Genomic DNA, 183,474 nt, shown 5'->3' on the forward strand with positions numbered 1-183,474 from the left:
CGTCTGGTCGAAGGCGCACGCACCAACGGCTGGAAACAAGCGCTGGGCGCATTGGCCCTGACCTACCCCGAACGAATCAACCCCTACCTATAACGGCCACCTACACAGTAATCTTGACAAGCTCTTTGTCGTTTCGACCGCAGCGACCTTGCCTCTTGCCGCCCTCAGCTGGTTCTTAGTGGAAAAGCGCGCGATGTCCCTGAAATCGCGTCTTGCTCGCAAGGACCCTCCTTACTCCGAGACATTTCAACCTGAGAATTCCCGCGAGCCTGAAGTGCCGACATAAGCCGCAGAACCTGGATCGGTGACCCAGGCCCCGCGTGGCGGAAGCGCGGTCCGCAGCCAGGCGGCGGCACTGAACCGTTCAAACCCGAATCTCACGTGGACGAAAGTGGCGATCGATCGCCGCCGTGTGACACCCCTACTAGCTAAGCGGCCCATTCCGGCAAACGGCGGCAAATATCCACAAAACGAAGCGTGCCGTAACCGGACGTGAACGGTTTGGTCCAGAACGCCAGTAAGACGTCCCTGCTGAGAGCCTGCGGCCATAAATTCATCCGCGGCGGACGATCTGTTTCGGCTATCCCAGCAACAGCCCGTCCCGTCGAGCGGGTACACTCCGAGTTCATAAGCGCTCGCCGTCGGCGGGCAGCAACAAGCCAGAGACCCAGAGACAGGGGCGTTTCTTGACCGTGACCGATCGCCATGCTACCGCCGCCTACCTGGACCTGCTTCGGCGGGACCTCACCAGATACGGGGCCGACGAGCTGGTCCCCGTGGGGTGGTACACCATTGGTCGTCCGCTTTTCAAGACGAAGAACATGATGCTCGTTCGCAGGAAGCCGTTCAACAAGCATGCTCGCGACTTGGGGCTCGACTGGCCGGCGGACGCGCTGACGATGATCGGTATGCAGCGGCTCACCAGTCTGCAGCACTGCGTGGAGGCGGTCCTCGAGGAGGGCATCCCCGGCGACCTCGTCGAGTGCGGAGTGTGGCGCGGAGGAGCGTCTATTTTGATGCGCGCGATCCTGGCCGCCTACGGCGACGAGACGCGAACCGTCTGGCTAGCCGATTCGTTCGAAGGCGTGCCCCCGCCCGATGCAGCGAACTACAAGGCCGATAAGGGGGACAGGCTGCACCGGTACGCGGCGCTGGCGGTGCCCGAAGAGGAAGTACGGGCGAATTTCCAGCGCTACGATTTGCTGGACGACCAGGTTCGATTCATTCCCGGTTGGTTCAAAGACACCTTGCACAAGGCGCCGATCGAACGGATCGCGGTCTTGCGGCTTGACGGCGACCTCTATGAATCGACGATTCAGGCGCTCGATGCTCTCTATCCGCGGCTGTCTCCGGGCGGCTTCTGCATCATCGATGACTACCACGCGATCAAGGCATGCGAGAAGGCCGTCACGGATTACCGCGAGCAGCATGGGATAACCGCGGAGATCGTCGAAGTAGATGGGACTGGCGTCCTTTGGCGCAAGTCGTGAAATTTCCTGGCCTAGGGTTCCTACCGAGCGATTCATAACCGATGATGTTGGCTGCGCGATGAAAATTGTGCTGGCTTGCTACGGGACGCGGGGCGACGTCGAGCCCGCCCTGGTGATTGGACGCGAACTGCAGCGCAGGGGTCACAACGTGACTATGGCCGTTGCGCCCGATTTGGTGCCTTTCACTGAGGGCGCAGGTTTGCCCACCGTCGCTTATGGACTCGACACGCGGACATGGCTGGACACGTACCGCAATTTCTGGACGTCAGCGTTTCACTCCTTCTGGAGGGTCCGGAAATTACGGGTACTTTGGCGCGAAATGTGGGACATCAGCGACAAAAGCTGGGCACAGATGAATGCGACGCTATCGGCGCTGGCCCGTGGCGCCGATGTGGTGTTGGCCGGACAGGCTTACCAAGAGACCGCGGTAAGCGTGGTCGAATACCTTGACCTTCCCTTGGTGACACTCCATCACGTTCCGATGCGACCCAACAGTCAACTCGTCGCGTTTCTCCCACGACCGTTTCGCCGACCCGCAATGAAGGCTTTCGATTGGTTCGCTTGGCGATTGAACAGAAAAGTGGAGAACTCTCAGCGCCGTGAACTGGGGTTGCCGAAAGCAACGACCCCCTCGCCGCGACGAATCGCGGAACGAGGAGCGGTGGAGATCCAGGCGTACGACGAGGCGTGCTTTCCGGGGTTGGCGGAGGAATGGGCGAAGTGGGATGGACTTCGACCCTTTGTCGGCACGCTGACGATGGAGCAGAGCACCGAGGTCGACGACGAGGTCGCGTCGTGGATCGCCTCGGGATCACCGCCGATCTGCTTCGGCTTCGGCAGTATGCCGGTCGAATCCCCAGCTGAAACAGTTGAGATGATCAGTTCGGCTTGCGCTGAACTGGGCGAGCGTGCGTTGGTGTGCGCCGGGTGGAGCGACTTCAGCGATGTGTCCTTACCCGACCACGTCAAGGTTGTCGGTGGAGTGAATTACGCGGCTGTCTTTCCGGCCTGCCGCGCGGTCGTCCATCACGGCGGCTCAGGCACGACAGCGGCAAGCCTGCGGGCCGGAGTGCCTACGCTGATCCTCTCGATGGACGCCAATCAAGCCCTCTGGGGAACACAAGTCAAGCGAATGAAAGTTGGTACCGCACGGCGATTTTCAAAAACGACTCGCGACACGCTGGTTGCCGATCTGCGCCGCATACTTGCTCCGGATTATGTGGCCAGAGCTCGAGAACTCTCCACTCGCATGACCAAGCCCGCTGAGAACGTCGTCATCGCGGCTGATCTTGTCGAGAAGTTCGCCAGCGCCGGAACCCGTTGAATGGAGGAGGCTGCCATTTTTCCCGGGAGACACCGAATAGCTGTGCTCGAATTGACCGCGATCATTGTCCGGCCCTGCACCCGTGTACTTGCTGGTCAGGAAACGAAAAATCGATGGTTGCCTGCGCCCGGCAGCTGTAATTCTGCTACGTTCGCGGTGGGAGAATTCGGCAGCTGTCGGCTCGCCTTCCCATAGACGAGCGGTCGGTAGTTGTCGGACATAAACTGCCGCACAAGGTACGTGTCGTGCGCATGGGGGTCCGGATGAAGTTTGTGCTGGCGGCTTACGGGACGCGTGGCGATGTCGAACCATCGCTCGCCGCCGGCCGTGAACTGCTGGCCCGCGGGCATGACGTGCGCATGGCGGTTCCCCCCAATTTGATTGCTCTCGCGGAGTCGGTCGGACTCACGGCAGTCGCTTACGGACCGCCTCCCCATGATTTCTGGGATGACGAAATCCTCCTGAAGTTTTCGGAGCTCTACCGCAAATTCTGGACAATCCGAGAGCCGATCAAGGTGGTGCAGGAGGCCTGGGAACCCGTGCGTCGGCATTGGGCGGATATGAGCAAGACCCTGACGGCGCTGGCGGACGGTGTCGACCTGCTCTTCACGGGTCAGCTCTATCAGGATCTCGCGGTCAATGTCGGTGAGTTCTACGACATTCCTTTGGCGGTGCTGCACTACTTTCCGATGCGGCCGAACGGCCACCTCATCCCCTTGGTGCCCGCGCCGCTGGCCCGCACCGGATTCAAAATGTACGACTGGATGTGTTGGCGCATGAACAAGCAGGCCGAGGACGCCCAGCGCCGTGAGCTGGGATTACCTAAGGCTACCGGCGCCTCTCCGCGGCGGATCGCCGAGCTGGGGTCACTGGAGATACAAGCCTACGATGAGGCGTGCTTCCCCGGACTGGCTGCCGAATGGGCGAAGTGGAATGGCCGACGACCGTTCGTGGGCGCGTTGACAATGGGGCTGTCCACGGATCGCGATGACGAGGTCGCGGCTTGGGTCGCTGCGGGATCACCGCCGATTTGTTTTGGGTTCGGCAGCATGCCGGTGGAATCTCCCGTTGACACTGTCGAAATGATCAGCTCGGTCTGTGCGGAGTTGGGTGAGCGAGCGTTGGTCTGCTCCGGGTGGACCGACTTCAGCGGGGTGCCGGAGCACGACCACGTCAAGGTCGTAGGTGCCACGAATTACGAGAGGATCTTCCCCGCCTGCCGCGCAATCGTTCACCACGGCGGCTCGGGGACCACGGCCGCAAGCTTGCGTGCCGGGGTGCCCACACTGATCTTGTGGACCGCGGGCGATCAACCGTTCTGGGGAAATCAGATGCGGCGGTTGAAAGTGGGCGCTGCTCGGCGATTTTCGAGCACAACGCGGGAATCGTTACTAGCCGATCTCCGTCGCATTCTCAAGCCGCAGTATGCGGCGAATGCCCGTGATCTCGCTGCGCGGATGACGAAGCCCTCCGAAAGCGTTGGTCGCACAGCCGATCTGCTGGAGAAATTCGCCAGCACGAAGTGTCTCACCTAGCCGCGGGCGCTACCGAGCCGATATCAGCGGTCGCCCGATGTTATGGTTGCCGCCGTGGCATCCGGATTGTCAGCTAAGACCCGCATATGGTTGTTGGCGGTGCGCTTCGAGTATTGGCTTGCACGCACCCTGCTACCCAAGGTGTATGCGAACGATGCCTTGATCTGCTTCAACAGCTATGCGTTCGTGGACGACCCGGCGTTCCAGCGCGCCTACAAGCGTGGTGCTCGCGCTCTCGGCGGTGAGGACTGGTATCAGTGGCAATGGCGCGTTCACGTCGGTCTCTGGGCGGCAGCTAGTGCCAGCAAGCTCAAGGGTGATTTCGTCGAGTGTGGCGTCAGCTATGGATTTCTGAGCAGTGCCATCATGGAGTACCTCGACTGGGATCGACTGGGCAAGACGTTCTATTTGCTCGATACGTTTTCGGGGCTCGACCCCCGGTTCGTCACCGCCGCTGAACGCGCGGCAGGGGCGCTGGAGACGAGTAAGCACCATGTCGAAACCGGGATGTACGTGAGCTCGGTGGACAGTGTCAGGGCCAACTTCGCGGAATGGCAGAACCAGCGCATCATCGTGGGTGCCGTTCCGGAGACTCTCGACCAGGTCGATGCCACTGCTGTGGCATATCTACATATCGACATGAACTGTGCTCCACCGGAAGTCGCTGCGCTGCGCTATTTTTGGCCGCGGTTGACTCCGGGTGCATTCGTGCTGCTGGACGATTACGCGAATCGGGGACGCGACGAGCAGCGCTTGGCCATCGATGAAGTGGCGAGTGAATTGGGCGTCGCGGTATGCATGTTGCCCACCGGCCAGGGACTGATCATCAAACCAGCGGTCTGATCCTGCGCCAAACCTAGCGATCAACGAGTTCTATTTCGACGGTTACGGCGGCTCGCGGCTCAGCTTCTCCCACGACTGATCGCTGCGGTGCAGGTTGCTGGAAATCGGCGACATATGCCGCAGGAGTGATGCACGCCAAAGTATTGTGTCCGCCGTGAGAGTATCGAAGCAGTGGCCGCTGAAGTTCCGACTCATGTGGCTCGCGCTGCGTACCGGATATGCGATTCCACGGACTTTTCTTCCCGATGTGTATTCCGATGACGCATTGATTTGTTTCAACAGCGATGCCTTTCGGGACGATCCCGCGTTCCGGCGGGCCTATCAGCGCGGCGTGCAATCACTGGGTGGCGACGATTTCTATCACTGGGAGTGGCGGTTCCACGTCGGACTCTGGGCGGCAGAGAGTGCCAGCAAAATCGAGGGTGACTTCGTGGAGTGCGGAGTCAGCCACGGTTTCTTGAGCAGTGCGGTGATGCAGCATCTAGATTGGGACCGGCTGGGTAAGACCTTCTATCTGCTGGACACCTTCGGCGGGATGGATCCACGCTTCGTCACGGATGTCGAGCGGGAGACGGGGTCACTGGAGAAGAGCCGGGCCGCCATCGACTTTGGCATCTACGCGAATTCGGTTGAAAGTGTCCGGAAGAACTTCGCCGAGTGGCAGAACGTGCGCATCATCGCCGGTACGGTTCCCGAGACTTTGGATCAGGTCGATACGAACGCCGTCGCGTATCTGCACATCGACATGAACTGTGCGCCACCAGAAGTCGCGGCGCTGCGCTATTTTTGGCCGCGGCTCACACCGGGTGCTTTTGTCCTGCTGGACGACTACGCGCAGCGGGGACGTGATGAGCAACGCCTGGCGATGGATGGTGTGGCCCGTGACCTCGATGTACCGATCTGCACGTTGCCCACCGGCCAGGGCTTGCTGATCAAGCCGGCGAGTTCAGGCCGCGAGGGGTAGATCGACGGCACATGCCGGCCGTAGGCGGGGTGGTCGACGCACATGAACTGACGTCGCTGTAGACGCAAAGGGGGACCGTCGCAAGCCGTGGGTTCAGCCAGCATTGCGCGAACGGGCGATAATCAGTCTGGGCGTCGACTAGGCCCATGACACTGAAAGGCACGGATTCCGTAATGAAATTTGCCTTGGCAAGCTACGGAACTCGCGGAGACATCGAGCCCTCCATCGCGGTCGGTCGCGAACTGCTGGGCCGAGGGCACGAGGTGCGTATCGCCGTCCCACCTAATTTGGTCAGCCTCGTCGAGACAGCCGGGCTCGGCGCCGTCGCTTACGGACCGAATCAACAGGAGGGGTTCTGGGACGCCGACTTCCTTCGCAAGTTTTGGCGAGTCAGGGAGGTGACCAGGCTGTGGCGCGAGGCTCAAGCGCAACTCGCCGAGTCTTGGGCGGAGATGAACGCCACGCTGGTGTCGCTGGCGGACGGGGCCGACCTGCTATTCAGCGGTCCGGGCTTCCCCGCGATACCCGCCAACGTCGCTGAGTTCTACGACATTCCGTTCGCCACTATGCAGTATTTCCCGATGCGGCCAAATGGCCAGCTCGCTCCGAGCGTGCCGTCGTCACTGGTCCGACTGGCGATGACAACGCTGGACTGGCCGCAATGGTGGGTGACCAAGAGAGCCGAGGATGCCCAGCGCCGGAACCTGGGTCTTCCGAAGGCAAGAGGTCCTGCGCCGCAACGGATCACCAAACGCGGATCGCTGGAAATCCAGGCATACGACGAGGCTTGCTTTCCCGGCCTGGCAGCTGAGTGGGCTCGATGGGATGGCCAACGGCCGTTCGTGGGGACGCTCACGATAGAGATGAGCACCGAGGCCGACGCAGAGGCTGCCTCGTGGATCGCCGCGGGCACGCCGCCGATCTTCTTCGGATTCGGCAGCACGGCAGTCAAGTCTCCCGCGGAGACTGTCGAGATGATCGGCGCAGCGTGCGCAGAGCTGGGTGAGCGGGCGTTGGTGTGCTCGGGCTGGAGCGATTTCAGCGACGTAAGCACTCCGGACCACGTCAAGGTGGTGGGCGCGGTGAACTATGCGACGGTGTTTCCCGCGTGCCGCGCGGTGGCGCACCACAGTGGTGCCGGCACCACCGCCGCGGGTTTGCGGGCCGGGGTCCCGACGCTGAGCCTGCCTAGCACGGGTGATCAGAAGATCTGGGCAGCTCAGGTCGAGCGACTCAAGATAGGGAAGGCCCGTGACTTCGCGGCCACCACACGCGAATCCCTGGTCGCAGATCTACGTGAAATTCTCGCCCCGGAATACGTCGCAATGGCTCGCGAGTTCGCCGGCCGGATGACCGACGCAGCGAAGAGCGCGGCCACTACCGCCGACCTCCTGGAAAAATTCGCTACTACGCGGCATTTCACTTGAGGCTGCCGGTGAAACACCGGTGCCGAAATGATCGCAGCCGGCAAGAAAGAAGACTCGAAGTGACCGAAGAAGCGGTAGCGCCACCCAGGGTGAGCATCGTAGCGACCACCCACAACCAGGAGGCGTACGTCCGCCAGGCCTTCGACAGCTTCCTCGACCAGCGGACGGACTTTCCCGTGGAGATTGTCGTCGCTGATGACGCCTCTACCGACTCCACCATCTCGATCATCAAGGAGTACACGGACCGATATCCGGCGTTGTTTCGGCCGATCTTCCGGCCCCAGAACCTCGGCCTCAACCGCAACATGACTGGCGCCCTGTCAGCAAGCCGCGGCGCGTACGTCGCGCTGTGCGAGGCAGACGATTACTGGGTCGATCCGCTGAAACTGAGCAAGCAGGTGGCCTATCTCGACCGCCATCCGAAGACGACGGTGTGCTTTCATCCCGTGCGGGTGGTCTGGGAAGACGGTTACGCCAAGGATTCCAAGTTTCCACCGCCACATGTGCGCGGCAATCTGACTGTCGACGCGCTGCTGCTGATGAACTTCATACAGACCAACTCGGTCATGTATCGCCGCGTCGAGCGCTACGACGACATACCCACCGACGTCATGCCCCTGGACTGGTACCTGCACGTTCGGCACGCCGCACGCGGTGATATCGGCATGTTGCCCGACACGATGGCCGTCTACCGCCGCCACTCGCAGGGCATGTGGCACAACCAGGTGTTAGACCCCCCCAAATTCTGGCTGACGCTGGGACCTGGGCATGCGGCGACCTTCGACGCGATGCTCGACCTCTTCCCGGGCGACGCCGCACGTGAGGAGCTCATTGCCGCCATGGCCGACTGGATCCTGCGTCAGATTGCCAACGTGCCCGGTCCGGACGGGCAGGCGGCTCTCCAGGACACCATCGCGCAGCACCCGCGGATGGAGACGCTGGCGCAGCGCTATCGTCAGGCTGGCCGCGCGCAGCGGCTAAAAGCGATATCTCGCAGACTCGCCCTGGTAGCGCCGCGGCCGAGGGGACTCGCCGACTTCTGGCCCTCACGCTTGCGTAGAGACACCGAGGTCACCGGCACTGCCACCAGATCGCTTCGCGACCGGTATGCAAGGCATCCACGACCTTAGTTATTGACGTGCGAAAATAAAGGCGTGGTTCTCGAAATTCGGTAGCCGTCCGAACCGTCCACAGTTTTTCTTGTACATGAGTGTGAACCCGAGTTCCGCAATTTTGGACTCAAGGTCATCATCCGTGATACCCCATTGCCAGATGTGGTGCACGTCGCGCCACGGCCTACCGTGATCGGGATGAATTTCGTCGAGTCTGGCAAAAAGGTTCTTGTAGTTCTCCTGGCGCGGGTTGTGCGGAACATTGCGAAAGTATTCGTTCTCGCCCAAGTCGAGCAGTCTGATATTGCTTCCCGGTCCAGTCCATTGCTGATTGTAGATAATAAATGCGCGCACCCGCTTGGCATACATATCCAGGATGGCGTCCCAGTCGGGCGCCACTTGGTGCAACAACACGTCGAAAAGGAGAACAGCATCAACATCACCGACTTGATCGGCAATTGATTGATCGCCAAAGTTGCCTTTGATCAGGCGAAGTTGGGGATACGACTTCGCTCTGTCGATGACTTTTTGCGTCGGGTGCGTATCAACCAGCGCGGCATCCTTGATATTGTGTTTGTCGAGTGCGTGGAAGGTATATCCGCCCTCTACCCGCCAAACACCGCCAAGGTCTGCGAATGACTCAACATCGAGACTCGTAAAAGCCTGATCGATAATATCGACTTTGTCTTGCAGAATTTTTCGGAAGAGACCAAACATAGCGACCTCCAACACCCCCTGAATCCTTCAGCCGAATGGTGTGCACGACTTGTCTCGTTGCCGGACTGGCTCTTGGGCAATCCGAACCTACGCGAAGACCCTACAGGCCCAGAAGCGCATCTGCGGTGTTTGCCGAGGCTGGGTGCCAACGGTGTTTGAAGTGAGCGACCAAGGGTTAGGGTCAGCGTGAGGCGGTAGGGTCGTCACGCTGTACGAGCATGGGCGACTTCGACTGTGCGGCGGTAGGGGATCTTGCGAATGTGAGGAGGGTTGGATCATCGTGCCCAACGACGCGGCGAGCGCCGGCGCCGAACGACCACGCAGTTCGGCCCCGACGATCTCGGTGATAACAATCTCCTTCAAGGATCTCGATGGGCTCAAGCGCACGGTGGACAGTGTGCGGGCGCAGCGTTACGCGGGCCACATTGAGCACATCGTGATCGACGGCGGATCCGGCAATGACGTCGTCGAATATCTCTCCACATGCCAACCGAACCTCGCCTACTGGCAGTCTGAGCCCGACGGCGGGCGCTACGACGCGATGAACCAGGGCATTGCGCACGCATCGGGGGATTTGTTGTGGTTCATGCACTCCAGCGATTGCTTCCCCGATCCCGACGCTATGGCCGATGCCGTGGAGGCCATCTCAGGTCACGGGCCGGCCGACGAGGTCTGGGGATACGGCATGGACAATCTGGTGGGGCTCGAACGGGTGCGCAGCCCCATGCCCTTCAGCCTCCGCAAGTTTCTCGCCGGTTGGCAAGTGATTCCGCATCAGGCGTCGTTCTTCGGGGCGTCCTTGGTTCGCCAATTAGGCGGGTATGACCTCGATTTCGGAATAGCCGCCGATCAGGAGTTCATCCTGCGGGCCGCTTTGCAACGCCCGCCAATCACCGTCCGGCGTGTGTTGTGCGACTTCGACACCAACGGGGTCGGGACAAATCGAGCCCCAAGCGAGGTCTTCAACGACCTGCGCCGAATGTGGGACATGCACGGTCACTATCCCTTTGGCGGGCGGGGGGCCTCGCGTGCCTATCTACGTGGTTGCGAATACTATTTCGCCTTCTTGGCCTTCGTTTTCAGGCGTTGACCGGTCGTTCTCCCCGCCCAGTCGCGCCTAGACCCTCCTGAGCCAGAACGAGCCGGGCTCGCGGGACTCGAACTGCTGCCGAAGGACGGGGCACGCCGCGGTCAGCTCGTCTGGGTAGTGGTGCTTCAGAAAGTTCAGTGCGCCAACGATTTTGAACTGTGAGTTGTAGCTCAGGAAGGCTTCGAGCAGATACTGCTCGTTCCAAAAGCAGACCGACTGAATCCACTCTTCCAGGTAATCCTTTGGACTGAAGATGTCATGGATGTGGATCAGCACTCCGGACCGGAGGATAGGCAGAATCTCGAAGTACTCGAAGAGCACGTCGCCTTGTGGGCGGATCATGTGCGACGAGTCGATGAAGAGGATGTCGTTTTCCTCCAACTGGAGGAACAGTGACGTGTCGATCAGCTCAACCGGTTTGCGGACGACTGTCACGCCGAGCTCCTCGAGCCACTCGACTTCATAGGGCTCGATGCAGAGGTGCTCGCACTGGTAGGCGGGATCTTCGCCGCGATTAGCCTTTATTGCGCTTGCGGCAAGCAACGTTGACCGACCGCTGCCGATCTCGAAGATGCGTTCCGGCTTGAACAGCCGGATCATGTTGTACAGGTACTCGGCATCACCCGATTCGAAAAAGCCGTTTCGGTAGAAGAATTCGTGGTCAACCTGGCGTTCGATCGGAAAGGCAGTCAATTCGTCGTTGAAATGAAATCTTTTCAAAAGGTCTAGCTGCTCGGCGACGTTCCAATCAATCCCCAATAGCTCGCGGTCCTCCGCGAGTGGTTTGCGCAGGTGGGCGGGATTGAACAACGGCTCGTAGTAATGGTCAAGGACCGGATAAATTCCAACTTTCCGGAAAACTTTGAGCGTCAACGGCATTCGGCCAAATCCGGTCTGGCGAACGAGCCGCAAGGCCAACGATGCGGTCGCCACGACGGGTATCAGCGCGATATCAATAAGTGTGAGGCTAAGCTTCAGAAATTTTTGCATCAGGTCAGTCTTTCTCGCGAAAGAAGATGCCGTCCGCCTGCAACATTCGACCATCGCGAGGATCGCTGAAGCCCGGCACTAACCCCATCAAAATGAAGCCCAGCGAGTAAGCGAGGTCGAGTGCCTCGCGTATGAGCATTGCCCCCTCGTAGAGTGGCACAAAGGATAGTTCGAGCTGCAGCCCGATGACGTGGTCAGCGATGGTCTTTTCGCCGCCTGCGATCACGTTCTTCTCGAAACCCTGAACATCGATTTTGAGAAAGGCCACGTCGGTCGGGCGCAGAAACTCCGATGCCACCGAATCGAGCCGCTGGATCGGCACCTCTTCGGTATCTACATAATTCGCGGGAGGGAAAGCCTCGCTATGGGCTTTCAGCATCGGTAGGATCGAGCTGCTTGCGCCGGCGTTGCCCGCCACATTTATTGATACTGAGCCATCGCTATCGCCCAACGCGCACTGACGGCAATCCCATGCGGGATCTTTCGATGCGTTACGTTTCAAAAGGGCAAAGGGCCCCGATAGCGGTTCAAATGAGACAATGCGGCCGCTGTACGCCGCCATCCGAAGGTCGGTGGCATATTGTCCAGAATTGGCGCCGACATCGAAAACAAGATTTAAATTGCGTGATTCGAGTTGCTTGACAAACTGACGTTTCCAGCCCTTTTCCGAATACGGGCGTGAGATTTCGATCGTGGCATTGCGCGAGATCAAACCGCCGCGTCGGAACAAATCCACTGCGCTACATTAACATGTTGGCCGCAGGCCAGCACGGGGTTGGCAGACAGACGGCTCATCGATGCTCAAGCATGGAGCATAGCCCTACCCGAGGCTGGCTGCCCTGGTGGAGGAACGACAGAAGGGGTTGGGTGGCCCTTGCGCGCGGCTGCAACAGCGCCAGGCGCATCGGGCAACTACGCAGGGTGCAATGCCGGCTGTGCTTCACCTATCCGGTCCACCAACCTTGACGATTGCTTGCCGGGTTCTATAGCGTGAGCGCTCATTTCGTGAACCAACCCTCATGGACGGCTTATGCGCATTTCGCTGATTCACCCCGATGCGTTAGAGATGGGACTGTGACAGGGATGGGACTGTGACGACGACACCGCCGATCATCTTCATCATCTTCAACCGTCCGGACACCACCAGGCAGGTGTTTGAGACGATAAGGGCTGCGAGGCCGACCAAGCTCCTGGTGATCGCCGATGGCCCACGTGCCGACCGCGAAGGGGAGGCGGACAAGTGTGCTGCGACGCGTTCGATAATTGACGACGTCGATTGGGACTGTGACGTTCAGACGAACTTTTCAGAAACCAATCTGGGCTGCCGTCTCCGTATTTCCTCCGGTATATCGTGGGCCTTCGAACTCGTTGATAAGGCGATTATCCTCGAGGACGACTGTGTACCTTCCGAGTCATTTTTCCATTACTGCACCGAGCTTCTCGATCGTTATGAGAACGACGAGAGGGTGATGATGGTATCTGGAAATAATCATCTATTCGGGCAGGCTGAGACTGCGGACAGCTATTACTTTTCACGGTATCCCCATTACTGGGGCTGGGCTACGTGGCGGCGGGCTTGGAATAAATATGACCTCGATATGAAGCAGTGGCCGGAGATCAGGGACAGGCGGCTATTCGACCAGTATTTTCCCCGACTGATCGACCGCCTTTACTGGGAGTTGGTTTTCCAGCGCACCTATGAAGGGCAATACAACTCGTGGGCCTATCAGTGGGTGTACTCCATATGGGCTAACTCGGGCCTCTGCGCAGCTCCTGCCCGGAACTTGGTTCAAAACATCGGCTTTCAACACGAGGATGCCACGCATACGACGTCTGGCAGTGTCTACTCGACGCTGAGTGCCGAGGAGTTGGAACTGCCCCTCGTCCATCCAGCGACGGTTTTGGCGAGCTCGGACCACGACGAGCTGGAGGCGCGGCTCCGGGCTGCTCGAACCCGGGGTCTGCTGTATGCCGTGAATAAGTACGCCACCTTCCTGCGGGCCATTGTGAAGCGAAAAACGGGTCGTGGTCCGTGGCCCAACGCGGGGTTACTCATTCGTGGCGGTGGATGAGGATCCTGTTCGCGTCATCCGGTGAACAATGCGCGGTCGGCCAATGCGCCCATTGCCGGGGCCAGCAGCTGCGCGTAATAGGGCGTCAGATGATATTGGTTGTGATACACCAGTGCGTTGCCCACAATGGCCGGGCAGCGATCGGCGGTGCAGAACAGTTCCGTGAGATCGGCGTATCGACCGCCGCCGGCTTCGGCCGCAGCGCGCTCACTCGCCATTCCAGTTTCGTTGACCGCGGTACCCCTTGGCGATGAACAGGCCGTTGCATCGTCGAGGTGAACGGACAGGCACTCCGGGACGTTCGAGTGCAGGTTCGGGATCGGTCCGAGCACCAATACCTCTGCTCCCGTGTCCCGCAGCTGCCGCACCAGGCCTGTCAGGCTGTCGAGCCACGCCCTGGCGTATGGAGGGAAACCTGTGGGGAAGTCGGCGCGCAACATGCTGAGTACGACCAACTGCGGACGCTCACTCTGCAGCCTCGCGATGACTCGACCGCGCCATTGTTCGCACTCCGTGTACGTGCGTTGGACGAGGGCGTTGTACAAGGGCAGGTCCAGCATTGGGCAAGAGGCTTTGCTCAGCGTCTCCAACCGCCACCGACGCTGCTCGGCGACCTCCTGAAACGAAGTGCTCCACATCCCGGCGGTCGAGTCGCCGATCAGGGCCACCGTGGTGGCCGAGGATATGTCGCCCGTCGCGCACTCAGGCTGATCGACATCCAGAATATTGAGCATGCACCCGGTCGCGTCGGTCGTTCCCGGCTTCACAGCATCGACAAGCGACGGTTCGAGGTTCGACGGTACGTCTTTGACACCGGCAGACTCTGCTACGGCGGCCTGAACCTGCGCGAACGTGTGCTGGACGGCCGCGTCGTACGGCTCGGCATCGGGACCCGCGGGAGGAGGCCCTGCAGCGATGCTCAGTGTCGGCGCTGCCGGTCCGCGTCCGACCGGGTTGGGCACGAATACCAGCAGTACCAATCCCACGCCGACCGCTATTGCCGTGGCTGCAGCGCCGAGCGCAAGACTGCGCCCCGGCGACTTACGTAGTGACGTGGAATACCGAAACGGGTTCTCGATGAAGCGCAGCGTCAGCACGGCCAGTAGGTAGGAGACGAGCAGGGCCGCCAGACCTTCGAACAGCCCCAGTCCCGGCAGTCCTAGTAACGGCGCGGCGAACAGCAGCACTGGCCAATGCCAGAGGTACCACGAGTACGAAACGCGACCGACGGACGTCATCGGCCGTAGCCCCAAAACGCGGCCGCAGCCCTGAGATGGTCCAGCACATCCCGCACCGATCACCAGCGCCGTGCCCAAGACTGGTAGTAGTGCGGCTGTACCCGGATAGGGTGTGGCCGCGCCAACCGTGGCGCAGGCCAGCAGGATCAGAGCAATCCCAACCCACCCCGCGATCACGGCGGGGATCCGCGCGAGTCGACTCCACTGAGTGGCCGTGAGCGCGACAAGGCCGCCGACAGCCAACTCCCAGGCGCGGGTGGGTAGCGAAAAGAACGCCACCGAAGGTGCCACATTGATCGATACGAGCGAGAGGACAAAGGAGCCGACGGTGATCAGTCCCAGGACCACCAGGTATGGAGTCGTAGACGTCGTCGCAGGTTTCTCGGAGCGCCGGCGTGCACGCAGGATGAGCCAGGCCGTGCCGATGATCACTGCCGGCCAGATGAGGTAGAACTGCTCCTCGACCCCCAGCGACCAGTAGTGCTGAAACGGTGACGGCGGTCGGTTGGCCATCTGATAGTCGACGCCTTGTAGGGCGAATCGATAGTTGCCGACATAAAGCGCGCTGGCGATGGCGTCACCGATAACGGTTCTGGCTTGCAGCGGGTTCAATAGCGCGACTGACGCGATCACGGTGACGATCCCGACGGTGGCTGACGCCGGCAGCAAGCGGCGCGCCCGAGCGCCGTAGAACGCGCGCAGGCGGATGGTCCCGGTGGAACTCGCCTCACGGAAGAGCAGCCCTGTAATCAGGAAGCCTGAGATGACAAAGAACACGTCGACACCGACGAAGCCCCCGGCGAACCCGGGGAACTTTGTATGAAAGAGGACAACGGTGATTACCGCGACGGCGCGCAAGCCTTCGACATCTGGGCGAAATTCCCAGTGCCGGTGCGGTTCCCCGGTGGCGTCGTCTGCAGTCGTCTGCGGTTCCACGATGTGGGCTTGGGCGCCAGAGATCGGCGAGGGAGTTTCATCCCGAGTGCCATCTTTGAAGCTCATTCTGACCCTTCTGACAGTCTGCGTAATTGTCGACTAAGGGCTCGACTGGCGCCCGGATATCGGTGACATCACCGCACGGATGACTGGTAGACCGACCGGCGGCACGCGTCGAATTGGTCAGGCGACGAGGCTGTCGCGATGCGCACGCCTACTGCCTCGCCGTATCCGCATGCGCGCGATACCACGCCACGGTTGTGTCGATACCTTCACGCAGCGAGATCTCCGCCTGCCACCCGGCCTCACGCAGGACGGAGATGTCAAGTAGTTTGCGTGGAGTCCCGTCAGGTTTGGTTGCATCCCAACGTGTTTCGCCGGTGTAGCCCACTGCTGTGGCGACCAAATCGGCGATCTCGCCGATGGTGTGGTCGATCCCGGTGCCCACGTTGACATGTTGTGCACCGTCAAAGTGTTCCAAAAGGTACAGGCACGCGCTCGCCAGATCATCGACATGTAGTAGCTCGCGCCGGGGCGTTCCGGTGCCCCAATTCGTCACCTCGCGAGCGCCGGTGGAGCGGGCCTCTTCGTACCTGCGGATGAGGGCAGGAAGGAGATGCGAGCCTGAAGGGGAGAAGTTGTCGCCCGGTCCGTAGAGGTTGGTTGGCATCGCCGAGATCCATGCCAGGCCGTACTGCCGCCTGACTGCCTGTACTTGAAGGATGCCGGCGATCTTGGCGATTGCATATGCATCGTTTGTCGGCTCCAGGGGGCCGGTCAGTAGTGCGCTCTCCTTAATCGGCTGTGGTGCGAATTTCGGATAAATGCATGATGAGCCGAGGAACAGCAGCCGTGGGACGCGTGCGGCCGCGGCAGCGTCCAGCAGGTTGACCTGGATCTGGAGGTTTTCAGAAAGGAATTCGGCGGGATAGGTGCTATTGGCCATGATGCCGCCGACCTTGGCTGCAGCGTCGATGATGACTCGAGGCCTTGACGCCAAGACGAAGTCGAATACGGCGGCCCTATCCGTCAGATCGAGCTCACTGTGCGACCGCACGAGCAGGTTGGTGAAGCCCTCTGCTTCAAACTTGCGAAGCAGGGCAGCGCCGACCAGCCCGCGGTGCCCAGCGATATAGACCGGCAATGCACGATCAAGGGGGCCGATTGGACTGTCCATCGGCTAGTCAGTTCCAACCGGGAACGAGCGGTTTATCGACCCATGGCCTGCCGTCGCACTCCAACGCGGCGATGTCGGCTTCCACCATGATCCGGGCCAATTCGGCCGAATGCACCGCAGCTTTCCAACCGAGCACATCGGCAGCCTTGGTCGCATCGCCGATGAGCGAATCCACTTCGGATGGACGCAGATAGCGGTCGTCAAATTTCACATGCTTCTCCCAGTCGAGACCCGCATGGTCGAACGCGGTCTGGGCGAACTCGCGCACGGTGTACCCGCGACCGGTCGCCAGAACGAAGTCCTCGGGCTCGTCGGCCTGCAGCATGCGCCACATACCTTCGACATACTCAGGTGCATAACCCCAGTCGCGAACAGCGTCAAGATTGCCCATATAGACGTCTGACTGGATGCCGGCCTTGATGCGCGCCACAGCTCGGGTGATCTTTCGGGTCACGAATGTCTCACCGCGCCTTGGAGATTCATGATTGAACAGAATGCCGTTGACCGCAAACAATCCGTACGCTTCTCGATAATTGCGTGTCACCCAGTACGCGTAGACCTTCGCCGCGCCGTACGGCGACCGCGGATAAAACGGTGTCTGCTCGTTCTGGGGCGGCGGCGAGGCACCGAACATCTCCGATGAGGATGCCTGGTAAAAGCGGCAGTCCACTCGAGACAGACGAACTGCCTCGAGTAGCCGAATGGATCCCATGCCGGTCGTGTCGCCGGTGTATTCCGGTTCGTCGAAGCTGACGCGCACATGTGACTGTGCCGCAAGGTTGTACACCTCGTCCGGGTCGATCGTGTTCAGCAAGGTCACCAGACGAGTGCCGTCGGTGAGGTCGCCGTAGTGCAAGAACAACCGTGCGTCGGGTTGGTGAGGATCCACGTAGAGGTGATCGATGCGCGACGTATTGAACGTTGAGGCGCGGCGGATGAGTCCGTGGACCTCATATCCCTTATTGAGCAGCAGTTCGGCGAGGTAGGAGCCGTCCTGTCCGGTGATCCCGGTTATCAGCGCTCGTTTCACCGGATTCTCGCTCCTACAGACGAGCCCTCGTCACCACACGTCCGGCATTCCATGATCGCGGCACTCTCACTCTTCGTTGGGTAGCTACAACGGCCGGGCGTCGCCATCGCTCCATAGTAAATGTCGTGGGCAAGCTCGAAATGAGCACGGCATACTCATCAGCCAAGGGAACGTACCCCCGGCGATATCGCACCGGGCGAACTCGAAGGCGTCGATTGCTCGACGGTGGAGACCAGCGATGGTTGTGCCGCTCCGGGCTCGCCGGGGCGGTTCGCAGTCATTCGTCATAGCCTTGCGTCCACCTATCGTCCAGCTCTATCCCTGCGATCGACTCGCCGCCCGGTGGTGGGGCCCATTCGGGAATTCTTCGCGGATGAGGCAACGAAGAGTGTTTGCACACGGCCTTTGATGAGACTCTGCGAGTTGTTGACCAGGCTCGATCGGGATGAGAATATCTACGTCTCATGGCGGCGAACCTCCGCGTTGTGGAGTTGACCCGCGATATGTGGACATCCTTTCAGCGGGACCGGCACTCCCATCAGTCAGGTGTCCATCGTCAGGGGGCAACCCCGCCAGTCCACGGGCGCGGTTAGGAAAAAATGAGTTTAGTTCGGAATGAATCAGAAATCGTATGGTCTTGGCGGGGGATCTACATTCGGTTCGGGTTTCGGCACTGGCTGAACGCTATCAAGCACCCAGTCACAACCTTCAGGAACGCGCTTGCATTGCTCGCTGCCTTCTGGCGGCACAATCCCAACCGGGATGAAAATAAGATGTTGACTGCGCTCGGGCCGGATCTTGCTTCAATGACCACATGGTCGGCTGTGGACACCGAGCTTCACGGTGAGTTGGCTGAGGTATTCAACCAGACTCCGAGGGTCCATAAGTTCGCGCACTACTTGCCCATCTACGAGTCTGTACTCGACCGAACGCGGCCGATCCGGATGCTAGAGATTGGTAGCTTCTACGGAGGCTCGGTACAGATGTGGCGGGAATACCTTCAACCCGACTCGCTCATCGTCCTTGTTGATATTAACTCCAAGCTCTTACGAATCGCGGATGCACGAGGCATTCACGTCCGCTTCGGTGGCGAGCCGAACGTTTCTTTTCTGGCAGAAGTGGCTGCAGAATTTGGTCCGTTCGACGTCATTCTCGATGATGGACTCAGCAGGCGCGCTGGTCATGCGAAATCTGATGGTGGTCATACAAGCTCCCATATGGTGAACTCCTTCCGGTCCCTGTTTGCAAATGCCTTGACCGACAGCGGCGTCTACATCGTCGAAGACGTCTATTGTGACTATTGGACGGCCTACCGCGACAATCGCGTTTCGTTCATCGATTTCGTCAGGGCGTTAATCGACGCTATGCATGGCCATTACCAGCGCGCCACTAGCGAAACCAACTTCCAAGTCGGTCACCCTGACCGGCTCCGGGAAGCTTCAGTGCCTGCAATTACGCCGATCTTGGGCAGTGTTGAGATCTACGATTCTATTGTCGTCGTGCGTCGTGCCACCCGGGAGCTGACGCGAAGCATCTGCCGCGAATGAGCAGCCGCGGAATCTGTCAACCCGAATGAGGCACCGCTGCGCGGTGTTTACTTGCGGGTCCTGATGTGGTTGGTTGGGGCGGTTGATCCACGAGTTTCGGGGATCTCCGGCGGGTTCGCGCGGTTTGTGGACGAACGTTTCCGGGTGGGCGGCATCGAGCACGCCAGCACGCTTGTCGCGGATTGCCTCGGCGAGACGTCTTGAAGGAACTCTTGAAACATTCGATGTAGGCGTAACGATGCTCCCCTCAGCCGTTGCGGCTGTATAGGTGACATAGCTCCCGGGCGGTTATCGACGGCTTGGGGTTATAGATGCGACTTCACAGCACGCGCATTTCGGGGACCGCCGTCACAAACCGTGTGCCGCGATGGACAAGATCATCTAACTGGGTCCGCACCTCGCGCGCGATGTTCCACGGCAGGATGACCACATAGTCGGGCGGATTCTCCCGCAACGCCTCAGGTGCATAGATGGGAATATGGCTTCCGGGCATGAACTTTCCTTGCTTGGACGTTGCCGCGTCGCACACGTAGGGCAGCAAGTCCGGCCTGACACCTGCGTAGTTGAGCAATGTGTTGCCTTTCGCGGCGGCCCCGTACGCCGCCACGGACCGGCCGGCACGCTTCTGCTCGATCAGGAAAGCCAGCAGATCAACCTTCACCCGGTCGACGCGCTTCTGGAACTCGGTGTAGGTCGCAAGCCGGGCCACTCCGAACCGGTCCTCGCGCGTTAAGAGCGCATCGACGCGGTCTGTACTGGCCATCGCCGCCTCGGCATGACAGCCATACACGCGGAGGCTACCGCCGTGGGTCGGCAATTCTTCGACGTCCCATACCCGCAAGCCGGCCCTCGAAAAGATGTGCGCCACCGTGGTGAGTGACAGGTAAGAAAAATGCTCATGGTAGATCGTGTCGAACTGGGTCTGCTCAATCAGTCGCATGAGGTGCGGAAATTCCAGTGTCACAACGCCTTCAGGCTTCAGAGCGGCGGCCAGTCCACGAGTGAAGTCGTTGATATCGGGTACGTGGGCATACACGTTGTTGCCCAGGATCAGATCTGCCCGCCGTCCTTCATCAGCCAGTTGGCGTCCCAGAGACTCGCCGAAGAATTCCCGCATTACCGGGATCCCCAGCACCTCGGCGGCCGCGGCCGTGCTCGCCGTGGGCTCGATACCCAAGCACGGAATTCCTTCTGCCACAAAATTTTTCAGCAGATAGCCATCGTTGGAGGCCACTTCGATGACCATGCTCTCGGAGCCGAGATCCAGCCGCTCGATGATCATGCGCACATAGTCGGCGGCGTGATCAAGCCAACTGCTGGAGGTGCTGGAGAAGTAAGCATAATCAGCGCTGAACAGATCCTCCGCGCAGGCATAATCCTCGGTCTGCACCAACCAACACTGGTCACACACCTTCACGCGAAGTGGGTAATGCACCTCAGGTTTCGATAGGTCATCGGCCTTCACGTAGGCGTTGGATGGCGGCGCAAAGCCCAGGTCCACAAAGCTGTTCTCTAGTGTTCTGCCGCAGTGTCGGCAGTTCATAACGCCACTCCGGTGAAATCGGCATTTAGTAGAGGATGGGAAAGATCCCGAGGCGAGAGGTCCTGTGGCGGCAATGGCCACTCAATCGCAAGTCGCGGGTCGTCGTGACGGAGCCCGCCTTCCGAAGGCGGGTGATAGAACGCCGTGTGCAGATACAGCAATTCGCTGTCAGGCTCCAATACTTGGAATCCGTGGGCGAAACCCTCTGGGATGGCTAGCATTTGAGCATCGTCCTCTGCTAGTTCCTCGGCGTGCCACTGCAAGAACGTTGGGGATCCCGCCCGCAAGTCGACCGCCACATCCCAAACCCGACCGCGAAGGCATCGAATCATTTTCATTTCCGCGTGCGGCGGGTGTTGGAAATGCATACCCCGCACCGCACCGATGCGGCTGGTTCTGGAGTGGTTGATCTGCACAATCTGGCGATCGCGAATCACGGGCCGAAGTTCTTCGGAGCAAAAGAGGCGGAGGAAGGCACCGCGGGCATCGCGATGGGGCGCGGACTGGACGATCTTCAGATCCGCCAACGGCGAGTCGAGGATTTTCATGCCGTCGCCCAACCCACCCCGGTGTCTGCCGCGTCGGCGACATAGGCGGCCAGTTCCTCAGAACTCGACACCTCGCCGTTCTCCAAGTATCGGCGATACCAGTTGGCAGTGCGTTGAATCGAGTTGCCGAGGTTCCAAACAGGACGCCATCCGAGATGCATTCTCGCCCTTGCGCTGTCGAGCTGCAGCAAGTGCGCCTCGTGCGGCTGCGGACTGGATGCCCGTTGCCATCGAAGCTGTGGCCACGTTTGGGCAAGATCGTCTAGCACCTGCTCAACCGTGCGGTTCCCTGTTCCGTCGGGACCGAAATTCCATGCGTCTGCACAAGTGGTATCGGCCGCAAGAAGTCGCTGGCCCAGTAGCAGATACCCGCTGAGGCAATCCAGCACATGTTGCCAAGGTCGAGTGGAGCGGGGTGAGCGAACGACTAGTGGTTGTCCGGCGACGATTGAACGGACCAGATCGGGGATGAGCCGGTCCTGAGACCAGTCGCCACCGCCGATCACGTTGCCACCGCGGGCTGTTGCAAGCAGCGGGGCCGACGCCTGTTGCAAAAACGAACTGCGGTAGCTCGCGGCCACCAACTCAGCGCCGGCCTTAGACGCACTATAGGGGTCGTGGCCACCCAGCCGATCACGTTCTCGGTAGGGCCACGGCCATTCGCGATTCTCGTAGCACTTGTCCGTCGTGACGACAACCACGGCGCGCACGTCTGGTGTGCGACGGGCGCCCTCCAGCAGATGCACTGTGCCCATGACATTGGTGGCCCAAGTGGTGACAGGCTCGCGATAGGAACGACGGACCAGCGGCTGGGCAGCTAGGTGGAAAACTATCTCGGGCCTTTCCGCAGCGAAGACCCCACTAACGGCCACTTCGTCGCGGATGTCGACCCGATGATCGGCGATGGGTAGCTTCAACAGATCCCAATGGCTGGGGTCGGACGGCGGGTCCAAGGCGAGGCCAATCACCTCAGCGCCCAGGGTGTGCAGCCATAGACACAGCCAACTGCCCTTGAAACCGGTATGACCGGTGACTAGCACCCGACGGCCGCGGTAAGCAGCCCCGAAAGCGTTCAACGCCAGCACTTCCACGGCGCTTTGCCGCTACTCCACAGTTCCTCGAGCAGGTTCTTCTCTCGAAGCATGTCCATGGGTTGCCAGAAGCCGGAATGCTCAAAAGCCATCATCTGACCGTCGGCAGCGAGACGCGCCAAGGGCTGCCCTTCCCAGGCGGTCTCATCGCCGTCGATGTAATCGAGCACGGCGGGTGACAAGACAAAAAACCCGCCATTGATAAGGCCGCCGTCACCCCGCGGCTTCTCGACAAAGGCCGCGACGCGGTCGCCCGCGGTTTCGATGGCCCCATAACGCCCAGGCGGAAGAACCGCGGTAATAGTGGCGTACCGCCCGTGCTGACGATGGAACTCGATTGTGGCGCTGATGTCGACGTCGCTGAGTCCGTCGCCGTAGGTGAAACAGAAGGCCTCATCGTCCTGGATGTACGGCGCTACTCGCTTGAGGCGCCCGCCAGTCAAGGTGTCCTCACCGGTGTCCACCAGCGTCACTCGCCAAGGTTCTGCGTGCTTCTCGTGCACTTCCATGCTGTTCTTGGCCATGTCAATGGTGACGTCAGACATGTGCAGGAAATAGTTCGCGAAGTATTCCTTGATGACGTAACCCTTATACCCACAGCAAATAACAAAATCATTCACGCCGTGGTGGGAGTACAGCTTCATGATGTGCCACAGAATCGGCTTTCCGCCAATCTCAACCATTGGCTTGGGGCGAAGCGTGGTTTCCTCGCTGAGTCGAGTACCGAGGCCTCCGGCCAGTAGTACGGCTTTCATTGGACCCGCTTATCTTTGAAATAGTGCAACCTGAATCATTTCCTCGCCCGATTTACTTTTTCTATTCCTTGGGCGTGCCATATGTCACTATCTAATATAACAGTCACATACCCAAATATTCCGGCGGGAATGTTGTTTGAGTACTTTTCCGCAAGATGACGAATTAGCAGAAAGGACCCCAGGCACTCAGCGAGAAAGCTGACTGCTCGTATCTGCACTGCTTCATACTTCTCAATCCTATGACGGTAACGAGACAGGAACTGCCTATCAATAAGCTCTCTCTTTGACAACTTGCTCATTAACCACGACTTCGGATATATTCCGATTTGACTGCCCCCAGGAATGAAATGCCGCGCAGCCAAGAATTCGTTCAAGGAATCCGATTCCAACGCGCCCATCTCGATAGCTATAGACGTGTAGTCACGAAGGTCTCTGCGGTCATAATGACGCAGTTCTATCTGTTTCTCAACTATTGAATTTTCAAAATATAGAGGCTGTGGAATCAGAAACTCGAGGTCAGCGGGGGGCATTTGCACCGATAGCTCGGCCTTCTCTTCGAAGTCCCCAAATCTTAACTCCCTACAGCCTGAAACTAATTCGGACTCTATCCCCTCCGAAGAAGCAAGCACCCTCTTCCTGTGGCTGCAAATTTCAATAAGCGTAGCGGCGCTGGCGAATCTCTCGATTGCGATTGGCAGGACGTTCGTCCCTGCGGTGCCATATGCGATCGGCCTCGCCTCGTGCCAAAACTGGTCAAGTTGTCTTACGTGGGATACAGAGTCGGGTTGGTAATCCCCAAGGGAGATACAGACGTCATACCAGCTCTCGGGTAATAAAGGCTTCTCATGACTTATACAGAACCTGTGAATCATAGGGGTAAGTTAGGTCTCGCATGATAGGCTGCTCGCGAGATTTCGCGCTAGCTGCTGCATACGGTGCGCGCTCGGAAATCTAGCATTCGTTGGCCAGCGATAATTCGAGCGCGTACGGTCGCGATCGGCGGTCATCTTCTTGAGCTTATCCCCCGTTCAGTACGGCCGCATCAGGGGCAAGTCGGGCCCCAGACGGTTCGTCATGCGGGCAACCTTAGCCCATCGAGGGCTCGCTGGGTACGCAGGGAGATTGTTGCACCAACCTGAGTGCGCTCCGGCGGTACGTCCGACTCCTCCCGTGGTGGTCCGTGCGACCGTTTAGAAACACTGGCGTGGGCTCTTGATGGGGTGATCGGCGTTGCGGGCTGAAGACGCAATGTGCTGTCCAGCAGGGATTCTTGCGATCTTGACTCCCTGAGCGAACGAGGACGGACTTCGTGGGTGTGCTCCTGCCTAACCAAGGTGATTGGAAGAGTGGCCGAACGCAGGATCTTCCAGTTCTAGCTGCTCTTCGTTCTTGACCGAGCAATCAGCTGCAAGTCCGGGTCGCGCCCCGAAGTGGCCAGTTCGGTCCTCGTCGAGGGTGGGCGTTTCACATCTTCGCGAAGCTCTTGTCCGACAGGCGTTCTCGTGCCCCTAGTAGTCGACGCCGGTTGACCCATTCCGGGTCGGCACGTCTTCGTACGACGTGTATGTTTGCTGCATGATCGTTCGTCGGCAAGTTTGGCAGGTGCAGCTTGAGTTTACTATTTGCGAGGTGAATTAACTCGTGGCGACGGTCCCAGTATTCAAGCCCCTGATCGAGGGTGAAGAAATTGCTGCTGCAGTGGAATCGCTCGAACTTGGGTGGCTCGGCATGGGCAGCTATGTTCAAGCGTTCGAGGAGGCAGTTGAGAAGATTTGTCAACTCGAATCGGACGATGACCGTCATGTTGTAGCAGTTAGCACCGGGCACGCTGCGCTCCACCTTTCGCTGCTGATGATGAATGTCGGGCGCGGCGATGAAGTAATTACTCCATCCTTCAACAACGCCGCAGATTTTCAAGCCATACGCGCCTGCGGGGCCGACCCAGTCTTCGTGGACATCAAGGAAGAGACACTCTGTATCGATCCCGATAAAATCGAAGAATTGATCACCCCCAGAACTAAATGCATCATTGCGATGGATTACGACATTTTCATCTGTGATCATGACGCAATCGCCGACGTGGCGGCGCGGCACGGCATCCCCGTGCTACACGATGCGGCGCATTCCTTCGGATCATTTTACAAAGGCCGGCCTATTGGCAAACAGCACGAATTCACGATATTTAGCTTCGATCCGGTCAAGACAATCACATGTATTGACGGCGGTGCGATTGTTATCCGCGGCCGCGATAACGTGTCGAGACTACATGCGAAGCGCCTTATTGGCATGACTCAACCGGCGGCACAAATGTATACTAATTCGCGTGCCTGGACCTATGACATTGAAGAACTCGGTTTCAGATATCATTTGGCGAACCTCCACGCTGCAATAGGGGTTGCACAGATTTCAAAGATCGATGAAATCCGGTCCACGCGGCAACAGGCCTGTAAGCGGTATTACGCAGAACTTTCGCCACTCAGCTCGATCGATGCCCCTCGCGGCGACTTCGACCAAGTCAATCCGTTCTTGTACTACGTACGCGTGCTGGACGGTCGTCGTGACGAACTTCGTGCCCACATGAAGGATCATGGAGTCGATACGGGTATCCATTGGCAAGCTGGGCACAATTTCTCTTTCCTCAAGGACTGTCGTAGGGGATCGCTGGAGGTTACCGAAAAAATCGCTGATCAGATTCTTTCCATTCCGCTCCACAGTAGGATGAGCAGTGAAGTTCAATCGCGAGTCATCAACTCTATATCGACTTTCAAGGCTGACTGATGAAATACCAAGAGCTGTTCCAGTGCCTCAAGGGCGTCGGTGATCTCGATCTGTCTTCCCTCTGCCTGCCGGTCGAAGGGACCGCATTTGGTCTTTTCCCAATCAACTGCCAGGTCAGCCGGATAGATGACCGCATAGCTAGAATGTTGACGGAAGCCCGCAACGCTAATTCCACTTCTTTCCTTACCTATTTCACTGCCACCACTGAGCGAACGATAGGCTGGCTTGCGGGTGCCGTAGCACGCGATCCTTCACGGATATTGTTTTCATTGCGCAATATCGAATCGAATGACCATTATGGCTATATGGGTTTAGCCTACGGGGATCCTGCTGGAGTTCGGATCGAAGGAGACGCGATTGTCCGATTTGCGGAGAAGTCGGAACCTGGTCTGATGAGAAGCGCATTCTCATGCTTGGTCAACTGGGCGAAATTAGACCTCGGTATTGGCGATGTGTGGGTTAGGGTGTTGTCCGATAACCCGGCGGTCGGGTTTTATGAATCGTGCGGCTTTTCTAGAGAGAAAGAGATGCCACTTTACGAAACTCGCGGACGTTATGGCGAGCTTGTCGAGCTTTCAGAAATTCCGTCAGTTGATTGCGCGGGCGAATCTTCGCGCACCCTTGTGCATATGCGGTATTCGGTGTAATCCTTCAGTAAGTAGCAATTAGAACCACTTCAGACCTGATCTGATTACCGTCGTCGGTTCAATGGTCTGTAGGTCGTTGGGCTGCATACTCGGTTTTGCTGGTTCGGATGTGTGCACTAGCCGGTGGCCATTGGGTGCCGGGGGGGCCTACGTGCGCACCGTGAAGAGGTCTTCGGGATGGCGGTGCAAGTCTGTGGTCGTCACGTAGGGGGTCGCGGAAGGTCAAGCATTTGGGCTAGGCCGTGGACGAGGTTGGGATCGCCGTACTCTCGTAGGTGGGCGCGCAGCGGTTGGCGGCACTCGGCGGTGGCGATTTCGACGTGGTTGGTGTCGCACCAAGGCGTTGCCGGCTGATGAGTTCGTTCTTGAACAGTTCGAAGGTGATCTCGGCCAACGCTCGATTAGCGCAGCGTCGACGGAGCCGGCCGAGCGGGACGCATTGCGCGATGAGCCGTCGGGTATCGGCCCCGGAGGTGTACTACCTATCGCTGGTATTGACGACCGACTGTCTTGGCGAGCTGCCGACTGTTCAATGGGGGTCCTGGCATAACGAAATCGCCTGCACGAGACCCTGCGAGTTCGCCAACCCCGGCCCCGGAACCAAGTAGGAACGAACCTGGGGTACCTCAAGAACAATTGGTGGCTAGGCTCATCCTTGGAATTGGGATATCCGGAAGGGGTTGCGCGCTTGATCACGATTATCGATGACGAACAGGAAGTCGTGATCGTTCGCGACGGCGAGCAGGAAGTTCGCCACAGCCTTTCCTCGGCCGAGGGTTTCGGAGCCGTTTCGCGTGCATGGATCCGGGCTGGCTGGGACACCAAGTATGTTTACAGTTTCGCCTGGATGGGTCGCCCGATCATCCAACTCCCAGAGGACATGATCCGTCTCCAGGAGGTCATCTGGAACCTCAAGCCCGACGTGCTAATCGAGACCGGCGTCGCCCACGGGGGTTCGCTGATTTTCTATGCTTCACTGTTCGAGGCGATGGGCAAGGGCCGTGTCATTGGCATCGACATCGAGATTCGCCTGCATAACCGTGAGGCGATCGAGGCGCATCCAATGAAGAAGCGGATCGAGTTGCTCGAGGGCTCGTCGACAGCGCCCCACATCGTCGATCAAGTGAAGGCGCTGGTGAAGCAGGGCGAGACAGTGCTGGTCGTGCTCGATTCCAACCACACGAAGGGCCATGTGCTCGACGAACTTCGCGCCTATGCACCGCTCGTCAGTGTAGGCAGCTACATCGTTGCAACCGATGGTGTGATGGAGCAGGTTAAAGGCGGCCCCCGCACAGGCGACGATTGGGACTGGAACAATCCCAAGGCGGCGGCGCACGCCTTCGTGGCTGAAAACGAGCGGTTCACGATCGAGGAGCCGACCTTCCCCTTCAATGAGGGCGTCGTGACCGAGCGTGTGACCTACTGGCCCGATGCATTCATCAAGCGCATAGCCTGACAGCTCGGTGGGTATGTGCCGCAGACCCGATCGCCGCCGGTGGGCAACCGTAGGTAGGTGTTGTCATCAAGATGCTTGACGTCGGTCACGAGGACCGTTCGGCCGCTGGCGCCGAAGTGTTCGGCGACGAGGTCCGCCTGCATCGACGTCTCGTCTGGCACGCAGAGGTCATCGCCCTCCAAAGGCGACTTCTACCGTATGAATGACCGCGACCCCGGGCGAGTCCCGGGATCAACCAACGGACTATGAACACCAAGGGGGTCAATTTCAACCCTTGGAAGGGTCAATTTCAACCGTTGTTGACACACCAACTACCAAGGCCGAGCTTGGCACCGCGACTGGCTGTCAGGGCGCAAAAGGCCCAGTGGTCGACGGCCTCCTAGGGTGGTTGTTGCACGTGGCGGTACTAACACGGCGCAATCTTGCGCGGAAGCCACCGTCGAAAGGGTGAAGGTTTCGGCGCAACTCTTGCGAGTGGTGTAGGCAAAGCAACTATCGGTCTGTTCCTACTCGGTTGCGAGGGCCGGGGTTGGCTGACTCGTAGGGTGTGCTTGCGGCAATATGGGCGGCGATCGACCAAGCGATGAAGGGGTCAGCTTGAGGATTACGGTAATCGGTTCCGGCTACGTCGGCCTGGTGACGGGCGCCTGCCTGGCGGACAGCGGTAACGAGGTCGTGTGCGTCGATATCGATCACGCCAAGATCGACCGACTGCTCGCGGGGGAGGTTCCGATCTACGAACCCCGGCTGGCTGAACTGATCGAAACTGACCGGGAGAACGGGCTTATCGACTTCACCACCGACATCCAGGGCGGAGTCGAACACGGTGACGTGATCTTCATCGCTGTCCCGACGCCCATGAGCGACAGCGGCGCGGCCGACCTCACCTACGTGTACTCCGCGGCAGAAGACATCGGTTCTCATATGGACCGCTACAAGGTAGTCGTCAACAAGTCGACCGTCCCCGTCGGAACTGCCGACGAAATTCAAGCGATCATCAGCAAGAAGACCAACCACGAGTTCGACGTCGTGTCCAACCCCGAATTTCTGAAGCAGGGAAAGGCGATTGCCGACTTCATGGAGCCCGACCGCGTGGTGATCGGCAGCGACTCGCAGCGCGCTCTCGCGATCATGCGAGAGATCTACGAGCCGTTCCTGCGCAAATCCCGTCCACTGATCGCGATGGACACTAGAAGCGCCGAGATGGCAAAGTACGCGGCCAATTCCTTTCTCGCGATGAAGATTTCTTTCATCAACGAGATCTCGAATTTGTGCGAGAGGGCCGGCGCCGATGTCTCGGCGGTACGAGAGGCCGTTGGGGCCGACAAGCGCATCGGCTATGAATTCCTGTTTCCCGGGATCGGCTACGGCGGCTCATGCCTGCCGAAAGATGTTCAGGCCCTTCTATATACCGCGGACGGACTGGGGTTGGGCATGCGACTGTTGCGCGCGGTGGAGCAGGTCAACAGCGAGCAGAAGGCCGTTCTCGTATCCAAGGTGGTCACTCGTTTCGGGGGCGAGTCCGTGAGTCTGGACGGTCTGCGCATCGCGATGTGGGGCCTCAGCTTCAAGCCAAGGACCGACGACGTGCGGGAGGCCCCGTCCCTGGTCATCGCGAAGAGGCTGGTCGAGTTGGGGGCGTTAGTGCGTGCCTTCGATCCCGAAGCAACCGAGCAGGCGAAAAAGAAGCTAGGCGATTCAATCGAATACGCCGGAAGCATGTACGAGGCCGTCGAGGACGCGGATGCGCTGCTACTGCTCACGGAGTGGAAACAGTTCCAGCGGCCATCGTGGCAGCGCGTCAAATCGGCCATGCGAGGCCATGTCGTGTTTGATGGGCGAAACATCTACGACCCTGACAAGCTGCGGGCTGAGGGCTTCGAGTACCACGGCATGGGCCGGAACAAAGGAAAACAGTGAGACCCCTTTCCGGTACGGACGCCCACGTGACTTCAACCATCGAAGCAAGGAGCAGTTCATGAAATTCAGCGAATTGTCGTCCCTTCCTGTCGTGAATTTGTACGCCGGCGATGTTCCCGACATGCCTGAATACCAAACGAGGCAACTAGTAGGTCTCTCTCTGGTACAGGAAGATAAATGGCATATTCGTCACGACGTGACGAAGCCGCTCCCAATTCCTGGCGAATCAGTCGATATCTACCAATCCGAGGACGTGTTCGAACACATAGAGTTCGACCGGCTTCCTGCGACGATTTCCGAGATCTACCGAGTCCTGAAGAAGGGCGGGCTCTTTAGGTTGTCACTTCCAGACTATCGATGCGATGTCCTGGTCGAAAGATCCCTGAAAGACGCAGATGGCAATATCATTTTCGATCCGGGTGGCGGCGGAGCATTCAAACGACGTCCACCTATCTTTGGAAAGAAAAAAGTGGTGAAGGGTGGTCACGTTTGGTTCCCGGTATACGAGAACATTGTGGAGCTATTCGCCAATACTCGATTTTCGAGCGTTGAATTCCTTCACTATTATGACGAGACCGGGGCCCCCCATACCAACCCCATCGATTATTCGAAGGGCTATGTTAAGAGAACGCCGGATAACGACGAGCGGGTAGCTCACCCATTCAGGCCAATGTCGATAGTGGTTGACTGCATCAAGTGATCCCGTAGCGAATAACGCGATATATGAGTAGCGATTCCAGATCCACGTGCCATTCAACGATTGCATTCTCGGACCGGCAAATTGCGTGGCAGATCGCTTCGGCGATGGCACGCCATGCCGATCAACCTTATATATCCGACTCGGCTGCGAGCCGATAGCCGCGCATCGCGAACGGGGTAAGAGCCACGAAAAGGACGGTCGCCCACAAGAGGGTCATCGTCAGCGGCCACGCCACGGGTCCGCCGAGCGCCAAGGACCGCATCGTCTCAATGGGTGGGCTCAACGGCTGCATGCGCACGATCAACTGAAGGGTCTCGGGGTACATATGGATCGGGGTGGTACCGGGGTTGAGGAAAGCCAGCGCGATGGTTCCGGCCGAGACCAAAGTGATGATGCTCTGTGCTTTGGCGTGGATGACCACCACCGTCACCACCATCGTGAACCCGACGACCACGATCGAGGGAATCAATATGAACAACAGTGCCGCCGCCCAGCCTTGAGTGAAACGCAGCCCCATCACCAAGCCAAGCGCGGTGATGACAACCGTTCCAAAGAGCGCGCGCACCACCTCCGAGGCGAGTCGTCCGGTGAGAACACTGGCTCGATGCACCGGTAGCACCCACATTCGCCCAAGCAGCCTTGATTGCCGGTCCAGCTGGATACCCACCGAATTGCCGAGGGCGCCGAACAACGCGGATAGCACTGCGCAGACCGGAACCAGGCCGTAAACGCTTTCGACACCAGTGACCTTGTACACCCGCTCACCCAAGATCACCTGATAAAGCACCAGAAGAAAGATCGGGAAAACCAGCGATCCCAAAAGGACAACGCGGTCGCGCCGCCACCGGGTGAGCAGGCGAGCGGCTTGGACCCAAGTCTGCGACAGCAGCGAGTGGTTCAGCGCTCGGTGCGGAGTCACGCAGTGCGCCTTTGCATCTGGATCGTGATCGTGCCGAACACCAACACCATGCCTATACACCACGTCAGCGTGATTGCCAGGTTGTCAGTGAGATGCCCGGCCCCCAGACCGCGCAAAGCTTCGGCTGCCTGTGACACCGGCTGATTGCGCACCACCGGCCGCAGATATTCAGGAAAGGTCGATTCGGGTGCTATTCCAGTGGACAGCATGAAAAGCAGTAGCGAAGGGATGAACAGTATGTAAGTAGCACCTTGAATGCTGTTCGCGCGCGAACCGAGTGCGTCCGCGCCCAAAGCGACGCCCAAGCACAGCAGCAATGCCAGGAGTACGAAAGCCACGCTGTATCCGAAGCCGCCGGCAAACCGGAAACCGAATGCGTAACCAGCGGTCACAGCCACCACCATTGCCAAACCAGCGCGGATGAGGGTGGCTGTCATGCGGGCGGCTACCGGGGCCACCGCCGCTACCGGCAACGTCTTCAACCGCTCGCCGAACCAAGACAGGTGGTCACGCACCGCGCGATCTGCGGTCATCAGGCCGACGAAGATCATTGACTGCACAACCACCGCAGGGACCAGGTATTGCGAATACGTGAGTTCGCCGGTGTCGACCAGACCGCGCAGCGCCACGCTGAAGCCGGCTAGATACACCACTGGGGACGCCAATTCGAAGATCAACCCACCGTCCCGCGCTGACGTCTTCAAAGACCGTTCGGTAAGGGCAGCTAGTGGCGTCATGGATGGGTGACGGTCCGATCGGTGAGATGCAGAAATGCCTCATCCAACGATGGTTTACGCAGAGAAATGTCGGAGAGTTCAATGCCTTGTGCATCGATCCGGCGGAACACATCGACCAGCATGGCAACCCCGCCGACGGCAACCACCGAGACCGAGTTGTTGTCTGCATCTACATCCACCCCGTCGAGTCCAGCCAGTGCCGCCGCCACCCGTGGCAGGTCGGCTGGGTTCGCTGGGCTCACCTGGCAATAGTCTGCGCCTACGCGACGCTTCAGTTCCTCGGCGGTGCCGCTGGCGATCACCCGTCCATGATCGATGACGACTACCGAGTCGCTTAAGATGTCGGCCTCTTCCAGGTACTGCGTGGTCAGTAGAACGGTGGTTCCCTGCTTGGCCAAATCGTCGATGAGATCCCAGACGTCGCGGCGGCTGCGCGGGTCGAGGCCGACGGTCGGCTCGTCGAGGAACAGCACTTTCGGCGGCACCATCAGCCCGGCCGCGAGGTCCGCACGCCGCTGCATGCCTCCGGAGTACTTACCCACCGGCCTGTCGGCGGCCGCGACGAGGTCGAACCGTTCGATCAGTTCGTCGGCGCGTGCCTTTGCCTGCTTTCGGCTCATGCCCCGCAGCCTGCCGAACAAGACAAGGTTCTCCCAGCCGGTCAGCATGTAGTCCAGCGCGATGAACTGCCCGGCGAGCGAGATGCTTTCACGCACCTTGGCGGGCTGGCGGGTGATGTCATAACCGGCGACCGTGCCGCCGCCTGTTGTCGGACGGATCCGTGTGGACAGAATATTGATGGTCGTTGTCTTGCCGGCGCCGTTTTGGCCGAGCAATCCGCACACCGTTCCGGCCGGAACGGAGAAGCTCACGCCCGACAGCGCATTCATTTTTTCGTAGATCTTTGTGAGGCCGACAACCTCGATCGCCAGTTCGCTCACAGTCGGGAGTATTCCATGTCGCGTTCTCGAGTGTTTGCCCAACTGGCACTTGGACCTGTCCGAGGGATCCGGTGAACCACGACTAGGCCGAGCATGGAACCCCCCAAGCCGGCGGGTCCGTGCAGGTGACAGATGCGATCAATCTCCGGTGTCGGAGGTGCCGGGCAATCTGGGCATTGACCCCTGAGGGGGCGTCCACGCGTAGTCGCCGCATGAAACTCAAGCGGGGCTGGTCGGTCGCTGCGGCGCCGCCGAGCATTCGGCCGTTGCAGTGGAAATGACTGCCGGAGAACGACTTTGCGCTGTGATGTAGGTGCCGAACCGTTTGCTTCAGCGGCGGTAGCCTGCGGTGGCCGTCGCGATGATGTGGTCCTGCGTGGCACTGCACCAGGTACCGCGCTGAAACGTCGTCAAGATGTTTTCGGCGACGCGGCTTCCTCGAAGAGGTCGGCGGCGTGGGCAACGCACTCGTCCGGTTTGGTCATCCGGGCGGCGAGATCGCGGGCTGCGGTGGCATGTTGCGGGGTGAGGATTTGTTGCAGATCGGCGGTCAGTGATTTGGCGGTGGTCTTCGAAAAGCTCCGAGCGGTGCCCACACCCAGGCGTTTGAGTTGATTTCCCCAGTATGGCTGGTCGGCCGAGCTCCACAGGATCACGGTGGGGACGCCGGCGCGCAGGCTTGCCGCGGTAGTGCCCGAGCCACCGTGGTGCACGATGGCACGGCACGCTGGAAAAATCTCGGCGTAATTGACCGCCCCGACTACCTTGATGTGGTCGGGATGCGGAACGTCGCTGTAGTCAGTCCCACCAGCACATACCAACCCTCGCTGGCCTAATTGGGCGCAGACGGTGCTGATCATTTCCATTGTTTCGGCGGGGGATTCGACAGGAATGCTGCCGGTGGCGAAACAGATCGGTGGCGGACCCGCGGCGATCCAAGTCGCCACCTCTTCATCGGCCGGCGTGCTCATCTGCGTGGTCAGCGCGCCGACAAAGGGCCGCTGGCCGTTCCATTTGGCCCATTCGGCCGCCAATCCAGGCACGGATACCGCGTCATAGCCTTGAATTTCCAGCCAGCCATGTTCGGCGATGCGCCGCGCTGCTCGTCGGGTGGCTTTCGGTAGACCCAGCGCGCGGCGCTGGGCTTCTTCGACATCTCGAGTCGCACGAAAGAACAGCCACTCTGAGATCGTGCCCCCCGAGCGGACCAGTGGGGCGGGCAGCATCGGAATGAGTTGGCCGTTGGGCCGCATCGGAAAGTGGTGCATGGAGATCAACGGAATGCCGTAGTGCTCGGCGACGTTGGCCGCGGCCTGCTCGAAGTTGATCGCGGTCGACAGCAGATCGGCGCCGTCTGCCAGCGCCAACAGTGTCGTACCGACCTCTTCCCAGTGGCGGATGATCGGTGCCCACAACTCCCGCAACAGCCCTACTGGGTTACGGAAGAACTTCGCCCACAGATTGCGTACGAAATCCTCGTTGAGAAGCGCCTGCACGTCTGGGCCGTACGGGACTGCAGTAAGCCCAGCTGCCTCGACGAACTCGACGAGGTCGGGGGCCACGGCCATACGTACTTCGTGGCCTCGGCGTAGCAGTTCGCAACCGACAGCCAGGGACGGCTCGACGTCGCCGCGACTGCCCCAGCACGTCAGTACGAATTTCATGGGGGAGTCTGGGCCTTTCGCTGGTCGTGTCGGTCCGCGACCGGAGATCTGTCCTTCATTATCTATAGCCATCTCTGATGGGAGACTTCCGGCGGATCTTTGAGCCCGAGGTGCGCGTCGGTTCCCGAGAAAGCCTCGATGTCGGACACCGGGGAAAGGCTCAGCTAAGTTCACGTCAAAATTTGCCTTGGCGGGCGACCTCGGACGAGAGTTTCCGCATATCTTTACGAGCATCGTTGTAATGCAACGGGACTGATGCGCCGTAACGCATGGCCGATTCTCGCCGGTTTTCCGGTACTTTTCGCCGGGTATAGTCGGGCCCATGAACCTGGTCGAGTCGATCGAACGCGGCTTGGCGTGGTTGTCGAAGCCTCGCTGGATCCCGGGTCGGCTCGAGATGGAGACGCGGCGGGGGCAGCGTCTGGAACTGGAGATCGTGTCGTTCCGCATGCGTGTGCCCATCCCGGGTGGGGCGGTCGTGCAGGTGCCCCTGTTCATCGCCCTCATGCCGGCCGGCTCATCGCCGATCCAGGCGACCGGCGAGCCGTCGGGCCAGGACACCGACTGACAACTCACTACGAGGCGCAACTCCGGATTCCGCGTGACGCGTGGTGCGTCACCGGGGTGAATTGTTTAGCAGAATGCAAATACCTGCAGGTATGGTATATTACTGACCAGTAACTACTGTAGATACCCGGAACCGCCGGTATCAAATCGGGCCATTCCGTTACCGAATGTCGAATTCTAATAGTTTGCTTCCGAGACGCCGCAACCGTTGCTGGATGCGACCGTGACGGGACACACATAACGTTGCTGTATGGTCGCCGAAAGCGGCCGGCAAAGTAGCTTCGTACATTTCGCTTACTTCGAGGCTGGATTTGTACAGCGCGCTTACTTCAAGCGACGAACGAGGACCGTCGTGATCTCCAGGATTCGCCAGCGAGCGACGCCCCGAATGCGCAAAGTCACGTTCATGCACTACGCGGCTTTGCGAGGAGGGGTCCTCGCGGTCGTGTGCGACGGTCCGGGTTCCCTCGTGACTCGGGGGGCGCTGGTCGTTGTGAACCCGGCAGGCGGCCCGATTGTGATCAAAGCAACTCCGGCATTGAGCTGGGGTCTCGCATGTTTGCGGGGGCTCCCTGATTGATTGCTATATCCGCATCCGCATTTCACATTGAGAGATAGCCCACACCCCTGTAGTGGGCGAAGCTCACTCGATGTGCACCAAATTGTGATGCTGGCAACCTCTTGAGTAGCCCATAAACCGTCGCTAAGCTCTCTGAGCCGTTGGCCGGAGAGAATCTAGCGACCATGGCAGCCGTCCTATAGCCGATGGACGACTGTCGCGCAGCGGACTTTTGCACGAATGTTTGCTGGGCGCGTCTTTCCATTGGGAAAGATTCAGCTAGACCTCTGGCTGCCGGCTTAGCGAGCCCACAGGAATTTCACATTCGCGCCGATCTCGCAAAGAGAGGTTTCTGCAGGATATAACGCCAGCCTGGGCGGACGGGAAAGGAATTGACGCCACAGTTAATAGTCAAGGTAAGCTTGCTAAAGTTTGCTGAGGAGCCCAACCCTGGGAACCTCGTGAGAATGATTTGCCCACCATTTCAACCTGCACTAGGTTTGCGGTAGGCTCGCCATCGGTTTGCGGTAACCGACGAACAACATGGAGAGACGTGAGCATCAATCCGTTCGACGACGACAGCGGCAGCTTCTTCGTCTTGGTCAACGACGAGGAGCAGCACAGCCTCTGGCCAAGCTTTGCCGACGTGCCAGACGGCTGGCGGGTGGTTTACGGCGAGGCTGACCGTGCAACGTGTTTGGAGTACGTCGAGAAGAACTGGCCGGACATAAGGCCGAAGAGCCTGCGAGAGCGGTTGGCGCAGGACGGGGCTCTTGACGGCTAGTCAGTGCGGTGGGGAGGGCGCGCGCGTGGGGACTTACGACGAGGGCTTTCCTCTGTCGCGAGGCCAGATGGACATCTGGCTTTCGCAGGAGAGTGGCCTCGTCGGCACGGAGTGGCAGCTCGGCCTTCTCGTAAGGATCGACGGCGCGATTCAACGCGATCTCCTGCACCAGGCGATCCGACAGGCGCTGCAGGAAGCTGAGCCTTCGCGCGCTTGCTTTTTTGAGAGCGACGGCCAGCTCCTACAGAAACCGGTTGATTACTCGGATCTGGAGCTGCCGTTTTACGACGTTCAGGATGCAGACGATCCTGACGAAAAAGTCCGAGAGATCGCCTCATCAATTCAGCACACCCCGATGCCGCTCACCGGCCGGTTGGTGACATTTGCGCTATTTCAGACTCAGCCCGATCAATATTATGCGTTCGGATTGGGCCACCACATTTCGGTCGACGGCGTGGGCATGGCGCTGGTCTGCCGTCGCATCGCGTCGATTTACACGGCACTGGTCAAGGGCGAACCGGTACCTCCCGCATACTTCGGCTCCTTGCAGGACCTCGTCGACATCGAGGCCCGGTACGCAGCCTCCCCCGAATATGCGGAAGACCAGGCCTACTGGAGCCAGAATCGCCCCCCGGAAAGCGGACTGGATCGGCGCGCATCGCAGCTCGCGAGCCGCCACGACGGGTATGCGCCCTCTGGACAGGTTCAGGTTGGTCAAGCAGCGATCGGCGGCATCAAGTCGCTGGCGAAGGCTCTGCGCATCCGTCGACATACCGTGATGACCGCCGCGTTGGCCTTGTTGTCGCGGTCATGGTCTGCCAATGGTTCAGAGGTCGCGCTGGACTTTCCTGTCAGCAGGCGAGTCGGCGAAGAGACGAAGTCGATTCCCGCGATGCTCGCCGGCATCGTGCCTCTGGTGTTGTCCGCACCACCAGACACCACGGCAGGTGAGTTCTGCCGACATGTGGACCTACGCATTCGAGAGTTGTTGCAGCATCAGCGATTTCCGGTGCACGCCCTGGATGACGAGTCCGGTGGTCCGCGGCAGACATCCGATCGGGTAGCGATCAGCTTCCTGCCCTCGCGTCTCACCCTGGACCTGGCGGGTGTTCCCGCGACCGCAGCCTTCACCAACCACGGTCCGATGGGGCACTTCGGGTTGTTCTTCTCCGGCGCCAGCGACCAGATGTTCCTGGGCACGGCCGGTCCAGGGCAGCCGTTCGCCAGGTTCGGTGTCGCCAATCTCGCGGAGCGCCTGGAACGCATCGTGGTGGCGATGGCCGAGGATCCCGATCGGCCGCTGTCGTCGATAGACGCGCTCGACTCCGACGAGCGTTCCACTCTGGATCGACTCGGTAACCGAGAGGTGTTGGCTCAACCTTCGCCTCGGGCCTCGATTCCGGAATTGTTTGCCACACATGTGAACAGCTCACCGGAGACGGTGGCGCTGGTGTGCGGCGACCAGTCGTGGACCTATCGCGAGTTGGATGAATCGGCGAACCGACTCGCACACCTCTTGGCTGACAACGGCGCTCGCGCAGGCGAATTCGTCATGCTGCTGATGCCCCGGTCCGCCGAGGCGATCATCGCGATTCTCGCGGTACTCAAGACCGGCGCGGCGTATGTGCCCGTGGACCCGTCGGTGCCGGATGCACGCTTGGAGTTCATCCTCGGTGATGCGGCACCTATTGCGGCGATCACCACCGCCGGGTTGCGGTCACGGCTGGACAAGTTCGACGTGGCGGTCATCGACGTCGACGACCCGGCTATCGACGCACAGCCGAGCACCTCGCTGGACGGTCCGTCACCAGACGACTTGGCCTACATCATCTACACCTCGGGCACCACGGGGACCCCCAAAGGGGTTGCGGTCACCCACCACAGTGCCGGGTACGTGATGAAAAATCTGGAATCGAGCGTCCCCCAGCCGGCGGTATGGGCGCAGTGGTTTTCGCTGGCGTTTGACGCTTCGGTATGGGAGATCTTGCGTGCGCTGCTTCGCGGCGGCCGGTTGGTGGTGGTGCCCGAGGAGGTTGGGAACTCACCGGAGGATCTGCACGACCTATTGATCAGGGAACGGGTCACCATGCTGACCCAAACCCCCACGGCGGCCGCGATGTTGTCGCCGGAGGGTCTGGAATCGATGGTGTTGGCAGTGGTCGGCGAGGCATGCCCGCCCGCCTTGATGGAACGGTGGGCCACCGACGGGCGTGTGATGGTCAACGGTTACGGCCCGACCGAAACGACGGTATGTGCGGCCGTCAGTAGGCCGCTGACCGCGGGATCCGGTGTGGCACCGATCGGTGAGCCGGCGCCCGGGGCTGCGCTGTTCGTCTTGGACACCTGGATGCAGCCGGTACCTGTCGGTGTGGTCGGTGAGTTGTATGTGGCCGGCGAGGGAGTCTCTGCGGGATATCGGGGACGGGCAGACCTGACAGCGTCGCGGTTTGTGGCGTGTCCGTTCGGAGAGCCCGGTGCGCGGATGTATCGAACCGGCGACTTGGTGTGTTGGGGCGACGATGGACAGCTGCAGTATCTGGGTCGCGCTGATGAGCAGGTCAAGATCCGCGGCTATCGCATCGAGCTGGGGGAGATCCAGTCCGACCTGGCCGAACTCGAGGGGGTCGACCAGGCCGCGGTGATCGTGCGCGAGGACCGCCCCGGCGACAAGCGTCTGGTGGGCTATATAGCCGGCACCGCTGATCCGGCCGAACTCCGTGCCCAGCTTGCGGATCGGCTCCCGCCCTACATGGTGCCGACCGCAATTGTGGTGGTGGAGAAGCTGCCGGTGACGGTCAACGGCAAGCTGAACGTCCGCGCGCTGCCGGCACCGGAATATCAAGGACTGGGCGCCAACTATCGCGCGCCTTCCACGGCGATCGAGGAGATCCTGGCGGGCATCTTCGCTCAGGTGCTGGGGCTGGAGCGCGTCGGCGTCGATGACTCGTTCTTCGACATGGGTGGCGACAGCATCTTGTCGATGCAGGTGGTGGCCCATGCCCGGGCGGCAGGACTGTTGTGCCGCCCGCGTGACATCTTCGTCGAGCAGACCGTCGCCCGGTTGGCCGCGGTGGTCACGGTGGTCGGCGGTGAAGCCGCCATTGTGGACGAGGGCATCGGAGCGGTCGTGCCGACTCCGATCATTCGTTGGCTCCACGACGTCGACGGTCCGATTGACGAGTTCAACCAGACCCTGGTTTTGCAGGCTCCCGACGGGGTCACCGCTGACGACGTGGTGGTCGTGCTGCAGGCGCTGCTGGACCGGCACGGCACGCTGCGGCTGCGTGTCGACGAGCACGATGCGACCGGTCAGTGGTCGTTGGCGGTGCCCGAGGCCGGCGCGGTGCATGCGCAGGATTGCGTGCACACGGTCGATGCGTTGACCGACGAAGCGATTGCCGAGGCGCGGTCGCGGTTGAGTCCGGCGGCTGGTGCGATGGTCAGTGCGTTGTGGGTGGCCTCGACGAGCCAGCTGGTGTTGATGATCCACCATCTGGCCGTCGATGGGGTGTCATGGCGAATCCTGTTGGAGGACATCAACATCGCCTGGGCGCAGCATCACAACGGTCAACCGATAGAACTCCCGACGGGTGGCACGTCGTTCCAGCGTTGGGCCTCGCTGCTCGACGAGCACGCGGGCAGCTCCGAGGTGGTGGCCACGGCCGACGCGTGGCGGCAGGTCACCGAGGTTCCCGCGGTGCTGCCCGCGATGCAGCCAGAGTTGGACACGTACGCCAACGCCGGCCGGCTGACGGTGTCGCTGGATACCGACACGACGCGGCAGCTTCTTGGTGAGGTACCTGCAGCGTTTCACGCTGGCGTGCAAGACATTTTGTTGATCGCGTTCGGGTTGGCCTGGACTGAGTTTCTGGGCACCAACAAACCCATCGGCTTCGATGTCGAGGGCCACGGCCGCCATGAGGAACTGCGCGCCGATGTCGATCTGTCGCGCACGGTGGGCTGGTTCACCACCAAGTACCCGATCGCCCTGACTGTCGGCCGGGTGCCGTGGGCGCAGGTGAGCGTCGGGGACTCGGCGTTGGGTGCGGTGATCAAGGACGCCAAGGAGCAACTGCGCTCGCTGCCCGACGGGTTGACCTATGGTCTGCTGCGCTATCTGAATTCCGACGTCGACCTCAGTGGCGGCGATCCGGCGATCGGCTTCAACTACCTGGGCCGCCTCGGCGCGGGTGCCGGTGATCTGTCCGAGGATCTGTGGCGTATCAGCGGCGACAGCCTGACGACGGCGGATGTGGCCTCAGCGGTGGCCATGCCGTTGGCGCATGCCGTCGAGCTCAACGCGGGCACCGCCGACACCGAGGCCGGTCCGGTGCTGCAGGCCAACTGGTCCTGGGCGCCTTCGGTGCTCGACGCCGAGAAGGCCGAACGGTTGAGCCAGTTGTGGTTCGAGGCCCTGACGGGCATCTGCGCGCATGTGAGCGCGGGTGGCGGCGGGGTGACCCCGTCGGATCTGGCGCCGGCGCGGTTGACCCAGCCCCAGATCGACGACCTCACAAAGCAGTACCGATTCGTCGATGTGTTGCCGTTGACGCCGTTGCAGCAGGGCCTGTTGTTCCAGTCGGCGTTCGTCGAGGAATCCGCTGACGATGTGTATGCCGTGCAGTTGGGCATCACGATGGCCGGCCAACTCGACGCCGAGCGGCTGCGCGGGGCGGTGGTCGCGATGGTGGCTCGGCATCCGAACCTGGCGGCGCGGTTCGTCGCCGACCGGTTCGACGAGCCGGTGCAGGTCATCCCTGCCGATCCCGAGATCGCCTGGCAATACGTCGAATTGGATACCGCCGGTGATGTCGAGAGCCAGGTCGAGGCGATCTGTGCCGCCGAGCGCGCAGCGGTGTGCGACCTGTCGGGGACCCAGCCGCTGTTTCGTGCCGCGCTGATCGCGCTGCCGAACAACCAGCACCGGCTGGTGATCAGCATTCACCACATCGTGGTCGACGGGTGGTCGTTGCCGATCCTGTTGCAGGACGTCTTCGCCGGCTATTTCGGGCACCGGTTGCCCGCGCCGGCACCGTTTCGCAATTACGTGACGTGGCTGGCCGCCCAGGATCGTGAGGCCGCGGCGGCGGCTTGGCGTGCGGTGCTCGCCGGGTTCGAAACGCCGACATTGGTGGCGCCACCGGCCCAAGCCGGGGTGCGCCGGGTGCAGTCGCATCGGCTGTCGGCCGAGATCACCGCAGCGCTAGGGGAGTTGGCGCGTGCGCAGCAGACCACGATCAACACGGTGCTGCAGGCGGCGTGGGCACAGCTGCTGATGTGGCTGACCGGCCATCAGGATGTGGCGTTCGGTACCGCGGTGGCGGGCCGCCCGGTGGAGCTGCCCGGCGCGGACGCCATGGTCGGGCTCTTGATCAACACCGTGCCGGTGCGCGCCAACATGACCGCGACGAGCACCGTGGGCGACCTGTTGGCTCAGCTGCAACGTGCCCACAACGACACCGTGGACCACGAGCATCTGTCGCTCGCCGAGATCCACCGCGCCGTCGGCCAGGACCGGCTGTTCGACACCTTGTTCGTCTACGAGAACTACCCGATCGACCCCGCCGCGCTGTTGAGCGTGGAGGACCTGGCCGTCACCGACTTCAGCAGCCGCGAATACAACCACTACCCGCTGTCGCTGGTGGCCACCCCGGGGCACGAGGTGAGCCTGCGGGTCGAATTCGACACCGAGGTGTTCGAGGCAGCGGAGATCGAAACGCTGATCGGTCGGTTGAACCAGGTGCTGGCCGCCATGGTTGCCAATCCGGGCGCGCAGTTGGCCTCTGTTGATCTGCTGGCTGCCGGTGAACGCGACCAGCTCGATGAGTGGGGCAATCGCTCGTTCCTGACCCAGCTGGCCACCACCCCGGTGTCGATCACGGCGATGTTCGACGAGCAGGTGGCCCGGTCGCCGGAGGCGGTCGCGGTGACGTGCGAGGGCCGGTCGATGACCTACGGCGAGCTCGATGAGGTCGCCAATAGGTTGGCTCACCGACTGTCGGGTCTGGGTGCGCGTCCTGGACAGCGGGTGGCGTTGTTGCTTCCGCGGACGCCGGAGGCGATCGCGGCGATCGTGGCGGTGCTCAAGACCGGGGCGGCGTATCTGCCGATCGATCCGGCCCACCCGGATGCCCGAATCGAGTTCGTGGTGGGGGATGCGGCGCCGGTCGCGGCGGTCACGACGGCGGATCTGCGGGCGCGGCTGGAATCGTTCGAGGTTCCGATCATCGACGTCCACGACGCGGTAGTCGGAGAGGCGCCCGCCGGTGAGGCGGTGGTGTCGGTGGCGACGCCCGATGATGTGGCCTACATCATCTATACGTCGGGGACGACGGGTAAGCCCAAGGGGGTTGCGGTCACTCACCGCAACGTCACTCGGTTGTTGGAATCGCTTGATGTCGAGCTGTCGCTGGGTCAGGTGTGGACGCAGTGCCACTCGCTGGCATTCGACTATTCGGTGTGGGAGATCTGGGGCGCGCTGCTTTACGGCGGGCGTCTGCTGATCGTGCCGGACGCGGTGGTGCGCTCGCCGGAAGAGTTGCACGCGCTGCTGGTCAGTGAGCAGGTCAGTGTCCTGAGCCAGACCCCGTCGGCGTTCTATGCCTTGCAGACGGCGGACGCGTTGCAGCCGGAGCTGGGTCAGCAGCTCAAACTGCAGACCGTGGTCTTCGGCGGCGAAGCGCTTGAACCGCAACGCCTTTCGACATGGCTGCACAGCCATCCTGGCTTGCCGCGGATGATCAACATGTACGGCATCACCGAGACCACGGTGCACGCCTCGTTCCGTGAGATCGGTATCGGGGACGTCGCCGACAGCTCCAGCCCGATCGGTGTGCCCTTGGAGCACTTGGCGTTCTTCGTCCTCGACGAGTGGATGCGCCAGGTGCCCGTCGGGGTCACCGGCGAGTTGTACGTGGCCGGGGCGGGGCTGGCCACCGGCTACGTGGGTCGTTCCGATCTGACGTCGACGCGGTTCGTCGCGTGCCCGTTCGGGGCGCCGGGGACGCGGATGTACCGCACCGGGGACCTGGTCCGCTGGGGCGCCGACGGGCAGCTGCGCTATGAGGGCCGCGCCGACAAGCAGGTCAAGATCCGCGGCTACCGCATCGAGCTTGGCGAGATCCAGGCCGCACTGGCCGGCCTCGACGGGGTGGATCAGGCGGCGGTCATCGTGCGCGAAGACCGCCCCGGCGACAAGCGACTGGTTGGCTATATAACTGGGGCCGCCGACGCGACGACGGTGCGCACCAAGCTCGGTGAGCGGCTGCCGACCTACATGGTGCCCGCCGCGGTGGTGGTGCTGGACGCGCTGCCGTTGACCGTCAACGGCAAGCTCGACACCCGCGCCCTGCCGGCACCGGAGTTCTCCGACACCGACAACTACCGCGCGCCGTCGACTGCCTTCGAGGAGATCCTTGCCGGCATCTTCGCCGAAGTCCTCGGTGTGGAGCGGGTCAGTGTCGATGACTCGTTCTTCGACCTGGGTGGCGACAGCATCCTGTCGATGCAGGTGGTCGCCCGCGCCAGGGCCGCCGGGCTGGTGTGCCGCCCGCGTGACATCTTCGTCGAACAGACCGTCGCCCGGCTGGCACAGGTCACGGTCTTCGCCGACGCCGAGGGCGGCGCGGTCGATGAGGGCATCGGGCCGTTGGTGTCCACCCCGATCATGGAGTGGCTCTACGGTCTGGACGGTCCGGTCGATCAGTTCAACCAGACCGTCGTCTTGCAGGCGCCCACGGGAGTCGGTGAAGACGATGTGGTCGTCGTCCTTCAGGCGCTGCTGGATCGGCACGCCATGTTGCGGCTGCTCGTCGATGACGACGGCGCCGGTGGCCGATCGCTGAGTGTCCCCGAGGTCGGCGCCGTCGATGCGCGCGCGTGCTTGCACGCGGTGGACACCTTCTCCGATGGGGCGCTGGCCGAAGCGCGGGAGTTGTTGAGCCCGGCCGCCGGAGCGATGGTCAGCGCACTGTGGGTCCGCGACACCAGTCGGTTGGTGCTGCTGATTCACCATCTGGCCGTGGATGCCGTGTCGTGGCGAATCCTGTTGGAGGACATCAACATCGCCTGGGCCCAGCATCACAGCGGTCAGGCTGTCGCGCTACCGACCGGCGGGACGTCGTTCCAACGCTGGGCGGCGATACTCGACGAGCATGCCCGCGTGCCTGCGGTCGTCGAGCTGGCCGATACCTGGCGCCGGGTGAGCGAGGTGCCTGCTGCGCTGCCGGCGGTGCAACCCGAGATCGATACCTACGCCAATGCCGGCCAGCTGTCGATGTCGCTGGACACCGAGACCACGCGGCTGCTGCTCGGGGAGGTGCCCGCGGCGTATCACGCCGGCGTGCAGGACATCCTGCTGATCGCGTTCGCGCTGGCCTTCGCGGAGTTCCTGGGCTCCGACACGCCGCTGGGCATCGATGTCGAGGGTCACGGGCGTCAGGAAGAGCTGGCCGATGCGGACCTGTCGCGCACGGTGGGCTGGTTCACGACCAAGTACCCGGTCGCGCTGAATGTCAATGGGGTCAACTGGGAGCAGGTCGTCGCCGGCGATCCTGCGTTGGGGCCGCTGATCAAGAACGTCAAGGAGCAGCTGCGGTCGCTGCCTGACGGGTTGACCTACGGCCTGCTGCGCTACATGAATCCCGACGTCGAACTGGCTGGATCTGATCCGGCGATCGGGTTCAACTACCTGGGCCGCCTCGGTGCGGCCGCCGCCGACCTCTCCGAGGACCTCTGGCGCATCGACCAGGACGGGGTGGCGATCACCTCCGCGGCCACCGCGGTGCCCACACCGCTGGGACACACCGTGGAGCTCAACGCGGGCACGATGGACACCGAGTCCGGACCGCACCTTCATGCCACGTGGACGTGGGCGCTGTCGGCCCTCGATCACGAGCAGATCAGCCGGTTGGGCCAGTTGTGGTTCGACGCGCTGGCCGGCATCTGCGCGCATGTACAGCAGGGCGGAGGCGGACTGACTCCTTCCGACGTCCTCCCGGCACGGGTGAGCCAGGAGCAGATCGACGAGCTGACCCAGCACTACCAGCTTGCCGATGTGCTGCCGCTGACCCCGCTGCAGCAGGGCCTGCTGTTCCACACCGGCGCCGCACCCGGCAACGAAGACCTCTACGCGGTCCAGCTGGACATCGCCATCACCGGGCAATTGGATGCGGAGCGCCTTCGCGACGCGGTGCAGAACATGATCAATCGCCATCCCAACCTGGTGGCCCGGTTCAACGAAGACTTCGGCGAGCCGGTACAGGTGCTCGTGTCCGATCCGCCGCTGACCTGGCAGTATCTCGAGTTCGACGGCTCCGAAGCCGATATCGAGAACCAGATCGAGCAGTTCAGCACCGCCGAACGCACGGCGGTGTGCGACCTGGTCGACGGGCTCCCATTCCGGGCCGCCCTGATCCGCACCGCGGAAGACCAGTACCGGTTCGTGCTCACCAACCACCACATCGTGCTCGACGGTTGGTCGAAGCCGATCCTGCTGCAGGAGATCTTCGCCGGCTACTTCGGCGCCCGGTTGCCCGCACCGGCGTCGTACCGGCGGTTCATCACCTGGCTGGCGGCACAGGACCGCGGGGCTGCGCAGGCCGCGTGGCGTAAGGCGTTCGCCGGATTCGAGCATCCGACCCTGGTGGGCCCGCCTGGCCGCTTGTCCCTGGGGCAACGCGGCGTTGAGGACTTCCACATATCTGCGGAGACCACGCAGGCTCTCAGCGAGCTGGCCCGTTCATGCCGCACCACGGTCAGCACGGTGCTGCAAGCCGGCTGGGCGCAGATGCTGATCTGGCTGACCGGACAGCACGACGTGGCCTTCGGAACCGCCGTTTCTGGACGGCCAGTTGATTTGCCAGGTGCCGAATCAATGATCGGCCTTTTGATCAATACCGTGCCAGTACGGGCCAGCGTCACACCCACAACCACAATTGCCGATTTGCTGAACCAGTTACAGAGCGCCTACACTGAGACGTTAGAACACCAACATTTGGCGCTGAACGAGATCCATCGCGCTACCGGACACGACCAACTGTTCGACACCGTCTTCATATACGAGAACTACCCGATCGACACCGCGGGCATGTTGAACGTGCCCGAAATGGCGATCACCAGCTACACCAACCGCGAGTACAACCACTACCCGCTGTCGGTACAGGCCGTGCCCGGTAACGAATTGGGTCTACGCGTCGAATTCGATAAGGACGTGTTCACCACCGCCCGCATCGGAAAGCTGGTCGACAGATTCCGGCGCGTGCTCGAAGCGATGACCGCAGACACGAGGGGGAAGTCATGAGTGCTGACGCCACCAGGACACTTCTGTCACTCGACCTCCTCGACGACGACGAGCACGACCAGCTGGCCGAGTGGGGCAACCGCGCGATCCTGACCGAGCCGGCCCGTCACCGCGACTCGATCCCGGTGTTGTTCAACTCCCAGGTGGTCCGCGCCCCGGAAGCCGTGGCACTGGTATGCGGTGAGCAGTCGTGGACGTATCGCGAGCTCGACGAGGCCGCCAACCGCTTGGCAAACCTGCTGATCAGCTACGGCGCCGAACCGGGTAAGACGGTAGCGCTGCTGATTCCGCGGTCTGCGGAGGCGATCATCTCGATCCTGGCGGTGCTCAAGACCGGGGCGGCGTATCTGCCGATGGATCCCGCGCACCCCGATGAGCGCATCGCGTTCATGCTGGGCGACGCCGAGCCGATCGTCGCCGTGACCACCGCGGACCTGCGTACGCGTCTGGGCGGTGCGGACCTGACGGTGATCGACCTCGACGACCCCGCAATCGACAAGCAACCCAGCACCGAGGTGGCCACGCCCGCACCAGAGGATCTGGCGTATATGACGTATACGTCGGGCACGACGGGCGTGCCGAAGGCGGTGGCGGTTACTCACGGAAATGTGACGTCATTGGTGGAGACGTTGCATGCCGACTTGCCTGCGGGGCCGGGGCAGGTGTGGTCGCAGTGGCATTCGTTGGTTTTCGATGTCTCGGTGTGGGAGATCTGGGGTGCGCTGCTGCACGGGGGCCGGCTGGTGGTGGTGCCAGAGGCGGTGGCCAGTTCGCCGATCGACTTCCACAACTTGTTGGTCACCGAGAAGGTGAGCGTGCTGTGCCAGACGCCGTCGGCGGCGGGGATGTTGTCGACCGAGGAGCTGGAGTCCACGACGTTGGTGGTGGCAGGGGAGGCCTGCCCGACGGAGTTGGTGGATCGGTGGGCCACCGCCGATCGGGTCATGATCAATGCCTATGGGCCGACTGAAGGCACCATCTACGCAGCGATGAGTACACCGTTGGTGGCCGGTTCGGGTGTGGCGCCGATTGGGTCGCCAGTGCCGGGTGCGGCGTTGATGGTTCTGGATAAGTGGTTGCGTCCCGCTCCCGAGGGTGTGGTCGGTGAGTTGTATATCGCCGGTGAAGGTGTGGCTGCGGGATATGTGCGTCGGGCGGGGTTGACGGCCTCGCGGTTTGTGGCGTGCCCGTTCGGTGGACCGGGTGCGCGGATGTATCGCACCGGCGATTTGGTTCGTTGGGGCGAGGATGGCCAGCTGCAGTATCTGGGTCGCGCCGACGAGCAGGTCAAGATCCGTGGCTACCGCATCGAGTTGGGTGAGGTACAGGCCGCGCTGGCCAAACTCGACGGCGTCGAGCACGCGGTCGTCATTGCCCGCGAGGACCGTCCCGGCGACAAGCGTCTCGTCGGCTACATCACCGGAACCGCCGAGCCGGCCCAGCTGCGCAGCGCACTGGCAGAACGACTTCCCGCCTACATGGTCCCGGTCGCGATCGTGGTGTTGGAGACGATGCCGCTGACGGTCAACGGCAAGTTGGACAAGCGTGCACTGCCCGCGCCGGAATACCGCGCAGTCGGTGCGGACTATCGGGCTCCCGGCACTCCGGTGGAGGAGATCCTGGCGGCGATCTATTCGCAGGTGCTCGGTGTCGAGCGCGTCGGTGTCGACGACTCGTTCTTCGACCTCGGTGGCGACAGCATCCTGTCGATGCAGGTGGTCGCCCGCGCCCGGGCCGCCGGGCTGCTCTGCCGTCCCCGGGACATCTTCGTGGAACAAACCGTGGCCCGGCTGGCCACGGTGGCCAAGGTGGTCGGTGGTGAAGCCGCGGTCATCGACGAGGGCATCGGCCCCGTAGAGGCCACCCCGATCATCCGCTGGCTGCAGAGCGTTGAGGGTCCGGTCGACGAGTTCAACCAGACTCTGGTACTGCAGGCCCCTGCCGGCGTCACCGAGGACGACGTGTTCGTCGTGCTGCAGGCCCTGTTGGACCGCCACGCGACGCTGCGCCTGCAGGTCGAGGACGACGGTGCCGGTGAGTGGTCATTGCGGGTGCCTGCAGTCGGTTCGGCCGACGCGCGTGCCTGCCTCTACGTCGTCGATGAGCTGACGGATGAGGCCATCGCCGGGGCGCGGTCGCGGCTGAATCTGGGTGCCGGGGCGATGCTCAGCGCGTTGTGGGTGCCCACCACCGGTGAGTTGGCGTTGATGATTCACCACCTGGCCGTCGATGGGGTGTCCTGGCGGATCCTGCTGGAGGACCTCAACATCGCCTGGGCGCTGCACCACAGCGGTCAGCCGGTGGAGCTTCCGACGGGGGGTACGTCGTTCCAGCACTGGGCCGTGCTGCTGGAAGAGCATGCGCGCCGCCCCGAGGTCGTCGCCCACGCCGAGGCGTGGCGGCAGGTGACGGCGGCGCCGGTGGCGTTGCCTGCGGTCGATCCTGCGGTCGATACCTACATCAGTGCCAAGGAAATGTCGGTGTCTTTGGACGCCGCGACCACCCGGTCGCTGTTGGGTGAAGTGCCTGCGGCGTTCCATGCCGGGGTGCAGGACATCCTGTTGATCGCGTTCGGCTTGGCCTGGACCGAGTTCCTGGGTACCGGTGACGCGCCGGTCGGTTTCGATGTGGAGGGCCATGGCCGCCACGAGGAGCTGGACCCTGAGGTCGACCTGTCGCGCACGGTGGGCTGGTTCACCACCAAGTACCCGGTCGCGCTGAACGTCGGCGATATCGACTGGGATCAAGTGGTGGCCGGTGATGCCGGGTTGGGCCCGATCATCAAGGCGGCCAAGGAGCAGTTGCGGGCGTTGCCGGATCCGTTGACCTACGGTCTGCTGCGGTATCTGAATCCCGATGTGGAGTTGGGTGGTTCGGACCCGGTGATCGGGTTCAACTACCTCGGCCGCCTCGGCGCAGGCGCAGCCGATCTGTCCGAGGACATGTGGCGCATCAGCGAGGACGGCCTGAAGGTTGCGGCCGCAGCGGCGGCAGTCCCGATGCCGTTGATGCACACCGTGGAGCTCAACGCGGGCACGCTGGATACCGATGCGGGTCCGCAGTTGCAGGCGTCGTGGACGTGGGCGCCGTCGGCATTGGACGAGGCCGCCGTTGAGCGGTTGAGCCGATTGTGGTTCGACGCGTTGACCGGGATCTGCGCGCACGTGCGCGCCGGTGGTGGTGGGTTGACGCCGTCGGATCTGGCCCCGGCGCGGTTGACTCAGCAGCAGATCGACCAGCTGACCAGCGAACACGACATCGTCGATGTGCTGCCGTTGACCCCACTGCAGCAGGGCCTGCTGTTCCACTCCACCATCGCCCGCGGCACCGGCGACGACGTGTACGCCGTGCAGTTGGACATCACTGTCACCGGCGCCCTCGACGCTCACCGCTTCCGCGACGCAGTGCAGAACGTCGTGACCCGCCATCCCAACCTGGCGGCCCGCTTCTCTGAGCAGTTCGGTGAACCGGTGCAGATCATCCCGGCCGATCCGGTGATGGCGTGGCGGTATCTCGATCTGCGCTGGGATGACCGCAAGTCCGATGCCGAGGTCGAGCAGCTGTGCGCTGCTGAGCGTGCTGCGGTTTGCGACCTCGCCGACCGGCCGACGTTCCGCGCCGCCCTGATCCGCACCGCGGGCAACCAGCACCGGTGCGTGCTGACCTTCCACCACATCGTCATCGATGGTTGGTCGCTGCCGGTTCTGTTGCAGGAGGTGCTTGCCGGCTACTTCGGACAGCGCCTGCCCGCGCCGGTGCCGTACCGCAACTTCGTGACGTGGTTGGCCACCGAGGATCGCGAGGCCGCACGCGAGGCCTGGCGCGAGATCCTGTCCGGATTCGAAACCCCCACCCTGGTGGCACCTCCGGCCCTACCGGGTCCGCGCGGCGTGGAATCGTATCGCCTGTCCGCCGAGATCACCGGCGCGCTCAGCGAGCTCGCACGGTCGTGCCACACGACAGTCAACACCGTGTTGCAGGCCGGCTGGGCGCAGCTGTTGATGGCCATGACCGGCCAGCACGATGTCGCCTTCGGCACCGCAGTGTCGGGCCGGCCCGCCGAGTTGGCGGGCGCCGAATCGATCATCGGTCTGCTGATCAACACCGTGCCGATTCGCGCGGACATGACCGCCGCCGCCACGGTCGCTGACCTGCTCGCCCAGTTGCAGCGCCACCACAACGACACCGTCGAACACGAGCACTTGGCTCTCAACGAGATCCACCACGTCGCCGGTCATGAACGACTGTTCGACACCCTGTTCCTGTACGAGAGCTACCCGATCGACGCCAGCGCGTTCGCAGGTGTCCACGAGCTGGCCATCACCGAATTCAAGAACCGCGAGTACAACCACTACCCGCTCTCCGTCATGGTCCTGCCGGGCCACGAATTGGAGATTCGCGTCGAATTCGACTCTGACATCTTCGATGTCGCGCGCATCGAATCGCTGATCGGACGCTTCGAGCGGCTCCTGGCCGCCATGATCGCCGACCCGCAGCGGCCGCTGGCCTCGATCGACGGCCTCGATGCCGAGGAGCATGACCAGCTTGATGGGTGGGCGAACCGGGCGGTGTTGAGCCAACCGGTGGGTGCGCCGAAGTCCATTCCCGAGGTGTTCGCCGAGCAGGTGGACCGCGACCCGGCGGCGGTGGCGCTGACGTTCGAGGGTCGGTCGATGACCTACGGCGAGCTCGATGAGGCCGCCAACGCGCTGGCCAACCTGTTGGCCATGCACGGCGCGGGTCCGGGCCAATCAGTGGCTCTCTTGGTGCCGCGTTCCAATGACGCAATTGTCGGGATGTTGGCGATCCTCAAGACCGGGGCGGCGTATCTGCCGATCGATCCGTCGGTGCCCGAGGCCCGGCTGGAGTTCATGCTGGGCGACGCCAAGCCGATCGCCGCAGTCACAACGGCCGACCTGCGTGGCCGCCTGGACGGCGCGGATCTGGCGGTCGTCGAAATCGACGACCCCGCAGACTATTTCGCCCATGACAAGCTGCTGACCCCAGCTGCGGACGACGTGGCGTACCTGATCTATACGTCGGGGACGACTGGTGTGCCTAAGGGTGTGGCGGTGTCGCATGTGAATGTGACGCAGACGTTGGCGTCGTTGCACCCGGATATGCCTGCGGGTGCGGGGCAGGTGTGGTCGCAGTGGCACTCGTTGGTGTTCGACGTGTCGGTGTGGGAGATCTGGGGTGCGCTGCTGCACGGCGCGCGTCTGGTGATCGTCCCCGAAGGTGTGGCGGGCTCACCGAGCGAGCTGCACGACCTGCTGGTGCGCGAAAAGGTCAGCGTGCTGTATCAGACCCCGTCCGCGGCGGGCATGCTCTCGCCGGAGGGTCTGGAGTCCACCACCCTGGTCGTCGCCGGGGAGGCCTGCCCCACAGAGTTGGTGGATCGGTGGGCGCCGGGTCGGGTGATGCTCAATGCCTACGGCCCGACCGAGGCCACGATCTACGCGGCGATCAGCGCCCCACTGACGGCGGGCTCGCATGAGGCGCCGATCGGTTCGCCCGTGCCCGGTGGGGCGACGTTCGTCCTCGATGAATGGTTGCGCCCGGTACCCGCGGGTGCGGTCGGTGAGCTGTATCTGGCCGGGCGCGGCGTCACGGTCGGCTATGTCAACCGTGGCGAGCTGACCGCATCGCGGTTTGTGGCGTGCCCGTTCGGCGAGCCCGGGGCGCGGATGTATCGCACCGGCGACCTGGTCCGCTGGGATGCGGACGGACAGCTGCAGTACCTGGGCCGCGCCGATGATCAGGTCAAGATCCGCGGCTACCGCATCGAACTCGGCGAAATCCAGGCCGCCCTGGCTGAGCTGGACGGGGTCGAGCAGGCGGTGGTGATCGCCCGCGAGGACCGCCCCGGCGACAAGCGCCTCGTCGGCTACATCACCGGCACCGCCGAGCCCGCCGAGTTGCGCGCCCAGCTGGGGCAGCGCCTGCCCGGCTATATGGTGCCCGCGGCGGTGGTGGTGCTCGAGGCGTTGCCGTTGACGGTCAACGGCAAGCTGGATCGGCGTGCGTTGCCGGCCCCGGAGTATCAGACCGCGACGCGGTATCGGGCGCCGTCGAATGCGATCGAAGAGGTCATCGCCGGGATCTTCGCCCAGGTGCTGGGTGTGGACCGCGTCGGTGTCGATGATTCGTTCTTCGATCTGGGTGGCGATTCGATCTCGGCGATGCGGGTCATCGCCGCGGTCAACACCGCCCTGGACGCGCAGTTCGCGGTGCGCACGTTGTTCGAGTCCCCGACGGTGGCCGGGCTGGCCGGCCAGTGGGATCCCGATGCCGCGGTGGCGGTGCATGGTCCGAGTTTCGCGGCGGTGCATCCGCTGGTCGACGGGCGGGTGCATGCCCGCGAGCTGACGTTGGACAAGTTCCTCGACGAGACGACACTGGCCACTGCTCCGACGCTGCCGCGGCCCGGTGCCGAGGTGCGGACGGTGTTGTTGACCGGGGCGACCGGGTTCTTGGGTCGTTATCTGGTGTTGGAGCTGCTGGAGCAGCTCGCCGCCGTGGACGGCACGTTGGTGTGCTTGGTGCGCGGTAAGGACGACGCTGATGCGCGGCGTCGTCTGGAGAAGACCTTCGACAGTGGTGACCCGCATCTGCTGGCCCGTTTCCACGAGCTGGCCGCCGACCGTCTGCAGGTCGTCGCCGGCGACAAGGGTGCGGAGTCGATGGGGCTGGATCCCCAGACCTGGCAGCAGTTGGCGGAGTCGGTCGATCTGATCGTCGACTCGGCGGCGTTCGTCAACAGCGTCCTGCCCTATAGCGAGTTGTTCGCCCCCAATGTGGTGGGGACGGCGGAGTTGATTCGGTTTGCGTTGACCAGCAAGCTCAAGCCGTATGCGTTTGTGTCGACTTCGGATGTGGGTCGTCAGATCGAGCCGTCGGTGTTCACCGAGGACGCCGATATCCGCGCCATCAGTGCGACGCGGGTCGTGGATGGCAGTTATGCCAACGGGTATGGCAACAGCAAGTGGGCCGGTGAGGTGCTGCTGCGTGAGGCCCACGATTTGTGTGGTCTGCCGGTGGCGGTGTTCCGGTCGGGCATGATCATGGCCGATCCGAGCTATGCCGGTCAGCTCAACGTGTCGGACACGGTGACGCGGATGGTGCTGTCGGTGGTGGCCACCGGGGTGGCCCCGGAGTCGTTCTATCAGCTGGATGCTGAGGGTAAGCGGCAGCGGGCGCATTTCGATGGTCTGCCGGTGGATTTCGTGGCTGAGGCGATCGCGACCCTGGGTACGCGGTTGGCCGAGGGGTTTGAGACCTATCACGTGATGAACCCCCATGACGATGGCATCGGGATCGATCAGTATGTGGATTGGTTGATCGAGGCCGGGTATCCGATCGAGCGCGTCGCTGACTTCAACGAGTGGGTGAGGCGGTTCGAGGCCGGGCTGCAGGGGTTGCCGGAGGCTCAGCGCCAGCAATCGGTGTTGCAGATGCTGCAGTTGCTGCTGGGCCACACTGATGGTCAGGTGGTGGCGCCGGAGCCGACGCTGGGATCGTATGCGCCTGCGGATCGGTTCCACGCCGCGGTCAAAGAAGCCAAGATCGGACCCGACCACGACATCCCGCACATCAACGCATCGGTCATCGTCAAGTACGTCACCGATTTGCAGCTACTCGGACTGCTCTAGGCATGTGGGGTCCGGTTCTGGGGCTGGCGCTGCTGATTGCGCTCAATCCGATCCTTCTCGGGTTCGTGCTGCTCGTCATCTCCCGTCCGAGGCCCGTGCCGAACCTGTTCGTCTACTGGCTGGGCGCCATGCTCACGAACCTGCCGGTGTTCGTGGGTCCGCTGGTCTTGCTTCATGTGACACCGGGATTCGCCTCGTTTGCGGACGGTCTGCTCCGATCAACGGAGACATCCCCCGGCACAATCCTGCCGGGCGCCCTGGCTCTCGGTGTGCTGTTGCTGTCGATTGCGGCGGTGATGGCGGCGCGACCTCGGGTACGTGAGCGCGCGAAAGTGTCCGTCGGTGGCGGCGATTCGTCCGACACCGAGCTGGAGCCGGAGACGCCGAGCGGCGCAAAGGGTTTGGTTGTCAAAGGTGTCGCCGCTTTTCAGCGGCTGTACGGTCGCCTCACCGAAACCTGGGAGAACGGCTCGCTGTGGGTGTCTTTCATATTCGGCCTGATGTATGTCCCATCAGCGACGCTCCTGGTGCTCGTAGACACTGCCATCCTGTCGTCGGGAGCCGGGATTGGTGAACAGATTGTCGCTGCGACCGCCTATGTGGTCGGTATGCTCGCGGTCCTCGAAATCGTCCTCGTGAGCTGTTTGATTGCGCCGAGGAAAACGGAAGCCGTGTTGCGACCGGTGCACGAGTGGGCACGGAGAAACAATCGGCAGATCTTTATCGTCTTCTTCGTGCTGATCGGAGTTTGGCAACTCCTCAGAGGCTTCGGCATCGCCTGACGGTGGGCCATCGCCTTGGTCAATCCTTCGGCGAGGTCCAGGCAGGACGTCTAGAGTCCGGTTGGGCGGGGTTTCGAGTGGAGCTCAGGAGGGGACGGATCGCACATGATCGCTCGGTCGTTGACCAAGTTGACCGCCGCGTTTGGCGGCTTGGCGCTGTCATTGGCCGCTGGGGCTGCGATCGCTTCGGCCCAGCCCGACTTCGAACCGATGATCAATACCACCTGCACCTATGACCAGGCGATGGCCGCGATACATGCGGAGAACCCGATGGCGGCCCAGTATCTCGATTCATCGCCGCCGAACCTGGAATTTCTGCGGGTGTTCATCGCGTCGACGCCCGATCAGCGCAGAAATCTGATCAGCCAGGTGCAGAACAATCCGGGCGCTGCAGAGGCGTTCCCCATCATCCAGCAGATGTTTGCCAGCTGCCCCAACTACTGAGCTGATCGAACGCGCTCTCTGATCACCAGCTGGCCTGGCCATGCGTCGCGATAACGATCGGCACACATCATCGGCCGGGTGGCCGTGAATTGCCGAGCAGGAATCGGCGCTCACGGGATGCCCGTGCGAAGTGTCCATCTGGCACTGCGGCTGAACGCACCGTTGTATGGTTCGGCCGTGGGGGTAATGCAAACGTGGCCCAAGAAATTTCGCGTTATGTGGTTTGCGCTGCGTACAGGGTATTGGGTGCCCAGGACGTTTCTGCCCGATGTGTATTCCGATGACGCGCTGATCTGTTTCAACAGTGATGCGTTTCGTGACGATCCGGTGTTTCAGCGTGCCTACCAACGTGGCGTGCAGGCGCTCGGTGGCCAAGATTTTTACCACTGGGAGTGGCGGTTCCACGTCGGCCTGTGGGCGGCGCGGAGCGCCAGCAAGCTCGAGGGTGATTTCGTCGAGTGCGGTGTCAGCCATGGGTTTTTGAGTAGTGGCATCATGCAGACGCTGGACTGGGACCGCCTGGGCAAGACGTTTTATCTGCTCGATACGTACGGCGGGATGGATCCGCGTTTCGTCACCGATGTGGAGCGCGAAACAGGAGCGCTGGCCAAGAGCCAGGCGGCGCTCGACTTCGGCGTCTACGCGAATTCGGTCGAGAGTGTCCAGAAGAATTTCGCGGAGTGGAACAACGTACGCATCATTGCCGGGACGGTGCCGGAAACTCTGGATCAGGTCGACGCCGAGAAGGTGGCGTACCTGCATATCGACATGAACTGCGCGCCACCCGAGGTTGCGGCATTGCGCTTTTTCTGGCCGCGATTGACCCCCGGGGCGTTTGTCCTGCTGGACGATTATGCACAGCGGGGACGCGATGAACAGCGCCTCGCGATGGATGGCGTGGCAGATGAGTTGGGCGTCCCGATCTGCACACTGCCCACCGGTCAGGGCCTGATTATGAAGCCGGCCTGCTGAGGCGGTAGATACCAGCCTGGGCGCTCGGGTCGCCTGCGTCGCCGCGCGGTCCAGCCACTAAATAAATGCTCTCTTAATTGCAAAGAGTGCGAAAACCCAGAACTACCGGGCTGCCTCCAGTATGTTTGCTGGTTGGACTAGAAAACCTGGAGGGAACCGGAGCGCCAACCTTTCGACGACGACTATTCAGCCTTTTCGTCTTCATTAGCGACGAGGAGCCGCACAGCCCATGACCTGCATTCAACCATTGGCCCACGCCAGGGGCGCGTGCGATTCTCATCCGCCATCGTCGTCGGTCCACCGGGGAGCTCGCCATCGTCGAGGCGCCGAAGATCCAGGTAGAAATTTGCGGGCCCGTAGATATTGCGGCGTCGTCGCAGGCGACGGGATCCTTGACCGCATCGCCGCGGGCGCAGGGCACATTGAGCGCGGAGGCTGCCGTGGGCGGCGTCCTCCGACCTTTGAAGACATAGGGGTGGGGCGGCTCCGCGGGGGGCGCTGGCGGCCATGACCGCCTGTCTGGGGGGACAGTCATGACGACCGATGCGGGACGACGGTTGTGGTCTATTGATGTGCTCGATGATGATGAGCGCGACCAGCTTGCTGGATGGGGTAACCAGGCGATCCTGGCCGAGCCTGCCCGTAACCGGGACTCGATTACGGCGTTGTTCGGTTCGCAGGTCGCTCGCATCCCAGACGCGGTGGCGTTGGTGTGCGGTGAGCAGTGGTGGACCTATCGCGAGTTGGATGAAGCTGCCAATAGGCTGGCGCAAGCGCTGGTGAGCCACGGCGCAGGCCCGGGTGAGGTTGTGGCGCTGCTGGTTCCGCGGTCTTCGGAGGCGATCATCGCGATCCTGGCGGTGCTCAAAACCGGCGCGGCGTACCTACCGGTCGATCCCGCGCACCCCGACGATCGAGTCGCATTCGTGCTCGGTGACGCGGCGCCCGTCGTCGCCATCAGCACTACGAAGCTGCGGGCGCGGCTCGGATCGTTCGATCTTCCCGTCGTCGATGTCGACGATCACTCAGGGGCGTTGTCCACGACGGCCCTGACCACCCCGTCGCCCGACGACGTCGCCTACGTCATCTATACCTCCGGCACCACCGGTACGCCCAAAGGTGTTGCTATCACCCACCACAACGTCACGCAGTTGCTGTCCTCGCTCGACGCGGCGTTACCGGGTCCGGGCGTGTGGGCTTTGTGTCATTCGTTGGCCTTCGATGTCTCAGCCTGGGAGATCTTGGCCCCGCTGGTGCGTGGTGGCCGACTGGTGGTGGTGTCGGAGGCGGTGGCACGCTCTCCGGAAGAGCTTCGCGAGGTGTTGATACGCGAAGGTGTCACGGTACTTACCCAGACTCCCTCTGCGGCAGGGGTTTTACCCCCCGAGGGTTTGGAGTCGATGACGTTGGTGGCGGCGGGGGAGGCGTGCTCTGCAGAGTTGGTGGATCGGTGGGGCAGCGGCGACCGGGTGATGCTCAACGCGTATGGGCCGACCGAAACCACGATGTGCGTGACGATCAGCGCCCCATTGACGCCCGGAACGGCTGCGGTGCCGATCGGTAAGCCGGTGCCCGGCGCTGCACTGTTTGTGTTGGATGCGTGGTTGCGGCCGGTAGCCGCCGGCTTGGTCGGCGAGTTGTATGTGGCCGGGCGGGGTGTCGGCGTGGGCTATGTCCATCGTGGTGGTTTGACGACGTCACGATTTGTGGCGTGCCCGTTCGGGGCGCCGGGGACGCGGATGTATCGCACCGGCGACCTGGTGCGGTGGGGTGACGACGGCCAGCTGCAGTATCTGGGTCGTGCTGATGAGCAGGTCAAGATCCGTGGCTACCGCGTCGAACTCGGTGAGGTGCAGACCGCGCTCGCCGCACTGGAGGGGGTCGAGCAGGCCGCAGTGATCGCCCGCGAGGACCGCCCCGGCGACAGGCGGCTAGTGGGATATATCGTCGAATCCTCCACTGGAGCAGTGGATTTGACCCGGATTCGAACTACCTTAGCCGCCCGGCTGCCGAGTTATATGGTCCCGACTGCAGTGGTAGCACTCGACGCGCTGCCGCTGACAGTCAACGGCAAGTTGGACAAGCGCGCCCTGCCGGCGCCGGAATACGGCGGCGTTGGTAACGAGTATCGGGCCCCGAGTTCTCCGGTGGAGGAGATCCTAACGGCGATTTATTCGCAGGTGCTCGGTGTGGAGCGCGTGGGTGTCGATGACTCGTTTTTCGAGCTGGGCGGCGACAGCATCCTGTCGATGCAGGTGGTGGCACACGCCCGGGCGGCTGGGGTGCTGTGCCGGCCGCGTGACATCTTCGTGGAACAAACTGTCGCCCGGCTGGCCACGGTCGCGGAGATCGCCAGCGATGCGGACGATGTCATCGATGACGGCGTCGGCGAAGTGGTGCCGACGCCGATCATCCGCTGGTTGCACGACGTTGAGGGTCCGGTCGATGAGTTCAACCAGACTTTGGTGCTGCAGGCTCCTGCGGGAGTCACCGAGGACGACGTGGTCGCCGTGCTACAAGCCCTGCTGGATCGCCATGCCGCGCTGCGGCTGCGCGTCGACGACGATGGCTCTGGCGGATGGTCGTTGACGGTGCCCGAACCCGGTTCAGTCGATGCCGCCGAGCGAGTTCACGCCGTAAATGCGCTGACCGATGAGGCCGTTGCCGGGGCGCGGTCACGGTTGAAACTGGGCGTCGGAGCGATGGTCAGTGCGTTGTGGGTGCCGAGTACCCGCGAGTTGGCGTTGATGATTCACCACTTGGCCGTGGATGCGGTGTCGTGGCGAATCTTGTTGGAGGACATCAACATCGCCTGGGCCCAGCATCACAGTGGGCAGGCTGTCGCGCTTCCGACCGGCGGGACGTCGTTCCAACGCTGGGCGGCGATTCTTGACGAGCACGCGCGCGTGCCTGCGGTGGTTGAGCTGGCTGATACCTGGCGCCGGGTGAGTGAGGTGCCTGCTGCGCTGCCTGCGGTGCAACCCGAGATCGATACCTACGCCAACGCCGGTCAGCTGTCGATGTCGCTGGACACCGAGACCACGCGGTCGCTGCTCGGCGAGGTGCCCGCGGCGTATCACGCCGGGGTGCAGGACATCCTGTTGATCGCGTTCGGGCTGGCTTGGACGGAGTTCCTGGGTGCCGACACGCCGCTGGGCATCGATGTGGAGGGTCACGGGCGTCAGGAAGAGCTGGCTGATGCGGACCTGTCGCGCACGGTGGGTTGGTTCACGACGAAGTATCCGGTCGCGCTGAATGTCGGTGGTATCGACTGGGATCAGGTATCCGCCGGTGATGCCGGGTTGAGTCCGATCATCAAGTCGGCCAAGGAGCAGTTGCGGGCGTTACCGGATCCGCTGACCTACGGGCTGCTGCGCTACATGAATCCGGATGTGGATCTGGCTGGTTCGGATCCGGCGATCGGCTTCAACTACCTGGGCCGCCTCGGCGCGACCGCCGCCGACGTCTCCGAGGAGTTGTGGTGCATCAGCCCGGCCAGCCGGGCCACCGCGGATGCAGCGGCGGCAGTGGCGATGCCGTTGGCTCATACCGTGGAATTGAATGCGGGCACGTTGAATACCGAGGCTGGCCCGATGCTTCAGGCCAACTGGTTATGGGCTCCGTCGGCGCTCGATGCCGACAAGGTGCGGCGGCTCAGCCGGTTGTGGTTTGACGCGTTGATCGGGATCTGTGCGCATGTCCGCGCCGGCGGTGGTGGGTTGACGCCGTCGGATCTGGCACCGGCGCGGTTGACTCAGCAGCAGATCGACGAGCTGACCAGCGACCACGACGTGCACGATGTATTCCCGTTGACCCCGCTGCAGCAGGGGCTGCTGTTCCATACGCGCCTTGCGCAAGGTTCCGGCGATGACGTCTACGCCGTTCAGCTGGACATCACCATCACCGGTCCGCTCGATTCGCAGCGGTTGCGGGAGGCGATGGACTCAGTGGTTCACCGTCACCCCCATCTGGTGGCCCGCTTCTCCGAACAGTTCGGCGAACCAGTGCAGATCCTCGCGGCCGACCCCGACTTCGGGTGGCGGTACTGCGAACTCGATACCGACGACGAGGTCGACGACCTGCGTGCGGGCGAGCGGGCGGCGGTATGCCAGCTGGCCGACGGGCTTCCGTTCCGGGCAGCGCTGATCCGGACTGCCGAGGACCGGTATGAGTTCGTGCTGACCGTCCATCACATCGTCATCGATGGCTGGTCGCTACCGGTTCTGTTGCGGGAGATCTTCGCCGGCTATTGCGGACACCGGTTACCGGCGCCGGTGCCAGTGCGCAAGTTCGTGACGTGGTTGGCCGGTCAGGACCGCGGAACGGCAGAGGCGGTGTGGGCCAAGGTATTCGAGGGGTTCGACACCCCCACTCTGGTCGCCCCTGCAGATCGGCTGGGTCCACGCGGCGTCGCTTCGTATCGGATGTCGGAGGAGACGACGCGGGCGCTGGGGGAAGTGGCGCGGGCCCAACGCACCACGGTGAGCACAGTGTTGCAGGCCGGGTGGGCGCGGCTGTTGATGGCGGTGACCGGTCAGCGTGATGTGGCGTTCGGCGCGGTGACGTCAGGACGCCCGGCTGAGCTCGCGGGCGCGGAATCGATAATCGGACTGCTGATCAACACCGTGCCGGTGCGGGCCGACATGACCGCCACCCTGACGGTGTCCGATCTGCTCACGCGGTTGCAGCGCCACCACAACGACACCGTCGAGCATGAGCATCTGGCACTGGCGGATATTCATCGGGTCGTCGGACAGGATCGCTTGTTTGACACGTTGTTCGTGTATGAGAACTATCCGGTCGATCTCGCGGCGCTATCGGGGGCACAGGACCTTTCGGTCACCGGGTTCAGTGCTCGCGAGTACAACCACTATCCGTTGACGGTGGCGGTGACGCCGGGGCCGCAGTTGAGTCTGCGGGTGGAGTACGCCTCAGAGGTGTTCGACGCGGCGGCCGTCGACGCGATAGCCCGTCGCTTCCAACGGATTCTGGCCGTCGCGGTCACTGATCCCGATCAGCGGTTGTCCGCCATCGATGTCCTGGATGCCGACGAGCATGACCAGCTTGATGGGTGGGCGAACCGGGCGGTGTTGAGTCGGCCGATGGATGCGCCGAAGTCCATTCCTGCGGTGTTCGCCGAGCAGGTGGACCGCGACCCGACGGCGGTGGCGTTGACGTTCGAGGGTCGGTCGATGACCTACGGCGAGCTCGATGGCGTCGCCAACAGGCTGGCCCATCGACTGTCAGGTCTCGGTGCAGGCCCGGGTCAGGTTGTGGCGCTGCTGATCCCGCGGTCCGCGGAAGCGATCGTCGCGATGCTGGCGGTGCTCAAGACGGGGGCGGCGTATCTGCCGATGGACCCCGCGCACCCCGATGCCCGGATCGCGTTCATGATCGAAGACGCCGCGCCTGTCGCCGTGATCACCATGGCGGATCTTTGTTCGCGTCTTGATCAGTGTGACGTGGCGGTCCTTGATGTCGACGATCCCTCTCTCGCGGAAGAGTCCGGCGGCGCTTCACTACCGGTGCCCGCGCCGAATGATGTGGCGTATCTGATTTACACGTCGGGGACGACTGGTGTGCCTAAGGGTGTGGCGGTGTCGCATGTGAATGTGACGCAGGCGTTGGAGTTGTTGCCTGTGGAGATGCCTGCGGGTGCGGGTCAGGTGTGGTCGCAGTGGCATTCGTTGGTGTTTGACGTCTCGGTGTGGGAGATCTGGGGTGCGCTGTTGCATGGTGCGCGGTTGGTGATTGTGCCTGAGGCGGTGGCGGGTTCACCGACTGAGCTGCATGAGTTGTTGGTGCGTGAGCAGGTCAGTGTGTTGTATCAGACGCCGTCGGCGGCGGGGATGCTCTCGCCGCAGGGTTTGGAGTCGACCACGTTGGTGGTGGCTGGTGAGGCGTGTCCGACGGAGTTGGTGGATCGGTGGGCGCCGGGGCGGGTGATGATCAACGCTTATGGTCCTACTGAGGCCACGATTTATGCGGCGATCAGTGCTCCGTTGGTGGCGGGTTCGCATGAGGCGCCGATCGGGTCGCCGGTTGCTGGTGGTGCGACGTTTGTGCTTGATGAGTGGTTGCGTCCGGTGCCTGCGGGTGCGGTGGGTGAGTTGTATCTGGCTGGGCGTGGTGTGACGGTGGGTTATGTGAACCGTGGCGGGTTGACGGCGTCGCGGTTTGTGGCGTGTCCGTTCGGGGAGCCGGGGGCGCGGATGTATCGCACCGGGGATCTGGTGCGTTGGGGTGCTGATGGGCAGTTGCAGTATCTGGGTCGTGCTGATGATCAGGTCAAGATCCGCGGCTATCGCATCGAACTCGGCGAGATTCAGGCCGCGCTGGCCCGGGTGGAGGGCGTCGTGCAGGCCGCGGTGATCGTGCGCGAGGACCGGTCCGGCGATAAGCGACTGGTGGGTTATGTCACCGAATCGGCAACCGGTGCAGTGGATATCGCCGCGATACGACCGATGCTGGCGCAGCGGTTGCCCGGCTATATGGTGCCTGCGGCGGTGGTGGTGTTGGAGTCGTTGCCGTTGACGGTCAATGGCAAGTTGGACCGGCGGGCGTTGCCGGCGCCGGAGTATCAGACCGCGGCTCGTTATCGGGCTCCTTCTAACGCGATCGAAGAGGTCATTGCCGGCATCTTCGCTCAGGTGTTGGGTGTGGAGCGCGTTGGTGTCGATGACTCGTTCTTCGATCTGGGTGGGGACTCGATCTCGGCGATGCGAGTGATCGCCGCGGTCAACACCGCCCTGGACGCCGAAGTTGCGGTGCACACGATTTTTGAGGCGCCGACGGTCAGTGGTATGAGTCGGCATGCGGAGGATGCGAGCACGCTGGCTTCATCGATGGCCAACACGCCCAGCTTCGCGTCCGTGCATGGGGTGGACGCAACCGAGGTTCATGCCCGCGAGCTGACGCTGGACAAGTTCCTCGACGACACCACGCTGGCAGGCGCACCCAACTTGGCGCGGCCGAGTGCCGACGTGCGCACAGTGCTGTTGACCGGGGCGACCGGGTTCTTGGGTCGTTATCTGGTGTTGGAGCTGCTGGAGCAGCTGGCGCCCGTCGATGGGCAGTTGATCTGTTTGGTGCGCGGTAAGGACGATGAGGACGCGCGGCGTCGTCTGGAGAAGACCTTCGACAGCGGTGACCCGCACCTGCTGGCCCACTTCCACGAGCTGGCTGCCGACCGGCTGCAGGTCGTCGCCGGCGACAAAGGCCACGCCAACCTTGGAATGGACGAGGAAATCTGGCAATGCCTCGCCGATACCGTTGATCTGGTCGTGGATTCGGCCGCTCTGGTCAACGGGGTGCTGCCTTACCCAGAGTTGTTCGCCCCGAATGTGGTGGGGACGGCGGAGTTGATTCGGTTTGCGTTGACCAGCAAGCTCAAGCCGTATGCGTTTGTGTCGACCTCGGATGTGGGTCGTCAGATCGAGCCGTCGGCGTTCACCGAGGATGCCGATATCCGCGCCATCAGCGCGACCCGGATCGTGGATGGCAGTTATGCCAATGGGTATGGCAACAGCAAGTGGGCTGGTGAGGTGCTGTTGCGTGAGGCTCACGATTTGTGTGGTCTGCCGGTGGCGGTGTTCCGCTCGGGCATGATCATGGCCGATCCGAGGTATGCCGGTCAGCTCAATGTGTCGGATACGGTGACGCGGATGGTGTTGTCGGTGGTGGCCACCGGGGTGGCGCCGGAGTCGTTCTACCAGCTGGATGCCGACGGTAGGCGGCAGCGGGCGCACTTTGATGGTCTGCCGGTGGATTTCGTGGCTGAGGCGATCGCGACGCTGGGTACGCGGTTGGTCGAGGGGTTTGAGACCTATCACGTGATGAACCCTCACGATGACGGTATCGGGATCGACCAGTACGTCGACTGGTTGATCGAGGCGGGGTATCCGATCGAGCGCATCGCCGACTTCAACGAATGGGTGACGCGGTTCGAGGCCGGGCTTCAGGGGTTGCCGGAGGCTCAGCGTGCGCAGTCGGTGTTACAGATGCTGCAGCTGCTGCTTCAGCACACCGACGGCCAGGTGGCGGCCCCCGAGCCGACCCTGGGCTCGTATGCGCCGGCGGATCGGTTCCACGCCGCGGTCAAAGACGCCAAGATCGGCGCCGACCACGACATCCCCCACATCAACGCATCGGTCATCGTCAAATACGCCACCGATTTGCAGCTACTCGGCCTGCTCGAGGTCTAGCGAATCCGGGAAGCCGTTTTGGGGCCGGTGCTCCCGATATTGCTCGGTGCGATTCGTGTCGCTCAGCTGGGCGGGTCGCGGTACCGGTGTTGGGGCGTGTGAACGTTCGGCCGGTGCCTTGAACATGCGACGTTTCAGGGCTACCGCCCGCTTTTCCACCAACAGCCAACTCGCAGCGGCCACGGGCAGTGTGGCTGCGATGGCGACGAGGAAAAATACGGCAGGGCTCAATTGGGCGAGCCCAAACGTGGCGAGCAACTGCTGCATCGGGAATCCGTAGACGTACACGCCGTACGACAGATCGTGTCGCAGATTTATCCTGCGGACGAGGGCGCCGGAAACGATGATCGCGTACGCCACGGGAATGGCTGCGAGCGCCCGATAGTTCTCCATGAATCCCGATGCCACGATGACCGTGACGCTGAGGGCCACCAACGACCAGCGGGCAGGGATCCTGTCCTGGTACTGGAAGAACATCGCCCCGGCAAGAAACATCAGGAAGAAGCGGGCCAGCGCCTGCGGCCACGTCGGTATTTCGAACGTTGAGTAAGAAACGTACGCCGACCAGCACAACGCGACGACGAACAAGGTCGGAATGGTCCAGCGGCGCTTGAGGAGGCCGACAAACCCCAGCACGGACACCATGAGGTCGCACAACAATACGAAGAACAGGGTCCAGATCGCCCCGTTCCATACCTTCGGGTATGGCACCCCCGTCGGCGTGCCGTCGATCCCCGCGTAGCCCACATTCAAGATGGCGTTGTTGAGGACATACGCGATCTCAGACGACAGGGTGATCGTCGTGTGCTGGTACGCCGCGGCAATCGGGGCGATGACAAAAGCAATCACCACCAGACATACCCACAGGCCTGGGAAGATCCTTAGCGCACGGGAAGCCCAGTACTCCTTGAGGTTCGGGTGCCGCATCCAGCTGGCCACGATGAGAAACCCGGAAATTGTGAAGAAGCCGTCCGCGAAAAGCTCGCTCAGCAGCCTCGTTACCGCTTCGTTGGGTATGGAGCGGCCGGTGAGGTCCCAGGAGTGCCAGAAAACCACCCCGATCGCAAGGACGAGTCGCCACGCCGTCAACGCATTGCGGCGCGGATCGAACGCTTGCCTCAGCACTACAAATCCCCCCAGGGTCGGAGTCCAGCCGAAACGAGCTCCGACGGATGGGGCAGAGTTTGTCGCCCGGTACCGCCAGATCCGGAGTCTCTACTTATAAGCGGTTCCGGGTCATGATCGCAATTTCTAACGACGATTCGGTTCGCTACGTCGACGTTTGGAAGGCCCGGCAAAGCGAGTGCCGGCGCACGAGCGTTTCGACAGGCGGGCAGCGTTTGCGAGCTAACGAGTCCGATGGGCGGCGGCCCACTACCGATCGCTTGCTGGCGGGGCCAGGTGCAGTCAGTCTGGCCGTAGGTCATGCCGCCGAAGGGTTGACCCGATTCCTGCATTTGCTGCGTCAGCGGGGGCGGTCCGACCGACAGCCAGGTCGGTCATTGGTGTGACCTCAACATTCGCCGAATTCGTAACTCGGCGGAAACCGGCGGGGCAAAATTTGCTTGCGGTACGGAAGTTACCGCGAAGCCCACCAAATTTGCCAGCTAGCTGCTTCAAGGCCATCTTCGGTTATTAGCACCATCCATGACGCTGGTGCAAATTTTGCCAAACCATTGATCAGCTCCCTTAGCTATATTACCGTCCGTCCCGGGGCGGATGAGATCTTGATCGGGGCGGCGTCCGCCTTGTGCTCGACTAGATGGCCTGGAGAAAGATGACTATCGATCCGCTTCCCGACGACGGCACCACCTTTGTGTCGATCGAGGACCAGCAGAAACAGGGTCCAGCCCGACATGCCGCCGAGGATTGCCTGCGAGAGGCTGGCACCGGTCCGGGCGCCTGATGGGCAACCCCGTAGCTCAGGACCGTCGGATTCGACGACGCCTGGCGACGGCTCGACATGGTGAGTGAGATGGACCTCGGTGACCGAGCGCTGCCGCTGACGCGCGGGCAGCTCGGTATCTGGCTGTCGCAGGAGAGTGGTGTCGTCGGCACGGCGTGGCAGCTTGGCCTCCTGGTGCGAATCGAGGGGGCGATTGAACGTCACCTGCTCGAGCGCGCAATCCGTCAGGCGCTGCAAGAGGCCGAACCGGCCAGGTCCGCCTTTTTCGAGGTCGACGGCGAGGTGTTCCAACAGGCGATCGACTATTCGAACGTCGAGGTGGCCTATCAAGATGTGACTGGCTCGGCCGATCCGGTGGAAGAAGTCCGCCAGATCACGTCTTCGATGCAACGCACACCGATGCCGTTGTCGGGTCCGCTCATAAAGTTCGCCCTGTTCCGAACAGGCCCCGATCAGTCCTACATGTACGGGCTGTGTCACCACATGGCCGTGGACGGAGCCGGCATGGCGCTGGTCTGCCGTCGCATCGCGACGATCTATTCGGCGCTTGTTGCTGGAAAACCAATCCCCCCTGCCTATTTCGGTTCCATACAGGACTTGGTCGACTGCGAGTCGGAATACGAGAACTCCGCCGGCTATCTCGACGATTTGGCCTACTGGAGCGCCAACCTCCCTCCGGAGGCGGGACTGAACCAACCGTCGTCGCAGTCTCCGCATACCTATGACGCATGCTTGCCTTCGGCGTCGGTTCAGATGAATCCAGTCGTCGTCGGCCGGGTCAAGGAACTCACCAAGGAACTGCGCATTCGTCGACACTCGGTGATCACTGCGGCGTGCGCCCTCCTGGCGCGAGCGTGGTCCGGACAGGGTTCGGAGGTGGCGCTCGATTTCCCGGTGAGCAGGCGCGTAGACCCAGGCGCGAAGACACTTCCCGGCATGTTCTCCGGAGTGGTGCCCCTGGTGCTGAAGACTCCGCCGGACGCTACCGTCGCCGAATTCTGCCGGCATGTCGACGCGCGCATCCAGGAACTGCTGCGGCACCAACGCTTTCCGGTTCACGCACTCGAAACCGAACGCGGCCTTCGGGGCCCGGGACAGGGCGCGAACCGGGTCGCGGTGAACTTCATCCCCGGTCGGCTCACTCTGGACCTCGGTAGCGCTCGGGCACACGCGACATACACGAATTTCGGTCCGCTTGGGCACTATGGGCTCTTCTTCCTCGGATCCAGCGACGAACTCTTCTTCACCACAGCGGGCGCCGGTCAGCCGTTCGCGAATTTCGAAGTTGGCGACCTGGCGGGACGCTTAGGTCGGTTGTTGACCGCGATGGCGGCCGATCCCACTGCGCGGTTGTCGTCATTGGGTGTCGTGGGTGGTGCGGAGTGTGACCGGCTGTCGGGGTGGGGCAATCGGTCGGTGCTGTGGGGGTCGGGGCCGGGGTCGATGACGGTGCCGGAGTTGTTTGGGGTGCAGGTGCGGTCGCGGCCTGAGGAGGTGGCGCTCTGCGGTGGGGGTCGGTCGTTGACTTACCGCGAGTTGGATGCCGTCTCGGATGGGTTGGCGGGGGTGTTGGCCGGACTCGGGGCACGTCCGGGCGTGTCTGTCGGATTGTTGGTTCCGCGGTCGGTGGACGCGGTGGTGGCGTTATTGGCGGTGTTGAAGTCCGGGGCGGCGTATGTGCCGATCGACCCGAGCCTGCCCGACGCTCGGATTGAGTTTCTGCTCGCCGACGCCGCGCCGATCATCGTGGTCACCACCGATGAATTGCGTTCGCGGCTGGGTGGTTTCGCGGGGACCGTGGTTGACGTCGCAGATCCGCCAGTGGTGGATGCGCAGGTGGCGGTTCGGGCGCCGGCGACGATGGATATCGCGTACGTCGTGTATACGTCGGGCACCACAGGGATGCCGAAAGGTGTTGCGGTTTCTCATCACAATGTGACGCAGTTGATGGAGCCGTTGCATGCCGGGGTGGGCGCGGGGCCGGGCAGGGCGTGGTCGCAGCTGCATTCGTTGGCCTTCGACTTGTCGGTGTGGGAGATCTGCGGGGCGCTGCTCAGTGGTGGCCGCCTGCTCGTGATCCCGGAGTCGGTAGCGGCCTCCCCGCCGGATTTGCATGCTCTGTTGTGCGCCGAGACCGTCGATGTTTTGACCGAGACGCCATCGGCGGTGGCGATGCTCTCGCCGCAGGGGTTGGCGGGCACGACGTTGGTGGTCGCCGGGGAAGCGTGTCCGACCGAGGCGGTGGATCGGTGGGCGCGGAATCGGGTGATGGTCAACGCCTATGGGCCCACGGAGACCACGATGGGGGTGGCGATCAGTGCGCCGCTGACCCCTGGTTTGGGGACAGTGCCGATCGGGTCGCCGGTGTCGGGCGCGGCGTTGTTTGTGTTGGACCGGTGGTTGTTACCGGTGCCCGCCGGGGTGGTGGGGGAGTTGTATATCGCCGGCGAGGGGGTTACGGCGGGCTACGTGGGTCGGGCGGGGTTGACGGCGTCGCGGTTTGTGGCGTGTCCGTTCGGGGGCGCGGGTGCGCGGATGTATCGCAGCGGGGATTTGGTGCGCTGGCGTGCCGACGGGCAGTTGGAGTATCTGGGCCGCGCCGATGAGCAGGTCAAGATTCGTGGGTACCGCATCGAGTTGGGCGAAATCCGGGCGGCAATAACCGAACTCGACGGTGTCGAGCAAGCGGTGGTGATCGCGCGGGAGGACCGTCCCGGCGACAAGCGTCTGGTCGGCTATGTCACCGGAACTGCGAATACCGCCGAGATCCGACGCGCGTTGGCTGACCGGTTGCCGTCCTACATGGTGCCCGCGGCGATCGTCACGCTTGACGCAATTCCGTTGACGGTCAACAACAAGCTCGACATTCGTGCGCTGTCGGCACCGGAGCTGCAGACTGTTGAGCGTTACCGGGAGCCGTCGACTCCTGCCGAAGAGATTCTGGCGGGCATCTACGCCGAGGTGCTCGGTGTCGACCGGGTCGGTGTGGATGATTCCTTCTTCGAATTGGGTGGCGATTCGTTGTCGGCGATGCGGCTGATCGCGGCGATCAAAACCAGGCTCGGAGCGGGTGTCGGCGTACGCGCGCTGTTCGAGGCGCCCACGGTGGCCCGATTGGGGCCCCACATCCAATCCAGCGCGGGGCGGTTGGAGCCGTTGCGTGCGGTGGAGCGGCCTGAAGTGGTGCCGTTGTCGTTCGCGCAGAGCCGGTTGTGGTTCATCGACCAACTGCAGGGGCGCTCATCCGCTTACAACATGCCCTTAGCGGTGCGACTGGTCGGACCCTTGGATGTTGGGGCGTTGGGTGCCGCGTTCGCCGATGTGGTGGAGCGCCATGAGAGCCTGCGCACGCTGATCACCGCGCCCGACGGAACCCCCCAACAGGTGGTCGCCGAACCTGAACGCGCCGATTTCGGCTGGCGGGTTGTCGATGCCACCGAGTGGTCGATGAATGAGCTGGAGCGCGAGGTCGAGGCTGCCGCGTTACGCAGTTTTGATTTGTCGGCTGAGGTTCCGTTGCGGGCGTTGGTGTTTCGGGTTGGTGTGGGTGTTCATGTGTTGGTGGCGGTGGTGCATCATATCGCTGCTGATGGGTGGTCGATTTCGACGTTGACTCGGGATTTGAGTCAGGCGTATGCGAGTCGGTGTGTGGGTCGGGCGCCGGGGTGGGCGCCGTTGCCGGTGCAGTATGTGGATTACACGTTGTGGCAGCGCGCGAATTTGGGTGATCTCGACGACGGTGATAGTCCGATCGCGCGGCAGTTGGCGTATTGGATGGGTGCGTTGGCGGGCATGGCTGAGCGGGTGCAGTTGCCCACTGATCGGCCGTATCCGGCGGTGGCTGATCATCGTGGTGCCGCGGTTGATATTGCGTGGCCGGCTGATCTGCAGGTGCGGGTGGCGGGGTTGGCCCGGGCGCAGGGCGTGACCAGTTTCATGGTGGTGCAGGCGGGGTTGGCGGTGTTGTTGTCCAAGCTGAGCGCTTGCAGTGATGTGGCGGTGGGGTTCCCGATCGCTGGGCGTGGTGATCCTGCGCTCGATGATGTGGTGGGGTTGTTGGTCAACACGTTGGTGTTGCGGGTGGATTTGGGGGGCAATCCCAGCGTTGGCGAGGTGTTGGCGCGGGTGCGGGCGAGCAGTCTGGCTGCTTATGAGCATCTTGCGGGTGGATTTGGGGGGCAATCCCAGCGTTGGCGAGGTGTTGGCGCGGGTGCGGGCGAGCAGTCTGGCTGCTTATGAGCATCAGGATGTGCCGTTTGAGGTGTTGGTGGAGCGGCTCAATCCGACCCGTAGTTTGGCTCATCATCCGTTGGTGCAGGTGATGTTGGCGTGGCAGAACCTGCCGGTGGCTGCTGGTGCTGCGGCGGGGTTGGGGTTGGGTGAGGTTTCTGCTGAGGCGTTGCCGGTGGCCACTCGTACTGCGCGGATGGATTTGTCGTTTTCACTCTCGGAGCGGTTCAGCGATGACGGCGCTGCTGCCGGTATCACCGGCACGGTGGAATTCCGCACCGATGTCTATGACACCGAAACCATCCAAACCCTCATCCACCGATGGCAACGAGTACTACAGCAAATGGTTGCCGATCCCGGGGCGAGGTTATCGTCCATCGACATGCTCGACGCCGGCGAGCGCCGATACCTCGATCAAATCAACAACAGCGCGGTGTTGAGCCGGCCCTCGCGAATGCCGATGTCGATTCCCGCATTGCTGACGAGCCAAGCCGCCGCCACTCCCGAGGCGACCGCGCTCACGGGTGAGGGTCGGTCGCTGACCTATCGCGAGTTGGACGCGGCTTCGGATCGATTGGCCCACTTGCTCGCAGCACATGGCGCACGCCCAGGAGCCTGCGTCGCACTGCTGATGCCCCGGACGGCAGACGCCATCATCGCGATGTTCGCGGTGCTCAAATCCGGGGCCGCCTATCTGCCCATCGATCCGGCGCTGCCCGATGCCCGGATTTCATTCATGCTCGCCGATGCGGCACCGATCATCGTTCTCACCACTGCCGAGCTGCGTTCGCGGTTGAGTGGTTTCGACGGAGTCATCATCGACGTCGGCCATCCCGTTGATCACCTTGCCACCGAGTTGTCGAGCCCGACGCCTGATGACATCGCTTATCTGGTCTACACCTCGGGCACCACCGGAATCCCTAAAGGCGTTGCCGTAACGCATCACAACGTCACGCAGATCCTGGAATCCTTGCACGCCCATCTGCCTGCGGGTGCGGGTCAGGTGTGGTCGCAATGCCATTCGTTGGCATTCGACGCTTCGGTCTGGGAGATCTGCGGTGCGCTGCTCAGCGGTAGCCAGCTCGTGGTGGTCCCCGATGCGGTGACGGTCTCATCGGACGACCTTCACGAATGGCTGGTGCGCGAGCAGGTCAGCGTCCTGACCCAAACCCCCTCGGCGGTAGGCGGATTGTCGCCGCAGGGTCTGGAATCGGTGGCCCTGACAACGGTAGGTGAGGTGTGCCCGCCCGAGGTTGTGGATCGGTGGGCGCCCGGCCGATTGATGGTCAATGCATACGGCCCGACCGAAACCTCGATGTGCGTCACAGTCAGTGCGCCACTGTCACCGGGAGCAGGTGTGGTGCCCATCGGTGCGCCAGTGTCCGGGGCCGCACTGTTCGTGCTCGACCCGTGGCTGCAGCCGGTGCCCACGGGGGTGGTGGGCGAGTTGTACATCGCCGGCCGGGGTGTGGGTGTGGGGTACCTGGGCCGTCCTGAGCTGACGGCATCGCGGTTTGTGGCGTGCCCGTTCGCCTCGTCAGGGGCGCGGATGTACCGCAGCGGCGACCTGGTCCGTTGGCGCACCGACGGGCAACTCGAGTACCTGGGTCGCGTCGACGAGCAGATCAAGATCCGTGGGTATCGCATCGAGCTGGGCGAGATCCACGCGGCGCTGACTGAACTCGACGGCGTCGACCAGGCCGCGGTCGTGGCGCGCGAGGACCGCCCCGGCGACAAGCGTCTTGTCGGCTACGTCACCGGGACCGCGGATCCCGCCGAGATACGACGCACATTGGCGAAGCGGCTGCCGTCCTACATGGTCCCAGCCGCCATCGTCGTGCTCGACGCACTTCCGTTGACGATCAACGGCAAACTGGACAAACGCGCGCTACCCGCGCCGGAATACCACGCCGTCAATGGTGCTTACCGAGCACCGTCGACGCCGGCGGAGGAGATCGTCGCCGGGATCTACGCCGAGGTGCTGGGTGTCGAGCGGGTCGGAATCGATGACTCCTTCTTCGATCTCGGCGGCGACTCCCTGTCGGCGATGCGGGTGATGGCCGCGGTGAACATCGCCCTCGATGCACAACTTCCCGTACGCACACTGTTTGAGGCGCCGACGGTCGCGCAATTGGCCCCGCGGGTGGGTGCGGGCGGTACCCGGCTGGAGCCGTTGCTGCCGGCGGAGCGGCCTGCGGTGGTGCCGCTGTCGTTTGCGCAGAGCCGGTTGTGGTTCATCGACCAATTGGAGGGCCGCTCACCGGTTTACAACATGGCGGTGGCGTTACGGTTGAACGGCCCATTGGACGCCGACGTGATGGGTGCGGCGTTCGCCGACGTGGTGAGCCGCCACGAAAGCCTGCGCACATTGTTTGTCGCGGCAGAGGGTGTTCCCGAACAGGTGGTCGTCGAACCCCAATGCGCCGATTTCGGTTGGCGGGCCGTCGATGCCACCGAGTGGTCGGTGAGCGAACTCGAGCGTGCTGTCGAGGCGACTGCAACGCAGGGATTCGACCTGGCGACGGAGATTCCGTTGCGTGCGACCCTTTTCCGTCGTGCTGATGATGAGCATGTCTTGGTTGCGGTGGTACACCACATCGCGGCTGATGGCTGGTCGATCAGCCCGTTGATTCGCGATTTGGGGCAGGCGTATGCCAATCGGTGTGCGGGTCGGGAGCCGGAGTGGACTCCGCTGCCGGTGCAGTACGTGGATTACACGCTGTGGCAGCGTGCACAGTTCGGAGATCTTGACGACAGCGCCAGCCCCATCGCAGCGCAGCTGGCCTACTGGCTTCGGGAACTGGCGGGAATGCCCGAACGTCTGCAGCTGCCCACAGACCGGCCTTATCCGGTGGTCGCTGATCATCGCGGCGCCGCGGTGGCGATCGATTGGTCTAGGCAGGTGCAGCGGCGGATCAGCGAGATGGCGCGTGCGCACAATGCGACCAGTTTCATGGTGGTCCAGGCCGCCTTGGCGGTGCTGCTGTCCAAACTGAGCGCCAATAATGATGTGGCGGTCGGGTTCCCGATAGCCGGCAGGGGTGATCCCGCGCTCGATGAGGTGGTGGGGTTCTTCGTCAACACGTTGGTGTTGCGGGTGGATCTCAGTGGTGATCCGAGCTTCGCCGAGGTGCTGGGCCAGGTGCGTCGACGCAGTCTGGCCGCCTACGAACACCAGGATGTGCCGTTCGAGGTGCTCGTCGAAAAGCTCAACCCTGCCCGCAGCCTGTCCCATCACCCAGTGGTTCAGGTGATGCTGGCGTGGCAGAACCTGCCGGGGCACAACAGTGATCCCGACGGTGGATTGAATCTGGGCGACTTGCAGGTCACCCAATTGCCCATCGACACTCACACCGCCCGCACGGATCTGTCGTTCTCGCTGTCGGAGCGTTTCACCGACGACGGCGAGCCCGCAGGAATCGGCGGGACTGTGGAATTCCGCACCGACGTGTTCGACACCTCCACCATCGAGGCGTTGATCCAACGATGGCAGCGCGTGTTGGTGACCATGATCGGCGACCCCGCACAGCGGTTGTCGTCGATCGATGTCCTCGATGGCGATGAGCACCAACGACTCGACGGATGGTCCAACCGGGCGGTGTTGAGTGAATCGATCACCACCACCAAGTCCATCCCGGAAGCTTTTGCCGCACAGGTGGACCGCGATCCGCTGGCGGTGGCATTGGCGTTCGAGGACCGGTCATGGACCTACCGTGAGCTCGATGAAGCCGCCAACCGGCTGGCGCATCTATTGGCCGACTGTGGCGCTCGCCCAGGCGGATCCGTAGCGATGGTGGTTCCCCGCTCGGACGATGCCATCGTCGGCATGCTCGCGGTGCTCAAGACCGGGGCGGCCTATCTGCCGATCGACCCCGTGCATCCCGATGCGCGGATCGAGTTCATGATCACCGATGCCGCGCCTGTCGCGGTGCTCACCACCGCCGGGCTGCGTTCACGGCTGGACGGCTTCCACGGAACCGTGCTCGATGTCGACGATCCCCGACTCGATGTCCAACCGGCCGGCGGATTACCCGCACCAGCACCTGACGACATCGCGTATCTGATGTACACCTCCGGAACAACCGGAGTTCCAAAAGGTGTTGCAGTAACACACCACAACGTCATCCAGTTACTGGAGTCACTACACGCCAGCCTGTCGACAACGCCGGGCCAGGTCTGGTCGCAGTGGCATTCGTACAGCTTCGATGTATCGGTTCAGGAAGTTCTCGGTGCACTGCTGGGCGGCGGTCGGTTGGTGGTGATACCGCAGGCAGTGGCCGGGTCGCCACACGATTTCCACGAAGCCCTGGTCCGCGAGCGCGTCAATGTGTTGACTCAGACTCCGTCCGCGGTGGCGATGCTGTCACCGCAGGGGTTGGAGGGCACGACGCTGGTGGTCGCGGGTGAGGCCTGTCCGCCCGAGGTGGTGGATCGGTGGGCTCCAAACCGGGTGATGCTCAACGCCTACGGCCCGACCGAGACCACGATGGGAGTGGCGGTCAGTGCGCCGTTGTCGGCGGGGTCGGCAGTGGTGCCCATCGGTGTGCCGGTGTCGGGAGCAGCGTTGTTCGTGCTGGACGGGTGGTTGCGTCCCGTACCCGCCGGCGTGGTGGGCGAGCTGTACATCGCGGGACACGGTGTCGGCGTGGGGTACATCGGCCGGTCAGGTTTGACGGCGTCGCGGTTTGTGGCGTGCCCGTTCGGGTCCGCGGGTGCGCGGATGTATCGCAGTGGGGATTTGGTGCGGTGGCGGCCTGATGGGCAACTCGAGTACTTGGGCCGCGCCGACGAGCAGGTCAAGATTCGCGGGTACCGCATCGAGTTGGGCGAGATCCAAGCGGCGCTGACCGAACTCGACACCGTCGAGCACGCCGCGGTGATCGCCCGTGAGGACCGTCCCGGGGACAAGCGGCTGGTGGGTTATGTCACTGAAACCGAGCCCGGGGTGGTAGATCCGGGCGTGGTGCGTAGCGCGCTCGCCGACCGGTTGCCGCCCTATATGGTGCCCGCCGCGATCGTCGTGCTCGACGCGATGCCACTCACGGTCAACAACAAACTCGACAAGCATGCCCTGCCGGCCCCGAAATACGACAACGGCGAGCGGTACCGCGCACCGCAGAACGCGGTCGAAGAACTCATCGCCGGCATCTATGCCGAGGTGCTTGGGATCGACCGTGTCGGCGTCGATGACTCTTTCTTCGAGTTGGGCGGCGACAGCATTCTGTCGATGCAGGTGGTGGCGCGCGCCCGGGCGGCGGGAGTGATGTGCCGTCCGCGCGACATCTTCGTCGAGCAGACGGTGGCCCGGTTGGCGTCCGTGGCCGAGGTTTTCGACGGCGACGCGATCGTCGACGACGGCATCGGGCCTGTGGTGGCCACCCCGATCATGCGTTGGCTGCGCGATCTCGAAGGCGCCGTGGACCAGTTCAACCAGACGATGGTGGTGCAGGCCCCGACCGGGGTGACCGAAGACGACGTGGTCGTGTTGCTGCAGGCGCTGCTCGATCGGCACGCCATGCTGCGGCTGCATGCCGAGCAGTGGTCGCTGCAGGTCGGTGAGCCGGGATCGGTGCAGGCGCGCCAGCTGCTATGCACGGCGGAGGCATTGTCCGATGAGGTAGTGGTCGCGGCGCGGACGCAGTTGAGCCCTGCCGCTGGGCGGATGCTGAGTGCCGTGTGGATACCCGTCACCGGCCAACTGGCATTGATCGTTCACCACCTGGTCATCGACGGGGTGTCATGGCGAATTCTGCTGGAAGACTTGAATATCGCCTGGGCTCAACACCACGCCAGCCAGCCGATCGACCTGCCCACGACGGGGACATCGTTCGCCTCATGGTCGTCGCTGCTCGCCGAGCGTGCGCGCGCGGCGGCCGTGACAGAGCGCGCCGAGACGTGGAAGGAGGTCGCGGCAACCCCCGCCGTGCTGCCGCCGGTACAACCTGAGCTGGACACCTATGCCACTGCCGGGTCACTGTCTGCATCGCTGGACATCGAGACGACCCGCCGGCTGCTCGGTGAGGTGCCCGCCGCGTTCCACACCGGAGTTCAGGATGTGCTGCTGATCGCTTTCGCGTTGGCCTTCAATGAACTTCTCGGGAGCGGTCCGGCGCCCATCGGTATCGATGTGGAGGGCCACGGCCGGCAAGAGGAGCTGGCCTCAGCTGTCGACCTGTCGCGCACCGTGGGGTGGTTCACCACCAAGTATCCGGTGGCCTTGACCGTCGGGGGACTGTCGTGGGCGCAGGTGGCGACAGGCGATCCGGCGCTCGGCCCAGTGATCAAGGACGCGAAGGAACAGCTTCGCGCCCTTCCCGACGGCATCACCTATGGTCTGCTGCGCTACCTGAACTCCGATGTTGACCTCGGCGGGTGCGACCCGACGATCGGATTCAACTACCTGGGCCGACTGGATTCGACCTCGTCCGGCCTCTCCGACGAGCTGTGGCGATTCAGCGAGGACAGTCTCCCGATGGCCGCGACGGCGGCGGCGATACCAATGTCGTTGGCGCACACCGTGGAAGTCAACGCCGTCGCGACGGAAACCGATGCCGGCCCGCAACTGCATGCGGCTTGGACGTGGGCACCGTCGAGCATCGATCACGACCAGATCAGCCGACTGAGCCAGCTGTGGTTCGACGCGCTGGCCGGAATCTGCGCGCACGTCCAACGCGGCGGCGGCGGGCTGACCCCATCGGATATCACGCCCGCCCAGCTGAGCCAACAGCAGATCGACGAGCTGCAGCAGGAGTACCGGATCGCCGACGTCCTGCCGCTGACGCCGCTGCAGCAGGGCCTGCTCTTCCACTCGAGTCTCGCGGAAGGCTCCACCGACGACCTCTACGCGGTTCAGCTCGGCATCTCCGTGACCGGCGAGTTGGATCCCGACCGGCTGCGAGAAGCGGTGCAGGCCGTGCTTTCCCGGCATCCCAATCTGGCTGCCCGCTTCTGCGAACGGTTCGGCGAGCCCGTTCAGATCATTCCGGCCGAACCCGTGATGGCGTGGTGGTACCTCGACCTGTCCTGGGACGACCAGAACCCCGAACGGGAGATCGAGCAACTGTGCGCCGCCGAACGTCGCGCGGTCTGCGAACTCGCCGAGCGGCCCACCATGCGGGCTGCTCTGATCCGCACCGCTGATGATCAACACCGGTTTGTGCTCACCGTCCACCACATCGTGATGGACGGTTGGTCGCTGCCGATTCTTCTGCACGAGATCTTCGCCAGTCAGCTCGGGCAGCCGCTGCCCGCCGTAACGCCATATCGCAAGATCGTGTGCTGGCAGGCCAGCCGAGACCATGATGCCGCAAAGGCGGCCTGGCGCAGGGTATTCGACGGTTTCGACATGCCCACACTCGTCGCTCCACACGCTCAGGCGGGGCCGCGAGGCACCGAAACTCGTCGGCTGTCCGCGCAGACCACGCAGGCGCTCGGCGAGCTGGCTCGGTCACAGCACACCACTATGACCACCGTGCTGCAGGCCGCCTGGGCGCAGCTGCTGATGGGGCTGACCGGCCGACGAGATGTCGCTTTCGGCACCGTGGTTTCGGGACGGCCTGCCGAAGTGACCGGGGCGGACTCCGCGGTGGGCCTGCTGATCAATACAGTGCCGGTACGGGCGCGCGCCACCGCTAACACCACCATCGCCGACTTGATCGACCAGCTGCAGCACCACCGCAATCACACCGTCGAACACGACCACCTCGGACTACGCGACATCCACCAAACCACTGGACACGATCAACTTTTCGACACTCTCTTCGTGTTCGAGAACTATCCGATCGACACCGCAGCGATGCTCGACGGCACCGGATTGACCGTCACTGACGTCGTCGCCCACGAATCAACGCACTATCCGCTTTCGGTAGCGGCCTTCCCCGGTCATGAGTTGGGTGTTCGCATCGAGTTCGACTCCGATGTGTTCGACCGCGCCGAGATCGGAGCGCTCATCGAACGCTTCGATCGGCTCCTGGGTTTCATGACCGCTGATCCGTTGGCGCGGGTGTCGTCGGTTGACGTGCTCGACGCGGCCGAGCGCACGCAGCTGTCCGAGTGGGGGCATCGCGCGGTGTTGACCGCGCCGGCGCCCGCGATGGCCACAGTTCCAGAACTGTTCGCGGCGCAGGTGGCGGCACGGCCCCGCGCGGTGGCGCTGACCGACGGGCGACGGTCGTTGACATACCGCGAGTTGGATGAGGCCGCGGATCGGTTGGCGCACTTGTTGGCCGAGCGCGGGGCGCATCCTGGCGCCTGTGTGGGATTGCTTGTGCCGCGATCGGTGGAAGCGATCGTCGGGTTCTTCGCGGTGCTCAAATCCGGGGCCGCCTATCTGCCGATCGATCCGGGTCTGCCTGATGCACGAATTTCCTTCATGCTCGGCGACGCTGCGCCAATTGCCGTGCTGACCACCGCTGAATTGCGTTCGCGGCTGGATCTTTTCGATGGGGTCGTCCTTAATATCGAAGATTTCGACGACCACGACGCCGGGCGCCGGCCGGGACCGGTTCTGCGGGCTCCCGCACCAGACGACATCGCGTACATGATCTACACGTCCGGGACCACCGGCGTGCCGAAGGGGGTCGCGGTCACCCACCACAACGTCGCGCAGTTGGCGGCCACGATGGATGCCGGACTGGCTGTCGGCCCGAAAAACGTCTGGTCGCACTGGCATTCGCTGGCCTTCGATGCATCGATCCAGGAAATCGTGGGTGCGCTGCTCGGTGGGGGTCGGCTGGTGGTCGTACCCGAGTCGGTGGCCTTCTCCCCGGCGGACTTGCACGCGTTGCTGCGTGCCGAGAAAGTGAGTGTGTTGTGCCAGACTCCGTCCGCGGTGGAAGTGCTGTCGCCGCAGGAGGTGGAGAACACCGCGCTGGTGGTAGGTGGCGAACCGTGTCCACCCGAGGTGGTGGATCGGTGGGCGCCGGATCGGGTGATGGTCAACGCGTACGGTCCAACCGAGACCACGATGTGCGTGGCGGTCGGTGCGCCACTATCCCCAGGAGCCGGTGTGGTGCCCATCGGTGCACCGGTTCCGGGCGCGGCGCTGTTCGTGTTGGACACGTGGTTGCGCCCCGTGCCCGCTGGGGCCGTGGGCGAGTTGTACATCGCCGGCCACGGTGTAGGTGTGGGCTACCTGCGCCGAGCAGGGTTGACGTCTGAGCGGTTTGTGGCGTGCCCGTTCGGGGGCGCGGGTGCGCGGATGTATCGCAGCGGGGACTTGGTGCGCTGGCGTCCTGATGGGCAGTTGGAGTATCTGAGCCGTGCGGATGAGCAGGTCAAGATTCGCGGGTACCGCATCGAGTTGGGCGAGATCCGGGCGGCACTAACCGAACTCGACGGCATCGAGCAAGCGGTGGTGATCGCGCGGGAGGACCGCCCCGGCGCTCAATGTCTGGTCGGCTATGTCACCGGAACCGCGGATCCCACCGAGACCCGACGCGCGTTGGCTGACCGGTTGCCGTCCTATATGGTGCCGGCCGCGATCGTCACGCTTGACGCAATGCCGCTGACGGTCAACAACAAGCTCGACATCCGTGCCCTGCCGGCACCGGAGCTGCAGACTGCTGAGCGATACCGAGCGCCGTCGACTCCTGCAGAAGAGATTCTGGCAGGCATCTACGCCGAGGTGCTCGGCGTCGACCGGGTCGGTTTGGATGACTCCTTCTTCGAATTGGGTGGCGATTCGTTGTCGGCGATGCGGCTGATCGCGGCGATCAAAACCAGGCTCGGAGCAGGCGTCGGCGTACGCGCACTGTTCGAGGCGCCCACGGTGGCCCAGTTGGTGCCCCACATCCAAACCAGCGTGGGGCGGTTGGAGCCGCTGCGTGCGGTGGAGCGGCCTGCGGTGGTGCCGTTGTCGTTTGCCCAGAGCCGGTTGTGGTTCGTCGACCAGCTGCAAGGTCCGTCATCGATTTACAACATGCAGGTGGCGGTGCGACTGGTGGGGCCGTTTGATGTTGAGGCGTTGGGTGCCGCGTTCGCCGATGTGGTGGAGCGCCATGAGAGCCTGCGCACACTGATCACCGCGCCTGACGGAATCCCGCGGCAAATCGTGACTGGAGCCGACGAAGCCGATTTCGGTTGGGACGTCGTGGACGCTTCGGATTGGTCCACGGCCCAGTTGGACGGTGCCATCGAACAGATAGCCGACCACAGTTTTGATTTGTCGGCTGAGGTTCCGTTGCGGGCGTTGGTGTTTCGGGTTGGTGTGGATGTTCATGTGTTGGTGGCGGTGGTGCATCATATTGCTGCTGATGGGTGGTCGATTTCGACGTTGACTCGGGATTTGAGTCAGGCGTATGTGAGTCGGTGTGTGGGTCGGGCGCCGGGGTGGGCGCCGTTGCCGGTGCAGTATGTGGATTACACGTTGTGGCAGCGGGCGAATTTGGGTGATCTCGACGACGCCGATAGTCCGATCGCGCGGCAGTTGGCGTATTGGTTGGGTGCGTTGGCGGGCATGGCTGAGCGGGTGCAGTTGCCCACTGATCGGCCGTATCCGGCGGTGGCTGATCATCGTGGTGCGGCGATTGATATTGCGTGGCCGGCTGATCTGCAGGTGCGGGTGGCGGGGTTGGCCCGGGCGCAGGGCGTGACCAGTTTCATGGTGGTGCAGGCGGGGTTGGCGGTGTTGTTGTCCAAGCTGAGCGCCAGCAGTGATGTGGCGGTGGGGTTCCCGATCGCTGGGCGTGGTGATCCTGTCCTCGATGATGTGGTGGGGTTGTTGGTCAACACGTTGGTGTTGCGGGTGGATTTGGGGGGCAATCCCAGCGTTGGCGAGGTGTTGGCGCGGGTGCGGGCGAGCAGTCTGGCTGCTTATGAGCATCATGCGGGTGGATTTGGGGGGCAATCCCAGCGTTGGCGAGGTGTTGGCGCGGGTGCGGGCGAGCAGTCTGGCTGCTTATGAGCATCAGGATGTGCCGTTTGAGGTGTTGGTGGAGCGGCTCAATCCCACTCGGAGTTTGGCTCATCATCCGTTGGTGCAGGTGATGTTGGCGTGGCAGAACCTGCCGGTGGCTGCTGGTGCTGCGGCGGGGTTGGGGTTGGGTGAGGTTTGTGCTGAGGCGTTGCCGGTGGCCACCCGTACCGCGCGCATGGATTTGTCGTTTTCACTTTCGGAGCGTTTCAGCGATGACGGCGCCCCTGCCGGTATCACCGGCACAGTGGAGTTCCGCACCGATGTCTACGACCCCGAAACCATCCAAACCCTCATCCACCGATGGCAACACCTATTGACCGCGATGGTGGACAACCCCACCCAACACCTCTCGTCGTTGAGTGTGGTCGGAGGTGGTGAGTGTGAGGTGTTGTCGGGGTGGGGTAATCAGGCGGTGTTGACGAGGCCGGCATCGGTGGGTGTTTCGGTGCCGGAGATGTTCTCGGTGCAGGTGGCGGCGCGGTCGGGGGAGGTGGCGCTGTCCTGCGAAGGTCGGTCGTGGACGTATGGCGAGTTGGATGCGGCCTCGGATCGGTTGGCGCACTTGCTCGCTGCACAAGGGGCCCGCCCGGGAGCCTGCGTCGCGCTGTTGATGCCCCGCTCGGCAGATGCCATCGTCGCGATGTTCGCGGTGCTCAAATCCGGCGCCGCCTATCTGCCCATCGATGTTTCGGTACCTCAGTCGCGGTTGGATTTCCTGGTTGCCGATGCGAAGCCCGTGGCGGTGCTCACCACTGCTGAATTGGCCCCGCGGCTGGACGGTTTCGACGGGGTCATCATCGATGTGGCGGACCCGGGCTCGGTCGATCCTGCGGTGGTGGTGCAGGCGCCGACTCCCGACGACTTGGCGTATTTGGTGTACACGTCGGGCACCACGGGAGTGCCCAAGGCGGTGGCGGTCTCTCATCACAATGTGACGCAGTTGTTGGAGTCGGTGTTCACCGGGGTGTCGGCCGTGCCTGGTCGTGCGTGGTCGCAACTGCATTCGTACGCCTTTGATCTGGCGGTGTGGGAGATCTGCTGCGCACTGCTCAGCGGCGGCCGGTTGGTGGTGGTACCGGAGTCGGTGGCCGCCTCGCCGAGCGATGTGCATGAGGTGTTGGTGCGTGAGCGCGTCAAGGTGTTGACCCAGACGCCATCGGCGGCGGCGATGCTGTCACCTGAGGGCCTGCAGGTCACGACGTTGGTGGTCGCAGGCGAGGCGTGTCCGACCGAGGTGGTGGAGCGCTGGGCGTCAGATCGGTTGATGCTCAACGCCTATGGACCCACCGAGACCACGATGGGGGTGGCGATCAGTGCGCCGCTCTCGCCCGGGTCCGGGGTGGTACCCATCGGCGCACCGGTGTCGGGGGCGGCGCTGTTCGTGCTGGATTCGTGGTTGCAGCCGGTGCCGGCGGGCGTGATCGGTGAGCTGTACATCGCCGGTGAGGGGGTCACGGCCGGCTATGTGGGGCGGGCGGGCCTGACCGCAGCGCGGTTCGTGGCGTGCCCGTTCGGCGGGGTCGGTAGACGGATGTATCGCACCGGGGACTTGGTGCGCTGGGGTCGCGACGGGCAATTGCAGTATCTCGGCCGTACTGACGAGCAGGTCAAGATTCGCGGGTACCGCATCGAGTTGGGGGAGATCCAGGCAGCGCTGACCGAACTCGCCGGCGTCGAGTCGGCGGTGGTGATCGCACGTGAGGATCAGCCGGGGGACAAGCGGCTCGTCAGCTATATCACCGGGACCGCAGATCCGGTCGAGGCACGACAGGCGCTGGCCGATCGGTTGCCCGCGTACATGGTGCCGTCCGCGGTGGTGGTGATCGAGACGTTGCCGTTGACGGTCAACGGCAAGTTGGACAGAAACGCCTTGCCCGCACCGGAGTACCAGAATTCGACACGGTATCGAGCGCCGTCGACGACCGCCGAGCAGAGCCTGGCCGACATCTACAGCGAAGTGCTCGGTGTCGACCGTGTCGGTGTCGATGACTCCTTCTTCGACCTGGGCGGCGACTCGCTGTCGGCGATGCGCTTGATCGCCGCGATCAACACCACCCTGAACGCCCAACTCGCCGTGCGGACCATCTTCGAAGCACCCACCATCGCCCAACTCGCCCAACGCCTCGACGCAGCACCAGGTGGCGGAGGAGCCACATTCGAGTCGGTACACGGTCCCGACGCCGCCGAGGTGCATGCGCGCGACCTCAGCCTCGACAAGTTCCTCGACGACGCCACGTTGGCCGGTGCGCCCACCTTGCCGAGCCCGAGCGCTGAAGTGCGCACGGTGCTGTTGACCGGCGCGACCGGCTTCCTCGGGCGCTACCTGGTGCTGGAATGGCTTGAGCAGCTGGAACTTGTCGACGGCACCCTGATCTGCGTCGTTCGCGGCGATGACGACGAGGACGCGCGACGCCGACTGGAAAGCACCTTCGACACTGGCGATCCACACCTGCTGGCACACTTTCAGGAGCTGGCCGCCGACCACCTATGGGTCATCGCCGGCGACAAGACGCACGCCAAGCTGGGAATCGACGAACAGACATGGCAGCGGCTGACCGAAACAGTTGACATGATCGTGGATTCGGCCGCTCTGGTCAGCGGTGCGCTGCCCTATCGAGAGTTGTTCGCCCCCAACGTCGTCGGCACCGCCGAACTGATCCGGTTGGCGCTCGCGACCAGGCTGAAGCCCTACACCTATGTGTCGACGGCCAACGTGGGCGACCAGATCGAGCGGTGGGCCTTCACCGAGCACGCCGACATCCGCGAGATCAGCCCCACCCGCACCGTCGAGGGCCACGGTTACGGCACCAGCAAGTGGGCCGGCGAGGTGCTGCTGCGCGAGGCCCACGACCTGTGCGGGCTGCCCGTCGCGGTGTTCCGGCCCGCCATGATCATGGCCGACGCAACGTATCAGGGTCAGCTCAACCTGTCGGACACCGTGACCCGAATGGTGTTCAGTGTGGTGGCCACCGGCGTCGCACCCAAGTCGTTCTATCAACTCGGCGCCGACGGCCATCGGCAGCGGGCGCACTTCGACGGGCTGCCGGTGGAATTCGTCGCTGAGGCGATCGCGGCCCTTGGCGCTCAGGTGGTCGACGGGTTCGAGACCTACCACGTGATGAACCCCCACGATGACGGCGTGGGGCTCGACGAGTACGTCGACTGGCTGATCGATGCGGGCTATCCGATCGCGCGCATCGCCGACTTCGACGAGTGGCTGCGGCGATTCGAGAGCGGCCTGCGTGCCTTGCCGGAGAGGCAGCGCCGGCACTCAGTTCTGCAGATGCTGCAGATGCTGCTTCAGAGGTCCAACGATCCGCAGCCGCTGCCGCCCACCCGAGGGTCCATCGGCCGGACCGACCGGTTCCGCGCCGCCGTGCAGGAAGCCAAGATCGGCATCGGACGATACGGTTCGGACAACGACATCCCGCACATCACGGCGCAGGTCATCGTCAAATACGTCACCGATCTGCAGCAGCTCGGTCTGCTCTAGCCGCTACGTCGCGGCGTCTCACACGGTGCGAGCCAGCCGATCGGCGATCAGGCCAGCGAACTTCGCCGGATCCTCGGGGACGTCACCCTCAGCGAGAAGTGCTGTGCCGTACAACAGTTCGGCGGTCTCGGCGAGTTCGGCCATATGAGCATCGTCGCCACCGGCCTTGTGCGCTTGTTGCATGGCGGTGACGAGCGAGTGCTTCGGGTTGAGCTCCAGGATCCGCTTGCCAACAGGAACCGCCTGTCCTGAAGCACGATAGATGCGCGCCAATTGCGGTGTGATGCCGAAGGCGTCGGTGATGAGGCAGGCTGGAGACTCAGTCAGGCGGGTGGACAGCCGCACGACCTTGACGTGATCGCTCAGCGTCTCCTTCAACCACGCGAGCAAGTCGGCGAATTCCCGCTCCTGTTCCTCACGTTCAGCGGCGTGCGCTTCCTTGTCGGCCTCGGAGTCGAGGTCCACCTCACCCTTGGCCACCGACTGCAGAGGCTTCCCGTCGAACATGGGCACCGATCCCACCCAGATCTCGTCGATCGGATCGGTGAGCAACAGCACCTCATAACCCTTGGCCTTGAACGCCTCGAGATGCGGCGACTTCAGCAGTTTCTCGCGCGACTGCCCGGTGGCGTAGAAGATTTTGTCCTGTCCGTCCTTCATGCGCTCGACATATTCGGCCAGGGTGGTGAGCTCCTCGTCGCTGTGCGTGGACGCGAACGACGCGATGTTCAACAGCGTCTCCTGGTTCTCGAAGTCCGACATGAGGCCCTCTTTGAGAACCGTGCCGAACTGGGACCAGAACGTGCGGTAGTCCTCGGGCCGCTCCGATTGCAGGGTTTTGACCGTTGAAAGGACCTTCTTCGTCAGGCGGCGGCGGATCGCGGTGAGCTGCCTATCCTGCTGCAGGAGTTCCCGAGACACGTTGAGCGACATGTCCTGAGCGTCGACGACACCCTTGATGAAACGCAGGTACGGCGGCATGAGCTGATCGCAGTCGCCCATGACGAAGACGCGCTTGACATACAACTGCATCCCGGTCTTGGCGTCGCGGGTGAACAGGTCGAACGGCGCGTGCGACGGGATGAACAGCAGCGCCTGGTATTCGAAGGTGCCCTCCGCCTTCATCGCGATGACCTCCAGCGGGTCATCCCAGGCGTGCGCGATGTGCTTATAGAACTCCTTGTACTCGTCCTCGGAAACCTCGTCCTTGGACTTCGCCCACAGTGCCTTCATCGAGTTGAGGGTCTGCGTCTCGACGGTGACGACCTCCTCGCCACCCTCCTCGGTGGCCGGGGTGCGTCGCTCGACCTGCATGCGGATGGGCCAGGCGATGAAGTCGGAGTACTTCTTCACCAGCTCCCGCAGTTTCGCCTCGGATGTGTAGTCGTGCAGCTCGTCCTCGGCGTCCGCGGGCTTGAGGTGCAACGTGACGGACGTGCCCTGGGGTGCGTCGTCGACGGTTTCGATCGTGTACGTGGCCTCGCCGGTCGACACCCATCGGGTCGCACCGCTGTCGCCGGCCTTGCGGGTCAGCAGGTCGACCTGGTCGGCCACCATGAACGTCGAGTAGAAGCCGACACCGAACTGGCCGATCAGCTCCTCCGAGGCCTCGGCCTTCTTGGCTTCGCGCAGCTGCTGCCGCAGCTCGGCGGTGCCTGACTTGGCGAGGGTGCCGATCAGGTCGACGACCTCCTCGCGCGACATCCCGATCCCGTTGTCGCGCGCGGTGAGGGTCCGCGCCTCCTTGTCGACCTCGAGCTCAATGTGCAGATCGGAGATGTCGACGTCCAGGTCCTTGTTCCGCAGGGCCTCGAGCCGCAGCTTGTCCAGCGCATCGGAGGCGTTCGAAATCAGTTCCCGGAGAAACGAATCCTTATGGGAGTAGACCGAGTGGATCATCAGGTTCAGCAGCTGGCGCGCTTCCGCCTGGAACTCCAACTGTTCGACATGTGCAGTCATGTGATTCCTTCGACAACACCTTCACTTGAAGCTGACGTAAAAGATGGTACCGAGCGCGCCGGCACCGCTTGGGCACCGTTCTCGGCCGCTGCATGCGGGCGGGATGACAGGATGACGCGCGTGGCTGAGCGCGTCAGATTTCCCAGCACCACGGGTCCTACCCTGGCAGGACTCGTTGATCTGCCCGAAGGCGAGCTGCGCGGATGGGCCGTTTTCGCCCACGGCTTCACCCTCGGCAAGGACAGCCCTGCCGCCGCCCGGATCTGCAAGCAGCTGGCCGCCGAGGGCATCGGCGTACTGCGTTTCGACAACCTCGGCCTCGGGGATTCCGAGGGCGACTGGGGCGACGGGTCGTTCTCGCACAAGGTCGCCGACACCGTCCGTGCCGTCGAGTTCATGAACGATTCGGGCCGCGAGGTGCGACTGCTCGTCGGCCACTCGTTCGGGGGGTCGGCCGTCATCGCCGCCGCCCACGAATGCCCGGGCGTGGCCGCAGTCGCCAGCATCGGCGCGCCGTACCAACCCGCCCACGTCGAGCACACCTTCGACGCGCTGTGCCAGCGGATCGAGGCGGAAGGGGAGGCGCCGTTTCTGATCGGCGGCAAGGCGTTGACGCTCAAGCGGCATTTCATCGAGGACGTCCGCACCGCCGATCTCCGCGAGCGGATTCGCACGCTGCACCGGGCGCTTCTCGTGATGCACTCACCCACGGACAACACCGTCGGTATCGCCAACGCGAGCGAGATCTTCCGTGCCGCGCGCCATCCCCGCAGCTTCATCTCGCTCGAAGGGGCAGATCACCTGCTCACCGGAAAGAACCAGGCGGCGCGGGCGGCCAGGATCATCAGCGCCTGGGCCGACCCCTACCTGTGATTTGTGTGCGTTCAGGAGCGCTCACCGCTCGCGATTGCACACAAATCCAGATGGCATGCGACGCCGAAGTGATCCGACGGGAACACGCGTGGCAGGTCGGCCGCGATCGGCCGTGTGCCCAGTAGCTCGATAGTCGCTGCGCGCCAACGCGTTCCCTTGACCACCACACGGTCGAAACGCACCTGCCGCTTCTTGCTCTTGGCGTCCAACCGCATGAGGTTGATCGAGGTGTCCTCGGTGTAGCCCGGATCGCCCGGTCGCAGGACGGGCCAGACGTCGCAGAACGGTGCGGCGATCCGCCCGTTCTCGGCGTCGCGCATATTGAAATCGCCTAAAACCACGGCATCCTCGGCTTTCCTCAGCGCGCGGAAGATCCTCCGCAGCTGCCAGGCGCGCATCCGCGCCGACGACTTCCCGCTGTCGAGATGGACACCGCAGACGACGGGCCGTGTGGTGCGCAGGGCAAGCTCCGCTTCGAGGAATCCGCGCGACTGCCGGGTCGGCAAACGGGTGTAGCTGGCCGCGGCGATCGGCACCCGGGACAACATCAGCATCCCGTAGTTACCGGTTTCGCCGCCGACCACCGCCGCGCTCCGGTACTCGTTTCGCACCCACGGCAGACCGGCGAACATGTCCAGCGCAGGCGGCGTGACCTCCTGCAGCACAATCACATCCGGCCTGAGCTCGTCCAGCAGCTCGGCGATCGCACGGTAACGCCGTTCGGCGTGAAAATCCTCGTACCAGATGTTGAACGTCGCGACGGTCAGTCCGTCACGGTCGACGGCAGCTTCAGGCCCGTTGTCCACCCAGCGACCCGCCTCGAACCGGCGGACCGCGACGCTGCGGCGCCGACGAAGCAGCTTCACCGCAAGGTGACGACGACTTTGCCCTTGGCGCTGCGGTCTTCGAGCGATGCGATCGCATCGGCCGCGCGCTCGAGCGGATAGATCTCCGGGGTGGGCGCGGACACCTTGCCCGATGCCAGCAGCGGCTCAAGCTCCGCCCACTGCTCGAGCAGATACCCCGGATGAGTACCGGCCCATGCACCCCATCCGACACCCACCGCGTCGATGTTGTTGAGCAGCAACCGGTTCACCTTCACCTCGGGGATCGACCCGCCGGTGAACCCGATCACGAGCAGACGGCCGCCCGGCGCCAGCGACCGCAGCGAATCGGTGAACCGGTCCCCGCCGACGGGGTCCACGACGATGTCGACACCGCGCCCTCCGGTCAGCTCCTTCACCGCGTCCTTGAAGCCGTCGGCGAGCACCACATCGGAGGCGCCTGCCGCCTTGGCGATGGCGATCTTGTCCTCGGTGCTGACCACCGCGATCGTCCGCGACGCACCCCACGCCGGCGCCAGCCGCAGAGTCGATGTCCCGATGCCACCCGCCGCGCCGTGTACGAGCACGGTCTCACCCTCGGCGAGCCGCCCGCGGGTGCGCAGTGCGTGGTGCATCGTGAGGTCGTTGAAAAGCAGGCCCGCCCCGGCCTCGAACGACACCGAGTCGGGCAGCTTGAACACCCGCTCGGGATGCAGCGCAACGACTTCCGCCATCGCCCCGCACAGCATCGTCAGGCCGCACACCCGGTCGCCCGCCGAGACGTGCGCACCCTCGGGGGCGCTGCGCACGACACCCGCGATCTCCGCGCCAGGGATGTAAGGCATCTCCGGCTTGTACTGATAGAGGCCGCGTGACTGCAGAGCATCGGGGAACGCCACCCCGGCCGCGTGCACGTCGACCAGAACCAGACCGTCACCGGCCGGTTCGTCGATCTCGACAAGCTTGGCGGCTTGCGGTCCATCAAGGCTGGCAATCTGTATCGCGCGCATCGCGGCCCTTCCTTCGTCGACGCCACCATTTAACCCCTGCGCAAGATTTGACCAACCGCCCGGTAGGGTAGTTAGTCCGGCAATGTAGCCGAGCACGACGGGAGCACCCATGGCACGAGGTCAAGGAGGCCGGCGACCGGCAAGACGGTTCGCCCCAGCCGAGCAGTTGGGCCGGGGCCGCAGCGTCGGCGTCCGGTCCAAGGACGGCATCCGCCTGCACGCCGAGGTCTTCGGCCCCGAGGACGGTTACCCCGTCGTGCTGACCCACGGCATCACCTGCGCCCTTCGCGTGTGGGCCCACCAGATCACCGACCTCGCACAGGATCACCGCGTCATCGCCTTCGATCATCGCGGACACGGCCGCAGCGCCGTCCCGGCCCGGCGCAGCGGGTACAGCCTCGACCGCCTTGCCGACGACATCGACGCCGTACTCGAGGCGACGCTGGCGCCGGGGGAGCGCGCCGTCATCGCCGGCCACTCGATGGGCGGTATCGCGATCTCGTCCTGGGCGGAGCGCTATCCCGACCGAGTGGCGGAGCGCATCGACGCCGCCGCCCTGATCAACACCACGACCGGCGACCTGCTGCGCAACGTGCAGTTCCTCCCGGTGCCGCCACCGCTCACCGCCGCCAAGGTGCGCGCGGCGGGCACGCTGCTGAAAACCTTTGGCGCAGTGCCGCTCCTGCGGGTAGCCGACGTCCCAGGGCGCCGCTTCCTGTCGACGCTGGCGGTCGGCCGCGACGCCGATCCCGCCATCGTTGACTTCGTGTTCGAGCTGTTCAACGGAACGCCACCCGCGGGCCGCGGCGGATGGGCACGCGCGCTGGTCGACACGGTGGGCACCCACCAGCACATCGGATTGCAGAACCTCTCCGTGCCGACGATGGTGATCGGCAGCGACAAAGACCGGCTGCTGCCGATGGTGTCGTCGCGTCGAATCGCCAAGGAGGTTCCCAACCTCGCGCAGTTCGTTGAACTGTCCGGCGGTCACTGCGCCATCCTGGAATGCTCCGACGCCGTCAACAAGCATCTGCGGTGGCTGATCGACTCGGTGCGGGAAGAGCGCCGGGTCAGCTCCTAGTCGGGGCCACTGGCTGTCGGCCGTCCTTGGACATGCCGTTGTGCCAACCTCCTAGCGACACTGTCGCTCAACTACTACTGACGAGGCCAACTTCAGCGACTTAGTCGCTACGAGGTTGGCAGGGCGGGGTGTAGTCCCGGGCGTCCGGCGCAGGCTGACACGATCGGGCTGCCTTCCTCAGTCTGCCGACAACTGCCGATCCACCTCATCGGCCGCACGCTGTCCCGACCGGACGGCGCCGTCGAGGAACCCCGTCCACGTGTCGGCGGTTTCGGTTCCGGCCCAATGGATGCCGTCGACGGGTTTGCGCAACCACGGCCCGTACGTAGTCCACGAACCGGGTGGCACCGCTGCCGTCGGCCCGCCGGGCGCGAATTCCTCTGCGCTCCAGCAGTGGTCGAGGTAGTCGATCGGCTCGCGCGCGGCCTCGCCGAACAGCATCGCGAACCCCGCCAAGGCGCGTTTGCGCCGATCGGCAGGCGGCAGCGGGTCGAACGTCCGCGCATCGGTGAACCCCAGCAGGATCCCGGGGCCGTCATCGCTGGGGCTGACGTCGAACGTGATGAAGACCGGGCCTTCGTCGGAGAGCGCCTCACCCGAGCAGCCGTCGGCCCGCCAGAACGGCGTCTCGTAGGCGACATAGGCCTTGCTCAGATTGCCCTGGGGCCAGTGCGCGGCGAGCTTGCCGTACTCGGGCGGCAGCTCCGGCAGGAACGTGATGCCCGCGCGATGTTCCGGCGGGATGGCGACGATGACCGCCTTCGCGGCGACCGTCCCCTTGTCCGATGTCACGGTCAGCGTGCTGTCGGCGTGCCGTTCGATGCTGCGCACCACCGCCTCCAGCACCACACGTGGGGCCAACTCCTCGGCCATCCGCACCGCGATCTGCTGCGTGCCGCCGGGGAAGCGGTCCTGCTGGGCGCCGCCTTCGACGTCGAGCATGCGGCCGAGGCCGCCCGCGGCCTTCACGTAGCGCACCGCGTGCAGCATGGACACCGCGTCGGGCTCGCACCCCCACGTCACGCGGGCCATGATCGCCATCAGGTCCCGCGTACCTGCGCTGGCGTGCACATACCGCAGCCACTCGTCGAGCGTCTTGGAGTCGAGGATGTCGGCGATCGGCGATGTCCACGGCTCGTCCACCGGCACCCGCCGGCACACCCGCTCGAACCGCCACTGGATACGGGACACGTCGAGCAACTCGATGATGGACAGCCGCGGAATGGTGCTGCGGTAGGCCCGGACCTTGCCGCGCCAGCGGATGAGGTTCTTGCCGCGGCTGTGGGTCGGTACGGTCTCGCAGCCCAGTTCGGCAGCCAGTGCGACGACCGCGTCCTGGGTCGGGCCGACGAATGTGCCGCCCAGGTCCACCGGAACCCCCGCGATGGTCGCCGTCGACGAGCGGCCGCCGACGCGGTCGCGCCCTTCGAGGACCACCACGTCGCGGCCGCGTTTCACCAGCTCCCGTGCGGCGGCCAGGCCCGCGAACCCGGCTCCCACAACGACGACATCGGCACTCGGTGGGATGGTCACGTGACTAGGCTCTCATGCGATGAAGGTCATGACAGCGCTGTTCGGCCCCACGGACGCGATCGAGCGCGCACACGCACTGCGCGAGGCGGGCGCCGCCGGGGTGTTCACGTTCGAGGGTCCGCACGACGTCTTCACTCCGCTGGCGGTGGCGTCGACCGTCGGGGGCCTGGACCTGATGACCAACGTGGCAATCGCGTTCCCCCGCAACCCTGTTCAGCTGGCGCATCAGGCCAACGACATGCAGCTGCTGGCGCAGGGGCGCTTCACGCTGGGCCTCGGTACGCAGGTACGCGCGCAGATCGAGAAGCGCTACGGCGTGGATTTCGATCGGCCGGTCGCGCGGATGAAGGAGTTGGTCGCGGCACTGCGGGCCATCTTCGCCGCGTGGAACGACGGCGAGCGCCTCGACTTCCGCGGCGAGTACTACCGGCACACCCTGATGACGCCGACGTTCAACCCCGGGCCGAACCCGTTCGGTCCGCCGCCGATCTATCTCGGGGCGCTGGGTCCGCTGCTGACGCGCGCGACGGCCGAGGTCGCCGATGGCCTGCTGGTCATGCCGTTCGGGTCCAAACGTTTCCTGCACGAGGTCACCATGCCCAATGTCGGCAAGGGGCTGGCGTCAGCGGGGCGCGACGCCGCCGATTTCGCGATCGTCCCCGAGATCATCGTGTCGGTCGGTACCGAGGACGCCGACCACACCGCCGCGCGTCGGCTGTTGGCCTTCTACGGGTCGACTCCCGCCTACCGCCCCGTGCTCGAGGTGCACGGCTGGGGTGACCTGCAGCCCGAGCTGAATGCGCTGTCCAAGCAGGGGCGCTGGGAGGACATGGGCAGGCTCATCGACGACGACATGCTGCACACCATCGTCGCCTGCGGTAGCCCCGCCGAGGTCGCCGCGCACATCCGCGACCGGGTCGACGGCGTGGCCGAGCAAATCTGTCTGTACCAGCCCGGACCGATCTCGGTGGAGTCATTGGCGTCGATCGTGGACGCGCTCGGGTCCTGAGCCATATCGTGGTACCCAGCGGAACCAAAGGAGGTTGCGGATGGGCCAGGGTGCCGAGCGCCTGCAGGAAGAACAGCTGGCGAGCGACTACTTCGATGTGCTGATCATCGGTGCCGGGATCTCCGGGATCGGTGCTGCGTACCGCATCCACGAGAAGAACCCGCACATGAGCTACGCGCTTCTCGAGCGGCGGTCCCGCATCGGCGGCACCTGGGACTTAAACCGCTATCCGGGCATCCGGTCCGACAGCGACATCTTCACCCTCAGCTACCCCTTCGAACCGTGGACCCGGCCGGAGAACGTCGCCGACGGGGACGACATCCGCGAATACCTGACCCAGACTGCGCACAAGCACGGCATCGACGAGCACATCCGCTTCGACACCCGGGTCCTGTCCGCCGACTGGGACTCGACGACCGACACCTGGACGGTGAGCGCCGAACACGACGGCGAACCGACCACGTACCGCTGCCGCTTCCTGTTCTTCGGTACCGGTTACTACAACTACGACGAGCCGTACCGGCCCGAGTTCCCGGGCATCGAGCAGTTCTCCGGCCCGGTGATCCACCCGCAGCACTGGCCCGAGTCGCTCGACTACGCCGGCAAGAAGATCGTGGTGATCGGCAGCGGCGCGACCGCGGTCAGCATGATCCCCACGCTGACCGAGAAGGCCGGACACGTCACGATGCTGCAGCGCTCGCCGACGTACATGCTGTCGACGCCCCGCATCAATCCCGTGGTGCAGTTCCTGCGCAAGTTGTTCCCCAAGCGCGTCGGCTACGTCGCGGCCCGGATCTACAACACCTTCTTCACGGTGCTCGTCTATGCCTTTGCCCGGACGGCGCCGCGACTCGCCAGGGCCTACGTCCGCGCCTACGCGAAACGTCAACTGCCTAAGGGCTATCCGGTCGACGTTCACTTCAAGCCGCGCTACGACCCGTGGGATCAGCGGCTGTGCGCGATTCTGGACAACGATTTCTACGAGGTCATCGCCGCGGGCCGGCTGGATGTGGTGACCGACCAGATCGACCACATCGACGAGTACGGCGTCGTGCTGCGTTCGGGACAGCGCCTCGATGCCGACATCATCATCAGTGCCACCGGAATTCAGCTGCAGGCGCTCGGCGGTATCGCGTTGAGTATCGACGGTGCGGAGGTCAAGCCGCAGGACCGGTTCGTCTACAAGGAGCACATGCTCGAAGACGTCCCGAACGCTGCGTGGGCCGTCGGCTACATCAACGCGTCGTGGACGCTACGCGTCGACCTCACCGCGCGTTCGGTCGCGAAGCTGTTGGCGTACATGGACACCCATGGCTACACACATGCCTATCCCCACCTCGGTGACGAACCGATGCCGGAGAAGCCGGCGTGGAACATCAACGCGGGCTACGTGCAGCGCACCGGACACGTGCTGCCCAAATCCGGCACCCGCCGCCCGTGGAACGTGCGCCACAACTACGTGCTGGACGCCATCGATCACCGGTTCGACCGCATCGAGGAATCGATGGTGTTCGGCCGCGCGACTGTCGAGGCGGTCAAGTCGGCATAGGAGGTTCTTCGTGACTGAATACAGTGACGTGCTGATCATCGGCGCGGGCTTCTCCGGCATCGGGGCGGCCTACCGTATCCACGAGAAGAACCCCAATCTGTCCTACACCATCCTGGAGCGGCGTGAACGCCTCGGCGGCACATGGGATCTGTTTCAGTATCCCGGCATTCGGTCCGACAGCGACATCTTCACGCTGAGCTTTCCGTGGGAGCCGTGGACCCGCGAGGAGATGATCGCCGATGGCGCCGACATCTGGCAGTACATGGCGGACACGGCACGCAAACACGGCATCGACCAACACATTCAGTTCCGCACCCGGGTCGTCTCGGCCGACTGGGATTCGGCCACCGACACCTGGACCGTTGAGACCGAACAGGACGGCGAGCCCAGGACCTACCGCGGGCGGTTCCTGGTCTTCGCCAGCGGCTACTACAACTACGACGAGCCGTACACGCCGACGTTCCCCGGTATCGAGGACTTCTCCGGCGATGTGATCCATCCACAGCACTGGCCCGACGGCTTCGACCTCTCCGGCAAGCGGTTGGTGGTGATCGGCAGCGGTGCGACGGCCGTCAGCATGATCCCGTCGCTGGCTGAGAAGGCCGCGCACGTCACGATGCTGCAGCGCACGCCGTCGTACCTGTTCTCCGTCCAGAGAGTGCAGCCCGTCTTCAACGCCATCCGGAAGGTTCTGCCGCGCAGAGCGTCCCACTGGATCATTCGTTGGGTGATGTCGTTGTTCGGCTCGCTGCTCTGGCTGGTCTCCCGTCGCGCACCGGAGTTCAGCAAGCGGCTGCTGCGTGGTGTCGCCGAAAAGAACCTGCCCGAAAACTACGACATCGACACCCATTTCACGCCGCCGTACGACCCCTGGGACCAGCGGATGTGCTTCATCCTCGATGGCGACTTCTACAAGGCCATCGCTGCCGGCGATGTCGAAGTGGTGACCGACCACGTCGACCGTTTCGATGCCACAGGGATCGTGTTGAGGTCGGGCAAACACCTCGACGCCGACGTGATCGTCACCGCCACCGGAATCCAATTGCATGCGCTGGGCGGAGTCGCGATAAGCATCGACGGCGAGAAGGTGGACCCGCATGACCGGTTCGTATTCCGGCGTCATCTGCTCGAAGACGTGCCCAACGCGGCATGGTCGTTCGGGTATTCGAACGCGTCGTGGACGCTGGGCGCCGACATGACGGCGCGCAACGTGGCGGATCTGTTGGCCTACATGGATTCTCACGGTTACACGCACGCCTACCCGCATCTCGGGGACGTACACATGCCCGAACAGCCCGTGTTCAACCTGACGTCGGGTTACGTGCTGCGCGCCCAGAAGGTGCTGCCGAAGTCAGGGGAGCGCAGGCCGTGGGCGATGACGCACAACTATCTGCGGGATGCGCTCGGCAGTCGGTTCGACCGCATCGAGGACTCGATGGTGTTCGGTCGCGCCGCTACGGCGTCCGCACCGCAAGCCCAGTCTGAGGCAGTCGGCTAGCTACGGTGTCGATCGCGGTCATTGCGGTAATCGGCGTGTTCTTCGCGGGGATGGGTGCCTATGCGCTCGTCGCACCGGCCGCGATCCTCCGCCCATTCGGCATCACCCTCGGGGGAGCGGCGGCGCGTTCGGAGGTCCGCGGGGTCTACGGCGGGTTCGGCCTGGCGATCGCCGGTGTGCTGGCGTATGCGGCGGTCGTGGGTGGCGACGTAGGGAGGGGGATTCTCATCGCCGTCGGCGCCGCGCTGGCCGGGATGGCCTTCGGACGAGTCGTATCGGGGGTCGTCGAGGGCCGAGCTGGGCGAACGGCGTTCTACCCCAACTGGTTCTACTGCGTGGTCGAAGCCGTCGCCGCGGCCGCCCTCTTTGCGATTTCGGTGTAGTTGGTCGCGCCCTCCGCGACTGGCTACACCGAAATCGCAGCTTTTAGGGCGCGACGGTGAGCCAATCGGCGAAGCCCGACGGGTCGTGCCGCCCCAGCGCGCCGTGCTCGAACAGCCCCCAGCCCTCGACGGACTTGCCGCCCTCGGTGCAGACCGCCCGGCCGACGTGGTCGATGACGCCGAAGCCCGCCCGGCCGACGATCGCCGGGTCGGTCATGTCGTAGGTGAGGCGCTCGGTGAACTTGTCGCCCTTCCACATGCCGTGCAGCCAATCGGAATCACCGCCGTAGCCGCCGCCGACGTGGATCGGTACCGGCAGCTTGGACTCCACGTCGAAGTGGACGGGGGAGCCGTCGGCCGCGGTCGCGTCGATGGTCGCACCCGTCGGAATACGCGTGCCCGACGTGTAGTGGATCTTCACCCGCGGCCAGCCCAGCTGCTCGACCCGGCCGTCACGCCACACGCGCGTGACGTCGTTGAGGCTCCGGAACCCGTTCGGCTCCTCCTGGATGATCAGGCAGATCGCGAAGTCGTCGAACGCCATCGGCACGTACAGCCACCACATGCCTTCGAACGGCGGATGCGCGGGCCTGCCCGCTGGCTCGGGTTCGCCGATCGGGCGGATGCCCCATGACCGGTCGCGGCTGCCGATCCACACATCGGGGTCGACGGCGATGTCCTCACCATCGATCGAGATCACCCCGCTCCAGCTGCCCACCTGCGCGAAACGCTGCGCGTCCAACGTCACTCGGGTTCCCGAGCGCAGCACGTGACGCTGTTCCTGGATCGCGTCGAACAGCCTGTTCCAGGTGAGGTCGACCGCGATGCCCTCGGTTTCCTCACAGATGATCCGGAGCCGGTGCAGCGGTTCGCCGACCTCGACGCGATAGCCCAGCACGTGCTGGTTGAGCCGATCCTGATCGATGCCGTCGCTCAGATGCACGGCTGTCTGGGTGTCGCCACGCCGCACGAGCACGAACGCATCCTTGACGCCCAGGTTGGGGTAGTAGCCGATTCCGGTGATCAGGAAGATGCCGCCGGTGCGGTCGTGGGCGTTGAAATACGAACGGTCATAGAAGTTGCGGTCCGACGCACCTGGCCAGGAGATGGGTTGGGGCAGTTGATGAATCGGGAATTCATCCGTGGGTCCGAGCATCAGGCATCATCTCCGATGAGTCGTTTGAGTACCGAGCCGTGATAGAAGAGCGATTCGACGTCGTCGGGCGCCTCCATCTCGCCGAACCGCACCCGCCGGGCGGTGGTCCGCATGAAGACGCAGCACCAGATCGCACCGGAGTAGACGTAGAACCAGGTCAGGTCACCCAGTTCGACCCCACTGTGGTTGGTGTAGGTGGCCTTGACGTCCTCCTCTCGCATGACATGTGGCAGCCCGGGCAGCCCCGCCAACCCGGCGAGTTCCTGAAAGACCATGTGGGCGAAGATGATCCATGCGACGTCCATTTCCCGCGGGCCAAGGGTGGCCATCTCCCAGTCCAGGACGGCTGCGGGTCGGAACCCGTCGTACAGCACATTGCCGATGCGCGAGTCGCCCCACACCAGCACCGGGTCGGTGGCTGCGACATCGGCGGGCCAGTTGGCCTCCAGCCACTCCAGGGAGCGTTCCACCAGCGGGGAGCGGCCGATGTCGGGAACGGCGAAGTCGTACCAGGACTTCAGCCAGTTGAGATTGCGCCGCAACGCATTCGCATCCGATCCGTCGTTCAAGAAGCCGAAGGTGTTTTCGGGCTCGGGAATCGCGTGCAGCTTGGCGATCACCTCGACGGTGGCGTCCTGCAGCTCGCGCTGGCTCTCCTCGGGAGCGTCGGCAAACCAGTTGCCGCCGAACGTATACGGCATCACATCCGGCGGTACGCGGCCCTCCACGAAATCCATCAGGAAGAACTGCGTGCCCAGCACGGAGCCAGTGGATTCCAGCCAACGCACCGGCGGGACCGGCACATCGGTCTTCTCGCCGACGATGCGGATCACGTCGAACTGGTGGTCCATGCGGTAGGACGAGAACACCGGCACGTCCTGCGCGGCGGGGGCGACCCGCGCGACCCACTTCTGTTCGCGCCGTTCGCCACCGTCGTCCCAGCGGCCGGTCAGGATGATCGTCTCCGAGGACATGCCGTTCGCGTCGACACCGCTCTCCACGGTGATCTCGGGTGCGACACCGCCGGGCAGCACGGTCGACAGCCATTGCGACATGAGGCCCGGCAGGGTGGTGAGGTCTCGGCTTGAGTGTTCTAGGCGGCTGACATCTTCGACAGCCGGTTCGCTTGGCATCAGATAGGTCCTTCGGCCGATAATTACGATACGATGCGTAGCGTTATGAAAGCAGACCGTTCGGTCCTTGACAAGACCCCTGGCGCAGGGCGCCCACGGGATCCGCGGATCAACGCTGCCATTCTGCGCGCGACCTCGGAATTACTGGTGGATGTCGGTTATTCGAACGTCACGATGGCCGGCGTTGCGGAGCGGGCGGGCACCACCAAGACAGCGTTGTACCGGCGGTGGTCCAGCAAGGCTGAGCTGGTGCACGAGGCGGCGTTTCCCGCTGCGCCCACTGCGATCGAGACCCCGCCCGGCGACATCAAGGCGGACATCCGCGCGATGATCGACGCGGCCCGCGCAGTGTTCAACAGCCCGCTGGTCCGCGCCGCGCTGCCGGGGCTCATCGCCGATATGTCCGCTGACGCCGAGCTCAATACCCGTGTGCGGGAGCGCTTCGACGACGCGTTCGCCGCCGTGCGTACCCGGCTGGCGGACGCGGTGGTACGTGGTGAGGTGCACGCCGATATCGATCCCGACCGGCTCGTCGAGGTGATCGGCGGGGCCACCCTCCTCAGATTTCTGCTGCGGCCCGACGAGCCCCTCGGGTCCGACTGGGTCGACCAGACCACCGCCATCATCGTGCACGGCGTGGTCGCCTGATCTAGCTCGGCAGCAGCGGCGTCCTCGGGCCGAGATACAACCCGCCGTTCACATCGAGTGTCTGGCCGGTCACCCATCGACTGTCGTCTGAGGCGAAAAATGCGACAGCATCGGCGATTTCGGACGCGGCACCGATTCGATCCAGCGCCGTGATCTCAGTGAAGCCGGTCGGCGCGTCGTCGCTGTCGTGCAGCCACGAGTTCATGTCGGTGTCGGTCACGCCAGGCGCGATGTTGTTGACGGTGATCCCGCGCTCGCCAAGCGCATTCGCCAACGACCGCCCCAGGACGTTGAGTGCGCCCTTGGTCATCGAGTAGACGATCTGCGGCGTCGCGAACCAGGTGACGCCGGACGAGATGTTGATGATGCGGCCGCCGTCGCGCAGCAACGGCAGCGCGCGCTGGGTGATGAAAAACGGCGCGCGGACGTTGATGGCGAACTCCCGGTCGAACTGCTCGGGCGTCGCCTTGTCGATGGTGGGCTCGGCGGTGGAGATCGCCGCGTTGTTGACCAAGATGTCGAGCGGACGGCCATCGAGTTGCTTCTCGAGCGCACCGAACAGGGTGTCCACGTCACCGTCGACTCCGAGGAGTGCACGAACCGCGAACGCCTCGCCACCAGCGGCGCGGATGGCTTCGATGGTTTCGGCAGCGGCGGTGTCATTGCTTCCGTAGTGGACGGCGACCAGCGCACCGTCGGCTGCCAGTCGCTGTGCGATCGCGCGACCGATTCCTCGCGATGCGCCGGTGACAAGTGCGGTTTTGCCCGTCAATGAGGTCATGTACGGCCACAACCGAGGTCAGCTGCCGGCTATTCCCCGTCTATTCCGGGTCCTCGATCTGGCCCTTGTTGCGCTCGGTCACTGCGCGGAACCGATCGCCGAGTCCTTCGAAGTCGCGCTGCTGCGCGAAAGCGATCTTCTGCTCGGCCGCCAACGCGGGCTCGATGACGGGCGCGGCGCCGGTCGTGTAAATCTCCTTGAGCCCCAGCATGGTTGGGCCGGGGACCTCGGCGATCTGTGCGGCCAGCTCGATAGCCCGGTCGACCAGTCGATCGTGGGGGACGACCTCGGTCACCAGCCCGATACGTTCGGCGCGTGCCGCGTCGACGACCTCGCCGGTCATCGACAGGCGTCTGGCCATCCCGAGCCCGACGAGTTGGGGAAGACGCGCGGTCATGCCGCCGCCGGGCAGGATGCCGACCCGGGCGTGGGTGTCGGCGAACACCGCCCGCTCGGAGGCGATCAGGAAGTCGCAGCCGAGCGCCATCTCGAGGCCACCCGTGAACACCGGCCCGTTGATCGCGGCGATGATGGGGGTGCGCATCGTGCCGGTGACCTCGATGCAGCTGTGCTCGCGGAACTCCGCGAAGTACTCGGTGCCGTGGCGATGTGCTTCCTTGAGGTCGACGCCCGCACAGAACGCGGGGTCGGCCCCCGTGAGGACCACCGCCCGCACCGACTCGTCGGCGTCGGCTTCGACCAGGGCGGCGTAGGACGCCTTGACGAGGCCGCGGCTCAACGCATTCCGGGCCTCTGGCCGATTGAGGGTCAGCACACGGACCGGGCCGTGGTCGGCGACGAGGACGAGCGGCGACGTCATGACGACGAAGCTAGCGCAGGAACTGGTTGGCGTTGTTCGCCAGGTCCAGCAGCGGCTGCGGCAGCGCGCCGAGAGCGAACGTGACGGCCGCGGTGACCGTGACGACCGCGGTGCTCAATACGCTGGGCACCACCACCTGAGGCGCATCCTCGGGTGGCTCGGTGAAGAACATCAACACGATCACCCGCACGTAGAAGTACGCGGCGACGGCACTGGCCAGCACGCCGACGATGACCAGCGGGATCGCACCGCCCTCACCCGCCGCCTTGAAGACGGCGAACTTGCTGACGAATCCGCTCGTCAACGGGATACCCGCAAACGCCAACAGGAACAGTGAGAAGACCACCGCCACCACGGGATACCGCCGGCCCAACCCGGCCCAGCGTGCCATCGCGGTGTCCTCGTCGCCGTCGGCATTCCGCACCAGGCCCACCACCGCGAAGGCGCCCACCGTGCTGAACCCGTAGGCGAACAGATAGAAGAGGGTCGACGACAGCCCGGCCTCGTTCTCGGCGATCACACCGGTGAGGATGAAACCGGTATGCGCCACCGCCGAATACGCGAGCATGCGCTTCACATCGGTCTGCGTTATCGCGGTGACGGTTCCGACGACCATCGTCAGGATCGCGATCGCCCACAGCACCGGACGCCAGTCATCGCGCAGTTCCGGCAACGCCACGTAGAACAGTCGCAGCATCGCGCCGAACGCCGCGATCTTGGTGGCGGCGGCCATGAACGCGGTGATCGGTGTCGGGGCGCCCTGATAGACGTCGGGAATCCACGAGTGGAAGGGCACGGCCCCGACCTTGAACAGCACGCCCACCAGCAGCAGTCCCGTGCCCATCAGGGCCAGCGAGGTCTTACCGGATCCGGCCGCCACGACGCCGGCGATCTCGCGCAGATCCAGCGTCCCCGCGTAGCCGTACAGCATCGCGGCACCGAACAGGAAGAACGCCGATGAGAAGGCGCCGAGCAGGAAGTACTTCAGCGCCGCTTCCTGCGAGAGCACACGACGTCGACGCGCGAGACCGCACAGCAGATACAACGGCAGCGAAAGCACCTCGAGCGCAATGAACATCGTCAGCAGATCGTCGGCGGCTGGGAACAGCAGCATGCCGCCGACGGCGAACATCGTCAGCGGGAACACCTCGGTCTGAATGGCGCCGGCCTTGGTGGCGAGCTGCTCGGCAACCGCGCCTGGAATCGCGGACGCCTGCGGTGTGAATGCATCAAGCCCGCGGAATCCCTTGCCTCCCTCAACTTCTGCACCGACTTGGCGCTCGGCGATCAGCATGATTCCCAGCACCGCGACCAGCAGGATGGTGGCCTGGAGGAACAACGCTGGTTTGTCGATCGCGACGGAACCCATCACCGCTGTGCGGCCAACCGTGCCCTCCAGGCCGAGTGCGAGATCCACGACGGAGACCAGCGCGGCGACCAGTCCGACGAGGGCGAGCACCAGTTGCGCGGCGTACCTGCGCTGCCGCGAGACGAACGCTTCGACGAGCACACCCAGGATGGCGACCCCGAACACGATCAGCATCGGAGACAACAGGTCGTACTCGACGACAGGAGTGGGCAGATTCATCGCGTCGGTCCTTCTGCGAACTGAGGCACCGGGTCAGGCTGATCGATGGTGGTCAAGGTGTGGGTGACCGCCGGATTGATCACATCGAGTGCGGGTTTGGGATAGACGCCCAGCACGATCAGCAGCGCGATGAGCGGTGCGACGACAAGGATCTCGCGGGGAACGAGATCCCGCAGCTTGTCGTTGCCCTCCTTGACCGGGCCGCCCATCATGCGCTGGTACATCCACAGGATGTAGACCGCGGACAGCACCAGCGCTGTCGACGCAAACACGGCGAATGCCGGGTAGCGGGTGAATGTGCCGATCAGAACCAGGAATTCACTGATGAACGGCGCCAACCCGGGCAGCGACAGCGTCGCCAGACCCGCCACCAGGAACGTGCCCGCAAGAACCGGCGCGACCTTCTGTACGCCGCCGTATGCCTCGATGAGGCGGCTGCCCCTGCGCGACACCAGGAATCCGGCGATCAGGAACAGTGCGGCCGTCGACAATCCGTGGTTGACCATGTACAGCGTCGAACCGGACTGACCCTGGCTGGTCATCACGAAGATGCCGAGAATTATGAAGCCGAAGTGGGAGATCGACGTGTAGGCGATCAAGCGCATCACGTCGGTCTGGCCGATCGCGACGATTGCTCCGTACACGATTCCGATCACCGCCAGCGTGATGATGATCGGCCGGAAATACATTGACGAGTCAGGGAACAACTGCAGGCAGTACCGCAGCATGCCGAACGTGCCGACCTTGTCCATGATCGCCATCATCAGCACCGCGCTGGCCGGGGTGGCCTCGACAGCCGCGTCAGGTAGCCAGCGGTGGAAGGGCCACAACGGTGCCTTCACCGCGAACGCGAACATGAAGCCGAGGAACAGCAGGTGCATCACGGCCGGGTTGACGACGAAGGCGCCGCTCGACACGGCGGCGACGATCGCGCGGAAGTCGAAGGTGCCGCCCTCGAAGGCATCGCTGCCCGCGGTCACCACGTACAGGCCGATCACCGCGGCGAGCATGACCAGACCGCCGAAAAGGTTGTACAGCAAAAACTTCACCGCCGCCTTCGACCGGCCCGCGCCGCCGAACCCGCCGATCAGGAAGTACATCGGGATCAGCATCGCTTCGAAGAAGACGTAGAACAGCAGCACGTCCAGCGAGGCCAGCGACATGATGACCATGCCCTCGACGGCCAGCGTCAACGCGAAATACGCATGCGTCGAACGACCACCCCAGGCGGCCTCGTCACTGACGTCGTTCCAGCCGGCGATCAGCAGCAGCGGAACCAGCACCGCGGTGAGGCCGACGATCGCGAGCGCGATGCCGTCCAACCCGAGGATGTAGCCGGTGCCGAACGACGGGATCCAGCGGTGCTCCTCGACGAACTGGTATTGCTCGCCGCCGGGATCGAAGTTCACCGCGAGCAGCACCGTGATGGCCAGCACCACAACAGAGACCGCCAGTGCGAGCCACTTGGAGGCGGCGCGCATCGACGCGGGCAGCAGGATCACGATCGCCGCACCCACCGTCGGCACGGCCCACAGAATCGTCAGCCAGGGGATCGAGGTCACCACAGCTGCACCGCCAGGATCGCGCCGACGACCAGTACCGCGCCGGCCAACATCGACAACGCGTAGGAACGCGCGTATCCGGTAGCCAACAGTCGCAAGCCCTCCGATGAGCGGGATACCAAGGCGGCCAACCCGGTTCCCGCGCCGTCCACTGCCTCGTCGTCGATTTCAACCAGCCCCTTGGTGAGCAGCTGACCGGGCCGCATGAGGAGCTCTTCGTTCAGCGCATCGCCGTAGAGGTCCCTGCGCGCCGCGACGGTCAGTGCCGAGCCGACTGGAACCTCCTCGGGCACCGGGCGGGTGGCGTACATGCGGTAGGCGATGGCGATGCCGACGGCGACCACGGCCAGGATGATCGTGGTGACGACCCAGACCGGGGCGACGTGGTGGATCTCATGGGTGCCGACGACGGGTTCGAGCCAGTGCTCGAGTGTGCCGCCGATCGCGAACGCGGCGCCGGAGCCCACCGAGCCGATGGCCAGCAGGATCATCGGCCAGGTCATCACCGCCGGTGATTCGTGCGGATGCGCGTCGGGAGCCCAACGCTTCTCGCCGAAGAACGTCATCAACATGACGCGGGTCATGTAGAACGCGGTGATGCCCGCCCCGAGAATCGCGGCGCCGCCGAGGATGTAGCCCTTGACGCCGCCGGCCCCGAGGGCGGCTTCGATGATGCCGTCCTTGGAGAAGAACCCGGCCAAGGGTGGGACACCGATGATCGCCAGATACCCCAGCCCGAAGGTGGCGAAGGTGATCGGCAACGCCTTGCGTAGGCCGCCGTAGCGGCGCATGTTGACCTCGTCGTTCATCCCGTGCATGACCGACCCGGCGCCGAGGAACAGCCCGGCCTTGAAGAAGCCGTGGGTCAGCAGGTGCATGATCGCGAACGCATATCCCGCCGGCCCAAGACCCGCGGCCAACACCATGTAGCCGATCTGGGACATCGTCGATGCGGCCAGCGCCTTCTTGATGTCGTCTTTGGCGCAACCGATGATCGCTCCGAACAGCAGGGTCACCGCACCGACGATCACCACCCCCAACTGCGCATTCGGGGCGAGGTCGAACACCGGCCCCGATCGCACGATCAGGTACACACCTGCGGTGACCATGGTGGCGGCGTGAATCAGCGCCGAGACCGGGGTGGGGCCCTCCATGGCGTCGCCCAGCCAGGACTGCAGCGGCACCTGCGCGGACTTCCCGCACGCGGCGAGCAGCAGCAGCAGACCGATCGCGGTGAGCACGCCGTCGGTGGCACGCGGCGCGGCGGCAAAAACGCCTGCGTAGGAAATGGTTCCGAAATAGGCGAACATCACCATCAGCGCGATGGCCAGGCCCATGTCGCCGACCCGGTTGACGACGAACGCCTTCTTCGCCGCGGTGGCCGCAGACGGCTTGTGCTGCCAGAACCCGATCAGCAGGTAGGAGGCCAGACCCACGCCTTCCCAGCCGACGTAGAGGCCCAGATAGTTGTCGGCGAGCACCAGCAGCAGCATCGCGGCCAAAAACAGGTTGAGGTAGGCGAAAAAGCGCCGCCGGCCGGGATCGTGGGCCATGTAGCCGACGGAGTAGATGTGGATCAGCGAGCCCACACCGGTGATCAGCAGCACGAAGCACATCGACAGCTGGTCCAACTGCAGTCCGAAGTCGACCTGAAGCCCGGCCACCGGTACCCAGGAGAACAGGGTTTCTGTCACGGTGCGGTGTTCGGCGTCGCGGCCGAGCATGTCGGTGAACAGCACCGCGCCCACGGCGAACGAGGCCAGTGAGGCCGCGCACCCCAGCAGATGCCCCCAGGCGTTGGTGCGTTGCCCGCCCAACAGCAGTATCGTCGCGCCTGCCAGTGGCAGGGCGATAGTGAGCCACACAGGTATTGTCATCGCGCTCTTAGTGTTTCAGCAGACTGGCATCGTCGACCGAGGCCGACCGGCGGGTACGGAAGATCGTCATGATGATCGCCAACCCGACCACCACCTCACATGCGGCCACCACCATCGTGAAGAACGCCACCATCTGGCCGTCGAGGTGCCCATGCATGCGCGAGAACGTCACGAACGCCAGATTGCAGGCGTTGAGCATCAACTCGACACACATGAACATGATGATGGCGTTGCGCCGCAACAACACTCCCGCAGCGCCAATAGTGAACAACAACGCAGACAGATACAAATAGTTATCGGGATTCATTCGTCTTTTCCGCCGCCGTTTGTCTGACTCACGGTTCGTTTCTGCAGTAGTGCGCTGACCGACAGTTCGGAAGGCGATCCGTCGGGAAGACGAGCCGCCATGTCGACGGCGTTGTTGCGTGCGTACACACCCGGATTGGGCAGTGTTGTCGGATGGCCGCCCCGCTTGAAGCGCTCCTGAGCCAGTTCGCGCTGCGTCTTGCGGCGTTCGAAGCGTTCGCGGTGGGCCAGCACCATCGCGCCGAGGGCGGCGGTGATCAGCAGTGCACCGGTCAACTCGAACGCCCACAGGTACTTGGTGAAGATCAGCGCGGCCAGGCCCTGAACGTTGCCCCCGGCGTTGGCCTGGGACAGGCCAACAAAGCCGCCGACGGAGACGCTGCCGATACCGGCGATCAGGAGGACGCCGAATCCCAAGCCGACCACGATCGCCGCAACGCGTTGCCCCCGAATGGTTTCCACCAGCGACTCCGAGAGGTCGACGCCGATCAGCATGAGCACGAACAGGAACAGCATCATCACCGCGCCGGTGTAGACGACGATTTGGACGACGCCGAGGAAAAGTGCGTCCTGCGCGATGTAGAAGACAGCCAGCACGATCATCGTGCTGGCGAGAAACATCGCCGAGTACACGGCTTTCCGCGCCACGACCACACCGATCGCCCCCGCGAGTGCCACGGCGCTAAGCACCCAGAACAACACCGCTTCTGTCGTTGAGGTACGACCGGCTACGTCGGCGGCCGCTGACGCGAGGAAGTCCACCGTCACGTGACGTCCTCGGTGACGGGCTTGATGTTGCCGAGGTAGTAGTCCTCGTCGGTGCTTCCCGGCGCCATCGGATGCGGTGGGGGAAGCATGCCGGATTTCAGCGGGGCGAGGAGTTTGTCCTTGCCCCAGATCAGGTCGGCGCGGTTGTCGTCGGCCATCTCGTATTCGTTGGTCATCGTCAGCGCACGCGTCGGGCAGGCCTCGATGCACAGTCCGCACCCGATGCAGCGCAGATAGTTGATCTGGTACACGCGGCCGTAGCGCTCACCGGGGGAGAACCGCTCGTCCTCGGTGTTGTCTGCGCCCTCGACGTAGATGGCGTCGGCGGGGCAGGCCCACGCGCACAACTCGCAGCCGATGCACTTCTCCAAACCGTCGGGGTAACGGTTGAGTTGGTGCCGACCGTGATAGCGCTTGGCCACCGGGCCCGGCTTCTCCGGATACTCCTCGGTGATCCGCTTCTTGAACATGGTGCCGAACGTGACCCGAAAACCCGCGATCGCGTCGAGGAACTTAGGCATGCGTCTTCTCCTTTGAAGACTTCTCCTTCGGGGACATCTCCTTCGAGGACTCCGTCGTGGAAGCCTGTGTGGCCGTCCCCGGCAGGGGCGGGATCGGGAACACGCTGGAATCCAGCACCTGCTCGGGAACCTTGCGAATCTCCCTGCGGCGCAACCGTCTCCACAGCCCGACCAGCAGGAGCAAGCCGACCACGACGGCGACGGTGATCAGTCCCGTGACGAGCTGGTCGACGCCGTGGTTGCGCAGGCTGCGCGCGGACGACACGATCACGATCCAGGCCAGCGAGACCGGAATCAGTATCTTCCAGCCCAGCGCCATGAACTGGTCATAGCGCATGCGGGGCAACGTTCCCCGCAGCCAGAAGAACACGAACATGAAGCCCCAGACCTTGGCCGTGAACCACAGCAGCGGCCACCAGCCCGTGTTGGCACCGTCCCACATGTTGATGGGCCAGGGCGCGTGCCAGCCGCCGAAGAACAGCGTGGTCGCCAGCGCCGACACCGTGAACATGTTGACGTACTCGGCGAGCATGAACATCGCGAACTTGATCGATGAGTACTCGGTGTGGAATCCGCCGACGAGTTCACCCTCTGCCTCGGGCAGATCGAAAGGCGCCCGGTTGGTTTCGCCGACCATCGAGACGAGGTAGATGATGAACGACGGCAGCAACGGGAAGATGAACCACAGACCCTGCTGGGCGGCCACGATGCCCGACGTCGACATCGTGCCCGCGTAGATGAAGACCGCCGCGAACGACAGCGCCATCGCGATCTCGTAGGAGATCACCTGGGCGCTGGAACGCAGCCCGCCCAGCAGTGGATAGGTGGACCCGGAAGCCCAGCCGGCCAACACGATCCCGTACACCCCGATGGACGTGGCGGCCAGCACGAACAGCACCGCCACCGGCATATCGGTGAGCTGCAGTGCGGTGCGATGTCCGAACACAGACACCTCGCCGCCCATCGGGATCACCGAGAACGCGATGAACGCGGGGACCACCGAGATGACCGGCGCCGCAAGGTAGATGAACTTGTCCACCCCGGCGGGGATCAGTCCCTCTTTGAGCGCCAACTTGACGCCGTCGACCAGCGACTGCAGCAATCCCCACGGCCCGACGCGGTTGGGCCCCGGTCGCATCTGCATGTAGCCGAGGATCTTGCGCTCCATCAGGATCGCCACTAGCAGTGACAGCATCAGGAACGCGAAGATGGCGACGGCCTTGATGAGGATCAACCACCACGGGTCGTGGCCGAAGAGTGTGGGATCGGGATGAGTCATCGTTGCGTCCGTCCGATCGAGACGACGGTGCCAGGAGTCACTCCGAGCTGCCGGTAGACCGCAGATCCCGGCGAGTTCAGCGGCAGCCACACGACGCCGTCGGGCATATCGGTGATCGAGAGCGGCAACGTGATCTCGCCGCGTTCCGAGCGCACCGTCACCAGATCCTCGTCGGCGACGCCGATCTGGGCCGCCGTGGCGGCCGAGAGTCGTGTGACAGGCTCACGGGCCGTACCGGCGAGATGCGGTTCGCCGTCCTGCAGGCGACCTTCGTCGAGCAGCATCCGCCAGCCGGCGAGCACTGCCTGACCCGTGCCGGGCTGCGCGGGCTGGGACGGCGGCACCGACGGAGCGCTCGGCCGTTCGCCGGCCCAGAGTCCCAGCCGCGCCATCTCCTCGCCCGCGACCAGAGCCGTTGGCACGTTCAGGTCGTAACCGAGCTCGTCGGCGAGGAACGACAACACCCGCCGGTCGGGTATGGCGTTGGTCTGCAGCGCCGCCTCGAAGGGTCGAATCCTGCCCTCCCAGTTGACGAACGCACCGGCCTTCTCGACGACGGGCGCCACCGGGAAGACCACGTCGGCACGTTCGGTGACCGCGCTCTCGCGCAATTCGAGGCTCACCACGAACGGCACGGCATCGATCGCCGCGAGGGCGCCGTCAGGGTCGGGCAGGTCGGCTACTTCCACACCGCCGAACACCAAGGCCCCCAACTCACCCGCGCGGGCGGCGTCGAGGATGGCGGCGGTGTCCCGTCCGGGTGTGCTCGGTAGCTCGGAGACATTCCATCCGGCGGCGGTCTGTTCGCGCGCGGCGGCATCGGCGACCGGCCGACCGCCGGGCAGCAGGCCGGGCAGTGCCCCGGCCTCCAGCGCGCCGCGTTCACCGGCACGCCGCGGTATCCACGCGAGTCGCGCGCCGGTTGCGGCGGCCAATCTGCTTGCGGCAGAGAGCGCTCCGGGTGAGGTGGCCAACCGCTCCCCGACGAGGATGATGGCGCCGGGAAGCGCCAGCTGGGTGTCGTCGGCGAGCCCGTCGAGCGCTGCGCCCTCACCGCCGGGCACCGTCGCGACCAGCTGTCCGCGCAGCTTGCCCAGCGACCGGGTGGCGAAAGGTGCGATCGCCTTCACCTGAAGCCCGTGCTTGCGGACGGCCTTGCGCAGCCGCAGGAACACGATCGGCGCTTCCTCTTCGGGCTCCAGACCCGCCAGCAGCACCGTCGGCGCCTTCTCGAGGTCGGCGTAGGTGACCGTCATCGGCTGCCCGGCCACGTGTGCGGCGAGGAATTCGGCCTCCTCGGTGCTGTGTGCGCGGGCGCGGAAATCGATGTCGTTGGTGTGCAGCACCATTCGGGCGAACTTCGAGTAGGCGTAGGCGTCCTCGACCGTCAGTCGCCCACCGACCAGCACCCCGGCGCGGCCGCGGGCGGCGCCGAGTGCCTCGGTTGCGACGATGATGGCCTCCGACCACGACGCCGGCCGCAGCTCACCGTTCTCCCGGACCAGGGGAGTGGTGATGCGATCGCCCTGGGTCGTGTAGGTGAAGGCCCACCGCCCCTTGTCGCAGTTCCATTCCTCGTTGACCTCTGGGTCGTCACCGGCCAACCGGCGCATGACTTTTCCGCGGCGGTGGTCGGTGCGCTCCGCGCAGCCCCCGGCGCAGTGTTCACACACGCTGGGACTGGACACCAGGTCGAACGGCCGGGCTCGGAAGCGGTACGCCGCACCGGTAAGCGCGCCGACAGGGCAGATCTGCACGGTGTTGCCGGAGTAGTACGACTGGAACGGCTCGCCGGGCGCGATGCCGACCTGTTGCAGCGCACCGCGTTCGAGCAGATCGATGAACGGGTCACCGGCGATCTGCTCGGAGAACCGGGTGCAGCGCGCGCACAGCACGCAGCGTTCCCGGTCCAGCAGCACCTCGGAGGAGATGTTGATCGGCTTGGGGAAGGTCCGCTTGACGTCCTCGAACCGGGTTTCGGCGCGGCCGTTGGACATCGCCTGGTTCTGCAGCGGGCACTCACCGCCCTTGTCGCACACCGGGCAGTCGAGCGGGTGGTTGATGAGCAGCAGCTCCATCACACCCTGCTGCGCCTTGTCCGCAGCCTCGGACGTCAGCTGGGTGCGGACCACCATGTCCGGGGTGCAGGTGATCGTGCACGAGGCCATCGGCTTGCGCTGGCCCTCGACCTCGACGAGGCACTGCCGGCAGGCGCCCACCGGGTCGAGCAGCGGATGGTCGCAGAACCGCGGGATCTGGATGCCGATCAGTTCGGCGGCCCGAATCACCAAGGTGCCCTTGGGCACGCTGACCTCGATGCCGTCGATGGTGAGGTTCACCATCTCGACGGCGGGGGCGTCGTGGGCCGGTTCGGTCACGGTCATCTAGACCCCCACCCCTTCCTCGGCGAGCAGACGCCAACTCCCCCCATTTCGCCGCAATACGGGGGTTTTCACGTCTGCTCGCGCAGAGAATCGACCCATCATCTAGACCCCCACCCCTTCCGTTGCCATCAGCGTCGAGGCGTGCGGGTCGAACGGACAGCCGCCGGCCAGGTGCTCGACGTACTCGTCGCGGAAGTACTTGATCGACGACATGATCGGTGCGGCCGCGCCGTCGCCCAATGCGCAGAACGACTTCCCGTTGATGTTGTCGGCGATGTCCAGCAACTTGTCGATGTCGGCGTCCGTACCCCTGCCGGTTTCAAGCCGCTCGTAGATCTGCGCCAGCCAGTACGTGCCCTCCCGGCAGGGTGTGCACTTGCCGCACGATTCGTGCGCGTAGAACTGCGTCCAGCGGCGCACCGCACGTACGACGCAGGTGGTCTCGTCGAACACCTGCAGGGCCTTGGTGCCGAGCATCGTCCCGACGCTGGCCATACCCTCGTAATCCAATGGCACGTCGAGATGTTCGTCGGTCAGCAGCGGCGTGGACGAGCCGCCGGGCGTCCAGAACTTCAGCTTGTGGCCGGCCCTGATTCCGCCGGCGTACTCGAGCAGCTCGCGCATCGTGATGCCCAGCGGGGCCTCGTATTGGCCCGGCGTGGTGACGTGTCCCGACAGCGAGTACAGCGTGAAGCCCGGCGATTTCTCGCTTCCCATCGACCGAAACCAGTCCACACCGTTGAGAAGCACGGGCGGCACGCTGGCGATCGATTCGACGTTGTTGACCACCGTCGGGGAGGCGTACAGGCCCGCTACGGCGGGAAACGGCGGGCGCAGACGGGGCTGCCCGCGACGACCCTCGAGCGAGTCCAGCAGCGCCGTTTCCTCGCCGCAGATGTAGGCGCCGGCGCCTGCGTGCACGATCAGGTCCAGATCGAAACCCGAGTCCAGAATGTTCGTGCCGAGGTACCCGGCGTCGTACGCCTCGGCGACCGCGGCCTGCAGGCGCCGCAGCACCGGCACCACCTCGCCGCGGACGTAGATGAACGCGTGGTGCGCGCGGATCGCGTAGGCCGCGATGATGACGCCCTCGACCAGGAAGTGCGGGGTGGTCAGCATCAGCGGAATGTCTTTACACGTCCCAGGTTCGGACTCGTCTGCGTTGACCACCAGGTAGTGGGGTTTGGCGCCTGCACCCGTGTCGTCCTGAGGGATGAATGACCACTTGGTACCCGTGGGGAACCCCGCGCCGCCACGCCCACGCAGTCCCGAGTCCTTCACGGTGGCGATGAGATCGTCGGGATCCATGGCGAGCGCATGCTCGAGCGCGCGGTAGCCGTCATGGCGACGGTACGTCTCCATCGACCAGGGCTCTGGCTCGTCCCAGAACCGGCTCAACACGGGAGTCAGTGGTGTCATGCTTTCGAATCCGTTGCCTTCGGGTCGGTTTCGGGCTGATTCGGCTTGGGCGGCACCGTGGCCGACGGGCCTGCCGCGGGTTGGTCTTTGGTCGCTTCTGCGGCGACCTTGGCGTCGTCGGGCCCGCTGTGCGAGTCCGTCACCGCCTCGACCGCAGGCGCCTCCATGCCGCGTTCCCTGGCGATGCGCAGCCCCGCGAGGGTGGCGTTCCCGGCGGGCGTCTGCGCCGTGGCCGCCGCCGGATCGGGCAGGCCCGCAAGCACTCTCGCGGTCTCTTTGAACGTGCACAGCGGTGCACCGCGGGTCGGGACGGGTGGTCGGCCTTCGCGCAGTCCGTCGACGAGGTCACGGGCCGACGACGGCGTCTGGTTGTCGAAGAACTCCCAGTTGACCATGACGACGGGTGCGTAATCGCAGGCGGCGTTGCATTCGATGTGTTCGAGGGTGACGCGGCCATCGGGAGTGGTCTCGCCGGCGTGCACACCGAGGTGGTCTTGCAGCGCCTCGAGGATGGCGTCGCCGCCCATGATCGCGCACAGGGTGTTGGTGCACACCCCGACGAGGTATTCGCCGGTCGGGGTACGGCGGTACATCGAGTAGAAGGTCGCCACCGCAGTGACTTCGGCGTCGGTTAGGCCCAACTGCTTGGCGCAGAATCCGATACCGGCGGGGGTGAGGCAGCCGTCTTCGGATTGCACCAGGTGCAGCAGCGGAAGCAACGCCGAGCGGTGGTGCGGATACTTGGCGATGATCGTCTCGGCGTCGGCGGCCAGGCGCGCGGCAACGTCGGCGGGGTATGTCTTGGGGCCGTGGATCGGTGGGCCGGGCTCGTCGGGCCGCTGACCAAGTTCGAGGAACACTGTCACCTGTCCACGCCTCCCATGACCGGGTCGATCGATGCGACGGCGGTGATGGCGTCGGCGACCATTCCGCCTTCGCACATCGCCGCGACGGCTTGCAGGTTGTTGAATGAGGGGTCGCGGTAGTGCACGCGGTAGGGGCGGGTGCCGCCGTCGGAAACCATGTGCACCCCGAGCTCCCCACGCGGGGACTCGACGGCCACGTACACCTGTCCGGGCGGGACCCGGATGCCTTCGGTGACGAGCTTGAAGTGGTGGATCAACCCCTCCATGGAGTGGCCCATGATCTTGGCGATGTGTTCCGGCGAGTTGCCCAGCCCGTCGGGGCCGAGTTTGAGGTCGGCGGGCCAGGCCAACTTCTTGTCCTCGATCATCACCGGCCCCGGATTGGGCACGTCCAACCGGTCGACACACTGGGCGATGATCTTCAGCGACTCGTGCAGCTCCTTGACGCGGATCAGGTAGCGGCCGTAGGAGTCGCAGGCGTCGTCGGTGATGACGTCGAAGTCGTAGGTCTCATACCCGCAGTAGGGCTGGGCCTTCCGCAGATCGTGCGGCAGGCCGGTGGAGCGCAGGACCGGCCCGGTGATCCCCAGCGCCATACAGCCGGTCAGATCCAGATACCCGATGCCCTGCGTGCGCGCCTTCCAGATGAGGTTCTCGCTCAGCAGGTCTTCGAGGTCTTTGAGCCGTGTGGGCATCAGCTTGAGCATGTCGCGGATCTGGGGGATGGCTTCCTCGGGCAGGTCCATCGCCACCCCGCCGGGGCGGATGTAGGCGTTGTTCATCCGAAGCCCGGTGATGGTTTCGAAGATCGACAGGATCTGTTCGCGTTCGCGGAAGCCGTAGAACATCGCACCCATGGACCCCAGTTCCATGCCGCCGGTGGCCAGGGCGACCAGGTGGCTGGAGATGCGGTTGAGTTCCATCATCATCACGCGGATGACGCTGGCGCGTTCGGGGATGTCGTCAGTGATGCCGAGCAGTTTCTCCACCGCCAGGCAGTACACGGTTTCGTTGAACAACGGGGAGAGGTAGTCCATGCGGGTGACGAAGGTGACGCCCTGGGTCCAGGTGCGGAATTCGAGGTTCTTCTCGATGCCGGTGTGCAGATAGCCGATGCCGCAGCGGATCTCGACGATCGTCTCGCCCTCGATCTCCAGAATCAGCCGCAGCACCCCATGCGTGGACGGGTGCTGGGGACCCATGTTGACGACGATGCGTTCACCGGCGTGTGCCGCCGCGTTCTGTTTCGCGGCCTCGACGACTTGATCCCAGTCCTGTCCGCCGACGACGACCACGGTTTCGGTGCCGCCCGATCCAGAAGAACTGGTCGGGTTGTCAGGTGAGTTCATCAGTTGTAGGCCCTCCGCTGATCGGGCGGGGGGATCTCGGCGCCGTGGTACTGCACCGGGATACCGCCCAACGGGTAGTCCTTGCGCTGGGGGTGTCCCACCCAGTCGTCGGGCATTTCGATGCGCGTCAGGGCGGGATGACCGTCGAAGATGATGCCGAAGAAGTCGTAGGTTTCGCGTTCGTGCCAGTCGACGGTCGGATACACCCCGTACAGCGACGGGATGTGGGGGTCTTCGTCGGGGGTGGCCACCTCCACCCGGATCCGGCGGTTGTGGGTGATCGACATCAGCGGATACACCGCATGCAACTCGCGGCCGCGGTCCTCGGGGTAATGCACCCCGCTGACCCCCAGGCAGAGCTCGAACCGCAACCCGGGATCGTCGCGCAACACCTGCGCGACCGCCGGCAATTGCTGGCGGTCAACCTCCAGCGTCAACTCGTCGCGGTAGACGACGACTCGCTCGATCGACTCGGCATAGCCGTCGCCGCCGAGCGCGGCTTCGAGTGTGTCGACCACCTCGTCGAAGTAGCCGCCGTAAGGGCGGGGCGAGCTGCCGGGCAGCGCCACCGGCCGGATGAGACGGCCGTAGCCCGAGGTGTCGCCGGACCCTCTGGCCCCGAACATGCCGCGGCGCACACCGATGATCTCGGGCGGATCGATGTCGGCCTGTGGCCCGGGGCGGGCGCCGTTGTCGTTCTCGCTCACCTCAGCAACCCCTTGAGCTCGATGGTCGGGGTGACCGAAAGGGCGGCCTTCTCAGCTTCGCGGATCGCCTCCTCGCGGTGAACACCGAGCGGCATCTCTTGAATCTTGTCGTGCAGCTTGAGGATTGCGTGCAGCAGCATCTCCGGCCGAGGCGGGCAGCCGGGAAGATAGATGTCAACCGGGACGATGTGGTCGACGCCTTGCACGATCGCGTAGTTATTGAACATGCCGCCCGAGGAGGCGCACACCCCCATCGACAGCACCCACTTGGGTTCGGCCATCTGGTCGTAGATCTGCCTCAGCACCGGCGCCATCTTCTGGCTGACCCGGCCTGCGACGATCATCAGATCGGCCTGCCGGGGAGTCGCCGAGAACCGCTCCATGCCGAACCGCGAGATGTCGAACCGCGGGCCCGCGGTGGCCATCATCTCGATGGCGCAGCAGGCCAGCCCGAAGGTTGCGGGCCACAGCGAGCCCTTCCGGATGTAGCCGGCGACCTTCTCGACCGTCGAGAGCAGGATCCCGCCGGGCAGCTTTTCCTCTAGTCCCATGCCAGACCTCCTCGCCGCCAGACGTACGCGTAGGCCACGAATACCACCACCATGAAGAGCAGCATCTCTACCAGCGCAAACAGTCCGAGATTGTCGAATGCGACCGCCCACGGGTAGAGGAAGACGATCTCGATGTCGAAGATGATGAACAACATCGCGGTCAGGTAGTACTTGATCGGGAACCGCTGGCCCGCCGAGTGCGCACTGGCCAGCTCGGGAACCGGCTCGATGCCGCACTCGTAGGCCTCGAGTTTGCTCTGGTTGTAGCGCCTGGGGCCGACCACCAGAGCAATTCCGACCGACCCGATCGCGAAGGCAGCCGCGACCGCGCCGAGGACCAGTATTGGCGTGTACAAATCCATGCCGAGCAAACGCTCCCTCGTGGGCTGTCGATGTGAGCTTACCCACACCCTAGCGGGCCTGGCGATGAGCGCCACACGTTGGGGTTAGTATGGCTAAGATCACACTTCCGCTGGGTTGGCATGCCGCGAATCGGCAAGCGCGACAGGCGGATTCGTGTGTTTGCTATTGCACGGGTGTGCGCAGAAGCGATACCACCGCATCGCCCAACCGGATCGGGTCGATCGGGTGGGGGACCGCAGCCTCCGCCCGGGACCAACTGGCCAGCCAAGCGTCGTCGGGCCGTCCGGTGAGCAGCAGCACGGGAGGGCAGTCGGCGATCTCGTCCTTGAGCTGCTTGGCGATTCCCATGCCGCCGGTCGGGGCCGCCTCACCGTCGAGGATCACCAGGTCGAATCCGCCCTCGTCCATCTGCCGGATCACCATCGGTCCGGTGGCGACCTCCTCGTACGTCAGCTCCGGGAGGTCAGGGTGCACGCGCTTTCCGAGCGCGAGCTTCACTTGCTCTCGGGTCCTGGGATTGTCGCTGTAGACGAGGACCCGCAGCGGACGCGATGACTCGACCATGGGGCCGATCGTACGGGTTAGTCAGCGTGTCGGAACACGATCTCGCCCGAGATCTTCACAGTGTCCGGGATCATCCCCGCCATATTGCCGTCGACGCCGAAGTCGTTGCGGTTGATCGTCGCCTCGGTCGCCAGCCGCATTCCACCGTCGCCGACCGGCGTCACCTTGGCCTTCAGATTCAGCGGTTTGGTGTCGCCCTTGATCGTCAGCTGTGCACGCAGATCGATGGTGTCGACGTCGACGGCGTCGGCGGCGGTGACCACCACGCTGATGTCCGGGAACTTCTCGGCCTCAAAGAAATCGGCGGACCGAAGGTGGTCGTCGCGTCGGCCGATGCCCGTACGCAGCGATGCGACCTTGATGTCGAGGCGGCCGAAAACCGTTTGGGGAGCTGTGACTTGGCCGTCTCCGTTGAATTCGGTGAAGCGCACCTTGACGGGCAGCGCGCCCCAGAAGGATTTGGCTTTCGCCACGATGGTGGATTGGTCGGGCACGACGGTCCACGCTCCGGTCGACGCCGAATCGCTGAAAAACTCGCTGAGGCTTGCCATGTGGTCTCCTTGTCAGGTCGTCGACTCCAGCAGCGGGGCGATCTCCGCGGGGTCGAAGTACTCGTCGATTCGGGTGATGAGTCCGTTGCCGCCCACTTTGACCACGATGCAGACGCGCATAGCGATCGATCCGCCGTTGCGTCCGGTGGCGTGCAGGATGTGCTGCTGCATGAACCCGCCGTCGATGACGTGGCGTTCCAGGATTTCGTAGCGACGGTCGGTGGTCGTGCCGATGAACCAGTCGATCACCCGCAGGGCCCGCTCCTTGTCGCGGTCGCGGTCGGCCACCTTCCAGACGACGACGTCGTCGTGCCAGAGTGCGGTCACCGCGGCGATGTCGCCGTTGGTGATGGCGCCGAACAGCTGATCGGCGACGTCGACGATCGCCTCGGAGCCGGTGATGTTCATAACCTAGATCTCCCTTGACCTGAAGTCAGGTTGAGGTAGAACCCTGGAACGCATGGATTCCGTACCAACCTTCTCCCGATTTGATGACGCCTACAAGTCCCACACCGCGCCGTGGGTGATCGGCGAGCCGCAACCCGCGATCGTCGGCCTCGAACGCGCCGGCCTGGTACGCAGCAAGGTGCTCGACGCCGGTTGTGGGACCGGTGAGCACACGATCCTGCTTACCCGGTTGGGCTACGACGTACTCGGCGTCGACTCCGCACCGACCGCGATCGAGCAGGCCCGCGCCAATGCGGCCGAGAAGGGGGTCGACGCCCGCTTCGAGGTTGCCGATGCGCTCGACCTCGGCGTTCAGGGGCGCTACAACACCGTCATCGACAGCGCGTTGTTCCACATCTTCGGCGACATCTCCGGCGACGCGGACCGGGCCGGCTACGTCGCGAGCCTGCACGCGGCGTGCGCGCCGGGCGCGCTGGTCCATGTGCTGGCGCTGTCCGACAAGGGTCGCGGGTTTGGTCCCGAGGTCAGCGAAACCGTCATCCGCGAGGCGTTCGGGGGCGACGGCTGGGTCCTGGAGGCGCTCGACGAGACCACTTATCGCGGTGTTGTCCTCGAACCGCACGTCGAGGCCATCGGCCTGCCGGCCGGGTCGATCGTCGACGAGCCGGCTTGGCTCGCCCGCGCCCGGCGGATCTGAGCGATTTGTGTGCATTCGCGAGCGCTCACCGCTCCTCGATGCACACAAATCGCTAGGAATATCCGGGGTGGGCGACATCGAGTCGCCGCCGCACGATCGTGCGCAGCGCGGCCAACACGTCGTCGGCCCGGTCGTCGAGATCGCCGGCGCGGATGGCCATCGCGAGTGCGGTCTCGTCGGGATAGCCCAACTGCTCCAGTGCGGCGGTGACGTCGGTCGCGGGCCCGTCGAGCAGCTCGCGTTCGACGATGCGCAGCACATTGGCGGCGACGCGGGCGTGGAAGTTCACCGCACCCGCTTCGGCGAGTCGAGCGTCGGGACCTGTCGCAGCCCGCACGTCGTTGTCGAGGAAATCGGCGACCGCCGCGACCAGTTCGGCCGCCGTCGGCCGCCCGTACAGCCCGCTCATCGCGGCCCACCTCCCGTCAGCAGATCCAGCACATCCCACTCGGTTTCGGCGACGCGGCGGCCGATCGCGGCCAGCTCCACCGATGGCGATGTGCCCGACAGATGCCGTTCGGCCTGGAATCGGCAGATGACGCCCCAGCGCAGCGTCGCCACGGTCAGCCACCAGCGAAAGGCCTCTCGATCCAACTGGGTACCGGCGGCCTCTTCGTAGGCGGCCAGGAAGCTTTCGACGCTGCCCAGCCCGCCCGCACCCATATCCTCAGGCGCGCCGAACCGCCAGGCACGGATGCAGAACCAGGCCAGGTCCTCGTACACCTCACCGGTGTGCACCAACTCCCAGTCCAGGACCGCCGCGAGTCCGTTCTCGTCGACGATCAGGTTGCCCATCCGGAAATCCCCGTGCACGAGCACATGCGGTGACGGCGGCGGGCGATTCGCGGCCAGCCAGCGGAAGGCCCACTCGAACGTCGCTGTGGTGTCACCCATTTCGTCGAGCCGGTCGCGCCACTCGCTGAGCTGGTCGGACTCGGCCAAACCCACCCCCGTCGGGTCGGCGCGGTGGATCGCCGCCAGCGCCTCGGCGCACTGGCGCAGCAACCGGTCCCGCCCGGCGTCATCGAGCGTGCGGTAGATCCGCCGCACGATCGTCTCACCGGCGATCGCATCGCAGATCAGATACGGATTACCCAGTGCGGCAGAGGAATTGTCGGCCGTCACGATGTGGGGGACCGGGGCGCCGGCGGCAGCGGCGCGTTGCTGCACCGCCGCCTCGAGTTCCATGCTCGCGTGGATGTCGTCGGGCGGACCGGTGCGCAGGATCAACGCCCGCCGCTCCGAGGACACGGCGTCGAACGCCCAGGTCGTTCTGCTGGCCCCACCGGTCAACGCGCGCAGATTCTCGATGACGACTTCGCCCAATGCCGGGCGCAGCACAGCCTCGAGTTGATCCTTCACCGGCGCCCGAATCCGAAGAGCCGCTGCGCCACCCGACGGATCTGAATCTCCTCGGCGCCCTCGGTGATCCGGTAACGGCGGTGGTGACGGTAGATGTGTTCCATCGGCTCGTGACGGCTGTAGCCGACGCCGCCCAACACCTGCATGGCTCGGTCGGCGGCCTCACACACCAACCGGTTGGCGCGATAGTTGGCCATCGACACCTTGTCCGACACCTCCATGTGGTGGTTGCGATCGAGTTCGGATGCGGCATACCGCACCAGCAGACGCACCATCTGCGCCTCGGTCTGCAACTCCACCAGCGGCCACTGCACGGCCTGGTTCACCGACAGCGGCTTGCCGAACACGATCCGTTCGTTGGCATATTCGACGGCGCGGTCGATGCAGTGTTGCGCGGCACCCAGGCTGCTGGCGGCCTGCCGAATCCGGTTCTCGTGCAGGAACGTCTGGCCCACCTCGAGGCCGCGATCCACCTCGCCGAGTATCGCATCGGCGGGCACCCGGACGTCCTTCAGTTCGACCTCGCCGTGGTCGGTCGGCATGTTGAACGTCCACCAGTAGTAGGGGACCGTGAAGCCGGGGGCGTCGGTCGGCACCAGGAATGCGGTGATGCCGCGGGCCTGTCCCGGTTCGCCAGAGGTGCGGGCGAACACGAGATCATGAGTGGCCCGATGCACGCCGGTGTTGAACCGCTTGGCGCCGTTGATGACCCACTCGTCGCCGTCCAGCACGGCAGTGGTTTCCAGCCACGTCGCATCCGATCCGTGGTCGGGCTCGGTCAGCCCGAACGCCATCGACCGCTCACCGGTGATCAGCGCGTCGGTCCACTCCTTCTTCTGTTCCTCGGTGCCGAACCGGTCCATCATGATGACCTGCGGGAAGTTGCCGACGATCGAGGACTCGTCCTGCAGATCGTTGTGCAGCCCGAGTCCCTTGTGCGCCAGGTGCTCCCGGATGACTGCCATATCGATGTTGGTGCCGTCCCGGCCGCCGAACTGCGACGGCAGGCCGTACCGCAGCCAGCCCGCGGCATCGGCGCGCCTGCGCATCTCGCCGAGCAGGTCCTCCCATTCCCGCCGCGGGATGCCGCCGTTCTCCCAGTCGGTGCGCGCATACTCGCGGCGGTGGTCGAAGTACTGCATGTTCTCGCGTTCCAGCGGCTTGATCTCCGCTTCGATGAACGCGTCCATCTCGTCGAGCAGGCCCGGAAGGTGGTCCGGCAGGGTGAAATCCACGTTGACTCCTTTGACGTACTTCAGAACCCGTACAGCGTCTTCTTCCAGATCCTCGACAGTGTGGCGATCGCGTCCTCGTCCCCGATCTCGAGGCCCAGACCGGACGTACCGACGAAAACGGTGGTGAAATTCTCGAACAGCAGCGCGATCGCCGCCGCGGTGTGCTCGGGATTCAGTTCGCCACCGTAGCCCTGTTCCTGGGCTCGGCGCACGGAGGCCGCGAAGATGTCCATCCCGAAGCGGCGGAACTCGTTCTGAACGGCGGCGAATCGCGGCTGCGTCGCTGCGAGCTGCGCAACCGCGATCATGATGCCGATGTTCTGTTTGAAGATGTTCCAGTAGCCGGTTACCACGCCGTGGAAGAACGCGTCATCCTCGGGCGATTCGGGCAGGTCGACGCTCAGGCCCGACGGCGCGACCACGTCGTGCAGAAAGGATTGCGCGAGTGCGGCCAGTAGATCTTCCTTGTCGGCGAAGTAGCGGTAGAACACCGCGGGCGACTTGCCTGCCGCCGATGTGATGTCGCTCAGCGTGGTGCCGTGAAAACCGCGTTCGGCGAACAGTTTGCGGGCGGCCTGCTCGATGGCCTCCCGGGTCTGGCGGCCCTTGGCACTCAGCGTCTCGGCTGGCACGGCTAGGTGTCCGACGAATCTGCGTGCAGCGCCGCATGTAACCTCATGGCGCGATTTCTCCACGAAACACGCCATGGCGTTACACGCGTGACGAGGGCGACATCAGCTTTCATGGAATCAGTCGAGAATCCGGTCGCCGGCCCGCAGCAGCGAGCTCGGTAGGTCGTGTCCGACGGCGTTCTGTACGACGCGCGCCGCCGCGATGGCCGCCTGCAGGTCGACGTCGACGCCAATTCCGCTGTCGCGTAACAGGTAGACCAGGTCTTCCATCGCGATGTTGCCGCTGGCGCCGGGGGCGAACGGACAGCCGCCGAGCCCGCCGACCGACGCGTCGAGCCGGGTGATTCCCGCCTCGACCGCGGCGTAGGCGCTGGCCAGACCGGCGCCACGGGTGTTGTGGAAGTGCGCCCCCAGCGGGATGTCGCCGATCCGCGGCCGGACGAGTGCGACCAGGTCGCTGACCCGCCGCGGGGTGGTGGTGCCGATGGTGTCGGCGATCGCCAGACGGTCAACGCCGTTGTCGCAGGCCGCCGCCACGATGTCGAGCACGCGTTGCGGCGGTGTCGGGCCGTCGAACGGGCAGTCCCACGCGGTGGCGATGATGACCTCGACGGTGACGCCGCTGTCATGCGCGATCGCGACGATCTCGGGGATCTGCGCGGTCGCCTCCGCGCTGGACCGTCCGACGTTGGAGCGGCTGTGCCCGTCGGCGGCCGACACCACGTACTCGATCGATCGCAGTCCCGCGGCGATCGCGCGCTTGGCGCCGTTCGGACTGGCCACCAACGCCGAGAATTCGATGTCGGGAAAATTGTGCAGTTCGGCGGCGAGGTCGGCCGCGTCGGCCAGCGCGGGCACCTTCGACGGCGAGACGAACGCCGTCGCCTCCATCTCCTTGACCCCGGTGGCGGCGATGGCGGCCAGCATGTCGAGCTTGGCCGACAACGGAATCGGATCCTCGATCTGAAGTCCGTCGCGCAGTGAGACGTCGCGAATTTCGACGTGCGCCGGTAGTGCGCTCATAGCACACCCTCCTCCCGCAGCTGGGCGAGCTCGGCGTCGCTGCGGCCGAGCAGACCGCCATAAATCTCCTCGTTGTGCTGGCCGGGCTTGGCCGGGCCGGCGTTGCGGATCGTCCCCGGCGTATCCGACAGCACCGGTACGACGCCCGGCCCCTTGATGTTTCGTCCGACGCGTTCGTCCCAATGATCGGCGATCATCCCGCGAGCCAGCAGTTGTGGATCCTCGACGACCTCGGCGACGGTGTTGATCGGCCCACTGATCACCCCGGCCTCCGAGAGGGTCGAGATGATGTCGGCGGGCTGACGGGTAGCCGCCCAGTCGCCGATGATCTTGTCGAGCTCATCCTGATTGCGGCCGCGGGCAACGTGATTGACGAATCGTTCGTCGGTGGCGAGCTCGGGCTGTCCCATCGCGGCGCACAGCCTGCGGAACACGGTGTCCTGGTTGGCCGCGATGACGACCCAGCTGCCGTCGGCGGTGGGGTAGATGTTCGACGGGGCGATGCCCTCGAGGCGCGTGCCGGAGGGTCCACGAACGACGCCGCCGACGTCATAGTCCGGGATGGTGGACTCCTGCACGGCCAAACAGGATTCGGTGAGCGCCGCATCGACCACCTGGCCCTCGCCGGTGACGGTGCGCCGATACAGCGCGGCCAGCGCGCCCTGGGCGGCGAACATGCCCGCCAAACTGTCGCCCAGCGACAACGCGAGCCGCGGAGGTGGACCACCGGGGAACCCGTTCATGTGCCGCAGGCCGCTGGCCGCCTCGGCGACCGACGCGTAACCGGCTTTGTGCGACTCCGGCCCGGTCTGCCCGTATCCGGAGACCCGCACCAGGATGATGCCCCTGTTGCGTTCACGCAGCACGTCGTATCCGAGGTTCCACTTCTCCAGCGTTCCGGGGCGGAAGTTCTCGACGACGATGTCGGAGTGTTCGACGAGGTCGAGGAACAGGTCGCGTCCGGCGGCCTCGCGCAGGTTCAGCGTGACGGCTTTCTTGTTGCGCGCGTGCACGGTCCAGAAGAAGTGGTGGCCGTCGAGTTCGGCCTGCCCCCAGGTGCGCAACGGGTCTGGTGCGCCCGGCGGCTCGATTTTGACCACCTCGGCTCCCATGTCGCCGAGGAGCCGACCCGCGAACGGTCCCGAGATCAGCGTGCCGACCTCGATGACCCGGATTCCGTCAAGTGGGCCCGTGACGCTCATTTCGAGAACTCGTGCCTGTGCAGCCAGTCGGTGCAGATGTCGACGGCCTGGCGGAGCGTGCCGCGCTGCTCCGGTCCGGAGTAGTAGTGGTTGGCGCCGGGGATTTCGTACATCTCCTTGTCAGGATGCCCGATCGCGCCGAACAGCCGCTGTGTGTGGCTGGGCGTGCAGGCGTCATCGGCGAGGTTGCCGATGACCAATGCCGGCACCGCGATATCGGGACCGCACTTGACGGCGTCGCCGTTGGCATCGTCGTAGCTCCATTGCGACAGCCAACTGCGCAGCGTGCAGAACCGGGCCAGTCCGACGGGGCTGTTGTTCACCACTTGAGGATCGCCGAGATAGCACTGGCCCGGGGGGCGGTCGTTCGGATCGACGGTCGGGTCGAGCCACCGCGGGTCGGCCATCGTGCCGTGCACGACGAACGCGAACTCGTCGTCGGGTCGGCCCTGCGCTTTCAGTTCGGTCAGTTTCTCCTTGACCCACTTGGTGATTCGGCGATTGCGTGCGATCTGCGCCGCGCGGTAGCGCTCCAGGAACTCGGGCGTGTACGGCGGCTGGTTCGGGTTGTCCGGGTTGTACAGATCCAACTCCGGGTCGCGCTTGGACGGGTCGGCCTCGTCGAGAATCGACGCGTCGAGCCACTCAGTCAGCGTGCCGTGGCGGCTGATGTGTGCGGCCAGCAGCATGATTCCGTCGGCGGGGATGAGGCCGAGCTTGGTGAGGTCGGGGCCATCGCCCGACGGGCTGGCCGTCACGGTCGGGTGTTGCGCCTGCTGCTGGTAGAACACCGACAGCGAGCCGCCGCCGCTCCAGCCGGCGAGCACCACCTTCTCGTAGCCCAGCCGATTCTTCGCGTCCTTGATGCATTCGCCGAGATCCTCGACCACCTTCTCCATCAGCAACGCGGAGTCGGTGCCGCGGAATCGGCTGTTGCAGTAGATGACGTGATGTCCGGCCCGCGCCAGCGCATTCATCATCGGCAGGTACGCGCCGCCACCAATGGGATGCATGAACACCAGCACCGTGTCGGACGGCTTGTTCTTCGGGCGCAGCAGGTGGCTTTCGAGGATGACGAGTTCGGCGACACCGCCGTACACGTCGCGAACACCCGAATTGTTCTGGTATGCCACGAGATACGGGATCCGGTCGTACTCGTGCTTCACAGCGGTGGTCATTCAGTACTCTCGTTTCTTCGCGCGAGTGCTCTCTAATGCTGTCCCAGGTCGTTGGCAAGTACCTCTTCCGACGGAATCAACCTACGTCGGGTGTCGATGGCGATCACCGACCAGTCCACCCTGTCGTACTCGTCGAACTTGCGGCGGGCCCGCTCGCGGGCCTTCTCCGGGGCTCCGTGGTGAACCCCTTGCGGCGCATGGGAAACCAGGCCGGGCGGCATCGGTATGCCGTAGAGCGATCCGCCATGGAAGAACGCGATCTCGTCGTAGTCGACGTTGCGGTGATACCACGGTGTGCGCTCGGTCCCCGGCACGCTTTCGGCCGGCTTGGGCAGGAAGTTCATCACGTAGACGCCGGTGGCCTCCATGAACAGGTGCACTGTGGGCGGCAGGTGCACGCTGTTCGACGTCACCACGTTGTAGTCGGCGATGTTGAAGGTGAACGGGAAGTTGTCGCCGCGCCATCCCTCCACATCGAGCGGATTGTGTTGGTAATACAGCGTTGTGGGGCCGCCCTCATGTATCAGCCGGACCTCGTACTCCTCGCGACCGTCGTCGTCGATCGGCGCCGGCTCCGGAATGACGGCCTGCGACGGGTCGAACGGGAAATGACGTCCGAGGTAGCCGGGTGACGGCACCCGGAACTCGTCGGTGGCCTGAATCATCAACAGCGTTGACTCTTCGTCGGGCACCTGGCGGAAGGTGCACGCCTTGGGGATGTAGACCCAGTCGCCCTCGCGGTAGCGCAGTGGTCCGAACTCCGTCTCCAGCAGGCCCGAGCCCCTGTGTACGAAGCTGAGCAGGTCACCGTCGACATAGCGGACGTAGAACGGCATCGGCTCGGTGCGCCGCGACAACAGGACGAGGCAATCGGCATTGCTGAACATCAGCAGGGGACCACCCGCGGCGTCGCTGGCGTCGCTGGGTTTGAGCTCCGAGGACAACACGTCGACGGGCCGCAGTGGCCCGACCGAGCGGTACGCCGTCGGGTCGTTGCGGCGATACATGTTCGCGGTGCGCCCGGTGAAGCCGCCGCGGCCGAGTTCGTCGTCCTTCAGGCCGTCCAGGTCGGCGTGCAGGCGCCTGGGAGTGCGCCCTTTCCGCAGGTGAACAAAGGATTCCATGGTGTCTCCATCGACAAAGGGCGATCCGAATCAGCGCTGAACTAAAACTGACATTAGTTTTACTTCTGCCACAGGGTCAACCCCTCGGGGTCAATCGTCCAGATCCACCCGGATGGTCAGCAGATTGGTCCCGAAGGTCCGTACGCCGAAGCTGTTGAACTGTGGAAGCGAGCGCAACCGTGCGTACGCGTCGTCGTCGGGCACCAGGTGGGCCGTGCCGCTGTGCCACTTCCCGTTGAGCCGCACGCGGACCCTCGGGTTGGCCTGAATGTTCTTGACGTACTGCGACTTTTCGCCGAACTCCGATACGAACCAGAACTGATTGCCCTCGCGGCGTCCGCCAAGCGGTGTCCGGCGGGGCTGACCCGACTTGCGTCCGGTGGTCTCGAGCAGGGTCTGGAACGGCACCAGACGCATCACCCGGTTCGCGACGTTCTTCTGGAACCCTTTCGTGATCCGGTCACGTAGATCGTCGGCCATGGGTTTCCCTCCGTCAGATCATTGCGATGCGCGAGACCTTCATACCCAGTGTGAGCGCCCCGGCAAGCTCGCGACTGGTGTCGTAGTCGAACACCACGTGACCGGCAATGACATCGACGTCGCGCTTGAAGCGCTGAAGTGGATTGTCGGTGAAGTGCACGCTGGCGCCCGATGCTTCGAGCAGATCGGTGATCACCGCACGTGACTCGTGCACCATATGCGCGGCAGCCAGCCGCGCATCGGCGCGCACCGGCTTGGATACGGGTTCGCCTGACGCGACGGCGGTTTCGATGCCGGCGACGGTATCGGCGAGCAGCCCGCGCAGTGCACGCAGCCGGACCCGCGCCTCGCCGAGCCGTGCCTGAGCGATCGGTTTGTCCCTCTGGGCGACGCCCTCGTAGGCGAGGATCCGCTCGCCGAGCCGCTCGGCGAAGATCTCGGCGACGCGTTCGGCGCTGCCCAGCGCGGGCATCGCCGCCAATAACGACAGCGCCGGCACCATCGGCCACCGGTACGTGTCGGCATCGTGCAGTAGGGCACCAGGCGCGGTGCCGGAGTAGATGTCGGTGACCCGGACGAGCCGGTGCTGGGGCACGAACGCGTCGGTGATGACGACGTCGTTGGATCCGGTGGCCCGCATGCCGTCGGTGTGCCAGACGTCCTCGATGCGGGCGTCGGACATCGGCAGCAGCGCCAACGCGGGGTAGATGTCGTCGTCGGGGCCGCACAGGGCGCCCACCATGATCCAGTTGCCGTCCATCACGCCCGTCGCCCAGGACCACCGGCCGCTCAGCCGGATGCCGTCGCCGGACGGGACTCCCCGACCCGTCGGTGCGAGGGGCGCGGGCGCGAGGAACGGACGCGTGGCGAACGCCTCGTCCTGGGCGCGCTCGTCGAACAGGGCGAGCATCCAGTTGTGCAATGCGTAGAAGCCGATGGTCCACGCGCTCGACGCGCAGCCATGAGCCATCCGGCGCACGGGGTCGAGGATTGCGGGGAAGTCGGCCTGCACACCGCCGAACCGGGCGGGCTTCAGTAACTCGGTGAAGCTTGATGCGGTGAGGTCGGCGAGTGTTTCGGCGGGCAGCCGTCGCAGTTGTTCGGCTTCCTGCGCGCGGTCGGCCAGCCGGGCGACGAACTCGGGGGAGATGGTCGGGGTGATCTTGACCGACGTCACGCCGGCGACGCTACCATACTTTTTAGTACGGAAATGGGGCGTCGGGAAGCATCGAGACTGCGCACAGATCGCAATTTGCGTTGATTTCGCGATCTGTGAGCAGTCTCGACGCAGATTTCAGCGCGTCAGCATGATGTCGAGGAACCGCTCCCGCTGGGCTGCGCCTCGGGCACTGGGCTTCGGCCCGGACAGATGCAGGAACCCGATTCCGGCCGCGAACGTCGCCGACGCCCGCAGGTCGGCCTCCTCGGCATCGAACCCGTAATCCAGAAACGCCTGGCGGACCGCGGCCAACACCCGCCGGTCCGCGGCGCGCACGCTTGCCGCGACCGCCGCATCGGTGCGGGCCCATTCCCGCATGGCGCGCTCAAGCGTCCAATGGCGCGCGTCCACCAGCGTGGTCATCATTTGCGAGAGCCGCTCCCGCGGTGGGATGTCCGCAGGGCTGTCGAAGTGGCGTCGTTCCTCGTCGCGCGATGCGCCCCATGCGTCGACGAGCGCGATGCGATAGCTCGCGATATCGGTGAAATGCCAGTAAAAGCTGCCTTTGGTCACCCCGAGTCGGCTGCACAGCCGATCGATCTTCAGTGATTTGATGCCTTCTTCGGCAAGAATTGCGTAGCCCGCCTGGATCCAGTCGTCCACGACCAGGCGGGGGCCGCGGGACTTTGCCATACCCCGCAGCCTACGACGCGAAAGGCCGGTCACGCTGACGTGGGCGTTAACCGCAATGTTCACAGGAATCTCACGGTCAACGCCCGTCGGACTTTCTCCGTTGCTGGTCACGTGTTTTACTGCACACGCGACAACTGAAATTTTCTCGGTCCGCTCAATGGCCACCGGGCTCAGTCGAGCGGGCACGACAACGCGGTGAATACAATGCTGCGTTGTCGGTGGCGATCGCTCGATCGCGGGAAAAGGCATGCGGAAACCGGAAGATGGATGGGTTTGCAGTATGAGCTTCATTGACAAGTTTCGAGGTCCCTGGGCGCGCCGCATCGTGGTGGCTGCCGTAGCGGCAGTACTCCTACCGGGCGTCCTCGGTCTCACCGGGCAGTCAGCGACCGCTGGGGCGTTCTCTCGGCCGGGCCTGCCGGTGGAGTACCTCATGGTCCCCTCGCCGTCGATGGGCCGCGATATCAAGGTCCAGTTCCAGAAGGGCACCGGCTCGAAGGCCGTGTACCTGCTGGACGGCTTGCGCGCCCGCGATGACTTCAACGGCTGGGACCTCGAGACCCAGGCATTCGAGTGGTTCTACGAAACCCCTTTGTCGATCATCATGCCGGTCGGCGGTCAGTCCAGCTTCTACTCCGACTGGTATAAGCCGGCCTGCGGCAAGGCCGGTTGCCAGACCTACAAGTGGGAGACGTTCCTGACCAGCGAGCTGCCCCAGTGGCTGGCCTCCGAGCGAGGCGTGTCCACAACGGGCAACGCCGCCGTCGGTCTGTCGATGGCGGGCAACTCGGCGATGATCCTCTCGGTGTACCACCCCCAGCAGTTCATCTATGCCGGGTCGTTGTCGGCGTTCCTCAATCCGTCCGAGGGCAGCTGGCCGTTCCTGATCAACATGGCGATGGGTGACGCAGGCGGGTTCAACGCCAACGACATGTGGGGCCCGACCGAAGACCCGAACAGCGCATGGAAGCGCAACGACCCGATGCTGCAGATCCCCACGCTGGTGGCCAACAACACCCGCCTGTGGGTCTACTGCGGCAACGGAACGCCGAACGAGCTGGGTGGCGCGAACATGCCCGCCGAGTTCCTCGAGGGTCTGACGATCCGGACCAACGAGACGTTCCGCGACAACTACATCGCTGCGGGCGGTAAGAACGCAGTGTTCAACTTCCCGCCCTACGGCACGCACAGCTGGGAGTACTGGGGTGCACAGCTTCAGCAGATGAAGCCCGACCTGATCGAGCACCTCGGCAGCTGACGATAAGTCGCAAGGTCCCCGACACACTCGGTTCGCCGGTGTGATCGGGGACTTTTGCGTTCCCCTACCTCCGCGTTCCCCTACCTTCGGTGTGGGCCTAGGTGAAAATGGGCGGCATGGCTGAAGTCAATGCGCTGGTCGCACACCAGGACGCCGAGGGCTCCATCACGCTGCGCCACGAGGTCGTCGACACGTCCTTCCTGCCGGACGGCGACGTGCAGATCGCCGTTGAATACTCGGGGATCAATTACAAGGACGCCCTGGCGATCACACCCAAGGGCGGTGTTGCGCGGGAGTACCCGCTGATACCTGGTATCGATGTCGCCGGCACGGTCACGGCCAGCCTGTCGTCCGATTTCGCCGTCGGCGATCGCGTCGTCGCCCACGGGTACGACATCGGCACCGGCCGCCACGGCGGCTACACCGACACCGCTCGCTACCCGGCCGACTATCTGGTGAAGCTCGACGAGCTGACGACAGCCGAAGCGGCCGCCATCGGCACCGCGGGATTCACGGCTGCCATGAGCGTCGACGCGATTCGCGCGGCCGGAGTGCAGCCGGCGGACGGTCCGATTCTGGTCACCGGTGCGACCGGGGGAGTGGGCAGCGTCAGCGTCGACCTGCTGGCCGGTCTCGGCTACGAGGTGGTCGCCTCGACGGGCAAGTCCGAGGCCCACGACTGGCTGATGGCGCTGGGCGCCTATCAGGTGATCGGCAGGTTGCCCGCCGAGGGCGAGAAGGTCAGGCCGCTGGGCAAGTCGCGATGGGCAGCCGTGGTGGACAGCGTCGGTGGCGACACGCTCGCCTACGCGCTGAGCACCTTGAATTACGGTGGCACGGCAGCGATCTCAGGCCTGGCTCGCTCGGCCGACCTACCGACGACGGTGATGCCCTTCATCCTGCGCGGTGTCACCCTTGTGGGCATCGACTCGGTGCAGTTGCCGATCGACGCGCGCCGCGATGTGTGGCACCAACTCGAAGGCGAACTCAAGCCCCGCCACCTCGGTGAGATCACGAAGGACGTCTCGGTGCTCGAGGCGCCGCATACGCTGCGCACCATCATCGGCGGCGGCGTCACCGGACGGACGCGCGTCGTGGTCCACGACGGCTTCTGATTTCACCGCGAGCAGACGCAAAATGCCGCGACACGCCGCGGAAATTGGGCACTTTGCGTCTGCTCGCGAGCAGAAAAGTTACTTCAGTTCGGACGACGACAGGCCAAGCAGTCGACGGGCCACCACCAGTAGCTGAATCTGTTGCGTGCCTTCGAAGATGTCGAGGATCTTGCTGTCGCGCGCCCACTTCTCCAGCAGTGTCTGCTCGGAATAGCCGACGGTGCCTGCCAATTCGACGGCTTTGAGAGTGATGTCGCTCGCGACGCGGCCGGCCTTGGCCTTGCCCATCGACGCTTCCTTGGAGTTCGGAATGTTGTTGTCGGCCTGCCACGCGGAGCGCACCATCAGCAGATAGGCCGCCTCCCAGTCGGATTCCATCCGGAGGAACTCCGCGGCCGGCGCGGTCTGCGCGTGTGAGGGCTTGTCGTAGGAGATCTCGACCCCGGCCTCGGTGAGGATCTTGCGCAGTTCCTCGAGTGCGGCGCGGGCGATGCCGACTGCCATCGCCGCAACCACCGGTCGGGTGTTGTCGAAGGTCTCCATCACCCCGGCGAAGCCCTTCTCCACCTGGATCTCCGGGCTGCCCAACAGGTTTTCCTTGGGGATGCGCACGTTGTCGAAGCGGATCACGGCGGTGTCGGAGGCCTTGATGCCGAGCTTGTCCTCGAGCCGCTCGACGGTGACCCCGGGATGCTCGCGGGGAACGATGAACGACTTGATCGCCGCGCGGCCCAACGACTTGTCCAGCGTCGCCCAGACCACGATATGCGTCGCGCGGGATCCTGCGGTGACGAAGATCTTCTCGCCGTTGATGACGTACTCGTCGTCTTCGAGTTTGGCCGTCGTGGTCACTGCCGCAGAATCGGAGCCGAAGCCGGGCTCGGTGATGGCCATCGCGGCCCATACGTCCTTGCCGAGCCTGTCCAGCTGCTCGGGGGTCGCGACGCTGGAGATCGCGGCGTTGCCAAGGCCCTGACGCGGCACCGACAGCATCAAAGCGACGTCGCCCCAACTGATTTCCATCACGTTTAGCACGGCCGACATGTTGGCGCCGTTGTGGTTGGAATCCTTGGCCTCACCGGCGGCGAACGCTTCGGCGCCGGCGAAGGCGATAGCGTTGGCCTGAGAGATGCCCTCGAAGAGCGTGGCCAGCGTGTCGAGTTCGACCGGATACTCATGCTCGCGCAGATCCCACTTGCGGGATATCGGTCGCAACATCTCGGCGGCACCCTGGTGCGCCTTCTCGATCACCGCTTCGAGCTTGCGGGGCAGTTCCAGATTGATTGCCATGATCAGTCTTCCAGTAGGTCTTGACGGCTCAAATAACTACGATGCCCTCGGCGACGCCGATCGCGCGCAGATCGCGATACCACCGTTCGACGGGGTGTTCCTTGGTGTAGCCGTGGCCGCCGAGCAGCTGTACACCGTCCAGCCCGATCTGCATGCCCTTGTCGGTGCCGAGCCGCTTGGCCAGTGCCGCTTCCCGGGCGAACGGCAGACCCTGATCGGCGCGCGACGCTCCACGCCACGTGATCAACCGCAGCCCGTCGAACTCGATCGCCATGTTCGCGCACATGAACGCGACCGCCTGGCGGTGCGCGATCGGCTCGCCGAACGCGTGGCGTTCCTTCACATAAGGCACGACGTAGTCGAGTACTGCATGCGCTGTGCCGACGGCCAACGCCGCCCAGCCGAGACGGGACAGCGCGATGGCCTCCGAGTAGTCCTCATCCGTCGCGCCGTCCTCGCCGAGGCGCGCAGACAGCGGAACGGTGACGTGGTCCAGCTCGACCTGCCCGAGCGCCGCCGCACGGATGCCCATGCTCGGGTCCGGCGTGACGGACACACCTTGCGACGACGACTCGACGATGAACAGCGCCGGCTTTCCGTTCAATTGCGCTGCCACGATGAATAATTCGGCGTTCGCAGCCGCGGGCACCAACGACTTGACGCCGTCGAGCCGGTAGCCGCTGGGGGTGCGCGTCGCCGTCGTCTTCAGCGCCGTTGGATCGAACAGCGGATGCGGTTCGGCGATCGCGACGCATGCCTGCGGCACGCTCTCGCCTGCGAACTCCTTCAGGTAGGTCGCCTGCTGATCGGCGCTGCCCCAGTGGGTCAGCGCGGACGCGACGCCTGCGGGGGCCAGGATCGGCAGCGCAAGTCCCATGTCCCCGTACGCCAGTGCCTCGGCGACCAGGACGTTGGTGACCGCCGCGCGGTGCGCCGCGATGCCGTCGAAATCCTCGGGCACGTTGATCGCGGTGATGCCGAGTTCGGTGGCCTTGCTGACGAGGTCCTCAGGATAGGAGGCGGATTCGTCGCAGTCCTTCGCCGCGGGGCGGATGACCTCCTCGGCGAACTCGGTCACCGTGTCGACGATCATCTGCTGCTCATCGTCCGGGGTCAGGTCGAAGTAGTCGGACCCACTCTTCTTCAGTCGCGTCGGCCCGCTCTGTGCACCGGAGATGCGCTTGAACTGGCGATTGGCCGCACCCGCGACGGAGAACACCTGCTTCACGCCGTATTTCAGACCGCGGTTGAGCGGCCCGCGCAGGTTGTAGCGGTCGAGAAATTCCTGGCCGACCAGCGGCGTCACGATCGCCAGCCCCACGTCGGTCGGGGTGCGCCTGTGCTTACGCAGACCGACGGCACTTTGCTTGCCTGCCCGCTTTGGCCTCGGAGCGGATCCGTTTTTCGACGGCAGGGTATTGGTCATGTAGCTGCCTCGCTGTGAGATTTCGCGGAACTGACTCCAGAGTAAGGTATGGGCGGCTCCGCGACCAAAGACGCCGGATCTGTTGCCCAACTCACATACTTGCCCGAAGGGCGGCATACTCACCTGCAACGATCCCCGAATCCGAGGTGAGCCGGCGTGCGAGGCGGTTTGATCACGCGAGTCGTCGTGGTGGCCGTGATACTCGCCGCGATTCTCGCGTTGTCGTTCGGGTTCCTGCTCTCCGCGCTGTCGGGCGTGGACGATGCCCGAGCCGTCGCAGTGAACTCCGCAGAAGAGGCGTTCGCCGCGCGGGACGTCCGCCGTTCGCTCATCGATATGGAGACCGCCGCACGCGGCTTCCTGCTCACCGGTGACGCCAGCTTTCTCGGGCCGTGGGAAGTCGGCAGGCAACGCATCCCGGGGCGGTTGGTGACGCTGGTGGACATCGTCGACAACCCCGAACAGAAGGCGCACGCCGAGCAGCTTCAACGCGACGCGCTCTCCTACGTCAACGATTACTCGATCCCCTTGGTGGCGGCCGCACGCCTTGGAGAGCCGTGGGTCAGAGACCCCGCCGTGACCGAAGAGGGCAAGCGGCGGATGGACGAGCTGCGACGTCAGCTGGAGGCATACCTCGCGGCCGAAACGATGCAGAGCATGGAGCAACAGGAAAAGGCGGAGATGTTGTATCAGCGCGCGCTCGCGGTGGCGGGCGCCGGTCTCGTCGTCACGGTCCTGGTGACTGTGGTGAGCGCCGTGTACCTCGGACGGTCGGTCGTCAACCCGGTTCGACGCACCGCCCGCATGGCCGAACGGCTGTCGTCGGGCGACCTGGAGGCGCGTGTGCCGCAGACCGGTAACGCTGAGATCGGCGTGCTGGAAAGCAATTTCAACTCGATGGCCGAGTCGCTCAAGGACCAGCGCGATGAGCTGGCCCGGCTCAACGACGAGCAGACCGCACTGCGGCACGTCGCGACACTCGTCGCCGAGGGCCGACCGTCGAGTGAGATCTTCGCCGCGGTCACCAACGAAATCGGGTTGCTGGTGGGTGCAGACGTCGCCCGACTTCTGCGATTCGAGTCGGACGGCAGCGCGACGGTCTGCGGGGCATGGGCGCAGACGCACGATCCCGTCGCGGTGGGCGAACGCATTTCGATCGACACCACCGTCGCCGCACATGTGCGAAAGACCGGCATGCCCGCGCGGCGTACCGAGATCGCGCCGCCGTACCTGCCTGAGGGCACCTACTCCGCCGTCGGCGCGCCGATCACGGTCAGCGGCATGGAATGGGGTGCGATCACCGTGCTGTCGCCGATCGACCGTCCCCTGCCGGACGACACGCAAACCCGGATGGCGGAATTCACCGATCTGGTCGCGACCGCCATCGCGAACGCACAGGCGCGCGCCGACCTGATGGCGTCGCGGGCGCGCATCGTCGCGGCCGCAGACGAGTCGCGGCGACGCATCGAACGTGATCTGCACGACGGAATCCAACAGCGCCTCGTGACGCTCGCGCTGAAGCTGCGCACGGTGGACGTCGATCTCCCGGAGGCGTCAGAGGTGCGGGAGCCGGTGGCGGCCGTCCACGCCGGTCTCGTCGATGCCGTGGAGGAACTGCGCGAGGTCTCCCGCGGTATCCACCCGGCGATCCTGTCGGAGGGCGGTCTCGGACCGGCTCTGCGGAGCCTGTCCCGACGTTCCAGCGTCCCGGTCGAACTGGACCTGCAGGTCGAGAATCGTCTGCCGCCAGCGGTCGAGGCGGCGGCGTACTACGTGGCGGCGGAATCGATGACGAACGTCGCCAAGCACGCCGACGCGTCGTTCATCGACTTCAGTGCCGTCGTTCAGGACGATCGTCTGCTCATGACGATCCGCGACGACGGAGTCGGCGGTGCGGACCTGTCGCGCGGGTCCGGCCTCATCGGCCTCGTCGACCGGGTCGAGGCGCTCGGGGGTTCCTTGACCGTCGACAGCACGCCGGGCGCAGGCACCACGTTGCGAATTGCGGTCCCGCTCGACGGGCGGGGCTGATGAATTCCGGCTACCTGCAATGACCACCGCCACGGCCGGCGGGCAAACTGACGTTATGGAAAACGGGGCGGAGACGTTGCGCTGCGTCCTGATCGACGACAATCCGGATTTCCTCGAAACCGCGGCAAAACTTCTCGGTCGCGAGGGCGTTTCGATCGTCGGTGTCGCCACCAACAGCGCCGAGGCGCTGCGGTGCGTCGAGCAACAGAAACCGGACGTCGCGATCGTCGACATCAAGCTCGGCGAGGAAAGCGGCTTTCACCTGGCTGAACAGATCGTCGGAGGCCCGGTGTCGGCGCCGGTGATCTTGACCTCCACGCATTCCGGGCGTGAGTACGGCGAACTGATCGCCTCCAGCTCTGCGCTGGGCTTCGTCCCGAAGGAACAGTTGTCGCTGGAAGCGATACGGCGGCTACTCAAGCCCTAACCCGACAGCCGTGCCAGCACCGCCTCATGCAGTAAACCGTTGGTGGCGACGGCGCTGCCACCGTGCGGACCCGCCTGTCCGGCGACGTTGGTGAAGGTGCCGCCCGCCTCGCGCACCAGGATGTCGAGCGCCGCCAGGTCCCAGAGCTTCACCTCCGGCTCGACGGCGATGTCGACCGAACCCTCGGCGACCAGGCAGTACGACCAGAAATCTCCGTAGCCGCGGACGCGCCAGACCGCATCGGTCAGCTCCAGGAATCGCGGTCGCAGCCCATCCCAGCCGGTGGTGAGATCCGAGTAGGACAGACTGGCCGACGCGAGGTCGTCGACACCCGACACCGAAATGCGCCGCTGGCCGCCGAACGACGTGAACGCCCCTTCGCCGTGGCCGGCCCACCACCGCCGCTGCAACGCCGGAGCGCTGACGACGCCGACGACGGGTACGCCGTCCTCGAGGAGCGCGATCAACGTGGCCCATACCGGGACCCCGCGCACGAAGTTCTTGGTTCCGTCGATGGGGTCGACCACCCACTGGCGGCCCGCAAAAACCGCTGTGCCACCGAACTCTTCGCCGAGGACGACGTCGCCGGGCCGCTGGCTCGACAACGTCCCACGGACCATTTCCTCCACCGAACGGTCGGCATCGGTCACCGGCGTGAGGTCAGGTTTGGTCTCGACACGTAGATCGAGCGCACCGAAGCGATCCAGCGTCTGCGTGTCCGCCGCATCGGCCAGCTGCAGCGCAAAGTCGATGTCATCACGGACGCTTGTCATGAGTCACGTCCTACCATGTCCGTGTGTGGGAAATCGCGATGGTCCTGGTCATGGTCGGGGTGCTCGTAGCCATCGCAGCCCCGTGGATCATGCGACGACGCGGTGCAGGCAGCGACTGGCTGCAGGGCCAGCTGCTGGTCACCGGTGTCAGCCCGCGCCCCGACGGCGTCACCGGCGAACAGTTCGTCACGATCACCGGCGTCATCAACGGCCCGACGGTCGACGAGCATGTGGTCTACCAACGCCTGGCGGTCGACGTCGAGCAGTGGCCGACGATGTCCCAGCTCTTCCCCGTGGTGTACTCGCCGAAGAATCCGGACAACTGGCGGTTCGCGCCCACCGCGCCGCCACCACCACCGCCAGGACCCGAGATCTACTGACGCCCAACCGCTCAGCCGTGGGCGATGCGTAACAGCTCGGCCACACTGGTCAGCTTCACCCGCGGCCGTCCGTGCGGCGCACCGGACGAGCGTTCGTGTTCGTCGATCAGCTTCCAGTGGTCGTCGGTGATCACCTTCGGCTGCCGCTCCACCAGCCATTCGGCCAGCTGCTCGGCATGATCGTCGCCGAAGTCGGCGAGCGAGGCACCGGCGAGATCGGCGATCACGGTGTCGACGGTCTCCTGCGAGTCGCTCTTGTTGCTGCCGATCACGCCGGTGGGACCGCGCTTGATCCAGCCGACGACGTACTCGTTGCGGCTGCCCTCGATACGGCCGGCGGTATGCGGAATGGTGCCGCTGCGATCGTCGAACGGCAGACCCTTCAACTCGACCCCGCGGTAGCCGACGGCGCGCACCACCAGCTGGGCCGGTATCTCCTCGCGTTCGCCGGTGTCCCTGGCGACCACGCGTCCGTTCTCTTCGACCAGTTCGTTGCGCCCGAGCACGATCGACTCGACTTTCTTGTCACCCTTGATCTCGATGGGAGAGGTGCAGAAGCGGAACACGATCCGGCGCTTGGCGCCCTCGGGTGTGGTTTCGGCGTAGCCGCGCAGCACCTTGATGTTGTTGCGCACGGTCTTGCTCGCGGCCTCCAGCTGCTCGTCGGTGATGCCGGCGAAGTCCGCCGGATCGACGATGATGTCGACGTCGCCGAGGCCCTCCAGCGCGCCGAGCTCCCGCAGTTCCAGTGTGGTGAACGGGGCTTGCAGCGGGCCGCGCCTGCCGATGATCAGGACCTCTTCGACGCCGCGGTCATGCAACGACTTCAGCGCGTGGTCGGCGATGTCGGTGGTGGCCAAGATATCGGGGTCGGTGACCAGGATCCGCGCCACGTCCAGCGCGACGTTGCCGTTACCCACGACCACGGCCCGGCCGGTCGACAGGTCGGGGGCCATCTCCTGGAAGTGCGGGTGCGCGTTGTACCAACCCACGAAGTCGACGGCGGGCACACTGCCGTCGAGATCCTCGCCGGGGATGCCCAGCGACCGGTCGGACTGCGCACCGACCGCATAGATCACCGCGTCGTATCGCTCGGCGAGCTCGGCAGCCTGCACATGGTCGCCCACCACGATGTTGCCGAAGAACCGGAACCGCGGATCCAAGGCAGTCTTCTCGAACTGCGCGCTGATCGACTTGATCTTCGGGTGGTCGGGCGCCACACCGGAGCGCACCAGCCCCCACGGGGTGGGCAGCATCTCGAGCATGTCGATACGCAGATCCGATACTTCTGAGGCGTCTGCGAATTTCAGAAGCGACGCGGCAGCGAAGTAGCCCGAGGGGCCTGAGCCGACGATCGCCACGTGATAGGGGCGCATGGATACCTTTGGTTGAAGGTTGTCGCTGCCCGACCACGCGCAAGGGGCTGTCGCGTCGCGGCCGGGCTGATTGCCATCTCCGATGCTAAACGCGCAGCCTGTCTCCTTGCCGTGACTCACGGATAACGGTGTCCAGATCTTGCACAGGTAACCTGAACTCCCGTGGATCCCGACCGTCAAGCCGACCTTGCCGCCCTTGACTCCACCCTGACCACGGTGGAGAGGGTGCTTGACGTCGATGGCCTGCGGGCCCGGATAGAAAAGCTCGAGCACGAGGCATCCGACCCCAACCTGTGGGATGACCAGACCCGCGCGCAGAAAGTCACCAGCGAGCTGTCCCACACCCAGGGCGAGCTGCGCCGCGTCGAGGACCTCCGGCGGCGCCTGGACGACCTTCCGGTGCTCTACGAGTTGGCTACCGAGGAGGGTGCGGCCGACGAGCTCGCGGAGGCCGATGCCGAACTGAAGCAGCTGCGCGAGGACATCGAGGCGATGGAAGTCCGCACGCTGTTGTCCGGCGAGTACGACGAGCGGGAGGCATTGGTCACCATCCGCTCGGGCGCAGGCGGCGTCGACGCGGCGGATTGGGCCGAGATGCTGATGCGGATGTACATCCGCTGGGCGGAGAAGCACGACTATCCCGTCGAGGTGTTCGACACGTCCTACGCCGAAGAGGCCGGCATCAAGAGCGCGACGTTCGCGGTGCATGCGCCGTTCGCATACGGCACGTTGTCGGTGGAGCAGGGCACCCACCGGTTGGTGCGGATCAGTCCGTTCGACAACCAGGGCAGGCGTCAGACCTCCTTCGCGGAAGTGGAAGTGCTGCCCGTCACCGAAACCACCGACCACATCGACATTCCGGAAGCCGATGTGCGCGTCGACGTGTACCGATCCAGCGGTCCCGGCGGGCAGTCGGTCAACACCACCGACTCGGCGGTTCGACTCACGCACATCCCGACCGGTATCGTGGTCACCTGTCAGAACGAGAAGTCGCAGCTGCAGAACAAGGTTTCGGCGATGCGCGTTCTGCAGGCAAAGTTATTGGAACGCAAGCGTTTAGAAGAGCGCGCCGAAATGGATGCCTTGAAGGGCGACGGCGGAAGCTCGTGGGGCAACCAGATGCGCTCCTACGTACTACACCCCTACCAGATGGTTAAGGACTTGCGTAACGAGTACGAGGTCGGCAATCCGGCCGCAGTGCTCGACGGCGATATCGACGGTTTCCTGGAAGCCGGAATACGTTGGCGCAACAGACGAGATGACGAATAGCAACCTGATTGCACTTTCCCTGGCCGACCGGTGGACCGGTTTCTGGCAAGGGAGCATGGGCGTCTGGATTCTCGAACGCGGCGTGCCGATTGCGCTTTATCTGATCGGCGGATTGCTGGCCGCCCGGTTCATCAACTGGTCCGCGCGCCGCATCGTCCGGCGCATCGACGCCGAATATCAGGAAAGCGACCAGTTGGTGCGCAGCGAGAGCGCCAAGCACCGCCAGGCTGTCGCATCGGTGATCTCCTGGGTGTCGGTCGCACTGCTCTTCGTCGTCGTGATCATTCAGGTCACCACGATCCTCGCGATTCCGATCACATCGCTGGTGGCGCCCGCCGCGGTGCTGGGCGCTGCACTCGGTTTCGGCGCACAGCGGCTGGTGCAGGATCTGCTCTCGGGCTTCTTCATCATCACCGAGAAGCAGTACGGGTTCGGCGACCTGGTGTCGCTCACCGTCGCCGGCATCGCGCTGCCCGCCGAAGGCACCGTCGAGGACGTCACGCTCCGCGTCACCAAGCTGCGCTCCAGCGAGGGGGAGATGTTCACGATCCCCAACGGTCAGATCGTCAAGACGGTGAACTTGTCCAAGGACTGGGCGCGCGCCGTCATCGACATCCCGGTGCCGACGTCGGCGGACCTCAACGTCGTCAACGACGTGCTGCACGGGGTGGCCGAGAAGTCGATGGAGGATCCCGGGTTGAAGGCGCTGCTCCTGGATGCGCCGCAGCTGATGGGCGTGGAAAGCATCGAACTGGAAACCGTGAACCTGCGGATGGTGGCCCGCACGTTGCCGGGCAAACAGTTCGAGGTGGGCCGCCGCATCCGGGTGCTGGTGGTCCGTGCGCTGCGGCGCGCGGGCATCGTCTCGCCCACTGAAGGCCGCGCGCCGAAGGTCGAGGCCATCGTGCACCCGGCGACTTCCGGCGGTGCCGAGGACGAGACCCAGGGGCCTCCGGAGGACCGGAAATGACGTCCTGGCTGAAGTTCAAGCTCGGGGGCCGGATGCGGGTCTCGACGGTGGTGCTCCTCGTCGCGTTCATCGCCTTGTTCTGGGTGTATCACAATGTGGAACCGGCTCCGACGCCCGAGCCGCCTGCACCTGTCGTGGTGCCCCCGGGCTTCGTGCCTGATCCGAACTACACGTGGGTGCCGCGCACGAACGTGCGACGGCCCAAGGAGCCCGAGGAAATCACGACGACCACCACAACGCCGACCACGACCACAACGTCGCCGACCACGACCACCACCAGCCCTACCGACACCACCAGTCCGACGTCGCCGACGAGCCCCACGGAGACCACTCCGACGACGACAGAGCCCACTCCGGCGGGGACCGTGATCGACCCGGACGGTCCGGGTCCGCTTGGGCCGATCACCCTGCCTCCGGTGCCGACGGTGCCTGGGCCCACCCCGGCGCTGACTCCTCCGCCCAGCTAGCCCGATTGGTTTCCCCCGCTACACTGGCGACCCGTGATGATCACCCTCGACCATGTCTCGAAGATGTATAAGTCGTCGGCGCGACCCGCGCTCGACGACGTATCGGTCAAGATCGACAAGGGTGAGTTCGTCTTCCTCATCGGCCCGTCGGGTTCGGGCAAGTCGACGTTCATGCGGCTGCTGCTCGCCGAGGAGACCCCGACGTCCGGGGATATCCGGGTATCGAAGTTCCACGTCAACAAATTGGCGGGCCGTCACATCCCCGGCCTGAGGCAGGTCCTGGGCTGCGTGTTCCAGGACTTCCGGCTGCTGCAGCAGAAGACAGTGTTCGAGAACGTCGCCTTCGCGCTGGAGGTCATCGGGAAGCGCTCCGAGGTGATCAACCGCGTGGTGCCCGATGTGCTGGAGATGGTCGGCCTGTCGGGCAAGGCCAACCGGCTGCCCAACGAGCTCTCCGGCGGCGAACAGCAGCGGGTGGCCATCGCCCGCGCCTTCGTCAACCGCCCGCTGGTGCTGCTGGCCGACGAGCCCACCGGAAACCTGGACCCCGAGACCAGCAAGGACATCATGGATCTACTCGAGCGCATCAACCGCACCGGGACGACGGTGGTGATGGCTACGCACGACCACCACATCGTCGACTCGATGCGCCAGCGCGTCGTTGAGTTGGAACTGGGCAGGCTTGTTCGCGATGAGCAGCGCGGCGTCTACGGAATGGATCGCTAGTGCGCTTCGGATTCCTCATCAATGAGGTCCTGACCGGTTTCCGTCGCAATGTGACGATGACGATCGCGATGATCCTGACCACCGCGATCTCGATCGGCCTGTTCGGCGGCGGCCTGCTGGTGGTGCGGTTGGCCGACCAGTCGCGCGACATCTATCTCGATCGCGTGGAGAGCCAGGTCTTTCTGACCAACGACGTCTCCGCCAACGATCCCACCTGTGACGCCGATCCGTGTAAGGCGTTGCGGCAGCAGATCGAGGACCGCGACGACGTGCGCTCGGTCCGGTTCCTGAACCGCGAAGAGGCCTACGCCGATGCCGTGAAGAAGTTCCCGGAGTTCAAGGAGTTCGCCGGCCAGGACGCGTTCCCGTCGTCGTTCATCGTCAAACTCGACGATCCCGAACAGCATCAGAACTTCGACGAGGCGATGGCCGGCCAGCCGGGTGTGCAGCAGGTGCTCAACCAGAAGGTGTTGATCGACCGGCTCTTCGCCGTCCTCGACGGCGTCCGGAACGCCGCGTTCGCGGTGGCCTTCGTGCAGGCGATCGGCGCAATTCTGCTGATTGCCAACATGGTTCAGGTGGCCGCCTACACCCGCCGCACCGAAATCGGCATCATGCGACTTGTCGGCGCGAGCCGCTGGTACACGCAGCTGCCGTTCCTGGTGGAGGCGATGCTGGCGGCGTTCGTCGGTGTGGTCATCGCCATCGTCGGGCTCATCCTGGTGCGAGCGTTGTTCCTCGAAAGCGCGCTGGACCAGTTCTATCGGGCCAATCTGATCGCCAAGGTGGACTACGCCGACGTGCTGTACTTCAGCGCGCCGTGGATGTTGTTCCTCGGCTTGGCGATGTCGGGCGTCACGGCGTACATCACCCTGCGGCTCTACGTCCGAAGATAGCCATGGCCAAGAAAGCTGACGCCGAAAAGTCGAACAACAAGATCATCGCGACGAATCGAAAAGCGCGGCACAACTATTCGATTCTCGAGACGTTCGAGGCCGGCGTGCAGTTGGTGGGCACCGAGGTGAAGAGTCTGCGCGACGGGCAGGCTTCACTGGTCGATGCGTTCGCCACCGTCGACGACGGCGAGGTGTGGCTGCGCAACCTGCACATCCCCGAGTATCACCACGGCACGTGGACGAATCACACGCCGCGGCGCAACCGCAAACTCTTGTTGCACCGCAAGCAGATCGACAGCCTGATCGGGCGGATCCGCGACGGCAATCTCACCCTCGTCCCGCTCTCGCTCTACTTCTCCGGAGGCAAGGTCAAAGTCGAATTGGCGCTGGCACGCGGTAAGGAAGCACGCGACAAACGCCAGGACCTGGCCAAGCGTGATGCGCAGCGCGAGATCAGCCGCGAGCTGGGCCGCCGGGCCAAGGGCATGACCTGATCGCCTTCGTCACCGCGCTGATCGCGGCGCTGGGTTACGGCATAAGCGACTTCGTGGGCGGTATCGCCTCTCGCCGGGTTGCCGCGCTGCGGGTGGTGCTCATTTCTTATCCGGTGGCGCTGCTGCTGCTGACGGTGGTCGCGGTGCCGGTCGGCGGTGAGATCTCCGGGCCCGCGGTGGCGTGGGGTTTGGCTTCCGGGGTCGCGCAGGCGTTCGGTGTCTGGTGGTTCTACGCGGCGTTGGGCGCCGGGCCGATCTCGGTGGTGTCGCCGCTGACGGCGATCCTCGTCGCCGGAATACCGGTCGGGGTCGGCCTGTCGCTGGGGGAGCGGCCGGGACTCATCGCAGGTGTCGGCGTCGTGGTGGCGTTGGTCGCGGTGGTGCTCGTCAGCCGGGAGGCCACCGACGAGGACGTCACCCCGCACAAGTTCACCACGAAGGTCGCGTGGCTGACGGTCGGGTCCGGCGTGGCGTTCGGGATGAACTTCGTGCTACTGGACCAGGTGCCTGTCGAAGCCAAACTGTGGCCGTTGGTGTTCGGCAGGCTCGCCGCGACCGCGATCGTGGTGCTGGCGGCGGCGCTCACCGCGAACCTCGCGCTGGAACGGGGGGTACCCCTGCGGTTGGCGCTCACGGCAGCGGTGCTCGACGCCGTGGCCAACGTCGCGACGCTGCTGGCACTGCAGTCCGGAATGCTGTCGCTGGCCGGCGTGCTGATCGCGCTGTATCCCGCGGCGACCGTGCTGCTTGCGATCGTGGTGCTCCGCGAGCGGGTGACGCGCTGGCAGGCGGTCGGGATGGTGTCCGCGCTCGCTGCCGTCGCGATGATCGCCGCAGGTTAGCGGCTCGCCGTCGCCCGGACCGACGAGCAGCCGCTCGATGGTCTGCTCAATAGGTGATACTGATGGCCATTAGTTAGGTCATCGAATCGTAGGAGCGTCACCGTTGGCTGAGTCGACGATCCCGCCGGAGGCACCGGGCACTGCGTATTTCGACCGTCGCGGTGAGAGCTACCACCCACGTTCGATCGCCAGGGGCGGATGGGGCCCATCGATCAGCGGACACGTCACGGGCGGCCTGTTGGGCTGGGCCGTCGAACGACTCGTCGACGATGATGACTTCCTGCCCGCGCGGCTCACCGTCGACCTACCGAGGCCATGCGCCATCGAACCGATCGAGGTGCACACCCGCGAGATTCGCGGCGGCAAGCGATTGCGCCTCGTCGAAGCGGTCATCGAGCAGGAGGGCAAGGTCGTCGCCCAGGCGAGCGGTCTGTTCCTCCGCCGTGGTGACCAGCCGTCCGGCACCATCTGGTCACCCGACGTCGAAATGCCGCCGATCCCAACGGATGTGAGGCCGAATAGCAACCCGCTGTTCGTCAGCACCTACGGCTGGGGCGCGTCCATCCAGAACCCGGACGAACACTGGGCCGGCGACGGCGGAGCGAAGTACACGTGGTTGAGGCTGTCCATGCCGCTCATCGACGGTGAACCGCTGACCCCGTTCACCCGCGCGGCGATGGCGGCCGATGTGACTGCCTCCCTGGTCAATTGGAGCTCGGAGGGCTTGAAGTTCATCAACGCCGACTACACGCTCACCCTGAGTCGCTTGCCGAAGGGAACGCTGATCGGCCTGGCATCGCATAGCCATTCCACCCAGGACGGAATCGCGACCGGTTCGGCGATACTTTTCGACGAGGACGGTGAGATCGGCAGCAGCATCGCTGTCTCAGTGGCCCAGGCAGGGTTCGCTCCGCCGTCGAAGTAGCGGTCAGATGACCAGCGACCCACCGTTGAGTCCGACGGTCCGGCGTAACCACAGCAGGAGAAGGCAGATCGCTGATCGCTACCAATCCGGCAGACGGGCATAGTCCCGTAGTGAGGCCTAGTGTCCGTTTCTACATCAGGGCTGTGAATGAGGCGTCCTTGAGCGTTTTCCACAGCCATGGTGTCGAAATCGCCGCTAGGGACGAAAACTGCTACCTCCCAGGAGGGCGAAGCGTTCACGTACTTCGGCCGCGTCGAGTCCAAAATCGGCCAGCTCGTAGCGGTGGGTCCCGTGGGCATCGCGCGGATGGGCGGCGTGGTAATCGGAGATGAACTCGTCGAGCGCCGGCGCCGGCATGTCGACGGCGGAGTAGATCTTCTCCAGCACGCGCACGGTGTCATCGACCAGTTCCCGGTAATCGACGTCGATGAGCGTGACCGCGTCGCGGTCCGGTGACGAGCGGAACTCCGCCGCCCGCCGGAACCACAGCTCGGTCTGATCCGCCTGGCGGCATCCGACGTCGACGGCATCCACGTCGTCGCTGTAGGTCGACTGGTACACCGCAAACAGGCTGGCGCCCGACGCGATGGTCGCCACGATATCGCGGTGGATCTGAATCACGATGGCACCGGGGAACTCTCGCGCGATATGCCGAAGTTCGGCGGTGTGGGCCGGCGCCTTCAGTACGAACCGGCGGTCGTCGTTGCACGCCAGCATCTGCAGCGCTTCGCGATAGCGCGCGTACGAATCGCCGAAGTCCTCGCCGGCCAGCCATGCGGCGTACGCGGGCAGCCGCATGAACGACGTGAAGCCCCAGTTGCGCATGTCGGTGCCCATTCCGAGAACGCACTCCTCGGGCAGCGTCGGACCCGACGGATGCACGAACGCCATATCGGGATTGAGCGTGTGAAGCATTTCGGTTCCGGCGGCGGACAATTCGGGCCCGGCGTTCGGTGCCGACTCCGCGAACAACCACGGCGCGGCGAGTTCGGCGGGGAGCTGGGCGTGTAGCCGCGGATCGCTGCCGAGCAGACGGAACAGGAACGTCGTCCCGGTGCGCCATCCGCCGACGATGACGATCGGCGGTGCCAGTGGTACGTCGGCTCTCGCAGGGTTCTCCTCGCGCCACTGCGTGATCTTCGCCCCGGCGGTCAACCGGCCGATCGCCGACTGCACCGCCGTCCGTGCGCCCACCGCGTTGAGGCGACCCTCCTCGTCCGCCGACCGCAGGAACGCCTCCAGTCCGGCGCGCCACCCCGTGGCGAACTGGTCTTCGTGAAAGCCGCGCGCTGCCAGGCGATCAAGTACTGCGCTGGGTTTCAAGAGGTAGCGTTCCGGCCGACTCGCGCGGTCCTGTTCGGCGGCCTCGTAGATCGCGCGGGCGGTGGCGGTGCGTGGGGTGGGCTGCCACGTCATGTGCGCACCACTTGCACGTCGGGGAGGGTCGGTTCGGAAGCGGGTTGCAGGAACCGCATCACGAATATTCCGAACGTGCGGCCCTCGGTGTCCAGCCAGTCATGGCCGGCCAGGCCCGGATCGCGGCCGGCGAGCGCGAACCGATACCGCCCGTCGTCGACAGTGGCGGTCGTCGCGGTTCGGGACACCGTGCGGCGCCGATAGTCGAGGGAATTCAGAAATCTGCTGTACAGCACGATGTTCCAGTGTCGGCACGCCACGAGCGGGCCGTCGAGGACCAGGCACTCGTCGGGTGCCAACGACCACGACCCTCGCAGGTAGTGGATGCCGGGTTCGGTGAACGCCGCGCCGCCCGTCATCTCCGACCAGTGCCGCACGGAGTTGGACTGCGCGAGGTCTTCGGCCGCCGACATCTCGAATGCGCGCGGGACCTGTGAGATGAACGCCCCGAGACGCGACAGATCGCGTGCGAACTTGGCGTCGTCGGGTGCCGTCGGCGGGCCAGGCGCGTCGAGCCGTTCGATCCGGCATGAGCCCGGCTCCTCCGGTGCCTGCTCGTCGTGGACGTAGCGCACCCAGACCGACGACGCCTCGGCCGGAATTTCCACCTCCGACGGCGAGGTGCCGGGCCCGCGGGTAAGCGTGACGGTGAAGTTGCCGTCCGCGTCGACCGCGACATCGTCGGAATCCACCCGCGCCACTGCCGAGGCATCGGCGACGCTGCGCCCGGCGTACACCGTGATCGATTGGTAGACCGACGATCCGACGTTGCCGGTGACGCGATAGCCGGTGCCGTCACCGATGTCGGTGATCCAGTAGCGGTAGTCGGGGTTGTCCATGAAGAACTTCTGCCGCCACCCGTTGAACGGCGTGAGTTCTGGTATGTCGCCTGAGGTTTCGAACCGACCGAGCAGGTTGTTGACCGCGCGCAGCAGTGCGCGTTGACCATCGGCGCGCTCGGCGGGATCGAGATCCCGGGTGGATTCGTCGAGGTGCTTTCCTGCGGCTTCGAGCCCGGCGACCAGATTCGCCCACCCCGATTCGGTCACGACCGGAGTGTTGCCGACACCCCGCGACGTGTCAACGCTCCCTATGCGCGCCTAGCGACTACTGGCGGCGTCCATCGGCTGTTGCACCTGGGCAACGGTGGGCTGGGCGATACGACGCGCGGGGCGGGGGCGCCGCCTGCGGGCGTCCCTGGCGACCCTGCGCGCGAGAACGCGGGCCTGCCTGCTGGTTATCGCGCGGTTCTTCGCGGCGAGCTCGTCCAGTTGTTGCCAGCTGAGCCCGTCGAGGTCACCGTCGGAGTCATGGGTGGCGATGACGACGCAGCCACGCAGGAGCGGCACGGTTCGCGCGGTGAAAGTCGTTGTTGCCATCAGTAATTCAGTGGCAGTGGTGTTGGCTCGGCGTTGACACTTCGGTGGCGACGCGGCGAACCAGAAGTCGTACTGGCGGTCTGTGCTGGTCAAGCACTGCAGACCGTGGGTTGCTACGAGCTGATCGATATCGGCCTTGCTATAGGCCCGGGTTTCATAAACGACGCCCTTTGGGCTGCAGTACAGAACGGTATGCATCCGAATATTCCATTCCACTCTTTCTTCTTTTCTTGGAGCGTGGCGAGCCACGCACTCCCTTGTTACCTGTGTTACCCGTGTGACAACTGAGACAAACCTGAATAACAATCGTGAAACGGGAAGTTTGGCCGGAAAGTGCGCCTGAAACACGCCTAGCAGGCCCATCGAGGTCCCCGCTGACGGTCGACAGGTGTCGAGTTTCTATCGTGACTGGTTATGAGCAACGACGCTGATGCCGAACGGGTCGCCGAACTGGCGCGGAGCGTGGTCGCCGACCACGATCCGAAGAAGGTGCCCATCCCTGAATACCTGGGCGCCTGTTACGACGCGGGCCTGTCCTGGGTGCACTTTCCCGAAGGCCTCGGCGGGCTCGGGGTCTCGCGTGGCCTGCAGGCCGTGGCCGACCGAATCCTGCAGGGTGCGGGCGGGCCGGTGCCACTCGGGCTCAACCCGATGGGCTACGGCATGGCTGCGCCGACGATCCGCGAGCACGCGCAGACCGACGAGGTGAAGCGCCAGTGGCTGCGACCGCTGGCCACCACCGAGGATCTGTGGTGTCAGTTGTTCTCCGAGCCGGGCGCCGGGTCCGATCTCGCGGGGCTGGCCACCACCGCGGTGCGCGACGGCGACGACTGGGTCATCAACGGTCAGAAGGTGTGGACGAGTTTGGCCCATCGAGCGCGCTGGGGCCTGCTCCTGGCACGCACCGATCCGGACGTGCCCAAGCACAAGGGTCTGACCTACTTCGTCATCGACATGCACGGTGAAGGCGTCGAGACGCGACCACTGCGCCAGATGACCGGGCAGGCCGAATTCAACGAGGTGTACTTCTCCGACGCGCGCATTCCGGACAAGCACCGCCTCGGTGAGGTGGGCAACGGCTGGAACGTCGCGATGACGACGCTGATGAACGAACGCACCGCCCTCGGCGGCAGCGGCAGCCGGCGCGGCGCGGGCACCATCGCCGATGCGACCGCGCTGTGGGCGTCCCGACCCGAGCGCCACACGCCCGTGCTGCGTGACCGGCTCACCCAGCTGTGGCTGCGCTCGGAGGCGCAGCGCCTGACCTCGGAACGCTCACGTGCCGCCGCGACGGTCGGCGGCCCCGGCCCGGAGGGTTCGATCGGCAAGCTGGTCGGTGCCGAGCTGAATCAGCACATCTACCAGTGGTGCATGGATTTCCTTGGGCCCGAAGGACTTCTATACCGCGGCTACAGCCAGGGCGCGGCCACCGGCGAGCGGGACTGGCAGGGGCCCATCCAGCAGAAGTTTCTGCGCAGCCGCGCCAACACCATCGAAGGCGGTACCTCGGAGGTGATGCGCAACATCCTCGGCGAGCGCATCCTCGGACTGCCCGGCGACCTGCGTGCCGATTCGGGCATGCGGTGGAAGGAGATTCCCCGTGGCTGACAAGCTTGCGGAACAGCCTGTGTTCCAAGCGGAGTACCGGTTCACCGAAGAGCAGGCGCAACTGCGCGATGCGGTGCGCAAGTTCAGCGCCGAGCACTTCGCGGAGGACAAGATCCGGACGCTCATGGAGTCCGATCCGCCGTTCGACGCGAAGGTGTGGGCGCGGCTCGGCGCCGAGCTCGGCGTCTTGGGGTTGTCCGTGCCGGAGGCCGACGGGGGAGTCGGCGGCACGTTGGTCGATCAGGCGGTGGCCATCGAGGAACTCGGCGCGCGGTTGGCGTGTGGTCCGCTGTTCGGCACTGTCTACGTTGCGATCCCCGCGTTGGTCGCGGCCTCGTCCGGACCCGCGCGAGACGAACTGCTCGGTGACCTGATCGAGGGCAGGCGCACCGCGGCCGTTGCGGTCGCGGATCAGTCGGGCGTATTCGACCCGGATGCGGTGTCGGTGACCGCCGAGGGCGACGCCGTTTCGGGCACGGTGAACCAGGTGGTTGACGGCGGCATCGCCGACGTGCTGTTGGTCGCGGCCCGCGGGGCAGACGGGGTGGCGCTCTACGCGGTCGACGCCGCAGCCGACGGCGTGGAACGCACGCCGCTCGCGACGCTCGACTTGACCCGCTCCGAGGTGAACATCGCCTTCTCGAAGGCGCCCGCAACTTTGATCGCTGGGCCCGACGAAACCGCGCGCGTGCTCGAGCATGCGCTGCAGGTTGGCGCGGCACTGCTGGCGGTCGAGCAGGTCGGCGCCGCGCAGCACCTGCTCGACTTGTCCGTCGACTACGCGAAGTCGCGGCTGCAGTTCGGCAGGCCGATCGGATCGTTCCAGGCGGTCAAGCACCGGCTCGCCGATCTGCTCGTCGACGTCGAGCACGCGAGATCGACGGCGTACCACGCGATCTGGGCGCTCACCGACGGATCCGACGACGCGGCATTGGCGACGAGCATCGCGCAGGCGGTCTGCTCGGCCGCCGGCAGCCACGTCGCCGCAGACGCCATTCAGGTGCACGGCGGAATCGGGTTCACCTGGGAGCATCAGGCACACCTCTACTTCAAGCGCGCCGCCACCAATGCGGTGTTGCTGGGTAACGCCGAGCAGCACCGGGAGCGGGTCGCCACGATGGTGCTGGACGGCGCCACGGCCGGCAAGGTGCCGTGGGTGGCCGACGGCACCGCCGTCTAGACGCGGGTGCGGATCTGACGGCGACACACGGTCTTTCGCGCACGCCCGTGGGCGGGTGACACCCGCTACAGCGGTGCTGTCCCGCTGTCAGCGTCGGACCGGTTGACTGAGGAAGTCTTCGGAGGTGACCGCTGCCGGATCGTCGAGACCGATGCCGATCTTGGCCAACAGCACTTCGCGCAGCGTGACGTTGCGGTTGACGTCGATGCCTGCCCGCCGTTGGGCGCGGCCGATTTCGGTGATGAGGAGCCAAACCAGCAGTCCGGTGAGGACGATGGTGACGACGCCGCCGAGACAGACCAGCGCCGTGGAACTGTTGCCGTTGAGCTCGGGATCGAAGTTACTGTTCAGCGCGGTGAACGTAGGCCATCCGAGCGCGCCGTTGAGGCCGGCGTAAATGCCGGGAAGCATTGGTATCACTATCAATTGACCCCAACCGACCAAGCGATGCCGGAGCAGGAAGAACACGAGCCCCGCGGCCAGTTGCAGGGTGGCGTCGATGGTGTACCACCACGCCGGTGCACCGAAGAACAGGAACGGCTGCTGCCCGTAGTACTTGTAGAGCCCGAGTTGGGCGCCCGTGATCTGCAGAGCCGCATCGAACAGCCACGAAAGGCCGTACGCGTAGAGGAAGAACTTCGCGCCCTTGCCGAGCACGATCGCACGATAGATGACGTACGCCTGTAGCCCGAAGAAGAACGAGTACCCGAGGACCACGTAGAGGGGAATGTGGCGCTGGAACAGGTTGACGGTGACGGCGACGTTGTCGCTGGCGAACCAGAGTAGGCCGAGGTAGTCCAGGTAGGGCTCGAGGAGTCCCATGCACAACCCACCGAGCAGAAAGACCAGGCCGAGTTTTTCACCGCGCAGAGCGAGCCGGACAACCCAGGTCAGGGCGAGCAGCCAGAAGATGGCACAGATGACGGTAAAGGCCAAGCTCCAGCCGAACGGTGCGGACAGATCCGCGGGCGGAACCGGGTACATAGGTGGCGCCTGGCTAAGGATCAGCTCGGTCATCGGTCACCTCTTGTCTTTATCGGTGCTGCTGGATGTCGTTGCCTTGCAGCGACATCCGAGCATGCGGCGCTATTGGCGGCCATGTGTTGCATATGAAACCAAACTGCCATGATGCTCGCATATATGCGTATCCGAGATCAATAGTTGGTACGCATCCTGTCAGGCTGTAGCGAAGGCGCCTTGCTTGACCCGACACTTTCCGGTGACGCCTGCAAGCGACGGAGCTGGTTTACGACGCGCGGTGCACACTGCGCGACGAAGTGCGTGCACGCCAGGCTGATGCCGATGGAGGCGAGTGCACAGACATACTTCGCCCACATCGGCCAACCCGAATTGAGCGCGGTGGAGATCGGCCAGCCGACGATTCCCGCTGCGGCACCGAGGACTACGGACGGAACAACTAGGAGGAGCCACAACTGCTGCGCACCACGCAGGACGGGCACCAGGAACACCGCCAGCGTGGCACCCAGCACGATCTGCAGGGCGTCGATGGCCGCCCACCACACCACGAATCCGGCAATCTTCATGGGCGGATCGCCGAAGAACTCGAGAATGCCAAGCCAAGCAGAGAGGCCGATCGCGATGAAGTCGATCACCGCGACTATGCCGTAAAGGATCCAGATCTTGCGTGCGGTGAACTCCTTCGAGAATGCGCGGTAGAGCACATAGAGCAACCCCCCGCAGAACCACGCGTAGCCGATGGGGACGAAGATCGGGACGGCCCGTTCGAACGCCACGAACACCGGGGTCACCTGGTGCGGCGGATATCCGACCAACACGACGTTGTCCAACCAGGGCTCCATCAATTCGGAGATTGCGCCGCCGATCAAAAACAGCAGGAGTGCCGGCCCGCGCTTGCGCTCACGCAACGCCCACCACATGAAGAACGCCAACGTGGTAAGCACCATCAGCACGGTGTAGGCGATGAGCGCGCCCTGCGGCGCCTCGCGTATCGGCATGTCCGGGACGGTGGGGTTCATCGTCTTCCCTCCTCGGCTGGGCTCGATGATGGCAGCAGACGAGTGCAGTGTGCGTAGATAATACTGCAATTTGGATCGCAAATTTGTACTCAATGCCGGTTATAGTTAACCAACACGTATCGGCACGGCGCCCACCCGTTGACGCGGCGACAGGGGACGTCGGATCACGGGAGGTCACAGGGACTCACGAATGATTGCGGCGTCATTGGCTAGTAAAAGTACGCATATTCTTGACTTGGAGGCGCAAGACTAAATAATATGCGTGTTGAGACCGCTTGCAACCGCTCGTTTGGCAGCATGCAGCGCTCGGGAATCTGCTCTGGTTATGTCCCGCCGGTGCGCCGCCTGATGCAGAGAGGCTTGATATGAAGATCGCGGCCGTATCGACCGACAAGTCGGAGACCCCGCCCGAGGAAGGTGCAACGGATTTCGCGCTCGGTCCTGGCTCCGTCACCTGGCGCGTGATGATGGACCCGACCGTGTTCATCATCGGTCTTCTGCGTGAGGCGATGCTGTTGACGCTGCATCCGGCCTTCGCGGCGGCGGCGGTGGACCACGACAGCTTCAACGACGATCCAGTTGGCAGGTTCAAGCACGTCGCCTGGTACACGTACGCGGCAACCTACGGCAGCCCCGATGACGCCGAGCATGTGAGTGGCATCGTGCGTCGGCGCCACGCCCGGATCGTAGGGGTGGAGCCGTTGACGCAGATCCCGTATCGGGCTGACGCCGAGTACGAGCTGGCGTTGACCCAAGCGATGCTGTCGGACTCATTTCTGGCCACCTATGAACTGTTGCACGGCGAATTGACAAGCGTTGAACGCGATCAGTTCTGCATGGAGCAGAAGGTGCCTGCCGCGCTGCTGGGCACCAATCCCGACCATCTGCCGTCGACGTACGGTGAACTCGTCGACTTCATCGCTCACGCCAGAAACCGCTTCGCAACGGGGCTTCAGGCGCGGGAGATCCTGTCTCCCTTCGCGACTGGTGAGTATCCGGCAGGGACTGTGATCGGAGATCTGCATCCCGTTCTGCGCAGGCCTGCCATGTTCGCACTCCGGGCGTTTGCCGATATGGCGCTGCTGACGATGTCGTGGGAAGAGCGGGAACTGGTAGCCATCAACCGCCGCCCCAAGCTCGGTTCACAGCTGGCGACCAAGATGGCGCTGCGAGCACTGTCCAAATGGTTCACCGGAGGCCAGGGTCAGGCGGTGTTCGAGAAGTTCCTCGGTGAGCACATCGCACCGATCTACCGTCGCGGTAAGGCCGCAGATACCGCGCCAGGCTCACGCACTCGCAAAGCCAAATTCGAGGTCCCCGATGCCGCGTCGTGCCTGGTGAAGGTCGACTACCTGACCAAGAACTGGCCGGGGTCCACAGCGGAGTATGTCCTCGGTAGGGCGGCGCGCGACACCAATCCGCCACCGCCGCAATCGATGCCGGTTCTGCGGAGTACGTCGGCCTCGACGTCGTAGTACAGGCTCACGAGCAGCCGATGTACGCGAACGCTCGTTGTTCGCGGGCGATTTTCTGACCAGTGAAAGGGAGAGGTCAACGTGGGCGTGCAACGCGTGCTTGAGAACGTGACTCGTCGGCGCCCGAAGTCCGACACGTCGGTGGCGATCGTCGGATGCGGTTTCGGGGGACTCGCGGCAGCGATCGAACTCAAAAGGTCGGGCATCGACGACATCACGATCTTCGAGCGGGCATCGGCGATAGGTGGGGTGTGGCGCGACAACACCTATCCCGGGGCAGCGTGTGATGTGCCGTCGCCGATCTATTCGTTCTCATATGCACTGAAGCCCGACTGGTCAGCGCTGTTCGGGTCGCAGTCGGAAATCCAGCACTACCTGTCCGAAGTGGCGGTCGAGTTCGGCATTCAGCCGATGATTCGTTTCGATTCCGAAGTTGCCACCGCAGATTTCGACGAGGCCGCCGGCAAGTGGACGGTGACGACAACGGCAGGGGAGTCGGTGACGGTCGACATCTTAATCTTGGCGACAGGCCAGTTGAGCCGGCCCAAAATGCCCAACGTGGCCGGATTGGAAAGGTTTCAGGGCGATTCCTTCCACTCGGCGCAGTGGAACCACGATGTGGATCTCACGAACAAGAAGGTTGTCGTCGTGGGCAGCGGCGCAAGCGCGATTCAGGTTGTGCCGGCCATCGCCGACCGCGTCAAAGACCTCACCGTCGTGCAGCGCTCACCCAACTGGGTGATGTGGAAGAGCAAGCGAGTGCCGGGTCGGCTGCAGACCGCGCTGATGCGTCGCTTCGGTTGGCTACGCACCCTGCACCACATCGCGTTGTTTCTGGCCTATGAAGTTCGCTATCCACTGGTAACGCGGGCCGCCGAGCCGGTGCGACGACTCTCTCAGTGGTACCTGATTTTTCGGTTGAAGCGACATGTGAAGGATCCGGCCGAGGTGGCAGCGGCAATTCCTGATTACCGACTGCTCTGCAATCGCCTGCTGCTGTCTAATGACTGGTATCCGACGATCGGACGAGACCATGTCCACCTCATCGGCTCGGCGGTCGCGTCCGTCGATGAGAGTGGCGTAATCACCGCCGACGGCCGACATATCGACGCCGACGTCATCGTGTGGTGCACCGGCTTCAAGGCGAGCGAATTCCTTGCTCCCATCAAGATTCGTGGGCGCGGCGGCGTTGATCTGCACGCGCAGTGGGCGGGTGGCCCCGCGGCGTACCTAGGCATGTCGGTTCCCAACTTCCCGAACATGTTCATGCTGTTCGGACCCAACACCAACAGCATCACCAACACGATCGTGTTCCTGTTGGAGCGGCAGGCGTCGTATATCCGCCAGGCGGTTCAGCACAAGCAACGCGAGCGGCTGGCATCACTCGAGGTGGGCACGGCCACGTACCAGAAGTTTCAAGCCTGGCTGGATGCCAAACTCGACCGCACCGTTTTCACGGACAACTGCCCGGGCTGGTACACCAACGACCAGGGCAGGGTCACGGCGATGTGGCCCGCCTCGCACCTGGCGTACGCACGAGCGACCAGGCGCTTCAAACCAGACGAATACGTCGCGCAGCTCCACCCGCCGGCGCCCGCGCTTACGAACAAATCCGCGCAGAAGGTCACCGAACCCGAGGTAGCTACGAAATGACGGCGGTGGGCCCTGAGTCTCGGTGGCCGAAGTGGTGCGTGGGGTCGGCCGTTGACGGCCCCAGACTTCGACTTGAACCCTATTGTTGTCCACATCACTTCTCGTCCCAAGGAAGGTCGACGTGGTCGCTGCCAGTGGCTCATGGTTGAACGAAGTAACCGCTTCACGCGAGCTACTTCGTCGAATCACCTTCGCCACAATCGAATCGGCGTCGAGGACGGAGCATCGGAGTCGATGATGAACGACCTCGACCAGAAACACTACGACGTGATTGTTGTGGGTGGGGGACACAACGGCCTAGTCGCGGGCTGTTATCTGGCCAAGGCAGGACTCCGTGTCATCGTGCTGGAGCAGCGTGACTGGCTGGGCGGAATGGCGGCGTCGCGGGCATTCGTTCCAGACGCCCCGGATCACATTCTGAGTCCAGGAGCCTGGGAGAACGTCTATTTTCGGGCGGCGGGCGTCGGTCGGGAACTCGGACTCGAGCAGTTCGGGCATCGTGACCTCGACGCGCACGGGTGGGCCTGGCTCGGTGACAACGGCGAATCCATCGTGCTTCAGGCGGATCTCCGCAAGACGGTCGACGACATCAGGCGCTTCTCCAGGCGGGATGCCGAGACGTATGCAGAGCTCACTGAGGCTGCCATCAAGATCCTGAAAATCCAGGATGCATATGGACTCTCGCTTCCCAAGCGGCCGAGCTTGGACACCATCAGCGCGGCGCTGCGGGCCGTTGCCGGAGGACGTCGAGTTCGAGCACTACTGGCTTCCGCCCTGACCGCCACCGCTGCGGACGGCATCGAGTCGTTGTTTGAATCGGAGGCAGTTCGCGGGATTTTCGCTGGCACCGGAGCAATCCTTGCCCCACTCTCAGTTGACGGCAGCGCCATCGCGCTCTTGGCGCCTTCGATGATCCACCACAAGGGGGCGGCTCGGCCCGTCGGCGGGATGGGCGGACTGGTGGCCGCCCTGGAACGATGCCTGACAGCGCACGGCGGCACAGTTCGGCTGTCCAGTGAGGTCGCGACGATTCGGATGCACAGGCGTGGCGGCGTCGTCGAGCTGGTCGACGGTACCGAACTTCACGCTGGCCACGCCGTTATCGCAGCATGCCCCGTGCACCGCGTTCCCGAGCTCGTGGGTGAGGCACTACCTGCGGAAATCGCTGCGCGGCTTCGAAAGGCTCCGGCCAATGCAACCGGTCTTGGCACGTTCACCATCAACGCTGCCCTCTCGGGCCGAATTGAACTGTCGAACCATCAGCCGAACCGGCGAGACGGCGTGGACCTACGCAAGCCCGCCATCTATATGGGCACCCTCGAAGAAGTTGTCGCCGCAGGCGAACAGTCGGCGCGCGGCGAATTGCCCGATCGGACCACCTTCTGTCTGGGCATACTCTCTGCCGTCGATCCGAGTCAGGCGCCCGAGGGTCAAGATGTTGTTCAGCTGTACAGCCCGGCCCCGGTGGAACCGGTTGGCGGATGGGACAAGTGGCGGGGCGAGGCAGAGCGCCGACTAGAGGAGAAGGTGGCCGAAGCTGCACCGGATTTCAAACGTTTGCAGATTGGCACCTTCGTCGAGACGGCCCAAGACCTCGCCGCGCGAACAGGCGCGGAGAACGGCTGCATCTATCACATCGACAACCTGCCGACTCGCATTGGACCGATCCGTCCCGCCGCAGGCGCCGGTGGTTATCGCACTGTCATCGATGGGCTGTATCTCGGTTCTGCGAGTTGCCATCCCGGCGGAGGCGTATCCGGCCTGCCCGGAAAGCACTGCGCTAACGTCGTTCTCGTGGATATGGGCGTTGGCCGACAAAGCGCCTTCAATCGCATCCCGAAACTGAGACGATCCCGCTAGTCAGACAATCCAGGTCCACGCGTAGGTGTGCTTGAGAGTGTCGACTCCGTCGAAGACCTCGATGCTGCGAACTCCCGGCGTGACCGCGATCTCGTCGAGAATGCCGGCAATGAGTGCACTTCGGTCTGGGGCGATCAATACGGCGATGAGATCGAAATCGTCTAGTACTCGGGTGACTTGAGCGACATCATCGCGCTTAGCGAGCGCAGTGGCGACATCGGCCACCTTGCCCGGCGCCGCCTTCACGCCGACGAACGCGTGTGCGCTGATACCCGCTGCGACGATGTCGGAGACCGCCTGGATGCGAAAAACCCTGTCAGCAAGCATTCTCTTGATACGTACACGGACGGTGCCCTCGGAGACGCCGAGGTCCGTGGCGATCTGACGATTGCTTCGTCGCGCATTCAATTGAAGTTTTTCGATGATCGCGAGGTCCATCTCGTCGACGGTGTCGCTCGGTTGAGCTTCGGGCATGGTGCCGGGGTCGACGTTGAGCAGCGACCACTTTGAGTCGTATTTCAAGACGTCGAGCGCGATACAGCCGTGTACGGCGCTGACGCCCTTGATCTTTGCAAGCGTCGTGTTGAATAGCTCGGCAAGGTGAAGTTTGTCCCGCCCCAGCATCGGCACGATGATGTCGTAGCGGCCGGTGCAGATCGTGACACCGATAGCCTCGGACAATTCGGCAACTTCGGCGGCTACGGAGTACACCGGTCGGCCAGACACGTTCATCATGGCGAAGGCGAATTCCCGGTGACCAAACAGCCGAATGTCGGTGATGGCGACCACTCGCAGCGCGCCGGCATCTTCGAGCCGGCGCAACCGGGCGGCAACGGTCACCTCATTGACGTTCAGTTCGGTTGCGAGGGAACGGTTGCCCTTGCGTCCGTCCAGGCGGAGCTGCTCGATCAGCGCTCGGTCCAGGTGGTCTAATTCTGGACCGGAACTCGCAGCAGAACTCACTGCCTCAAGGCGCTTGTGCGCAGGCCCGACTGCTTTAGCCACCATCTTTCCCATCTGCATGACAAGAGGGGGCAGCGGCCCCCTGACCCCGCTACTCTACGCAAAGTTCGCGTGCAAGCGCTGATCATCGCCATTTAGCGAAGTCGCATGTCGCAGGAGGGGTTGTTCCGACTGATTTGGCGGTGGCGGTGGCCGCGTCGTCTACCGCCCAGTGTTGGCGAGGCGTTTCATGTAGGGACTGAAGAGAACGATGTCGACGAACAGCAGAATCTCTATGTTGTGGATTCCGGGGATGGTCTGTACCCGCTCGGCGATCACCTCGACGAGTTCTTCGGGGGCGTTCGCGGTGAGCGCGATACTGAGGTCAGAGTCGCCGACGCAGACCGCCATGAAGGCAATCTCGTGAATCGCAGCCAGCTCATTCCTGATCTCCATGATGCGAGTTCTGTCGGCTCGAATACTGATAGTGGCGATGACGGCAGCGAACCCGAGGGCAACGGGATCAACCATCGCGACGGCTCGAACTAGGTTGGCTTGCACCAGTCGGTTGATTCGGGCGCGAACTGTGCCCTCTGATGCTCGCTGCGCATGAGCGATCCTGCGATTGGATTGGCGACCATCTTCGATCAGTGCCTCGAGAATGGCCACGTCCAGGTCGTCAAGCTGAACGCGTGGTGCGGGCAGGCGTAGGAGCGGCACCCCGCGACCCACGAACACGCGGCGTCCGTTCGGAGTGATCACCGTGTCGGTGGCGAGATCCAAACTCATGTGCGCGATTCCTGCTATCGAAGGCAAGTCATCGTTGGTAAGCCGCTTCAGTTCGGCACGGTCCTGGACCAACAGGTAAGCGACGACGTTGTGGTCGCCAAGGCTCACCGCTGCAACGAGGCACTGCGCCAGGTTGCTCACGGCTTCTGCAACCTCTCGAGGAGGTCGGTTGTGCGTTCGTATTCGAGCGATGACCAGCCACTCGAAACCCGCCTCCTCCCAGTCGATTATGGCGGTGAAATTGATTGCGCCCGATGCGGTGAGATTGCGCAGCCGGCTGCTCACGGCCGACTCGCTGATTCCGATGCTTGCTGCCAGCTCGCGATTCGTCATCTTGACGTCGCGGAGCAGCAAATCGATTAGTGCACGGTCGATTTCGTCGGGATCTGCACGGTTCGCGGCATTCAAATGCACCGAGGACGACACGGCGGCCGGGGGCGCGCTAGTCGCAGGCGAGCGAAGGATGACACCTTCGGACTGACGATCAGGGGCTGCCATCGCAGGGTCATTCGCACCGGTACGTCGGTGTTGCGCCCCGACCGCGGGATGAGCGAGATGTCGGCAATCGTCGCCGCAGGACCCTGCCACTCAATGAGTGTTGACGTGAGCCAGCAACGTCGGATACCCGCTTATTGACGCTGCAGCTAATCTTCGCTGGACGGGTCGACGTTCCGGGTGTGCACGTCGGAGACGTGTTCTGGTATCCGCTGAAATCCCAGTCCGGTCCGCTGGCGAAGGGCGCGGACTCGATCTCGGCTCCCCCCGCATGAATGCTGACAACGTGCCCCTTTGGGATGCGCCCCGACAGGTCCGAGATCCGCCTCAGCCTCAGTTGACTCGCCGATGGTTCGGCAGTTCGAAGCCGCGGCAAGCCGACTGCCGGCGCCCGTTCCCCACTGGCCGGGGCAGATTGCGGCCCCACGGCCGCCCAGCTCAGCTGCGTAGACATGTCGACTTCCCTCGTCAGGCGGTGTGGCGTGAGCAGTTCAAGTGATACGAAAGCTACCCCGGGCATAGTCATATAGTCCGCAGCAGCTGGGGCATCCTGCTACGCGATCTAAACCCTAACAGCACTCATACGAAAATTTCCGGGGTTTTGGGGCTAGAACGGGGTGCGATGATGTGGTAGACATCTGACTTGTATCCCGATCAGTGAACTTCCAACAATCGACCGGGCAGGGTGGAGCATTGCGGCAGCACTCAGATGGCGATCGTGACGACTAGCGTTCGTTCCGGCGGGCAGCTGCGCGGAACAGCGCTTGCTGGTCTCAGCAAAGTCGCCGCGCGGATCGTAGCTATCCCGGTGCAAAGCGCCGCCACAACCGGGCGCGGCGTGGTCATGGCCGTCTCGGTCCTGCGATACATCGTGGTCGACGCCGTCACGTTTCGTCTGCCCTGGGGGGAGACGATTTCCCAGGCGTGGTTCTTGTTGAAGGTGACAGCGACACCGGCGATCCTCATGGCGATCCCGTTCGGTGCGATGGTGTCGGTTCAGACCTCAGGACTCGTCAACCAGATCGGCGCCAGCTCGCTGGTCGGCGCGGCGAGCGGCGTTGGCGTGATTCGCCAGGGCGCACCGATTACGGCCGGCCTGCTGATGGGCGGTGCAGCCGCTTCAGCTATTGCGTCCGATCTTGGCGCCCGGCAGATACGCGAAGAGCTCGACGCGATGCGCGTCCTCGGAATCGATCCTGTGCGCAGGCTCGTTGTGCCGCGCTTCATTGCCCTCATTCTCATCTCGCCGATTCTGTGCACCATCATCATCGCCTCCGCGGTCGCCGCGTCCTATGCACTGGCGTTGACCGTGAGCGGCGTGACGTCAGGCAGCTTTTGGATGTCGTTCGGGTCCTTCGCCAAGATGACCGACGTCTGGTTCGCCATGGCCAAGGCCGCTACGTTCGCCGCGATCGTCGCGATCATTTCCTCGCTTCGAGGTACCGAGGCCAAGGGTGGTCCGCGCGGCGTCGCCGATGCGGTGAATTCTTCCGTGGCGCTCAACGTCGTGGGCGTAGTGATCGTGAATCTTGCCATCACCCAACTGCAATCGATGTTCTTCCCGATGGCGGTCGCGTGATGACGGTGTCTCGGGTCGCCGCGCCGACGCGGTCCTGGAATCTCGCGAGAACGGTAGCCCGTGTCGTTCGTGAGCCATTCCGGACCGCGGGTCAATGGGCGATGTTCATCGGGCAGACCCTCTGGCTGCTCCCATGGGTGTTTCGGCGCTACCGCCGGCAGACCTTTCAGGTCATGAACAACCTGGCCTGGGGCCGCGGATCCTTGATCGTCGACGGCGGGGTGATCAGCGTCCTGATCATCCTCGGCGTGGCCGTGGGTGCCTCGATCGCGATCGAAGCGTTCTCCACGTTGAACATCATTGGGTTTGGCGCTCTGTCCGGCATCGTCGGCGGTCTTGCAAACGTCCGAGAGATGGCTCCGCTCGTCGCAGGAATTGCGTTCTCAGCTCAAGCGGGTTGTCGGATGACCGCGGAGATCGGGTCCATGCGGATCTCGGAGGAAATCGACGCGACCGAAGCGATGGGACTGCGGCCGATACCGTTCGTGGTAGGCACCCGCCTCGTTGGTGCCATGTTGTGCGTCGTGCCGGGTTTCGTCCTGACGTTGATTCTCAGCTTCTTCGTGTCCGACAGGATGATCCGGGTCTTCTTCAGCCAGCCCGGCGGAACGTACGAACACTACTTCGTCCAGTTCCTGTCACCCACGGATCTCGCGTATTCGTTGTTGAAGGCCGCTGTCTTCTGCGCGGCAGTGACCATCATTCACTGCTATTACGGATATTTCGCATCGGGCGGTCCGGTAGGCGTGGGTCAGGCCTCCGGACGTGCGGTACGCGCCAGCCTCGTCGCGATCATGGTCTTGGATTTCCTGCTCACTGTTGCCCTTTGGGGACTACGTCCCGAGTTCGTCTTCAAGGGTTAGGTGATCGACGTGCTGATGCGGAAGACAGCAGATGAGGAGACACGCATCCTCACAGTCGTCGGCGTGGGTGTCGTTCTCGCGATTGCCGTCGCCATCGCGCTCGTCGTTGCCAATCCCTTCGCAAGCCGCCCAAAGGATCTCATCTCGATCCAGATCGACAGTCCATACGTCGGTCAAGGTGTCGACACCGGCACGGCTCTGATCATGCACGGCGTCGAAGTGGGGGAGGTCAAGAAGGTTTCGAGCCTGCCCGGTGGCGCCGTGCGCCTCAACGCCGACCTGCGCACGAGCGCGGCGGCAGGGCTCACCGACACGTTTACCATCGACTTCCGGCCCGCCAACTACTTCGGTGTCACAGGTATCAATATCTCGAAAGGCCATGGCGGCCAACCCCTGCGTGACGGTATGCAGATCGAGGCGGCCACGCGTGGCAACTACACGCTGCAGACCCTGCTCTCTCGATTGGGTGACATCACCGATGGTGTCGTCACCCCCCAGTTGGTCAGCGTCATCGACCGCTCCACGCGATATGTGGACGGGCTGAATCCCTTGGTCGAGACGATGTTGACTGTCACCAAGGCCGTCGACAACGTGCAGACGGTGAGTACGGCGCAATTGATGAGAAATGCGGCCGGCCTCAGCGTCGCGTTCCCGGGATTCGTGGACGCTGCGACGGACGCGGGCGACAGGTTCGACCGTGCCGGTCTGGTCGAGTTCGACCATACGGGTGGTGAAGTGACAGAACAGTTCTGGAAGGATCACTATCTACCCACGGTTGAACTTGCCGCATTCGGACTCTTCGCGGCCGTCGGTCGACTGGAATCATCACACGTCGACGACCTTCTCCCAGCCGTCGAAATCGTCAAAATCCTCTCCGACACGGTGCCAGGACTCGTCAGGCCCCCGGACATCTCCGAGACCTTGGTCGAGCTTCGGCGGCGCTTCGAGAACATGTACGGGGGGACGCCCGAGCAGAGGGCGATGCAGGTGCATATCGTGCTCGACAGCCTCCCCGGCGTCGCGGCTCCGCTGGGCGTAATGGGAGCCACGCCATGAAGCATGTCGGCGATCTTTGGAAGTTCGGCCTCAGCGCGGCTGCCGCGCTGGTCCTGTTCATCCTGTTGGCAAATGTGATGCTTCAGCCAGTCTCGAGCGAAACACGGGACTATTCCGCCGCTTTCACGGACGTGTCGGGACTTCATCTCGACGCAGATGTACGTGTGATGGGCGTGCGCGTCGGCAAGGTGCAGTCGATCGAGCTCGTCAGGGAATCCGGGCGAAGCCTGGCAATGGTTGCCTTCACGCTCGATAAGCGATTCGCAGTCACGCCGGAGACCAAATTAGCGGTCAAGTACCAGGCACTGACTGGTCTTCGTTACATCGACGTGGTCGACCCGTCGGAAGAAGACCCGACGGCACAGGTCGTGACGCATGTGCCGACAGCTATGACGCAACCGTCGCTGGACATCACAACCTTGTTCAATGGCCTGCAACCGGTGCTCGCCACTTTGAACCCTGAGGAGATCAACACCTTCACTTCCAACGCAGCCGCCTACCTCGCGGGCGACGGAAGCGGATTGGGGCCCATGCTCGACAGCATCCGAACACTGACCCAGTTCGTGTCGGATCGCCAGCAGGTCGTGGCCACACTGATGCACAATCTCGACGCGGTCGCAGCGGAGATGGGCGGTAACTCCCAGAAGTTGGTCCAGGTCATCGACTGGGTCAATCGGCCCTTGGATCAAGCACTTTCGATCATCGACGAGTTTCGCAAGTCCGATCTCTATGGACCGGGCTTCGCGCTTCCGGTCGCGCGTTTGATGCGCGCGTTCGGTTTGAAACCCGGTGTCGACCTCGATATTGCCCTGGACAAGGCTTTCACAAACCTGGACAACGCCATCGAGGCGTTCAAACGGTTCCCTGTCATCTGGGAGGGCATCGACACGCCGGCCATTGCCGAAGGGGAGCCCCTGACGTGCTCGCGTGGACCCGCCCAGCTGCCGCCGATGATGGACGTTCTCCTCAACGGTCAGAAGGTGGTCATGTGCAATTCCTGAAGACGTTGCGAAACCCGACGGTCTACGGAGTCGTTGCCCTGGCCGTCGTCACGGCCGTGGCTGTCGTCGTGGCGATGCTGTACATCAGTCCCCCCGGGCGACAGACCGTTGCCTTCTACACCACCGACGCGTCGTCGGTGCGCCCCGGAGATTCGGTCCGCATTGCCGGGATCGACGTCGGAAAGGTGAAGTCGCTCTCCAAGGAGCCGAATCGGGTCAAGGTGGACACAAGTGTGGACGCCAGCGCCTTCGTAGGGGATCAATCTCAAGTCGACGTCCGCATGCTCACCGTCGTCGGCGGCTACTACGTGAACATCACGTCCCTGGGCGACCAGCCACTCGGCAGCCGTGTGATTCCCGTCGAACGGGTCACCATGCCGTACAACCTCGTGCAGACGCTGACGGACGCCACCAAGATCACCGATCAGGTCGCGCCGAAGCCCATCCGCGAATCGATCGACGAGATCGAGCGCGGGCTCGCCGGCACCAATACGGAAACCGTGTCGGCCGTCATCCAAGCGGGCAACAGCCTCGTCGAGACGTTGGACCGCCAGCGCGGACAGATCTCGGCAATTCTCAACCTTTCTGACGAGTACATCGAGAGCTTGGCCAACTACAAGGACGGGCTCAAGGTCCTGATCTCGAAAGTCGCCATTCTCGAGCAGACGCTCGTCATCTACGGTGAGGGGTTCGCCGGAGCGCTGCAGGCCCTGGGCGAGGTCGGTGACTCGCTGCTTCCCCTCGGGCCGTTCTACGACAAGCATCGGCAGCGATTCATCGAGAAGATGCGCAACTGGCAGCAGACATTCCGTTCTTGGGCGGATCGCAGCGGCCTCGTCGTCCGCAGCCTGCGAAAGGTGAGGAACAAGCTCGATCGCGTGCTCGATGCCCAGAATGCGCGGCCCGAGCTGTTGGCGACCGACCTGTGTTTTCCCATGCCGGGGAGTCCATGCTGATGCCGACGTCACGCAACGCCAACTGGTCTCGGCCCGTCGTAGCCGGGTGTATCGCGCTGACGATTGCAGGTACTGGAGTTGGTTGTGCCGCACCAGCGGGTCAGAAGCAGGCGGTTGACTACTGCGCGATCATGTCCGACAGCATCGGGCTCTACGTTGGCAACCCGGTGACCCAGATGGGTTATCGCATCGGCGAAGTGACGAAAATCGCCGACAGAACCACCGACGTGCAGGTCGACTTCTCCGTCGCCGCCGACAACCCGTTGCCGGCCGACGTCAAGGCGATAACGCGGTCGACCTCCATCCTTGCCGACCGGGCTCTCGAGCTGGTCGGGAACTACGAGTCCGGTCCCAAATTGACTCCTGGACAGTGTATTCCACTGAACCACAGCGTCACTCCCAAGTCGCTGTCCGAGGTGATCGGGTCGGCCACCGAATTCGTCAACTCGATCTCCCCGGAAGATTCGAGCAATGTCGCGGGCACGATCGATGGGCTGGCGCGATCACTGCACGACAACGGCGCAGGCGTGAATCGGCTGCTGTCGACTTCTTCGGCCTTGCTCGACAGTCCGGATCAAGCGATCAGTGACATGGCCTCCGTCGTTGCCAACTTGTCGGACCTGACGACCACCTTGGTAGACCTCAGGGGTCCGATGAAGCAGATTCTGCTGGACGCGGTGCAGACCACTCCTGACGTCAACTCGGCATTCGATGGGGGAGCACGGTTCACCGACGTGTTCCCGGAACTCGTCACGCTGGTCGCGGACCTCGAGAAGAACATGGGCGATGAGACTCAGCTGACGCTCGATTCGGTGGCGATGGCGTTGCGGAAGATCACCCCGCACTCCAACGCGCTGGCCGACTTGTTCAATCCCGTGCCGTGGTGGATCAACACCGCCGCCAACCACTTCAACAAGCAGCAGTTCACCATTGCGTGGCGCCCGCCGATGTACAGGATCCCGACACACGACGGCCTGGCCCAGTGCGGCTTCATGAACACCGTGATGCCCGGCAGTTGCGCGGACGTCGCCGGTCAGCCCTACGCTGTCGACGTCGCGCTGCTCCAGTACGTACTCATGCAGGCGCACCGATGACCCGCCGGATCGCGGCTGCGTTGCTCGCATGTGCCGCGCTGCTCACGTCCTGCGCGTCGATCACGGTCAACTCATTACCCCAGCCCGGCAATGCCTACCGCGACGGGTACGACATCGTGCTCGAGTTCGCCAACGTCCTCAATCTTCCGGATCGCGCGAAGGTGGTGCTCGACGGCACCGACGTTGGCGTGGTCACCGGTATCAACATCGCAGACGGCCACGCGAACGTGACCTCACGCATCGCCTCCGGTGTCGAGGTGCCGTCCAACATTCATGCGACGCTGCAACAAGCCACAGTGCTTGGCGACATTTACGTCGCGTTGGAACCGGACACCGACGTCTCCGCACCACCGCTGACACCGGGTGGGCGCATCCCGCTTATCCAAACGACATCGCCGCCCCAGCTCGAAGACACCATCGCCAACCTTGCGAACTTCGTCGCGAGCGGTTCGATCCAGCGTGCCCAGAACTCGGTGATCCGCATCAACAACGTGAATCCGCCCGAGGCCGAGATTCGGGAACTGGCAGGACGAGTCGCCGTCGACCTGTCGGACCTGTCGAACAACCTCGACGTCGTGGACAAGTGGCTCGAAGGGGTCGCCGGCACAGACGATGTCATGTACACAAAGCTGCCGAAGTTCCAGCACTGGTTCTCGCCCGCAGGGATGCTGGGGTTCGACCGCGGCACGGAAGTCGCGTCCTACGTCGGAATTCTGCTGCCGTCGATCGGCAGCATCTACAGCGGCGGCTACTGGCTGGTGCCACTGCTGGAATCGTTGGGGACGACCATGGAGGCCATCCAGCACAGCAAGTGGGCCGTCGAGGATGAGATCCCGAGGTGGCGCAAGCTTTGGACCGACCTGTTCCTGCCGGTCGACAAGTACCCTGCGATCAACATCACCTCCATCGTTGGACCTGACGGCCGCGAAATGTCGGGCAACGTCGAGGACGTGCTCCGAATGCTGGGGGCGATGCCGTGAGACTGGTGCGAGTGTTCCTGTCGTTCGGTGTCTTTGCAGCGATCATCGTGTTCGGGATCGCCTACATCGCCGCCCTCGGAATCCGGATCGCCCCTCCCTCCAACCGTATCGACCTCTCCATGCAGGTGCCCGACATCAACGGCCTGGTCGTCGACTCGAGGGTTCTTCTGCGCGGCGTTCCGGTCGGCAAGGTCACTCACATCGATGCCAACGTCGATCACGCCACCGTCGACTTCTACGTCGAAGGCGACCATAAAGTTCCCGTAGACACCTTTGTTCGGCTGGAAAATCTGTCCGCACTCGGCGAGACCTATATCGCGCTGTTTCCACAGAACTCGGTCGGCCCGATGCTGCAGAGCGGACAACGGATTGCGACCGAGGTCATACAGCAGCCTCCGTCGATCTCGGAGTTGGCGACCAGCGTCGTGCGGGTGTTGCAACAGATGGACCCGGGCCAACTCAAGCAGATCGTCGGTGAAGCCGATGCCGCGCTTCCGGACCCAGACGTCGTCTTGGTTAATCTGCGCCGCACGAGCGTGCTGCTGCGCAACGCCACATCGGATATGAACGGCCGTGGGCAGCTCACCCTCGCCAACATGCAGACACTTCTGGAGAACGCCGACTGGCTCGGCCCCACCTTGGCCAGTCTGGTGCCGGATCTGCGTCTACTCGGCCCCCGGCTACACCACATGTATGACGTCGCGATGGACCTGGTGCGGGACAACAACCCTCACAATCTGCAGTTGCTCCAAACCTTCTTGGGACGCATCCAGACGTTCCTGGACGATCGCGCACCCGACCTCAAGGTCATCACCGAGGCGTTGTTGCCGAAGATGAGCGGCATCGCGGGATCGCTGATGAACTTCGACTCAGGTCGCATCTTGTCGAGCATGCTGGCCGCGGTACCTGAGGATGGCGCGATCACACTGCACGTCACCATTCCGCCACCGTGATCCAGCCACCGAAAATGCCGACAGCCCAAGAAGAGGAGTCCGAAATGTCAACCACAGAAACCGCGAGCACCGATCTCGACGAGACTGCCAGCAGCGCTCCCAAGGTGAAAGCCGAAGAAGCCGAAGACGTTCCGGCCGCGGAAAGGCGACGTGCGACCGCAACGGTGTCGGTGCGGTCGCTGTCCGTCGGGGCCGTCATCGCGCTGCTGGCCATCGCCGTCGGTGTCCTGACGTGGCTGTACATGAGTGCCGAGCAGGAACTCGCAGCGCAGGCCCGGCAGGCGGAGAACTTCGAGCACGCTGAGAATGCGGCGCTGGAGTACGCGGTGAACGCCGCTGAGATGAACTACCAGGATCTGAACGCCTGGAAGACGAAACTAGTCGCTGGGACTTCGCCGGAGCTGAACGACAAGCTCTCCAGAGCAGCCGACTCCATGGAGCAGCTTCTGGTGCCACTCAAATGGGACTCCACCGCCAAGCCGTTGGTGGCAAAGGTGCGATCGGAATCGGGCGGAATCTACGTCGTCGATGCGTTCGTCAGTGTCCTTACGAAGACGTCTCAGGCACCCGAAGGGCTGCAGTCGACAGCGACCTACAGCGTCACGATGGACGGGAACCACGACTGGCAGATCACCGATGTTGGTGGCATTGACGCCGTGGTCCCGTCCGGTTAGGCGCATTGTGGTGGCTGGTCTTCGCTGGAAGGAGCGAAAGATGTTGCGTGGCAGCGATGTGCGCCGGGAGGGTGCCGTAGCGGCGATCGTTGCGGTCGCTGCGTCCGTGATTGCGCTGTTGGCCGGACCGGCACTCGCTGACCCGCGCGACTGGGCGCCGGAGCCTCCTCCTGGTCCGGGCGAGACATATGTCCCCTTCGCCGATCCGATCAGGAACGATGACTCTCCCGGCCCGCTGCTTCCGGTGTTCACGCCCACCCCGTCGAATTGGGCACCGAAGTACCCGTACCCATTTGAAGAATGGCGGGATCAGGTCACTCCCGCGGATATCACTGCGGAGGCTGAGCTGTGTCAATGGTACAACGCGCAATTCGAGGAAGTACGCGCCCAGACCGAGCGGCTGAACATGCATCTCATCACCGCCAACGGAGACTGGGCCGCCCCAAGCATCCCCGAGCAGGCGAACGCCGTGACGGCCAACCTTGACCGTTCACTGGATTTCATCACTCCCAGAGTCCAGACCTTCACCATCGGAGAGGACTACCTGGGCGGATTGTTCTTTCCCCTGTACGGCAGCGAGAGCTTCTACCGCCTGTGGCAACAGATGTCGAACGTGCGGGACGGAATCAAGGCTCGCATGCCCACCTGGCACAGCGGTCCATCGTTTCAACAGATGATGCGCTTCGGAAGCAAGATCGAGCGCCAACACGTGTGTGACTGATCGGGGATAGCGTGAAAACTATTCGAAGTCCGAGACTTATCGTCGGGTCGTCGGCGATCCTGACGGTAACCGTGTTGATTGCGCCCGCCGCACCAGCCGACCCGGCGCCGAGCCTGCAAGAGGCTGTCGCACAAGTCCGCGGATCTGCGACATGTGGCCAACTGGAATATGACCCCGCCGTCGAACAGGCCGCCGAAATCGTCAACCAATCGACTGATGTCTATCTGAACCACACCGCGAGACACGTACCCGTGGCCGACCCCCTGCCGATCGTCCATGATCTCGGCGTCGCCGGCGGCAAGGCCATTTCACTGTATGGCGCCGCCGGCAACACCGGTGATTCAATCAAAAGCGTTCTCCTGCAGGGATACCAGGCCATTCCGGATTGCGCGTACACGAAGTTCGGTGCAAGCATGCTGTGGAACGAGAGCACCGGGAAGAACCTCGCGACCGTAGTGCTGGTCGGACCATGACCCCGATCCGCCGACGGACCATGAGCTTCGCCGCAGCAGCGTTCATCGCAGTACTCGGTTCGATGCCCGCCGCGCCTTGGGCCGAAGCGACCGACGACGTGGTCACGTACGAAGTCGTCTCCAACTTCGTCGACCGGGCGAACATCGTCTACATGGACCCGCAACAGCGGGCGTTCGTTTGGCAGGCGGCACTGCCGTGGCGGATGGATACGGCGGTGCTCGGAGGCACAGATCGCGCCGAAGTTCGAGCGGATTGGCGGCCGAACGAACGCCCGAACAAATGGGTCACGGTGCGCATACTTCAGGGCGGCAAGGTGCTCTGCCAGAGCACCCTCGACCTCGGAAACGCGACATGTTACGGCAACACGCCACACATCTTCTAGCGCGGCGGTGCCGATGAAGCCGCACTACGCGCCCCGCCTCGGGAAGGATGACCAGATGTCCGACCAGCGTGAAAGCCTTTGCCGAGAAGCGGATCCGGTGGTCTCTGTCGCTACACCGCGAGGGCAATGGTCGCCAGTCGTCGTGGCGGCCGCGCTGACCGTCTTGTTGCTGGCCACTGGACCGACGGCTCAGGCGGACCCCGCAGCGCCTTTGGCCCCACCCGGAGAGCCGTTTGTCTCGGAACAGCCGGCGCAGCCGTCACCGCCGCCCCCATCGCCAGAAGAGCCCAGCCCGTGGCCGGATATTCGGTACTACCAGCAGTTGGACGCGAACACTTTCGCTCTTCCCGGCGGCGTGTGGTTCGTCGCTCCGACGGGACAGAACTGCGGCATTTGGGGCCGCGGCAACTTCGGCTGCACCGGGTACATACCCGGAGCGCCTGCCGGGGTGAGTCATATCGGATGGATCAACGGTGATCGTGCCGTGCACTACGACTGGTCGATGGCCGTCAGATTCCCTGCCACGCGGGCCGAAAAGCCGCTGCCTCAGCGCAGTTTCATCCAGCACGAAGGCACGAAATGCGCTGTCACACCTGACAATCGCACATTCTGCGAGCGCGGTCCGATGAAGTTCTTGATCGAGCCCACCAAGACCTGGTTGTCGGCACCGTGGACGGATCAGAGCTGGCGATGGCTAGGACCGACCGACACCAGGCCTGTGCAATCACCGCCCGGATGACACGACCTCACCGTGCCCGCAGTGTTAGCGGCCGCCGACTCTATGCCTCGGAATCGAGCCGCTTGAGATAAGGGCTGAACCGGACGACATCGACCATGAACAGGGTGTCGGTGGCGTGCACACCTTCAATCGTTTGAATCCGCGTCGATACGAGTTCGGTCAGTTGCTGGGGATCCGTTGCGGTGACTGCCACGCTGAGATCGGAGCTGCCGACGCATACCGCGATGAACACCAGGTTCGGCACTGTCCTGAGCTGCTCGTGGATTTCGTTGATCTTGGCGCGATCCGCCCTGAGGGACACGAACGCAATGACACCGGCCAAGCCCATCGCTACCGGTTCGACCATGGCGACGACGCGCACCAGACCGGCTTGGGTGAGACGCGACATCCGCGCGCGGATAGTCCCTTCTGAGACGTTGAGCGATCGCGCCGTCTTGCGACTGGATTGGCGCCCGTCGATGATCAGTGCTTGCAGGATCGCCACGTCCAGATCGTCCAACTCGACTTTGGGCGCTGGTAGCCGGATGGGGGGCGCTCCTCGCGCCAGGAAAAGCTTGCGGCCGTTGGGTGTAACCGATGTGTCGGTCGCGAGATCGACGCGCATCGCGGAAATGCCCTTGATCGCGGGGAGGGCGTAGTTGGTCAGTTGACGCAACTCGGCGCGGTCCTCGACAAGGAAGAACGCGACGACATCGTGGGTGCCGATGGTAACGGCGACAGCTTCGCATTGGTCCAGCACCGCCACGTCATCGGCGACTTCGCGCGGTGACCGAGAGTGTGTCTTCAGCCGGACCATTACGAACCACTCGAAACCGGCTGCTTCCCAATCGATCAGAGCTGTGAAGATGAGCGCGCCGCTCGCCGTCAACTTGCGGAGTCTAATGCTGACCGCGGATTCGCTGATTCCTGCCAGCGCGGCCAACTCGCGGTTCGTCATCTTGCCGTCGTTCAGCAACGATTCGATCAGGATGCGATCGAGGTCATCGAGATTCGCGCGGGGTAGCGCGGAGATGTCGCTCCCCGGCAGGAGTGCTACACCCGCCGAGGCCCCCTGCGTGGCCGGCGGCGATAGACGCATGTCCTTGGCGTCAGTGGAGTCGTCTCGCATCAATTAGCTGCCATCTCACCGGAGGTGGCGACCGGGCCGGCGCTGGAGTTGTCGAGGTTGTTGTGCGTAACGAAGGGTGGCTGATCGAGGCTTGGGCTCGGCAATGTCTCGGTTTCTCCCGTGGCGTGACGTTCGAATTTGCGCAGCTAAACAACAAATATTATGCGCATTCGGGGGCTGATGCGGCGGATCATCGAAAGTGATGTCCGCTATATTCGCCCGGCTGAGAGTCGGCTGATTCTTTAAGTCATGGCGCTGAATACTGCCCAATATGTCGAGAGGGAAGCGATGACTCGCGACAATGCGTAGGAAAGCTAGATGAATGCTACGCAATCCCGGTGCTCAGGGGTCTGGTGTGTGTCATGCTGATAGTCGCGTTCGGCGCGGCGGCCATCTCCGGCTCGCCGCCCGCCAGCCTTACGTCCTGTTGAGGCCCGGATCGACGAGGAGTTCTTTTGACCGAGCCAGTGTCTTCTGACAATCCTCCTGCCGTCCGACTGTTCGGCATCTTCTCCGGTTTCGGGATCTTGACGTTCATTGGCCTTGGGTTCCTGCTTGCGGGTTTCCTGCCCCCGCCCGGACCGAACGCCGCCGACGTGACGGCGGCCTACTTCCACGAAAATGTCGATCTCAAGAGGCTCGGCGTCATTCTGGTGATCGTCGGGGGCACGTTCTTCATGCCGTTCGGCGTCGCCATCGCTGACCGGTTGCGCCGCGTGCGGGGCGTCGGACTCGTCGCTGCGGTCACCGAATTCGGCTCGGCTGTCATCGCCGCAACGTTGATGATGATCTGCGGGTCGATGATGTTGGTAGGACTGTTGCGTCCGGATATGCCTGACAGCACATATCAATTGCTGAACCACGTGACCTGGCTGGCTCTCATCGGGTTGTGGCAGCCCGGTGCGGTCCAGGCGGCGTCCACCGCGTGGGCGGTCCTCAGCGACAAGGCATCAACTCCGATCTTTCCCCGGTGGGTTGGCTGGTACAGCCTGTGCATGGCGTTCGGTTCGCTCACTGGGTCGCTGATTCCCTTCTTCACCAGCGGGCCCTTCTCGTGGACTGGGTTCATCAGCTTCTGGATCGCCGGCGCGATCTTCTTTGCCTGGTACATCATGCTTCTGATTCAGCTGATTCTCGGGCACCGCCGTAGCCTCGCGCTCGAACGAGATAGCGGATTAAAGGGCGACCAATCGGCCGGCACCGCGCGCACCAACCGACCGAAGGTGACCGCGCGATGACGAGTCAATCGCTGGCGACCACCCCGACCACGGCGCCGCCGGCTCGTCGACCCGGTGTCGTTCCCGGCGAGGCCGGGGTATGGGTCTTCATCCTCACCGAAATGGCGATATTCACAGCGCTTTTCGGTGTGATCGTATGGAACCGTGCGCATGATCCGGCGATGTTCGCCGACGGCCAGTCAGTTCTGAATCAGCCATTGGGCTTGGTCAACACAGTCGTGTTGATCATTGGATCGGCATTGGTCGTACTGGCCATCGATGCGTCACAACGTGATCGGTATCGGGAGGCGTCACAACGCCTGATCGCGGCCATGGCATGCGGGCTGGTCTTCCTCATCATCAAGGTGGCGGAATACGGCATGGCGATGGACCACGGGATGTGGATCCATACCAACACCTTCTGGATGCTGTTCTTCGCAGTGACGGGTGCGCATCTGGTCCACGTGCTCGTCGGGACCCTGGTCCTCGGGCTGATCCGGCCACGCACGGCCTCCGGTCTGAGCGGGCCGCGAGATCGTGAGTTGTTCGTGTCGGCGACGTGCTACTGGCACATGGTCGACCTGTTGTGGCTGGTCCTCTTCCCGCTCTTCTATTTGGTGAACTGAAATGGTGCTGATCGAAACACGTTCGGGTACAACCAAAACGACGGCCATTGTCGTCGGAGTGGTGCTGGCGGTGCTGACCGCGGGTTCCTACCTGCTCGGCATCGACCATCTGCTCGGTTTCAGCAGGCTGGCGATGGCCGTCATATTGGTCGTCGCCTTCGTCAAGGTGTTCCTGGTGACGCAATACTTCATGGACATCCGCCATTCGCCGACCTGGCTGAAGCTGATTGTCCACGGATGGACGATATTGACCGCCGGCATCGTCATCGGTCTCTACGTCGGCCTCTAGGACGGCGCCGCCGTCTCATTCGGACCCGCGATTTCGTGGACGCTCGGGTGCCGCGAGGGCTAGCGTCGGGTGGGTGAGCAGCCCCTCGCGTCCCGTCACCGTGCTCGACAAGCCGGCCGTGCTCTCCGGGCTCTTCGCCGTGTGGAGAGACATCGACGAGCTCGTCGGCAACCTCAGCGGCACCGACTGGCAGACGCCCACGCCGCTGCCCGGCTGGAACGTGCACGACGTGGTCTCCCACCTCATCGGTACCGAATCCATGCTCCAGGGCGTCGAAACCCCGGAGGCCGACATCGACGTGTCGACGCTCGAACACGTCCGCAACGACATCGGCGTCATGAACGAGCGCTGGGTGCGCAACCTCCGGACCCTCAGTGCCGAGGCGCTGCTCGACATGTTCCGCGCCACGACCGCGGAGCGGCGACAAGCGTTGTCCGATCTATCCAATGCCAAGTGGAACGACGTGACCTTCACACCGGCCGGACCGGATAGCTACGGCCGGTTCATGCGGGTGCGCACCTTCGACTGCTGGATGCATGAGCACGACATCCGTGCCGCGGTCGGCGTCCCCGCCAGTGCGGGGGAGCTCGTCGGGCCCGCCTCTGATTTCGCGTTGGACGAGATGGCGGCCAGCATGGGCTTCGTCGTCGGCAAGCTGGGCGGCGCGCCCGACGGATCGCGCGTCTCGTTCGAGCTGACGGGACCGCTGGGGCGGACGATCAACGTGGCGGTCGAGGGCCGCGCGAAGGTCGTCGACGACTTCGGCGACGAGGACCCCACCTCGACGATCCAGCTCGATGGACTGCTGTTCGCCCGACTCGCCGGCGGACGCACCCCGCTGGAGCAGCACGCCGACGCGATCACCTACGGCGGCGACGAGGCCGTCGGCAGGCGAATCGTCGAGCACCTCAACTACGTGATCTGAGCACCAGGCACCAATCACCGACTCGCGCGCAAGGTTTGAATTCTGGTGTGGCCGAACTGTTGGCGGCGACCGTCATCGGCCGCATGCTCCTGTCATGACGACTATTGCGGATGCCCCTGCCGCTGCTACCAATGGCCTCACGCCCACCCGGATCTCGCGGCTCGACGTCCCCGAGGTTGACAAGCTCAAGAACCCCGCGGTGCGCGGCTTCTTCACCAAGCAGCAGCGCGAGGAAGGTCTGACATCCAACTGGTTCCGCGCGCTGTCACTGAACGAAGACGACCTCGGCCGGCTCAACGCCTACCTGCTGCCGCTGCTCGGGACCGACGGCCGCGGCGGCCTGACCGCGCGTGAGCGCGAGGTCATCGCCACCGTCGTCTCCGGAGAGAACCGGTGCGCCTACTGCCACACCAACCACGCCCACAAACTCGGGAAGGTCGCGGGCGACTGGTCTTTCGGTCAGCGCGTCGCGATCGATCACCATCAGGTCGCCGAGCTCACCGAGCGCGAGCGGGCGCTCGCCGACCTCGCCGTGGCGGTGAACAATGACCCGCAGTCCATTCGCGACGCGGACTTCGACCGGTTGCGGCAGCTGGGGCTCGACGATCACCTCATCCTGGAGGGCATCTCGATCGCCGCGTTCATCGGCGCGACCAACCGGATCGGCATCGCCCTGTCGGTGCCGCCGAACCCCGAGTACACCGGCGTCCCGAACCACTGACCGCCGACGGGCTGCTCACCAGCGTCCGCGGTGGACGACTTCGGCGAACGGGCGGCGGTTGGGGTTGACGATCGGCTTCAGCGGGCGGTCGGCCGGATAGCCGATGCCGAGCAGGTACGCGACGATGTGATCGTCGGGCACACCGAGGATCGTGCGGGCCTTCTCCTGGTCGCCCACCGACGAGTGGCCTGTGCCGATGCCGAGGTCGGTCGCCGCAATCATCATCGCCAGCGTCGCTTGACCCAGGTCGTACTGATCGATCAGCTTTGTCCGCTCGTCGGGCGGTGCCGGGATGACCAGTGCGATCGCCGCCGGCGCGGCCGCGATGTGACGCGCGCCCTGCCAGACCGTCGAGAGCTGCTCGAGCTGTTCGCGATCGGTGACGATGATGAAGTCCCAGTGCTGGCGGTTAGAGGCCGACGGCGCGCGCCAGCCGGCCTCCGCGATGCGGTCCAAATCGTCGTCGGGGATGGGGTCGGCCAGATAGCTCCGTACGTTGCGTCGGGCCCGGATCGCGTCCCAGGCTTCCATGTCGTCCTCCGCTCTCGCAGCCATTTCCCGTAGCGACAAACGGGGGCCGCGGCTCGAATATTTCGTCCCGGATCCGGCGATCGTGGATTTGAACAGCAGAAATAGCCCGACGCGGGAAGAAACCCTTGGCCTGCGCTGTTGTTGCTCGCGTAGAATGAATCGTCCTGCCGAAGGTCGGCGGGGATGCGAGGGGCTGAACGGTTTCGACTTCGCGCATCGAATCAAGGGAAGCGTGCCGGTGCAGGCAAGAGACCACCGTAAGCGTCGTTGCAACCAATTAAGCGCCGATTCCAATCAGCGCGACTTCGCACTCGCTGCCTAAGCGACTGTGAGTCCGTCAGACCGGGAGAGCCCTCGACCCGGACCCTGGCGTCATCTAGAGGGATCAACCGATGAGTTCGGTCGCGGGACTCGTCGGGACACCAAACAGCGACTGGGATCGTCATCCTGACTTGTTCGCGTGATCAGGAGATCCGAGTAGAGGCATAGCGAACTGCGCACGGAGAAGCCTTGAGGGAATGCCGTAGGACCCGGGTTCGATTCCCGGCAGCTCCACCGATAAGCGGGCCAGGTCGAGAGACCTGGCCCGCTTTATTTTGGGCTCATCCCGAATTGGGGTCGGCAGGAGAAAGCTGGCTGGTGCATTGGGCGCCGAAGCAACGGATCTGTGAGCTGGTTCATCAGGACGTCGCCAACTGCTTCGCGAGGTAGGGGGCTGTACGGCTGTGTTTGGCTCGTGCCACCTTTTTCGGCGGACCAGCCGCGACCACCCGACCGCCGTTGGTGCCCGCGCCCGGTCCCATGTCGATCACCCAGTCGGCGCCCGCGACCATGCGCATGTCGTGTTCGGCCACGACCACGGTGTTGCCCGCGTCGACTAGGCGGTGCAACTGATCGTCAAGCAGATCCACGTCGGCGGGATGCAGCCCGGTGGTCGGCTCGTCGAGGACATAGAGGGTGTGTCCTCGACGGGGCCGCTGTAGTTCGGAGGCGAGCTTGATCCGCTGCGCCTCGCCGCCCGATAGCTCGGTCGCGGGTTGTCCGAGACGCAGATAACCCAGTCCGACCTCTTGCAGTGTGGTCAGGCTCCGCGCTGCGCTGGCGACGTCGACGAAGAATCCCGAGGCCTCGTCGACGGTCATCGCGAGTACATCAGCGATCGTCCGATCTCGATAGCGCACCTGGAGGGTCTCTTCGGAGTAGCGGGCGCCTTCACAGGCCGGGCAGGTGGCGTATGTGCCCGGCAGGAACAACAATTCGACTGACACGAAGCCCTCGCCCTGACAGGTGGGGCAGCGACCTTCAGCCACGTTGAACGAAAACCTGCCGGCGGTCCAACCGCGGCGACGCGCCATCGGGGTCGCGGCGAACTCCCTACGGACGGCGTCGAACAAACCGGTGTAGGTCGCCAGCGTCGAGCGCGGCGTGCGGCCGATTGGGCGCTGGTCGACGGATACCAGCCGATTGATCTTTTCGACACCGTCTGCGGTCACACCGATGCTGGCGTCATGATCGAGATCGATGAACTCGGTCTCAGCCTCGTCATCGTCGGTGGTGGCGGGATCGGGCGTGCGCCCCGTGCCGAGGTGGCTGCTCACCACATCGCCGAGAACCTTGACGACAAGCGTCGACTTGCCTGACCCGGACACTCCGGTGACCGCCGTGTACACGCCCAGTGGTAGGTCCACGTCGACGTCTCTCAAATTGTGGAAGTGGATCCCACGCAGCCGCACTAGCCCCGACGCAGTGCGGGGTTGACGAGGCGCCGGCGCGACCTCTTCGAACAGGTACCTGCGAGTGACCGACCCCTCGACGTTGGCGAGACCCGGCACAGGGCCGCTGTAGAGCAGGTCCCCGCCGAGTTCGCCGGCCCCGGGTCCGACGTCGACGATCCAATCGGCACGACGGACCACGTCCATGTCGTGCTCGACCACGAACAACGAATTGCCCGCCCGCCGCAGCCGATCGAGCACCTCGAGCAGCGGTTCGGCGTCAGCGGGATGCAGTCCAGCCGACGGCTCGTCGAGCACGTAGAGCACGCCGAACAGGCCGGCACGCAGTTGTGTGGCCAGCCGCAACCGCTGCAGTTCGCCGGGTGACACCGTCGGAGTGCGGCGACTGAGCGTGAGATAGCCGAGGCCGAGATCGATGAGTATCTGAAGCCTTGCAACAAGATCGGAGGCGATCATGGTTGCCACTTCTGTGAGCTCGCCGGATTCCGTCGATTCATAGGCTGCGGCAGCATCGGTCCGAGAAGCAGTCGGGCGCAACGTGTCCGCAAGGTCGGCAAGGGGCATCGCGGCGTAGTCGGCGATGGTGCGCCCGTCGAACGTCACTTTGAGTGCGTCGGGTCTTAGCCCGGAGCCGCCGCACAGCGGGCAATCGAGGCTGTTTACGAATTGCAGCACGCGGCGACGCATCATCGCGCTGTGCGAGTTGGCCAACGTGTGGCGCACGTGGCGCTCCGCACTGGAGAACGTGCCGTTGTAGTAGTAATCGGCCTGCACAGGGTGCTGGCCCGGATCGATTTCCACCGTCGGCTGGTCATCAGTGAACAGAATCCAATCGCGTTGCCGCTTTGGGAGTTTCCGCCACGGCTTGTCGATGTCGTAGCCGAGAGTGACGAGGATGTCGCGCAGGTTCTGGCCCTGCCACGCACCTGGCCACGCGGCGACGGCACCTTCGCGGATGGTCAGCGACGGGTCTGGCACCAGTGTCTCTTCGGTGACTTGGTGGACTCGTCCAAGCCCGTGACACTCAGGGCATGCTCCGATCGCCGTGTTCGGGGAGAACGCGTCGGAGTCCAGCCGTTCGGTGGCCCCGCGCGGGTAGGTCCCGGCGCGAGAGAAGAGCATCCTCAGAAGGTTCGACAGCGTGGTGACTGTACCGACCGTCGACCGCGACGTCGCCGAACCTCGGCGTTGTTGCAATGCGACTGCAGGGGGTAGCCCGGTGATGTCATCCACCTTTGGCGCGCCGGTTGGCAGGAGCAGGCGACGGGCGTATGGGGCGACGGACTCGAAGTAGCGCCGTTGGGCCTCGGCGTAGATAGTTCCGAAGGCCAACGACGATTTGCCGGATCCGGAGATTCCGGTGAATGCGACCAGCGCGTCACGCGGCGCCACGAGATCGACGCCCCGGAGGTTGTGCACCCGCGTCCCGTACACACGCACGAAAGGGTCGATGTCGTCGGTGCTTCGATAGGACTTTTCTGTCATCGCGCTCCCACGGGTACCCATGCTGCGGTACGCGAATCTTCGCAGTTCGGACGCGTTTCGGCCGAGTGGATCCCAAACTCAGGGCAATCGGTGAACGTTTCGCCACATGGGTTGCGGGTATGCGACGCTTAATGTCATTCGGCCCGTCATCAATATTGATAGTCGCCGATCCCGGTGCTCCGGCGGCCATCGCCGAACGTCTTGCTGATTCACTACCGGATGCGCTGGCGGACGCGGCTTCCGCGGATGGCACGTGGCGCGTATCTGTGCGACGCGACTCCTACCCGGTCGATGAGCACGCCGAGGTCGTAGACGTAATCCGCGCCGTCGACCCGGCAGGCGAGACCGAGGACATCGTCATCTACCTCACCGATCTGCCACGACTTCTCGGGACGACGCCAGTAATAGCTGATATCAGCCTTGGCAGCCTGTTCGGACTGATTTCCATCCCCGGGGTTGGCGGCTTGTTCATCTATCGCCGGGTGAGGAACTTGGCGCAGACAATTGTGGCCGAGGTGATGCACCAGTCGGACGAGCGAGAGAAGCAACACCGGTCCGTGAAGCGGCTGAAGCGAACACAGGAGGACGATGTCGTCCGCTACGTCGCGTCGACGGGTCTGTCCCGTCTGCAACTTCTGGCAGGCATGGTTTACGCAAACCGCCCGTGGCTATTGGCCGCTGGTCTGTCCAAGGTGATGATGGCAGCGTTCGCAACTGGGGCCGTGAGCCTTGCGTATCCAACGATTTGGCAGCTGTCCGACACGATGGGCCCCTGGCGCTTAAGCGCGACAACGGTTTTGGCAACCACAGCGATGATCGCGTGGCTCATCCTTGACCACAAACTATGGGAACGGCCGCATTCGGTCGACGAACGCGAACGCGCGGAGTTGTACAACACAGCGACTGTCGTCACCCTGACCATCGGCGTCGCTATTCTTCACATCGGGCTGTTCCTGCTGCTGCTGTTGACGGCCTGGTGGACGCTTCCGCCGCAACTGGTCGCGCGGAACATCGGCCATTCCGTTGATTTCTCAACCATTTTGCACATGGCCTGGCTGGTGGCGGCCGTCGCGACATTGGGCGGTGCTTTGGGTTCAGGGCTGGAGGATGACGAGGCCGTCAAGGCCGCGGCCTATGGGGTGCGGCAGCGCCAGCGATTCGAGCGTCGAACTGCAGGCTCAGGCTCACCCAGATGATGATGGTGACCCGCCGTCGCTTCAGAGCTGCCGACCCAGGATTTGAAGAACATCGGCGCCATCCATGCGGGCATGCACTCGCAGGGTTTCGACGGTCTCTGGTTGAACACCGCGCAGGAGATGTCGTAAGGGACCGGACGATTTCACGGTCGCCGATGTCGATTACGCGTCGCTGTACGACGGCTTCAGTGTTTTCGTGCTGTGTTGGTTGGAAGACCTCGGCTTCTGCAAGGTGGGCGAGTCAGGCGAGTTGGTTGCCGACCCGGCGCGCATCTCGCTCGGGGGCGAACTGCCGACCAACACCGCAGGCGGTCAGTTGTCCGGCGGACGACTTCACGGATTCGGCCACCTGCATGAGGCGTGTCTTCAGGTCCGCGGCGAAGCAGGCGCGCGGCTGGTCGATGACGTCGGCCTAGCAGCCGTCGGGGTAGGCGCCGCCAACAGCGGAACGACTGCCATGTTGCTTCGCCGGTCGCGATAGGACGCTAGTGTCCTGAGTCATTAATTGACCTTTAGCGGTTAGACTTGGTGGGTGCCGAACCCTGTTGCGCCGGTTGTGCGCTTGACCGAGGATGAGCGTTCTGAGTTGGTGTCGTGGTCGAGGCGGT

137 protein-coding genes, 1 other RNA gene and 4 pseudogenes are annotated in these 183,474 nt (G+C 63.9%); 75 read left to right on the top strand and 67 right to left on the bottom strand.

Annotation, left to right across the window (positions count from 1 at the left end; all coding sequences use genetic code 11):
* Nucleotides 1-686: 686 nt before the first annotated feature.
* From H7J93_RS02490 to H7J93_RS02520, 7 genes are all read left to right on the top strand, one after another.
* Complete coding sequence (locus H7J93_RS02490; RefSeq protein ID WP_276021236.1) at nucleotides 687-1,490, top strand: TylF/MycF family methyltransferase; 804 nt, start codon at nucleotides 687-689, stop codon at nucleotides 1,488-1,490.
* A 58-nt stretch (nucleotides 1,491-1,548) separates the two neighbouring features.
* The gene (locus tag H7J93_RS02495; protein ID WP_267304717.1) at nucleotides 1,549-2,814 is read left to right on the top strand and encodes a glycosyltransferase; all 1,266 of its coding nucleotides are present in this window, start codon (nucleotides 1,549-1,551) and stop codon (nucleotides 2,812-2,814) included.
* A 263-nt stretch (nucleotides 2,815-3,077) separates the two neighbouring features.
* Nucleotides 3,078-4,349 carry a glycosyltransferase gene (locus H7J93_RS02500; protein ID WP_267304841.1) on the top strand — a complete coding sequence of 424 codons (1,272 nt, stop codon included), beginning with the start codon at nucleotides 3,078-3,080 and terminating at the stop codon, nucleotides 4,347-4,349.
* A gap of 54 nt (nucleotides 4,350-4,403) precedes the next feature.
* Nucleotides 4,404-5,192: a TylF/MycF/NovP-related O-methyltransferase gene (locus tag H7J93_RS02505; protein WP_267304842.1), complete on the top strand. Its 789-nt coding sequence runs from the start codon at nucleotides 4,404-4,406 to the stop codon at nucleotides 5,190-5,192.
* Nucleotides 5,193-5,385: 193 nt separating this feature from the next.
* Complete coding sequence (locus H7J93_RS02510) at nucleotides 5,386-6,156, top strand: TylF/MycF/NovP-related O-methyltransferase (RefSeq protein ID WP_267304718.1); 771 nt, start codon at nucleotides 5,386-5,388, stop codon at nucleotides 6,154-6,156.
* Between the two features lie 173 nt (nucleotides 6,157-6,329).
* Nucleotides 6,330-7,583, top strand: a complete 1,254-nt coding sequence (locus tag H7J93_RS02515) for a glycosyltransferase (protein WP_267304719.1) — start codon at nucleotides 6,330-6,332, stop codon at nucleotides 7,581-7,583.
* A 59-nt stretch (nucleotides 7,584-7,642) separates the two neighbouring features.
* The gene (locus H7J93_RS02520) at nucleotides 7,643-8,713 is read left to right on the top strand and encodes a glycosyltransferase (RefSeq protein WP_267304720.1); all 1,071 of its coding nucleotides are present in this window, start codon (nucleotides 7,643-7,645) and stop codon (nucleotides 8,711-8,713) included.
* Here H7J93_RS02520 and H7J93_RS02525 read toward each other — a convergent pair whose 3' ends face one another.
* Nucleotides 8,714-9,412, bottom strand: a complete 699-nt coding sequence (locus H7J93_RS02525) for a hypothetical protein (RefSeq protein WP_276021240.1) — start codon at nucleotides 9,410-9,412, stop codon at nucleotides 8,714-8,716.
* A gap of 280 nt (nucleotides 9,413-9,692) precedes the next feature.
* Between H7J93_RS02525 and H7J93_RS02530 the strand changes: the two genes are divergently transcribed.
* Nucleotides 9,693-10,502 carry a glycosyltransferase family 2 protein gene (locus H7J93_RS02530; RefSeq protein WP_267304722.1) on the top strand — a complete coding sequence of 270 codons (810 nt, stop codon included), beginning with the start codon at nucleotides 9,693-9,695 and terminating at the stop codon, nucleotides 10,500-10,502.
* Nucleotides 10,503-10,529: 27 nt separating this feature from the next.
* On the opposite strand, the gene H7J93_RS02535 is transcribed toward H7J93_RS02530, so the two are convergent.
* Nucleotides 10,530-11,492, bottom strand: a complete 963-nt coding sequence (locus H7J93_RS02535; RefSeq protein ID WP_267304723.1) for a class I SAM-dependent methyltransferase — start codon at nucleotides 11,490-11,492, stop codon at nucleotides 10,530-10,532.
* Nucleotides 11,493-11,496: 4 nt separating this feature from the next.
* Entirely contained in the window at nucleotides 11,497-12,228 is a 732-nt protein-coding gene (locus H7J93_RS02540) for an FkbM family methyltransferase (protein ID WP_267304724.1), read from the bottom strand.
* Nucleotides 12,229-12,583: 355 nt separating this feature from the next.
* Between H7J93_RS02540 and H7J93_RS02545 the strand changes: the two genes are divergently transcribed.
* The gene (locus H7J93_RS02545) at nucleotides 12,584-13,564 is read left to right on the top strand and encodes a methyltransferase type 11 (RefSeq protein WP_267304725.1); all 981 of its coding nucleotides are present in this window, start codon (nucleotides 12,584-12,586) and stop codon (nucleotides 13,562-13,564) included.
* Nucleotides 13,565-13,578: 14 nt separating this feature from the next.
* On the opposite strand, the gene H7J93_RS02550 is transcribed toward H7J93_RS02545, so the two are convergent.
* From H7J93_RS02550 to gmd, 3 genes are all read right to left on the bottom strand, one after another.
* Nucleotides 13,579-15,804 (bottom strand): acyltransferase family protein, encoded by a 2,226-nt coding sequence (locus tag H7J93_RS02550; RefSeq protein ID WP_267304726.1) that lies wholly within the window; start codon nucleotides 15,802-15,804, stop codon nucleotides 13,579-13,581.
* Nucleotides 15,805-15,952: 148 nt separating this feature from the next.
* Nucleotides 15,953-16,915 carry a GDP-L-fucose synthase family protein gene (locus H7J93_RS02555; protein WP_267304727.1) on the bottom strand — a complete coding sequence of 321 codons (963 nt, stop codon included), beginning with the start codon at nucleotides 16,913-16,915 and terminating at the stop codon, nucleotides 15,953-15,955.
* Nucleotides 16,916-16,922: 7 nt separating this feature from the next.
* The gene (gene gmd / locus H7J93_RS02560) at nucleotides 16,923-17,945 is read right to left on the bottom strand and encodes a GDP-mannose 4,6-dehydratase (protein WP_267304728.1); all 1,023 of its coding nucleotides are present in this window, start codon (nucleotides 17,943-17,945) and stop codon (nucleotides 16,923-16,925) included.
* A 773-nt stretch (nucleotides 17,946-18,718) separates the two neighbouring features.
* On the opposite strand from gmd, the gene H7J93_RS02565 reads away from it, so the two are divergent.
* On the top strand, nucleotides 18,719-19,492 hold the full coding sequence (locus H7J93_RS02565) for an O-methyltransferase (RefSeq protein ID WP_267304729.1): 774 nt from the start codon (nucleotides 18,719-18,721) through the stop codon (nucleotides 19,490-19,492).
* A gap of 60 nt (nucleotides 19,493-19,552) precedes the next feature.
* On the opposite strand, the pseudogene H7J93_RS02570 reads toward H7J93_RS02565, so the two are convergent.
* From H7J93_RS02570 to H7J93_RS02595, 6 genes and pseudogenes are all read right to left on the bottom strand, one after another.
* A pseudogene (locus tag H7J93_RS02570) lies at nucleotides 19,553-19,684 on the bottom strand (IS3-like element IS1141 family transposase); the annotation flags it as partial.
* Nucleotides 19,685-19,811: 127 nt separating this feature from the next.
* Nucleotides 19,812-21,035, bottom strand: a complete 1,224-nt coding sequence (locus tag H7J93_RS02575; protein ID WP_267304730.1) for a class I SAM-dependent methyltransferase — start codon at nucleotides 21,033-21,035, stop codon at nucleotides 19,812-19,814.
* Nucleotides 21,032-21,583 (bottom strand): dTDP-4-dehydrorhamnose 3,5-epimerase family protein, encoded by a 552-nt coding sequence (locus H7J93_RS02580; protein ID WP_267304731.1) that lies wholly within the window; start codon nucleotides 21,581-21,583, stop codon nucleotides 21,032-21,034. The genes H7J93_RS02575 and H7J93_RS02580 overlap by 4 nt, the downstream gene beginning before the upstream one ends.
* Nucleotides 21,580-22,674, bottom strand: a complete 1,095-nt coding sequence (rfbG, locus tag H7J93_RS02585) for a CDP-glucose 4,6-dehydratase (RefSeq protein ID WP_267304732.1) — start codon at nucleotides 22,672-22,674, stop codon at nucleotides 21,580-21,582. The genes H7J93_RS02580 and rfbG overlap by 4 nt, the downstream gene beginning before the upstream one ends.
* The gene (rfbF, locus tag H7J93_RS02590; RefSeq protein ID WP_267304733.1) at nucleotides 22,656-23,429 is read right to left on the bottom strand and encodes a glucose-1-phosphate cytidylyltransferase; all 774 of its coding nucleotides are present in this window, start codon (nucleotides 23,427-23,429) and stop codon (nucleotides 22,656-22,658) included. The genes rfbG and rfbF overlap by 19 nt, the downstream gene beginning before the upstream one ends.
* A 35-nt stretch (nucleotides 23,430-23,464) precedes the next feature.
* Complete coding sequence (locus H7J93_RS02595) at nucleotides 23,465-24,301, bottom strand: hypothetical protein (RefSeq protein WP_267304734.1); 837 nt, start codon at nucleotides 24,299-24,301, stop codon at nucleotides 23,465-23,467.
* Between the two features lie 769 nt (nucleotides 24,302-25,070).
* Between H7J93_RS02595 and H7J93_RS02600 the strand changes: the two genes are divergently transcribed.
* The 5 genes from H7J93_RS02600 to H7J93_RS02620 all read left to right on the top strand — a co-directional run bounded on the left by H7J93_RS02600 (nucleotide 25,071) and on the right by H7J93_RS02620 (nucleotide 30,930).
* The gene (locus H7J93_RS02600) at nucleotides 25,071-26,207 is read left to right on the top strand and encodes a DegT/DnrJ/EryC1/StrS family aminotransferase (RefSeq protein ID WP_267304735.1); all 1,137 of its coding nucleotides are present in this window, start codon (nucleotides 25,071-25,073) and stop codon (nucleotides 26,205-26,207) included.
* A complete protein-coding gene (locus H7J93_RS02605) occupies nucleotides 26,207-26,854 on the top strand; it encodes a GNAT family N-acetyltransferase (RefSeq protein WP_267304736.1) in 648 nt (215 codons plus the stop codon). The genes H7J93_RS02600 and H7J93_RS02605 overlap by 1 nt, the downstream gene beginning before the upstream one ends.
* 688 nt (nucleotides 26,855-27,542) lie before the next feature.
* Nucleotides 27,543-28,310, top strand: coding sequence for a cephalosporin hydroxylase family protein (locus H7J93_RS02610; protein WP_267304737.1), 768 nt, complete (start codon nucleotides 27,543-27,545; stop codon nucleotides 28,308-28,310).
* A gap of 561 nt (nucleotides 28,311-28,871) precedes the next feature.
* Nucleotides 28,872-30,230, top strand: a complete 1,359-nt coding sequence (locus tag H7J93_RS02615; protein WP_267304738.1) for a UDP-glucose dehydrogenase family protein — start codon at nucleotides 28,872-28,874, stop codon at nucleotides 30,228-30,230.
* A 58-nt stretch (nucleotides 30,231-30,288) separates the two neighbouring features.
* Nucleotides 30,289-30,930, top strand: coding sequence for a methyltransferase domain-containing protein (locus H7J93_RS02620; protein WP_267304739.1), 642 nt, complete (start codon nucleotides 30,289-30,291; stop codon nucleotides 30,928-30,930).
* A gap of 127 nt (nucleotides 30,931-31,057) precedes the next feature.
* Here the strand turns inward: H7J93_RS02620 and H7J93_RS02625 are convergent, their stop codons facing one another.
* The 4 genes from H7J93_RS02625 to H7J93_RS02640 form a co-directional block, all read right to left on the bottom strand.
* A complete protein-coding gene (locus tag H7J93_RS02625) occupies nucleotides 31,058-31,849 on the bottom strand; it encodes an ABC transporter permease (protein WP_267304740.1) in 792 nt (263 codons plus the stop codon).
* The gene (locus tag H7J93_RS02630) at nucleotides 31,846-32,586 is read right to left on the bottom strand and encodes an ABC transporter permease (RefSeq protein ID WP_267304741.1); all 741 of its coding nucleotides are present in this window, start codon (nucleotides 32,584-32,586) and stop codon (nucleotides 31,846-31,848) included. Before H7J93_RS02630 ends, H7J93_RS02625 begins: the two co-directional genes overlap by 4 nt.
* Nucleotides 32,583-33,527 (bottom strand): ATP-binding cassette domain-containing protein, encoded by a 945-nt coding sequence (locus tag H7J93_RS02635; protein WP_267304742.1) that lies wholly within the window; start codon nucleotides 33,525-33,527, stop codon nucleotides 32,583-32,585. Before H7J93_RS02635 ends, H7J93_RS02630 begins: the two co-directional genes overlap by 4 nt.
* Before the next feature lie 410 nt (nucleotides 33,528-33,937).
* Entirely contained in the window at nucleotides 33,938-35,191 is a 1,254-nt protein-coding gene (locus H7J93_RS02640) for a glycosyltransferase (protein ID WP_267304743.1), read from the bottom strand.
* A 322-nt stretch (nucleotides 35,192-35,513) separates the two neighbouring features.
* On the opposite strand from H7J93_RS02640, the gene H7J93_RS02645 reads away from it, so the two are divergent.
* From H7J93_RS02645 to H7J93_RS02680, 8 genes are all read left to right on the top strand, one after another.
* The gene (locus H7J93_RS02645) at nucleotides 35,514-35,759 is read left to right on the top strand and encodes a hypothetical protein (protein WP_267304744.1); all 246 of its coding nucleotides are present in this window, start codon (nucleotides 35,514-35,516) and stop codon (nucleotides 35,757-35,759) included.
* A 1,111-nt stretch (nucleotides 35,760-36,870) separates the two neighbouring features.
* Nucleotides 36,871-37,101, top strand: coding sequence for an MbtH family protein (locus H7J93_RS02650; protein WP_083156984.1), 231 nt, complete (start codon nucleotides 36,871-36,873; stop codon nucleotides 37,099-37,101).
* Nucleotides 37,102-37,168: 67 nt separating this feature from the next.
* Nucleotides 37,169-47,401, top strand: coding sequence for a non-ribosomal peptide synthetase (locus H7J93_RS02655; protein WP_267304843.1), 10,233 nt, complete (start codon nucleotides 37,169-37,171; stop codon nucleotides 47,399-47,401).
* Nucleotides 47,398-55,053, top strand: a complete 7,656-nt coding sequence (locus H7J93_RS02660; protein ID WP_267304745.1) for a non-ribosomal peptide synthetase — start codon at nucleotides 47,398-47,400, stop codon at nucleotides 55,051-55,053. The genes H7J93_RS02655 and H7J93_RS02660 overlap by 4 nt, the downstream gene beginning before the upstream one ends.
* 2 nt (nucleotides 55,054-55,055) lie before the next feature.
* On the top strand, nucleotides 55,056-55,835 hold the full coding sequence (locus tag H7J93_RS02665) for a GAP family protein (RefSeq protein ID WP_267304746.1): 780 nt from the start codon (nucleotides 55,056-55,058) through the stop codon (nucleotides 55,833-55,835).
* 105 nt (nucleotides 55,836-55,940) lie between these two features.
* Nucleotides 55,941-56,279, top strand: a complete 339-nt coding sequence (locus H7J93_RS02670; protein ID WP_267304747.1) for a hemophore-related protein — start codon at nucleotides 55,941-55,943, stop codon at nucleotides 56,277-56,279.
* Between the two features lie 216 nt (nucleotides 56,280-56,495).
* Nucleotides 56,496-57,251, top strand: a complete 756-nt coding sequence (locus H7J93_RS02675; RefSeq protein ID WP_267304748.1) for a class I SAM-dependent methyltransferase — start codon at nucleotides 56,496-56,498, stop codon at nucleotides 57,249-57,251.
* A 533-nt stretch (nucleotides 57,252-57,784) separates the two neighbouring features.
* Complete coding sequence (locus tag H7J93_RS02680; RefSeq protein ID WP_267304749.1) at nucleotides 57,785-65,455, top strand: non-ribosomal peptide synthetase; 7,671 nt, start codon at nucleotides 57,785-57,787, stop codon at nucleotides 65,453-65,455.
* Here the strand turns inward: H7J93_RS02680 and H7J93_RS02685 are convergent.
* Complete coding sequence (locus H7J93_RS02685; protein WP_267304750.1) at nucleotides 65,432-66,580, bottom strand: acyltransferase family protein; 1,149 nt, start codon at nucleotides 66,578-66,580, stop codon at nucleotides 65,432-65,434. The two genes, H7J93_RS02680 and H7J93_RS02685, sit on opposite strands and share 24 nt — an antisense overlap.
* 652 nt (nucleotides 66,581-67,232) lie before the next feature.
* Here H7J93_RS02685 and H7J93_RS02690 point away from each other — a divergent pair.
* From H7J93_RS02690 to H7J93_RS29385, 4 genes and pseudogenes are all read left to right on the top strand, one after another.
* A complete protein-coding gene (locus tag H7J93_RS02690) occupies nucleotides 67,233-67,361 on the top strand; it encodes a hypothetical protein (RefSeq protein WP_267304751.1) in 129 nt (42 codons plus the stop codon).
* A gap of 69 nt (nucleotides 67,362-67,430) precedes the next feature.
* Nucleotides 67,431-71,600, top strand: a complete 4,170-nt coding sequence (locus tag H7J93_RS29375) for a non-ribosomal peptide synthetase (RefSeq protein ID WP_372507766.1) — start codon at nucleotides 67,431-67,433, stop codon at nucleotides 71,598-71,600.
* Entirely contained in the window at nucleotides 71,512-82,494 is a 10,983-nt protein-coding gene (locus tag H7J93_RS29380; RefSeq protein ID WP_372507767.1) for a non-ribosomal peptide synthetase, read from the top strand. The genes H7J93_RS29375 and H7J93_RS29380 overlap by 89 nt, the downstream gene beginning before the upstream one ends.
* Nucleotides 82,475-85,999, top strand: a pseudogene (locus tag H7J93_RS29385) (amino acid adenylation domain-containing protein); the annotation flags it as partial. The gene H7J93_RS29380 and the pseudogene H7J93_RS29385, both read left to right, overlap by 20 nt.
* An 18-nt stretch (nucleotides 86,000-86,017) precedes the next feature.
* Here the strand turns inward: H7J93_RS29385 and htpG are convergent.
* Nucleotides 86,018-87,958 carry a molecular chaperone HtpG gene (htpG, locus tag H7J93_RS02700; protein ID WP_267304752.1) on the bottom strand — a complete coding sequence of 647 codons (1,941 nt, stop codon included), beginning with the start codon at nucleotides 87,956-87,958 and terminating at the stop codon, nucleotides 86,018-86,020.
* Between the two features lie 120 nt (nucleotides 87,959-88,078).
* Here htpG and H7J93_RS02705 point away from each other — a divergent pair, with 120 nt between their 5' ends.
* Nucleotides 88,079-88,831, top strand: a complete 753-nt coding sequence (locus H7J93_RS02705; protein ID WP_267304753.1) for an alpha/beta hydrolase family protein — start codon at nucleotides 88,079-88,081, stop codon at nucleotides 88,829-88,831.
* An 11-nt stretch (nucleotides 88,832-88,842) separates the two neighbouring features.
* On the opposite strand, the gene H7J93_RS02710 is transcribed toward H7J93_RS02705, so the two are convergent.
* Together H7J93_RS02710 and H7J93_RS02715 are read right to left on the bottom strand one after the other, a co-directional pair.
* A complete protein-coding gene (locus tag H7J93_RS02710; protein WP_267304754.1) occupies nucleotides 88,843-89,697 on the bottom strand; it encodes an endonuclease/exonuclease/phosphatase family protein in 855 nt (284 codons plus the stop codon).
* Complete coding sequence (locus H7J93_RS02715) at nucleotides 89,694-90,665, bottom strand: NADPH:quinone oxidoreductase family protein (RefSeq protein WP_267304755.1); 972 nt, start codon at nucleotides 90,663-90,665, stop codon at nucleotides 89,694-89,696. Before H7J93_RS02715 ends, H7J93_RS02710 begins: the two co-directional genes overlap by 4 nt.
* Nucleotides 90,666-90,774: 109 nt before the next feature.
* On the opposite strand from H7J93_RS02715, the gene H7J93_RS02720 reads away from it, so the two are divergent.
* Nucleotides 90,775-91,746: an alpha/beta fold hydrolase gene (locus H7J93_RS02720; protein WP_267304756.1), complete on the top strand. Its 972-nt coding sequence runs from the start codon at nucleotides 90,775-90,777 to the stop codon at nucleotides 91,744-91,746.
* A gap of 177 nt (nucleotides 91,747-91,923) precedes the next feature.
* Here H7J93_RS02720 and H7J93_RS02725 read toward each other — a convergent pair whose 3' ends face one another.
* Complete coding sequence (locus H7J93_RS02725) at nucleotides 91,924-93,279, bottom strand: flavin monoamine oxidase family protein (RefSeq protein ID WP_267304757.1); 1,356 nt, start codon at nucleotides 93,277-93,279, stop codon at nucleotides 91,924-91,926.
* Nucleotides 93,280-93,298: 19 nt separating this feature from the next.
* Here H7J93_RS02725 and H7J93_RS02730 point away from each other — a divergent pair, with 19 nt between their 5' ends.
* The 4 genes from H7J93_RS02730 to H7J93_RS02745 are packed head-to-tail and all read left to right on the top strand — an operon-like array spanning nucleotide 93,299 to nucleotide 97,718.
* Nucleotides 93,299-94,288, top strand: coding sequence for a TIGR03617 family F420-dependent LLM class oxidoreductase (locus H7J93_RS02730; protein ID WP_267304758.1), 990 nt, complete (start codon nucleotides 93,299-93,301; stop codon nucleotides 94,286-94,288).
* Nucleotides 94,289-94,328: 40 nt separating this feature from the next.
* Nucleotides 94,329-95,837, top strand: a complete 1,509-nt coding sequence (locus H7J93_RS02735; protein ID WP_267304759.1) for a flavin-containing monooxygenase — start codon at nucleotides 94,329-94,331, stop codon at nucleotides 95,835-95,837.
* 10 nt (nucleotides 95,838-95,847) lie between these two features.
* A complete protein-coding gene (locus tag H7J93_RS02740; protein ID WP_267304760.1) occupies nucleotides 95,848-97,335 on the top strand; it encodes a flavin-containing monooxygenase in 1,488 nt (495 codons plus the stop codon).
* 5 nt (nucleotides 97,336-97,340) lie between these two features.
* The gene (locus tag H7J93_RS02745; RefSeq protein WP_267304761.1) at nucleotides 97,341-97,718 is read left to right on the top strand and encodes a DUF4345 family protein; all 378 of its coding nucleotides are present in this window, start codon (nucleotides 97,341-97,343) and stop codon (nucleotides 97,716-97,718) included.
* 43 nt (nucleotides 97,719-97,761) lie between these two features.
* On the opposite strand, the gene H7J93_RS02750 is transcribed toward H7J93_RS02745, so the two are convergent.
* Both H7J93_RS02750 and H7J93_RS02755 read right to left on the bottom strand, forming a co-directional pair.
* Nucleotides 97,762-98,874, bottom strand: coding sequence for an Rv3169 family protein (locus tag H7J93_RS02750; RefSeq protein WP_267304762.1), 1,113 nt, complete (start codon nucleotides 98,872-98,874; stop codon nucleotides 97,762-97,764).
* Entirely contained in the window at nucleotides 98,874-100,007 is a 1,134-nt protein-coding gene (locus H7J93_RS02755) for a phosphotransferase family protein (protein WP_267304763.1), read from the bottom strand. The genes H7J93_RS02750 and H7J93_RS02755 overlap by 1 nt, the downstream gene beginning before the upstream one ends.
* A 45-nt stretch (nucleotides 100,008-100,052) precedes the next feature.
* Between H7J93_RS02755 and H7J93_RS02760 the strand changes: the two genes are divergently transcribed.
* Entirely contained in the window at nucleotides 100,053-100,655 is a 603-nt protein-coding gene (locus H7J93_RS02760) for a TetR/AcrR family transcriptional regulator (protein WP_267304764.1), read from the top strand.
* Nucleotide 100,656: 1 nt separating this feature from the next.
* Here the strand turns inward: H7J93_RS02760 and H7J93_RS02765 are convergent, their stop codons facing one another.
* The 19 genes and pseudogenes from H7J93_RS02765 to H7J93_RS02855 form a co-directional block, all read right to left on the bottom strand.
* Nucleotides 100,657-101,436 (bottom strand): SDR family NAD(P)-dependent oxidoreductase, encoded by a 780-nt coding sequence (locus tag H7J93_RS02765; RefSeq protein ID WP_267304765.1) that lies wholly within the window; start codon nucleotides 101,434-101,436, stop codon nucleotides 100,657-100,659.
* 40 nt (nucleotides 101,437-101,476) lie between these two features.
* On the bottom strand, nucleotides 101,477-102,256 hold the full coding sequence (locus tag H7J93_RS02770) for an enoyl-CoA hydratase (RefSeq protein ID WP_267304766.1): 780 nt from the start codon (nucleotides 102,254-102,256) through the stop codon (nucleotides 101,477-101,479).
* Between the two features lie 10 nt (nucleotides 102,257-102,266).
* Nucleotides 102,267-103,844 carry an NADH-quinone oxidoreductase subunit NuoN gene (gene nuoN / locus H7J93_RS02775; RefSeq protein ID WP_267304767.1) on the bottom strand — a complete coding sequence of 526 codons (1,578 nt, stop codon included), beginning with the start codon at nucleotides 103,842-103,844 and terminating at the stop codon, nucleotides 102,267-102,269.
* Nucleotides 103,841-105,409, bottom strand: coding sequence for an NADH-quinone oxidoreductase subunit M (locus H7J93_RS02780; RefSeq protein ID WP_267304768.1), 1,569 nt, complete (start codon nucleotides 105,407-105,409; stop codon nucleotides 103,841-103,843). Before H7J93_RS02780 ends, nuoN begins: the two co-directional genes overlap by 4 nt.
* The gene (gene nuoL, locus H7J93_RS02785; protein ID WP_267304769.1) at nucleotides 105,403-107,283 is read right to left on the bottom strand and encodes an NADH-quinone oxidoreductase subunit L; all 1,881 of its coding nucleotides are present in this window, start codon (nucleotides 107,281-107,283) and stop codon (nucleotides 105,403-105,405) included. Before nuoL ends, H7J93_RS02780 begins: the two co-directional genes overlap by 7 nt.
* A 7-nt stretch (nucleotides 107,284-107,290) precedes the next feature.
* A complete protein-coding gene (gene nuoK / locus H7J93_RS02790; protein ID WP_006245521.1) occupies nucleotides 107,291-107,590 on the bottom strand; it encodes an NADH-quinone oxidoreductase subunit NuoK in 300 nt (99 codons plus the stop codon).
* On the bottom strand, nucleotides 107,587-108,351 hold the full coding sequence (locus H7J93_RS02795) for an NADH-quinone oxidoreductase subunit J (RefSeq protein WP_372507773.1): 765 nt from the start codon (nucleotides 108,349-108,351) through the stop codon (nucleotides 107,587-107,589). The genes nuoK and H7J93_RS02795 overlap by 4 nt, the downstream gene beginning before the upstream one ends.
* Nucleotides 108,352-108,353: 2 nt before the next feature.
* Nucleotides 108,354-108,890: pseudogene (gene nuoI, locus H7J93_RS02800) on the bottom strand (NADH-quinone oxidoreductase subunit NuoI); the annotation flags it as partial.
* Nucleotides 108,871-110,157, bottom strand: a complete 1,287-nt coding sequence (gene nuoH, locus H7J93_RS02805) for an NADH-quinone oxidoreductase subunit NuoH (protein ID WP_267304771.1) — start codon at nucleotides 110,155-110,157, stop codon at nucleotides 108,871-108,873. The gene nuoH and the pseudogene nuoI, both read right to left, overlap by 20 nt.
* Nucleotides 110,154-112,541 (bottom strand): NADH-quinone oxidoreductase subunit G, encoded by a 2,388-nt coding sequence (locus H7J93_RS02810; protein WP_267304772.1) that lies wholly within the window; start codon nucleotides 112,539-112,541, stop codon nucleotides 110,154-110,156. The genes nuoH and H7J93_RS02810 overlap by 4 nt, the downstream gene beginning before the upstream one ends.
* A 102-nt stretch (nucleotides 112,542-112,643) precedes the next feature.
* Nucleotides 112,644-113,960, bottom strand: coding sequence for an NADH-quinone oxidoreductase subunit NuoF (gene nuoF, locus H7J93_RS02815; protein WP_267304773.1), 1,317 nt, complete (start codon nucleotides 113,958-113,960; stop codon nucleotides 112,644-112,646).
* Entirely contained in the window at nucleotides 113,957-114,826 is an 870-nt protein-coding gene (gene nuoE, locus H7J93_RS02820; RefSeq protein WP_267304774.1) for an NADH-quinone oxidoreductase subunit NuoE, read from the bottom strand. Before nuoE ends, nuoF begins: the two co-directional genes overlap by 4 nt.
* Nucleotides 114,823-116,175 carry an NADH-quinone oxidoreductase subunit D gene (locus H7J93_RS02825; protein ID WP_267304775.1) on the bottom strand — a complete coding sequence of 451 codons (1,353 nt, stop codon included), beginning with the start codon at nucleotides 116,173-116,175 and terminating at the stop codon, nucleotides 114,823-114,825. Before H7J93_RS02825 ends, nuoE begins: the two co-directional genes overlap by 4 nt.
* The gene (locus H7J93_RS02830) at nucleotides 116,175-116,882 is read right to left on the bottom strand and encodes an NADH-quinone oxidoreductase subunit C (RefSeq protein ID WP_267304776.1); all 708 of its coding nucleotides are present in this window, start codon (nucleotides 116,880-116,882) and stop codon (nucleotides 116,175-116,177) included. Before H7J93_RS02830 ends, H7J93_RS02825 begins: the two co-directional genes overlap by 1 nt.
* Nucleotides 116,879-117,433 (bottom strand): NuoB/complex I 20 kDa subunit family protein, encoded by a 555-nt coding sequence (locus tag H7J93_RS02835; protein WP_267304777.1) that lies wholly within the window; start codon nucleotides 117,431-117,433, stop codon nucleotides 116,879-116,881. The genes H7J93_RS02830 and H7J93_RS02835 overlap by 4 nt, the downstream gene beginning before the upstream one ends.
* Nucleotides 117,424-117,795: an NADH-quinone oxidoreductase subunit A gene (locus H7J93_RS02840; RefSeq protein WP_267304778.1), complete on the bottom strand. Its 372-nt coding sequence runs from the start codon at nucleotides 117,793-117,795 to the stop codon at nucleotides 117,424-117,426. Before H7J93_RS02840 ends, H7J93_RS02835 begins: the two co-directional genes overlap by 10 nt.
* A 163-nt stretch (nucleotides 117,796-117,958) precedes the next feature.
* Complete coding sequence (locus H7J93_RS02845; protein WP_267304779.1) at nucleotides 117,959-118,360, bottom strand: Rv3143 family two-component system response regulator; 402 nt, start codon at nucleotides 118,358-118,360, stop codon at nucleotides 117,959-117,961.
* A 17-nt stretch (nucleotides 118,361-118,377) separates the two neighbouring features.
* Complete coding sequence (locus H7J93_RS02850) at nucleotides 118,378-118,911, bottom strand: YceI family protein (RefSeq protein WP_267304780.1); 534 nt, start codon at nucleotides 118,909-118,911, stop codon at nucleotides 118,378-118,380.
* 12 nt (nucleotides 118,912-118,923) lie between these two features.
* Nucleotides 118,924-119,319, bottom strand: a complete 396-nt coding sequence (locus H7J93_RS02855) for a nuclear transport factor 2 family protein (protein ID WP_267304781.1) — start codon at nucleotides 119,317-119,319, stop codon at nucleotides 118,924-118,926.
* 52 nt (nucleotides 119,320-119,371) lie between these two features.
* Between H7J93_RS02855 and H7J93_RS02860 the strand changes: the two genes are divergently transcribed.
* Nucleotides 119,372-120,016: a class I SAM-dependent methyltransferase gene (locus H7J93_RS02860; RefSeq protein ID WP_267304782.1), complete on the top strand. Its 645-nt coding sequence runs from the start codon at nucleotides 119,372-119,374 to the stop codon at nucleotides 120,014-120,016.
* Between the two features lie 52 nt (nucleotides 120,017-120,068).
* On the opposite strand, the gene H7J93_RS02865 is transcribed toward H7J93_RS02860, so the two are convergent.
* The 11 genes from H7J93_RS02865 to H7J93_RS02915 all read right to left on the bottom strand — a co-directional run bounded on the left by H7J93_RS02865 (nucleotide 120,069) and on the right by H7J93_RS02915 (nucleotide 130,104).
* Nucleotides 120,069-120,425 carry a DUF6285 domain-containing protein gene (locus H7J93_RS02865; RefSeq protein WP_267304783.1) on the bottom strand — a complete coding sequence of 119 codons (357 nt, stop codon included), beginning with the start codon at nucleotides 120,423-120,425 and terminating at the stop codon, nucleotides 120,069-120,071.
* Complete coding sequence (locus H7J93_RS02870) at nucleotides 120,422-121,378, bottom strand: phosphotransferase family protein (RefSeq protein ID WP_267304784.1); 957 nt, start codon at nucleotides 121,376-121,378, stop codon at nucleotides 120,422-120,424. Before H7J93_RS02870 ends, H7J93_RS02865 begins: the two co-directional genes overlap by 4 nt.
* A complete protein-coding gene (locus tag H7J93_RS02875) occupies nucleotides 121,375-122,613 on the bottom strand; it encodes an acyl-CoA dehydrogenase family protein (protein WP_267304785.1) in 1,239 nt (412 codons plus the stop codon). Before H7J93_RS02875 ends, H7J93_RS02870 begins: the two co-directional genes overlap by 4 nt.
* Nucleotides 122,614-122,633: 20 nt before the next feature.
* Nucleotides 122,634-123,245, bottom strand: coding sequence for a TetR/AcrR family transcriptional regulator (locus H7J93_RS02880; protein WP_267304786.1), 612 nt, complete (start codon nucleotides 123,243-123,245; stop codon nucleotides 122,634-122,636).
* A 117-nt stretch (nucleotides 123,246-123,362) separates the two neighbouring features.
* Nucleotides 123,363-124,268 carry a hydroxymethylglutaryl-CoA lyase gene (locus tag H7J93_RS02885; RefSeq protein WP_267304787.1) on the bottom strand — a complete coding sequence of 302 codons (906 nt, stop codon included), beginning with the start codon at nucleotides 124,266-124,268 and terminating at the stop codon, nucleotides 123,363-123,365.
* Nucleotides 124,265-125,470: a CaiB/BaiF CoA transferase family protein gene (locus H7J93_RS02890; protein ID WP_267304788.1), complete on the bottom strand. Its 1,206-nt coding sequence runs from the start codon at nucleotides 125,468-125,470 to the stop codon at nucleotides 124,265-124,267. Before H7J93_RS02890 ends, H7J93_RS02885 begins: the two co-directional genes overlap by 4 nt.
* Nucleotides 125,467-126,648 (bottom strand): alpha/beta hydrolase, encoded by a 1,182-nt coding sequence (locus H7J93_RS02895; RefSeq protein WP_267304789.1) that lies wholly within the window; start codon nucleotides 126,646-126,648, stop codon nucleotides 125,467-125,469. The genes H7J93_RS02890 and H7J93_RS02895 overlap by 4 nt, the downstream gene beginning before the upstream one ends.
* A 32-nt stretch (nucleotides 126,649-126,680) precedes the next feature.
* Nucleotides 126,681-127,772 (bottom strand): homogentisate 1,2-dioxygenase, encoded by a 1,092-nt coding sequence (locus tag H7J93_RS02900; RefSeq protein ID WP_267304790.1) that lies wholly within the window; start codon nucleotides 127,770-127,772, stop codon nucleotides 126,681-126,683.
* A 90-nt stretch (nucleotides 127,773-127,862) separates the two neighbouring features.
* Nucleotides 127,863-128,252 (bottom strand): nitroreductase family deazaflavin-dependent oxidoreductase, encoded by a 390-nt coding sequence (locus H7J93_RS02905; RefSeq protein WP_267304791.1) that lies wholly within the window; start codon nucleotides 128,250-128,252, stop codon nucleotides 127,863-127,865.
* A gap of 13 nt (nucleotides 128,253-128,265) precedes the next feature.
* On the bottom strand, nucleotides 128,266-129,429 hold the full coding sequence (locus H7J93_RS02910) for an acyl-CoA dehydrogenase family protein (protein ID WP_267304792.1): 1,164 nt from the start codon (nucleotides 129,427-129,429) through the stop codon (nucleotides 128,266-128,268).
* Nucleotides 129,430-129,546: 117 nt separating this feature from the next.
* Nucleotides 129,547-130,104 (bottom strand): TetR/AcrR family transcriptional regulator, encoded by a 558-nt coding sequence (locus tag H7J93_RS02915; RefSeq protein WP_264073088.1) that lies wholly within the window; start codon nucleotides 130,102-130,104, stop codon nucleotides 129,547-129,549.
* Nucleotides 130,105-130,384: 280 nt separating this feature from the next.
* Here H7J93_RS02915 and H7J93_RS02920 point away from each other — a divergent pair, with 280 nt between their 5' ends.
* Both H7J93_RS02920 and H7J93_RS02925 read left to right on the top strand, forming a co-directional pair.
* Nucleotides 130,385-131,362: an esterase family protein gene (locus H7J93_RS02920; RefSeq protein WP_267304793.1), complete on the top strand. Its 978-nt coding sequence runs from the start codon at nucleotides 130,385-130,387 to the stop codon at nucleotides 131,360-131,362.
* A gap of 116 nt (nucleotides 131,363-131,478) precedes the next feature.
* Nucleotides 131,479-132,477, top strand: coding sequence for an acrylyl-CoA reductase family protein (locus H7J93_RS02925; protein WP_267304794.1), 999 nt, complete (start codon nucleotides 131,479-131,481; stop codon nucleotides 132,475-132,477).
* Between the two features lie 78 nt (nucleotides 132,478-132,555).
* Here H7J93_RS02925 and H7J93_RS02930 read toward each other — a convergent pair whose 3' ends face one another.
* On the bottom strand, nucleotides 132,556-133,767 hold the full coding sequence (locus H7J93_RS02930; protein ID WP_267304795.1) for an acyl-CoA dehydrogenase family protein: 1,212 nt from the start codon (nucleotides 133,765-133,767) through the stop codon (nucleotides 132,556-132,558).
* Between the two features lie 28 nt (nucleotides 133,768-133,795).
* A complete protein-coding gene (locus H7J93_RS02935; protein ID WP_267304796.1) occupies nucleotides 133,796-135,193 on the bottom strand; it encodes an acyl-CoA dehydrogenase family protein in 1,398 nt (465 codons plus the stop codon).
* Nucleotides 135,194-135,349: 156 nt separating this feature from the next.
* Between H7J93_RS02935 and H7J93_RS02940 the strand changes: the two genes are divergently transcribed.
* A complete protein-coding gene (locus tag H7J93_RS02940; RefSeq protein ID WP_267304797.1) occupies nucleotides 135,350-137,224 on the top strand; it encodes a CHASE3 domain-containing protein in 1,875 nt (624 codons plus the stop codon).
* A 55-nt stretch (nucleotides 137,225-137,279) separates the two neighbouring features.
* Nucleotides 137,280-137,651, top strand: a complete 372-nt coding sequence (locus tag H7J93_RS02945; RefSeq protein ID WP_267304798.1) for a LytR/AlgR family response regulator transcription factor — start codon at nucleotides 137,280-137,282, stop codon at nucleotides 137,649-137,651.
* On the opposite strand, the gene hisN is transcribed toward H7J93_RS02945, so the two are convergent.
* Nucleotides 137,648-138,424, bottom strand: coding sequence for a histidinol-phosphatase (gene hisN, locus H7J93_RS02950; RefSeq protein ID WP_267304799.1), 777 nt, complete (start codon nucleotides 138,422-138,424; stop codon nucleotides 137,648-137,650). The genes H7J93_RS02945 and hisN overlap by 4 nt on opposite strands.
* 38 nt (nucleotides 138,425-138,462) lie before the next feature.
* On the opposite strand from hisN, the gene H7J93_RS02955 reads away from it, so the two are divergent.
* Nucleotides 138,463-138,804: a hypothetical protein gene (locus tag H7J93_RS02955; protein WP_276021258.1), complete on the top strand. Its 342-nt coding sequence runs from the start codon at nucleotides 138,463-138,465 to the stop codon at nucleotides 138,802-138,804.
* An 11-nt stretch (nucleotides 138,805-138,815) separates the two neighbouring features.
* On the opposite strand, the gene H7J93_RS02960 is transcribed toward H7J93_RS02955, so the two are convergent.
* Nucleotides 138,816-140,180, bottom strand: a complete 1,365-nt coding sequence (locus H7J93_RS02960; RefSeq protein ID WP_267304801.1) for an FAD-dependent oxidoreductase — start codon at nucleotides 140,178-140,180, stop codon at nucleotides 138,816-138,818.
* Nucleotides 140,181-140,342: 162 nt separating this feature from the next.
* On the opposite strand from H7J93_RS02960, the gene prfB reads away from it, so the two are divergent.
* The 8 genes from prfB to H7J93_RS03000 all read left to right on the top strand — a co-directional run bounded on the left by prfB (nucleotide 140,343) and on the right by H7J93_RS03000 (nucleotide 146,769).
* The gene (prfB, locus tag H7J93_RS02965) at nucleotides 140,343-141,449 is read left to right on the top strand and encodes a peptide chain release factor 2 (protein WP_267304802.1); all 1,107 of its coding nucleotides are present in this window, start codon (nucleotides 140,343-140,345) and stop codon (nucleotides 141,447-141,449) included.
* Nucleotides 141,439-142,419 (top strand): mechanosensitive ion channel family protein, encoded by a 981-nt coding sequence (locus H7J93_RS02970; protein WP_267304803.1) that lies wholly within the window; start codon nucleotides 141,439-141,441, stop codon nucleotides 142,417-142,419. The genes prfB and H7J93_RS02970 overlap by 11 nt, the downstream gene beginning before the upstream one ends.
* Nucleotides 142,416-142,886 carry an Rv3103c family proline-rich protein gene (locus H7J93_RS02975; RefSeq protein WP_267304804.1) on the top strand — a complete coding sequence of 157 codons (471 nt, stop codon included), beginning with the start codon at nucleotides 142,416-142,418 and terminating at the stop codon, nucleotides 142,884-142,886. Before H7J93_RS02970 ends, H7J93_RS02975 begins: the two co-directional genes overlap by 4 nt.
* Before the next feature lie 36 nt (nucleotides 142,887-142,922).
* On the top strand, nucleotides 142,923-143,612 hold the full coding sequence (ftsE, locus tag H7J93_RS02980; protein WP_267304844.1) for a cell division ATP-binding protein FtsE: 690 nt from the start codon (nucleotides 142,923-142,925) through the stop codon (nucleotides 143,610-143,612).
* Nucleotides 143,612-144,508, top strand: coding sequence for a permease-like cell division protein FtsX (gene ftsX, locus H7J93_RS02985; protein WP_267304805.1), 897 nt, complete (start codon nucleotides 143,612-143,614; stop codon nucleotides 144,506-144,508). Before ftsE ends, ftsX begins: the two co-directional genes overlap by 1 nt.
* Before the next feature lie 2 nt (nucleotides 144,509-144,510).
* Nucleotides 144,511-145,002 carry an SsrA-binding protein SmpB gene (smpB, locus tag H7J93_RS02990; RefSeq protein ID WP_267304806.1) on the top strand — a complete coding sequence of 164 codons (492 nt, stop codon included), beginning with the start codon at nucleotides 144,511-144,513 and terminating at the stop codon, nucleotides 145,000-145,002.
* Nucleotides 144,999-145,844, top strand: a complete 846-nt coding sequence (locus H7J93_RS02995) for an EamA family transporter (RefSeq protein WP_267304845.1) — start codon at nucleotides 144,999-145,001, stop codon at nucleotides 145,842-145,844. The genes smpB and H7J93_RS02995 overlap by 4 nt, the downstream gene beginning before the upstream one ends.
* A 103-nt stretch (nucleotides 145,845-145,947) precedes the next feature.
* Nucleotides 145,948-146,769: a thioesterase family protein gene (locus H7J93_RS03000; protein WP_276021239.1), complete on the top strand. Its 822-nt coding sequence runs from the start codon at nucleotides 145,948-145,950 to the stop codon at nucleotides 146,767-146,769.
* Nucleotides 146,770-146,964: 195 nt separating this feature from the next.
* On the opposite strand, the gene H7J93_RS03005 is transcribed toward H7J93_RS03000, so the two are convergent.
* The 3 genes from H7J93_RS03005 to H7J93_RS03015 are packed head-to-tail and all read right to left on the bottom strand — an operon-like array spanning nucleotide 146,965 to nucleotide 149,762.
* Nucleotides 146,965-148,185: a sulfotransferase family protein gene (locus H7J93_RS03005; RefSeq protein WP_267304807.1), complete on the bottom strand. Its 1,221-nt coding sequence runs from the start codon at nucleotides 148,183-148,185 to the stop codon at nucleotides 146,965-146,967.
* A complete protein-coding gene (locus H7J93_RS03010) occupies nucleotides 148,182-149,234 on the bottom strand; it encodes a DUF1214 domain-containing protein (RefSeq protein WP_267304808.1) in 1,053 nt (350 codons plus the stop codon). The genes H7J93_RS03005 and H7J93_RS03010 overlap by 4 nt, the downstream gene beginning before the upstream one ends.
* 51 nt (nucleotides 149,235-149,285) lie before the next feature.
* A complete protein-coding gene (locus tag H7J93_RS03015) occupies nucleotides 149,286-149,762 on the bottom strand; it encodes a hypothetical protein (protein WP_267304809.1) in 477 nt (158 codons plus the stop codon).
* Between the two features lie 216 nt (nucleotides 149,763-149,978).
* Between H7J93_RS03015 and H7J93_RS03020 the strand changes: the two genes are divergently transcribed.
* Together H7J93_RS03020 and H7J93_RS03025 are read left to right on the top strand one after the other, a co-directional pair.
* Entirely contained in the window at nucleotides 149,979-151,172 is a 1,194-nt protein-coding gene (locus tag H7J93_RS03020) for an acyl-CoA dehydrogenase family protein (protein ID WP_267304810.1), read from the top strand.
* Nucleotides 151,165-152,352, top strand: a complete 1,188-nt coding sequence (locus tag H7J93_RS03025) for an acyl-CoA dehydrogenase family protein (protein WP_267304811.1) — start codon at nucleotides 151,165-151,167, stop codon at nucleotides 152,350-152,352. The genes H7J93_RS03020 and H7J93_RS03025 overlap by 8 nt, the downstream gene beginning before the upstream one ends.
* 87 nt (nucleotides 152,353-152,439) lie before the next feature.
* On the opposite strand, the gene H7J93_RS03030 is transcribed toward H7J93_RS03025, so the two are convergent.
* Both H7J93_RS03030 and H7J93_RS03035 read right to left on the bottom strand, forming a co-directional pair.
* On the bottom strand, nucleotides 152,440-153,369 hold the full coding sequence (locus H7J93_RS03030; protein ID WP_267304812.1) for a hypothetical protein: 930 nt from the start codon (nucleotides 153,367-153,369) through the stop codon (nucleotides 152,440-152,442).
* A gap of 137 nt (nucleotides 153,370-153,506) precedes the next feature.
* The gene (locus H7J93_RS03035; protein WP_267304813.1) at nucleotides 153,507-154,349 is read right to left on the bottom strand and encodes a hypothetical protein; all 843 of its coding nucleotides are present in this window, start codon (nucleotides 154,347-154,349) and stop codon (nucleotides 153,507-153,509) included.
* Between the two features lie 365 nt (nucleotides 154,350-154,714).
* Between H7J93_RS03035 and H7J93_RS03040 the strand changes: the two genes are divergently transcribed.
* The 3 genes from H7J93_RS03040 to H7J93_RS03050 all read left to right on the top strand — a co-directional run bounded on the left by H7J93_RS03040 (nucleotide 154,715) and on the right by H7J93_RS03050 (nucleotide 159,337).
* A complete protein-coding gene (locus tag H7J93_RS03040) occupies nucleotides 154,715-155,824 on the top strand; it encodes an oxygenase MpaB family protein (protein ID WP_267304814.1) in 1,110 nt (369 codons plus the stop codon).
* An 81-nt stretch (nucleotides 155,825-155,905) separates the two neighbouring features.
* A complete protein-coding gene (locus H7J93_RS03045; RefSeq protein ID WP_267304815.1) occupies nucleotides 155,906-157,477 on the top strand; it encodes a flavin-containing monooxygenase in 1,572 nt (523 codons plus the stop codon).
* Nucleotides 157,478-157,714: 237 nt separating this feature from the next.
* Nucleotides 157,715-159,337, top strand: a complete 1,623-nt coding sequence (locus H7J93_RS03050) for a phytoene desaturase family protein (protein WP_267304816.1) — start codon at nucleotides 157,715-157,717, stop codon at nucleotides 159,335-159,337.
* Here H7J93_RS03050 and H7J93_RS03055 read toward each other — a convergent pair whose 3' ends face one another.
* The gene (locus H7J93_RS03055) at nucleotides 159,338-160,354 is read right to left on the bottom strand and encodes an Lrp/AsnC family transcriptional regulator (RefSeq protein ID WP_267304817.1); all 1,017 of its coding nucleotides are present in this window, start codon (nucleotides 160,352-160,354) and stop codon (nucleotides 159,338-159,340) included.
* A 147-nt stretch (nucleotides 160,355-160,501) separates the two neighbouring features.
* Nucleotides 160,502-161,566, bottom strand: a complete 1,065-nt coding sequence (locus H7J93_RS03060; RefSeq protein WP_267304818.1) for an Lrp/AsnC family transcriptional regulator — start codon at nucleotides 161,564-161,566, stop codon at nucleotides 160,502-160,504.
* 134 nt (nucleotides 161,567-161,700) lie between these two features.
* Here H7J93_RS03060 and H7J93_RS03065 point away from each other — a divergent pair, with 134 nt between their 5' ends.
* The 14 genes from H7J93_RS03065 to H7J93_RS03130 all read left to right on the top strand — a co-directional run bounded on the left by H7J93_RS03065 (nucleotide 161,701) and on the right by H7J93_RS03130 (nucleotide 173,035).
* The gene (locus H7J93_RS03065; protein WP_267304819.1) at nucleotides 161,701-161,838 is read left to right on the top strand and encodes a hypothetical protein; all 138 of its coding nucleotides are present in this window, start codon (nucleotides 161,701-161,703) and stop codon (nucleotides 161,836-161,838) included.
* A gap of 434 nt (nucleotides 161,839-162,272) precedes the next feature.
* A complete protein-coding gene (locus tag H7J93_RS03070; protein ID WP_267304820.1) occupies nucleotides 162,273-163,142 on the top strand; it encodes an ABC transporter permease in 870 nt (289 codons plus the stop codon).
* Nucleotides 163,142-164,005 carry an MlaE family ABC transporter permease gene (locus H7J93_RS03075; protein WP_372507771.1) on the top strand — a complete coding sequence of 288 codons (864 nt, stop codon included), beginning with the start codon at nucleotides 163,142-163,144 and terminating at the stop codon, nucleotides 164,003-164,005. Before H7J93_RS03070 ends, H7J93_RS03075 begins: the two co-directional genes overlap by 1 nt.
* Before the next feature lie 15 nt (nucleotides 164,006-164,020).
* Entirely contained in the window at nucleotides 164,021-165,061 is a 1,041-nt protein-coding gene (locus H7J93_RS03080) for an MlaD family protein (protein ID WP_267304848.1), read from the top strand.
* Entirely contained in the window at nucleotides 165,058-166,062 is a 1,005-nt protein-coding gene (locus H7J93_RS03085) for an MlaD family protein (RefSeq protein WP_267304821.1), read from the top strand. Before H7J93_RS03080 ends, H7J93_RS03085 begins: the two co-directional genes overlap by 4 nt.
* Entirely contained in the window at nucleotides 166,059-167,018 is a 960-nt protein-coding gene (locus H7J93_RS03090) for an MlaD family protein (protein ID WP_276021260.1), read from the top strand. Before H7J93_RS03085 ends, H7J93_RS03090 begins: the two co-directional genes overlap by 4 nt.
* Nucleotides 167,018-168,112: an MlaD family protein gene (locus H7J93_RS03095; RefSeq protein WP_372507772.1), complete on the top strand. Its 1,095-nt coding sequence runs from the start codon at nucleotides 167,018-167,020 to the stop codon at nucleotides 168,110-168,112. Before H7J93_RS03090 ends, H7J93_RS03095 begins: the two co-directional genes overlap by 1 nt.
* Nucleotides 168,109-169,092: an MlaD family protein gene (locus H7J93_RS03100; protein WP_267304824.1), complete on the top strand. Its 984-nt coding sequence runs from the start codon at nucleotides 168,109-168,111 to the stop codon at nucleotides 169,090-169,092. The genes H7J93_RS03095 and H7J93_RS03100 overlap by 4 nt, the downstream gene beginning before the upstream one ends.
* On the top strand, nucleotides 169,089-170,045 hold the full coding sequence (locus tag H7J93_RS03105; protein ID WP_267304825.1) for an MlaD family protein: 957 nt from the start codon (nucleotides 169,089-169,091) through the stop codon (nucleotides 170,043-170,045). Before H7J93_RS03100 ends, H7J93_RS03105 begins: the two co-directional genes overlap by 4 nt.
* A gap of 44 nt (nucleotides 170,046-170,089) precedes the next feature.
* Complete coding sequence (locus H7J93_RS03110; protein WP_267304826.1) at nucleotides 170,090-170,719, top strand: hypothetical protein; 630 nt, start codon at nucleotides 170,090-170,092, stop codon at nucleotides 170,717-170,719.
* A 40-nt stretch (nucleotides 170,720-170,759) separates the two neighbouring features.
* Nucleotides 170,760-171,440 (top strand): hypothetical protein, encoded by a 681-nt coding sequence (locus H7J93_RS03115; RefSeq protein ID WP_267304827.1) that lies wholly within the window; start codon nucleotides 170,760-170,762, stop codon nucleotides 171,438-171,440.
* A 71-nt stretch (nucleotides 171,441-171,511) separates the two neighbouring features.
* Nucleotides 171,512-171,913 (top strand): hypothetical protein, encoded by a 402-nt coding sequence (locus H7J93_RS03120; RefSeq protein WP_267304828.1) that lies wholly within the window; start codon nucleotides 171,512-171,514, stop codon nucleotides 171,911-171,913.
* Nucleotides 171,910-172,296 (top strand): hypothetical protein, encoded by a 387-nt coding sequence (locus H7J93_RS03125; protein WP_267304829.1) that lies wholly within the window; start codon nucleotides 171,910-171,912, stop codon nucleotides 172,294-172,296. The genes H7J93_RS03120 and H7J93_RS03125 overlap by 4 nt, the downstream gene beginning before the upstream one ends.
* 55 nt (nucleotides 172,297-172,351) lie before the next feature.
* Nucleotides 172,352-173,035 (top strand): hypothetical protein, encoded by a 684-nt coding sequence (locus tag H7J93_RS03130; RefSeq protein ID WP_267304830.1) that lies wholly within the window; start codon nucleotides 172,352-172,354, stop codon nucleotides 173,033-173,035.
* 40 nt (nucleotides 173,036-173,075) lie between these two features.
* Here the strand turns inward: H7J93_RS03130 and H7J93_RS03135 are convergent, their stop codons facing one another.
* Nucleotides 173,076-174,143, bottom strand: a complete 1,068-nt coding sequence (locus H7J93_RS03135; protein WP_308204901.1) for an Lrp/AsnC family transcriptional regulator — start codon at nucleotides 174,141-174,143, stop codon at nucleotides 173,076-173,078.
* A 455-nt stretch (nucleotides 174,144-174,598) separates the two neighbouring features.
* On the opposite strand from H7J93_RS03135, the gene H7J93_RS03140 reads away from it, so the two are divergent.
* The 5 genes from H7J93_RS03140 to H7J93_RS03160 all read left to right on the top strand — a co-directional run bounded on the left by H7J93_RS03140 (nucleotide 174,599) and on the right by H7J93_RS03160 (nucleotide 177,921).
* Nucleotides 174,599-175,381 (top strand): DUF3784 domain-containing protein, encoded by a 783-nt coding sequence (locus H7J93_RS03140; protein ID WP_267304831.1) that lies wholly within the window; start codon nucleotides 174,599-174,601, stop codon nucleotides 175,379-175,381.
* Nucleotides 175,378-175,986, top strand: a complete 609-nt coding sequence (locus H7J93_RS03145; RefSeq protein ID WP_267304832.1) for a cytochrome c oxidase subunit 3 — start codon at nucleotides 175,378-175,380, stop codon at nucleotides 175,984-175,986. The genes H7J93_RS03140 and H7J93_RS03145 overlap by 4 nt, the downstream gene beginning before the upstream one ends.
* Nucleotide 175,987: 1 nt before the next feature.
* On the top strand, nucleotides 175,988-176,275 hold the full coding sequence (locus tag H7J93_RS03150) for a cytochrome C oxidase subunit IV family protein (RefSeq protein WP_267304833.1): 288 nt from the start codon (nucleotides 175,988-175,990) through the stop codon (nucleotides 176,273-176,275).
* A gap of 73 nt (nucleotides 176,276-176,348) precedes the next feature.
* Entirely contained in the window at nucleotides 176,349-177,200 is an 852-nt protein-coding gene (locus tag H7J93_RS03155; RefSeq protein ID WP_267304834.1) for a maleylpyruvate isomerase family mycothiol-dependent enzyme, read from the top strand.
* A 94-nt stretch (nucleotides 177,201-177,294) separates the two neighbouring features.
* Nucleotides 177,295-177,921 (top strand): peroxidase-related enzyme, encoded by a 627-nt coding sequence (locus tag H7J93_RS03160; RefSeq protein ID WP_267304835.1) that lies wholly within the window; start codon nucleotides 177,295-177,297, stop codon nucleotides 177,919-177,921.
* Nucleotides 177,922-177,936: 15 nt separating this feature from the next.
* On the opposite strand, the gene H7J93_RS03165 is transcribed toward H7J93_RS03160, so the two are convergent.
* On the bottom strand, nucleotides 177,937-178,452 hold the full coding sequence (locus H7J93_RS03165; protein ID WP_267304836.1) for a nitroreductase family protein: 516 nt from the start codon (nucleotides 178,450-178,452) through the stop codon (nucleotides 177,937-177,939).
* Nucleotides 178,453-178,641: 189 nt separating this feature from the next.
* Between H7J93_RS03165 and ssrA the strand changes: the two genes are divergently transcribed.
* Nucleotides 178,642-179,010, top strand: a transfer-messenger RNA (tmRNA) gene (ssrA, locus tag H7J93_RS03170).
* A gap of 122 nt (nucleotides 179,011-179,132) precedes the next feature.
* On the opposite strand, the gene H7J93_RS03175 is transcribed toward ssrA, so the two are convergent.
* Nucleotides 179,133-181,670: an excinuclease ABC subunit UvrA gene (locus H7J93_RS03175; protein WP_267304837.1), complete on the bottom strand. Its 2,538-nt coding sequence runs from the start codon at nucleotides 181,668-181,670 to the stop codon at nucleotides 179,133-179,135.
* A gap of 131 nt (nucleotides 181,671-181,801) precedes the next feature.
* Here H7J93_RS03175 and H7J93_RS03180 point away from each other — a divergent pair, with 131 nt between their 5' ends.
* Nucleotides 181,802-182,866 (top strand): hypothetical protein, encoded by a 1,065-nt coding sequence (locus tag H7J93_RS03180; RefSeq protein WP_267304838.1) that lies wholly within the window; start codon nucleotides 181,802-181,804, stop codon nucleotides 182,864-182,866.
* A 157-nt stretch (nucleotides 182,867-183,023) separates the two neighbouring features.
* Nucleotides 183,024-183,347: pseudogene (locus H7J93_RS03185) on the top strand (thiolase C-terminal domain-containing protein); the annotation flags it as partial.
* Nucleotides 183,348-183,474 lie beyond the last annotated feature (127 nt).

The organism is Mycobacterium barrassiae (genome assembly GCF_025822765.1).
Taxonomy (GTDB): domain Bacteria; phylum Actinomycetota; class Actinomycetes; order Mycobacteriales; family Mycobacteriaceae; genus Mycobacterium; species Mycobacterium barrassiae.

Bases quoted from the DNA above. Each gene is read 5' to 3' on its own strand.
- H7J93_RS02495 (WP_267304717.1), top strand. From the start codon at position 1,549: ATGAAAATTGTGCTGGCTTGCTACGGGACGCGGGGCGACGTCGAGCCC.
- H7J93_RS02500 (WP_267304841.1), top strand. From the start codon at position 3,078: ATGAAGTTTGTGCTGGCGGCTTACGGGACGCGTGGCGATGTCGAACCA.
- H7J93_RS02510 (WP_267304718.1), top strand. From the start codon at position 5,386: ATGTGGCTCGCGCTGCGTACCGGATATGCGATTCCACGGACTTTTCTT.
- H7J93_RS02515 (WP_267304719.1), top strand. From the start codon at position 6,330: ATGAAATTTGCCTTGGCAAGCTACGGAACTCGCGGAGACATCGAGCCC.
- H7J93_RS02525 (WP_276021240.1), bottom strand. From the start codon at position 9,412: ATGTTTGGTCTCTTCCGAAAAATTCTGCAAGACAAAGTCGATATTATC.
- H7J93_RS02535 (WP_267304723.1), bottom strand. From the start codon at position 11,492: ATGCAAAAATTTCTGAAGCTTAGCCTCACACTTATTGATATCGCGCTG.
- H7J93_RS02550 (WP_267304726.1), bottom strand. From the start codon at position 15,804: ATGAGCTTCAAAGATGGCACTCGGGATGAAACTCCCTCGCCGATCTCT.
- H7J93_RS02555 (WP_267304727.1), bottom strand. From the start codon at position 16,915: ATGGACAGTCCAATCGGCCCCCTTGATCGTGCATTGCCGGTCTATATC.
- H7J93_RS02565 (WP_267304729.1), top strand. From the start codon at position 18,719: ATGTTGACTGCGCTCGGGCCGGATCTTGCTTCAATGACCACATGGTCG.
- H7J93_RS02575 (WP_267304730.1), bottom strand. From the start codon at position 21,035: ATGAACTGCCGACACTGCGGCAGAACACTAGAGAACAGCTTTGTGGAC.
- H7J93_RS02580 (WP_267304731.1), bottom strand. From the start codon at position 21,583: ATGAAAATCCTCGACTCGCCGTTGGCGGATCTGAAGATCGTCCAGTCC.
- rfbF (WP_267304733.1), bottom strand. From the start codon at position 23,429: ATGAAAGCCGTACTACTGGCCGGAGGCCTCGGTACTCGACTCAGCGAG.
- H7J93_RS02595 (WP_267304734.1), bottom strand. From the start codon at position 24,301: ATGATTCACAGGTTCTGTATAAGTCATGAGAAGCCTTTATTACCCGAG.
- H7J93_RS02605 (WP_267304736.1), top strand. From the start codon at position 26,207: ATGAAATACCAAGAGCTGTTCCAGTGCCTCAAGGGCGTCGGTGATCTC.
- H7J93_RS02615 (WP_267304738.1), top strand. From the start codon at position 28,872: ATGGGCGGCGATCGACCAAGCGATGAAGGGGTCAGCTTGAGGATTACG.
- H7J93_RS02620 (WP_267304739.1), top strand. From the start codon at position 30,289: ATGAAATTCAGCGAATTGTCGTCCCTTCCTGTCGTGAATTTGTACGCC.
- H7J93_RS02630 (WP_267304741.1), bottom strand. From the start codon at position 32,586: ATGACGCCACTAGCTGCCCTTACCGAACGGTCTTTGAAGACGTCAGCG.
- H7J93_RS02640 (WP_267304743.1), bottom strand. From the start codon at position 35,191: ATGAAATTCGTACTGACGTGCTGGGGCAGTCGCGGCGACGTCGAGCCG.
- H7J93_RS02645 (WP_267304744.1), top strand. From the start codon at position 35,514: ATGAACCTGGTCGAGTCGATCGAACGCGGCTTGGCGTGGTTGTCGAAG.
- H7J93_RS02655 (WP_267304843.1), top strand. From the start codon at position 37,169: ATGGACATCTGGCTTTCGCAGGAGAGTGGCCTCGTCGGCACGGAGTGG.
- H7J93_RS02660 (WP_267304745.1), top strand. From the start codon at position 47,398: ATGAGTGCTGACGCCACCAGGACACTTCTGTCACTCGACCTCCTCGAC.
- H7J93_RS02665 (WP_267304746.1), top strand. From the start codon at position 55,056: ATGTGGGGTCCGGTTCTGGGGCTGGCGCTGCTGATTGCGCTCAATCCG.
- H7J93_RS02670 (WP_267304747.1), top strand. From the start codon at position 55,941: ATGATCGCTCGGTCGTTGACCAAGTTGACCGCCGCGTTTGGCGGCTTG.
- H7J93_RS02675 (WP_267304748.1), top strand. From the start codon at position 56,496: ATGTGGTTTGCGCTGCGTACAGGGTATTGGGTGCCCAGGACGTTTCTG.
- H7J93_RS02680 (WP_267304749.1), top strand. From the start codon at position 57,785: ATGACGACCGATGCGGGACGACGGTTGTGGTCTATTGATGTGCTCGAT.
- H7J93_RS02690 (WP_267304751.1), top strand. From the start codon at position 67,233: ATGACTATCGATCCGCTTCCCGACGACGGCACCACCTTTGTGTCGATC.
- H7J93_RS29375 (WP_372507766.1), top strand. From the start codon at position 67,431: ATGGACCTCGGTGACCGAGCGCTGCCGCTGACGCGCGGGCAGCTCGGT.
- H7J93_RS29380 (WP_372507767.1), top strand. From the start codon at position 71,512: ATGAGCATCTTGCGGGTGGATTTGGGGGGCAATCCCAGCGTTGGCGAG.
- htpG (WP_267304752.1), bottom strand. From the start codon at position 87,958: ATGACTGCACATGTCGAACAGTTGGAGTTCCAGGCGGAAGCGCGCCAG.
- H7J93_RS02715 (WP_267304755.1), bottom strand. From the start codon at position 90,665: ATGCGCGCGATACAGATTGCCAGCCTTGATGGACCGCAAGCCGCCAAG.
- H7J93_RS02720 (WP_267304756.1), top strand. From the start codon at position 90,775: ATGGCACGAGGTCAAGGAGGCCGGCGACCGGCAAGACGGTTCGCCCCA.
- H7J93_RS02730 (WP_267304758.1), top strand. From the start codon at position 93,299: ATGAAGGTCATGACAGCGCTGTTCGGCCCCACGGACGCGATCGAGCGC.
- H7J93_RS02735 (WP_267304759.1), top strand. From the start codon at position 94,329: ATGGGCCAGGGTGCCGAGCGCCTGCAGGAAGAACAGCTGGCGAGCGAC.
- H7J93_RS02750 (WP_267304762.1), bottom strand. From the start codon at position 98,874: ATGCTCGGACCCACGGATGAATTCCCGATTCATCAACTGCCCCAACCC.
- H7J93_RS02755 (WP_267304763.1), bottom strand. From the start codon at position 100,007: ATGCCAAGCGAACCGGCTGTCGAAGATGTCAGCCGCCTAGAACACTCA.
- H7J93_RS02760 (WP_267304764.1), top strand. From the start codon at position 100,053: ATGAAAGCAGACCGTTCGGTCCTTGACAAGACCCCTGGCGCAGGGCGC.
- H7J93_RS02765 (WP_267304765.1), bottom strand. From the start codon at position 101,436: ATGACCTCATTGACGGGCAAAACCGCACTTGTCACCGGCGCATCGCGA.
- H7J93_RS02770 (WP_267304766.1), bottom strand. From the start codon at position 102,256: ATGACGTCGCCGCTCGTCCTCGTCGCCGACCACGGCCCGGTCCGTGTG.
- nuoN (WP_267304767.1), bottom strand. From the start codon at position 103,844: ATGAATCTGCCCACTCCTGTCGTCGAGTACGACCTGTTGTCTCCGATG.
- nuoL (WP_267304769.1), bottom strand. From the start codon at position 107,283: ATGACAATACCTGTGTGGCTCACTATCGCCCTGCCACTGGCAGGCGCG.
- nuoK (WP_006245521.1), bottom strand. From the start codon at position 107,590: ATGAATCCCGATAACTATTTGTATCTGTCTGCGTTGTTGTTCACTATT.
- nuoH (WP_267304771.1), bottom strand. From the start codon at position 110,157: ATGACTCATCCCGATCCCACACTCTTCGGCCACGACCCGTGGTGGTTG.
- H7J93_RS02810 (WP_267304772.1), bottom strand. From the start codon at position 112,541: ATGACCGTGACCGAACCGGCCCACGACGCCCCCGCCGTCGAGATGGTG.
- nuoF (WP_267304773.1), bottom strand. From the start codon at position 113,960: ATGACACCACTGACTCCCGTGTTGAGCCGGTTCTGGGACGAGCCAGAG.
- H7J93_RS02825 (WP_267304775.1), bottom strand. From the start codon at position 116,175: ATGAACTCACCTGACAACCCGACCAGTTCTTCTGGATCGGGCGGCACC.
- H7J93_RS02835 (WP_267304777.1), bottom strand. From the start codon at position 117,433: ATGGGACTAGAGGAAAAGCTGCCCGGCGGGATCCTGCTCTCGACGGTC.
- H7J93_RS02840 (WP_267304778.1), bottom strand. From the start codon at position 117,795: ATGGATTTGTACACGCCAATACTGGTCCTCGGCGCGGTCGCGGCTGCC.
- H7J93_RS02845 (WP_267304779.1), bottom strand. From the start codon at position 118,360: ATGGTCGAGTCATCGCGTCCGCTGCGGGTCCTCGTCTACAGCGACAAT.
- H7J93_RS02850 (WP_267304780.1), bottom strand. From the start codon at position 118,911: ATGGCAAGCCTCAGCGAGTTTTTCAGCGATTCGGCGTCGACCGGAGCG.
- H7J93_RS02855 (WP_267304781.1), bottom strand. From the start codon at position 119,319: ATGAACATCACCGGCTCCGAGGCGATCGTCGACGTCGCCGATCAGCTG.
- H7J93_RS02860 (WP_267304782.1), top strand. From the start codon at position 119,372: ATGGATTCCGTACCAACCTTCTCCCGATTTGATGACGCCTACAAGTCC.
- H7J93_RS02865 (WP_267304783.1), bottom strand. From the start codon at position 120,425: ATGAGCGGGCTGTACGGGCGGCCGACGGCGGCCGAACTGGTCGCGGCG.
- H7J93_RS02885 (WP_267304787.1), bottom strand. From the start codon at position 124,268: ATGAGCGCACTACCGGCGCACGTCGAAATTCGCGACGTCTCACTGCGC.
- H7J93_RS02890 (WP_267304788.1), bottom strand. From the start codon at position 125,470: ATGAGCGTCACGGGCCCACTTGACGGAATCCGGGTCATCGAGGTCGGC.
- H7J93_RS02895 (WP_267304789.1), bottom strand. From the start codon at position 126,648: ATGACCACCGCTGTGAAGCACGAGTACGACCGGATCCCGTATCTCGTG.
- H7J93_RS02900 (WP_267304790.1), bottom strand. From the start codon at position 127,772: ATGGAATCCTTTGTTCACCTGCGGAAAGGGCGCACTCCCAGGCGCCTG.
- H7J93_RS02905 (WP_267304791.1), bottom strand. From the start codon at position 128,252: ATGGCCGACGATCTACGTGACCGGATCACGAAAGGGTTCCAGAAGAAC.
- H7J93_RS02915 (WP_264073088.1), bottom strand. From the start codon at position 130,104: ATGGCAAAGTCCCGCGGCCCCCGCCTGGTCGTGGACGACTGGATCCAG.
- H7J93_RS02920 (WP_267304793.1), top strand. From the start codon at position 130,385: ATGAGCTTCATTGACAAGTTTCGAGGTCCCTGGGCGCGCCGCATCGTG.
- H7J93_RS02925 (WP_267304794.1), top strand. From the start codon at position 131,479: ATGGCTGAAGTCAATGCGCTGGTCGCACACCAGGACGCCGAGGGCTCC.
- H7J93_RS02930 (WP_267304795.1), bottom strand. From the start codon at position 133,767: ATGGCAATCAATCTGGAACTGCCCCGCAAGCTCGAAGCGGTGATCGAG.
- H7J93_RS02935 (WP_267304796.1), bottom strand. From the start codon at position 135,193: ATGACCAATACCCTGCCGTCGAAAAACGGATCCGCTCCGAGGCCAAAG.
- H7J93_RS02945 (WP_267304798.1), top strand. From the start codon at position 137,280: ATGGAAAACGGGGCGGAGACGTTGCGCTGCGTCCTGATCGACGACAAT.
- hisN (WP_267304799.1), bottom strand. From the start codon at position 138,424: ATGACAAGCGTCCGTGATGACATCGACTTTGCGCTGCAGCTGGCCGAT.
- H7J93_RS02955 (WP_276021258.1), top strand. From the start codon at position 138,463: ATGGTCCTGGTCATGGTCGGGGTGCTCGTAGCCATCGCAGCCCCGTGG.
- H7J93_RS02960 (WP_267304801.1), bottom strand. From the start codon at position 140,180: ATGCGCCCCTATCACGTGGCGATCGTCGGCTCAGGCCCCTCGGGCTAC.
- H7J93_RS02970 (WP_267304803.1), top strand. From the start codon at position 141,439: ATGACGAATAGCAACCTGATTGCACTTTCCCTGGCCGACCGGTGGACC.
- H7J93_RS02975 (WP_267304804.1), top strand. From the start codon at position 142,416: ATGACGTCCTGGCTGAAGTTCAAGCTCGGGGGCCGGATGCGGGTCTCG.
- ftsE (WP_267304844.1), top strand. From the start codon at position 142,923: ATGATCACCCTCGACCATGTCTCGAAGATGTATAAGTCGTCGGCGCGA.
- smpB (WP_267304806.1), top strand. From the start codon at position 144,511: ATGGCCAAGAAAGCTGACGCCGAAAAGTCGAACAACAAGATCATCGCG.
- H7J93_RS03005 (WP_267304807.1), bottom strand. From the start codon at position 148,185: ATGACGTGGCAGCCCACCCCACGCACCGCCACCGCCCGCGCGATCTAC.
- H7J93_RS03015 (WP_267304809.1), bottom strand. From the start codon at position 149,762: ATGCATACCGTTCTGTACTGCAGCCCAAAGGGCGTCGTTTATGAAACC.
- H7J93_RS03020 (WP_267304810.1), top strand. From the start codon at position 149,979: ATGAGCAACGACGCTGATGCCGAACGGGTCGCCGAACTGGCGCGGAGC.
- H7J93_RS03030 (WP_267304812.1), bottom strand. From the start codon at position 153,369: ATGACCGAGCTGATCCTTAGCCAGGCGCCACCTATGTACCCGGTTCCG.
- H7J93_RS03035 (WP_267304813.1), bottom strand. From the start codon at position 154,349: ATGAACCCCACCGTCCCGGACATGCCGATACGCGAGGCGCCGCAGGGC.
- H7J93_RS03040 (WP_267304814.1), top strand. From the start codon at position 154,715: ATGAAGATCGCGGCCGTATCGACCGACAAGTCGGAGACCCCGCCCGAG.
- H7J93_RS03050 (WP_267304816.1), top strand. From the start codon at position 157,715: ATGAACGACCTCGACCAGAAACACTACGACGTGATTGTTGTGGGTGGG.
- H7J93_RS03055 (WP_267304817.1), bottom strand. From the start codon at position 160,354: ATGGGAAAGATGGTGGCTAAAGCAGTCGGGCCTGCGCACAAGCGCCTT.
- H7J93_RS03060 (WP_267304818.1), bottom strand. From the start codon at position 161,566: ATGGCAGCCCCTGATCGTCAGTCCGAAGGTGTCATCCTTCGCTCGCCT.
- H7J93_RS03070 (WP_267304820.1), top strand. From the start codon at position 162,273: ATGGCGATCGTGACGACTAGCGTTCGTTCCGGCGGGCAGCTGCGCGGA.
- H7J93_RS03075 (WP_372507771.1), top strand. From the start codon at position 163,142: ATGACGGTGTCTCGGGTCGCCGCGCCGACGCGGTCCTGGAATCTCGCG.
- H7J93_RS03080 (WP_267304848.1), top strand. From the start codon at position 164,021: ATGCGGAAGACAGCAGATGAGGAGACACGCATCCTCACAGTCGTCGGC.
- H7J93_RS03085 (WP_267304821.1), top strand. From the start codon at position 165,058: ATGAAGCATGTCGGCGATCTTTGGAAGTTCGGCCTCAGCGCGGCTGCC.
- H7J93_RS03095 (WP_372507772.1), top strand. From the start codon at position 167,018: ATGCCGACGTCACGCAACGCCAACTGGTCTCGGCCCGTCGTAGCCGGG.
- H7J93_RS03100 (WP_267304824.1), top strand. From the start codon at position 168,109: ATGACCCGCCGGATCGCGGCTGCGTTGCTCGCATGTGCCGCGCTGCTC.
- H7J93_RS03110 (WP_267304826.1), top strand. From the start codon at position 170,090: ATGTCAACCACAGAAACCGCGAGCACCGATCTCGACGAGACTGCCAGC.
- H7J93_RS03115 (WP_267304827.1), top strand. From the start codon at position 170,760: ATGTTGCGTGGCAGCGATGTGCGCCGGGAGGGTGCCGTAGCGGCGATC.
- H7J93_RS03125 (WP_267304829.1), top strand. From the start codon at position 171,910: ATGACCCCGATCCGCCGACGGACCATGAGCTTCGCCGCAGCAGCGTTC.
- H7J93_RS03130 (WP_267304830.1), top strand. From the start codon at position 172,352: ATGTCCGACCAGCGTGAAAGCCTTTGCCGAGAAGCGGATCCGGTGGTC.
- H7J93_RS03135 (WP_308204901.1), bottom strand. From the start codon at position 174,143: ATGCGAGACGACTCCACTGACGCCAAGGACATGCGTCTATCGCCGCCG.
- H7J93_RS03145 (WP_267304832.1), top strand. From the start codon at position 175,378: ATGACGAGTCAATCGCTGGCGACCACCCCGACCACGGCGCCGCCGGCT.
- H7J93_RS03150 (WP_267304833.1), top strand. From the start codon at position 175,988: ATGGTGCTGATCGAAACACGTTCGGGTACAACCAAAACGACGGCCATT.
- H7J93_RS03160 (WP_267304835.1), top strand. From the start codon at position 177,295: ATGACGACTATTGCGGATGCCCCTGCCGCTGCTACCAATGGCCTCACG.
- H7J93_RS03165 (WP_267304836.1), bottom strand. From the start codon at position 178,452: ATGGAAGCCTGGGACGCGATCCGGGCCCGACGCAACGTACGGAGCTAT.
- H7J93_RS03175 (WP_267304837.1), bottom strand. From the start codon at position 181,670: ATGACAGAAAAGTCCTATCGAAGCACCGACGACATCGACCCTTTCGTG.
- H7J93_RS03180 (WP_267304838.1), top strand. From the start codon at position 181,802: ATGTCATTCGGCCCGTCATCAATATTGATAGTCGCCGATCCCGGTGCT.